Source organism: Bdellovibrio sp. ArHS, from assembly GCF_000786105.1.
Lineage (GTDB): Bacteria > Bdellovibrionota > Bdellovibrionia > Bdellovibrionales > Bdellovibrionaceae > Bdellovibrio.
The window spans coordinates 1-201721 of sequence record NZ_JTEV01000011.1 but is presented as its reverse complement, the minus strand read 5'-3'; the positions used below and the strand labels follow the sequence as shown (position 1 = coordinate 201721).

174 protein-coding genes, 1 tRNA gene and 2 pseudogenes are annotated in these 201721 nt (G+C 46.4%); 95 read left to right on the top strand and 82 right to left on the bottom strand.

Going from position 1 to position 201721, the window contains the following annotated elements; translation table 11 throughout:
• Positions 1-728, top strand: a 728-nt coding sequence (locus tag OM95_RS06305; RefSeq protein WP_041871476.1) for a protoheme IX farnesyltransferase, incomplete at its 5' end; no start/stop codon positions are given.
• Positions 729-810: 82 nt separating this feature from the next.
• Here OM95_RS06305 and maiA read toward each other — a convergent pair.
• Positions 811-1470: a maleylacetoacetate isomerase gene (gene maiA, locus OM95_RS06300; protein WP_041871474.1), complete on the bottom strand. Its 660-nt coding sequence runs from the start codon at positions 1468-1470 to the stop codon at positions 811-813.
• A 152-nt stretch (positions 1471-1622) separates the two neighbouring features.
• Here maiA and OM95_RS06295 point away from each other — a divergent pair, with 152 nt between their 5' ends.
• Genes OM95_RS06295 through OM95_RS06285 form a run of 3 tightly spaced genes read left to right on the top strand, consistent with a single transcriptional unit; the run spans position 1623 to position 3854 of the window.
• Positions 1623-2261 (top strand): hypothetical protein, encoded by a 639-nt coding sequence (locus OM95_RS06295; protein WP_291515695.1) that lies wholly within the window; start codon positions 1623-1625, stop codon positions 2259-2261.
• A gap of 57 nt (positions 2262-2318) precedes the next feature.
• On the top strand, positions 2319-2864 hold the full coding sequence (locus OM95_RS06290; RefSeq protein WP_041871470.1) for an outer membrane beta-barrel protein: 546 nt from the start codon (positions 2319-2321) through the stop codon (positions 2862-2864).
• Positions 2865-2873: 9 nt separating this feature from the next.
• Positions 2874-3854, top strand: coding sequence for a fumarylacetoacetate hydrolase family protein (locus OM95_RS06285; RefSeq protein WP_041871467.1), 981 nt, complete (start codon positions 2874-2876; stop codon positions 3852-3854).
• A gap of 8 nt (positions 3855-3862) precedes the next feature.
• On the opposite strand, the gene OM95_RS06280 is transcribed toward OM95_RS06285, so the two are convergent.
• On the bottom strand, positions 3863-4444 hold the full coding sequence (locus OM95_RS06280) for a superoxide dismutase family protein (protein ID WP_041871465.1): 582 nt from the start codon (positions 4442-4444) through the stop codon (positions 3863-3865).
• 61 nt (positions 4445-4505) lie between these two features.
• Positions 4506-4628, bottom strand: a complete 123-nt coding sequence (locus tag OM95_RS17135) for a hypothetical protein (RefSeq protein WP_291515693.1) — start codon at positions 4626-4628, stop codon at positions 4506-4508.
• Positions 4629-4821: 193 nt separating this feature from the next.
• Here OM95_RS17135 and OM95_RS06275 point away from each other — a divergent pair, with 193 nt between their 5' ends.
• Together OM95_RS06275 and pbpC are read left to right on the top strand one after the other, a co-directional pair.
• Positions 4822-10272: an MG2 domain-containing protein gene (locus OM95_RS06275; protein WP_041871463.1), complete on the top strand. Its 5451-nt coding sequence runs from the start codon at positions 4822-4824 to the stop codon at positions 10270-10272.
• Positions 10254-12287, top strand: a complete 2034-nt coding sequence (gene pbpC, locus OM95_RS06270) for a penicillin-binding protein 1C (RefSeq protein WP_291515691.1) — start codon at positions 10254-10256, stop codon at positions 12285-12287. Before OM95_RS06275 ends, pbpC begins: the two co-directional genes overlap by 19 nt.
• 1 nt (position 12288) lies before the next feature.
• Here the strand turns inward: pbpC and OM95_RS06265 are convergent, their stop codons facing one another.
• The 4 genes from OM95_RS06265 to OM95_RS06250 are packed head-to-tail and all read right to left on the bottom strand — an operon-like array spanning position 12289 to position 16924.
• Positions 12289-12696, bottom strand: coding sequence for an OsmC family protein (locus tag OM95_RS06265; RefSeq protein ID WP_041871460.1), 408 nt, complete (start codon positions 12694-12696; stop codon positions 12289-12291).
• An 8-nt stretch (positions 12697-12704) separates the two neighbouring features.
• Positions 12705-13202, bottom strand: coding sequence for a response regulator (locus tag OM95_RS06260; RefSeq protein ID WP_041871457.1), 498 nt, complete (start codon positions 13200-13202; stop codon positions 12705-12707).
• 11 nt (positions 13203-13213) lie between these two features.
• Positions 13214-16612, bottom strand: coding sequence for an ATP-binding protein (locus OM95_RS06255; RefSeq protein ID WP_041871455.1), 3399 nt, complete (start codon positions 16610-16612; stop codon positions 13214-13216).
• A gap of 6 nt (positions 16613-16618) precedes the next feature.
• On the bottom strand, positions 16619-16924 hold the full coding sequence (locus OM95_RS06250; RefSeq protein ID WP_291515689.1) for an Hpt domain-containing protein: 306 nt from the start codon (positions 16922-16924) through the stop codon (positions 16619-16621).
• Positions 16925-17047: 123 nt separating this feature from the next.
• On the opposite strand from OM95_RS06250, the gene OM95_RS06245 reads away from it, so the two are divergent.
• Together OM95_RS06245 and rnk are read left to right on the top strand one after the other, a co-directional pair.
• Positions 17048-17941, top strand: coding sequence for a phosphate/phosphite/phosphonate ABC transporter substrate-binding protein (locus OM95_RS06245; protein ID WP_291515687.1), 894 nt, complete (start codon positions 17048-17050; stop codon positions 17939-17941).
• 164 nt (positions 17942-18105) lie between these two features.
• On the top strand, positions 18106-18510 hold the full coding sequence (rnk, locus tag OM95_RS06240; protein ID WP_041871451.1) for a nucleoside diphosphate kinase regulator: 405 nt from the start codon (positions 18106-18108) through the stop codon (positions 18508-18510).
• On the opposite strand, the gene OM95_RS06235 is transcribed toward rnk, so the two are convergent.
• Positions 18507-18887: a cell wall hydrolase gene (locus OM95_RS06235; RefSeq protein ID WP_291515686.1), complete on the bottom strand. Its 381-nt coding sequence runs from the start codon at positions 18885-18887 to the stop codon at positions 18507-18509. The genes rnk and OM95_RS06235 overlap by 4 nt on opposite strands.
• Positions 18888-18991: 104 nt before the next feature.
• On the opposite strand from OM95_RS06235, the gene OM95_RS06230 reads away from it, so the two are divergent.
• Positions 18992-19975 (top strand): NAD(P)H-quinone oxidoreductase, encoded by a 984-nt coding sequence (locus OM95_RS06230; RefSeq protein ID WP_041871450.1) that lies wholly within the window; start codon positions 18992-18994, stop codon positions 19973-19975.
• Here OM95_RS06230 and OM95_RS06225 read toward each other — a convergent pair.
• Positions 19972-20691 carry a helix-turn-helix domain-containing protein gene (locus OM95_RS06225; RefSeq protein ID WP_041871449.1) on the bottom strand — a complete coding sequence of 240 codons (720 nt, stop codon included), beginning with the start codon at positions 20689-20691 and terminating at the stop codon, positions 19972-19974. The genes OM95_RS06230 and OM95_RS06225 overlap by 4 nt on opposite strands.
• 90 nt (positions 20692-20781) lie before the next feature.
• Between OM95_RS06225 and OM95_RS06220 the strand changes: the two genes are divergently transcribed.
• Entirely contained in the window at positions 20782-22053 is a 1272-nt protein-coding gene (locus OM95_RS06220; protein ID WP_041871446.1) for an aminopeptidase P N-terminal domain-containing protein, read from the top strand.
• Here OM95_RS06220 and OM95_RS06215 read toward each other — a convergent pair.
• Positions 22039-22650 (bottom strand): RsmG family class I SAM-dependent methyltransferase, encoded by a 612-nt coding sequence (locus tag OM95_RS06215; protein WP_041871443.1) that lies wholly within the window; start codon positions 22648-22650, stop codon positions 22039-22041. The two genes, OM95_RS06220 and OM95_RS06215, sit on opposite strands and share 15 nt — an antisense overlap.
• 209 nt (positions 22651-22859) lie before the next feature.
• On the opposite strand from OM95_RS06215, the gene OM95_RS06210 reads away from it, so the two are divergent.
• On the top strand, positions 22860-23567 hold the full coding sequence (locus OM95_RS06210; protein WP_041871441.1) for a transglycosylase SLT domain-containing protein: 708 nt from the start codon (positions 22860-22862) through the stop codon (positions 23565-23567).
• A gap of 38 nt (positions 23568-23605) precedes the next feature.
• On the opposite strand, the gene OM95_RS06205 is transcribed toward OM95_RS06210, so the two are convergent.
• Positions 23606-24538, bottom strand: a complete 933-nt coding sequence (locus OM95_RS06205) for a hypothetical protein (RefSeq protein ID WP_291515684.1) — start codon at positions 24536-24538, stop codon at positions 23606-23608.
• A 75-nt stretch (positions 24539-24613) separates the two neighbouring features.
• Here OM95_RS06205 and OM95_RS06200 point away from each other — a divergent pair, with 75 nt between their 5' ends.
• The 3 genes from OM95_RS06200 to OM95_RS17130 all read left to right on the top strand — a co-directional run bounded on the left by OM95_RS06200 (position 24614) and on the right by OM95_RS17130 (position 29724).
• Positions 24614-26338: a DEAD/DEAH box helicase gene (locus OM95_RS06200; RefSeq protein ID WP_041871438.1), complete on the top strand. Its 1725-nt coding sequence runs from the start codon at positions 24614-24616 to the stop codon at positions 26336-26338.
• A 211-nt stretch (positions 26339-26549) separates the two neighbouring features.
• Positions 26550-27200: an ABC transporter substrate-binding protein gene (locus OM95_RS06195; protein WP_291515682.1), complete on the top strand. Its 651-nt coding sequence runs from the start codon at positions 26550-26552 to the stop codon at positions 27198-27200.
• A gap of 142 nt (positions 27201-27342) precedes the next feature.
• Entirely contained in the window at positions 27343-29724 is a 2382-nt protein-coding gene (locus tag OM95_RS17130; RefSeq protein WP_291515680.1) for a PAS domain-containing protein, read from the top strand.
• Positions 29725-29744: 20 nt separating this feature from the next.
• Here OM95_RS17130 and OM95_RS06185 read toward each other — a convergent pair whose 3' ends face one another.
• Positions 29745-31994, bottom strand: a complete 2250-nt coding sequence (locus OM95_RS06185; protein WP_041871434.1) for a bifunctional alpha,alpha-trehalose-phosphate synthase (UDP-forming)/trehalose-phosphatase — start codon at positions 31992-31994, stop codon at positions 29745-29747.
• 51 nt (positions 31995-32045) lie between these two features.
• On the opposite strand from OM95_RS06185, the gene OM95_RS06180 reads away from it, so the two are divergent.
• Positions 32046-33848: a glycoside hydrolase family 15 protein gene (locus OM95_RS06180; protein ID WP_041871431.1), complete on the top strand. Its 1803-nt coding sequence runs from the start codon at positions 32046-32048 to the stop codon at positions 33846-33848.
• Positions 33849-33870: 22 nt separating this feature from the next.
• On the opposite strand, the gene OM95_RS06175 is transcribed toward OM95_RS06180, so the two are convergent.
• On the bottom strand, positions 33871-38739 hold the full coding sequence (locus tag OM95_RS06175) for a hypothetical protein (protein WP_041871429.1): 4869 nt from the start codon (positions 38737-38739) through the stop codon (positions 33871-33873).
• Between the two features lie 390 nt (positions 38740-39129).
• On the opposite strand from OM95_RS06175, the gene OM95_RS06170 reads away from it, so the two are divergent.
• Positions 39130-39220: transfer RNA gene (locus OM95_RS06170), tRNA-Ser, on the top strand.
• Positions 39221-39426: 206 nt separating this feature from the next.
• Here OM95_RS06170 and OM95_RS06165 read toward each other — a convergent pair.
• Together OM95_RS06165 and OM95_RS17125 are read right to left on the bottom strand one after the other, a co-directional pair.
• Entirely contained in the window at positions 39427-40437 is a 1011-nt protein-coding gene (locus OM95_RS06165; RefSeq protein ID WP_041871427.1) for a DarT ssDNA thymidine ADP-ribosyltransferase family protein, read from the bottom strand.
• On the bottom strand, positions 40418-41359 hold the full coding sequence (locus tag OM95_RS17125) for a macro domain-containing protein (protein WP_291515678.1): 942 nt from the start codon (positions 41357-41359) through the stop codon (positions 40418-40420). The genes OM95_RS06165 and OM95_RS17125 overlap by 20 nt, the downstream gene beginning before the upstream one ends.
• A gap of 336 nt (positions 41360-41695) precedes the next feature.
• Here OM95_RS17125 and OM95_RS06155 point away from each other — a divergent pair.
• The 4 genes and pseudogenes from OM95_RS06155 to OM95_RS06140 all read left to right on the top strand — a co-directional run.
• Positions 41696-41938 (top strand): annotated as a pseudogene (locus OM95_RS06155) (transposase); the annotation flags it as partial.
• Positions 41939-42280: 342 nt separating this feature from the next.
• Positions 42281-42562, top strand: coding sequence for a transposase (locus OM95_RS06150; protein ID WP_291515676.1), 282 nt, complete (start codon positions 42281-42283; stop codon positions 42560-42562).
• Positions 42563-42614: 52 nt separating this feature from the next.
• Positions 42615-42992, top strand: coding sequence for a tyrosine-type recombinase/integrase (locus tag OM95_RS06145; protein WP_291515675.1), 378 nt, complete (start codon positions 42615-42617; stop codon positions 42990-42992).
• Between the two features lie 220 nt (positions 42993-43212).
• Positions 43213-43911 carry a hypothetical protein gene (locus OM95_RS06140; RefSeq protein ID WP_041871424.1) on the top strand — a complete coding sequence of 233 codons (699 nt, stop codon included), beginning with the start codon at positions 43213-43215 and terminating at the stop codon, positions 43909-43911.
• A gap of 378 nt (positions 43912-44289) precedes the next feature.
• Here the strand turns inward: OM95_RS06140 and OM95_RS06135 are convergent, their stop codons facing one another.
• The 8 genes from OM95_RS06135 to OM95_RS06100 form a co-directional block, all read right to left on the bottom strand.
• Positions 44290-44859: a DUF488 domain-containing protein gene (locus tag OM95_RS06135; RefSeq protein ID WP_041871421.1), complete on the bottom strand. Its 570-nt coding sequence runs from the start codon at positions 44857-44859 to the stop codon at positions 44290-44292.
• Between the two features lie 8 nt (positions 44860-44867).
• Positions 44868-45365, bottom strand: a complete 498-nt coding sequence (locus OM95_RS06130; protein ID WP_291515673.1) for a hypothetical protein — start codon at positions 45363-45365, stop codon at positions 44868-44870.
• Positions 45362-46471 carry a 3-oxoacyl-[acyl-carrier-protein] synthase III C-terminal domain-containing protein gene (locus OM95_RS06125; RefSeq protein WP_041871417.1) on the bottom strand — a complete coding sequence of 370 codons (1110 nt, stop codon included), beginning with the start codon at positions 46469-46471 and terminating at the stop codon, positions 45362-45364. The genes OM95_RS06130 and OM95_RS06125 overlap by 4 nt, the downstream gene beginning before the upstream one ends.
• Positions 46472-46522: 51 nt before the next feature.
• Complete coding sequence (locus OM95_RS06120; RefSeq protein WP_041871414.1) at positions 46523-47791, bottom strand: NAD(P)/FAD-dependent oxidoreductase; 1269 nt, start codon at positions 47789-47791, stop codon at positions 46523-46525.
• Positions 47792-47894: 103 nt separating this feature from the next.
• Positions 47895-49142 (bottom strand): MFS transporter, encoded by a 1248-nt coding sequence (locus OM95_RS06115; RefSeq protein WP_363228097.1) that lies wholly within the window; start codon positions 49140-49142, stop codon positions 47895-47897.
• Positions 49143-49222: 80 nt separating this feature from the next.
• A complete protein-coding gene (locus OM95_RS06110; RefSeq protein WP_291515670.1) occupies positions 49223-50860 on the bottom strand; it encodes a hypothetical protein in 1638 nt (545 codons plus the stop codon).
• A gap of 21 nt (positions 50861-50881) precedes the next feature.
• The gene (locus tag OM95_RS06105) at positions 50882-51331 is read right to left on the bottom strand and encodes a GNAT family N-acetyltransferase (protein WP_291515668.1); all 450 of its coding nucleotides are present in this window, start codon (positions 51329-51331) and stop codon (positions 50882-50884) included.
• Between the two features lie 2 nt (positions 51332-51333).
• Positions 51334-51678 (bottom strand): HNH endonuclease, encoded by a 345-nt coding sequence (locus OM95_RS06100; RefSeq protein WP_291515666.1) that lies wholly within the window; start codon positions 51676-51678, stop codon positions 51334-51336.
• Between the two features lie 351 nt (positions 51679-52029).
• On the opposite strand from OM95_RS06100, the gene OM95_RS06095 reads away from it, so the two are divergent.
• The 15 genes from OM95_RS06095 to OM95_RS06025 all read left to right on the top strand — a co-directional run bounded on the left by OM95_RS06095 (position 52030) and on the right by OM95_RS06025 (position 68598).
• Positions 52030-52503 carry a peptidylprolyl isomerase gene (locus OM95_RS06095; RefSeq protein ID WP_041871408.1) on the top strand — a complete coding sequence of 158 codons (474 nt, stop codon included), beginning with the start codon at positions 52030-52032 and terminating at the stop codon, positions 52501-52503.
• A 90-nt stretch (positions 52504-52593) separates the two neighbouring features.
• A complete protein-coding gene (locus OM95_RS06090; RefSeq protein WP_041871405.1) occupies positions 52594-53079 on the top strand; it encodes a YajQ family cyclic di-GMP-binding protein in 486 nt (161 codons plus the stop codon).
• A 125-nt stretch (positions 53080-53204) separates the two neighbouring features.
• Positions 53205-53555: an RNA-binding protein gene (locus tag OM95_RS06085; protein WP_041871402.1), complete on the top strand. Its 351-nt coding sequence runs from the start codon at positions 53205-53207 to the stop codon at positions 53553-53555.
• A 65-nt stretch (positions 53556-53620) separates the two neighbouring features.
• Entirely contained in the window at positions 53621-54244 is a 624-nt protein-coding gene (locus OM95_RS06080) for an arylesterase (RefSeq protein ID WP_041871399.1), read from the top strand.
• Positions 54241-54906, top strand: coding sequence for an ABC transporter ATP-binding protein (locus OM95_RS06075; protein ID WP_041871396.1), 666 nt, complete (start codon positions 54241-54243; stop codon positions 54904-54906). Before OM95_RS06080 ends, OM95_RS06075 begins: the two co-directional genes overlap by 4 nt.
• Positions 54906-57452 carry an FtsX-like permease family protein gene (locus tag OM95_RS06070; protein ID WP_041871394.1) on the top strand — a complete coding sequence of 849 codons (2547 nt, stop codon included), beginning with the start codon at positions 54906-54908 and terminating at the stop codon, positions 57450-57452. The genes OM95_RS06075 and OM95_RS06070 overlap by 1 nt, the downstream gene beginning before the upstream one ends.
• 3 nt (positions 57453-57455) lie before the next feature.
• Positions 57456-58472, top strand: a complete 1017-nt coding sequence (locus OM95_RS06065; protein WP_041871552.1) for an L-threonylcarbamoyladenylate synthase — start codon at positions 57456-57458, stop codon at positions 58470-58472.
• Positions 58473-58570: 98 nt separating this feature from the next.
• Positions 58571-59446, top strand: coding sequence for a GNAT family N-acyltransferase (locus tag OM95_RS06060; RefSeq protein WP_041871391.1), 876 nt, complete (start codon positions 58571-58573; stop codon positions 59444-59446).
• Positions 59447-59552: 106 nt separating this feature from the next.
• Positions 59553-60413 (top strand): Ku protein, encoded by an 861-nt coding sequence (locus tag OM95_RS06055; protein ID WP_041871389.1) that lies wholly within the window; start codon positions 59553-59555, stop codon positions 60411-60413.
• A 2-nt stretch (positions 60414-60415) separates the two neighbouring features.
• Positions 60416-62890, top strand: a complete 2475-nt coding sequence (ligD, locus tag OM95_RS06050) for a DNA ligase D (protein WP_041871386.1) — start codon at positions 60416-60418, stop codon at positions 62888-62890.
• On the top strand, positions 62887-65235 hold the full coding sequence (locus OM95_RS06045; RefSeq protein ID WP_041871384.1) for a phosphoenolpyruvate carboxylase: 2349 nt from the start codon (positions 62887-62889) through the stop codon (positions 65233-65235). The genes ligD and OM95_RS06045 overlap by 4 nt, the downstream gene beginning before the upstream one ends.
• Positions 65236-65321: 86 nt before the next feature.
• Positions 65322-65885, top strand: coding sequence for a hypothetical protein (locus OM95_RS06040; RefSeq protein ID WP_041871382.1), 564 nt, complete (start codon positions 65322-65324; stop codon positions 65883-65885).
• 217 nt (positions 65886-66102) lie between these two features.
• Entirely contained in the window at positions 66103-66762 is a 660-nt protein-coding gene (locus OM95_RS06035) for a lysophospholipid acyltransferase family protein (RefSeq protein ID WP_291515665.1), read from the top strand.
• 32 nt (positions 66763-66794) lie between these two features.
• On the top strand, positions 66795-67865 hold the full coding sequence (gene dinB / locus OM95_RS06030; RefSeq protein ID WP_041871379.1) for a DNA polymerase IV: 1071 nt from the start codon (positions 66795-66797) through the stop codon (positions 67863-67865).
• A 109-nt stretch (positions 67866-67974) separates the two neighbouring features.
• Positions 67975-68598: a hypothetical protein gene (locus tag OM95_RS06025; RefSeq protein WP_041871378.1), complete on the top strand. Its 624-nt coding sequence runs from the start codon at positions 67975-67977 to the stop codon at positions 68596-68598.
• Between the two features lie 62 nt (positions 68599-68660).
• Here the strand turns inward: OM95_RS06025 and OM95_RS06020 are convergent, their stop codons facing one another.
• The 3 genes from OM95_RS06020 to OM95_RS06005 all read right to left on the bottom strand — a co-directional run bounded on the left by OM95_RS06020 (position 68661) and on the right by OM95_RS06005 (position 71667).
• Positions 68661-69791: a mechanosensitive ion channel family protein gene (locus OM95_RS06020; RefSeq protein WP_291515663.1), complete on the bottom strand. Its 1131-nt coding sequence runs from the start codon at positions 69789-69791 to the stop codon at positions 68661-68663.
• Between the two features lie 468 nt (positions 69792-70259).
• Positions 70260-70619: an arsenate reductase family protein gene (locus tag OM95_RS06010; protein WP_041871374.1), complete on the bottom strand. Its 360-nt coding sequence runs from the start codon at positions 70617-70619 to the stop codon at positions 70260-70262.
• Entirely contained in the window at positions 70612-71667 is a 1056-nt protein-coding gene (locus tag OM95_RS06005) for an agmatinase family protein (RefSeq protein WP_041871372.1), read from the bottom strand. The genes OM95_RS06010 and OM95_RS06005 overlap by 8 nt, the downstream gene beginning before the upstream one ends.
• Positions 71668-71821: 154 nt before the next feature.
• On the opposite strand from OM95_RS06005, the gene OM95_RS06000 reads away from it, so the two are divergent.
• The 4 genes from OM95_RS06000 to OM95_RS05985 all read left to right on the top strand — a co-directional run bounded on the left by OM95_RS06000 (position 71822) and on the right by OM95_RS05985 (position 76392).
• Entirely contained in the window at positions 71822-73438 is a 1617-nt protein-coding gene (locus tag OM95_RS06000) for a peptide-binding protein (RefSeq protein ID WP_291515661.1), read from the top strand.
• 137 nt (positions 73439-73575) lie between these two features.
• Positions 73576-74613 (top strand): ABC transporter permease subunit, encoded by a 1038-nt coding sequence (locus OM95_RS05995; protein ID WP_291515659.1) that lies wholly within the window; start codon positions 73576-73578, stop codon positions 74611-74613.
• Positions 74610-75638, top strand: a complete 1029-nt coding sequence (locus OM95_RS05990) for an ABC transporter permease subunit (protein ID WP_291515657.1) — start codon at positions 74610-74612, stop codon at positions 75636-75638. Before OM95_RS05995 ends, OM95_RS05990 begins: the two co-directional genes overlap by 4 nt.
• 220 nt (positions 75639-75858) lie before the next feature.
• Positions 75859-76392, top strand: a complete 534-nt coding sequence (locus OM95_RS05985; protein ID WP_291515655.1) for a transposase — start codon at positions 75859-75861, stop codon at positions 76390-76392.
• A gap of 55 nt (positions 76393-76447) precedes the next feature.
• Here the strand turns inward: OM95_RS05985 and speA are convergent, their stop codons facing one another.
• Both speA and leuS read right to left on the bottom strand, forming a co-directional pair.
• Entirely contained in the window at positions 76448-78352 is a 1905-nt protein-coding gene (speA, locus tag OM95_RS05980) for a biosynthetic arginine decarboxylase (RefSeq protein WP_041871365.1), read from the bottom strand.
• Positions 78353-78478: 126 nt separating this feature from the next.
• Positions 78479-80872, bottom strand: coding sequence for a leucine--tRNA ligase (gene leuS, locus OM95_RS05975; RefSeq protein ID WP_041871364.1), 2394 nt, complete (start codon positions 80870-80872; stop codon positions 78479-78481).
• Between the two features lie 225 nt (positions 80873-81097).
• Here leuS and OM95_RS05970 point away from each other — a divergent pair, with 225 nt between their 5' ends.
• From OM95_RS05970 to OM95_RS05960, 3 genes are read left to right on the top strand one after another with little or no spacing between them, the layout of a single operon-like run.
• Positions 81098-82096 carry a diguanylate cyclase gene (locus OM95_RS05970; RefSeq protein WP_041871361.1) on the top strand — a complete coding sequence of 333 codons (999 nt, stop codon included), beginning with the start codon at positions 81098-81100 and terminating at the stop codon, positions 82094-82096.
• Between the two features lie 39 nt (positions 82097-82135).
• Complete coding sequence (locus OM95_RS05965; RefSeq protein ID WP_041871359.1) at positions 82136-83170, top strand: cation diffusion facilitator family transporter; 1035 nt, start codon at positions 82136-82138, stop codon at positions 83168-83170.
• Positions 83148-83846 carry a tRNA (guanine-N7)-methyltransferase gene (locus OM95_RS05960; protein ID WP_291515653.1) on the top strand — a complete coding sequence of 233 codons (699 nt, stop codon included), beginning with the start codon at positions 83148-83150 and terminating at the stop codon, positions 83844-83846. Before OM95_RS05965 ends, OM95_RS05960 begins: the two co-directional genes overlap by 23 nt.
• On the opposite strand, the gene OM95_RS05955 is transcribed toward OM95_RS05960, so the two are convergent.
• Positions 83847-84920 (bottom strand): hypothetical protein, encoded by a 1074-nt coding sequence (locus OM95_RS05955; RefSeq protein ID WP_041871356.1) that lies wholly within the window; start codon positions 84918-84920, stop codon positions 83847-83849. It lies immediately after the preceding gene.
• A 131-nt stretch (positions 84921-85051) separates the two neighbouring features.
• Here OM95_RS05955 and OM95_RS05950 point away from each other — a divergent pair, with 131 nt between their 5' ends.
• The gene (locus OM95_RS05950) at positions 85052-85360 is read left to right on the top strand and encodes a hypothetical protein (RefSeq protein WP_041871354.1); all 309 of its coding nucleotides are present in this window, start codon (positions 85052-85054) and stop codon (positions 85358-85360) included.
• On the opposite strand, the gene OM95_RS05945 is transcribed toward OM95_RS05950, so the two are convergent.
• Positions 85361-85648 (bottom strand): 2Fe-2S iron-sulfur cluster-binding protein, encoded by a 288-nt coding sequence (locus OM95_RS05945; protein WP_041871352.1) that lies wholly within the window; start codon positions 85646-85648, stop codon positions 85361-85363. It lies immediately after the preceding gene.
• A gap of 106 nt (positions 85649-85754) precedes the next feature.
• Here OM95_RS05945 and trxB point away from each other — a divergent pair, with 106 nt between their 5' ends.
• From trxB to OM95_RS05925, 4 genes are all read left to right on the top strand, one after another.
• Positions 85755-86699 carry a thioredoxin-disulfide reductase gene (gene trxB, locus OM95_RS05940; RefSeq protein WP_041871349.1) on the top strand — a complete coding sequence of 315 codons (945 nt, stop codon included), beginning with the start codon at positions 85755-85757 and terminating at the stop codon, positions 86697-86699.
• 7 nt (positions 86700-86706) lie between these two features.
• Positions 86707-87204, top strand: a complete 498-nt coding sequence (locus OM95_RS05935; RefSeq protein WP_291515651.1) for a response regulator transcription factor — start codon at positions 86707-86709, stop codon at positions 87202-87204.
• Between the two features lie 125 nt (positions 87205-87329).
• A complete protein-coding gene (locus OM95_RS05930) occupies positions 87330-88064 on the top strand; it encodes a hypothetical protein (RefSeq protein WP_041871346.1) in 735 nt (244 codons plus the stop codon).
• Positions 88051-89754, top strand: a complete 1704-nt coding sequence (locus tag OM95_RS05925; protein WP_291515649.1) for a S8 family serine peptidase — start codon at positions 88051-88053, stop codon at positions 89752-89754. Before OM95_RS05930 ends, OM95_RS05925 begins: the two co-directional genes overlap by 14 nt.
• 326 nt (positions 89755-90080) lie before the next feature.
• Here the strand turns inward: OM95_RS05925 and OM95_RS05915 are convergent, their stop codons facing one another.
• The 5 genes from OM95_RS05915 to OM95_RS05895 form a co-directional block, all read right to left on the bottom strand.
• The gene (locus tag OM95_RS05915) at positions 90081-90941 is read right to left on the bottom strand and encodes a PilZ domain-containing protein (protein ID WP_041871340.1); all 861 of its coding nucleotides are present in this window, start codon (positions 90939-90941) and stop codon (positions 90081-90083) included.
• 55 nt (positions 90942-90996) lie between these two features.
• Positions 90997-91965, bottom strand: coding sequence for a dipeptide ABC transporter ATP-binding protein (locus OM95_RS05910; RefSeq protein ID WP_041871337.1), 969 nt, complete (start codon positions 91963-91965; stop codon positions 90997-90999).
• Positions 91966-91967: 2 nt separating this feature from the next.
• On the bottom strand, positions 91968-92957 hold the full coding sequence (locus tag OM95_RS05905) for an ABC transporter ATP-binding protein (RefSeq protein WP_041871335.1): 990 nt from the start codon (positions 92955-92957) through the stop codon (positions 91968-91970).
• A gap of 99 nt (positions 92958-93056) precedes the next feature.
• Complete coding sequence (locus tag OM95_RS05900; RefSeq protein WP_041871332.1) at positions 93057-93719, bottom strand: HAD hydrolase-like protein; 663 nt, start codon at positions 93717-93719, stop codon at positions 93057-93059.
• A gap of 24 nt (positions 93720-93743) precedes the next feature.
• Positions 93744-94271, bottom strand: coding sequence for an OmpA family protein (locus OM95_RS05895; RefSeq protein ID WP_291515647.1), 528 nt, complete (start codon positions 94269-94271; stop codon positions 93744-93746).
• Between the two features lie 114 nt (positions 94272-94385).
• Here OM95_RS05895 and OM95_RS05890 point away from each other — a divergent pair, with 114 nt between their 5' ends.
• Positions 94386-95045: a class I SAM-dependent methyltransferase gene (locus OM95_RS05890; protein ID WP_041871330.1), complete on the top strand. Its 660-nt coding sequence runs from the start codon at positions 94386-94388 to the stop codon at positions 95043-95045.
• A 21-nt stretch (positions 95046-95066) separates the two neighbouring features.
• On the opposite strand, the gene OM95_RS05885 is transcribed toward OM95_RS05890, so the two are convergent.
• Positions 95067-95864, bottom strand: coding sequence for a hypothetical protein (locus OM95_RS05885; RefSeq protein ID WP_041871327.1), 798 nt, complete (start codon positions 95862-95864; stop codon positions 95067-95069).
• Between the two features lie 162 nt (positions 95865-96026).
• On the opposite strand from OM95_RS05885, the gene OM95_RS05880 reads away from it, so the two are divergent.
• On the top strand, positions 96027-96893 hold the full coding sequence (locus tag OM95_RS05880; protein ID WP_041871325.1) for a hypothetical protein: 867 nt from the start codon (positions 96027-96029) through the stop codon (positions 96891-96893).
• A 13-nt stretch (positions 96894-96906) separates the two neighbouring features.
• Here OM95_RS05880 and OM95_RS05875 read toward each other — a convergent pair whose 3' ends face one another.
• From OM95_RS05875 to OM95_RS05835, 9 genes are all read right to left on the bottom strand, one after another.
• Positions 96907-100131 carry an error-prone DNA polymerase gene (locus tag OM95_RS05875; protein ID WP_041871322.1) on the bottom strand — a complete coding sequence of 1075 codons (3225 nt, stop codon included), beginning with the start codon at positions 100129-100131 and terminating at the stop codon, positions 96907-96909.
• Positions 100115-101437, bottom strand: coding sequence for a hypothetical protein (locus OM95_RS05870; RefSeq protein ID WP_291515645.1), 1323 nt, complete (start codon positions 101435-101437; stop codon positions 100115-100117). Before OM95_RS05870 ends, OM95_RS05875 begins: the two co-directional genes overlap by 17 nt.
• The gene (locus tag OM95_RS05865) at positions 101385-102041 is read right to left on the bottom strand and encodes a recA protein (protein WP_041871320.1); all 657 of its coding nucleotides are present in this window, start codon (positions 102039-102041) and stop codon (positions 101385-101387) included. Before OM95_RS05865 ends, OM95_RS05870 begins: the two co-directional genes overlap by 53 nt.
• A 115-nt stretch (positions 102042-102156) precedes the next feature.
• A complete protein-coding gene (locus OM95_RS05860; protein ID WP_041871318.1) occupies positions 102157-102648 on the bottom strand; it encodes a methylated-DNA--[protein]-cysteine S-methyltransferase in 492 nt (163 codons plus the stop codon).
• Between the two features lie 39 nt (positions 102649-102687).
• Positions 102688-103110 carry a hypothetical protein gene (locus OM95_RS05855; RefSeq protein WP_041871315.1) on the bottom strand — a complete coding sequence of 141 codons (423 nt, stop codon included), beginning with the start codon at positions 103108-103110 and terminating at the stop codon, positions 102688-102690.
• A gap of 104 nt (positions 103111-103214) precedes the next feature.
• Entirely contained in the window at positions 103215-104201 is a 987-nt protein-coding gene (locus tag OM95_RS05850; RefSeq protein WP_291515643.1) for a hypothetical protein, read from the bottom strand.
• Between the two features lie 103 nt (positions 104202-104304).
• Complete coding sequence (locus OM95_RS05845; protein ID WP_291515641.1) at positions 104305-104964, bottom strand: SAM-dependent methyltransferase; 660 nt, start codon at positions 104962-104964, stop codon at positions 104305-104307.
• Entirely contained in the window at positions 104961-105725 is a 765-nt protein-coding gene (locus OM95_RS05840) for a hypothetical protein (RefSeq protein WP_041871310.1), read from the bottom strand. The genes OM95_RS05845 and OM95_RS05840 overlap by 4 nt, the downstream gene beginning before the upstream one ends.
• A gap of 40 nt (positions 105726-105765) precedes the next feature.
• Positions 105766-108579 (bottom strand): pyruvate dehydrogenase, encoded by a 2814-nt coding sequence (locus OM95_RS05835; protein WP_041871307.1) that lies wholly within the window; start codon positions 108577-108579, stop codon positions 105766-105768.
• Between the two features lie 646 nt (positions 108580-109225).
• Here OM95_RS05835 and OM95_RS05830 point away from each other — a divergent pair.
• From OM95_RS05830 to OM95_RS17120, 3 genes are read left to right on the top strand one after another with little or no spacing between them, the layout of a single operon-like run.
• Entirely contained in the window at positions 109226-110710 is a 1485-nt protein-coding gene (locus tag OM95_RS05830; RefSeq protein ID WP_041871304.1) for a PAS domain S-box protein, read from the top strand.
• Positions 110707-111177, top strand: coding sequence for a response regulator (locus OM95_RS05825; RefSeq protein WP_041871301.1), 471 nt, complete (start codon positions 110707-110709; stop codon positions 111175-111177). The genes OM95_RS05830 and OM95_RS05825 overlap by 4 nt, the downstream gene beginning before the upstream one ends.
• Positions 111149-113140, top strand: coding sequence for a hybrid sensor histidine kinase/response regulator (locus OM95_RS17120; protein WP_291515639.1), 1992 nt, complete (start codon positions 111149-111151; stop codon positions 113138-113140). The genes OM95_RS05825 and OM95_RS17120 overlap by 29 nt, the downstream gene beginning before the upstream one ends.
• Here OM95_RS17120 and OM95_RS05815 read toward each other — a convergent pair.
• Entirely contained in the window at positions 113137-114087 is a 951-nt protein-coding gene (locus OM95_RS05815; RefSeq protein ID WP_041871299.1) for an energy transducer TonB, read from the bottom strand. The genes OM95_RS17120 and OM95_RS05815 overlap by 4 nt on opposite strands.
• Before the next feature lie 134 nt (positions 114088-114221).
• On the opposite strand from OM95_RS05815, the gene OM95_RS05810 reads away from it, so the two are divergent.
• The 3 genes from OM95_RS05810 to OM95_RS05800 all read left to right on the top strand — a co-directional run bounded on the left by OM95_RS05810 (position 114222) and on the right by OM95_RS05800 (position 116624).
• Complete coding sequence (locus OM95_RS05810) at positions 114222-114947, top strand: Stp1/IreP family PP2C-type Ser/Thr phosphatase (protein WP_041871521.1); 726 nt, start codon at positions 114222-114224, stop codon at positions 114945-114947.
• 43 nt (positions 114948-114990) lie between these two features.
• Positions 114991-115965 carry a M23 family metallopeptidase gene (locus OM95_RS05805; protein WP_291515637.1) on the top strand — a complete coding sequence of 325 codons (975 nt, stop codon included), beginning with the start codon at positions 114991-114993 and terminating at the stop codon, positions 115963-115965.
• 62 nt (positions 115966-116027) lie between these two features.
• Entirely contained in the window at positions 116028-116624 is a 597-nt protein-coding gene (locus tag OM95_RS05800; protein ID WP_041871294.1) for a hypothetical protein, read from the top strand.
• Positions 116625-116678: 54 nt separating this feature from the next.
• Here the strand turns inward: OM95_RS05800 and OM95_RS05795 are convergent, their stop codons facing one another.
• The gene (locus OM95_RS05795) at positions 116679-118880 is read right to left on the bottom strand and encodes a hypothetical protein (protein ID WP_291515635.1); all 2202 of its coding nucleotides are present in this window, start codon (positions 118878-118880) and stop codon (positions 116679-116681) included.
• Positions 118881-119218: 338 nt separating this feature from the next.
• On the opposite strand from OM95_RS05795, the gene OM95_RS05785 reads away from it, so the two are divergent.
• The 3 genes from OM95_RS05785 to OM95_RS05775 all read left to right on the top strand — a co-directional run bounded on the left by OM95_RS05785 (position 119219) and on the right by OM95_RS05775 (position 121803).
• Entirely contained in the window at positions 119219-119761 is a 543-nt protein-coding gene (locus tag OM95_RS05785) for a hypothetical protein (protein WP_041871290.1), read from the top strand.
• A gap of 87 nt (positions 119762-119848) precedes the next feature.
• A complete protein-coding gene (locus OM95_RS05780) occupies positions 119849-121030 on the top strand; it encodes an acetyl-CoA C-acetyltransferase (protein WP_041871287.1) in 1182 nt (393 codons plus the stop codon).
• Between the two features lie 14 nt (positions 121031-121044).
• Positions 121045-121803, top strand: coding sequence for an SDR family oxidoreductase (locus OM95_RS05775; RefSeq protein ID WP_041871285.1), 759 nt, complete (start codon positions 121045-121047; stop codon positions 121801-121803).
• A gap of 16 nt (positions 121804-121819) precedes the next feature.
• Here OM95_RS05775 and OM95_RS05770 read toward each other — a convergent pair whose 3' ends face one another.
• A complete protein-coding gene (locus OM95_RS05770; RefSeq protein WP_041871283.1) occupies positions 121820-123139 on the bottom strand; it encodes an HD domain-containing protein in 1320 nt (439 codons plus the stop codon).
• A gap of 388 nt (positions 123140-123527) precedes the next feature.
• On the opposite strand from OM95_RS05770, the gene OM95_RS05765 reads away from it, so the two are divergent.
• The 4 genes from OM95_RS05765 (at position 123528) to OM95_RS05750 (ending at position 127766) form a co-directional block, all read left to right on the top strand.
• Positions 123528-124373 (top strand): flagellin, encoded by an 846-nt coding sequence (locus OM95_RS05765; RefSeq protein ID WP_041871281.1) that lies wholly within the window; start codon positions 123528-123530, stop codon positions 124371-124373.
• Between the two features lie 533 nt (positions 124374-124906).
• Complete coding sequence (locus OM95_RS05760; protein WP_041871278.1) at positions 124907-125740, top strand: flagellin; 834 nt, start codon at positions 124907-124909, stop codon at positions 125738-125740.
• A 123-nt stretch (positions 125741-125863) separates the two neighbouring features.
• Positions 125864-126433 (top strand): hypothetical protein, encoded by a 570-nt coding sequence (locus OM95_RS05755; protein ID WP_291515634.1) that lies wholly within the window; start codon positions 125864-125866, stop codon positions 126431-126433.
• Between the two features lie 178 nt (positions 126434-126611).
• Complete coding sequence (locus tag OM95_RS05750; protein ID WP_291515631.1) at positions 126612-127766, top strand: hypothetical protein; 1155 nt, start codon at positions 126612-126614, stop codon at positions 127764-127766.
• A 7-nt stretch (positions 127767-127773) separates the two neighbouring features.
• On the opposite strand, the gene OM95_RS05745 is transcribed toward OM95_RS05750, so the two are convergent.
• The 4 genes from OM95_RS05745 to OM95_RS05730 all read right to left on the bottom strand — a co-directional run bounded on the left by OM95_RS05745 (position 127774) and on the right by OM95_RS05730 (position 133876).
• Positions 127774-128544 (bottom strand): LysR family transcriptional regulator, encoded by a 771-nt coding sequence (locus tag OM95_RS05745; RefSeq protein ID WP_041871276.1) that lies wholly within the window; start codon positions 128542-128544, stop codon positions 127774-127776.
• A 12-nt stretch (positions 128545-128556) separates the two neighbouring features.
• Positions 128557-130158: an AarF/ABC1/UbiB kinase family protein gene (locus tag OM95_RS05740; protein ID WP_291515629.1), complete on the bottom strand. Its 1602-nt coding sequence runs from the start codon at positions 130156-130158 to the stop codon at positions 128557-128559.
• A complete protein-coding gene (rnr, locus tag OM95_RS05735) occupies positions 130106-132631 on the bottom strand; it encodes a ribonuclease R (RefSeq protein WP_041871273.1) in 2526 nt (841 codons plus the stop codon). Before rnr ends, OM95_RS05740 begins: the two co-directional genes overlap by 53 nt.
• Before the next feature lie 168 nt (positions 132632-132799).
• Positions 132800-133876, bottom strand: coding sequence for an outer membrane beta-barrel protein (locus tag OM95_RS05730; protein ID WP_041871271.1), 1077 nt, complete (start codon positions 133874-133876; stop codon positions 132800-132802).
• Between the two features lie 502 nt (positions 133877-134378).
• Between OM95_RS05730 and OM95_RS05725 the strand changes: the two genes are divergently transcribed.
• Positions 134379-135476, top strand: a complete 1098-nt coding sequence (locus tag OM95_RS05725; protein ID WP_041871268.1) for a hypothetical protein — start codon at positions 134379-134381, stop codon at positions 135474-135476.
• A gap of 71 nt (positions 135477-135547) precedes the next feature.
• Here the strand turns inward: OM95_RS05725 and OM95_RS05720 are convergent, their stop codons facing one another.
• Both OM95_RS05720 and OM95_RS17115 read right to left on the bottom strand, forming a co-directional pair.
• Positions 135548-137188 (bottom strand): methyl-accepting chemotaxis protein, encoded by a 1641-nt coding sequence (locus tag OM95_RS05720; RefSeq protein WP_041871264.1) that lies wholly within the window; start codon positions 137186-137188, stop codon positions 135548-135550.
• 147 nt (positions 137189-137335) lie between these two features.
• Complete coding sequence (locus OM95_RS17115) at positions 137336-137509, bottom strand: hypothetical protein (protein WP_291515627.1); 174 nt, start codon at positions 137507-137509, stop codon at positions 137336-137338.
• Positions 137510-137693: 184 nt separating this feature from the next.
• Between OM95_RS17115 and OM95_RS05715 the strand changes: the two genes are divergently transcribed.
• Positions 137694-138533 carry a DMT family transporter gene (locus OM95_RS05715; RefSeq protein WP_291515625.1) on the top strand — a complete coding sequence of 280 codons (840 nt, stop codon included), beginning with the start codon at positions 137694-137696 and terminating at the stop codon, positions 138531-138533.
• A gap of 63 nt (positions 138534-138596) precedes the next feature.
• Here OM95_RS05715 and OM95_RS05710 read toward each other — a convergent pair whose 3' ends face one another.
• The 6 genes from OM95_RS05710 to OM95_RS05685 all read right to left on the bottom strand — a co-directional run bounded on the left by OM95_RS05710 (position 138597) and on the right by OM95_RS05685 (position 144661).
• Positions 138597-139067: a hypothetical protein gene (locus OM95_RS05710; RefSeq protein ID WP_041871261.1), complete on the bottom strand. Its 471-nt coding sequence runs from the start codon at positions 139065-139067 to the stop codon at positions 138597-138599.
• A gap of 140 nt (positions 139068-139207) precedes the next feature.
• Positions 139208-140278 carry a hypothetical protein gene (locus OM95_RS05705; RefSeq protein ID WP_041871258.1) on the bottom strand — a complete coding sequence of 357 codons (1071 nt, stop codon included), beginning with the start codon at positions 140276-140278 and terminating at the stop codon, positions 139208-139210.
• Between the two features lie 21 nt (positions 140279-140299).
• Positions 140300-141178: an ABC transporter permease gene (locus OM95_RS05700; protein WP_041871256.1), complete on the bottom strand. Its 879-nt coding sequence runs from the start codon at positions 141176-141178 to the stop codon at positions 140300-140302.
• Positions 141178-142209: an ABC transporter permease gene (locus OM95_RS05695; RefSeq protein WP_041871511.1), complete on the bottom strand. Its 1032-nt coding sequence runs from the start codon at positions 142207-142209 to the stop codon at positions 141178-141180. Before OM95_RS05695 ends, OM95_RS05700 begins: the two co-directional genes overlap by 1 nt.
• Complete coding sequence (locus OM95_RS05690) at positions 142206-143675, bottom strand: ABC transporter ATP-binding protein (RefSeq protein WP_041871254.1); 1470 nt, start codon at positions 143673-143675, stop codon at positions 142206-142208. The genes OM95_RS05695 and OM95_RS05690 overlap by 4 nt, the downstream gene beginning before the upstream one ends.
• Before the next feature lie 2 nt (positions 143676-143677).
• The gene (locus tag OM95_RS05685; RefSeq protein WP_291515623.1) at positions 143678-144661 is read right to left on the bottom strand and encodes a BMP family ABC transporter substrate-binding protein; all 984 of its coding nucleotides are present in this window, start codon (positions 144659-144661) and stop codon (positions 143678-143680) included.
• A gap of 260 nt (positions 144662-144921) precedes the next feature.
• Between OM95_RS05685 and OM95_RS05680 the strand changes: the two genes are divergently transcribed.
• From OM95_RS05680 to OM95_RS05660, 5 genes are all read left to right on the top strand, one after another.
• Positions 144922-145638, top strand: a complete 717-nt coding sequence (locus OM95_RS05680) for a Crp/Fnr family transcriptional regulator (protein ID WP_041871249.1) — start codon at positions 144922-144924, stop codon at positions 145636-145638.
• A 133-nt stretch (positions 145639-145771) separates the two neighbouring features.
• Positions 145772-146479: a tRNA (N6-threonylcarbamoyladenosine(37)-N6)-methyltransferase TrmO gene (gene tsaA / locus OM95_RS05675; RefSeq protein ID WP_041871246.1), complete on the top strand. Its 708-nt coding sequence runs from the start codon at positions 145772-145774 to the stop codon at positions 146477-146479.
• Positions 146480-146553: 74 nt separating this feature from the next.
• A complete protein-coding gene (locus OM95_RS05670) occupies positions 146554-147528 on the top strand; it encodes a 2-oxoglutarate and iron-dependent oxygenase domain-containing protein (RefSeq protein WP_291515697.1) in 975 nt (324 codons plus the stop codon).
• A gap of 129 nt (positions 147529-147657) precedes the next feature.
• Entirely contained in the window at positions 147658-148128 is a 471-nt protein-coding gene (locus tag OM95_RS05665) for a hypothetical protein (RefSeq protein WP_041871242.1), read from the top strand.
• A 7-nt stretch (positions 148129-148135) separates the two neighbouring features.
• Positions 148136-148903, top strand: coding sequence for a hypothetical protein (locus tag OM95_RS05660; RefSeq protein WP_041871240.1), 768 nt, complete (start codon positions 148136-148138; stop codon positions 148901-148903).
• 66 nt (positions 148904-148969) lie between these two features.
• Here the strand turns inward: OM95_RS05660 and OM95_RS05655 are convergent, their stop codons facing one another.
• The 4 genes from OM95_RS05655 to OM95_RS05640 form a co-directional block, all read right to left on the bottom strand.
• Positions 148970-151648 (bottom strand): valine--tRNA ligase, encoded by a 2679-nt coding sequence (locus tag OM95_RS05655; protein ID WP_041871239.1) that lies wholly within the window; start codon positions 151646-151648, stop codon positions 148970-148972.
• 333 nt (positions 151649-151981) lie between these two features.
• On the bottom strand, positions 151982-153043 hold the full coding sequence (locus tag OM95_RS05650) for a porin (protein WP_041871236.1): 1062 nt from the start codon (positions 153041-153043) through the stop codon (positions 151982-151984).
• 109 nt (positions 153044-153152) lie between these two features.
• On the bottom strand, positions 153153-153485 hold the full coding sequence (locus OM95_RS05645; protein WP_291515621.1) for a rhodanese-like domain-containing protein: 333 nt from the start codon (positions 153483-153485) through the stop codon (positions 153153-153155).
• A 2-nt stretch (positions 153486-153487) separates the two neighbouring features.
• On the bottom strand, positions 153488-154705 hold the full coding sequence (locus OM95_RS05640; protein ID WP_041871229.1) for a tetracycline resistance MFS efflux pump: 1218 nt from the start codon (positions 154703-154705) through the stop codon (positions 153488-153490).
• A 29-nt stretch (positions 154706-154734) separates the two neighbouring features.
• Between OM95_RS05640 and OM95_RS05635 the strand changes: the two genes are divergently transcribed.
• Positions 154735-155880, top strand: coding sequence for a hypothetical protein (locus OM95_RS05635; protein WP_291515619.1), 1146 nt, complete (start codon positions 154735-154737; stop codon positions 155878-155880).
• Positions 155881-155900: 20 nt separating this feature from the next.
• On the opposite strand, the gene OM95_RS05630 is transcribed toward OM95_RS05635, so the two are convergent.
• The 6 genes from OM95_RS05630 to OM95_RS05605 all read right to left on the bottom strand — a co-directional run bounded on the left by OM95_RS05630 (position 155901) and on the right by OM95_RS05605 (position 159907).
• Positions 155901-156185 carry a DUF167 family protein gene (locus OM95_RS05630; protein WP_041871221.1) on the bottom strand — a complete coding sequence of 95 codons (285 nt, stop codon included), beginning with the start codon at positions 156183-156185 and terminating at the stop codon, positions 155901-155903.
• Between the two features lie 17 nt (positions 156186-156202).
• Positions 156203-156745, bottom strand: coding sequence for a DivIVA domain-containing protein (locus OM95_RS05625; RefSeq protein WP_041871219.1), 543 nt, complete (start codon positions 156743-156745; stop codon positions 156203-156205).
• A gap of 60 nt (positions 156746-156805) precedes the next feature.
• The gene (locus tag OM95_RS05620) at positions 156806-157633 is read right to left on the bottom strand and encodes a pyrroline-5-carboxylate reductase (RefSeq protein ID WP_041871217.1); all 828 of its coding nucleotides are present in this window, start codon (positions 157631-157633) and stop codon (positions 156806-156808) included.
• 44 nt (positions 157634-157677) lie between these two features.
• Positions 157678-158337, bottom strand: a complete 660-nt coding sequence (locus OM95_RS05615; protein WP_041871215.1) for a YggS family pyridoxal phosphate-dependent enzyme — start codon at positions 158335-158337, stop codon at positions 157678-157680.
• Positions 158338-158359: 22 nt separating this feature from the next.
• A complete protein-coding gene (locus tag OM95_RS05610) occupies positions 158360-159202 on the bottom strand; it encodes a trypsin-like serine protease (RefSeq protein WP_291515617.1) in 843 nt (280 codons plus the stop codon).
• Between the two features lie 90 nt (positions 159203-159292).
• Positions 159293-159907, bottom strand: a complete 615-nt coding sequence (locus OM95_RS05605) for a Maf family protein (RefSeq protein WP_041871505.1) — start codon at positions 159905-159907, stop codon at positions 159293-159295.
• 29 nt (positions 159908-159936) lie between these two features.
• On the opposite strand from OM95_RS05605, the gene OM95_RS05600 reads away from it, so the two are divergent.
• From OM95_RS05600 to OM95_RS05575, 6 genes are read left to right on the top strand one after another with little or no spacing between them, the layout of a single operon-like run.
• Positions 159937-160845, top strand: a complete 909-nt coding sequence (locus OM95_RS05600) for a type II secretion system F family protein (protein ID WP_291515615.1) — start codon at positions 159937-159939, stop codon at positions 160843-160845.
• 2 nt (positions 160846-160847) lie between these two features.
• Complete coding sequence (locus OM95_RS05595) at positions 160848-161198, top strand: DUF192 domain-containing protein (RefSeq protein WP_291515614.1); 351 nt, start codon at positions 160848-160850, stop codon at positions 161196-161198.
• Entirely contained in the window at positions 161185-162855 is a 1671-nt protein-coding gene (locus OM95_RS05590; protein WP_041871212.1) for an FHA domain-containing protein, read from the top strand. Before OM95_RS05595 ends, OM95_RS05590 begins: the two co-directional genes overlap by 14 nt.
• Positions 162855-164003 carry an FHA domain-containing protein gene (locus OM95_RS05585; protein ID WP_041871211.1) on the top strand — a complete coding sequence of 383 codons (1149 nt, stop codon included), beginning with the start codon at positions 162855-162857 and terminating at the stop codon, positions 164001-164003. The genes OM95_RS05590 and OM95_RS05585 overlap by 1 nt, the downstream gene beginning before the upstream one ends.
• Positions 164003-166039: an FHA domain-containing protein gene (locus OM95_RS05580; RefSeq protein WP_041871209.1), complete on the top strand. Its 2037-nt coding sequence runs from the start codon at positions 164003-164005 to the stop codon at positions 166037-166039. Before OM95_RS05585 ends, OM95_RS05580 begins: the two co-directional genes overlap by 1 nt.
• Positions 166039-166725 (top strand): hypothetical protein, encoded by a 687-nt coding sequence (locus OM95_RS05575; RefSeq protein WP_041871206.1) that lies wholly within the window; start codon positions 166039-166041, stop codon positions 166723-166725. The genes OM95_RS05580 and OM95_RS05575 overlap by 1 nt, the downstream gene beginning before the upstream one ends.
• On the opposite strand, the gene OM95_RS05570 is transcribed toward OM95_RS05575, so the two are convergent.
• Positions 166726-168537: a sulfatase-like hydrolase/transferase gene (locus OM95_RS05570; RefSeq protein WP_291515613.1), complete on the bottom strand. Its 1812-nt coding sequence runs from the start codon at positions 168535-168537 to the stop codon at positions 166726-166728.
• 76 nt (positions 168538-168613) lie between these two features.
• Between OM95_RS05570 and OM95_RS05565 the strand changes: the two genes are divergently transcribed.
• Together OM95_RS05565 and OM95_RS05560 are read left to right on the top strand one after the other, a co-directional pair.
• A complete protein-coding gene (locus OM95_RS05565) occupies positions 168614-169243 on the top strand; it encodes a MotA/TolQ/ExbB proton channel family protein (RefSeq protein WP_041871204.1) in 630 nt (209 codons plus the stop codon).
• A 3-nt stretch (positions 169244-169246) separates the two neighbouring features.
• Positions 169247-169654 (top strand): biopolymer transporter ExbD, encoded by a 408-nt coding sequence (locus OM95_RS05560; RefSeq protein WP_041871201.1) that lies wholly within the window; start codon positions 169247-169249, stop codon positions 169652-169654.
• Positions 169655-169696: 42 nt separating this feature from the next.
• On the opposite strand, the gene OM95_RS05555 is transcribed toward OM95_RS05560, so the two are convergent.
• On the bottom strand, positions 169697-170794 hold the full coding sequence (locus OM95_RS05555; RefSeq protein ID WP_291515612.1) for an immunoglobulin domain-containing protein: 1098 nt from the start codon (positions 170792-170794) through the stop codon (positions 169697-169699).
• A gap of 136 nt (positions 170795-170930) precedes the next feature.
• Between OM95_RS05555 and OM95_RS05550 the strand changes: the two genes are divergently transcribed.
• The 6 genes from OM95_RS05550 to OM95_RS05525 all read left to right on the top strand — a co-directional run bounded on the left by OM95_RS05550 (position 170931) and on the right by OM95_RS05525 (position 176645).
• On the top strand, positions 170931-171437 hold the full coding sequence (locus tag OM95_RS05550; RefSeq protein WP_041871199.1) for a hypothetical protein: 507 nt from the start codon (positions 170931-170933) through the stop codon (positions 171435-171437).
• Between the two features lie 226 nt (positions 171438-171663).
• Entirely contained in the window at positions 171664-172251 is a 588-nt protein-coding gene (locus tag OM95_RS05545; RefSeq protein WP_291515611.1) for a hypothetical protein, read from the top strand.
• 37 nt (positions 172252-172288) lie between these two features.
• Positions 172289-173143 (top strand): CDP-diacylglycerol--serine O-phosphatidyltransferase, encoded by an 855-nt coding sequence (gene pssA / locus OM95_RS05540; RefSeq protein ID WP_041871196.1) that lies wholly within the window; start codon positions 172289-172291, stop codon positions 173141-173143.
• Entirely contained in the window at positions 173127-174134 is a 1008-nt protein-coding gene (locus OM95_RS05535) for an aspartate-semialdehyde dehydrogenase (RefSeq protein ID WP_041871193.1), read from the top strand. The genes pssA and OM95_RS05535 overlap by 17 nt, the downstream gene beginning before the upstream one ends.
• Before the next feature lie 109 nt (positions 174135-174243).
• On the top strand, positions 174244-175572 hold the full coding sequence (locus tag OM95_RS05530) for a CFI-box-CTERM domain-containing protein (protein ID WP_291515610.1): 1329 nt from the start codon (positions 174244-174246) through the stop codon (positions 175570-175572).
• Positions 175569-176645 (top strand): hypothetical protein, encoded by a 1077-nt coding sequence (locus OM95_RS05525; RefSeq protein ID WP_041871191.1) that lies wholly within the window; start codon positions 175569-175571, stop codon positions 176643-176645. Before OM95_RS05530 ends, OM95_RS05525 begins: the two co-directional genes overlap by 4 nt.
• On the opposite strand, the gene OM95_RS05520 is transcribed toward OM95_RS05525, so the two are convergent.
• Positions 176639-176896 (bottom strand): hypothetical protein, encoded by a 258-nt coding sequence (locus tag OM95_RS05520; protein WP_041871189.1) that lies wholly within the window; start codon positions 176894-176896, stop codon positions 176639-176641. The two genes, OM95_RS05525 and OM95_RS05520, sit on opposite strands and share 7 nt — an antisense overlap.
• Before the next feature lie 213 nt (positions 176897-177109).
• Between OM95_RS05520 and OM95_RS05515 the strand changes: the two genes are divergently transcribed.
• The 4 genes from OM95_RS05515 (at position 177110) to rpsI (ending at position 179590) form a co-directional block, all read left to right on the top strand.
• Positions 177110-177754 carry a L,D-transpeptidase family protein gene (locus OM95_RS05515; RefSeq protein WP_291515609.1) on the top strand — a complete coding sequence of 215 codons (645 nt, stop codon included), beginning with the start codon at positions 177110-177112 and terminating at the stop codon, positions 177752-177754.
• Positions 177755-177837: 83 nt separating this feature from the next.
• Positions 177838-178626: a tRNA pseudouridine(38-40) synthase TruA gene (gene truA / locus OM95_RS05510; RefSeq protein WP_041871187.1), complete on the top strand. Its 789-nt coding sequence runs from the start codon at positions 177838-177840 to the stop codon at positions 178624-178626.
• 111 nt (positions 178627-178737) lie between these two features.
• Complete coding sequence (gene rplM, locus OM95_RS05505; RefSeq protein WP_041871184.1) at positions 178738-179178, top strand: 50S ribosomal protein L13; 441 nt, start codon at positions 178738-178740, stop codon at positions 179176-179178.
• Between the two features lie 13 nt (positions 179179-179191).
• Entirely contained in the window at positions 179192-179590 is a 399-nt protein-coding gene (gene rpsI, locus OM95_RS05500) for a 30S ribosomal protein S9 (RefSeq protein ID WP_041871182.1), read from the top strand.
• A gap of 342 nt (positions 179591-179932) precedes the next feature.
• Here the strand turns inward: rpsI and OM95_RS05495 are convergent, their stop codons facing one another.
• Positions 179933-180316: a hypothetical protein gene (locus OM95_RS05495; RefSeq protein WP_041871180.1), complete on the bottom strand. Its 384-nt coding sequence runs from the start codon at positions 180314-180316 to the stop codon at positions 179933-179935.
• Between the two features lie 225 nt (positions 180317-180541).
• On the opposite strand from OM95_RS05495, the gene OM95_RS05490 reads away from it, so the two are divergent.
• The 5 genes from OM95_RS05490 to OM95_RS05465 all read left to right on the top strand — a co-directional run bounded on the left by OM95_RS05490 (position 180542) and on the right by OM95_RS05465 (position 190578).
• On the top strand, positions 180542-182341 hold the full coding sequence (locus OM95_RS05490) for a hypothetical protein (RefSeq protein WP_291515608.1): 1800 nt from the start codon (positions 180542-180544) through the stop codon (positions 182339-182341).
• A gap of 17 nt (positions 182342-182358) precedes the next feature.
• The gene (locus OM95_RS05485) at positions 182359-184656 is read left to right on the top strand and encodes a hybrid sensor histidine kinase/response regulator (protein ID WP_041871177.1); all 2298 of its coding nucleotides are present in this window, start codon (positions 182359-182361) and stop codon (positions 184654-184656) included.
• A 103-nt stretch (positions 184657-184759) separates the two neighbouring features.
• On the top strand, positions 184760-185347 hold the full coding sequence (locus OM95_RS05480) for a hypothetical protein (protein WP_041871485.1): 588 nt from the start codon (positions 184760-184762) through the stop codon (positions 185345-185347).
• A gap of 351 nt (positions 185348-185698) precedes the next feature.
• Positions 185699-187993, top strand: a complete 2295-nt coding sequence (locus OM95_RS17110; protein WP_291515607.1) for a hypothetical protein — start codon at positions 185699-185701, stop codon at positions 187991-187993.
• A 62-nt stretch (positions 187994-188055) separates the two neighbouring features.
• Positions 188056-190578, top strand: a complete 2523-nt coding sequence (locus OM95_RS05465) for a hypothetical protein (protein WP_041871173.1) — start codon at positions 188056-188058, stop codon at positions 190576-190578.
• A gap of 406 nt (positions 190579-190984) precedes the next feature.
• Here the strand turns inward: OM95_RS05465 and OM95_RS05455 are convergent, their stop codons facing one another.
• From OM95_RS05455 to OM95_RS05430, 6 genes are all read right to left on the bottom strand, one after another.
• On the bottom strand, positions 190985-191779 hold the full coding sequence (locus tag OM95_RS05455) for an ABC transporter substrate-binding protein (RefSeq protein ID WP_041871168.1): 795 nt from the start codon (positions 191777-191779) through the stop codon (positions 190985-190987).
• A gap of 122 nt (positions 191780-191901) precedes the next feature.
• Positions 191902-193521, bottom strand: coding sequence for a hypothetical protein (locus OM95_RS05450; protein ID WP_041871166.1), 1620 nt, complete (start codon positions 193519-193521; stop codon positions 191902-191904).
• An 8-nt stretch (positions 193522-193529) separates the two neighbouring features.
• Positions 193530-194459: a hypothetical protein gene (locus OM95_RS05445; protein ID WP_041871164.1), complete on the bottom strand. Its 930-nt coding sequence runs from the start codon at positions 194457-194459 to the stop codon at positions 193530-193532.
• 371 nt (positions 194460-194830) lie between these two features.
• On the bottom strand, positions 194831-195955 hold the full coding sequence (locus OM95_RS05440; protein WP_041871162.1) for a hypothetical protein: 1125 nt from the start codon (positions 195953-195955) through the stop codon (positions 194831-194833).
• Positions 195956-195974: 19 nt separating this feature from the next.
• Entirely contained in the window at positions 195975-196637 is a 663-nt protein-coding gene (locus OM95_RS05435) for an ATP-dependent Clp protease proteolytic subunit (protein WP_041871161.1), read from the bottom strand.
• A 304-nt stretch (positions 196638-196941) separates the two neighbouring features.
• Positions 196942-197298: a hypothetical protein gene (locus tag OM95_RS05430; protein WP_041871159.1), complete on the bottom strand. Its 357-nt coding sequence runs from the start codon at positions 197296-197298 to the stop codon at positions 196942-196944.
• 309 nt (positions 197299-197607) lie between these two features.
• Between OM95_RS05430 and OM95_RS05425 the strand changes: the two genes are divergently transcribed.
• Positions 197608-198471: a hypothetical protein gene (locus tag OM95_RS05425; protein WP_291515606.1), complete on the top strand. Its 864-nt coding sequence runs from the start codon at positions 197608-197610 to the stop codon at positions 198469-198471.
• 102 nt (positions 198472-198573) lie between these two features.
• On the opposite strand, the gene OM95_RS05420 is transcribed toward OM95_RS05425, so the two are convergent.
• Positions 198574-199329 (bottom strand): transporter substrate-binding domain-containing protein, encoded by a 756-nt coding sequence (locus OM95_RS05420; protein WP_363228095.1) that lies wholly within the window; start codon positions 199327-199329, stop codon positions 198574-198576.
• Positions 199330-199571: 242 nt separating this feature from the next.
• A complete protein-coding gene (locus OM95_RS05415) occupies positions 199572-200510 on the bottom strand; it encodes a serine protease (protein ID WP_041871156.1) in 939 nt (312 codons plus the stop codon).
• 542 nt (positions 200511-201052) lie between these two features.
• Here OM95_RS05415 and OM95_RS05410 point away from each other — a divergent pair.
• Positions 201053-201721, top strand: a pseudogene (locus OM95_RS05410) (tail fiber domain-containing protein); the annotation flags it as partial.

Sequence of the window (201721 nt, the reverse complement as noted above, 5' to 3'; positions counted from 1 at the left end):
CTTCGGGATCTTTGGCGTTGAACCAAGTTCAAGAATGGAAGTTGGATCAAAAAATGCCTCGCACCTCAAAGCGTCCGATTGCCTCGGGAAAAATAAAACCGGCGGCGGCGGGTATTTTGGCGGTAAGCTTTTTGGTAGTCGGTTTGAATTTCCTCTTCACCCTCGAGCCGGTTGCGGGCTGGGTGGGTTTGATTTGTGTCGTATTATACAATGGCGTTTACACGATGTACTGGAAGCGCCGATGGGTTTACGCTGCTGTTCCTGGGGCAATCCCGGGGGCTTTGCCAGTGACAATTGGGTATGCCGTTGCGAATCCCGATATCTTCAACCCTGAATCTTTGTATTTGTTCTTGATCATGTTCTTGTGGCAAATGCCGCACTTTTGGGTTCTGGCAATTAAGTTCAAAGACGATTACGCCGCAGGCGGAGTTCCCACCTTGCCCGTGGCCTTAGGAATGGAAAAAACACTTTTCCAGATTGGGCTTTATACTTTTGTATATGTAGGCGTGGCTTTGGCAGCACCAATGTTCGTGCATGCCAGTTGGATGTTCATCCTTCTGACTTTTCCATTTTGCTTTAAGGTTCTTCAAGAATTCTATCGCTACTATAAATCCAACGGAACTGAACGTTGGTTGGCGTTTTTCATGTGGCTGAACGTTTCGATGCTGGTGTTTATCGTGATCCCGGTGATCGATAAGTGGAACTTTCTTTTCATTCATTCAAACTAAAAAGAAGCCTTCGCTAGAGGGCCTTTTCCATGACATCTTTGCCGTCGGATTTTAAGTCCCGACCTTGGTTCTTTTTTAAAGCCTATGTATTTTTGAACTCTGCAGGTGTATCGATTTGTTTAAAAGGGTGGGCCTTTGCAAATTCGGGAAGAGCCTTGCAGTTCTCGTTGATTTTCACCAAAGTTGGATATTTGGAGATATCGACTTTATAGCGTTGGCAAGTCAGAAGCTGAGGTATTAAGAATAGATCGGCCATTGTGATGGCGTCTCCGAAGCTGTATTTTCCTGAAAACTCTTGCAGGATTTTCTCTAGCGTTTCTAATCCCTGGTTTAGCCAATGCGCGGCCCATTCTTCTTTTTTCGCAAGATCATAACCATGGTGTTCTTCTAAATACTTCAATGTCTTCAGATTGCCCATGGGGTGCATGAAAGAGTTTATCACTTCGCAAACCTGACGGACGCGCGCTCGCAAATAGGCGTCTTGAGGGAAAAGGGCCGGCTCTGGGAAGATCTCGTTGATGTATTCCATGATGGCGAAGGATTCAGGGATGTATCGACCGTTGTGAAGTAATGTCGGCACTCCACCCAAAGGATTCATCTTAAGATAGTCCTCGGATCTTTGTTCTGACTTTAGAAGATTGACCGGCTTGTATTCATAGTCCAAGCCTTTCACGCTCAAGGCCAGACGAACACGGTAAGAGGTGGAGCTGCGAAAATAGTTGTAAAGTGTCATTGACGCCATATACTTACTCCTAGTGAGATTGTTTATTTCATTCCCGATTTTTAGATCAGTCAAAGGACTTTTCGGTGCCTAATAGATTTATCTTTTCACTGCGTTTTTCTACAAAAGTTTTTCTTAAGCTCGTAATGTTGGCCCTAGCCATGATTCTTTTCATGACTTTGTTTCGCATGAATTTGTATTTCCTTTCTGTCTTTCACGCGACGGCCGAAGTTGCATTTACCGAGGTGCTTCAGTCCTTTGTTGCCGGCATACGCTTCGATATTCTTATTTTTGGTTTTCTATTCATCCCGCTGTATTTTCTTTTGCTGATTCAGGCGGTGAGTGAAAGATGGCCTCGGGGTATGTTTGTTTTCTATAAAACTTATTTCACGGTGGTATGGTTTCTTATTTGCGCCATGAGCTTTGTCGACTTCTTCTATTTCGCCCGTTTTGGTCGGCGCATGCGTTTTGAAGAATACATGTCTTGGAGCCCGCAAGTTTTTTTGGAACAGGCTCAGGCCTTACAGCCGAATCAAACGTGGATCTTCCTTGTTATCACTGTGCTGCTCTTCAGCCTCGGATATATGTTGATTAAAAGTCTGAAGTTTGGAGAGTGGAAAGACGAATACTCTCCGCAGCGGGGAACAAATGTTGAAACAGTTCTGCGTCTAGTGCTTCCTTTGTTACTCATTGTTTTGGCCGCCCGCGGTACCGTGGAGCCCCATCATCTGGCATTGGAACATAGCGAAGTATCGTCGAATAAGGCTATAAACGAGATGGCTTTGAATGCTGTATGGTGTTTTGATAAATAATTGAAGTTGTGGGAGGATTTTCCCACTTCGTTTTCGAAGGTTTAGGAGGATTTTAGGATGAAAAAGTTAGCTCTTTCTCTGTTGGCTGTTGCAGGATTGATGTCCTCAAATGCTTTGGCAGATATTGATTATGGATTAGAAGTAGGCATTCGTAGTCAGTCTGGTGATGTGGATACAGGAGCTTCAACAAGCTCGCAAATGGGCTTTCAATTCGGCGCGACGGCCCACTTTCCATTGTCTGGTCCTTTGCATCTAAGAACAGGTCTTCTTTATACGCAAAGACCTTTGACGATTGATAGCACTCCTGAAAACAAAGTGACGATGAACTACTTGGATATTCCTGTGGCTCTTATGTATAAATTTGAAGAATATGCCGGAGTTTTCGCGGGTGTTTCTTTGGGTATGAACTTGGATAAAAATGCTGACGTTGGAACGGTGACCGGAGTGAAATCTCCTCTTGTGCCATTCTTGCTAGGTGCCAGCTTTAAATTTGCTCCCGACTTTGGGATCGCGTTGTATTATGAATCGGCAAGCGGCGATGTGGCTGATGGTCTGAAGGACTATCGTGCTGTTGGCGCAAACTTGCAGATCACTTTCGACTAAGGAATCATCGTGAAACTGGGTTCTCTAAAATCATCACTAAGTAAAGACGGCGAATTGTGTGTTGTCAGTCGAGATTTAAAAACGGCTGTGAAGGCAACGCACGTCGCACCAAGCTTGCGTGACGCTCTTGAAGCATGGAAAGACAAGGAAGCTTCTTTGCAGAAGCTGTATGTCGATCTGAACGAGGGAAAAGCGGAAAATGCTTTTCCTGTGAAAGAAAGCGATTTTCATTCTGCTCTTCCGCGCACTTGGCTTTTTGCTGATGGTTCGGCTTTCATTTATCATATTAAATTGGTTCGCATGGCTCGTAAGGCCGCTCTTCCCGAAACGTTAGAGACCGTGCCTTTAATGTATCAAGGAGAATGCGGACAGTTCCTGGCTCCCACGGAGGACATTCCGCAACGTGATTTTGCGCATGGGACTGACTTCGAAGGCGAAGTGGGAGTTATCACCGATTTTGTACCGATGGGTGTTACGCCCGACGAAGCTCTTAAGTATATTCGCCTCTTTGTCCTTATTAACGATGTTTCGTTGCGTGGTTTGATTCCAGAAGAGCTTGCTGGTGGATTCGGCTTCTTTCAAAGTAAACCGGCTTCCGCTTTGTCCCCTTTTGCGGTGACCGCAGATGAATTGGGCGAGGCTTATCAGGGTGGGCGTGTGCACCTTCCATTAAACGTCACATATAATGGTCAGTTTTTCGGTAAAGCGAATGCCGGGGCGATGCACTTTCATTTTGGTCAATTGATCGCACATGCGGCGAAGACACGTAACTTGGCGGCAGGTAGTGTGATTGGTAGTGGAACGGTCTCAAATGATGATCATACCAACGGCTCAAGCTGCTTGGCGGAAAAGCGCATGATCGAACAAATCGAAACCGGCGCCATCAAGACGCCGTTTATGAAAGCAGGCGACACCATAGAAATGCAGATGTCGAATGCTCAAGGTCAAAGTATCTTTGGTAAGATTTCACAAAAGGTGAAGGCTGTTTAAGCCTTCACCTATTTTAGTGCTTCGATGACTCCGCAGGCGATGCGGGGACCGGAATTGCCAGCGGGCTGGGACTTCAAGTCGTCTTTGTCTTTATGAATAACCACTGATCTGCCGATGATGCTGTTGGCGCCTGGCTTTAAAGTCAGGTCGCTGACGACGATGGTTGTGTTAGCTTTGCCTTTGCTATTTGCCATCAGATTTCCTAAATCACCGGCGTGACGTTGTTTGGAGTCCATGGAACCGTGGTGCCCCTGAGAAGGATTGAAATGTCCTCCCGCTGACGAAAAGTCCCCTTTTGAACAGTCGCCGACTTCGTGAATGTGAAATCCATGAGGGCCTGGTTTCAAACCCTCAGCCAAAATTTCAATTTTAAGTTTTTCCCCCTCGGAAAAGTGGATGATCCCTTTTACTTTGGAATCATGTGAGGATTTCAACACGGCTTGAGCTCGTGTGGGAACAAGTACAGAAGTGTCCGCACTGGAAGACGTTTCTGGTGTTCCCGAAGTTGTTGATTCTGAAGTCTTTTTTTGGAACAAACCACATCCGGCAAACAACGGCATTGCCAATGCCACGATTAACATTTTTTTCATACAAGTCTCCTTCGCAAAGTTCTACACGACACAGTTTCGCTTGGGTGAACTCGAATGTCATTTATCTATTGGCAAAGTAAGTCAGAAGTCCAACCACGATAAAGGTTGAAAGGTAGACGAAAAGAACGACTCGTCCTAGGCGGATTTTGTTAGCCAAAAGAGCTCTTGTCGCCAGTGTGGTCATCAAGACCTCCAGTACTTTACTTATTATCCCACGAAGCCAGAAGCCCCTCTAATAGGTATTAGCTAAGTGACATATAGAAAAATACATTGTCAGTGTATCAATACGAGAGTCTAGGTCGTATATAGCCGAGGGCATCATCAGATGACATTGCAGACTGTCGGCGAGGAAGCTTAAGAAGATAAGGAGACTTCTTATGTTCGGCCTTCTTTTGGCATCTCTTGTTTCGACGTCCTTTGCCCAGGAAAAAATCCAAATTAAAACAGTGACCCCGCAAGGGTTCGTGAAATCTGTTGATCAAGTTCGCATTGAATTCGCCCAGCCCATGGTTCGTTTTGGCGAGATTAAATTGGATTTTCCGGCAAAAAGTGAATGCTTTAAAGACGGTCAAGGCCGATGGGTTGATACAAAGAACTGGGTTTATGATTTTAAAAATCCACTTCCCGGTGGCAGCGCTTGTACAGTCGAGGTCGCCGGAAAAAGTTATCAGTTTAATACCGGCGGCCCTCACGTTGCTGAAATTTTCCCTCGTGTCTATCGAAGCATCGATCCTCAGCAAAGCTTTGTCCTGATGTTGGATGCGCCGGCGCAAAAAGAGTCCGTTGCAAGTGGTGCCTACTTCGTAGTTGAAGGTTTGGGTGATCGGATTCCCGCAGAGGTGGTCTCTGATAGCGAAGCCGAAAAAATTAAGTCAGCAGCCGAAGATGAATACAAGTATGAAAAAGACAGTTTTAAAGGTGATTACATCGTTATTCAAGCTTCGCGCAATTTCCCGGCGGGTGCACGCGTAACGCTGGTGTGGGGAAAAAATATAAAATCAAAAGCGGGATATTCTTCTCCTGAAGAGGAGACATTTGAGTTTACCGTTGCCGAGGCCTTCAAAGCCCAGTTTTCATGTGACCGGGAAGCGCCAGGTAAACCATGCATACCTCTTTTGGGAATGAGTGTGACTTTCACGGCATCCATTCCCGCTGCGGAGGCCAGAAAAATCTATATTGAAACACCTGATAAAAAGAAAATCAGTGCCACGAGTCTTGAAGGCACCGCGGAAAAAGAGCGCGTGGGATATCTAAATTTTAAAGGCCCCTTCTTGCCGAACTCGCAGTATAGGCTGGTTCTTCCTGCGGACTTGAAAGATGAAGAAGGCCGAGTTCTTTCTAATAAATCGCAATTCCCTTTGAGTATAAAAACCGGTGACGATCCTTCGCTTTTAAAATTTGCTTCCGACTTTGGTGTCATCGAGGCCGAACAGGCAGTCTTACCCGTGACTTTACGTCGCGTGGAAAAAAGTGTGCAGACAAAATTTGCAGGCTGGACGGGACAGCTTTCAGTGGCGCAGTTTAAAGAAATTATCGCTAATTTAAACAAAGTCCAAAAGGAACCGACGGCGGAAAACTCTCTTTCCTTAACGGGAAAAGCCGTGATGGAAAAGATTCAGGTACAGAAACCATTAAAGGCGGCCGAAACCGAGGTCGTCGGTATTCCGTTAAAGAAGAAAGGCTTTTACGTTGTAGAAATGCAAAGTGCTCTTTTGGGGCAAAGCCTTCTTGATAAAAAGGCTCCGTTCTTTGTTCGATCGGCGGCACTGGTGACGAACTTGGCGGCACATTTAAAACAGGGTGGCGATGAAGCTTGGGTTTGGGTCACCGAGCTTAAAAACACCAAAGTTGTACCTCAGGCAACCGTACGTATTTTCGATATTCAGGGAAATATGGTGGCAGAGTCGAAAACGGACTCTCGGGGATTGGCTTACTTCAAATTCAAAAAGGCCTTTCCCACGAATCAGAAATACGATTTGTTTTATAATGAAGGATTTTTTGCCGTTGCCGAGAAAGCAGATGACTTTACATTCACCCATTCTTCCTGGGACCGAGGCATTGAGTCCTGGCGTTTTCAGCTGGGTTACAATGTCTCTTCATCGCCATTGATCGCACACGCGGTGCTGGATCGAACACTTTTTAAGCCAGAGGAAACTCTTTCAACTAAAATTGTCATCCGTAAACAAAATACCGCAGGTCTATCTTTGCCTCAGGAAAAGGAGTGGCCTTCCACGTTGCTACTTTCCCATGACTCAGGTTTGCAGTCGTTCAAGCTTCCTTTGCAGTGGAATAAGAAAAACGGAACGGCTTTGGTGAAGTGGTCCATCCCTGGAGGTATAAAAATGGGTCGTTGGACTATGATCGCCGAAAAGGAATCTTCGGCTTTATCATTGTCGGTCGGCGAGTTCTCTATTGAAAGTTTCCGCGTTCCTCTTTTACAGGTACGTCTTTCCAGTTCACAGCCCCAATATGTTTTAGAGTCGCAGATTCCTTTGCAAATAAGTGGGACCTATTTTTCAGGCGGTCCCGCCGCAGATCTTCCCATGAAAATGCGCTGGAGTGTTGAGCCTGATAACTTCATGCCTGAAGATGATGAACTTCAGGACTTTTCGTTTGCCAATGGTTCGGTGAAAGAAGGTCTGTTTCGCAGTGGTGAGGATGAAGGCGCACGCCACATTCCGCAAAGTGGAGTCTTTGAATTTAAGCTCAATCAGCAAGGGGCGATTGAGGTTCCGATAAAGAATTTGAAGTATGGCGGAGGTCCGCAGCGTCTTCGTACCGAAGTTGAATATAAAGATCCAAACGGAGAAATTCAAACGGCACTTCGTTCGTTTGGAATGTGGCCATCTGCGGTGATTCTTGGTATTAAGGCAAAATCTTGGTGGGCGACTCCCAACTTAGTTGAATTCGACGTGGTCGCTCTGAATTTGCAGCAAAGACCCTTGAAAAAACAAAAAGTGCAGGTCGATCTTTACACTAGTCAGTATTATTCCCACCGCAAACGTTTGGTGGGCGGTTTTTATGCTTACGAAGATTTCAGAGAGTTCAAGAAGATCGGCGAACTGTGCCGTGGCGAAACCAATGAAAAAGGCCTTTTTAGTTGTGTCGGAAAATCCAAAGTTTCAGGCTCTGTTCTGGCTGTTGTTTCCAGCAAAGATGTTGAAGGAAAACAAGCTCTGGCAAATGTAAATCAGTGGATCGTCGCTCCTGGAGAAAATCAGTGGTTCGGCGCGAATGATAACGATCGAGCTGATCTGATTCCATTCAAAAAAACTTATGAACCAGGTGAAACGGCAGAGTTTCAACTGCGAACGCCTTTTCCTGAAGCAAAGGTTTTACTGACAGTAGAGCGTGATTCAGTTCTTTATTCTGAAGTGATTGAGGTGAAGGGCGAAAATCCGGTAATTCGGCTGCCGATAAAGAAAGAATATGCTCCGAACGTCGTGGTTTCAGCTTTCGCCATTCGCGGACGCATGAATGAACCTAAACCCACGGCACTCGTGGATCTTGGCAAGCCGGCCTTTAAGTTGGGTATGACGAATGTCAAAGTGGGTTGGAAGGACTCTTCTTTGAAAGTCGACGTCACGACAGATCGCAAAAGCTATAAGGCCCGCGATAAAGCCCAGGTCCGTGTTCGCGTTCAAGATGCATATGGCAAACCGGCGGCTCATGGCGAAGTGGCTTTGGTCGCCGTCGATGAGGGTCTTTTAGAGCTGCGTGACAATCGTTCGTGGGATCTTCTCAGTGCCATGATGAAAATGCGTGCGCACTCCGTGCAAACGGCCACGGCTCAAACCTTCGTCATTGGCAAGCGTCACTTCGGATTAAAAGCCCTGCCTATTGGTGGGGACGGTGGAGGAGCCTTAAGAAGAGAGCTTTTCGACACCCTTCTTTATTGGAATCCAACCGTCACCTTGAATGCGCAGGGCGAGGCGAAAGTGGACATTTCTTTAAATGATTCCACCACGAGTTTCCGCATTGTCGCCATTGCAATCCAAGGGGAAAATCAGTTCGGCACAGGTTGGACTTCGATTCAGTCCTCTCAAGATCTGATAATTATGCCAGGCCTTTCCGGAGTTGCGCGCGAGGGAGATCAATTTTTGGCAGGCTTTACGGTCCGAAATGCCTCAGCGGTAAATCAAGAAGTGCAGTTGAATCTTCGTGTTCATCCCTTAACGGGCTCTTTTTCAGAGCAAAAGATAAAGCTATTACCCGGGCAGTCTCAAGAAGTGCATTGGTCGATAAAAGTCCCCTCTGCCACGCGACTAGAGTACATCCTTACCGCCCGCAATCCACAGGGCAAAATTGTGGACGAGGTTAAAAAGAACCAACAGATCCTGCCGTTGAGAGACCCTCGAGTTTATCAAACTGAATGGGGCGTATGGCCTGAATTTGCTAAAATTTCCTTGCAGCAGCCTGCGGACGCTGATTTGGAAAAGAGTTCGATTCTTATTGAGGCCAATGCGGGATTGGGTGGCTCGTTCGAGGGAATTAAAGACTTTTGGAAGTACTACGATTATAGCTGTCTTGAGCAGCAGGTATCGCGAGCGGTATCTTTGAACGACAAAAAACTGTGGCAAAAAATAGTCAGTCAGATGCCAACGTATCTTTCAGATGAGGGTCTTTTAAAGTTCTTCCCGACGTCACAGGCCCGTGGAAGTGTTGTTCTGACGGCCTACGTCCTGAGTGTCGCACATGAGTCGGGGTTGTCTCTTGGCGAGGAAATTGAAGGTCGTATGTTGGGCGCCTTGAGTGGCTATGCTGAAGGCAGGATCAAAGAAGAAGAGGCTTTCAGTCGAAGTGACGAAACTTTAAAAAAGATTTCTTCCTTTGAGGCCCTTTCGCGTTATCGACGTTTGAACCTGGATTTATTAACCTCCATTGATTATCAGCCAAACCAGTGGCCTCTTTATACTTTGGTGGAGTGGTATCAAATTCATCTTTGGGAAAAAGACATTCCACAAAGAGTTCGGAAGCTGGCGGACTTAGAGAACCTCTTGCGCAGCCGATTTATATTTTCTTCTAAAAGACTGCAGTTAAAGGAAGAGGGGCGCGAATCCATGTCCTGGCTGATGCGCGACTCAGAAGGCGCGATTCTTCGTTTGATTCTTGCAACATTGCCTTCGGAAGGTTGGAAAAACGACGTTCCCAGACTTTATCAAGGTGCGCTGGCCAGACAGACTGGGAGCGCATGGTTGTTGACGACCGACAATGCCTGGGGGGCGGTCGTTATGCGCAAGATGCATTCGGTCTATTCGAAAGAAAAAGTTCAAGGTGTTTTCCAGGCTGAGCTTGAAGGAAAGAAGGCCGCTCATGATTGGAACAAGGGAAGCACCGGTGTTTTAGAGTTGCCGTGGCGAAAGAAAGAATCTGAGTTGCAGTGGCAGCAAAAAGGTGAAGGAAAGCCTTGGATTACCGTTTCGGCCAAAGTTTCTACGCCGGTAACGAAAGCTCTCTTTGCAGGATTCAATGTTGAAAAAACTGTGATAGCGGTAGAGCAAAAGAAAAAAGGCGTATGGAGCGTGGGTGACGTGGCAAAAATTCAATTAAAGGTGAAAGCATCAGCGCCGCAAACCTGGGTTGTGATTGAAGATCCGATACCCGCAAGCAGCAGTTTGCTACAAAGTTCTTGGGCGACGGCCGTTGAAAGAAAAGAAGAACTGGTTCGATTCTATCAAGCGTGGTTTAGTGGCGAAGAGACGTTAGAATATACGATTCGCTTTAATCAGCCTGGAACTTATAAACTTCCCGCAAGCCGAATTGAAGCGATGTACAGTCCTGATATTTTTGCGGAGCTTCCCGAAAGCCAATGGGCGGTTCAAGAGTGATTTACAAAAAGTTTTTTTCTGGTTTAGCTGTGATCGTGGCCTTGGGAATGACGGGAAGCGCGGCCTATTTTATTCAAACTAGTCCGACTCTTCCGACATACTCTGATGTCAAACAACGCCATCAAAGTTCTGATCTCTATATCGTGGATCACGAAGGCCGGTTGTTGCATCAATGGCGCAAGAATAAGGATCACCGTATCTTTCAGTGGATGTCGCTAGAGCAGATTTCGCCTATTCTGATAGCAGAGGTTCTTAAGTCTGAAGACAGGGACTTTTATTCTCATTCAGGCGTGTCCCTGAAGGCGCTTCTTGCAAGCTTGTATCAGCGATCATTTAAAGATTCTTCGCGAGGAGGCAGCACGATCACGATGCAGCTTTTAAAGCTGATCAGCCGGGATCGGGCAACGTATACGGGCTTTTTGGGAAAGTTAAGACAAGTCGTATTAGGATTTAAGATTGAAAAGACGTGGACGAAGAAAGAAATTCTGGAGGCTTACCTCAATTTGATTCCATTGCGAGGGGAGCATCAAGGAGTGTCTTCTTCGTCTTGGGCACTTTTTCAAAAACCTCCCACGACAGTGACACTTAAAGAAGCTGTTGCGATGGCGGTCCTTATTCGTTCGCCGAATGCCAGCGTGCCGGAATGGCAAAAGAGGGCTTGTTGGCAAGAACCCACTTTATGTTCAGAGTTTTCCACATTTATTACGGAATTGTCTTTAAAGCGTGGCCTCGCGGAAAGTGCCAACAAAGCTCTGCATTTGGCGCAAAGATTAAGTCCGCAGTTCACCAGCGGGGAAATCAGAACCACATTGCGAGCAGATGTTCAGACCTATGCGCAAGAGGTGGTAAAATCGCAAATTCTTAATCTGCAGTCACAAAATGTTCATGATGCCGCCGTTTTAGTTATCGAAAACGCGACGGGAAATGTTTGGGCGTATGTGGGGGGGAGTGGAATTTCTGAAAAGAAATATGTCGACGGCGTACAGGCTTATCGACAAGCGGGTTCTACGCTGAAACCTTTTCTATATGCCACGGCTTTTGAAAAGGGTCTCTTGACTCCCGACTCTTGGATTGAAGATTCTGCGGTGGATATTGTTTTTGCGAGTGGAGTTTACAAACCTCAGAATCACGACAAACAGTTCTACGGTTGGGTTCAGGTGAAAACTGCATTAGGGTCGTCGTTGAATGTGCCGGCGGTAAAGGTCTTTAAGCTTTTGAATGATGAAAGTTTTTGGGGCCATCTTCAGGCATTAGGTTTTAGAAACCTGAAAGAGCCCGAACACTATGGCCCGGCTTTGGCTTTGGGAGTCGCCGACATTACTCTGGAAGATTTAACTCAAGCTTATCGGACTCTGGCCAACAACGGAATTTACACAGGCCTTCGTTTCACCACTTCAACGACGCCATCAGAGGCTCGTCAGGTATTCTCACTCAAGGCGGCGCAGAGTGTGTCGTATATTCTTGCCCAGAATGAGAATCGATCGTTGGGTTTTGGTTTAGATTCTGCGTTGTCTGCCCCTGAAGTTTCAGTTAAAACCGGAACGAGTAAGGACATGCGCGACAACTGGTGTGTGGGATTCAATTCGCGATTCACAGTTGGCGTCTGGGTGGGGAACTTTTCCGGAGAACCTATGTGGAACGTGATGGGCGTAACAGGTGCCGCGCCCATATGGAAAAACATTATGGAGTTCTTGGACCGAAATTATCCTTCGCCTCGATCTTTACAAAAAATGGAGTTGGTTGAAGTAGCATCTCCGCAAAAATACCCGCAAGCGCGGATCGTCTATCCTCAAGATGGCATGATCATGGCATTAGACCCTGCGATTCCCCGCAGCCACCAGAAGATGCCACTTCTCGCAGAAGGACCTCATCCCGACAAATTACAGTGGAAGATAAATGGCAAAAGGGTTGGCGGCAATCATTCCATTTTGTGGACGCCCGAATCCGGGCGTCACACCTTTGAACTTTATCAGAATCAAAAACTGGCCCAAAAAGTGGAAGTGTTGGTGAAATAACCTACATATCGTAATGAAATAAAATCGGTGTCTGCAAGTCAGGATGTAAACTGAGTTTAACCGGACAGTTTAGAGCGATATCTTCCAACTTTTTGCGATAGTCATGAGGCACACTCTGAGGAAGATGCAAAACAATATGAAGCTTGGCCACGCGGCGAGGGTTGAGGGCCATTTCTTTTTCTACGGTGACACGCGATCCTTTAAGTTCAACTCCATCCTTATCGGCAGCGATGGACATGACCGTCAACATACATGTGCCGGTCGCAGCTCCTAAAAGATCTGTCGGAGAAAAAAGTTCTCCCTTCCCATTGTTGTCTTTAGGCGCATCAGTGCCGATACGAGCTCCAGAAGGAAGGTGAGTGATCTCGCAATGCTTTTCGCCCTGATAATGGGCTTCCATTTTTACCATGTGAACTCCTACGATGACATTTCCTCGATGATTTTTCTTAAGCGCATTTCTGAAGACTTGGACATGTCCGCATAGACTTTACGCAAATGACTGGAACGAACTGGATCATTCTTAGAAGCCTTCATTTCGCGACCGAATTTGAGGGCGGCGCAAACGCTTTCAATGACCAGTTTTTTTTTGGAATCTTTAGTAATAAAATCAAAAGCCCCTAAAGACAGCGCTTCCAAGGCTCGTGAATGATCACCATGCGCCGTCAACACCACAAAAGGCGTCATTTGCCCCAACGAACGAACATAAGCTAAAAACTTAAGTCCATTCATTTGTGGCATTTCGATATCCGAAAGAATGGTATCGAATTCTTGGGCTTTAACATGCTCTAGGGCGGCGGCACCATTTTCAGCTTCAACAATTTCATCAACAAATTCTTTTAGAAAGTGCTTTAGCAACTCACGGATGTCGGAGTCGTCTTCAACGATCAATAGACGGCTTTTATCTTCAGTGCCCATGAGAGGTCTCCTTACAGAGAGTACTTGTTAATCACACCCACTAAGGTGTCTTTTTTAAACGGTTTTGCGATGTGATCATCACAGCCCGCCCGTAAAGACTTTTGTCTGTCCTCAGAAAGCGCATGGGCCGTGAGGGCAATGATGGGAGTATGGGTTTTGTGATTTGTATCTTCCCACTTGCGGATTTCATTTGTAGCCGCATATCCATCTAGCTCTGGCATTTGCACGTCCATAAAGACAATATCAAACTGTCCTGACTTTATCTTATCAAGAGCCTCAAGTCCATTCTCTGCTTCAATAATTTCATAGGGCCCATTTTTTAAATAGTGAGTAAAAAGAGTTCGATTGTCTTCGGTGTCATCGGCAACCAAGATGCGGATTTTCTTTTTAGGATCTCTCACTTTTGGCGTCGTGAAGTTCAGATCGCCACCTTTTAATGGCAAAGGCTTTTGGGTCGTGGGGTTATAGACCTGTTCGCGATAGGGAACAGTGAAGAAAAATGTAGAACCACTGCCTTCTTGGCTTTTGAACCAAATTTTTCCACCCATAAGCTCGATAAGACTTTTTGAAATCGCCAAGCCCAAGCCGGTTCCGCCGTATTTTCTAGATACTGTGCTGTCGGCTTGCGAAAATTTTTGAAATATTAAGTGCTGCTTAGAAGATGGTATTCCTACCCCCGAATCCGCAACACTGAAAAGGAGCGAGTCTTTTTTTGACGGGTTTTTTGCTACGGAAACGCGAATTTGTCCTTGTTGGGTGAATTTCAACGAGTTTCCAACCAGGTTGATCAGAACCTGGCGAAGTTTCGTCGGGTCCCCCATGACATAGGGAGAAACGTCCGGCGCTATGTCAAAAGAATAACTTAAGGCCTTTTCAAGAGCTCTGGGTTTCATCATCTCTTCGACGTCGACCATCATTCGCCCTAGATCAAACGGAATATTTTCGATAGAGACTTCTCCGGCTTCGATTTTGGAGAGATCGAGGATGTCATTTATGAGTGCCATTAGTACTTCGCCGGCTTTCACGAAAATCTTCACGTAGTACTTTTGATCGGCGTCGAGTTTTGTCTCTTGCAGCAAATCCGCCATGCCCATGATTGCATTCATAGGAGTGCGAATTTCGTGACTCATGCGTGCTAAGAACTCAGACTTCGCGTGTGAGGACTTAAGGGCTTCATTTTTGGCAGCAATTAAAGACTGCTCAGCACGGCGAAGCTCCGTGATGTCTTGAGTTGTTCCGTAAATGTAGAGAGGGTTGCCGTATTCGTCATATTCCGTGCGGCCGCGACAGCGCACCCATATAAATTCAGGGGAACCGCTTGGTTTGGCGCGCAGGTCAACGTCGAACGGTTGCATGCTTTCCCGCGAAGTTTTTAGGGCCATATCCCAAAGGGGCTGATCTTCAGGGATAATCATCGATCTGAAAATGTTGTCAGTGGGTTTGACTTTTTTCGGGTCCAATCCGAATAAAATAAATTCCTCCTCGGACCAGATGCCGTTTCCTGTTTTAAGGTCTAAGCGAAAAGAACCTGTTTTAGAAAGGGATTGCGATTCCTTAAGAAGATCTTCTTTGAGCTTTAATTGTTTGGTGACTTCTTTTTTCCAACCAGTGTCACGGCCAACAGCGACCAGAATAATTTTATTCTCACTTTCGTTTTTAACCCGAGCCCAGGAGAGTTCCACGGGCATTGTCCCCCCAGAGTTCTTCTTTAAAAATCCTTCTAATGTGAACTCGCCTGTGGCATCGGCTTTCCGCAACTGTTCGTCCAGAGCGGAATAGTCCATCTCAATCCAACGTCTTAATTCGGACCCTTTGAGTGATGCCGGCGTCATGCCCAAGGCATCCGCCGCTGAAGAATTTGCGGCCCGAAGGGTAAGGGCAGAAGATTTTTCATCAAGAGGAGGCGAGTATTCAACGATGAAAAGTGTCTCATGAAGTGAAGAAAGCATGTTTTCCAGAAAGTCCCGGTGAGACTTCAAGTTTTTGAATTTGTCCGAAACTTCGTTGAACGACTCTGAGATATTTCGAAACTCTCCTTTGCGCGGCACTGTCAATTTTTGAAAGGAAAAAGACTCGAGAGCGCGAAGAGCAAGCCAGAGTTTCTTGAGGGGATTGAACAGATTCCTTGAAATCCAATAGGCCGCGCCAAAAGAGATGATGAGAATTAGAAGCAGCCCGAATAACAAAGCCGCCGCATGCTCTTTGAGAGGGGCTACGGCTTCTTTCATGCTCATCTTTGCGACAATAATCCAGGTCGTTTCATCTGGAAAAATCACTTTACCCACGGATTTCATAGACAACGTCCCGACGTAATCCTCTGACGTGTCCACAATTTCTGACATTTCCAGATATTCTTGAAGGTTTTCCTTGGAAAGACTTAAGATCATCGCCGTTGATTGCGACTTAAAAATGAGATCGTCTTCTTTGCTAGAGCGGTGAAATCGTCGCAGGTCGGTGAGAAATCTGTTCGGGTTCTCAAAAAAATATCGGGAAGTATTGCGCATCATTCCTTCAGGTCCAAAGGCGACTACTTCCCCTGAAGTTCCCAGCCCCAGGGAATTCCAATCCTTGTTATTGGAAAGAATGTCATCAATCTTCTGAGTGGGAATTTGAAAGACCAGCGTTCCTAATTGTTTTTCGGCGGAAGAATAAACTGGTGCCGCAAAGAACGCGACGGTTTGTGATTCTAATTGGGCGATAGGTGAAAAATCAAAAAATTTAGTAGTTCCCCGTGGAGCTTCCGATGACCAAGCGTAAATTTGCGCGAAACGGGTATTGGCGAAGCTGCCGTTAACTAAATTGGCGCCAAAATTTAGTTTTTTATTGGCAGTGTAGACAATATTTCCGCCGGGATCGATGAGAATAACATCAGCCAGGCCGTTTTTTTCTATCAGACTTAAAACGAAGTTATGAATGAGGGCGTGCGATTTAAAATACGACAATTTTGGCGAGCGCATGGGCTCAATGATATCCCGAGGCTTTTTGTTTTCATGCAGAGCCTCTTGCAGAAACTGCGCCTGCAAAAAAATACTTAAGGGGGCCATCTGCGACAGGGACTTTAGAATATTCTGGGTCTGCGGCGATTCATCTTGTCTTGCAATCAAGGCACGCCAACCGGCCTCGACACCATTGCGTAACAGATATCGTCTTATTTCGCTTTGGTCTTTGGGGGAATTTTCGAGAAATTTCTGTATAGCGGTTGTTTCTGAAAATGATAGCAGGATGTTGTTCAGATATTGAAAGTTCTGTGTCAGCTCGCGCGTCTTCGCTTTTCGGGCCTGAATAAGCTTTTCGGCGCCACTTTGCCGAAGTGTCGAGGCGCCGATTCTGTATCCGATGCTTCCCGTGATGAGTAAGATCCCCAGAACGAGAGCAGTCGTGAATAGAAAAAGACGCGTCTTATGAGTCATGAATTCCTACATGGTGACGTAGCGAATTTCGATGTTCAGAAAATGAATTCTCATTTTTTTTACAAGATCGTTCAATGGAGTGCCGTCATTGTTTTTCGCCGCTTTTTCCATTTGGGCGGCCAGTTCGCTGAGCTCACTGAAACCATAACCGGCGGCGGCTCCTTTAATTTTGTGAGCCAGTTGAGCGATAGCGACAAGATCATTTTGTACCACCAGTTGATCAAGAGTATCGATATCTTTTTTTCGATTCTCAACAAACTGCGGAATGAGATCCTGTAAATCGGCATCGATTTCGACAGTTACTTTAGACATTTCCATGCACTCCTTATCCCGAAATGAACTCTGCTTTACAATTCATTTTAGTTTAGAATAGTGTTTATTGCATACATTTAATAACGAGAGTAACTTCATGTGAAAGCCTTCTGGAGTCCTGTTGTGTTGAAGAAAATCTTTATTCTCGTCATTCCCATGGTTTTCCTTGCCTGTACGGCTAAGGAGGAGCTCGGTTCCAAGAACAAACCTATTCAGTTCGCTCTGGTTCCCGGGCAAGACAGCGCCGTTCTCATAGAAAATGGAAAATCGTTAGAGACATGGATTCAACGACAGACTGGTCTTTACGTGAAAATGCAGGTTCCGGTGAACTTCATTGCGGTTGTGGAATCTTTAGGATCACAAAGAGTGGATGTCGCGATAATGAATCCTTTCGGATATCTTCTGGCGCACGAGAAGTACGGGGCCCAGGCATTTCTGATGGGCGTTAACAGAGGACATTCAGAGTATTGGGGGCAGATCATCACCAGAGATCCCAAAATTCGCAAGCTTGCGGATTTGAATGGAAAGAAGTTTGCCTTTGTCGATCCGGCTTCCACTTCGGGTTATGTGTTGCCGGCAAAACTGTTGAAGGATGCCAACGTCAAATTAGGTGAAGCTATTTTTGCGGGAAAGCATGACAGTGTTGTAACTATGGTCTATCAAGGACGCGTTGATGCGGGCGCTACTTACCATACTCTTCCAGAAGATGGGGTCCCGCAAGATGCGCGTCGTCTGGTGATTCGCCAGTTTCCCGATGTCTACGACCAAGTGCGCATTCTGGCGAAAACAAGCTCTGTGCCCAGTGACCCTGTGGTTTTCAGAAAAGATTTTCCGGAAGAAATGCGTAAAAAGATCGTAGAGGCTTTAAAGAGCTTTCCTTCGACGCCAGAGGGCGAAAAAGCACTCAAAAATTTGTACCATTTAACCGGTTTTAAAGACTGTACGGATAAGGATTACAATCATGTTCGACAAATCCTTCTAGATATCGGCAAGAACGTCCAGGACCTTGTTAAATAAAATATTTCGCGTATAATCATTTGTATGCGTCGCTCTCATAAGATTCTTATTCTTAGATTTTGTTGCAGCAGAAAATTTCTGCTGACGGCCGCCTAGTTTCATTTTCCTAAGTATCACTTACATTTTTACTTCAAATTAAAACACTTACCTTTTCAGGAGGAAGCATGAGCACACAACCTCGCATTTTTGTTACAGATCAAGATCATCACCGATTGATGGCTTTATTATCCCAAGTGGAGGGTCCTTGGGCCGAGGCTTTGGAAGAAGAGCTCGGTCGCGCGCACGTGATTGCGCAAAAAGAGATTCCTCGCAATGTTGTCACCATGAATTCCCGCGTGAAATTTGCTGATGAGCTGACTGGGCAGACCAGCGAAATGACTTTAGTATACCCGCAAGACGCGAAACTGGAAGAAGGGCGCATTTCTATTCTTGCGCCGGTAGGTATGGCATTGCTGGGCCTGACAGAAGGGCAAACCATTGACTGGAAAATGCCAAATGGCGCCGTAAAAAAGCTCTGTGTTCAAAGAGTCGAATTTCAGCCAGAAGCAGAAGGACGATGGGATCTTTAGTTGCGTAATTCCACGCAGATAAGTTTTTGTTTTTCAGAATTTTTCACGTAGTTGGCGCGGAACTCGTGGCTTCCCTGGGAGTACAGAAGTTGCGCGTCGACTCGGAGATTTGCAGAATGCCAAAGTTGAACATAGCTTTGGTTGTCTAAAAGAGGAATTTGATAAACCTTCGTCGGCGTCGTTTCAACAATGACGAAGTTTTGGATTAAATCTATTTTTCCCAGCTCCATATTAGATTGGGCGTCGAAATACTTCTTCATTCGCACCGAAGAAAAGCCATGCGGATCATTCTCGAAGCGGCATGTGTACACAGAACTCTGTTGTGCCAAGGCCAGAGGTGTTGCGAGTAGACATAGAAGAAAAGCCAAACTGTGCATACTCTACTTATCGCCAGATTGTAAAAGGACTTAACAAGCTGGATCTAGCCATTGGCCCAGAATTAACGTAACGTCGGATTACTAAAAATTTTCTCGAGGTGGTTATGCGGGTAATTGATATGAGTGCTCCCGGTGGTCCTGATGTCCTTAAGTTGGCCGAACGGTCTCGGCCGCAGATCACTTCGCACGAGGTACTCATTGAGGTCGCGGCGGCTGGCGTGAATCGACCGGACTGCGCACAAAGACAAGGCACTTATCCGCCTCCCCCTGGGGCTTCTGATATTTTAGGTTTGGAAGTCGCGGGCACTATTGTCGCTTGCGGAGACCAAGTCTCTCGTTGGAAACCGGGAGACAAGGTCTGTGCCTTAGTTTCGGGTGGGGGGTATGCGGAATATGTCTCTGCCCCCGAGGGGCAGTGCCTTCCCATTCCGAAGTCCTTCGACATGATTCAGGCGGCGGCGATTCCCGAAACATTCTTTACGGTGTGGACCAATGTTTTTGAAAGCGGTCAACTTAAGAACGGAGAGCGTATTCTAATCCACGGAGGTTCCGGTGGAATTGGCACGACCGCGGTGCAACTGGCGCGTGAATTTGGTGCAGAAGTTTTCACGACAGTTGGGAAGAAGGAGGCCATCCAGGCTTTGCAGGAAATCGGCGCTCACCACGTTATCGACTATAAAAATAGCGACTTTGTGAAGGTCATCAAAGAAGTGACCCAAGAAAAAGGTGTCGATGTTATTTTAGATATGGTCGGTGGCGACTATTTCAATCGCAACATCGAGGCTTTGGGTTACCTAGGGCGACTGGTGCAGATCGCGACTTTGCATGGCACAAAAGCTGAAGTGGATCTGCGTAAAATAATGTTTAAACGTTTAACCATCACGGGTTCCACTCTGCGTTCGCGTTCGGTCGAAGAAAAAACACGCATTGCTCAGGCACTGGAAAAGAATGTCTGGCCGCTTTTCAACACTGGAAAGTTAAAGCCGATTATCTTTAAAACCTTTCCCTTGGAGAAGGCTCAAGACGCTCACGAATTGATGGAGTCCAGCGCCCACACCGGCAAAATTGTCCTTCAGGTAAAGTCCTAAGAATCAAAGACCCCCAGAGAGGTAGTGGCGATAAGGGCGGTGAAGTTGTGTAATTGTTTTTTAGGCAGCGTCAGTTCATCTTTTTCAGAGTTCTGGACAGCTTCATTTAAGACCTTCGCTAGATTCTGTCGAAGTTGTTCATAGGACTCTTCTGAAAACTTCATAGAGACCAATCTATGATAAGCACCTTGATCGCCCTTCAGAGCTCTGTGTAAAGTCAGCTCGGACCATTCTTTATTCAGAACTTTGACCAGCTTGGATTCATTATTCCACCTAAATTTTCCAGAGTGACGTGGCTTATAGACACCTCTTTTGGCTGTCAGAAGATCCAAATGCACAAGTTTATCCAAGATTTTTTTAAGTTCAGCTGAAGATATTTTTTGTAGCTTTTCAATTTCGTTAAGAGGGCAACCTTCCACAACAAAGCGCCAATAAACTGCCAACAGACTTCTTTGCTTCAATAATGCGTCCTCTTGTTGTTGCGACAAAACCACTTCTGAAATAAAACTTTTTTCCGACATTGAAAAAAGCTGTCCTGGCAAGACCTCCAAGGCTTCACAAATTTGTAAAATCCTACGAAATGAGATGTCTTTTGCGTTCAACATCTTTTTGACTCCTGACTCACTCATTTTCAGGTGCGAAGCCAGGTCGCCATAGGTCACTTCGCGAGCCTTTAGAATTTTTTTTATTGTGTCCAGGTATCGAGAGTGCTCCATCAGTATTCTCCGTCTTACCAAATGGTACCCTAATTAGGTACTTTAAATGAAGATATTTCTGAGTTAGGTCCTTATGACGATACTTTAAATATGGAAAACACAAAATATTTAAACAGACGTCAGAACCTAGGCAGCAAATTTTCCCGAACGCTCTTCATTGTTCCTTCGGGATCGCTGCGCATGCGGTCTCATTCGGTGGCTCACCGTTTCAAGACGGCTTCAGATTTTTTATACCTCTGCGGAGTTCATGTTTCAGAAGCCTGTCTGCTTATCGCAGGTTCTAAATCCTATTTTCTTTCTGACAGTATCGAGGCCACGGCCCTTTGGGAGGACGTGAATATTCTGATGGACGACGATAGGCTTAAGTTGGCGGGAATGGAATTACGGCCATTTTATCAATTAAAGGAAATTATCAGTGACCATATGAAGGAATTTGACCGAGTGGCTTTTCCGATCGGAAGCAACGAGGCTTTGGATAGGCTGGTGTTGGAACAAGTCTCTTTTACGAATCGATCCCGGCGGCGTTTTACCAGCACGCCGTTGGCTCTTTGCGACTCCAGGATGTTGATCGGACAACTTCGGCATGTGAAAGAGGCGGACGAGATTTGCCTTATGAAAGAAGCAGCGCAAAGAACCTCGCGCGTTTATCGAAAGTTGTTTCAGGAGTGCTTGGAGGGACGGCAAGAACGAGACGTTGCCGATTTTTTAGAATCGGAATTCATGAAAGCTGGAATGTCATGGACCGCCTATGAAACAATTGTGGGCTCGGGAGACCGTGCCACAACACTTCATGCTCGCGCGACCTCCAGAGTTCTTAGAAGTGGCGAGGCGGTCCTCATAGATGCGGCGGGAGAATGGCAGGGATATTGTGCGGATATCACGCGCGTGATTCCGGTGGATGCTGTCTTCGGCAAAATGCATCGGCAAGTCTATGACATTGTTTTAAATGCCCAAGAGCAGACTATCAATGCAGTAAGACCTGGTATCACTTTAAGATATTTGCATGAAATGTCGCAGGAACTTCTTTTGGAAGGATTGAGTCGCTATCGTATCGGCGGTGATATCAAAGAACTTATGCCCCACGGCACCTCGCACTGGATTGGCATGGACGTGCACGATCCTTCTGCTTACGTGGATGAAGCGGGCAGGCCTTTGCAGTTGCAAGAAGGGATGAGTTTTACCATAGAACCTGGACTCTATTTTCGAGAGAAAACCTCGGCATACTATGGAATCGGTGTACGAATTGAAGACGATGTCGTCGTGACTGGCGAGGGCTGCGAGGTTTTGTCGTCAGCTCCTAAACAGTTAGAAGAAATAGAATCTCTGCGAAGTCAGTTGAATAAGAATTTAGATCGTCACTAAATGCCGTTCAACTTCCAGCACGGGAGATTGCAGAGGGGTGATGTTGGCATTCAATGTTTTGAACTTCTTTTTTGCCAAGGTCATTTCCTCTTCAATTTTTTCGCGACGGGCTTTTAATAAAAAGTATTTTCCGTGACTGTTATAATATTGGCGACTGACATCCAAAATAACGTCAATAGGTTTAAAACCACGCGCCGTAACGACTTCCACGCCGCCAAAATCTTTGGGGATTTCTCCGTGGATTTCCAGGTTTGGCGCAATGCTTTTGCACTTAGCAAGAAACTCCTGCTTTTTGGGACTCTTTTCGTACAGATGATAACGCATTTGGGGAAACTGAATGGCATAGATGACAGCGGGCAAGCCGCCACCCGAGCCGAAGTCCGCCGCTGATTTAAGATTCTTGGGAAACTCACTCAAAGGCAGCAGGCAATCAATAATATGATTGTCGAGCAACTCCTCAAAGGTCATTTTGCGGCTGATAAGATTTAACTCTTCATTGGAAGACCAAAGAAGGTCAATGTACGCTTTTAGTTGAGGAAGAGCTTCTTCGCGAAAGCCAAGTTGCAAGATCGTGGGTTTTCTAGTCTCAAAGTGCATATTCCCCAAAATATCGCAAAAAAAACGGAAAGGCGAATTCTTTTACCGTGTCATTAGCGCTCGGAAGGTCCTGTCGATAATTTCTTCAGGACGGGGCAAAAAGCGCCTTTTTCCTCTGAGATGTGCAGTGGATTCATAAAACCTTCATCACAATTTAGACAGTTTTAAAAACAGTAAAGCTCTGGAAAAGAGCCGCCGATGGGTTAAGTATGAAAAACACCATCTACAACAAAACTATTTTAATCGTCGGTCTATTAATCCTTCAATCCCAGCTTGCATTTGCGATGGGACAACGCCTTCCTTCTTCTGGGGGTGGTAAAAGTCCTTCGACTCCGGCAGCACCGTCAGAACCTTCTTCGCCAACTCCGGGCACAGATGTGACTCCTCTGTGGGAGTCAAAAGTTTCTGCAGGAAGAGAATGGACCGCTCACGTAAATAACGAACTAGATCGATTGGGTCAGGACATGTTGGACGTCATCCCTGCGGACGCCAGCACTTTCTGCCCCAACTATAAGAACCTTGCCTATGCTCAACGTAAGCAATATTGGACTCATCTGATGTCCTCGATGGTTAAATTTGAAAGTAATTTTAATACCAACACCTCTTACACTGAATCATTCAATGATAGCCAGGGCCGTCGGGTCGTCAGCCGGGGCCTGTTGCAAATCTCAATTGAAAGCGGCAATGCTTATGGATGTGCTTTCAAAAGCTCCAAAGACTTGCATGACCCATTACAGAATTTAAGCTGTGGCATCCGCATTTTAAATCGTTGGGTGGGGCGTGACGGTCGGATTGCAGGAAAAGTAAGTAACAATTGGCGCGGTGGTGCTCGTTACTGGTCGGTTCTGCGCGCTGGTGATAAAACTTCCTACAACTCGATTGTGAGCTGGAGCAAGAACCTATCCATTTGCAAATAAAGAAATCGCGGCCTCAGGGCGAAGAACCTTGAGGCTGTCTAAAAGAAAAGGGTTGCAGTGATAGAACCCTCGCGTAACAGGTAGTAGTTATACAGACCACCCACCATGAGATTCCTGGTCAGGGTGTACTGAATACCACCAAAGTACTCTTCCTTGATTTTCTTTTCTTCCAAAGTATGGGTTTCATAATTATAGGCTTGTGTAGAAGAGTCTTCATCCCTCTTCGCCGCCGTAAAAATAAATTTTCCCATTGAGACACTGACAGTATAGAGATGAATCTGGGTTTCTGATAAATCATCTTCGATTTTGAGGCGAAGATTCGAATAGTTAAGAATCACCGCGTTTAAATACAAACCCAGATTGTAGGTTTGCACCTGATACTTTGTAAGTTCTTTTGTCGATCCACCAAAAAATGAACTATCCCACTGAGTCTGATCCTCATAGTAAGAATATCCGAATGCCAAGGGGCCTATGGCGCCGCTCAAGCCTCCGCCTGGGGAAATATTGGCGCTAAGTTTATTATACTTCCCCATTAAACCTAGCTTCAGATTGTATTTTTTAAGTCCGTTTCCTTTGCGTTCGAAAAGATTGAAAGCGGCGGCTAAGGTGATTTTTTGATTGGGATATTTAAGCTTTTCATCCTTGCGCTTAAACAGCTCAGCAGGTGTTTCGATGCCTGGCGCTCCGAAAAATGTGTCTTCGCTATTGGAAGGAGAAAGAGCGGCTCCCATACGACCGGTTCCGCGCACCAAAGATAAGTCTGCCTCTTGCGAAAAATAAATAGCCTCAATTCCGTAGCCTTTTTCAGTGGGCACAGCTGACGGGTTGATTTTAATTTGCGTTCCCGGTGAAGGACTGACGGGATCGCGACGGAAACGGCTGCACTCATTGATCAGATAACAGTTTGTCTCTGCGTGGGCCCACCCAAAAATAAAAAACGCGCAAAAGAACGCTGAAATAAAATATATCACTTAGAAAGAGATTAACTGCGAATGTCCGGGCTGTCTAAAATTGCATTTGCTACGCGGCCTTGGTATAGCTGATTTGTGTATAAACTACGCCCTTATCAACACGAGGCCGTTCAGGCCACGTTGAAACATTTTAGAAAAGAAAAAACGCCTGCCGTGGTGGTCCTTCCCACAGGCGCTGGGAAGAGTCTGGTGATTGCTGAACTGGCCAGATTGGCAAAAGGGCGGGTGCTGGTTCTGGCGCATGTGAAAGAGCTCGTTGAGCAAAATCATGCGAAGTATATTTCTTTCGGACTCAAAGCCGGTATCTATTCTGCGGGTTTGCAGCGCAAGGATATTGAGGAAAAAGTCATCTTCGGAAGCATTCAGTCCATTGCACGGGCACCCGACGACTTCTTTAACAATTTTTCTCTTTTAGTGATCGATGAGTGTCATCGTGTTTCAGTGCAGGGTGAGACTCAATATTTTCAAGTTATTTCAAAACTGCAAAAAGCCAATTCGGACATCTGTATTCTGGGATTGACGGCGACGCCTTATCGGCTTGGGCTGGGATGGATCTACGAATACAGTGAGCCCGCGAAAACATTGCAAACGGACGAAGAGCGTTTCTTTAAGAAGTGCATTTATGAACTTACGATCCGGTATATGATCAGGCATAAATATCTGACAATGCCAGTGAAGATTGATTCACCGGTGGCCTGCTATGACTTTTCCAGTTTGAAAATTCATGGAACTAGCTACGTTGCGGCGCAGGTGGAAGCAATTTTAAAAGATCAATCGCGCATTACCCCCTTGATTATAAAGAACATCATCGACATGGCCAAAGACCGTCAAGGTGTTATGATTTTCACAAGCTCTGTGACTCATGCCATTGAGATCATGAAGAACCTTCCTCCTTATGTGGCGGCCCTTGTTGTGGGGGACACCCCAGGTCCGGATCGTGACGAAATCATTGAGGCTTTTAAAAACCGCAAGTTGAAGTATTTGGTCAATGTCTCTGTTTTAACTACGGGGTTTGATGCACCTCATGTGGATGTTATTGCGATTCTTCGTCCGACCGAATCCGTCAGTCTTTATCAGCAAATTGTTGGACGTGGATTGCGATTGTCCCAGGGCAAAACAGACTGTCTTATTTTAGATTACACCGGGCAGGGGCATGATTTGTTTTCTCCCGAGATCGACGATGATAAACCGTCCGCCGCTTCTGAAATTGTTGAGGTGCCCTGCCCTGAGTGCGGAGTCATCAATCACTTTTGGGGACTTCGCGATCATGAAGGTCAAGTGAAAGAACACTTTGGCAGAAAGTGTAAAGGCGCTTTCGAAGATCCTGTGACCCATGAAAGAGCGCCCTGCGGCTTTCTTTTTCGCTTCAAACGTTGTGATAAGTGTGGCGCTGAAAACGACATTGCCGCTCGCAAATGCAAATCCTGTGAAAATGTTTTGGTCGACAACGATAAAAAGCTGAAAGAGGCGATGTCTTTAAAAGATGCCCATGTTTTACAAGTTGAAACCATGACCTTTAGCAAAGGGCATGACAAAAAAGGTCGAGATCGATTGGAGATCCGCTACTACGATCACAGTGCGCAGTTTCTGACAGAGTACTTCTATTTGCACAGTCGTGCTGACTGCCACGCATTTTATTTCAATTTTATTCGAATGCACAGCCGTCTTCCTGAAAGAAAGATTTCGGTGCGAAACATCGACGAGGTTCTTCAGCAAAGTTCGCTGTTTCGCAAACCTTTGTTCGTAGTGGCTCGAAAGCAGAAGCATTACTGGGTGATCCGCGAGAAAATTTTCGAATAGGCGAGTCCACAACCTATTAATATTCTGACATCATACTAGGCTTTTTGCCATATGAAGCCGAAGTAGCTTGAGCTTTGCGGGTCGTGAATTCCATACTATTTAAACCATGCTAAGTTTAATGCTGCGACTAGTTCTCATTTTGGTTTCTGTGCCCTCATTCGCAAAACAGAAAAGACTCGTGACATTTATCACTCACGAGTCACCTCCTCACATGAGTGAAACAATGCCAGATGGTGGTGCTGTATTTTACAGTCTAAAAAAAGTCCTAGAAAAAAAAGGCTATGGTGTAAAGGTGGTTTTTGCACCGTCATGGATTCGCGCAAAAATGAATGCGGTGAAGGACCCGAAGTTTGATGGATATGCCCCTGTACGTACGGTCGAGTACACGGACCAGTTTATTTTTACTAAGCTTTTTTTTAAAAGCCCTTGGCTTATCGTAGAACGAAAGGACCGTCCTATAGTATGGAATAAAATCGCGGATCTTGGAAAATACACGGCTGGAAATATTCAAGGTGTCGAGCTGCGCGATGGAATCAAGGAGTTGGCTGAGGCCGGAAAAATTAGAATTGAAAATGTTGGTACACCTTTAAGCAATTTTTTGAAGGTGGCGACCCAAAGGGTGGATTTCGCATTTTCTGACGAACTGGTTTTTCGCTACACAATGGGAATAGAGCCCGAACTTAAACCCTATCGAGATATTTTGCAGCTGAATGCCAAGCCCATTGTCGTTGATAGTTATGGAATAGCTTTACGAAAGAAGCCTGAGTTCCGAGAGCTGATTAAATACATCGAACTTCACGAGACGGATTTTGCTAAGTACACAGAAGAATATTTGACCAGTCTTCTTCCCAAAACGCCTTAGAGTCCTGCAAGCCTTTAAAATCCGTTGCTACTTTGTAACACCCTTTGACGGCTTTTATTTTGATCTCGTGACAGACACCGTGCAATATTGGCAGACATTTGTGTTCCCTTTTAGGTACGCATAACAGGCTTCTGGGGAATTCATGAAAAGCATTAATTTTGATCAGTCGAACGCAACTCTTTTAATTCAGGTTTTTCAAAATTCGCCATCGTTCATGGCCTTAGTGGAAGGGCCTCGCTTTCTTTTTAAATTTGGTAACGCTAAATTTTCTGAGCTTATTGGCTCTAGAGATCTTTGGGGGCGCACGCTTGAAGAGGCTTTGCCCGAACTTTCAGAGCAGGGCTTTCTGAGTATTTTGAAAACTGTCTCGCAAACAAAAAAGCCTTATAAAGGTTTTGAAGTTCCTTTGTATCTGAATACGTCTTCGGGACGAGTGCATAAGTATCTGGACTTCACGTACCAGCCCATTCTATCCGATCATGGCAATGTCGTTGGAATCTTGTTCGAAGGCACAGATGTTACTGAGAAAGTTCTTTCACGGATTGCTTTAGAGAAAGCCAAGGGAATCGTCGAGAATGAAAGAAAGAACTTTCATTCTCTTTTTAAAGACACACCTCATTTGGTCGGTATTCTGCGAGGTCCGCAGCATGTTTTTGAATTTGTGAATGAAGCCCACGTAAAGCTACTAGGCTTTAATGCGACGGGTATGACGGTTCGACAGGCGCAACCTGAATCCATTGAAATCCACGAACTTTTAGACGAGGTCTACCGCACGGGCGTGACCTCTCAGCACTTTGAAATTCCCGTGACCCTGGGTGATCGTATTCGGTACTTCAATCTGACCTTCAGCGCTCGGCGTGACGATGACGGGACGATAAATGGCGTGATGATTCTGTCGTCCGAAGTCACCTCTCATATAGAAATGCGTAAAGAGCTTGAAGAATCAAAGCAACTGATTGCGCTAGAGCAGCATAAGTTAGATGCCATTTTCAATGTCTCGCCTGCGGCGATGGCTTTGTGGGTTGGTGAAGACATGCTCTTTGAAAAACTAAATCCAGAGTATCAAAAAATATTTCCGGATCGTCAGCTGCAGGGACGCCCCATGCTAGAAGCCCTTCCTGAACTTGCAGACCAGGTCTTTCCGGAATTGATCCGAAATGTTTTACGAACAGGTAAGCCTTTTGTTGGTACCGAATTCTTGGCGAAGATTCGCCGAGGCCTCAATGGCCCTTTGGAAGATCGATATTTTGACTTTACTTATTTTCAAATTAAGGATGCCCAGGGACGTCCATATGGTGTCTACGATCATGCGATTGATGTGACTGAACGAGTGATGGCAAGACGAGAGCTTGAGGCCGCAAAGGAAGAAGCCATTCGGGCCAATGATTTGAAATCTGCCTTTTTAGCAAATATGTCTCATGAAATCCGTACCCCCTTGGGTGCGATCATGGGATTTGCGGATCTTTTGCGAGACCCAGATCTGTCCTTTGAAGATCGGGTCAGCTATTTAGAAGTTTTGCAGAGAAATGGTCAGCAGCTGACGGTTATTATAAACGATATTTTAGATCTTTCAAAAGTCGAAGCCGGGCAGATGGCTTTGGAGTTTTTGCCCCTTAAGCCCGAAAATGTCGTGAAGGATGTGCTTTCTCTTCTGCGAGTTAATGCTGCGGAAAAAGGGTTGCAGTTAGGCTTCGAGTTGGATCCGTCAACACCAGTGGAAATTCATTCCGATCCGACCCGTGTGCATCAAATACTTTTAAATCTGGTTAGTAACTCGATTAAGTTCACACCTTCAGGCAGCGTTGTTATTCGAACTTTCGGCATTAAAAGACAGGATCGGAATGTCGCCGCGTTCGAGATCATCGATACGGGAATTGGAATTCAACCCGAACAGCAGGAGCGCATTTTCGAGGTGTTTGTTCAGGCGGATAGTTCGGTCACAAGAAAGTTCGGTGGAACCGGTTTAGGGCTTTCTTTGTCGCGACGACTGGCGCGAGTTCTGGGGGGCGACGTTGTAGTAAAGGAAAGCCATATCGGCAAAGGCAGCACCTTTCTTGTGACGATTGAGGACCAACCGGAAAAGCTTAAGTCCTTGGTGCCCATCGTGCCAGCCGCGGCCAACGCTACTCGTAATGAGCCTGTTGAAAAGGTTTTGGAAGGTGTGAAGGTTCTGGTCGTGGATGATACACCTGATAATCAACGGTTAATCACACATTTTCTGCGTAGGGTGGGGGCGGTCGCCGATGTTGTGGATAATGGCGTGGTGGCACTGGCAAAAGCATTTGAAGGAAACTATGACATCGTTCTTATGGATATCCAAATGCCCCAGATGGATGGCTATACAGCGACGCAACAGTTACGCGAGAAAGGTTTTCAAAAGCCAATTATCGCACTCACGGCCCATGCCATGGCGGAAGTCCGCAAAAAGTGTCTGAGCGTCGGTTACAGTGACCATCTGACTAAACCGATCAGCTCGGCGGAACTTGTAAAAATGGTAAGCCGTTATGTGCAGCCCAGGACTTAAAGTCCCCGGTCTTAGAAACTTCAAAGGGAACTATCTTTTTCTGCCTTTGTCTGTTCGAGGTTTCGCAAGGCCGCGATGCTGGCCTTAGCAATAACAAGCTCGTGAAGAAAGTCGATGACTTCTTTTTGATTTCGCAGACGATAGCGCGCTTCCGTGACACCAGCGCCGACCTTGATAGGAAAACCTTTTTCCCCTAAGGCGCGGAACATATCTTCGTCGGTACGATCATCGCCGATGCAGATGATGGAATCCAAATTCGTATTTCCCAACTGAATCAACCATCTTAAGAAATGTCCTTTGTTACACTCTGTCGCTTTGGCTTCAACAATGTGCGAGCCCATCGCAATTGAGACGGGCTCATTGGCCATTCCAATTTGCAGTTCATCATGTAGTTTTTTTGCCTGAAAATTCGCGAAGTCGGCCGGCGATTGTCGAAAATGCCAGACCAAAGAGGCGCGTTTTCTTTCAACCCATGACAAAGGAACGCGGTCCGTATAGTCGTTCATGACTTTTTCGATTTGGGGATACCAAGCCTGAATCTCTGAAGCGATTCGGCTTTGCCATTTTTCTCCAGGAAATTTGTAAAAAGCGCCGTGTTCTGCCGCAAGCCCTATGGGCATATCATCAAACTGGGACTCCAGAAATTCTTTGGATCTTCCGCTAATCACAAAAACTTCCATTTTTTCGTGCAGAGACAGCAATAAGTGTTTGGTTTCCTCTAAAAGAGTCGCCAGTTCAGGTCGTTTAGCTAAAGCGACCACGGTGCCATCATAGTCCAGCACTACTTTCATTTTTTTGGTCTGTAGAGACTTTTTCAGAGGCGCCGGCCATAAATCCTGTTTGGGCTGAATGTCCGTGACCTTACGACGGGAAATCTGCGTGATACCTTCAAGATCTTTTAAAAAGGCCAGCGCCCATTTGGTTGAAGAATAGCGGGCAAGAATTTCCTGTAAATGAGAAAGACGTTCGAAGCGTTCATCAAGACTCATATCGAAAGCCTGTTTTATGGCATCGGCAATCGCATCAGTATCCCAGGGATTCACGATCAATGCATCACTCAACATGGAGGCGGCACCAGCGAACTCGCTGAGAATCAAAGAGCCGGGAGTTTCCAGGTCTTGTGCCATGACGAACTCCATGGCGACTAAATTCATTCCATCGCGCTTGCTAGTTATTAAGGCCGCGCTTGAACTGCGGTACAATGCCAAAAGCTCTACTTCAGAGATCGATTTAAAAATATAATGAACGGGAATGTATTCAGGTGTCCCAAACTGACCATTGATCGACCCCACGAGTTGCTCGATGTCTTTTTTCAAATCCATATATGCGGGCACTTTTTCCCTTGTAGGAACTGCGATTTGGATCAAAGAAATCTTGCCGATCAGTTCAGGGTATTTTTGCAAAGCTCTTTGCAAGCCAAATAGCTTTAGTTCTAGCCCCTTCGTGTAGTCAAGACGGTCCACACCCAGAATGGTGAAAGGCACGTTGCTCACGCTGGCGTAGTAGTCGCATTTTTGCTGAACCTCCGCCGACGAGGCTTTGGCCTTATAAGCATCACTTTCGATACTGATTGGATACACGCCCAAGTGCGCCGTGTGGCCGTTGATATCGGCTTTAAAAAATGACGTGTCCAATCCTAAAATGGATTTCAAACTGACCGTGAACTGTCTTAAGTAGGAGTGCTCATGAAAACCAATGAGATCCGAATGGAGCATCGCTGATAAAATCTCTTCACGCACTGGCAACTGGCGAAACTGTTCGGCACTAGGAAATGGAATGTGCAGAAAAAAACCGATTCTTACTTGCGGCAAACGTTCGCGCAATAGAAGCGGCAAAAGAAGAAAATGAAAATCATGAATCCAGATTGTGTCTTTGTCAGTTGCCACTTTCGCGATTTCATTGGCCATGATTTCATTTGCTTCTTTGTAAGCATTCCAGTTTTCGCGATTGAAGTTTGTCAATTGACTTTCATAGTGGAAAAGCGGCCAGATAATTTCATTAGAAAAGCCGTCGTAGTACTTTTCGTACCTTTCCTTCGAAATATAAACAGGATAACTTTGTAGATGAGGATGAACTTCATGGACTTTGTTGCGCAATCGCTCGGCTTCTTCTTTGTCCGTATCAAATCCAAACCAGGCGAAGGGTTCGTCAAGACTTACACCGAGCAACGCAGAAACAAGTCCACCACTTCCTCTTTTTAGTTCGCCATCGGCGGAAATGTTGAAGGGCAGCCGGTTGCTGATGAAAATTCTTTTTGGTTTTTCTGACATCAAAGTCCTCCGAACGAAAGGGATTTTGGTTTTTAATGAAAGGTCTGAAAAATGGAAGGCGTTAAGTTCAATTCACCTCATCGTTACAATCATGGTTTGATAGGCAACTGTGCCTATTCTGCGTTGGTCGATGCGAAAGCTAATATTAGCTGGTTGTGCTGGCCTAGATTCGACTCTAGCTTTATCTTTGGTCCGCTTTTAGATTCCGAAAAAGGCGGACGTTTTTCTTTTATACCTTCGGGTAGCAATTTTACTTCGTCACAGTCGTATATTAAAAACACCAATATTCTGTCCACTCGCATAGAAACTTCAGATGGTGCTTTTGAAGTGATCGACTTCGCCCCTAGATTTAATTTATTCGAGCGTTATCATAAACCCTTGATGCTCTTTCGCAAAATTAAAAAATTATCAGGTCGTCCGCGTGTCACTGTGAAATGCAATCCCGTTGGTGACTATGGAAAAGTTCAACCCCGAGTGATGATGGGTAGTAATCATCTGCGATATGAGGGCCTTGAACAGTCTGTGCGGCTTACCACAAATGCTTCGTTGACCTATATCGTGGAAGAAAAGGAATTCACAGTTACAGAAGATTTATATTTCATTCTTTCCTGGGGCATTCCCCTAGAAGGACCGTTGCAGGCGACTTTTGAAGATTTTTACAAACGTACAAAGAATTATTGGACGACGTGGGTAGAGAATTGTCATTTACCGCAGGTCTTTCAGAAGGAAGTGATTAGGTCCGCGCTGGTTTTAAAACTTCATCAGTATGAGGACACCGGCGGGATCATCGCCTCATGCACGACGAGTCTTCCCGAGATTCATGATGAAGGACGTAATTGGGATTATCGTTTTTGTTGGCTGCGCGACACCTATTACACTTTGTCTGCTTTGAACTCTTTAGGTCAGTTCGACGAAATAGAAAAATACGCGCACTTCGTTGAAAACCTCAATCCTCATGATCTTTCTTCTCTTCAGCCCGTATATTGTATAGATGGCTCTGCAGAGATGACCGAGATCGAGTTGGCACTTGATGGTTATCTTGGCAACAGGCCCGTGCGCATTGGTAACGAAGCGGCTTTGCAAATTCAGCACGATGCTTACGGACAAATTTTGTTGGCGGTGTTTCGTTTATTCGTCGATGAAAGACTTGTCGGAAGAGTGGATCAGACCTCCGTGCGTCTTATGAAAAGTATTCTACGCTACATTGAAAAGACCATGGAGACACCGGATAATGGTGTTTGGGAGTTTCGCGGAAAACAGGCCATACACTCTTACACATTGATGTTTCATTGGGCGGGAAGTGCCGCTGTTAGAAAAGTGGCGCGTTTGATGAATGACGAGGATCTTGCTGCCCGCGCAGAGCACGCTATGAACTATGCCGCAGCTCTTTTGGAAAAGTGTTATTCGCAAAAGAAAGGTGCCTACGCCCAAGCTTTGGGATCTGACGAATTGGATGCCAGCGCTTTGCAGTTAATCACGCTAGGGTACTTTCACGACAAGCCGAAAGACCTTGCTGCGAAACATCTGCAAGCTATTGAAAAGGAACTGATGCTTTCGCCGGGATTTCTGCTGCGTTATAAACATGCGGATGACTTCGGCCATCAGAAGTCAGCATTTTTGGCGTGCAGTTTTTGGTATGTGGAAGCGCTAGCTCAACTAGGACGCGCTGATGAAGCCGAAGAAATTCTTAAGAAGATTATTGCCACTCAGAACCACGTGGGCTTGATGAGCGAGGACTTCGATGTGGAAACGCAGAGCCAGTGGGGAAATTTCCCGCAAACATACAGTCATGTCGGTTTGATCAACTGTGCTTTCGCCATTGATAAAATGCTTGCCGGACCCTCTTTTTTTTAAGAGGGCCTTGTGGATACCGTAACTACCAACGAGTGAAGCTAAGAGCTCTTGGTTTGGAAATCTGAGAGCCGTCAAAATAGCGTTGATTACAATAAAGACGGTTGTCAGTCGTAAGAGCGCAGGCTGTATAGCCGGCGGGATCGGCCTTCGTGGAAACAAAGGTCTTTCCCTGACTTAAATCAATAAAGGGCAAGTCGAAGCGTGTTTTATCCCAATAGTGAAGAGCTCCTGATGTCGCGACTGCCATCAGGCTAAAGCTGTTTATGGCAATATCCGCGTACGTTGTGCCTGAGTTGACGACTATCGGCGTGAAATAGTTTACGCTGGTCGACCAATCTCCCGCCGTCCCCCAACACTTTAAAGTGCCATCTGTCGTAAGACCGCATGTGGCTCTTTCGCCGATAACGACTTTCTGATAATTTTTCGCAGAGTCGACCACCGCAGGTCCAGAATCGGCGATGCCACCGTTGCCTAGTCGGCCATTGGTACCTTTACCCCAGCATTTCAATTTATCGGCTGTGGTGATTCCACAAACCATACCGTAATTAGTAAAAACATATTTATACTTCGTGCCGAAGTCGAGAATCATAGGTGAATTGACGTCTCCATTTAGCGGGCCACCGGAGCTGTCAGAACCCCAACATTTCATATCGTTCGAGGTCGTAATGGCACACATAAAAGAGGTTCCGCTGAGCGATTCAATAATATAGTCTGTCGCGGTATCCAAAGCCCTTGGAGTCATACTTCCTTGACCACAGCTGGAGGACCAACCATAGAGTTTGTTTGTTTTGCTGATTCCGGCAGAACAGTAGTAGCTTCCCACATACACATTTCCAAAAGCGATGCCAGGACCCACCGGCACAGGAGCGCCGCGGACATTGGTGGTTCCATCTCCCACTGAGCCTCCGACATTGTAGCCCGCACAAACCATTTCTCCGTTGGCTTTGATGGCGCAAGCACTGCTTGTAGTGGAAACAACTTTTCCTCCGGCATAGGAGGCGCCCTGGCTGATGACCATGGGTGTCTCGCGATATAGTTCAGAACCTGCATAAGAGCCCTGACAGGAAGCTTCGCCAGTCGAGCGGATGAAACAAATACTTCTATCGCCGACGGTGTAGGTGGCAACAGTTCCGTGAGGATAAATATCGAGAAAATAGGGAGAAAACGGTGGCGCCAATCGCATGTTCTGATAGTCGCCCATGCAGAAGAGCTCACCACCCATAGAAAGTGCGCACCCTCCGGCATTAGTATTCGCAAGAGAAATTTCACTGAACTTGTAATCGCTGGGTACCAGGGTAGGGGTGGTCACCGTGTGATCGAAAAGAGAAGTAAAAAGACCACGTCCTTGACCCCAACATTCCAGATCGTCTGTTGAAGTAATCGCGCAATTGAAATAAGAGGACGCCGCAACTTTTTTGTAAGTCGTTCCGGGATTAATGAGGGTTCTGGTAGAAACAGTATAAGTTGTGCTTCCGTTTCCAACCTGTCCCGCATTGCCAAGACCCCAACATTTAAGTTGATTGCTCGTGGTGATTCCGCACGTGGCGTTTCCTGGAGAAATGCTAAGATAAGTGGTTCCGTTATCTACATCCACCGGTGTGTGGAAATAGGTGTCAGAAGTGTTGCTAATCGTGGTGTACCAGTTGGCACCCCAGCACTTCGCGACGCCCGTCGAAGTGATTCCACAAGCCTTATCTGCACTCGCTGTAAGTGCTGTAAAAGCAGTTGCTGGCTCAACAGATGTGGGTGAAAGCCTTTCCGTCGTGTCGCCGACCCCCAGCTGCCCCCGCGTGTTGGCTCCCCAGCACTTGATGGTCCCCCCGCTGGTCAAACCGCAGGCGGCATCGGACAGAAGCGCGACGCTAACGTAGTTTGTACCAGAGTCAATGACCGTTGGATTTAAGGCACTCACCTTGTCGCCGGTTCCCAGTTGTCCGTAAGTGTTGGTTCCCCAGCACTGCATCTTAAATGCAGTAGTGACCGCGCAGACGAACTGACCAGAAACAGAGACATCAAGATAAGTTCCGCCTACGGAATTCTCGGTGGCAACATAGACTTTATCTTTATGGCCGACCCCTAATTGACCATAACTGTTGTCGCCCCAACAGCGCATTTTGGCGTCAGAATAAATGGCACAGCTTACGGCACCTGAGTGCGATGACTTCACAATGGTTTTATAAGATTTGTCATTGTCTTTGATGAGCACGTTCATCAAAGTGTCCCAACCTAAAGTCACAGCGGCATTGTCTGTATGAGTAAGATAAATCGCAAGGTCGTGATCTCCATCAGCAGTCGCATCTTCCAAGATATCAAACGTGATTGAGGCAGAAAGTGTATTGGCGGGAATAGTGATATAGCCTTCTCCCAGAGTATGTTGAAGCATGTACACGCTATTACCAGCATAAGTGTAATACACCTTGGTCGGTGTTGATTTTATTGCTGTTAGAGTGACTTGCAGCTCTAGGTTCGCGGTGCCCTCGTTGACTGATTTATTAGTGCTGGTGATATTGACGTTGGCTTCAGTGTCTTTGATCCAACTTGTGGTTGTGGCACTGTTATATGGCTGCCACAGTCCATTGATCGAGCTAAGGCCGACGGCGCAGACGGTGATGGGGCCGTTGGGCACGGCGGAAAGATTCAAGGTTGCATTGATGGCGACATTTGTTTCCGCCGAATAGCCTGAAGCAACGGAACAATCGATCCCGGCGCCGAATTTGTATTTGTATTTGCTAACGTTAACTCCACCGACGCTCATTGTGACGGAACTAGAAGTGCTGGTGCCAGTGGGTGTTCCTGAAATTACCACCGTCGGTGTCGCCGTAGAAAGAACAAAGCTTCGTGTCGCTGTCGACTGCACGGTGGAATTATGTATGAGGTTGACCGTGGCCGTGACCGTGTCACCGTCGGCTCCAGATGCCGTCAAAAGGAGGGACCAACTTCCTTCGGAACAGGTTGTGGAGGCGATGCTCGGGGATGTCGAAGAAATTGTCGCACCCGGGGTGTCGCAGTTTCCTGAAAGAGCAAGGCTCGTTGAAGTGTAGGCGTTCGCTGCAGGACTCGTAATATCAATATTGCGACTGACGACATAAGAGGCCGTGTCAGTAGCAACGGTTGTCGTGCCATCTTTTAGGCTTACCGTAATATTGACAGTCGAATTATTTGCAAGGGCCGACGTGTCGGCATTGAAAATCCAGGTTTCGTCAGGCAGACAAGTTGTGGTTCCGCTGATAGATCCCGTGATTTCAATTGTTTTTCCCGCTCCTGTGCAAAAGCCCTCTAAAGCAAGTTCATTTTGAATGGCATCACCTTCATTCGGCCAATCAATGATAATCTCGGGACCCACAAGATTAATCGAGTCGCCTTCGCAAAAAGACTCATTATGAAAGACATCGCGGAATTTCACAAAGAGGTCTTTGGAGCCGTTCGTTGTGTCTGAGAAGGTCCAATTTGCGGAAGAAGAAATGGCGGCCCAGGTTCCTCCGGTTAAACAATCGGGATCTTCTGTAAGATACATCTCGCGGAATGCTGAATCATAGGTCAAAGATGCGACAACCGTTGGTGTGAAAGCGGTGGTTTCTCCATTATTGATAACCAGAGTGGAAGGGGCCGGGCCACTTCCTGATAAAGGTTTCCAAACGATGTCAAAACCGGTTCTGTTAACACTTGAATCTGAGGTAAAAGTAAATTCAACATGTGCATTGCTTGAGGAAACCGTGATCGGGGCGATGGGATCGTTGCCTGAGTTTGAAAAGGCCTCATTGCCGTCGATGTACATACTTAGGAAATCGTAATTAGTTTCCGTGTTCATGAGGTCAAAGGTGAACTGCGTGGGGCCTGTCAGATTCAAACTGAAGGTGCAGGATTCATCATCCGAATAATTGCCGGCAGTTCCTCCAGAATCGACAAGTCGTCCGATCGCTACCGACGATGTTGTATCGGTACACATCGTCTGTAAAACGGGGTCTGGCCATGAAATGTCGTCTGAAATACAAGAAGTCGTTGCGCCGCCCGCCGTTCTGAAGAGCGCACTGACGTAGGCCGTTCCCCCTTTGAAAGCAGAGTCTAGCGACCAGCTGTCAACGATAGCGGCGTACGAAGTCCAAGTGGGAGCTCCCGTACATGTGGCATTATTAAATAGAGCCATCTCGACAAGGCTTGAGGGCGCCAGAATATTGAGATTTTCAATGCCTGTTGCCGTCTCGGTTTGTTGAAGGCCGCCAATAAAAATTTTCGGTGTGCCAACATAGGTATCGATACGCACAGGGGTCGAAAGATTTTTCGCCTTATCAATAGCCTGTACATAAACATAGTTTTGGCCCGGACTTAGAAGAATTGTGTTCGTCGTAGAGCTGAAAAGTTCCGTGGTGAACACGAAGACAGGATTTTGCGTCACGTAGAAGCGGAACTGACACAAATCCAAAGCGTCAGCACATCCCCAATTCAGCGGGACGCTGCTTGCAGGAAGAAGAACGTCATTCAGGCCAACGACCTGCGGAAGAATTCTATCTATTATTAATGTGGCCGTGTCTGCGATCAGAGCACTATCAAGACCTTGTTGTGCCGAGATGCTATGGGCGTCGGCGTCTGCAAAACCGCTGACATCCAAACTATCGGACCAAAGATTTTCACTGCAGCTAATTGATTTCACCAAGGTCGTATCAACATAAAGCTTCACTTCACCGCTTTCAGAAACACAAGAGCCAGAAACGGGGACTGCCGTGACGTTTGCCGCATTTGCAAAAATCGCCGGAGTCTTATTGCCGATCGCAAGCAGAGGCTTATTTTCGGATGACAAAAGTTTCGTGAGTTCGGCGGAAAGCCCGCAACCCATTAAGAAAAAGGGAAGTAATGAAGACAGGATGGTGCTGGTATAATTACGTGCCGGATTCATTAAGGAATTTATCGGCACTTTTTTGTATTAAGAGAGTGTAATTGAAGAAATATCTTCTTTTTTTAACTGTTTATGAGCGATTTTATGGCAGTAATGAGAAAATCCACGCCTAAATGCGATGTATTTTTTAATCAATTCGAAGCCTATTTTCCCTTAATAAGACGACCGTGGCTTGCCGCCGGATCATAGTCTTGTTGTTCTCAGAGGACGCCTTTTTCGCATGTGACTAGTTCGAGTGAATGAAGCAAGTACCGATATTTCGGTCTTCAATCAGGGCGAGCATCAGACCCGGTTTGAAGATCTTGATAGTGCGGTCACGGAGATCTATGGAGAATGCTTGCATAGCGCAATGCGCAATGTTATCTTGGCTCTTCTTTACGTTCCTGTCCCGGAGAGGTGGCCGAGTGGTTGAAGGCGCACGCCTGGAACGCGTGTGTAGGTCACAAGCCTACCGAGAGTTCGAATCTCTCTCTCTCCGCCATTTTCTGTTCTGTTCAATCCGAACCTAATCAGCAAAAGAAAATCATGGTTATCTCTGTAGTATGCACCAAGGGTGTTTTCTTCGATTATACCGAATTAATCTAGGGAGATCTTCTTCGCAGCTGCACATTTGTAGTTCGGGTTGTCGTTATCCTCTTCCTAACTACGGCAGGGTAACTACAACAAGTTTGTTACCCAAGTATGATATTAGAAAATGTCATCAAAGTCATAGTAAGCTGATTCATATGCCAACTTTCCATCGATTAAGCATTGAACCTTATATTCTTTGTAGGGTATGTCATCAACATTAACAATCACAGGCTCTACGCAAGAATAATTGCGCTCTTCAACAAAATAACGTTTTTTATGAACTGGCTTACCAGCCTCACTGATATTTAAGCGAAAGTGAAATGGTCCTCTATCAGAGGCACTCACTGCTGGATGAAACTTTACAACGATCTTTTCTTTCGATAGCTGTACATCTTTAATAAAAGTCCATCTTTCGTAAAAAAGTGGATATTTTGGATTCGCACCAATCTTGTCTTTATATTTCTTCCATGCCTTATACGAAAGATGATGTACTAAAGTTTCTTTTTCAGCCTTCGACCTACACCAAATATTTCTTAAGAACCCATCTAATGGCAACTGATCAGGAACTACAACTTCAGCATGTCTGTGAAAGATAATCTTTTGCCTATCATCAGAATCCATATTCGGATGAAAAGCCTGATCATGATAAATATCTTTGAATGGCAGTTGTATAAAATCATCCGCTGATGACATTAGAGTTGCATTACTCGAGGCTAAATTTCCCGCACTAAACTTTGAGTTTGCCAAAGATAAAACAGCTTTGGAGTCGAAAAGAAATACGACAGGCACAGGGCAATGCTTATCTGTACGGCTAGGACGAAAGCCTTCAATCTGATATTGCATTGGAGGACGAGGTTTAAAATACAAGCGCACATGTTCTGTTACAGCAGAGCGTGTACTTCCAATAATTTCTTGATTTGCAACATCTAAAGGGATTCCTCCACGAGAACCTAAAGCGGAACGACTAAGTAACTTGCCTTCAGAGATGATCTGTATCGCATTTTTTATATCCGTGAAATGGACTAAATATTTGGGCCACCACTTTCGAGAATCACCAAGCCAAAGCTCCTCGCGAAGACAATCGATAGAGTCACATATTTCTTGGGCATCAGGCTTTTGGGCGGGCATTGAAAACCTTTGGTTCGATCACGTTCGATTTTCTAACTTGAGAGTTTGTAGAATCAGGAACTAGTTGAATCCCGATGCTATCAAAGTCGCTACTAACAAACTCTTTATAGTCTCCAGTAACTCGAACAAGTTCACAATATGGCAGCGAAGACAATAATCCTAAAATCTCACCATATATACCTTCTAAAGAGTAATTCACGACCTGCTTACTCAAATAACCAAACCGTCGCAAAGTGCCCCATACATCAGTCATCTCTTCATTCGTTACCAACGATTTGTTATTAAAAATAATTCCATTAAGGTCATCATCAAATTCAATTGTGAAACCTCTTTTAGTGATTGGATTAACAAACTCTGAGTTCAATATGACTGCACTTCTTAAGTCTCGCAAAACTTCTTCATATGCCAGTAGCTGTGGCTCTGTTCGTAGCCAATGTTTCATGTCAGCTAAGTTTTTATGCTCAGGTTGAGATGCGACACCGACATCATGTAAATGAATGAAGACATCAATAGGAATGTTTTCCAAATATTTCTTCATCAGAGGTTGAACTTGAGTATTCCAATCAAGCTCACCATTTCCGCAGCCTAGTTTTGGAAATGAAATGCTGCTAATTCCATACTTGGAATATGTATCGCGGAATTTAGCTAAGCCAGCTTCGATATACTCAACTCTCGAAGGCTGTCTCCAAGTGGTTTTAGTTGGAAAATTAAGAACCCATTTGTTGTCGGTTTTATAAAGCCAAAGTTTGCCAGGAATTAAAAGCTTCTTTTCGCAGACTTCCTGATAACGAGGAAACATTTCTGGAAATAACGACTTAAATTGCTTGGCTAAACCTTTCCCCATAACACCTTCTGTGTTTACAGGATTAACCAACACTTTTGCCGGCGTTGTAAAAATGTCTCCGTTGACATATGTAATCAAGAGGTCCCCCAAAAGATAAGTAACAGGCCATACATTTTGATTCAATAAAAAGACTTAGCTAAAAGCGTTTAGATTCAATTCTAACAACGCCCTTCGGAACAAGTCGGACAGATGACAAATAAAACTCAATAGAGCGGATATGTCGACGCATCGCATGGTTGGCTGTTCGACTGACTCCTAAATAAAGTTTTACTAGAGCTGGAGGCTCACATGACGACGTTACAGTCATTACAAAGACAGTGAGGTTAGCCTAAAAATTTAGACCAGTTATAGCTTGAGTGGTCGTGTGTCTAAACTAGACCACAGAGCACAAAATGAAAAAAAGGGTTCACGGAAGAACAAGTCGTTAAAATACTAAATCGCAATCGTAACGGTGAAACTGCAAAAACACTCGGCAGAGAGTTTGGCGTGTCCGACGCTACCATTTATGTTTGGAAAAAGAAGTTTCAAAACATGACCGTTAACGAAGCAAAAAAGCTCAAGGAGCTTGAGGCCGAAAATGCACGTCTGAAGCGTTTGGTCGCAGATCAAGCTCTCGACATCGTTATGCCAAAGGACGTCAATTCAAAAAAGTGGTAGGGCTCAGTGCGCGGAAAAAATCGGACGAGCACTTAAGATCTAAGTACTCGGTGAGCGTTCGTAGTACGGCGACTGTATTGGACCTGAATCGATCGACAATGACCTATAAACTCGGCCATCGAAAGATGAGCCGCTGATAAAGCGAATGAAAGAACCGGTAACTAAAGATCGTAGGTTCGGTTTACCGCGAATTCATTTTCTTTTACGACGGGAAAAATTGGTCACTAGTCATCTGAATATTCAATCAACGCGCGCACGATGATTAAATTTTTCGAATCTTTGCCGAAGTTTCCAAAAAAACTTCGCTGTGACAATGGACCAGAAATGTCTTCTAGAGAATTTATGAACTGGGCATATAAAAATAATATTGCGATAGAATATATTCAGCCAGGAAAACCCGTGCAGAACGCATTCATTGAATCTTTCAATTCAAGATTCCGTGATGAGTGTTTAAACGAAGAGTTATTCCTTGATTTGGCTGACGCAAAGAAGAAGATCGAGAAGTGGAGAAAGTACTACAACGAAGAGCGACCCCGCTCTTCGATTGGGGCGAAAACTCCAAATGCTTTTGAAGAGGAATTTGAGATTAACGACGCAGGACCACTCAAGAAGAAAGTGGGTTAAAATTTCAGGCTAACCTCAGGACAAAGTTGATTTTTTCAAGAATACTATCTTGGTGAATTGCTCCTGGAGCTCAAAGAACGGGATTAAATCAACTAAGTCGGGGGCCGACCGCCTAATTGACATTGCGCCTTCTCTTTTGGCGCTTCTAAGAGAATTGAAAGCTCAAGCTGAGGATCAGCATTGGGTCCTCCCTAGAAATGATAGATGGGATCGAGGGCAACAGGCAAAAGATCTCAGGATGTTCCTTCAAGTTGTGGGTTTACCCCAAATCCGCTTCCATGACCTGAGAGCAACTTGGGCGACACTCCTGCTGGCGCAAGGAGTTCAACCCTTTAAAGTCATGGCAATGGGTGGACGGAACGACATGGAAACTATGATTTTATATAAGGAAGGCGGGATTGAACACCAAAGATGCTATGAAGGGTTTTGACTTATCAGAGTAAACATCATAGTTTTAGTGATGGCAGAGAAGGCCCGAGCTTTTAAAGCTTTTCAAAGCACTCTCTCTGCCATCTTCGTGATCAAATATTAACGAATTACACGTCTCAATTTTTGGTCAGTACCGCATGGTCTATTAAACTAAAGATTCGAAAAAAAGGGCTGCTAAAGTTAAGAAACAGAACTGCTCGCAGCACATAGTGGAGTTCAGAATGGAAAATGAAATCAACGAGCTTCGAAAACTCCTTCGAGAAGCCGATGAATTAAGAGTAAAAAAATTAATCTTACCTGACGAGAAACCTGCGCGCCTTCTGGGGGTTAACGGCACCATATATCTCCTACGCATTCTTGATAGATTTAGGGACCTGCTGATCGCTTGCATCTCAGCCTATGAACATAAACGAGTCCTTTCCCTTTACATAGAGGTCAGAGCTCACTTTGAGACCACCGCTAGTTTAATGTATTTTTATGGGAAACTTTGTGAGTTTTATGACAACGCTATCGACCTTAATCAAATGGAAGAAGCTACAAATCGAATTTCTTCGGGTTCAAAATTGAAACCGGACTGGAATTCAGAGTTGCCCGTGCTTGACCCGGTAAATGTTCTCACAACAATAAAACATGCAGACAGAATACTTAGGGAAGCCGGCAGCACAGTAGATATGTTCGCAGGCTCTTACAATTTCATTTCCGAGCTTGCCCATCCGAATCATTTCGGGTTGATATACAAATCTGAGGTCTCTATTGAAGAAGGAACCATTACGTTCTTAACTGACGAAGACGCCTTCCAAAAGCATTCCAAAGGAGCCATTTATAAGTTGCTTATCTCAGTCAATGTTTTTATGCAGTGGTATCAACACGCCTTCAGTCTGTTAAAGAAGAACGAGACTATGCCTCTTCTCGTAAGGTAGTAGATGCCAACTTGTCGTAGTAGGTAGTTGATGGCAGGGAAAGACCTCAATATCGTTGATGATTTTTTTAAGGATTCCCTCTCCGCCAAATTTATAAACTCCACGCTCTCAAAAATCTTAGCGATCACTATCTATCCCGCTTTCTACGCACATAAAGTATCTTACTTAGTTGCGCGATTGTTTGTCCGTGAATGTCGGTGACGGTGAGGAGTAAGTCGAATACGTACTAGTCTCCATCTTTGGTTCTTTCTTTGATGGTGTTCAGTAATTCGTCGTTGATAACAAATTAAGCTGTTAAGCGAATTTTCCTCGTTTAATATAGTCAATAAGGGCCGTAGATAGGACCCCAGCCAATCGAAATTAGACTTGTCCGTGAGCTTAAGCCACCTTCGACAGGGGATAAACGATTTTTCGCTCCGATTTTATTTTTGCTCCCGCGGTTAGGTGTGCGGGCTCGATGCGATCTTTTCCCATTAAGTGAAAAACTGTTTCGCCTCGGGCCAAAAGATAGTCTGAAATAATTCTGCGATGACAGCGCCACCATACGGCTTCAGAGCACATTATTGCGCAACGTTTTTTTCTTCCTAGTTTTATTAGCTTATCCAGACCCTGCAAGAAATCTTCCGACAAGGCATAGTCCGCGTAATTATGAAAACTGCTATTCTGCCAGAATCCGTTTTCCTGGGTGGGTACGACTTTGCTTTTGCTTCGCAAGCCTCCTAGTTCGGTAAGATGGCGATAGCCGATTTTGAAAGCGGCTAAATCTTCCGGAAGGGTGTCTTTGTTGTATTGCGGATTTGTGCGAGATCTTGGGACTGTGCGAACATCGACGACCAGCTTAATATCTTCGGCCTGCAAAAGATGCACAAATTCTGCAAGGCTTCGCGTGGAATGTCCCACGGTAAAAAAAGGTTTGTCTGCTGTCTTTGTGGATTTTTGCACCTTCATTAAAGATCCTAAGTGGGTGCAGGGCCTTCATTTTCCTGCTGTACTTTTCGGTAAGACGCCTCGACACGAGCTTTACGCACTCTTTCAGCTAAAAATCCCCAATAGACGATTTGATATACTAGAAATACAAAGATGCCACCAGAGACAGCTAAAAATGCGGGCCGACTGTCTTCCCATTCATACATCGCTACGAACAAGGCTAACGGATGCATCATAAACAATACGGCGTGCAGCCACATCTCTTCTGCCGAGCAGAATTTGCGGTGGACCCATTCATCTTTGGTAACGGAAATACAAGACAATGTCGCCATCACATAATAGATCGCTTCGGTCGTGGGAGTTCTTTCCGTGAAAACTAAAAAAAGCAGACAGGCGATAACGCTTATGGTGTCAATGGGGTGGCTGATCACCTCCCATTTAGGCAGCCCTCGTTTGCGATGAAAAAAGAATTCATCAAACAAGATGGCAGCTCCCTGAATGGCGGAGATAATCAGGAAAGCGCTCATAACTTCTCCATCAATCCGGCACATAGTGTGAGGCCCGGCCCGAATGCATAGCTGATTATCGGCGTGCCTGAAGGAATAGCGTCATCGTTTAAGATTTTTTCCCAAAGATGAGGCAATGTCGCTGACGACATGTTGCCTCGTTCTTTAAGCAGGGCTCGGCTGGCTTGAACTTGGTGATCCTTCAGATTCATCTGTTTTACGACTTGATCAATGATTTTGGGACCACCGGGGTGAACGGCAAAAAGGGCACTTTTAGAAAATTCCGCGGGGTCCAAACCACGCGCATTCAACCAGCGATAGGTGAACTCACAGATTTTTTTTCCGACCATCGTCGGAACGTCTTTAGATAGCGTCATTTTCATGCCCCAATCTGAAACCATCCACTCCATGGCGTCGGTCGTGTCCGGGACGAGTTCTTCGTAAAGGGAATGAACTTTGAATCCCTTCAGAGGCTTTTCCGAAGTCATCGAATAGGCAATCACACCATCGGCAAAAAGACTTTGAATCACCATTTGTTCGAGCGAAGGATCTTGTGGATTTAAATGCAGACTGCAAAGTTCAGTATGGACTAAGTCCACGGCATTCTTCTTGCCTAGAATTTCCTGATTCGCCAAAAAACCCGAGGCCATTCGCAAAGCCGGAAAGGCTCCATAACAGCCCATATGATAAGAGTGAGTCACCGTAACTGGCTTTGGCGCTTTTACAGCCACCATTTGCGCTGCACTTGGCGAGACATAACCCGTGCAACTGACATGAATAATGTCGTCAGGAAAAGCTCGTTCCGCATAAAGCTTGTTAAAAAGTTCTACGACTGTTTTGTGATAGAACTCGTGTCGGTGGTGCATGCTGACGCCGCGAGGAGCTTCTTTGACTGGATAGATCTTATTTTTTTCCCAGTCCGTGTGCTGCGCATCCGGAATAAAAAAGCTTCGTGTCGCGATCTGTGTTTCAGAGCACGCCACCCGCGAAAGAAGTTTTGCATATTCCTGTTCCGAGTAGGCCTGATCTTTTTGGGCCGCTTTATAAATAGCGGCCAGCCATTTAAGACCGTCGCTTTGGTTTCTAAGATAAGGGGGCTGAATGGAGTGAAAGTTTTGTAAGTACATACCAAAATGCTTCAGGAACACCTGTCACTTCGGTAGATCCAGTGTTAGGAATCACGAGCTTTTGGATTGTGATCGCCACTCTTTATCGACAATTAAGCGAGCGCCACGCTTAAAAGTAAAGTACGCATAAGCCCATTGCCAGATAACGAACACTTTGTTTTTAAATCCAATTAAATAGTAAACGTGGATAAATAACCAAAGAAGCCAGGCAAAAAATCCGCTGAATTTAAGGCGGTGAATTTGTGCAATGGCTTTGCGCCGACCGATTGTGGCCATCTGTCCTTTGTCGCGATAGCGAAATTCACTTCGTGGTTTCCCATGAATCTCCTGTAGAATTTCAGTGGCGGCATGCTCGCCTTGTTGCATAGCCACAGAGGCTAAGCCCGGCAAGGGTTTGCCATCAGTAGCGATGTAACAAGCTTGATCACCAAGGACGAAAACCTCTTTATGTTCTTTCAGGCTTAAATCCTTTTCAATGATAACCCGGCCGCCAGGATCTAAGGGCACTCCCAAAGTTTTATTCAAACTCGAAGGCTGCACACCGGCGGCCCACAAAATAGTAGAGGCTTTAACAACCTCATCACCAAGAACAACGGACGTTGCTTTAACGTCGGTGACTCGCGTGTTTGTCCAGATCTGCACACCTAAATCTTCAAGATCCCGCGCTGCTTTCCGCGACAATGATTCATCAAATGCCGCAAGAATTCTTTTTCCTGCTTCAATCAAGAGCACCCGTGTTCGGGAAGGATCGATCCGTCTGAAGTCTTCTGTTAAGGTGTGTCGACTTATTTCCGCAATGGCACCGGCAAGTTCGACTCCGGTGGGACCTCCGCCGACAATCACGAAAGTCAGATGTTGTTTCTGTTTTTCTGGGTCTTCTTCTTTTTCGGCAAGTTCAAAGGCAATTAAAAGACGTCGCCGAATTTCCGTGGCTTGTTCCAATGTTTTTAAACCGGGGGCATTTTCTTCCCATTCGGGATGTGCGAAATAACTGTGTTTGGCGCCACAAGCCAGAATTAGATAATCATATTCAACACTGCGATCAGACACTTCCAGGCGACGCTTTGTTAGATCCACGGCCTTCACATTATCTAGGAAAACGGCGATGTTTTGATACTTGGAAAGCAGGCCTCGAATGGGGCCGGAAATTTCAGCCGGAGAAAGACCTGCTGTCGCCACCTGATACAGAAGAGGTTGAAAAAGATGATAGTTACGACGGTCAATCAAAGTCACTGAGACTTCGTCTTTATTGCCTAAGGCCCGCGCCGCCTTTAAGCCTGCAAATCCACCACCGACGATGACAACTTTTTTAGCTGACATAGAAACCTCGATTGCACGCTGCCATTTTAGCACTCATGCAATCAGAGGGAATCACTATCTTCTTTTTTCGTAGTGATGACAGGCTGTTGATAACGGGGCGTTGTTATTTAACGACCCTGTTGCTTCGAACCAACAAAACGCAAAGTAAAAGGGCTGGAATGCCCACAAGAGCTGTGCTGACAAAGAAAAGGGCATAACCTTCCATCAATGTTCGGCCCTCTGAAAAAGTTTGGACCATGACCCCAGAAAAGCCCTTCAGCACTTTTCCTAAAAGGGCATAGAAAGAACTTAGCAGAGCATATTGGGTTGCCGTATATCCAAAAGTCGTGAGACTTGACATATAGCCCACCAAAGCAGTTCCGGCAAAACCCGAGGCAAAGTTATCTATCACCATAGCGGCGGTGAAGACATCATTGCGCGCGCCCAAAAGCGCCAACAAAGCAAAACCGAGGTTTGAGGCGGGACCGATGACGGCTCCGACAAGAAGAGTGGAAATAAAACCGAAACGAACTGCCGCCAACCCTCCGGCGGCAACGCCTACCACAGAGGCAACCAAACCGACAGAACCGCGAACAGCGCCGACAGTTTCCTTAGTGATGCCAATATCCGCATAAAAGGGGTTAGCCATGGGGCCCATCATAAAGTCGGAAAGGCGATACAGGCTGACCGCCGCAAGAATAAGAAGAGCTTTGTTGCCATGTTGTTTGAAGAAGGCGATGAAGGGACCACAGACCGCATCGAAGATTCCTCGCGCAGTCCAGATTGTTTCCGTTTGATGGCTGGTGATGTTGCGTCCTGGTTCGACCGCCAGAAGTGTTGCGACAAATCCCACGGCCATCAGAGCACCCATGATAGAATAAGACAGAGCCCATCCGACAGAGGCCGCGACAATAAGAATGATAGCGTCTGTTAATAAAAGTGAGGCGCGATATCCCAGTTGGTAGGCTGAAGAAAGAAGAGCCATGTCTTCACTGGCATCAGAGACTTCGATCCGCCAGGCGTCGACGACAATATCCTGAGTGGCGGAAGCAAACGCCGCCAGTGCCGCCAAACCTGTGAATATCATCAAGCCGCCTTCAGGCTTGATGATCGACATCCCAACCAGGGCGCCCCCAATAAGAACTTGTGAAAGCACCATCCATCCACGGCGGCGACCTAAAATCTTTCCAATGACCGGTGCATCCGCTTTATCAATCAGTGGAGCCCATAAAAACTTAAGCGAATAAGCCAAACCCACCCAAGAAAGAAAGCCAATGGTTGCCAGCGTAATGCCGGATTCACGCAACCAAAACCCCAAAGTATTTCCCACCAGCATAAAGGGCAAACCGGAAGAAAATCCTAGAGCTAACATGATCGCCACTTTGGGTCGGGTCACGGAACGCAGAGTTTGTGTCCAAGAAGGCTTCGTCGATTTTTTTGTCGTTGTCGTCACTAGCTGTTCTTTCTAAGTTTTTTTCTCATCTTCCAAAGAAGGTGGCTGATGTAAGGACGGCGGGTTTCCCCCGTTGTCACCATAAGTAATTTAGTAATCTTGAGGTTCACGGCGTCCGTGTAAAGCAGAATAAGCATTTCGGAAATAAAATTGGTGTTCAGTGTAACGTAGTTGTCGGTGCCGACGCCTAATTGCACACCTTTCTTTTCCCACCACGAGAAGGGGTGATCCTTATAGTCTTCAAATTTACCGGTCAGCTTGTTGTTTGAAGAGGGCAGTGAAACCAGCGTGACGCCTTTTTGGATCATACGATTTAAGACATCGTGCTGGTAATGCTCCACTTCGCGTGCGGTGTGAAACTTCGCTTTGACAAAAAGAATATCTTCTTCTGGTGTTAAAACGATTCCTTTCAAAATTTTTTCCAGGACAGCGCGATTAAAACCCCAGTCGAGCTCGACAAGTTCCCGGTACAGCGGATCTTTTTCGCCGATGGGTTGGCCTTGCTGATTCTTGGCTTTGATGTCCTGATAAATGCGATGGAAGTATTTGTTGGGATTGATGCCTAGACTGATCCCATGTTCTAGGGTGTCGATGTGCCAGATGTTCATGGCATTGTCGACAGCCTGAATGCCTTTTTTCAAGGTGTGCCAGGTTTCGCCGTGATGCGAACGAATTTTAAAACCACGATATTGCAGTTTTCTGAAGCCGGCCTGCATTTCGTTGAAGTGTTCCTTACGATAAAGTTCGCGTTCATCACCGACAGTGTCGACGTCGGTAAGATAGCGCGCCAGAAATGGATATTTATCCAGCATGGCAACCAGATCGTTGACCTGATCCATAAAGTGATCTTGTCGGGTTTTATATTTATCTGCATCGAACTGATTGGCTTCTTTGCGGAATGACGGCGACAAAATAAAATCAAAATTGGGATGACTTTCTTGAAACTTTTTAAAGCCGTCATACAGGCCCAAGACCACATCCTCTGAGGTCACGTCGTCAATTCCTGGAATCTGCTCGGAAGAACTGGAGCTGGCCCGCGAAAGTGAAAATTTCAGACGAACGCGGCCGACATTGTGTTTGTGATAAAGCTCTTCCGCCATGTGAAAGGCGGCGTCTTTATGAGCCTCACGAGAGGTGAAGATCAGCTTGGGAAGATACAGGATCTTTAGATAGCGCGAAAAGCCTTCGTTTTCCTGCAAGCTGATAAGTTTCTCAACATCCTGAACGTTGCGAATGGGAATGGCGCTATCGCCGTAGACCTCTTTGATTTTTTGCTCATAGATGTCTTTGTTAGGTCCTTCCAACAGCTTCTTCAAACGCGGAAAAATATAATCAGCGGTGATCGCACCGGTCAGGTGAATATGTTCTTCGTTGTACTTTAAGGGGAAGTGCTTAAAGAATTCCGCCAGCGCCGCAGAAACCGGATGTTTCAGAAGAGCGCTGATCGCGATTTGATTGATTTGAAACCGATTTAAAAGTTCTCGAAATTCCGCGACCTGCTTAAACGCCTCAGGATGGCGCGCCTGAAGATCTGAAGTCATGAGAAGATCAATAGTGTCAGAAAGCGAAATACCATTGGTTTCGCTGATGATAGTAGTCAGTGCTGAGGTCAGCTGGTTGTGAACGTCCGTATTCACTCAATTCCTCCTTCGAAGAGGTTAACGAGGAATCAAACTCTTGTACATGACTTTATGGGGCCCGATATCTTTGATATCGAACAAGGGACCGTAGTACTGAAAACCCAGTTTTTCATAGAAGGGAAAGGCTTTAATTCGGGCATTGAACCAGATGAAATCACAGCCTTGTTTTTTCAGAAAGTTTTCCCCATAGGTCAGCAGTCGTCCGCCCAAACCTTGTCCTTGATGCGTAGAATCCGTGGCCATTCCGCGCAAGCGATAGGAAAGTTTTGACGGAAAGTCAGGATGTGGTTCCTGTACGAATGTGGCGATCGTGGCAAGGGTGCCGTCGACATAAAGACCGAAGTGAAATGTTGACTTTAGATAGTCACCATCGACCTCACATTGTTCGACACTTAAAAACGGTTTGAGCACTCGCTGCCGAAGGGGCAGAAGGTCTTGAGTGGTTATTTGTCTGATTTCGTAATTCACTTTTATCCTGTACTTAGCCTTAAGTAGGGCGCCCAATCAGGGGGGACGTGGTCCTCGCTGATTTCTAATTGTAATGTCGGCAACCAGTTTGGTGCGCGAGGCTCTGTCAGTAAAGGCATATTTGCGGTGCGAGGCGTGCGATTTGCTTTTTTCTGATTGCACTCGCGGCAGGCGGAAACGACATTTGTCCAGTTTTTGGGGCCATTTTGCGAAGCGGGAACGACGTGATCTAAAGTGAGTTGTTTGGCGGGAAGTTTCGTATTGCAGTATTGGCAGGTGTAATTATCGCGGATATAAACATTTTCTCGACAGAACCGGACGGCCGCGCCGGAGGTTCGAGGTCTCACGTAACTTTTCAGCCGCAAGACGCTGGGGAGTTGAAACCTCCGTTGAACAGACCGAGCAAACTCAGAGTGATATTCGAGAATCTCGACTTTACCCTGAAACCACAATACCAAGGCCTTTTGCCAACTTACAACCCTCATAGGTTCGTAACTCGAGTTGAGCAACAAAGTCCTCAGCGAGGACATGTGCATCATGCGTTCCCCCCTCAGGCGATCCTAACTTTTATTATAGCGAATTCGCTTTGCATATTTCAAGTCCTCCTCTTAAATAATCAAAAGAACGGGGTGTTTTAGGTTGAAAAAGGCCAGTATCAATGAGATACCGCGAACTTAAAGCCACAAGGAGGCATCAAAATGAGAAGAGTTTTGGCATTCAACTATGTTTTAAAGGGACCTGATGGAAACGTTTTAGATGCTTCTGAAAACGGTCAGCCACTTCCGTTTCTTGAGGGCGCAGGCCAGATCATTCCTAAGTTGGAAGAAGAAATCAAAGATCTTAAAGAAGGCGACAAAAAAACTGTGAAGCTTGCCGCAAAAGATGCTTATGGCGAAGTGAAAGATAACATGTTCATGGATGTTCCTAAGCAAGAGCTTGCGCACCTTCCGCAACTTGAAGTGGGCGCGCATCTTCGTTTGGAATTGGGCCATGGCGCGCACATCGTGCGAGTTTCAAAAATTTCCGACGACTCTGTGACTCTTGACGGAAATCATCCTTTGGCGGGACAAGATTTGGAATTTGCGATTGAAATGGTTTTAATTCGTGAAGCAACGACTGAAGAAGTTTTGCATGGACACCCCCACGGTCTGCACGGAAACGCGGGTCACTAAGTCGACCCAATGAAAGGCCCCTCTACTTGGGGCGGGCCTTGAGTGCGATGAAAGACCACCATTAATCAACTTTTGAATTTGGAAAAGTAAATGCCGTCGTTTGATATTGTTTCGGAAGTAGATGTTCAGGAAGTCGACAATGCTATCAACCAAGCTCGTAAAGAGGTTGAAGGTCGTTACGATTTTAAAGGCAGCAAAGCCGAGATCCAATGGGATAAAAAAGAAATTACTTTGCTGGCTGAAGATGATTACAAAGTCGAAGCCATGGGCAGCATTTTGCAAACCAAGCTGCATCGACGCGGCATAGATATTAAGGCTATTAAGTTTGAGAAGATGGAAGAAGCAGGTGGCCGCATGCTGCGCCAAAAGGTCACTTTGGTTCAAGGGATTGACCGCGAGGTCGCTAAAGACATCATAAAATTGATTAAAGACTCAAAACTTAAAGTCCAACCGCAGATTGCGGACGATAAACTTAAGATCACTTCTAAAAGTATTGATGAACTGCAAGAGTGCATCAAACTGGTGCGGGGCGGGAATTTCCCGGTACCCTTACAATATAATAATATGAGGGCTTAAAATTGGGCTTGCACAGAATTTAGGCTGTGCTAGCCTTAAATAAGTTTAGGTCCCGTGTGAGTGTTCTCGATTTTATATGGTTCGAAGGCTTCCTCGGGTTTTTTTTGAATCCACAGGAGGTCTTTGTGGCTAAGAAATTATACGTGGGCAACTTGCCTTATTCAGTAGACGATGAAGCTCTTCATCAGCACTTCGCACAGTTCGGTGCGGTAGACTCAGCAAAAGTGATCATGGACAGAGAAACAGGCCGTTCTAAAGGTTTCGGTTTTGTTGAAATGGCTGATGATACAGGGGCTGACGCTGCAATTGAAAAAGCAAACGGCATTGAACTTAGCGGTCGTGCTATCAATGTTTCTGAGGCTCGTCCTCAAGCTCCTCGCGAGGGTGGACCTCGTCGTGGTGGCTTCGGCGGCGGTCGCGGTGGCGGCGGCGGTGGTGGTCGTGGTTTCGGTGGTCCTCGCGGTCCTCGTAACTAAGACGCCCGAAGTTTGACGAAGTCAGACTTGTCATAGTGTCTAACAAAAGGTCTCATAGTCCTTCTATGAGACCTTTTTTATTTTCACATCGAAGTCTTCTTATTGTCGTCTTTCTTCTTTTCTCAGCCTCTTTTTCTTATGCGCAAAAGAAATTAATCGTACTTGGTGATTCTCTCACCGAGGGCTATGGCGTCGCGAAAGATGCCGCATATCCCGCGCTGTTAGAAAAAAAATTGCACGAGGCCGGAAAGAAAGAATGGAGCGTGGTGAATTCTGGTGTGAGCGGCTCTACCACGGCCTCGGCGATCTCGCGCATGAAATGGCTTTTTAAATCCAAACCTGAAGCGGTGCTTTTGGTTTTAGGCGCCAACGATGGATTGCGGGGTTTGAAGATTGAAGACAGTCAAAAACATCTATCTGACGCGATCGAGTACGCCAACGCACAAAAAGTGCGAGTGATTCTTGGTGGACTTTATATGCCGCCAAATTATGGCGTTGCCTACACTGATAAATTCAAAAAAATGTATGAGTCTTTAGCAAAAAAATACAAGGTCACATTCATCCCCTTTGTTTTAGACAAGGTTGCGGGAAATCCAAAATACAATTTAGCTGACGGCATTCATCCCAATGAAGAAGGCCATAAGATAATTGCCGACAACATCTTCCAAGTTCTGAAGGGGGAGCTGTGAGTTTAGTTCTGAACGACGTCCGTAAAAGTTTTCGCCAAGGTGAAACCGAAATCCAGGTTCTTAAGGGACTGGATGTTTCTATCGAACCGGGGCAGGTTGTTTCCATCGTCGGACAATCGGGCAGCGGTAAGTCCACTTTGCTTTCTATTTTAGCGGGTCTGGAGCGAGCTGACGGCGGGGAAATCCTGGTCGACAAAGTAAATCTGACGCCTTTAAGTGAACAAGAAATCACTCTTTTCCGGGCCCAAAATATTGCGATCGTTTTTCAGCAGTATCACCTCATTGCGCATTTGACAGCCTTGGAAAATGTGATGTTGGCGTTGGAAATTTTAAAAATGGAACGCCCTCGCGAAAGGGCGCAAGAAGCTCTGGAAGAGTTAGGCTTGGGACATCGTCTGAATCACTTCCCAAGTCAGCTCAGCGGAGGCGAGTGCCAACGTGTCGCCATTGCCAGAGCCCTGGTCGTAAAACCCAAGATTCTTCTGGCCGATGAACCCAGTGGAAATTTAGACACCCATACGGGTGATAAAGTGATGGATGTGTTCTTCGATATTGTTCGTAAACACAAAATCACTACGATTCTAGTTACCCACAGTGAAGCTTTGGCAAAAAAATGTGAAAGGACTCTTCGTCTTGAAGAAGGTCGTTTGAGGGAAGTCTAATGTTATTCAGACTGGCATTCCGTGAACTTCTGCGCAGTTGGCGCTTTGGTTCGTTTTTTATTTTCAATTTGAGTTTAGGACTGACGGGTTTTGTTTCTCTGCAGGCATTCAACACAGCTCTGGAAGCGGAAATTGCTGCGAATGCCAAATCCATTCTGTCGGCAGATCTGGCGGTCTCGGCGCGCCGTGAATTGACGGAAGAGGAAGTAAAAAGAATGCGCGGGGTCTATCCCTCAGGAACCGCGGAATCCAAAGTTTACGAATTTTTCGCGATGATCAGTTCCGCCAAAGGTTCACGCTTGGTCTTAGTGAAGGCGATCGATCAGGCCTATCCCTTTTACGGCGAATTAGAACTGGAATCGGGCGCCGTCATTCAAAACCAGACGGCGAAGTCGATTTTAAATTCCGAAACGGCTTGGATCTATCCCGAACTCAAGTCCCAATTGGGATTGGATGTTGGCGATGAAATCAAGCTTGGTAATTTGAATCTTAAAATCACGGATCTGATAAAAAAAGACGCCACACAAACTTTCAGAGCCGCCAATCTGGCGCCGCGGGTGTTTATCAACCGCGAACTGCTGCCAAAGTCGGGACTTCTGCAATTTGGAAGTACTTTCAGCATGGCGTATTTGTTGAAATTTCCCGCCAATGTCAATGAAATGGTGGTGCGTGAAAGCATGTATCATGCCTTGATTGATCCGGGCGTTTCCGTCGAAACGCCATCATCTGCCGGTGAAGATTCGGGGCGACAGTTGGGCTATCTGTCGGACTATCTGGGTCTTGTTTCCATCGTCGCTCTTTTTATGTCAGCTTTGGGGGCGGCCTACATCTATCGTCTTTTCCTATCCACGCGAATGAAAGAAATTGCGATCTTAAGAACCTTGGGGTTGCAAAGTTGGCAAGCTGTGAGCGTTTACATTCTTCAGGCTTCTTTATTGGGTTTGATTGCGACTATACCAACGCTGCTTTTAAGTCATTTGATTTTGCCTATTCTAAGTAAACTTCTGGCAAGCTTTACGCCCTTTGATTTGCAACCTCAGGTGACGTTGCAAGCCTTCTTGGTTTGTCTTTTTATGGCGGTATTTGGCAGCTTTATCGTCAGCCTGCCGTTCTTGGTGAAGATTTTTGATCTGCGCGCGAATAAACTTTTCAGTGAAGAAAAATTTGCGGTGGGCGAAGGACCAAGACGTTACTGGCCCTTTCTGCCAAGTCTTATTCTTTTTTATTTTTTAAGTGTCTATCAGGCGCATTCGTGGAAGACGGGAAGTGCCTTTGTCGGGGCTTTGATTGCGGTTATTCTATTGTTGTTAGTTATTGGATACGCCACAGTGAAACTGGCGGGAACTCTAAGGCATTTTCAAAGCTGGTACCTGAGGTTCAGCTTCCTCAGCCTTTCTCGTCGTGCCGGGGCCAGCCTGGCCATCTTTGTGGCATTGGGTTTAGGGGCTTTGCTGATCAATATCCTTCCGCAGCTAAAAAACTCTTTACAGGCCGAGTTTCAGTTTGAAGGACGGGGCAAAGTTCCTTCGCTGTTTATGTTTGATATTCAGGACGAGCAGCTTTCCGGTGTACAGAAGGTCCTGCAAGAAAATCAGGTGCAGCCCTTAGGTCTATCACCCTTGGTTCGCGCGCGCATTCTTAAGGTGAATGGTCAGGACTATGAACGGAAAATTGAAGAACAAGGATTTAAAACCCGCGAAGAAGAACGGGAAGCTCGTTTTCGCAATCGAGGTATTAATCTTTCTTATCGTCATGACCTTTCAAGCTCTGAGTATATTGTCGAAGGTCGGCCTTTTTCCGGGAGCTACAATCCTGATAGTCAAACTAAGGCAGAACTTTCTGTCGAAGTTCGATTCGCCGACAGAATGGGATTTCATGTTGGCGACACCTTGGTTTTTGATGTGCAGGGGGTTGAGGTCGAAGGTCAGATCATCAATCTTCGCAAAGTGAAATGGACAAGTTTTCAGCCGAATTTCTTTATCCTGGTTCAAAACGGTGTTTTGAACGAAGCACCCAAAACCTGGATTGCTGCCGTCCCCTTTCTGTCTGAGGAAAGAAGAGCTCAGCTTCAGAATGAAATGGCGGCACAGTTTTCTAATGTGTCTGTGATTGATGTCGTGCGAACAGTGGACGATGTTTTAAAGACCGCCGAAAAGATGAGTTGGTCTTTGGAACTTATGGCGGCCTTGGCCTTGGTGACGGGCTATATCGTACTTTTTTCGATTGTGCGCAGTCAGATCAAACTTCGTCGTTGGGAACTAAACATGCTTAAAATTCTGGGCGCCTCCGGGGGCGAAGTCGCTTGTTTCATCTTGGCTGAATTCGCTTTCCTGGCATTTCTTTCGGCCTTAGCGGGAGCGCTTTTAAGTATTGTCGTCAGTTTTTCCTTAAACACTTTCATTTTTGAAAGTGACTTCAAGCTGTCCTGGTCCCAACCATTGACTTCCGTTGCACTTATCACCGCCTTAAGCTTATTGATTTCTTTTCTTGCCAGCTTAGATATTGTAAAAGAGAGTGCATTGGGTATCTTACGCGAGGAAAAATAATTGATGATGACGCCGAACGAGGCCTTGGCAAAAGCAAAAACAATCTTGGATGAGGGGGGAGTCATCGGCTTTCCCACCGAGACGGTCTATGGCCTGGCTGCCCGTATCGACATTCCTTCGGCCATCGAAAAGATTTTCACCACCAAAGAACGTCCTTTTTTTGATCCCTTGATCGTTCACGTGGCTTCTATTGAACAGGCCAAAAAGGTGACCGCTTATTGGGGACCGGCGACTCAGGCGTTGGCGGAAGTTTTTTGGCCGGGACCCTTAACCATGATTTTGCCGCGCGACCCTTCGGTGAATCTGATGATCACGGCGGGGTTGGACTCTGTTGGTTTGCGAATGCCGAATCATCCCTTAGCGTTGGAGCTGCTTCAACAAGTGGGTGTGCCTTTGGCGGCTCCTAGCGCGAATAAATTTGGGCGCACTTCGCCGACATCGGCCAGTCACGTGCGTCTGGAGTTTAAAAATGAAAATGTTTTCGTCGTTGATGGCGGAGACTGTCAGATCGGCATTGAATCCACGGTTCTATTGGTCCGTCACCGTCCCGAAAAAGTAGAGCTTTCTATTTTAAGACGAGGCCACGTTCTTAAGTCAGATATTGAAAAAGTGCTGGCTGATAAGGGCTTCACTTTTGAGTTTCTGGAAAGTGTGGATAAGCGGGAATCCCCGGGCCACATGAAGCATCACTATATGCCTCCGGTGCCTTTGATTGTTTGTCTGGAAGCGAGCAGAGAGCCTTCTGATGTGCTTCGCGAGGTAAATCAAAAAATCGGTCAACTGCCAGACGAAATCGAAAGCATCAAGATCATAAAGCCCAAAGAAGGGATTGTGACCCACGCTGTTTTACGTTTGTCTGAAGATCCTTTGTTGGCGACCCGCGAATTTTACGGAAAACTGCGGGAAGTGGCGGCTCAAGGTCCAGATTGCATTTTGTTTTATCGCGAAGCGCACCAGTCTGGAGAACGCTGGGAATCCCTGTTTGATCGTTTAAATAAAGCGGCTTCTTTGATTTTGTAGGAATTCTGTCAGTGTCCAACAACAGAATCCTGAAAGACTTCTGACAATTTTCAAATTCAAATCTCGCTACACTGAGGTTGATTACAGGGGAGGGGCCTTTGATCAACTCGTTAGCTTACACAAGTCTTGAACGTGTCTCTTTGAATCTTCAGTCGTTCTATCAGCTGCGTCTGAATAGAATCCATAAGTTTAAACCAAAAATTGAAATGCGTTTTGAAGTGGGGCCCTTTGAAATTAAAACAGTCACAAACGTCGACGAATTAAAGGACGCTTTGGCTTTGCGCTACGAGGTGTTTCACCGCGAAATGCTGGGGAAGAGGGCCTCATACGGCGTCGATGTGGATAGCTTCGATTTTGATTGTGATCACCTTATTATTAAAGAAAAGCGCACTGACAAAGTTGTCGGAACGTACCGGTTGAATTGCTCTTTGTTCACTCAGAACTTCTATTCCTCCAAAGAATTTATGATGGGCCATATTATGCAGCTTCCGGGCGTAAAGCTTGAGTTGGGCCGCGCGTGCATTCATAAAGATCACCGCCGTGGAATCTTGATTTCCTTATTGTGGAAGGGGATTGCAGAGTACATGGCAGCCACAGAAGCTAAATTGCTTTTTGGCTGCGCGACGGTGAAAACAGATGATCCGCGCGACGCCGCTCTTTTGACCCGTTACTTTGAAGAGGAAGGACGCATCTTTTCAAGTTTCCGCACGCGTCCCACATTGGCTTTTACCATGCCGATGCTTGGCTATTTTTTGGATGAAGTTCGCGGCCCTCTCACGGAGACTCAGAGAGCTCAGGCCGAAGAACTTCTTCCGCCTCTTTGTCGGGCCTATTTGAAAATCGGCGCCTCTTTGGGGGGCGAACCCGCCTGGGATCAGGAATTCCGCTGTATTGACTTCCTGACCATTCTTCAGCGCGAGGACCTCAACAGAACTTTATGGAAAAAGTTTAAGTTGGATGGGACTCAAGTATAGTTTTTGATTTGTTACATGTGAACGAGCTGTGAGTTTTATCACTCGGCTCGTTCTTCATTTTATGTGGCCCCTTATTCCGACTATTTTTAGAAGGACAGGAGGGCCTATGCGTTCAAATATTTGGAAGGGCAGCATTAGCTTTGGTCTTTTGAATATTCCCGTGTCGTTGCAAAGTGCTCAGCAGGACCGGGACATCCATTTTTCTCTTCTTGATGGGAAAGATCTGGCCCACATCCAATATCGAAAAATAAACGCCAAAACAGGACGGGAAGTTCCCTACGATCGCATCGTCAAAGGCTTTGAATATAAGTCGGGTCAATACGTGGTCATGAATGATTCCGACTTTGACCGGGCCAATCCCAAGGCAACCAAAACGATTGATATCGAAGACTTCGTTTTGCTGGATGAAATCGACACTATGCTTTTTGAAAAGCCCTATTATCTGGCCCCGCAAAAAGGGGCGGAAAAAGGATATTTCCTTTTAAAAGAAGCCTTAGAGCACACCCGAAAAGTTGCCGTGGCGAAAATCGTGATCCGTACGAAGCAACATCTTTGTGCCATCATGGCTCGGGGAGAATATTTGGTTCTTGAACTGTTGCGGTTTTCTCATGCAGTGAAAGACGTCAAAGAAGTCGACTATATGAAGGATGTTAATAAGAAAGTGCACTTTTCTGAGCGAGAGCTGAAGATGGCCGAGGACCTGATCAAGGGGATGACATCCAAGTGGAAGCCCGACAAATACAAGGACACATATTATGAAGACCTTATGAAAAGGATTCAGGCTAAAGTGAAGCAGGGCAAAGGGAAATACGTCGAAGAGAAACCCAAAGAAGAGCGCGTGGAAGAATCCACCAATGTCATCGATCTTTTGCCACTTCTTAGAAAGAGTATAGAAGCCAAAAATAAAAAGGAACGTACCGCAGCTCGTACGCCGACAAAGCGGGCCGCTAGTTCGGGCAGGAGGTAAGTATGCCTCTTAAGGAATACGTAAAAAAAAGAGATTTCAAAATAACTTCGGAACCGAAATCCACTCCGCGCAAAAAAAGAAAAGACCAGGAGGCGCACTTGATGTTCGTGGTGCAAGAGCATCATGCATCGCACCTGCATTATGATTTTCGACTGGAGTTTAATGGCGTTTTGAAAAGTTGGGCTGTTCCCAAAGGTCCTTCTCACGATCCTAAAATCAAAAGGTTGGCGGTGGAAGTCGAAGATCATCCGGTGTCTTATGGCTCTTTCGAGGGCGTAATACCTGAAAAGCAATATGGGGCCGGACGCGTCTACATTTGGGATACGGGGACCTGGGAACCCATCGGCAGTGTGCGTGAGGGTCTAAAAAAGGGTCATCTTGAGTTTAAACTCAAAGGAAAGAAGTTGCATGGCCAATGGATGTTATTAAGAACAGGCCGCCCCGCAAGCGGTCGCAAATCCCAATGGCTTTTGGTCAAACGAACAGATGAATATGCGATTCCTAACGATGAGGTCGTTCCGATCGAGGATGAAGAGGGGAATGTTCGTCGATCAACGCGAAAGGCTTCGTCGGCTTTAAAAAAAAAGCGCAAAGAACACGTCAAAAGACTGCCTGATTTTATTCGGCCCATGCTGGCAGAGTTGGTTAGTGAGGTTCCAGAGGGTACCAGGTGGATTCACGAGACAAAGTTTGACGGGTATCGAACTCAAGCGCACATCGAAAAAGGAAAAGTCCGTCTTTACACCCGAAGCGGTCTGGACTGGTCCGAAAAGTATCCTGGTATTTTAAAGAGCCTGCAAAAGCTCTCTGCTGACAATGCTATCTTAGACGGCGAAATCGTCGTCTTGGACAAGGAAGGACGCAGTGATTTTCAGCGTCTTCAAAATTCCCTAAAGTCGCATGATGTGAACGATCTTATTTTCTATGTATTTGATCTTCTTTTTTTGCAAGGCGAGGACTTGCGCGAGCGCCCTTTAATAGAACGTAAAGAGCTGCTTAAGGCGCTGCTTGCGGATTTGAACCAGCCCTTGATTCGCTACAGTGATCATATGGCAGGTCACGGAAAGGCGTTATTCAAAGAGGCCTGTGACTACCAGCTTGAAGGAATTATCTCCAAAGATCAGGAGAGCACGTATCAATCTCGTCGGGGCAGTTCCTGGGTGAAGACAAAATGCAAATTGCATCAGGAATTTGTTATCGGTGGCTACACTGAAGGAACGGGCGCCAGATCCTCGTTCGGGGCTTTGCTGTTGGGTGTCTATGAAGGGGATCAATTGCGCTATGTGGGAAAAGTGGGAACGGGATTTACTGAAAAATCGATCGAGGATATTTTAAAAAAATTCGCTCGCAAGGAACAGAAAAAGTCCCCTTTTGACATTAAATCACCTCGAGAACGCGGCACTCACTGGTTGAAGCCGGGCCTGGTTGCCGAAGTGACCTTCGGCAATTGGACGTCGGATAAAATTCTCAGAACCGCGGTGTTTCTCGGCTTGCGTGAGGATAAATCTGCAAAAGAGATTCACATTGAAAAGGCCAAATCTCTGGATGATGTTATGGAAGCGCCGAAAAGGGCCGCAAAGAAACGTCCCAGTGTCTCTGAAGGTACTCTACGCCAAGAAATTTCGAATCCCGACAAAATTCTTTATGCCAAAGAAAAGATCACAAAGCTGGATGTAACGAAGTTTTACCAAGATTACGCAGATCTTATTTTGCCTCACCTGAAAGATCGGCCTCTGAATCTGCTGCGTTGTCCGGAGGGAACTTCGAAACAGTGCTTCTTTCAAAAACACATTTCGGGAAAAATTCCAGAGTCTTTGACTCCTGTCAGTATCAAAGAGCGCAGTGGAACCAAATCCTATTTTACCCTGGATTCGCCAGAAGGACTTTTGGCCCTGTCGCAAATGGGCGCATTTGAAATTCATGTGTGGGGTTCTCGTCGAGAGGCCGTCGAACATCCCGATTTGATAGTCATGGATTTCGACCCTGGTCCGGGGGTTTCTTGGAAACAAGTCGTTCAAGGTGCGGAAGACCTCAAGGAAATTTTAGATGGTCTGGGTTTGAAAAGTTTTTTGAAAGTTTCCGGAGGGAAGGGACTTCATGTTCATATCCCGGTGGCGCCGATTTACAGTTGGGATCAGATAAAATCATTTTCTCAGACCCTGGCGCAGGAAATGGCTCAGCGAAACCCGGATCTTTACACCGCGACTCTTTCCAAGAAAGCGCGCGACAAAAAGATTTTCGTCGATTATCTTCGTAATGGGCGGGGGGCTACGGCCGTGATGCCGTACTCTTTGCGGGCTCGTGACAAAAGTTCTGTGGCGATGCCTATTGAATGGAAAGAATTGCGCAAAATCAAAGGTCCTGATCAATTTACCTTGGAGAAAGCCATCGAACACATAAAGAGAAGAAAAACAGATCCGTGGAAGGACTATTTTAAATACAACCAGAAAATTTCCATTCTTAAGCCGGTCCTATGAATCCAGAAAAACTTCCCAAAGAACTGACGAGTCTTGTTGATTGGTCCGTCACTGAGCTTGGCAATGTTATTAAGTCTGAACTCGGCGAAACAGGTTTTGCCCGTATCGAGTCGCTTCGTCAATACGTGAAGACCGAAGATGGCGGGAAATTGACCGGCCTTCTAAAAATGAAAAAGGATTTAAGTCTGTTATCGGCCGAGGATAAATACGCCATCGCCCACAGCTTTGCCTTAATGTTAGAACTTATCAACGCTTGCGAATCCGCTTATAGAACCCATCGTCTTCGTCAGGAAACTCAGGTGCGAGTCGAAGATGGCCACGCTTACGGTCGAGTGATACATGTCCTGACTGCGCACCCGACAGAGTCGCGCAATCCTGATATCATCTATTATTTTAAAAAAATTCAAAGTCTTTTAGAGCGGCATTTGGAAGAAAGCCAAGAAAAGCATACAGAGGAACTTTTTGCTCTTCTTAAGATAACCTGGCGCATCCCCATGTCGAAGCAGCACAAGCCGTCTGTCATGGATGAGGCCGAGTATATTTATTCCTTATCGTTGCATGAAGATGTGATGCGTGTTTACGTTGAGCAGCTATCACAAAAACTGCCCTTTTATATTCGTTCATGGGTGGGCGGGGATAAGGACGGTCACCCCGGTGTTAACGAAAAGACCATGCTGGGAAGTTTACAAATGTCTCGGCATTTCTTGTTGCAGTGGATGCACTCTAAATTTTCCATCTTTATGAAAGATCTTGAGCCGCTGGCTCACACGTTTGGTAAACACCAAGATCAGGTATCCCGGCTTTTAGGGGTTGCGCGGAATATCCATAAAACACTGAAACAATTAAAACGCATTCAAAGTAAAGACGCAAAAACCGTGAAAACCCTGCAAGAAAGTTTGGCCGTTCTTTTGACGGACTACCAAAATTTTTTAGGGATAAAGTCCGAACTTCTTGATGAAATGCGACTGCTTTTAAAGGTTTTCCCGGGGTTGGTGGTGCCGTTAGAACTTCGTGAAGATTCATCTTTAGTTCACGAAGCTTTGACAGTTTCATCCAGAAAGTCTGTGATCGCACGAATGCTTCAACAGTTGGGCAAAATCACCGGCGACGGAGATCCTCGCTTTTATGTACGAGGCTTCGTTTTAAGCCAGACTGAAAGCGTTGGTGATTTGATTGCTGGTGTTCAGCTTGTGGAAAAGTATCTGGGCAAGGCGCGACTGCCCGTGGTGCCTCTTTTTGAAAGTGCTCAATCTTTAAGTTCTTCTGTGAATATCATCGAGAGTTTTTTAAAGAGTTCTTCCCGTCGCAAATGGGTTGAAAACTTCTGGTCCAAGAAATTTGAAGTGATGCTGGGATACTCGGATTCGGCAAAAGAAAATGGATCATTTCCATCTCGTTTTCTTATTTACTCGGCCGTTCGCGAATTAGAGAAGGTTATTAAAGATCACGGTCTTGAGCCTATTTTTTTTCATGGCTCCGGAGGAAGCGTGGAAAGAGGCGGTGGAAGCATTCAAGAACAGACAGAATGGTGGCCTCATTCGGCGTTGGATACGGTGAAGATGACGGTTCAGGGCGAGATGATCTATCGCAACTACAGTTCGCCGGAAATTTTGAGCAGTCAGTTAGATCGGTTACAAACGGCGCGGGATCAAAGTCAAAAGAGTGAACAACGATTTGAAAGTCCCCGGGCCCGCAAGGACTTATTAACTCTGTCGCAATTTATGCAGCAGTCCTATCAGGCACTTTTGCAGGAACCGACATTCTTGCAGCTTGTTGAAACAGCCACGCCTTACACCTTTCTGAAAGATTTGCGTCTGGGGTCGCGACCAACGAAAAGACAGGGGGCCGTTGATATTAAACATCTGCGGGCGATCCCATGGGTTCTTTGTTGGACTCAAACCCGCATTTTATTTCCCAGTTGGTGGGGGATGGGCAGCTTTTGGAAGAATTTAAACGAAGAGGGTAAGATCCACTACGTTCGAGCTTTTGTAGAATCGTCTCTGTTCCGCTCCTATATCAAGCTTTTGGGATTCACCTTAGAAAAGGTCGAGCTGGAAATTTTCTCGATGTATTTACATTCTTCGGAGCTTCCGAAGGAAGTGGCTGAAGAGATGGTCAAACGCTTCACTGAAGAGTATGAACAATGTTGTTTGGCTGTACGAGAAATCACAGGTGAACCCAGTCTTCTTTGGTATCGTCCTTGGTTAGAGACAAGCATCGCGCTGCGCTCGCCTCTGATTCATCCTCTGAATATCCTGCAGTTGATTGCTTTGAAAGACAAAGATGTCCAGTTGCTTAGAGAAACTGTCACCGGTATCGCCAGTGGCATGTTGACCACCGGATAAAAAAGTTTCCTGGCACTTTCTTTGAATAGACTTTACTAGGGATTCTTCCTGGTGGCAAAAATGCTCCAGAAGAAAAAGGGGGATTTATGGGTAAAGGCGTTATTTTTGCGGCAGCAGCAAGTCTCTTTATATTACAGGCTCAGGCGCAGGCTCTTGAAACTGTTGAAATCGCAGGTAATGCCTGTGAAGCAGCGGTGGGTACTCACGAAATTCGTGAAATAGCCTCCGGAAGATTTGTAATCCCAACAAGCCTGTATATTCGGAAAGATGAAGACAAACGTGTGGCGCGAGGAACGTGCACGTTCGCGTTGAGTCTAAAAGCATCTTCCGGAAAGAAGATTGTCGTCGCAAACTCGCATCAAACAACCAGTCTTCGCGCTTATCCGGCAAATACCAAAGTGCGCGTGGATTTGGAGATATTTAAGGCAGGCGAGCAATCAGTAAAACAAGTTTTGGAAGTGCAGGCTTTAGAACAGACGGCGAAACTTGAGAAAGCACTGGGGCAGCAAGGCGCAATTCTGGAAACCAGTTGCGGCGGTTCTGCCATCCTGCGTGGAAACTTGGCGGGAACAGTGATGGGCGAGGGGCGTGGCCGTATTTTCAGTCGGGACTTAATCCTGAATATAGAGGAAGTCGACTGCGCAAATTGATTTCTTGACCTATTTTATTGCGCAGGTTTTAAATGACCCTGTGGAAAATATTGTATCGGTCGTCCGCGGCGTCGTTAAAATTCTTGTTTTTACTGCCATCATTCTTACATTTTTGATTTGGTCTTTCCTTTGTCATTTTGTAGTACGATCGCCCGAGAAACGCTTAAAGACTTTTTCGGGCAATGCGCGCTTTTTTAGCGGGCTCATTCTTAAGGCGATGAATTTACATCTTGTGGTGAAAAACAAGCCTGCCGAAAGCGAAAAGTTTCTACTGGTCAGCAATCACATGGGATTTATAGATATCATGATGTTGGCCTCGTGCACCCCGATGTTGTTTGTGACGTCGGTTGAGATGCGTGAGACTCCGTTCCTAGGTCTTTTGACGGAATTGGGTGGTTGTATTTATGTTGAACGCCGCAGCCGCACCCGGATTCTAGATGAAATGAAAAACATAGTTGAAACTTTGCGAAAAGGTTTCCGCGTTGTGCTTTATCCTGAGGCGACTTCCACAAATGGCGAGCGGGTTTTGCCCTTCAAGAAAACTCTGATGATGGCGGCAGCCCATGCAGGCGTTCCTATTCAACCCGTTGTGATCAATTTCCGTAACATCAACGGCGAAGACTTCACGTTAAAATGGCGTGACCACGTTTGTTGGTATGGCGACATTCCTTTCGCCACAGCGATGTGGAGAGCGGCGACGTTGAAGTCGGTGACGGGTGAAATCGAATTTTTAGAGCAAATCGTTTCAACTCCCGAAGATGACCGGGGTGTGATCGCCGACAAAGCTCATTCCCTGATTGCCTCCAAGTTCGTACCGGTAAAAGGCCTTCCTGTGGAAGAACAGTCTCCGGCAGAGATGGAAGCAGATCCTACTTGATTTTCAAAAACACATATGTAAATAATGTGTAAATGAGGAAGATCATTCATATTGATATGGACTGCTTTTATGCCGCGGTGGAAGTAAAATTTCGCCCGGAGCTTAAGGGGAAAGCCTTGGGTATTGGTGGTCCTCCTAACACCCGAAGTGTACTGACGACTGCCAGCTATGAAGCTCGTAAATATGGTGTGCGTTCGGCCATGCCGTCATCGCAAGCTGTGCGCTTGTGCCCGCATCTGATCTTAATTCCTCCTCATTTTGACTTATATAAAAATGAAAGTCGCAAAGTCCGCGAAATTCTTGAAAGATTCACAAACAAAATCGAACCTCTTTCGCTGGATGAAGCCTATTTGGATGTCACTGATTGTGAGCTTTTCGGGGGCAGCGCCACCTTGATTGCGCAAGAAATTCGTCGACTCATTTATACGGAATTAAATCTGACGGCTTCAGCGGGAGTCGCCCCGAATAAATTCTTGGCAAAGGTCGCCAGCGATTGGAAAAAGCCCAATGGGCAATTTGTGATTCGCCCTCAGGATGTGGCGGCTTTCGTGCGTGATCTTCCGATCGAAAAAATTTTTGGTGTGGGCAAGGTCACTGCCCAAAAAATGCATGATTTGGGTCTTCACACCTGTGGCGACATTCAAAAGTACACCGTCCTCGAGCTTCATAGTTGGTTTGGCTCCCGAGCCCAGGAACTCTATGACTTTGCACGAGGCGAAGATCATCGTCCTGTGGTGACGGAATGGGAAAGAAAGTCACTGACCGTCGAAGAAACTTTCAACCGCGATCTGCAAAGTTTAGACGAATGCCGTAGGGTCATTCCGACCCTTTACGAAGACTTTGTTCGTCGACTTGAAAAAGGCCAATATCAAGACCGCATCAAAGGGTTTGTTGTGAAATTGAAATTTTATGATTTTAAACAAACCACCCACGAAGAAGTCGCTAGGAGTGTTCCCACGAAAGAGGACTTTCAGCGCCTTTTAGAAAAAGCCTGGTCACGTCGCGAGGTGCCGGTTCGCTTAGTGGGACTGGGGGTGCGTTTGGGATCGCAGAAGAAGTCTGTCCACAACAATGACTCGCCGCAAATGAGGTTTGCAATTTAGAAAAGAATACATAAAAGGTGGTGCGCTTTTTTTTGGCACTATCATTGCTTCATTCGTCCTCGGCTTAAGGGCGGTGTCATTGAGACATCGGTTAAAAGAAAGGACCACCATGAAGAAGATTATTTTATCAGGGCTTCTTATCACCACACTATTTTGTAATACAGGCTGTGACTCTTCGGATATTGCAGCGGGAGCTATCGGCGTTGCCATCGGCATTGGCATTGGCTCCAGCCATGATGGCCATCATCACCATCATGATCGTCGTCCTCCACGTTATCGTGAATGCGGAAGACATCGTTGTTACACTGCCGAAGTTCCAGGTTTGGTTCAAGCAGATCCAGACGTGGTGGCATTCGCAGAAAGACACCAAATCCAGTTACAAACTGCTGAACAAATTAAAGCAGCTTTTGACCAAGTTCCAACACAGGGACTAGGCGCTTTTGAAGCCATTGGTTTGAATGAAAAAGCGATCAAGGCAATTGCAAACCGCAGTTTGCCAAAGACAGAGACTCTTAAAGCTGTTGCGCAAAAGTTGGATATCTCCGAAGCGCAAGCGCGCGACCTTATGAAAGAAGTGATTGCTGATTTCGATGCGCAGGCATCGAATGTGGAAAGTGCTTATTGGCAGTCTTGCATGGCGAAAGGTAAATGGAAAACTCCGCAAAACATGTATTGCACAAAGACCTTCTGGAACGGTTGCAGCCCGGAAACTGGCGCGACTCTTTGCATGTAATTTAGTTTTTTCGGGAGGATGGACGAAAAGCCTCCTCCTGAAGTTTGAAGTGAGCCTCTGAATCAATGATCTAATAGAGGGCCTTCCAGATTCTTCTTCTGTCGCGAGGTCTCTTCGCTCTCACTTTTCTGAACTTCTGTCGGTAACGATTCAATGTAAAGAGATTGCCCAGGAAGCGCTAAACGAACTTTCTGTGAATGAAGTCTTTCCTGAATACTCCATAAAATATTTTGTTTGATGTCCATGTGGGCCGTGAAGTCAGGGTTTTGCACCCAATAGACAAACTCAAATTCGACAGACGATGATCCCAGGGCATCCAGGTGACTTCTTTCCAGTTCGATGTCTTTTTGTTGTTTCACGATTTCGCTGATCCAGGAGGGAATTTGCCTGATGATGGGAAGGGGTGTTGTGTGAGGAACACTGAAGCGCAAAGCCACCCGGCGTTTCCACATCCGTTTGAAGTTTTGAATGCGACTATCTAGAAGATCGCGATTTGAAAACACCAGTTCTTCCCCAGAAAGACTGCGCACACGAGTCGTTTTGATGCCGATGTTTTCCACTGTTCCCATTTGCGGGCCGACGGTGATAAAGTCACCGACCTCGAAAGGTTTATCCAGAACAATAGACAGCGAGGCAAACATATCACCCAAAATATTTTGCGCCGCTAAGGCTACGGCAATGCCGCCAACACCTAGTCCCGCCAGCAAAGCGCCGATGTTGACTCCTAGATTGCTTAAGCTGATCAGAACCAGTGCGATGATGAGGGTGCCTTGAAGAACGGTGGTGATGATACCCATCGCAGAAGCTGTACTGGCATTTGTGCCGGTTTTCTTTTTAAGATAGTTGTTTTTCCAAAGCTGAATAGCGTACAGGCCCCAAATACCTAACTGCGAAGCCGTCGCGAAGACCACAAGAGCTTTGCCCACGGCCAGCACGCGGGTGTCTGCGCTCATGGCATGAAGAAGAGGAACGAAAATCCAAGTAAAGATAAACCAGGACTTCGTGGCGGTCAGGCAAGTCGCGATCGTGTCGTCAAGCTGTCTAGAAGTTTTAGCGGTGATGTATTTCAAGCGGGGAGCCACCCCTTTAAGAATGGCTTTGATAATCAGGGTTCCAAGAACGGCGCCAATCAAAGCAAAAAACCACGGCCAGGGTCCTCCCGTGGCGGTAATGACTTCTAAGTCGTGTCTCATCTTTGAATTCTGAAGATTTTCAAACATGTGTTTCCCTTCCAGAACGAATGGACCTATCTATTGCAGTTCAGATCGCGAATTTGTTCAATTCTGGCGGGACTATTGTGGGGAAAGTCAGGACAAAACGCTAAAAATGGGCCGTCCTCATTGTTTGCTGACAATGGTGGGTCGCTTCTCATTTTCACCTGTGGCAATCTGTGTTCGTAACGATCCCAGAGAAGAAGGTGTTTATGGTCAGCTTAACCGTCGTAATATTATTTTTTGCAATGGTTTTTGCCGGCATCTACTTCGTCTATAAGATGAATAGAACAGAAACATTACACCATCGATCTCATGGTCGTAGACCGCCAAAACCTCAACGATGAAATATCTGAGTCAATGAGGATGATGAGTTTCTTGGAATAAGTAGTTAGGAAAAGAAATTCGGCGGCGAAAAGAGGAGCTTGAAACGCTCCTCTTTTTTTATTTTTAAAATTCTTTTTTCCACTCGTCTTCTTTGAAGCCGACAAGATGAATTTTCTCGGAAATAACAAAAGGTCTTTTCACCAGCTTGCCATTCTCAGAGAGAAGTTTGATAGCTTCCGTCTCGGTCATGCTTGGAAGTTTTTCGCTTAATTTCATCTCTTTGTACATTACGCCCGAAGTATTAAAAAGATTGCGAATACTGCCGCCGCGAGCTTTCAGGGCGCCCAGCATTTCCTTTAGCTCCTTTTGCGAAGGAGCCTTGTCGACGATCGGAAGTTTTTCGTATTTTACTTTCTTTGCATCTAGAAATTTTAACGCCTTCACGCACGTAGAGCATTTGGCATATTCATAAACCTTAAGCATTGCTCTTCACCAACCATCCACACATCTTATAAAGAATGCGCGCGCCGACGTTGCCGTCCCACTCTACTTCGTGCTCTTCGAGGCCGCCTGTGGAAACTTCATTGAGGTCAAAGGCAATAATCTTACGGCCGGAAGCGTGAACTTCGCGGAACAAAAAGAAAACCTGATCCACACTCAAGCCGCCTGGCACGGGTGTTCCGGTGTGCGGGCAGAAAGCAGGATCAAGACCGTCGATATCGAAAGAGATATAAACATTTTGCGGAAGTTCTTTAATAATATCTTTGCAAACCTGTTCCCAGGTTTCGCCTTTAAGTAGACGGCGCTTAAGCTCAAGATCATAAAAAGTTTTGATGTCTTCACGTGAATTGCTAAAGTCGTATTCTTCTTCACAGAAATCGCGAATACCCACTTGCACCAATTTTTTGGGTTTCTTCGCGTCAGTCATCACATTGTACATGATGGATGCATGAGATTGTTTGAAACCCTGGTAGGCTTTTCTGAGGTCGGCATGGGCATCAATGTGCAAAACGCCGAAGTCGCCCTTGAATTGATCACTCACGGCGCGGATCGCCCCCAGAGGTGTTGAATGGTCGCCGCCGACAAGTCCCAGAAGCTTGCCTTTTTTTAGCACGTCTGAGCATTGATCGTAGACCCATTGAGACATTTCTTCACAAGCTTCATTCACTTGCGCCGCTAAAGAGTTCATTTTTGTTTCATCGTCACTCAAGTTCGTACGCATGGCGATGAGCTCTTGTGCGACTGCCTTGAATTTGTCATTCATTGCACACAGGTCTTCAGGGAAATCGCGCATGTGGTAGCCAACTTCGTAAGCCTTGCCGACTTCGATGTCGAACAGGTCGATCTGCTCACTGGCTTGACGGATGATCTGAGGGCCGCGTGAAGCACCCTCGCCATAAGAAGTTGTGACCTCCCAGGGAACGGGGACGAGTACGACTTTGGATTCCTCCTCAGTCATTGGAATACCAAAGATTCCGAACTCCGCAGAAATGGTGGTGGTGGGATCGAATTTCACCGTCTTATCAGACATTTATTTACTCCTTGAGAATGGACAGCTTTATAGCATTTAAGCATGGCGTCAATCGAGCAATAACTTGATTATTTTTCTCGCATAACCGAATTTAATCGCACTTTGGGAAGTACGTAAATTCCCTACGAAATTCTTTGGAGGAAACACAATGAATATGAAGGGTCTCCTAACTCTTATTTTGAGTTCAGCTTTGACAGCACCCGCTTTTGCAGCAGCACCCAATGCTAACGCACCAAAAGGCGGAAATTTCGTTTTTAACCTTGGTGGCGAGCCGCCAACGGTTCACCCGATCACTGCTACTGATGCTTACTCACGTTACGTACAAAATTACGTGTGTGATGGAATGGCGACTCGTGACTCCGAGACTTACGATTGGAAACCTCGTTTGGCTGAGAAGTGGGAAATCTCCAAAGATAATAAAGTTTTCACTTTCCACCTTCGCAAAGACGCTGTTTTCCACGATGGCACTCCTGTAACTGCTGACGACGTGAAGTTTTCTTTCGACGCGATCTTTGAACCTAAGTACGAAGCGGCTCATTTGCGCCCTTACTACGAAGGTTTGACAAAAGCTGAAGTTATCGATGCTCACACGATCCGTTTCACGGCTCGTGATCTTTACTTCAACAACTTCGAATCGGCTGCGACTTTGACTGTGATCCCTAAGAAGATCTACAGCGATATCGAAAAATCTAAGAAGATGAACCGCCAACTTGTGTGTGCGGGTCCTTATGTCCTTTCTAAATTTGACCGTGGCCAAGTTATCACATTGAAAAAATTTGATAAATGGTATGGCAACAAAGATGCCGCTTACGCCGGTATGTACAACTTCGACACAATCACTATGCGCTTCTACAAAGACGAAAACGTCGAACTTGAGCGCGCGAAAAAAGGTGAGTTGGATTACCTTGATCTACGTGTTGAAGCCTTCATGAAAAAAACCGAGGGAGCTCCTTGGGGTAAAACAATCATCAAGCACAAAGTTGAAAACAGCGCTCCGAAATCTTACGGTTTCATTGGCTGGAACTTCCGTAAAGAGTTGTTCCAAGACCGCAGCGTACGTGTGGCTTTGGCTCACTTGTTGAACCGTGAAGAAATGAATAAAAAATTCCGTTACGGCATGTCTGATCTTGCCAACGGCGCGATTTATCTTCGCTCTGAATACAACCCAGGCAATAAGGCTCTTGAATTCAATCCGAAAAAAGCTCAGGAACTTTTGGCTAAAGCTGGTTGGACAGACAAAGACAAAAACGGTGTTCTAGAAAAAGAAGTGAACGGTAAACGCACTGAATTCAAATTCACTTTGATCTACCCGTCTAAAGACACTGAAAAATACTACACTATGTATCGTGAGGACTTGAAAAAAGCCGGTATCGATATGGAGTTGAAGTATCTTGAATGGAACTCCTTCTTGAAACTTGTTGATGAAGGTAACTTTGATGCTGTGACAATGGCATGGGGTGGCGGTTCCGTAGATCCAGATCCAAAACAAATCTGGCACTCTGCAAGTGCTGTTGCTGGTGGATCTAACTTCATCGCATACAAAAACCCAGAAGTTGACAAGTTGATCGACGAAGCTCGTGTTGAGCCTAATAAGGCTAAACGTGTAGCAGCTCTTAAAAAGGTTTATGCCAAGATCGCTGAGGATGCTCCTTACGCGTTCCTATTCAACGATAAGTACGCGTTTTACGCGAACTCGTCTCGCATGGGCATGCCTGCAGAGACATTCAAATATGAGATCGGTCGAGATTACTGGTGGTTGAAGGCTCAATAGTCTTCGCCCCTGCGCCATCATATTAATTTTTTTTCCAGAAGGCGTACAATGTACGCCTTCTTTCTTGCGCCTCACCGAAAATAGTATTACAGCGTTACTATCTTTTCCTCATCGTAAAGTATTGTGGGAGTAGGGCTTTGATCGTTTACCTGATTCGCCGATTGTTATTGATGATTCCGACGTTTTTCGGGATTACCGTTGTCACCTTTGTGTTGATTAACTTAGCTCCGGGAAGCCCCATCGAGCAGAAGCTTCAGGCCATCCGTTTCGGCGCTGCCGGCGGTGGTGGCGGGGGCGGCGGCGGAGGTGGTATCAATACCCGCGGCGACACTTCGGTCAACGAAGAGGTCATTGAGGCTCTTAAGAAGCAATATGGCTTCGATAAGCCCCTTCATGTTCGTTACTTCATCTGGCTAAAAAACCTCACTCGTCTTGATTTCGGTGAAAGTTTTACCTACCAAGAGCCTGTCATCGACGTTATCAAAAGTAAATTTCCGGTCTCCTTACAGTTCGGTATTGCCTCGCTGATCTTAACTTATCTGGTCTGTATCCCATTGGGGGTGCGAAAGGCGATTAAGGCGGGCGCTGCTTTTGACAGGATAACGACGATTCTGCTGAATCTGACGTACTCGATTCCTCCGCTGGTCTTGGGTATTTTCTTGATCGTTGTGTTCGCAGGTAAGCTGAATATGTTCCCTATCGGGGGCATTCAATCCGATGACTATGAGTCCTTAACAAGCATGGGGAAGTTATGGGACCGGGTGCACCACTTTGTTCTTCCTTTGATCTGTTACATGATCGGTGGCTTCACTGAGCTTTCAGTTCTTATGCGTAACTCGATGTTGGATGTTATCAAGTCTGACTTCGTTCGTACGGCGCGCGCCAAGGGTCTGTCGGAAAATATCGTTATTTTCAAGCACGCTCTTCGTAATGCCTTGATTCCAATTGCAACAGGGTTAGGCGGCTTCTTCGGCGCTTTCCTGGCGGGCTCGTTGATCATTGAGCAGATGTTCAACTTGGACGGTATCGGTTTGTTGGGATATCAATCTGTTCTTTCGCGCGACTATAACGTGATCATGGGATTGACCTTCATTTCATCGTTACTTTTGATGTTTGGCCGCGTATTCAGCGACATCATCTATGTTCTTATCGACCCAAGGATTGACTTCAAATGATGGATCCAATTCAGAAATATCTTATTAAGAATGAACTTACGCTTAAACGCTACAAGCGGTTTAAGCGCGATCGCACTGCGGTGATCTCTGTTTGGATTCTATTGACGATGTTCTTCTTTAGTTTCACGGCAGAGCTTTGGGCGAACAACCGTCCTCACGTAGTCAGCTATCAGGGTAAGTTGTACTTCCCTCTTTTTGTTGACTACCATCCGACTGATTTCGGTCGCGAAGACATCTATGTGATGGACTATCGCCAACTGGAAATGAAGGAAGGCGACTGGTCAGTATGGCCCATCATCCAATGGGATCCTTACGAGAGCAATAAATCCGTCGACACTTATCCGTCTCCTCCAACTTCTGTGAACTGGATCGGGACAGATGAAAGTGGTCGTGATGTGATGACCCGTCTTCTTTACGGTTTCCGCTACACGATGTTATTTGCGATCGGAAGCTGGATTGCGACTTACGCCATCGGTATTACGCTGGGTTCTTTGATGGGTTACCTGGGTGGAAAGACGGACTTGGTCGGGCAACGTGTTGTTGAGATCGTTGAAAGTACGCCGATTCTTTTCGTTTTGATCACAATCATTTCGATCTTCACACCAAGTTTGCCGTTGTTGATCATCTTCTTCGCGCTGTTCAGTTGGACAGGAATTTCCGCCTACATGCGGGCTCAGTTCCTTTCTTTAAGAAAACGTGAGTACGTTGAAGCGGCGAAAGCCATCGGTGCAGACCACAAACGTATCATCGGAAAACACATTCTTCCGAATGGTCTGACTCCGATCGTAACATTTGCTCCGTTTTTCATCGCTGGTGGTGTAAACACATTGTCTTTCCTAGATTACCTAGGATTGGGACTTGTTCCACCAACACCAAGCTGGGGCGAGTTGATGGCTCAGGCTCAAAAATGGTTCACGATTGCCGAATGGCTAGTCTGGGGACCAATGGTTGCCATCGTTCTAACTCTGACAGTTCTCATCAATATTGGCCTAGCCGTGCGCGACGCCTTCGACTCGAAAATGTAAGGTACCTGCTTCCCTTTGTTTCAAAAAGGAACCAGGTTCCGGAACCGTCACAGTCTGAGTTGAATTTTAAGAGACTTCCTGCGGGAGGTCTCTTTTGCTTTCTGGGTTTAGCATGCCTAGAAAAAGACAGATTTTTACCTCCGAATATCCTTATCACTTGTCCGCAAGATGCCATAACAAAGAATGGTTCGACCTGCCCCTGTGGCAGATATGGGCAGTGATGTCTAAATATCTTTCCTATGCTTCAGAAACACACAAGATGGAAATTCATTCCTTTGTTCTGATGAACAATCACTTTCATCTGATCGCTCAATTTCCAGAAAACAATATGGCAGAGGCGATGAACTATTTCATGAGGGAAACTTCAAGAGTGATCTCTAGAAAAGCGGGCAGGATCAATCAAACGTACGGAGGACGCTATTTTCGTTCGGCCATCACGAAGAACAACTATCTGGATCACGTCTATAAGTACGTGTATCGAAACCCCGTTGAAGCCGGTATCGTCGAAAGTGTTCAGGATTATCAGTTCAGTACTCTTTATATGAAACTAAAAAGCCGTAGCAGTGGCTTCCCGATAATCGAGGATCCGCGGATTTCATCAACACAGCGGCATTCAACCTTGAAGTGGTTGAATACCGCACCGAAGGCAAGCGACAAAGAAGAAATAAGAAAGGCATTAAAAAAGCCCGAGTTCAATTTGACTTCTCGGGCTTCGGGAATGTTTGTTCATCATTTAGAGGTCGATCGCTTCTAGGGGATGCGACCTTGAAAGAACCTGGTTCCTTTTTGATACAAAGGGAAGCAGGTACCTATTCGGCTTCTTCTAGGTAGGTGTAGCCGGAAAGGCCTTCTTCGTAGTGTTTGATCAGAAGCTTGGCTTCTTGTTTTGTGATCGAACCCTTTTGAATACTTTCTTCTGTGGCTTGACGAACATTGTCGACCATTTCAGAGCGGCCGTACTGAACGTAAGAAAGAACTTCCGTTACAGTGTCGCCCGGAACATAGTGGTCAATGGTGTAGCCGACACCATTCAAAGAAATATGAACGGCGTCTGTGTCGCCGAACAAGTTGTGAAGGTCACCAAGAATTTCTTGGTAAGCACCGGTCAGGAATACGCCCAGGTAGTACTGTTGGCCATCGGTAAACTGGTGAAGGCGAACCGTGTCTTTGGGGGTTCCTGATTCTGTGTCGATGAACTTTTCAATAACACCGTCAGAGTCGCAAGTTAAATCCGCCAAAGTGGTCTCGCGTGAAGGTTCTTCGCCCAAGCGGTGAATAGGGATCACCGGGAACAATTGGCCTACTGCCCAAGAGTCGGGAACGGACTGGAACACCGAGAAGTTTGAGAAATAAGTATCACATAGCTCTTTAGAAAGGGCCGCAATGATATCTTCAGTATCAGAAACAGTCTTCGCCAGTTTCACCATTTTAGTCGCAATGGAGAAGTACATGCTTTCACACCACGCACGTTGTTCTAATGTCAAAACTCCGTAAGTGAAAAGCTGTAAAGTTTCTTGCTTCGCTTGCTCAAGGTCATTGAAGCATTCGTTGATATTGTCCTTGTTCACCTTCTCAAAGATGTACTGCATGTCTTGCATGATGGAAGGATCTGTCTTTGAAGCAGGACGAGGAGGTTCGTGACGGTGAAGATCATTCACGCCCAAAACGTTGAATACGAGAACGGAGTGATGGGCCACCAGGAAGCGACCTGACTCTGTCACGATGCTTGGGTGTGGAATGCCTTTTTCATCACAAAGAGTTTGCAGAACAGACACGATGTCATTTGCGTACTCTTGCTCGGAGTAATTCACAGAGCTGTCAGAATGGCCGGACCCGTCGTAATCAATACCAAGACCGCCACCGACGTCGATGTATTTAAGGCCTGCACCCATTTTATAAAGCTCAGTGTAGAAGCGAGCGCCTTCTTTTAAAGAAGATTTGATAGATTGAATTGCCGGAACCTGAGAGCCAATGTGGTAGTGCAGAAGCTCAAGGCAATCCAACATGCCTTCTTTTTTCAAGTACTCAACACCGTCAACGATCTCAACAGCCGTCAAACCGAACTTAGAGCGAGCCCCTGACGAATCGACCCATTTGCCCGCACCTTGCGTGTTAAGTTTCGCACGGAAACCGATTTTTGGGCGAGTATTGAACTTCTTCGCTGTATCGACGATCATTTTCAATTCTTCTTTACGGTCCACAACGATGATCGTGTTGCGGCCCAATTTTTGCGAAAGAATTGCGGTCTCAATGTATTCAAAATCTTTGAAGCCGTTGCAGATGATCAGAGCGTTTTCGGTATTCATCAAAGCCAGAACCACAAGAAGTTCAGGTTTAGAACCACACTCAAGCCCCATGGAGAAGCTGCGGCCGTATTTCACCAATTCCTGCACCAGGTGACGTTGTTGGTTTACCTTGATCGGGTAAACGCCACGGTATTGGCCTTTATAGCCATGATCGGCGAAAGCTTTTTGGAAACAACCGTTCAAAAGCTCTACGCGAGATTTAATAATTTCTGGAAAACGGATCATGATAGGAACGCGGATACCGCGGTCCAAAAGATCCTGAGTAAGTTCGAACAAGTCAACCGAAGGGCCATTGGCGCCCATTGGAGTTACAGAGACATTGCCTGCTCCGTTAATTCTGAAATAACCGTTGCCCCAGTTGTTAATCCCATAAAGCTCAGCACTTTTTTCAGGACTCCAATTTGACATTTCTTTTGGCCCTCATTCTTCTTTCATTTACGAAAGAGATTATATTTTCTGGCGGGGCCGTAAAGATTTTTTTTGAAAATCTGGTCCTTTTCGGGCGCCCGCGAGGCACCCGAAAAGGGCGCCAGTTTATTTCACGATCAAATTTAAAATTCTGCCGGCTTTATAAATCACTTTGTCAGGATTTTTTCCAGCTAAAACTGCAGACACTCCGGCCACGGCTTTTGCCGCTGCCACCGCTTCCTCTTCGGAAGCTGTCGGGCTTATTTCGATCGTGCCGCGCATTTTGCCGTTTACTTGCACGCCGATCGTCACAGTGTCGTCAGCGACGAGGGTACTATCATATTTTGGCCATGGAGCCAAAGAGCAAAGTCCTTCTCCGCCCATTTTTTCCCACAATTCTTCAGCCAAATGTGGAGCAAAAGGAGCCAGGATTTGCACGAGGGGTTTTAAAGCCTCTTCTGAACGGCACTCCGCCTTGTAAAGCTCATTCACAAGGATCATCATTGCGCTGATAGCCGTGTTAAAGCTCATGCTTTCGATGTCTTCAGTGACTTTTTTTATGGTTTTATGAACTAATTTCTTAACTTCATCCGGGGCGGCCTCTTTGGTGGCGACATATTGGCCTTCGTCGTTAACTACGAGGCGGCCGATACGATCCAAAAAGCGCTTAACTCCATCAATGCCTGTGGGGGCCCAAGGTTTGTCTTTGTCGACCGGTCCCATGAAGCTGATAAATGTTCTCATTGCGTCAGCGCCATGGCTTTTCGCGATCGTGTCGGGAGAGATCACGTTACCACGGGATTTCGACATTTTTTCGCCGTCGGGTCCCAAGATCATGCCTTGGTGAAGAAGCTTTTTGAAGGGTTCATCGTGGGTCACAAGACCACAATCAAAAAGAACTTTCATCCAGAAGCGTGAATAAAGCAAATGCCCCACGGTATGCTCAGGTCCGCCGACGTAAAGGTCGACAGGCATCCAGTACTTTTCAGCCTCTGGGCTGAAAGGAGCTTGATCGTTTTGAGGGTCGATGTAGCGCAGGAAGTACCACGACGAGCCTGCCGCTCCGGGCATGGTGTCGGTTTCGCGTTTGCCTTCTTTGCCATCACGGACATAACGAACCCATTCGGCGTTGCGAGCCAAAGGAGCTTCACCTGTATCGGCGGGCTCATAGTCGGCCACTTCGGGCAGAAGGACGGGAAGTTCATTGACGGGAACGCCACGGGAGCCATCGGCAAAATGCACGATCGGGAACGGTTCGCCCCAGTAGCGCTGGCGACTGAAAAGCCAGTCGCGTAATTTATACTGAACTTCGCGAACGCCTAACTTCTTATCTTCCAGGTGAGAAAGCATGGCTTTGATCGCTTCGGCTTTGGCAAGACCATTTAGGAAATCCGAATTCACCAAGGTGCCGTCGCCCTCAAAAGGTAACGCCTCGCCACCGTCAAGAACACGTTTTACCGGCAAGTTGAATTTAGTGGCGAATTCGAAATCGCGAGAGTCGTGGCCAGGAACTGCCATGATAGCTCCGGTGCCGTAATCTAAAAGAACATAATCGGCAATCCATACAGGGATCTTTTCACCTGTGATGGGGTGGGAAGCATAGGCTCCGGTGAAAACGCCGGTTTTATCAGTTGTGGCTTTACGTTCAACTTCGGACTTGCGAGAAGTCGCCTCGATATAGGCTTCGACGGAGGCTTTTTCTTGCGCCGTTGTGATTTTCTTTACAAGTTCATGTTCGGGGGCCATGACCATGAACGTAACGCCAAACAAAGTGTCTGGACGTGTGGTGAAGACTTCAAAAGACTCTGCCGTGCCGTCGACTTTGAAAGTGACACGAGCGCCTTCGCTTTTACCAATCCAATTGCGTTGCGCCTCTTTGGTTCTTTCGGGCCAATCTACTTTGTCGAGGTCGTTCAGAAGACGTTCGGCATAGTCGGTAATTTTCAGCATCCACTGTTTCATCGGAACGCGAATGACCGGATGGCCGCCACGTTCAGACTTTCCATCAATGACTTCATCATTGGCTAAAACTGTCTTTAAAGCTGGGCACCAATTTACCGGGACCTCTTTTTGATAGGCTAAGCCGCGCTCATAAAGTTTTAGGAAAATAAACTGAGTCCACTTGTAGTAACTGGGTTCACAAGTTGAGATTTCGCGGCTCCAGTCAAAACTGAATCCGTAAGACTGCAAGGTGTTGCGGAAGCTTTCGATGGCTTTTTGAGTCGTGATCGCCGGGTGGATGCCGGTTTGAATGGCGTACTGTTCTGCCGGCAAACCGAAAGCATCATACCCCATTGGATGAAGGACGTTGAAGCCATTGACGCGTTTGTAGCGGGAAACAATGTCGCCCGGAGTGTAGGAGGCCATGTGACCGATATGCAATCCCGAGCCCGATGGGTAGGGGAACATGTCTAAAGCATAATATTTCGGTTTCTTGCTGTTTGACTCAGCTTGAAACGCTTTTTGCTCGGCCCATTTCTTTTGCCATTTCGATTCAATATCGGTGAAGTTTAAACTCATAGCGGACATCCCTTACAAACGTTGTAGTGCTTCGTTTAGTCCTATACAAAATCACCCTCAAATTCAACGAATATGCGGACGCAAACAGGGGGTTTTGCATAAGGCCGTTTTCACGGGCTCGACACGATTTAAGTCCAGCCCAGACCTCGTCGATGGATCAGAATTTTCCTTAACCCAATCTCGAAATTAACCGATGAGTGAGGCAGACGTTACACTGGTATGTAGATGAGTTTTGAAAACAGCTCCAAACAACCTAAAAGTCGCCGCATTCTAGTAATCGACGACGATAAAGACAGCTTAGAGATTCTTTTGGAACCTCTGAGATGGGAAGGCTATGACGCTCGCGGTGTCACGACTGAAAAAGAGGCGCATAGTCTTATCGAGTCTTGGGTGCCTCAAGTGGTCATTCTGGACTGGATGGCGCCTTCAATGGCGGGCTTAAGATTTCTTAAAAATATCCGCGAAAGACTGAATCATGTGTCCTGTGTTTTCGTTTCCGAGAACTCAAGCACCGAAGCCATTATCGAAGCCTTGGATTCGGGGGCGGACGACTACATCGTCAAACCCTTTGTACCTTTGGAACTTTTGGCCCGTATTCGCACCCAGCTTCGAATCCGCGATCTTCACGAACAACTTCTTTATGCGAACGAAAAGCTGAAAGAGCTTGTCGACACGGATGACTTAACCGGCCTGTATAACATGCGCTCCCTTTATCAACGCCTCGATTTCGAATTGGAGCGCGGTCGTCGATTTCATCGTGATGTCTGCGTTGTGATGATGGATATGGACTATTTTAAAACCGTGAATGATGGACATGATCATCTGTTCGGAAGTTACGTTCTTTCTGAAGTAGGTAAAATCATTCGCGCCAACACTCGTAACATTGATATTCCGGCCCGCTATGGCGGTGACGAATTCCTGGTGGTTTTGACGGAGACCAATCACGAAGGGGCTATGTACTTCTGTGAACGTCTGCGTGAAAACATTCAGAAAACGACCTTCCGCAATGGCGAAGACTCCATTAAATTAACGGCCTCGGTGGGATTTGCCATCACCATCCCGGGGGAAAACATCAGTGCCCGCGAACTGGTTCGCCGTGCCGACCATGCTCTTTATGATGCCAAACGCGGGGGGCGCAATATGGTTTGTTATTACAAGCCCGACGAGGCCCCGGTTGTCGAGCTGAAGTCCGCTGCCCAAAAACGCCGAAAAGCAGCAGGATAGTGATTGACGAATTAAGAGGGATCAACGAAAACCCTTTATATGGCGTCAGATGTTCTTTCGGATTCTTCCAATAAAATTAGAAATCGAGCTGCATGGGTTTCGGCCATTGCGAGTCTATTAATTTTCGGTCTTAAAGTCGGCGCCTATCGTATCACTGGGTCATCCGCAGTTTTGTCTGATGCGCTTGAAAGCATTGTGAATGTTATTGCCTCTGTTGTGGCTCTTTACGTTGTGCGCTTTGCTTCACAACCCGCCGATCACGAACATCCCTATGGACATGGTAAAGCGGAATCCTTCAGTTCCGCGTTTGAGGGTGGCTTAATCTTTTTCGCCGCCATCATGATCATTCTTGAAAGTGCGAAGGCGCTTATATACCAGGAACCCACGCAACAGCTAGAAGTGGGTTTGTTGGTTGTCGCGGTTGCGGCTCTTTTGAATCTGGCTTTGGGATTTTATCTTAAGCATGTTGGTAAAACTCATCACTCGGAAGCCCTTCGCGCCAGTGGGGCGCACGTCATGTCCGACGTTCTGACGACGGCGGGAGTAATGGTCGGTCTGGGGCTTGTGCTTCTTACCGATATTAAATGGATTGACCCTGTCGTGGCCATTTTGGTCGGACTTCAACTGGCGTTTTCGGGATATAAAATTGTCAGAGAGTCATTGGGCGTGCTGATGGACGAACAGGACGAAGAGATTTTGCGAGATCTGACGAAGGAGCTGGATTCTAGTCGAGAACCCGGTGTCATTGATATTCATCATCTTAGAATCATTCGTTCGGGGCGATTTCATCATGTCGACGCTCATATGGTGATCCCGGAGTACTTTGACATTTTAAAAGCTCATGATCTTGTGCATCGCTACGAAGAGCGCGTTGTTGGTGCTTACAAGTTTGATGGAGAGCTCGCTTTTCACTTAGACCCGTGTAAAAAATCCTACTGCCGTGTTTGTGACGTTCTGACCTGTCCCATCCGACAAGAGCCTTATCAGAGTCTGCGTGCATTCACTGTGAAAAGCTTGACCGATGGCCCTCGTCCGACTAATCAAGGGGCCTATGACAAGTCCGGTTCCACGTAGAAGAATTAATATCACTAAAGATTTACCAAACCAAAATGCGTATACTTTGGCCTTAAATGGCGAATACGCTCAGGTGGCTTTTGATGAGCTTCGTGCGCCATTGAATAAGGGTCTGTGGCGTTCGGACGTTTTCAAAGCTGAGCCGACTTTGCCGATGGATGTCGAGGTCGGCACTGGAAACGGTACTTACTTTGCCCATCACGCCAAAACTCATCCACAGCGCCTATTGGTGGGTTTAGAGCTTAAGTACAAACCTCTGGTACAATCAATTCGTCGAGCAGTAAGCGCGGGTTGTAAGAATGCGGCGATCTGTCGTTACCATGCCTTCAATATCGACGAACTTTTTTCAGAAGGCGAAATCGATGACGTCTATATCCATTTTCCAGACCCTTGGACTTCGCCGAAGAAGCCCAAAAATCGTTTTGTCTGTAAGCAGAATCTGGACGTTTTACATCGTTTGCAAAAGCCAGGCTCCTTTATCAATTTTAAAACGGATTCTTTGACCTATTTTTTGTGGGCCATGGATGAAATTCGCCAGTCCTCTTACAAGATCATTTTTGAGACTCAAGATTTGCATAACTCAGAGATGAAAGATCAAAATTTCGAAACGGCTTTCGAAAAAATCTTTTTGCGCGAGGGGATCAAGATCAACTTCGTGCGTCTGCAGAAAGTTTAATCACTTAAAGAATAGCGGAACCACTTCGATAGCGATCAGAAAGATGATGATGATCTCTAGAAGTTGGTTTCGTTTTTCGTTGGCTTCGCCGACAAAAAGTCTTGAGACCTGAGCCAAGTTCGAAAGTTTTTGATCCACACTGTCGCGCCAATCTTTAAAGCGCAATCTTTGCGAGGCGGCGCGGAAGATCTTTGCGAGATAAAAATCTCCGACCACTTTCATTGTATTTTCAACACTTTCCACGGTATCTGAAATATCCAGATAAATCTGGGCCGCTTCACGCGACAGACGCGAATAGTGATTCTGGAATATACTAAAACGCTTTTTTTCAAGGGACGAATATAGATAAGTCAGGCGCTCATCCAGTAAGTCATCATAGTAGCGCATCTCTAAAAGCTGACATAAAGAAAACTCGATAACATCGACAATATCAGTGGACCCTGAAGGCTCTATGATCAGCGCCGAGTTCCAATCAATCACCGCCAGGTCATCCTGGCTGTATTGAAAAGTACTTTCTAGAATGGTTTTTTTAATTTGATCGGAAAGAGTTTCGTTGTTCTCGGAAAGAATCAGGCGGAAGACATCATATCGGTTGAAGACTTCCATCGCGTTTTTTTCACAACCTTCAAGGCTTTGAAAGAAGTAGCAGGCATAATCTTCGTAGGTTTCCCATGTCACCGAAGAAACAGGTCGACCCAGTCCCGCGACGATCTGTTCGATTCTTTTTTTTGCCAGGTCGTGCAGATTAGAATCATTTTCCAGAAAGTTTCCTAGAGCAATGAGCTTGTCCCAGCTCAGGCCCTTAGGAATTACAAAGGACAGGGTCAGTGAAACGGCGCCAAAGTGCCAGATCTTAGCTGTGACTTCCAGGTCCAAGGGGTGTCCTAGAGCATTGTACTTGGAGTTTTCAATCGCCAAAGAAAGAGGTGGTTGATTGATGATCATCGCCTTAGAGGTGCGATTCAAACGAAAGCGTTGGGCTGATGATGACATCTCGAAAGTGCGTTGTACGCCCTCAAGATTTACGTCTTTGCCAATATCGAACACCCGATAGATATGAATACGTCCGTTCATAGAGTTAGGCTATCGCGGTCAAGAATGTCTGTCAGTTGTTCAGTTTGTAACTCAAGGTCCTGCGTCAAATGGCATTTTGTCCTGAGGAGCCACAATGTGGCTTATAATAATCTAAAAAAAAGGGGGAGGATATGAGGCTTGTGCTTGGTTTGATCCTATCAATCCTGATGTTCATGGCTGTCATTGACACTGTCTTTGCGGCTATTCTCCCAGAGCGTGATTCAGAACAGTTTATCGCGCCTAGTGAGTCCATGACGGTCCTGCGAGGGAATCTTTCTTTGTGTAAGACCGAAAGACCCCACGGGGGAAAGGCCGGGCTTTCTTTTATTCAGCTAGGTCGTGGCCAATGTCCCGCACAGATCGCAACACCGATCGGCTGGGATCGACCCGAAGAAGAGTCTGTGTCTCCGGGGATTCCCTTTAAAGGCAAAGGTCTTTAATCACCAATATGTGGCGTCCACAGTGATATCGCCAAGAACTTGAGTTTGACAGCTGATGCGAACGTCGGAAGGCAGATCTTTGGTTTCGCGTAAGAAGGCTTCGATTTCATTTTCAGGCGTCAGATTTTCTTTCCCAGCGACAATCACGATTTTGCACTTCGCGCAAACGCCGTCGCCATCACAACTAGAGGCTACGGGGAGGCCTGCATCAAGAAGAGACTTCATCAGATTTGCGCCGGTGGGCACCGTCAAAGCCGCGCGATTTTTTTTAAACGAAATCAAAGGCATGGCATATTGTAGCTGACGCAGTCCAAAACGTGCAAAGAAGTAATGAAAACAAACACGTTTGTGGTAGCCTAGGAGCGTAATTTGGTCCCCTATTTGTGAGGTTTCTATGACTCAAGATACGAAAATTGAAAATGTGATTATTATCGGTTCCGGCCCTGCAGGTCTGACATCGGCTATCTATACTTCTCGCGCGAATTTAGAGCCTTTGATGATTGAGGGCGAAGAAGCAGGGGGCCAGTTGATGACAACGACTGAAGTTGAAAACTTCCCTGGCTTTGAACACGGTATTACAGGTCCGGATCTTATCTCTGTCATGCGTAAACAAGCCGAAAGATTTGGAACTCGTTTCATCACTCGCAATGTAACAAAGGTGGATTTTTCCCAACGTCCTTTCAAAGTGTGGATTGGTGATAAGCTTTATTTGGCTAAATCCATCATTATTTCCACCGGGGCCAGCGCAAAGTATTTAGGCCTGCCTTCTGAAAAACAATATGCCAATCGCGGTGTTTCAGCTTGCGCAACTTGTGACGGAGCCTTCTTCCGCAATCAAGAAATTGGCGTGATCGGTGGCGGTGATACGGCAATGGAAGAGGCGACCTTCCTGACTCGTTTTGCTTCGAAAGTTTATGTCATCCATCGACGTGACCATTTCCGTGCTTCAAAAATCATGGCGGAACGAGTGATGAAGAATCCAAAGATTGAAGTGCTTTGGAATACAGAAGTCGTTGAGGTTTTAGGCGATGGCAAAAGCATGACCGGAGCAAAAATCAAAAACGTGAATTCAGAAGAAGTTAAAGATCTTGGGATCACCGGTCTTTTCCTGGCCATTGGCCATAAGCCGAATACAGACCTGTTTAAAGGTGTTTTGGATATGAATGAGACAGGGTATTTGATTACCCAGCCCAACACGACCTATACTAATATTCCAGGTGTTTTTGCGGCAGGAGACGTGCAAGATCATGTATACCGCCAGGCAATCACAGCTGCCGGCACTGGTTGTATGGCCGCGATTGACGCGGAAAGATGGTTGGAAGCGCAAGGTTCTCACTAAGGAAGATATGAAGGATAAAAGAATCAACACGAAAGATTTAGTTGATAAGATCGAGAAGATGACGAAGGCGCGCATCGCGAGTCAGGACGTTGTCTCTTTAGATCAGTTTCGTGAAGCGAAGAAGAAGCTCGATCCCAAAGTTATCTTGGTCATTGAAGACGACGAAACAATGCGATTGGCGATGAAAAGAATTCTTGAAACCGAAGGCTATGTCACCAAGTTGGCAGCGGACGCGACCGAGCTTTCCACGGCTTTGGATGATCATCCGGTGGATTTGATTCTGATGGACGTCGGCCTTCCCTGGGTGAACGGTTTTGAGCTTGCCCAGCTTCTGAAAGACCACCGTGACCTGAAGAAAATTCCTTTGGTATTTGTGTCTGGCAAAGCCTCTGAAGACGACATGAAAAAGGCTTTTGAAATCGGCGCTGACGATTATATTAAAAAGCCCTTCGATGTCGAAAAATTGAAGAAGACGGTTCAAACTCTTCTTAAGTTGAACGAATAGTTACCCAGTTTTAGCCTTAGGTCTTGTCTCAGATCGAGACCCTAAGGCCAGCTCCATAATTTCTCAATAGTCCTGACCGAAAATAGTGAGCATCCTATTGTTAAACAAGCTAAAATAGGAAGCTCATGGCACGTCGGTTATCCGTAGTAATTTTACTGTTAGTCCTTGTGGGAGCTGTTCTTTATTTTATAAATAAAGATGAATCGGCGTCCCCACTCTCAAGTGCCACGTCTGCATCGCAAACATCGACTTTGACGAACAGGGACGACGATGAGGGGACTTTAAGTCCTTCAGCCATTTCTGAAAATACTCAGACGACAGAGATTGCATCGAATCAGCAACCCACACAAATGCGTCCACGGTCTTTGCGGTTGCCAAAGTCTGAGCGCACAACTGCGCAACTGAATATTCAAGAAGCAGAGTTCTTAGACTCTTCCTTATTCGTCGATACGAATTGGAAAATATGGAATGGTGTAAAGGCGATTCCCAAAAATACGGGCCGCCCTGGGCAAGCAGTGGTTGGCGAACTCACTGGATTTTATCTAGTGAAAGAGTCCGCAAGTGATCCCAGTAGTTTTTCTTCTTCAGAGCCTTTCGTGGTTTATGACGCTCGTTTGGGCGTTGCGGGCGTAGTGACGGGATTGTTCTCTGTGGTTCTGAAAGAAGGGGTTTCTGCAGAAGTCTTAACGCAAACCTTGGGATTAAAAGTCGTAAATTCTTTTCCGGATATTCGTACTTACTACGTCACTTCACCTCAGGAACCTTTTGATTTAAAGGCCGTTCAAGATCTTCTAAAAACAGACCCTTCTGTTGAATCTGCGCAGATGGAAATTTTAAGTAGAAACTATGAAAAGAATTAGTCGAAGAACCCGCATCTTAATTGCTGTTTTTGCGGCAAGTTGCCTGACGGGGCTGTTCTTTACTAATTGTGCTGAAAGCGCGTTTAAAGCGGCGGAACCTGATAAGTCCGGCGTGGACCCCTTTTTGGAAATGGCCTGGCATATCAGTAACACCGCCCAAAAGGTTTTTGCTTCTGAGGCGGGAGAAGCGGGCAACGATCTTAATCTGTTGCAAACTTGGGAAAGCGGTCTTTCTGGAAACGGCATTAGTATTCTGATTTCTGATGACGGGGTCGAAGACATTCACGAAGACTTGAAGAAAAATTTCTTAACTAGTGGTTCAAAGGACTACACCTTGTCGTCTCCTTGGACTTCGAGTGCGGCTGCTCCTAAGACGGCCGATGACAATCATGGGACGGCGGTGGCGGGATTGATTGCGGCAGTGGCCTCTAACGGTGTGGGGACCAAGGGTGTCGCGTTCAAGGCAGGAATTGCTTCGGCGAATTTTCTGTCATCATTGGCGCCCTATAGTGACGCCGTTCTTGTCAGTCAGGCCGATGGAAATTTTGATCTGTTCAATATGAGTTGGGGGGCTTCGCAAAATGTACTCAATACACCGTCGGCAAATTTTCAGGCGAAGCTAAAATCAAAAGCAACAACCGGTCGTTCAGGTAAAGGATCTTTGATTGTGAAGGCGGCGGGGAATGACTTCTTTGTGAAGTGCCGGGGCTCATCGACGCAATACTGCGTGGGTAATGCGAATTTTGATTCTGATAACAGCACTCCATATACGATCATCGTGTCGGCATTGAACGCGCAAGGATACGCTGCCAGCTATTCTTCTCCCGGGTCCAACATTTGGATCTCGTCTTTTGGGGGTGAGTTTGGCGATGATTCTCCGGCCATGGTGACTACGGATCGCACGGGCTGCTCGAAAGGTTTTTCGGCTTCGAATGTGACCAGTGATGTTCCTTTTGAGCGTGGAGCCAATGGCAACTCGGCTTGTAGCTACTCGGTCACTTTCAATGGCACATCGGCGGCGACGCCTGTGTTGACGGGGGCTATCGCACTGATTTTGGAAGCAAATCCCGCTTTAACCTGGAGAGACGTGAAGTACATATTGGCGAAGACGGCCGTTCCTGTGAACTATATCACAACAGGCAGTATTCCTCAGCCTTTGGGTGATAGCATTCCTTCAGGTTATGCCTGGGAACAAACGTGGATTGAAAACGCGGCCGGGTTCAAATTCCATAACTGGTACGGTTTCGGCAAGGTGGATGTGGACGCGGCAGTGGCGATGGCAAAAAACTATGTTTCGCCTTTCGGAGCTTTTACGGAAACGGGTTGGGCGCATAGTTCAGGAGCTGTTACGATTGGTGTTCCGGACAATAGCTCGGCTGGAGGCACAAGTGTCATCATCGTCAATGACAATCTAAAAATTGAATCCGTGCAGATTCAGGCGTGGGTCACTCACGCCGACGTGTCGGAGCTGGCATTAGAGCTGATTTCGCCGTCGACGAAGAAAAGTATTCTAGTGAATATGCGCAACTCCTTAAGCGGTTTAGGCAACTTTCAAGGTGAAGTTTTTCTGACCAATGCATTTTATCAAGAGCAAACCCAGGGCGCGTGGACACTTAAAGTTGTCGATGGTAAAAGTGGCAATACCGGAACACTCACCCAATGGAAAATCAATTTCACGGGCAGCTATTAAACGTTGATCCTGACATCTTATAGCGTACGTTCTAATCAAAAAAAATATCGGCGCGATGTTAAGGAGCGTGACCTGCTTTCGGTGGCGAAATTGTCATAAAACTGAATTTTTATATGCGACAAAAACTTGGCCGAAGTCCCGTTGATTTTTGAGGCAAAAAACCGAGAAGTATTTTGGATATTGTAAATAACTTTTGCAGCCACCTTGAACGTTTCGACCACCTGCAAATAACTTTCACGAATGGGTAGAAGAGAAATCTTCTGCCCATTTTTTATTTTATCGATGTTCAAGAAAGAGTCCTAAGCTTTGGCGAGCTGGGGCGCCGGTTAGCCGGCAGACTTGCGAACTTGGTCTTGGTAGATGACGTAGGCTTTTAGAAGAGCATCCAGGCGCAATGTCATAGCGACATCTTGCTCGATGAACATCAGACGACGGGGGTCTGTCATGTCTCCCACGATTTTTGCGCGGAAGAGCAGTCGAGCCTTTGAGGGGTCTGGATCAAACGGATTCACGATAATAAGATCGAAAGGTTTGTTCAAAAAATCTCGAGGAATCTCGTCCTCTAACATTGTGCCACTTAAGGAAATATTCTTGGAGTAAGTGCGGAAGGAACGAATTTTAGAAACCAGAACGACTTCAATTTTAAAGTTGTGACGAGGATCTCTGCGGCGATCTGCACCACTCGGTTCGGCTTTGGTCGCCTGAGCCGGGGGCTGCTGAGGCTCGATCTTCTTCTTTGTAGAATCAGGCTTAATCTTCGCAATCTTTTTTAGATCCAATTCATCACCATTGAAATCTTGATGATGATAACCGCCAAACTCCTGCTGTTTGAGGGGAGCTTCCCCAACGACGACTTGCGTATAAGGGCTGTCCGCTGACGCCGTGGTAGGAGGCGCATTGTGTGTCGCTGTGAGCGTATCATCGGGAACAGGAGTTGAACTATTGGTATTGAAGGTCGGCTCTTTGGGGCGCGGTGGCTGAGCCAAGACGAAGTATTTCTGATCGGAAGTCAGGAATTCCTTAACACTGATCCATTCATCCCAGCCGGGTGTCCAAAGAAAATACTTGTGGTGAGTCGAGGCATCTAAAGAGAGCAAAGTGACCTGCGCCTGAACGACAGACATCGGTTTTGTCTGCTTTTTTGTTTCAGCGTCGTAAATGATCCAAACTTTGCCTTGCGTTTTCATAGACTCCCCAGGTTACGCAACCTAAGGAGTTTATCGGAAAAAACAGGTAACTTCTTTATACGCGAATGCAGGCTGCGATGTGATCTGGAGATTTTAGCTCCAAAGGCGGGACGATAGTCTTGCAATCCTCAATCGCCATAGGACAGCGAGGATGGAAATGGCAGCCCGATGGTGGATTGATAGGTGATGGAACGTCCCCAGTCAAAATGATACGTTCGTCACGACGACGAGGATCTGGAACCGGAATCGCTGACATCAGGGCCTTAGTATAGGGGTGCTTCGGATTGCGGTAAAGCTCTTCAGCTTCAGCCATTTCAACGATTTTTCCCAAATACATCACGGCCACGCGAGTAGAAACGTGTTCAACAACCTTCAAATCGTGCGCAATGAAAATATAAGTAAGGCCGAGCTTTTGTTGAAGCTCCATCAAGAGATTGATGACCTGGGCCTGGATAGAAACGTCCAAGGCCGATACGGGCTCGTCACAAACGATCAATTCAGGGTTCACTGCCAAAGCACGGGCGATACCCACACGCTGACGTTGACCGCCCGAGAATTCATGCGGGTAACGATTTAAGTGTTCGCGACGAAGGCCGACCAGATCAATCAACTCATGAATACGATCCTGACGGTCTTTGGCAGAGTCATAAAGATCATGAATGATCAAAGGCTCTTCCAGAATTGAACCGATGGTCATGCGCGGATTCAAAGAAGCAAACGGATCTTGGAAGATGATTTGCATTTTTTTACGCATATCACGCAGCTCTTCGCCTTGGATGTGCGTGATGTCTTTGCCATTGTAAAAGATTTTACCAGAGGTCGTGTCGTGAAGACGAATCAAACAACGACCCAACGTGGATTTACCACAACCGGATTCACCGACTAGGCCTAGCGTTTCACCTTTTTTTAGTTCAAAGGAAATACCTTGAACGGCTTTTACTGACGCCACCTCGCGGCTGAAGATTCCGCCGTAGATAGGAAAGCTCTTGGTGACATTTTCAACTTTCAAAAGAGGAGTGCTCATTCTTATTTTACCTCTTCAGTCAAAGGGTGGTAACAAGCCACTTTGTGAATTCCACGAAGGTTTTCAAGTGATGGATAGGACTCGCGGCAATCAGCCTGTGCATACGGACAGCGGTCAGCAAAACGACAACCTTTAGGAAGGTTGTACAAGCTAGGAACCATGCCCTTGATAGTTTTTAACTGATCAAGCTTTTGACCGGTTTCAAAGTGCGGGATCGAGTCTAAAAGACCTTTGGTGTACGGGTGTTTTGGACGATAGAAGATATCTTCAACAGTTCCAAATTCCACCACGCGGCCCGCATACATCACGGCAACTTCTTGGCACATCTCTGCGACCACGCCCAAGTCGTGCGTAATCAGGATCATGCCGGCATTGAAGTCTTTTTGTAGTTTGCGCATAAGATCCAAGATCTGCGCTTGGATGGTTACATCCAAAGCCGTTGTTGGCTCGTCGGCGATCAAAAGTTCAGGATTGCAGCTGATGGCCATCGCGATCATCACACGCTGTCTCATCCCGCCGGAAAGTTGGTGCGGAAATTCATGGAAGCGTTTTTCAGGAGCTGGAATGCCCACAATACGAAGCATGTCGATAGCACGTTCGCGCGCCTGCTGTTTGTTCAGATCTTTTTGGTGAAGAAGAATTGCTTCTTCGATCTGATCACCGATTGTGTAAACTGGATTCAAGGAAGTCATCGGCTCTTGGAAGATCATCGCGATTTCGTTGCCGCGAATCTCGCGCATTTGGGAGTCGCTCATGTCCAAAAGGTTCTTGCCTTTAAAAACAATCTTTCCGGATTCAATCTGACCTGGTTTTTGAATCAGGCGCATGATTGAAAGAGATGTAACAGATTTTCCGCAGCCAGATTCTCCAACGATTCCAAGAGTTTGGCCCTTTTTCACATTAAAGCTGACGTCGTCAACAGCGAAAAAAGAACCATCGTCGGTTTTAAAGCGCGTCTTAAGATTTTGAACCTCTAAAAGAATATCACTCACCGGAGATGACCCCCATTTAAGGCTTCATCTTATATAGGCGCAGGGGCTCCGACGCAAGCCTACAAAAGCGCTCTGGTCCTTTTTTCTGGCGAATGTGCGTCATGCTCTGATTGAGAGCTTTTCTAGCAGGGACGAGAGCTCTTGATAGTGCCCTAAAACTCCTCGAGGCTCATATTTTTCTAGCAGAGAAAGCGATGTGTATCCGAAGCCGATCGCGATGGCAGGAACCCCTGCCCGTAACGCCGAAAGGACATCGGGAATCCCATCCCCAATCATGAAGGTACTTTCGGGTGTGCGGTTGGCTAATTTCATCATTGTCTGTAAGGGGAGGGGGCTGGGTTTGCGCTCTTCTAGAGTGTCGGCGCCAAAAACATTCACCCAGTCAAAACGATCTAAACCTAAATGGCTGAGAATGGCTTTGGCGGGACGTTCGTTTTTGTTGGTGATGATGGCCTTAGGTCCTTCGTAGGAAGAAAGAAATTTTTCTACGCCGGGGAAGATAGTGGTTCTATTAAACATCTCTTCTTCGTAGATGCGTAAAAATTCCATTTCCAGTTCGATAAGTTCCGAGGGCTCTAGATTGTCCGCTAAAAAAAGATCGGCAATGAGCTTCTTTAAGCCTTCCCCAATGTGGGAAATAATAACTTCATCCGCAAGCGGCACTTTGCCGTGACTTTTCAGTGTGCGGTTCACGGCGACAACAATGTCAGGGGCCGAGTCGATCAATGTGCCATCGAGGTCAAAAGCAAGAAGTGGATTCATGTTCCCATCTTGCCGCCTTTCAAATTATTCCACAATCTCAAAATCCACGCGACGATCGCGTGCTTGCTGGGACTCGCTACCCATCATGTCGGATTGTACTGCGCCCATGCCGATGGCTTCGATTTTTTCTTCTGGAATGCCTTTTTTTACCAGATAGTCTTGGACGGCCAACGCGCGCTGTTCAGAGATATCCTGATTTTCACTGCTATCACCAATGGCGTCGGAAAAGCCCGTCACGCGAACAGTCTTAAACGAGTTGATGGATTTTTTCATTTCGTCAGCGATTCCGTCCAAAGCGCGGCGATTCGAAGCCGAAAGCGCAGTGCTTTTGGGGTCAAAGCGGATGTTTTGCGAAAGTGCGGTGAACTTTGTGCTGCGACTCAGGTCTTCATCCCCTGTCTTTCCCAAAGCGGCGACGGAGGATTTCGGTGCATTGGCGGATGCCGAGTCTGTGGCGGGACGATAATATTCTCTGGGTTCTTCTTTGGTGGCGCATGCGTTTAGGATCCAAACTGACAAAGCGAGCAGGGAAAGGGCTTTGCATCGTCTCATGATTTTCCTCCTTGCTGGAAACAGCAACACGAAATCCTATTATTTCCAGGGAGGTGGCCTACCGCAAATTAACTTCCTGTTAACTTCGTCGGGAATTTATGAGAAGATTCCTGCATGCGTGAGACGGTGTTAACTAGCAAAGAAAACTATATGGATTCTCTTCTGCTTGAAGAGAACGAAAATAAAAAAATGTCGCGTCAGTTTGCCGAAGAACTGGGGTTGGCTCGGATCAGTATTTCACCTGCTGAAGCACAGCTCATTAAAACGCTGGTCCGTTTGCACGGGGCGAAGAAGTTCGTAGAAATCGGCACTTTGACGGGTTTGTCGGCGCAGTATTTATTCGAGGCTCTTCCTGAGGGTGGTGAACTGTGGACTTTGGAAAAAGATCCTCGGCATGGCGAAAAATCAGCGAAAGTTTTTGCCAACCTTGATCAGAGCAAAAAGAAAATTCATCTGGTCATGGGTGATGCTCGCGCCGAGCTTGAAAGAATCTCGGCAGAGGGCCCTTTTGACGGGGTTTTCATTGACGGAAACAAAGCCGCGTACTTCGATTATCTTACTTGGGCGGAAAAGAATTTGCGCGTGGGTGGTTTAATTCTCGCGGATAATATTTTCTTAAGTGGCGCCGTCTGGGGACAGGCGACGCAGCAGAAATTCTCTGAAAAACAAATTAGAATCATGCAGGAATTTAACCAACGTCTTGCGGACCCGGCGCTTTTCGAAGCGGCGGTGGTGCCCTCCTACGAAGGTCTTTACGTCGCCATCAAAAAGTAAGGGCACCTCTTAAGGTCCTCACTAGATTTGTTTGTAAGCTTCGATTTTCATTTCAATCGAGTAGTCTTTCGAGGCTTCCTTTAGCGGCGCAAGCAGCCACGTCCATTCTTTTAACTTTTCATAGCCACTGAAGTTCACAGGATAGTGTCCCTTGTAAATCTCTTCACCTTTTGGATCGCGATAAGTCACTTCCCGATCGGCGTAAATAAGCTTCGTACCTTTGCACGCGCTGAGGTTTTTCAAGTGAATTTCGGCAAAGCCTGTGCAAAGAATGTCTTTTTCTTCAAGAGTTAAGGCTCGTTTGATCTTCTTTTCAATCGCTTCAATGGGCAAGAGGGCCAATTGCGAAAGAAGATTTCCCGAAACGATCAGATCAGCTTCAAAGTTAAAAAGTGTTTCCTGTGCCAACTTGTCCTTCAGTTCATAAAGATCTTCAAGACTGTGCAGGTCTTCTAATTTTGCCAAGCTGCCGGAAAGATCTTGGGTGATCAACTTCACTCGCGATGTGCGCTTTGCCAGAAGATGATGACGGATCGGGTGAATCACGTCGACAAGTGTGATGGAATGAAAATTCTTTTCTAAAAGATGTACCGGTATTTCATGCAAGTGGGAACTTCCCAGAATCACCACGGACTTTTTCTGAGGTAAGGTCCTGACGGTGTCTAAAAATAGATCTTGGCAGTTTTTCAGATGTGGAAGCCAGGCCTTTTTGCAGCGGTGATAGCGCGCCTGTAAAGCGATCGACTGGTAAAGAAATCCGTATTTCTTAGCAACGGGGGAGGTCGGTGTAAAAAGAAAGATAAAGGCTTCGCGAATCATTCTTAGGGGATACCAAATATCTTTACCAGGGTCATGGATTTTTAGGCCCTGAAATTGCTCAAGCTATTTTATACGACATGAGTCGCAAATTAAGGGCCTTTGACTCTCTATCTTTTAGACAGGGGCTGCCATTTTGCGTTCGCAGGGTTTTTAGGAGTTTTTGTGGTGAAGTGGATGCAAACAGTGATTTTAGCGGTGTTGATGATGGCCGGGTCTATGGCCCAAGCCTATCAGTTGACGTGCAACTGGGTGTTTTCCGAACAAGTGGAAATCTTCTTAAATCCCGATTCTCCGCAAAGAATCCTAAAAGCCATTGAGCAGTATAAAACAATCATGGGGCTGACAGAGTTTAATCACAAGCCGGGCTCTTTGGATCAGGCTAAGACAAATCTTCAACATCTTTCGCCTGAAAAGAAGGCCGAACTTCATCGCTTGATTGCTGAATACTACAACGAAGTGAAGGCACTAAAATACAACAACGAGGGTCCTTTTAAAACCTTCAAACGTCATATAGATCTTGTCGTTGCCCGAGAAATCAATGCGGCACAGTTTTTTAAAGATGCTATTTATAAAAACGGTCGATCTTTGGAAGAAACTTTGACGGCGTATTATGAGCGCGTTCAGCAGATCACCAAAGTGCCGGTTCTTCTTAAAGGAGAGGATGTTCTTTTAACCGCGATTCGTCTTCAAGACCGCTTTTTATCTCGTCGAGACAACACGATTGTCTTGTATGGAAGCTTCGTGAATGGCAAGGCCTATTCTAAGTCCAGCGACCTTGACTTTGCGGTGATGAATCCAAGACTTGAAGCGCAAATGCGGGAAACGGAACTTCTTCCGATGTTGCAAGAGTTTCCTTTGTCAGAGGCACAGGCTCATACCATTTCTCCGGCCCAAGTGCATGGCTTGGGCTCGATGAATCCCCTGGTTTTGATTATTCGTAAAGACTATATCGTTCTTCGCGTTTATGAAAATGGCCTGCACAAGGACTTTCAGCGAAAGAATGTTAAGTTCCATGAGTTCTACTTCTAAGCCGCTTCTTGGGCTATTGCAGGGGTAGGACCCGGGCCGCACGAATATTAATCAAGTCTCCCACCCTTTCGATTTGACCGTGAATTTCCAAAAGGGATCTTCCATAAATAGCCAGGCGGTCTTTTTGATAAACCTCCGGATGAATCACGATATTCATAAAGCCAAATTCATCTTCCAGAGTAATAAAACACATGCCTTTTGCCGTCGGTGGTTTTTGAGTCACGGAAACCAACCCCGCCAAACGCACTTTGGCTTTGTTCTTCATCCGGGACAGATCGTTGGAGGCGAAGTAAGGAACAAAACGTTGAGAAATCAACTCGTTATTTTTTTCCTTCAAGTAAGAGCGCAGTACTGAAAGCGGATGCGAGTCCACTGAATAACCTTTGCTGTCGTATTCACGGCGCAAGCGATCCCAATTCGATTCAAAAGGAATATTGTCGGCATCATTGTCTTCCTCTTCCGCAATTTCGAACTGCTCTTTGGGATGTCCCCATAAAAAACTTTGTTGATCCAGGCTTAAACTTTCTAGATGCCAGATCAGTTCGCGGACATTGGCGTTGAAACATTCAAAAGCTCCCGAGGCCGCAAGCTTCAGTAAGGCGCTGCGCGGAAGTTCGGTGCGATGAATGAAGTCGGCGATATCTTTAAAAGGGCCGTGCGCCTTTCGCGAATCCTCGATACGACGAAGAAGCGCTTCGGGAAAACCGTACATCGAACGCAAGCCCACGCGTAAAGCATGAAATCCGGAAGAAGAGGGTTCTTCTAACGTGTAGTCATAGTCAGAATGCTGCACGCACAAAGGATGAACTGAAACACCATGCCGTTGTGCCTCTGCGACCAAAGTGCGAGGTGCGTAAAACCCCATGGGCTGGCTGTTTAAAAGACCGCAGGCGAACACATCGGGATGGTGATTTTTGATATAGCAGCTTGCATAGGTTAAAAGGGCGAAGCTGGCAGCATGGCTTTCGGGGAAGCCGTAATTGGCAAAACCTTCGATGGTTTTATAAATCTGCTCGCCGTATTCCTGGCTGATGCCATGGGCGGCAAACCCGTCCAGGATTCTTTTGCGAATACTGTCCATGGTTGAGCGTTTACGCCATGCCGACGACATGATTCTGCGCAGTTCGTCGGATTCGCCGGGGGAAAAACCAGCGGTCTTAATAACTATCTGCATGACTTGTTCTTGAAAGATGGGAACGCCATGGGTTTTTTTTAGAATTGGAATCAAATCCTTGTGAGCATAAGTGACTTTTTCTAAACCTTGGCGACGCTTTAAAAAGGGATGGACCATGCCTCCCTGAAGAGGACCGGGTCTTACGAGGGCGACCTCAATAACCAAATCGTAAAAAGTTTTTGGCTTCATCCGCGGCAAAGTTTGCATCTGCGCCCGGGATTCAATCTGAAAGACGCCGACCGTGTCAGCGCGACTGATCATTTCGTAGGTGGAAGGGTCGTCTTCCTGGGAAAAAGAAGCCAGATTAAAATGCAGACCTTTGTGATTTTTCAAAAGCTCAAAACATTTTCGCAAACAAGTCAGCATGCCCAGGCTAAGCACATCAATCTTCATGAGCTTTAAGGTGGCGACATCGTCTTTATTCCACTGAATCACATAGCGGCCATCCATGGTGGCCTTTTCTACCGGGACCATTTCAATCATGGGATCTTGAGTGATCAAAAATCCCCCTGTGTGAATACCTAAGTGACGAGGAAAGCCCCGCAGTTGTTGGGCAAGATGTAAAAACATCTTCCAGTGATTTAAATCTTTTACTCCAAAGCGCGTCGCCGATTCAGGTTCTAAAAGGCGACTGATTCCATCTCGACCCATAAACTTTGCCATAGAGTTTATTTTGTCCAGAGGAATGCCAAAAACTTTTGCGGTCTCGCGAATTGCCATGCGGGAGCGATAGCGAACCACCGTACACACCATGGCCGCATGTCTTTCATTATATTTTTCGTAGATATGCTGAATGACTTCTTCGCGTCGACTGTGTTCGAAGTCGATATCAATATCGGGAGGCTCGCGACGTTCGCGAGAAATAAAGCGCTCGAACAACAAAGTAATTTTACTGGGGTCCACAGAAGTCAGGCCAAGGCAATAACACACGACGGAGTTTGCGGCGGACCCCCGGCCTTGATAAAGAATGCCTTTGCTTTCCGCAAAAGCACAGATCTCTTTTAACGTCAGAAAATAGTCTTCGTATTCAAGCTCTTTAATCAAGGCTAATTCTTTTTCGATCGTTTGCAAAATTTTGTCAGTGGGTCCTTTGGGAAAACGATTTTTTAAACCTTTGAACGTCAAATCCCGCAAATATTCAGAGGGCGTCATACCTTCTGGTAAGTTGGACTGGGGATAGCGATAGCGAATTTCATCCAAGGAAAAATTCACTCGTCCTGCGATCTCCACAGTTTTTTCCACAAGATCCAGGCGGTCTTGCCACAATGACGAAAGATCTTCAATGCTGCGGTAGCAGCGCTCGGCGTTCTGTATCAATTTATCTTTGGCTTCGAACAAAGTGGTGTGATGTAAAATACAAGTGATGACGTCAAACAAAGGTTTTCGTTCCGCTGTGTGCATGAACGGACGTTGTGTGACAAAAAGACGGGCCTGATATTTTTCCTCTAAAAGAAAAGCCTGACGGCAGAACTCTTGCGATTCCCAAGTCAGGTCCCGCCATACAGGAAGATAAAGACGGTCCCCAAAAATTTTTTCTAATTTTTCATAGCGTTCGGAACTCCAGGGTGGAATGGCTATGCACAACAGGCCTTTATTGTGGGCTGCGACCTGTTCCAAGGAAAGCTTCGAAAATCCTTTAGAGGCCTGTCGTTTACCTAAGGTGAGCAACTGGCAAAGATGCGAATAACCTTCTTTATTGAGGGGAATTAGAGTTACAGCGGTTTCATCAGTTAATGTCAGTTCAGAACCAACTAAATATTTAAAACCCTCTTTGGCCTGCACGGAAGCCTCAAACATGGACGGTGATTTCACGGAAAGAAAACCGCGCACAACACCGTACAGACCGTTTAAATCACAAATGCCGACGCCATCATAATCCAGTTTGATCGCTTCAATCACCATTTCTTCCGGGGAGGAAGCGCCTTGCAGGAAAGAAAAATTACTTCGACCTAAAAGCTCAACAAAACCTTTGGCTCGGGGTTTGGATTTAGCCGCGCTTTTCTGTGACTGGGAAGAAAGCGCGGGCAGCTTCACTTTGTGATTTCCACTAATCAAAATAGCCATGCAAGTACACCTGTGAATTTATGCGATCCTTGAAAACCCACAGAAGCTGACCTTGATGAGAGAGCGCAAAATAGTAATCTCTGTTTTTTAAATCTTGAACGGATATCTGCCACCAGGACGATTCGATTCGTTCGCTGGGTAGGGATGAAACAAAACGCAGTTTCTGCGCTTCGGCCGTCGACAAGGGCAGAGGCTTGTCTAAAAGTAAAGCAGGGCGAGGGCTTGATGCCAGGGACTTGGCATAGACGGATTTCACCTGCAAAGCCTCTTCCTGACGTTCCACCAAGTCCTGAGGCTTAAAGTCTTCAGGCCAATCCGTGACCAGCCGAAAACTGTGTTCGGGAAAATGGCTGGCCTCGATCTGTAAAAAGCCCATGTCGCATTGAGCTTGCTTGGCAAAACTAATCAAACGTCGCCAACGGTCTTCCGTATTGTCGCGCGGTTCGAAGAAATCCAGTTGCTGCACTTTCTCTGGCACATCAAATACGGAAATCTCAAACTCTCGAATAGGATTTTGTAACACCAACGACGTCAGCTTTTTTTCCAGCAGATCTTCAAAAAGCTCTTGATCACGTGTGGGGCTGACCGGCTCGATACTTACTGGATGTTTTTTGTCCGAGTATTCACAATGCAGAAGCAAGTCCATACGCTGGGCATAACGGGAAAGACCGGTCAGCCGCGCAAACAAGATATCCATGTGGGGTTTGATTCTGGCCATCAACAAAGGCACGGCCGCTAGGGGATCGTCAAAGTAACCATAGCCCACAAGAGGGTCGCGAGGCGCAAGAGGTGAAATGACTTGAGCGTCCTGAGAATGCAAACGATTCCAAAGTAAAACACCGAAATCCCCCCATCTTTCGCGCAGTGAACTCATGCGGAAATTTAAAATATCTTCCAGACCATGCACGCCCAGGGTGTGGAAGAAAGAAATCATATGTTCAATAGGTCTTTTTTGTGGCCATGGATGAAGACCTTCCATGTCTTTTAAGGCATCCAAACCCAAACCGCGAAAACCTTCTTGTTCTTTTCCGCGCGGAGCAATGTAAGACGGACGCCAACGAGAAAACATTTGCGCCACCGGAGCCGTATCTGCAATAGCCACTGCGGGATCACCTGAAAATTTGGTAGCGATCTCTAAAGCTTTTTCCAGAACACGATGTTCGCCGCCAAATAAGTGCTGTGTGGACTCGATTTCCACAAAAATAAATTGCGGAAAACGAAACTGCACACGAGGACTTAAAAGTAAAAAGGCCTCAGCTGAGGAGCTTTCTTGCGGTGTTTTTAAATTGATGCATAAAGTTCGCATGGATCATACTCCCGGCAATATTAAAAGGTGTTGGGCGGTGCAAGGCTCTTTGAATGGTGATGAAATCGCGTTGAAAGCTCATGATTAAACTAAAAAGAGGATTGATGAACTTCACAGGCTTCTGATTCACAAAGACCAAAGCCACTTTGTGCAACCGACAAAGACGTTTCAATTTTTGCAGCTGGTGGTTCTTTAAAAAGATTTCTTTTAAGTTGCAGCCGATCACTTCAAACAAAGAACTTGTGATCAGCTCTTGCAATAACCAGAAAAGCTGGTCTTTTTCCTGGGGCTCTTTCACTACCAACAGGCGCTTTAAATTAATTTTTTGATGCGAAAGGTGAGTCGGGAATAACTGCGCATCGCCATTGATCCAAGCCGCCCATTTATTCTGCGCATGAACTTGCTGAACAATGCGAATCCAGAGCGAGGTGGCTCCGGTCCCGGGCAGTCCTTGCAAAAGACTTAAGTCTCCTTGCGGGATTCCCTTCCAGAGTAAGAAGTTGTCCAGCACGGCAAGACCCGTGGACAACCCAGCTGGGGGTTGCAAGTTTTCAGCAGAGACAAAAGGAACATTTTGTAGTTCGGGAAGGGCGAGGGCACGCATAAAGCTCTCCGTTATTTACATATAATTTACATAGTAATTTATATGTAAGTCAAAGAGCTAAATGTGAATATGGACTAAGGTTTTAGTTTAAAGAAATTACAAAAAAATCAAATACTTACATTGCGCCTTCAGAAGTCAGCAATTCGGCCTTGAGCTCTGGACCCCAGTGATATTTGAGTTTATTCGTATTTTTACCCACAACGCGATGGCAAGGAATCCAATAACAAATAGGATTTTTGGCCACAGCCGAAGCCACCGCACGAACAGCCGAAGGCTTGCGCAGCTTTTTTGCCAGTTCAGAATAAGTCCAAGTTGTGCCACGAGGAATTTTTAGAAGTTCCAACCACACGCGCACCTGAAACTCAGTGCCTTGAAGTTTGATTTTGTGTTTCCCGTTCCAGAAGTTGCCTTTGCTCCATTTAACCGGAGTAAAAGAACCTACTTGAAAGTGATATTGTTCTTCAAAGAAATCGGCAAGATCGCCTTCGACCTTCTTTTTTCCTAAAGCATAACTGCCCAAAAAAATAAGTTCTGAGCCGTCGAAGGCCGCCAGCCAATCGCCAAATTCAGAAGCCACTTTGTAAACACGGAATTCAAGATCTCCCATAGTCACCTCGGATTAGGGAGATCTGTACCTTAGATTGTGTCAGAGCACAACTTCTTCGATATAAAGGGGGGTGAAATAACGGATGTCATAGCCTCCATAACGTTTAAAGGCATCCACGACTTCCTCCTTTTCTTTGCTGGAAGGCGTGGGGACACAAATGAGGACGTGACCATTTCTTATCTCTTGATCCGCCTCGTGAAGAAATCGCCATTCTGCTGAATCAGAGAATTTGATAAATTTACGCATATAGTTTTCCAGAAGGGTGTGATGACTGCCTTCCAAATCAATCGCATCCACGCCTTTATTGCCCTCGAAAACATTGAAGTCCTCGTCGCTATAGCCATAGTCTTCAAGTTCTTCGATGGCCTTTAAAGCCTCTTCTCCATTTTCAAAAAAGGCGGCCGTATAGTGATTGGGATAAGGTAAATATTCAGGATGAGGCAGTTGTTCTAAACTCACCATAAGAAACCTCCATTCTGTGTTGCTATTATAAAATGGATAGAATTGAGATTTTTTTAAATCACAGTCTCTAACACATTTGTAAAGATCGGTTCGACTTTGGTCATTTATTCAAACATTCCGTCCATCGTGATGTATTTTTGATTGTTGGGCGTCAGTCGCAACGACTGATAAAAAGTTTGCTGGCACTGACCTCTTAAAATCGCATCGATTCCGCCGATGGTCGCGGTATAAACCTCGTCGACGTTTAAAACATCCAAAGATGTGATGACTCCTGTATGCGGGGCTGTCGCTCGCACTTTTTTAAGAAAGTGATCGCGAGAGTTGCATGCCATCAAACCTAAGATCGGAGTTTTTTTGGGGCCAGAAAGGGCGGCCAGCATTTTCTTCAGCCCGGGTCTTTGTACTTCGTAGTAACCATCATAGTCGACCTTATTACGACCTCGCACAAAAACGGGTGGAGAAAAATCGGGCCCGCCTCCATTGCGCGCGTGACCGAAGTAGAAAACAGCATCGGCATTTTCTAAAGCTTTAGCGAAATAGCTATCCATGAACGAAGTGCGCTCATTTTGTTCTCGGCTCATGCGCCCCAGGTTGGATTCCAAAAACTCTGTGGCTGATGAAAAATGGACGTCAATACGTGCCGGGTATTTGACTCCATGGACGATCACTTCGCGACGGAAGCGATACACGTTGCTGGGATCTTGTGTAAATCCGCAAAAGCGCGCGCGCCCGGAGCAAGGACTGAGCAGTAATTTACGAAGGGCTGCAAAGGCACCTAAATCCAAGGAAGGGCTAAGACCAAAACTGCGACCTTCCGCATACACGTTGCTTCCCGTTGTCCAGTCGAAATACCCCAAGGCGATACGAATATCAATCTGGCCATCATCAAGAATGTCTTTATATCTTTGCACACAAAGTGCGCGTTTAGAGGCTGGCAAAGCATCGAGGTTGTCAGTGGCCTTGTCGTCAAGACGATCTAAATAGTTGCGGCCCATGACATCGAAACGAGCTTCGTAAATATAGGTCCCACGAGCCGAAGCTGTTGAGGCAGCCAAAAGAAAAAGTAAAACTCCCAACACGACTGACTTCATGACGTCCTCCATGGGGATAAGATAATCCGTGGCGCTTCCGAGTCTAGTTACACGGCACTAATGCGCTTATGATTTCTCACATAGAAGCACAGGGCTTTTTAGCTCAGGATCGGTAAATGGAAAAATGAGAATAATGAGACGGCTCTTCGACCTCGCAAAGCCACGGGTGCTCTTTGTGGATAAGAAATCGCGTCAGGCGACCACGTCCGACAACTTGAATGGTGCGACTTCGAGCCATGACTTTGAGATCATCAAGGGTCTTTCTAACGTGGGCCTCAGTGCCATAATCAAAAATAAAATAAACGTCCGCTGGTGGAAGTTGAAACTCAGCCTTCGCTAGGTCGGTTGTTTGCAAATCGACAAGAGTTGTTGCTCCTAGCGCTCTTTGCGCTTCGGCAACCCTCAAACCCTCTAGTTCAAAACCCAGAAACTGAATGTCAGGGTGATGGCGTTGAACGACAAAGGCCATGCGGGCATAGGCGCAACCTAAGTCAACCAGCACACTTCCGGAATTGAGTTTTAATAAATCCAGAATATTGCGAATTTCCACATACGGAGTTTGAAAGGCTTGAACCGACAGATGATCCCAATTCTGCAAAAACAAGGAATCTTCTTTGGCTTGTGCGCGAATTTCTTTTTCAACAGACTCACAACGCAGACCCAAATGCGCGTCCACACAAATCGCGTGTTCCTGCGCTTCCTGATAGGTGTAAGAACTAAGATCCAAAAGAGGAAAGGGATTTTCCGGATGAAAAGGAATCATAGTGGCGTTGCCACGCCATGAAGGAACTTTTCCACGATAGGAACGTAGTCCGTTTTGAAGTCCCGAAGGCCGGTCAGATGACCAGCCTCTGGCAGTGCCAATTTTGTCCAGTCCAAATTACTGTGGGGCTCAAACACTTCGTCAATATGCTCTGGAGGAATTAACAAATCCTTCCAGCCGCGAATGGAAAGAATTCTAAATCCATCTGGGAAAGTTTTAAGGTCGTCATGCAAATCTTTATGCAAAAAGGGACTCCAGCCTAAGCTTAATAGGGGAGTTAAAGCCATTCGGACCGGCAACAGCTTTATTTGATATTCATGAGTATAGAGCTTATAGGCCGAAGGAATGAAGCGAGCCGTAGGGCCACTATCACAGATCAAAGCCACTGTGTCGGAACACCGACGCCGAGCCATGGCTTCAATGGCCGCTCCGGAAGGATTCGAGAAAGAAAAAATAATCTTTTTTCCCGGGATCAGATTTAACAGAGTTTCAATTTGATCGGCGTAAACATGCTTGGTGCCGAAGACGCCAGCTTTGCTGATTGGAGGACGAAAAGAAATCAGATCTTTCAGCGTGCCTTGAAGATTGAAGGCGAAAGCGTCAAAGCCTAAGGAGTTCACCAATTTGATATGACGAAGCAGCTGCTTCTTGCTGCCTTCATAAAAGTGCACGAAGAAAACAAGCTCTTCGTACTTTTTGTTGCGAGATAAAAAGAACTCCCCATCAAAGGGGAGTTCTTGCTTGGTTAAGTCAGTATTCATTCAATCCAGTTTCTGCCGCGATAAAGCGACGATCCTGTGACTAGTGCTTGTGCACAGGGTTTTTGGCTGGCCACAAATCGGTCCAGTGCCCCGCACGTCCTTCCGCCTGATGAGCTTCGCCTAGAGCGCTTTCAGAAACCATCACTTTTTCAAGAGCCGTTTCCGCCAACACTTTTCCGCAAGCCTCGACAACAGCTTCCGCATCGATGTTGTGGTAAGCGTAGATTTCAGAAGGTCGTCCACACTTCGAGTGTTTGCGAACAGCCAAAGATTCCTGACGAACGCCAATGATAGAACCGATGTTATCCAACAAGCCGGCCTCACCATCCGCGACTGAAACTGCAGGGATGCGTTTACCCGCGACAGTCACAAGGTCACCTGTTGTCACCTCGTCCGCTTTTCTAAGGTACAGATTCGAGTTCACACCCAAACCATTTTTCAAATAATCATAGTCATTTTCATGAGCTTGAATGCCCACAAGAAGATCTGACGATGTCACAACGATCACATTTGCATAAATGCCACGAGACAATAGCGCTTCAGAGGCCTTGATTCCTTCCGTTACCAGAGAACCCATAGCGAAGATATTTACGACATTGTCGCCGGGTTCATAACCTGCATAACCGCGATAGTCGATAAGGTAGTAAGCGCCTTTAAGAACCTCTTCACGAATGGTGGACATGATTTGTGCCTCATCCATGGTGCCCAGTTCTTCTTCGTTATAAGCACCCGCAATCGGGAATTCGGCGCGCGCCAAAGTTCCTTCAAGACCTGTTTTGAAGCGAGCTTGCTTTTTCAGGTAGTGCAACATGTCTTTTTGTTCCGCACCACGAGTCACAAGGCGCAGAAGAGTTCCTGTTCTGCCAGCGTTGTCGTTCAAGACGTGACGTTTGATGGTGTCACACAAGATCCAATCCAGTTCCTGACAGAAGAACGGCTCCCAAGTAATTTGATTGGGAATTTGAATGTCAGACTTCCAACCGTGTTGCGCTCCTTCTGGAGAAAGAGTTACGCCCGAAGGAGTTCCTACGCAGATGAACGAAGACTTCCAGTAAAGGTTATAGAAGTATTGGTCCAAAGCCCGTTTGATGAAGAAATCATAAACCGTCATCAAAGGAATGATCGGGATACCCAGGAAGTCGCGCATTTTTCCAAACGCGCCCACGCAAGACATCACGTTTCCTTCGGCAATTTCAAAACGTAAGAAACGGTCTGAAACATCTTCGCCAGGAACAAGGTCAGGAAGTTTATGATCCTTCACGCCCAGTTCTGTTTCCAAGTCCTGAACAACTGGCGCACCGAAAATCTTACCGTCCATCGCTGGATTTAAGTTCGTCGAAGTGCCAACATCCGGAGCCATAGAAATGAAAAGCTCGCCAGGAAGTTTGAACGGTTTTTCAGAGTCTGTCAGAGGTTTTTGCTTTTCACCAAGTTTGGATTCATCCAGCGGTGTGTTCGCAATACGAGTCAATTTCGCCGTCAACTGTCCCAACATCCATTGAGTGTGGGGATAGCTGGTCATCTTTGTATTGATGTCCAAAGTTTGCGGAATATCCCCGAACTCAGTCAGCTTGCGCAGGAAGAAATCTTGGTTTTTAGCTTTCAATGCGTGTTGCGCTTTGATTTCAGAGTAAAGTTTTTCCCCACGAGTCGCTAGGAATTTGCCTTCAACAGAGTTGGCAGCAAAACGCTCATAAAGCTTGTCGCCTTTGATGCCTTGTTTTGCCTTTAATTCCATGACCTCTTCTTCTTGCGGTAATGAAGAGTGATTGCCAGGTTGAGCTGCGGCTTTAAGGCCCCAGCCTTTCAAGGTGTGCGCGATGATGATGGTTGGCTTACGAGTGGATTTTTTGGATTTTTCCATCGCCTCTGCCAAGGCGATCATATCGTGACCACCGAAGTCGCGGATGGCATGGTAAAGCTCTTCATCAGAAACGCTATCCAAGAACTTCTTCATATTTGGATGTTCTTTGGCGATTCCTTTTTTCAAAGCTTTTATGTCTTGAACAAGAAGAAGAGCTTGCAGTTCGTAATCCTCAAGTTCCTTTTCTAGGAAGTTCTTGAATGTGTCGCCATCTTTCTTTTTGAACAAAGCCTGGCGTTTTGAACCGTGACGAACCTGAATGACTTCCCAGCCGTTGGCAGCCATGGTGCGCTCCACACGATCAGCATCAGTCCCATTCATGATTTCTTTGTTAGTGATACGATGACCATCCAAAGACTGACGGTTGTAATCCAGAATCCAAGTCAAAGAGCCCAATTCACGTTCGGCAAAGTCAGGCACGGCTTCATACATCGAGCCTTCACGGAATTCAGAGTCACCGCAGACGGCCCAGAAGTGAGCATCGGGAACTTCGTACCCATGTTCACGAGCATAACGATAGGCCAGGGCAAGGTAACCCGCCTCTACAGGTGGGATACCCACAGTGCCTGAAGGGAAGAAGTTGTGATTATCTGGATCGTAAGCAGAGTGGTAAGATTGGAATACGAATTCACTGCCGTCAGTGAATTTACGAAGGCCATTCATTGCCTGATCGGCCTGCTCTTGCGTGAGTTTCGACAGGTCATTCTTTAGCAACAAATCCAAAAGATAGTTGTAGGAGTGGTCTGTTGGAGACGCATGTGGCTTATTGGCGATATGATCGAAACCTGATTTCACAAGAAGGTGTAAAGCCCCCATGATATGCAAGGAACTGGCGCTGGCTGCCGGATGCCCCCCAATTTTGGGATCGCCCTTTTCTTTGTCGGAGCGGTGATTGGCCTGCCAGATCATCTGTGTCGCAAGGTAGTGCGCACGTCTAGCGATTGAGTCCAGAACCTCAGGTTTAGCATTTTTTAGAGTTGAGTTATCCAAGTGGATCTCCTTCGGAATTTGTACTTTTCTAGCGTCTGGCAACCTAGCATTGTACCGAGGAGGAGTCCATGCATTTAAGCCCCGCAGCAAGAGTTCTGGCTCTATTTTGGACATAGGCCATAAGAAAGAGGCTGACGAGCATCAGAGTCGTGTTTCCTGACGACGATGTGGCAGGTTTTGGCTTTGCCTGTAAAAGCTTCAATAAAAATGAGGTGTTACGTAAGTGATACGTCGTTCAAACTGAAATATTTGCTAAGGTTTACTTTGGTTTCTTTAATTGTCTCTCTCGGCCAAGGTGTCTTGGTCATCACCTGAGGTGTCTGAAAAGGCGCGCATATTTCTGCGATTGGCTTCCTGAGCGACTGATTTTTCGGACTGTGGGAAAAGATATTGGAAGAAACCACGAGCCTGTTCGCGATCAAACGATCTCTCACCACGACAATTTGTTCATTGATACTTTCTGCCAATTTGCGACGACGATAAATGTCTTTTTCATTTCTGAAGATAGCATTTTCGTAATAGCCGTTCCGTCGAGAGAGAGTTTGGCGGTGAAGCGGAGGAGTTTACGCGGGTGTAATAGAGTGTGTGTTTACACAAAAGTTCATTTTGATTGCCGCGTTCATCGGGGGCGTCCTACTTTTGAAGTATGGAGCCAGATCAATTGCGACTGCCAAATGAGAGCGAAGGTTTGTTAAGAAAGATTGTGGAATCCGTTCCTAGCGGCATTCTATTGGTCAATACACAGGGGAACATTATGCTGTGTAACTCCGAGCTGGAAGCAATGCTCGGTTATGAACCGCATGAATTATTAGGAAAGAAAATTGAGGCTTTGGTGCCATTTTCAGTCCGCGACAAGCATCCGGCAATGCGAGCCGAGTTTGCGGCCCATCCCAGCAAAAGGCAAATGGGCGCGGGTCGCAATCTGACAGCTTTGAAAAAAGACCTCTCAGAAATACCTGTCGAAATCGGCCTGAACCATGTGTATTTGGGCACCGAAATGTATGTGATCGCTGCCGTGGTGGATATTACCGAAAGAGTGCGGCAGGAAGAGCGTTTTCGCACCATCGTCGAGTCAGTGCCCAATGGCATTCTGATGATCAATAAATTTGGCAAAATTCTTTTAAGCAACACACCTTTGGAAAAAATGTTCGGATATGAAAAAGGCGAGCTGATTGGACAAGAAGTGGAAGTGCTGGTGCCGACACGCTTTCGCGAGGCGCATCCGCAACACCGCAGAAAATTTGCCGAAGAGCCGCAAAAAAGAAGAATGGGGGCGGGCCGCGACCTGACAGGTTTAAAAAAGGACGGACAGGAGATCCCTGTAGAGATAGGCCTGAACCACATGACCGTCGGCGGCGAGCAGTTTTTTCTGGCGTCCGTCGTCGACATCACCGAACGCAAAATCACCGAGCAGAAGCTTCAGAAAGCCTATCAAGAAGTCCAACAGAAGAATCAGGAAATGGAACAATTTGTCTATACCGTTTCCCATGATTTGAAAGCCCCGTTGGTCACCAGCGCCTCCTATATGGACTTTTTAAGAGAAGACATCGAAGAAAAGAATTTCGAAGGAATTCATGATTCTTTGATGCGCTTGGAAAATGCGCACCGACGAATGAAAGACTTGATAGAGGATCTTCTTCAATTAAGTCGAGTCGGCCGCATCGAACTGAGTGATGAAACTGTTTCTTTGTCGTCTTTATTAGATGATGTCCAAGAGTCTCTAAAAGAGATTCTAAGTGCCAAAAACATTCAAGTGGAAACAGCAGGGGTGGACTATTCGATTCGCGTGGACTCGCGTCGAATGTATCAGGTTTTCGAAAATCTTTTTATGAATGTGACAAAGTATGCGGCGGATGGACCCGATCCTTTGCTTCGGGTTTTCACCCAAAGGACTGATAATGAGCTCCGCATCTGCGTCAAAGATCAGGGACCCGGAATTGATCCCGTCTATCATCAAAAAATTTTCGGACTTTTTCAAAGATTGGATAACAAACAGGAAGGCACCGGTGTGGGCCTAGCTATTGTTGCTAGGATCATGCAATTGCATGACGGAAAAGCCTGGGTGGAATCGATGCCTCCCAATGGCAGCGAGTTTTGGGTGTCTCTTCCCCTGGAAAGGGTGGTTTTATGAGCGCAACTGCTTCCCGCATCACGCATCTTCTGCTGGTCGAGGACGATGATGACCATGCGTCTTTTATTACACGAGTTTTGAAAAGAATTGAGCCCAACTTGCAGATCAGTCGCGCCGAGGACGGAGTCGCCGCGTTGATGTTTTTCGAGGGAAAACCGCCCTTTGAAAATCGAGAAGTTCCGGATTTAGTTTTACTGGATTTAAAACTACCAAAAAAAGGCGGTCACGAAGTTTTAGAGAAGATCAAATCAGATCAGGAATTTCGCAGTATTCCTGTCGTTGTTTTAACAACGTCAGATGCTGAAGCCGATAAAAAAGCAGCCTATTCGCATCATGCCAACAGCTATTTGGTCAAGCCTTTGGAAAGCGGCCAATTTAGAATGATGCTGCAAGAGTTGAATACCTATTGGAATCATCTAAACAGACAGTTGAAAAGTCATGAGAAACCTCAACTTACTTCTCATTGAAGATAACGAGGCCCATGCTCATATTATTCAACGCTATCTGAAAAGAGTTTCGGACTATTCAGTCCGAATAGATCATGTGGATCTTTGGAAGCTGGGGGCTGAAAAGCTGAAGGCCGGCAAATTCGACGCGGTTTTGCTGGATCTGCGTCTGCCAGACAGCGACTTGGACCAGACGTTATCGCGGGCTCTTCAGGGGGCGCAGAACGTGCCGATCATCGTCTTGTCGTCACTGGAAGACCGGGCGATCGCCGTGAAATCCGTTCAAGAAGGGGCGCAGGACTATTTGTGTAAAGGGGATCTATCTGCGGAACTTCTTTTAAGAACTATCTTAAATTCCATTGAAAGAAAAGAGAACGAAAGACAGCTGCGACTGGAATCTAAAAAGAATGAATATCTTTTAGAGTTGGGTCGCCTGGTTTTGAATGAGGATGACATCCCCAAAGCCCGCGAGCGCGGTCGGCATGTCTTGGCCAGCTATTTACATTCAGATTATGTCGATATATTGATTCAGCACTTTAATTTTAAGGCCTCTTCCGAATCTGTATTAACGGATTTTTCAGACCCAGACATTCAGAGCCTGTTGGGTACGCTACAAAAACAAGGTTTGAAATATGGAATTTTGGTCCCCTTGGCGGATCGTAAAGGCGCTGATGCTTTGGGGCTTATCGTGGCATACAACCGCGACGAGGGATTTTATAGTCGGGACCAAATTCATTTTGTCTTTACCGTCGCAAATATGTTGAGCTACCTCATTGTCCGTAAGCGACTGGAAAATCAGTTGCAGCAGAAGATCATGGACCTTCAGGATGCGCATCAAAAGAAAGATGATTTTATCGCGACACTGTCCCACGAACTCAGAACGCCGTTGAATATACTTGCGGGACATCTTGAGGTTTTGAAAACATCGCAGCCGTTAGGGGAAGAAGCGCTAGAGTCCATTAAGGGCATCGAAAAAAACTTAGACTTGGAAACCCGACTGATTCAGGAAACTTTGGATTTGTCGTATATCGTGACAGGGAAAATGCAATTGAATCTTTCGGTCTTCAATTTGCGAAAGAGCATCCGCACGGTGCTGGAATCTTTTCGGACGGCCATCCATGCGAAGAACTTGCATTTGCTAACCGAGGTGTACGAAGAGCTTCAGGATTTTTATGGCGATCCTCATCGATTGCAACAAATGCTCTGGAACTTACTTTCCAATGCCGTTAAATTTACGCCGCGGGATGGAATGATCGAGTTTCATGCGCGCAAAATAAATTCGACATTGGAGTTTAAAATTTGCGATTCAGGAAAGGGGATTGCGCGGGAGAATCTTCGTTATGTTTTCAGCAAATTTTGGCAGGAAGATTCATCGATATCTCGCCACTATATGGGTTTGGGGTTGGGCCTGGGCCTTGTTAAACAGATTGCTGAACTGCACGGGGGTTATGCCGAAGTTGAAAGTGCCGGACCGAATCAAGGCGCCTGTTTCACGATAAAATTACCTTACATGCTAGCTCGTCAGGTCGCCGCCGCAAAAACAGGAGAAGCCAAAATCGATGTGCATACTGTGGCGACCTCGCCCCAACCCAGAAGCTCCGTTCTTTCGAATAGAAAAGTTCTTATCGTCGATGATTCAGAAGATACCGTTGCTTTGATGTTGAAACTTTTGCGGAAAACTGGCGCGATCGTTACTGGTTATATCAGTCCGGAAGAGGCTTTAGAGGCGGCAAAGAGTCAGGGTTATGACTTGATTATTTCAGATATTGGGATGCCGGGACTGAACGGCTACGAGCTTCTGACACTTTATCGGGCGTGGGAAAAAAAGAGGGGAAGAAAGAAGACCCCGGCGATCGCCTTGACGGCCTACGCGAGTGACGACGATGTCAAGCAGGCTCAGACCGCCGGCTTTCAGCTGCACATGACGAAGCCGATGAATTTAAAGCTCTTAGAGGAAAATATTCGTTCGCTTTTGGCGGACTAAGTTTCTAGAACGAAGTCCCAACGAATTTTCACAGTGCCGTCACCTTCCACGATTCCCTTGGGCGGATTTGGAAACGGGGCCGCCGCGCGAAAGGCTTCAATCGCGGCGTCATCCAAATCACGAACGCCAGAATCGCTGATCACCTGAACGCGCACCAGAGTGCCTTTGTCGTTCAAAACGATCATTAATTTTGTGATGCGATCTTGATTTGTTGCCGCAGGCGCACGTCCTTCTTTGAACATTTTGGAGAGTTTGTCGCGGACGCGACCTTCCCAATGCTGAGCAAGTTGTTTGCGGATGCGATTGTAATAAGAATAGTATTTGAACTCGCGCGTATTTAAGACCGTCTCTAAACCGACGTTAACGTCTTTCAAATAGTCATTGGTCTGACTGGTTTCCGCTCCGGTCCCGGTGTTTTGATCGCCGTCACCTCGACCTTCGCCCAGGCCGGATTCTTTATCTGCCAATTTTTGCCTTTCCAAGGCCTCGTTTGCATCGAAAGTTTTAAACAAATCTTTGGCAATTTGCTTTTTGGATTCTTCGGAGTGAGCCACGCTTTTTTGTTTGCCGTCGCCCTTAGGTCCAGTTTTTTGCGGTGCCGACTTCTGAATATTTTGGAATTCACCGCGGTTGGCCGCCTGAGTCTGTTTCGCCACTTTTTGGTTTTTGGCGCTCAGAAAGCGAGCATCCTCGGGCACTTCTTCGTTGGCTGAGGTTTCAGATTGTTCGACAATCTGATTGCGCGACAGGGCTGACTTTTTCTTCAAAGCCTCTTCGACTTTTTGCATTTTTTGAAGATCTTCCGGACTCAGAAAGTTAATGCTTACCGTCTCTGTTTTCTTTGTTTCAGGCGTCAGGCTTTCCACAATAAGGAAGGTCCCAAGAACCAAAACGTGGAATCCCAGCGATAGCAATACATACATTCTGAAAGACGGTGATTTCATCATACGACCTCACCCCTTTCTATCGGTAGTATGACACCCGAACCTGAGAAGATGGTGAACCGGACCCGTGAATTGCGACTCAGGTCCAGGGCCAGACTTTGACTCCTTTGTCACTGTTGGGTGAAAATGAAACATCTATGAAATTTGACTCGTGGTATCTGACAGATAAAGGGCTTCGTCGTGATTCGAATCAAGACTCCTGTCTCATCAATAGGGAGCTTGGTCTCTTTATCGTGGCAGATGGTATGGGGGGACATTCCGGCGGAGAAGTGGCGTCCAGTATGGCTGTGGAGACTGTTGAAGAAATCATGCTTCAACCGGATACACACAAAAAGTCTCCGCGTGAACTTATCCTTAACTGCTATGAAGAGGCTTCCAGAAGAATCTTCGACAAAGCGGCGAATGAACGCCCTGAACTGGCCGGCATGGGAACCACCATGGTGATGGCTTATATTCGCGGCAAACATTTGTACGTTGGAAATGTTGGTGATTCTCGCTGCTATCTTTTCAAGCGCCCGTATCTTTGGCAGATTACGGAAGATCACTCGCTTTTAAATGAACAATTGCGCGCGGGAGTGATGAGCGAAGAGCAAGTGCGCCAATTCGTGGGGCGAAATGTCATTACTCGCAGCGTAGGTTATGAGCGAGATGCCTATCCCGATATTATTGAAAGAGAGATTTTCCCAGGGGAAATTTTCCTGATGTGCTCAGATGGTCTTTCAGGTCTTGTCGAAGACGGAAGAATATCTGAAATTTTGAATCAAAATACACCTGACAAAGCAGTTAAAGCTTGTGTAGAACAAGCACTTGCAAATGGTGGCGACGACAACGTGACAGTGATGTTGTTGCATTTCCACGAATAGAGTCGAGGTCAGGTTGGATAAGAAGAAGGTCACGCTTTTTATAGTGAGCAATCAAACGGGAAAAACCCGTAAGATTGTGCTCTCAGCGGCTTGGCTGAAAGCCCTGTCGTTCATTTCTGCGGTGATCATCATCATTTTCGCGGCCGGTCTGGTCGATTATTTTGGTTTGCTTTTGCAGGCCATGGAAAACAAACGTCTTAAAGCTGAAAATGCCCAACTGATCAAACAGTTCCAGGTCGTCGAAAGCAAGGTCAGTGCTCTGGAAAACTCTTTGGAGCGCGTGAAGACCTTTACCACCAAGTTGAAATTGATTACCAACGTCGATGCTGAAGATCGTATTACAAAGCTGACGATGGGACCTAAGCCTGCAGCGGGTCAGCAAGTGGAAGAATACGAGCCGATGGAGCAGCGACAGGAACCTGAAGAATTGGTTGCGCAGGATCAAGTATTTGCCAATAAAAAACCTCTGAACGATCAAATGGGCGAACTTGCCAACGAAAATGCGGATAAAGACTATGCCTCTTTGGTTGTGCGAATTGATAAAGCGGTTAAAGAAACGCAGTTAAAAGAACAAAGTGTCATTGATTTATGGGAAAGCTTGTCGGAAAGACAAAGTTTGTTGAATTCCACGCCGAATATGAAGCCTGCCAAAGGATGGATCACGTCTCGTTTTGGTTATCGCATTTCACCTTTCAGCGGTAAAACAGCTCTTCATGCTGGTCTTGATATTGCGGCGGCTCCAGGGTCGCCGGTGTATGCACCAGCGGATGGTGTTGTTGTCTTCGCAAGTTATGACGAGTCTTATGGAAAACTTATCACCATAGACTATGGTTATGGCGTAACGACCCGCTTTGGGCATTTGTCGCAGATTTATGTGCAGGTGGGTCAGCGCGTGAATAAGTGGGATGTCGTCGGGGCCGTGGGAAACACCGGTCGTTCAACGGGTCCACATCTTCACTACGAAGTCCGAATCAATGGAACGGCTGTCGATCCGATCAACTACATACTTGACGAGTAACACAGATAAAAATCTGGACGGTTTTTTTCACCTTGGCGACAATAATCCTAAGCGAGGTGAAGATGAAAACTTTAATATTCTCACTTTTCCTTTTTGTCCCGGGTCTTTCCAAGGCGGCATTGCCTTCTCAATTTTCTGAATGTTTAAGGGAAAACAGCGCGACGAATATGTCGGTGCAGGACTTACGAGAAATCGCTCGTGTTTCACAAGTGACGTATTGTCAGAATCAAGTGGGCCTCGTGGGTAAAGCCGAAATAATCCAGCTATTGCAAAGTCCGAATATCAATATCGGTATTTCCGTTTCCAAAACAACTTACAGCGCCACCGATTTTGTGGACTTAGCTCGAGCGGGCAGTTTTGTTCTTTACGTCGATGGGGCGCGCCTGACGGTTCCGAATTTGATCGCCATTGCTCAGGCCGGGGCACAATTGGTTGTCATGACGGCTTCGGCGGGAATTTCGAAAACCGATTTACTAACATTGGCGGCAGCCAAACCTTTCATTCTGAACGTCAATTCACCCACAAGCGCTTTGGATTTAAGGGACTATGTTGCCGCCGGTATGCAAATCGTCATTCGTTCTGCGCAAGCGGGACTGAGCCGGGTGGATATCATGAGTGTTGCCACGGCCAATTCGGCCTTGGTGACCGTGATGCCTTAAATAAAAAAGGCCCCGCAACTGCGAGGCCTTTTTTATTCCGAATTTCCGAAACAACTACTGATTCATAACAGAAACAGCAGGCATTGGACATTGCAATTCATCCAATTTCTTTTTCACCAAAGCGGCGTCGTTCTTATAACCTTTTCTTACAAGAACATCCTGAGCTTGTAGGACAACTGATTTACTGAACGTAGTTCCGTTAAGCTGAGTGTTTCCGCGGCATGAAGTAAGAACGGCTTTATCCATTTTTACGTCCAATACTGGATCGATCATATCACAGAAGAACTGAACCGCACCTAAGTGGTCGATCGCTGCAGACCAATCCAACCAAGCCGACTCAAGATACTGACACATAAGTTCTTGTTCGCGAGATCCCATTGGCAGCTCTTGCAATGTCAAGTTGCTAAGTTCTCGGGCGATTTTGCCGGATTCCATTTGAATTTTTGGATCACGGTAATAGTAACCAGCAGGAGTGATAATGACATCCTGATTGCGACCTGATTTCGTCAAGCTGTAAGAGCCGTTGCGGACTGCAGACATGCTTGTCACGAAAGCGGAGATCGCCTGATCGTGCATTGTTTTTGTGTGATCAATCCAAGCTTTAACCGGAGGAGCTCCGAAGCCCCAAGCACTGCGTGAACCGAAAAGTCCTGACTTTAAGTTCACCATACGTTGCGCAAGCTCTGAACGATCGATGATCGACGTATCTTTAGAAAGCTCTTGCATCGCTTTTTCAACACGTTTGATAGTGACTTTTTCAACTTCGATACGCGTGTACTGAGCTTTCCACTGATTGTATTCAGCATTTCTGGAAAGTTCTGTTTCCAAAGAAACTTTTGAATTTGAGATAACGGCCGTCGTTAAGCTGACAGCTTGACGAACACCGTTCATCCAAGAGCGGCTGGCTGCGGCGCAGGTCTTCAACGCTGACTCGTCTTCGAAAGCTTTTACTGCCGCATCAGCAATTCTCTTCATGGAAGAAGCGTGCAGATTCTTCATTGTCGCTGCTTGAAGTTTTTGAGCGCGATCACCTTGAGCTGTCGCTGCTTCCAAGTTAAGGAACGCCGAGGCCGGGAACGTTTTTCCGTCTCGAGCCCAATTAACAAGCTCGTTACCCAAAGTACAAACCATCAAATCATCAGGATTCTGAGTGATTTGGCTATCCACTGTCGTAATGTCGGCGCGATCGTTGGCAATTTGCGCTTCAATCGCCGAAGTGTTTTTCATCACGGCTTCACGGTAAGTAAGAAGCTGTGACAATTCACGAGTTGGAGTTGTGAATCTTTTCTTATAAAGATCTACTTCTTTTTCCAGCTCTTGAGTGATTTTGCTAATTTTTCCACTTTGCGCCAACTGCATGAAGCGGACTTTTTTCGCCACTTTCGTGTATTGACATGTATTTTGAAGAACCGCTTTGCGGTGATCCGGATTCGTCATATCCAATGTGTTGGCATCAATCATTTTCGCAATCGCGGAAATTCCGCTTGTTGCCACGACACCACCAATAACGAAGGGCAGAGCTGGAGCCAGAGCCGCGTTCATCGAAACTGCGAAAAGTGCGTAAGGGGCAAGACCGTTGATAACGTCATTCAACGCCAACAAGACTTTACCGGTCGACATAGTTTGACGACCACATTTTGAGTTCAAGAAATTGTTATTATTAATAATGTCACCCAAGCTACCGACCGCGGCAAGGGCCGCCGTCATGGATTGATCAATTTGCGCCGTATTTACGACTGCCGCATCTTGCGCCGCCATGATCTGTTGCAAGGATGCGATGCTATTTTTGATTTGATCGCCATTTTTTTCAATCGCCTGGGCAGAAGGCGACCCCGTACATTCTGGAGAAGCCTTAACCTCTTTATTAAGAGAGTCGATGGCCGCGATGAGTTCCGCGTGAGGGCGATTGTCGAAAAGAGGGCAGCTATAAGCTTCTGCTACTTTGGCAGACCCCATCTTGGTGGCACCACCGGTAGAGGCCGGGCGAGTTGAAGAAGAACTGGATGAACCCTTATTTCCTGCGCCAGAACCCGAGCCTGAGCCGCCAGAATTTTGGTTTCCTTTAGGCACGGAAGGCGTCGTAGGGAACAGGCCTGTGTCGCCGCCATTATCTTCAGGGAATAAATCCAAAGGGAATCCTGAGGATGAGGACGTCGTTGCATTAGCCGCCAGCACCGTCTGCGGGGTGTGAGGGATAATGAAACTCGCGGAAATCGCAAAGGCCATGGCACTTCGCTTTACGTACTTCAGTTTCATAAAGTCTCCAGTGTTAAACTTTTCGCCAAGTAACTTTTTTTGCGTGTCATTTTGAGGCGCTCTGGTGCCGTAGGTGCTTCTAAGTTCCCGGAAACACACACTTCACCCTGCTCGCTCAAAACTACCAACGCGTTCGTCGGATCACTTTGCAAGTCCAGTGCCCTTGCGCTTCGTTTTGAAACAAGTCCAGACATGTTCACTCAAAGAGTGTCACTCGTGCGCTTTCTAGACGCTTTTTGACCCTGTCGTAATAAAAGCGCTGTCATTTGCTTATTATCTGCAAATTAATGGGACTTGGACGCAAGGGAGTGGAACAATCTTTGAAGTAGAGGTGAGGTATGAAACTAATCATGTCATGTCTCTTAATACTAGGTTTTACATGTACCTGCCTGGGTAAGGTGGACTTAAAAGCCACGAAAAGACTGATTATTCCCAAAGACACTGTGACTCCAAAAATCACCAAGGCCGATGTGGCAAAAGTGATTCCTTTGGATTTAAAAGAAGGCGACAGTCAGGGCACGGTCATCAGTCGTATTGCAGACCGTGGTTTTTCATTGTGGTTTAATTCAAAAATGATGAAGGAAACGGCTTTAGGCCGATTTGCCGAGCAGACTCAGGAAAAACTTAAAACTGACGTGGTTGTTCCGGCCAAAGACTCTCAGGGCGTCAGCCATAAATTCTCGTTCCGAGTTGAGGCCTTTCAAGCCCTCGCTAAAGTGGAGTATTCGGGGTGGCTTAAAGCCGCCTTCAACTACGATGCAAAAGCATCCGCGACCGATATTATCGTCAAAGAAAAATTTCGTAACAAAGATCTGTTTGTAACTCACAAAGCAAACAAGAGCGAAGACCTGTCGATGGTCGGCGTCGCTTGGTCGTGGTAATCCTACCTGGTTCCATTCAAATAAATTCTTCCTGGACTTTCGTCGTCGTTGTTTGACCGAGGCGGGTTTGGGGCCTACGCTTAGGGCATGGAAAAAATCGTATTTATCGCTGGAAAAAGAACTCCTTTTGGGGGATTTGGTGGCTCTCTTAAGGATGTATCTGCAACGGATCTAGGTGTCGTCGCCGCCAAGGCCACACTTGAGCAGGCGGGATTGACGCCTGAAAAAATCGACCATGTGGTCTTCGGAAATGTTGTTCAGTCAGGGGCTGATGCCGCTTATCTTCCGCGCCATATCGGTCTTAAAGCCGGTGTGCCCGTGCATGTGGGGGCCTTCGCTGTGAACAGACTTTGTGGCAGTGGATTTCAGTCATGGGTAAATGCCATGCAAATGATCCAGTGTGGAGAGGCAACAGCCGTTCTTGCCGGTGGCGTTGAGCAGATGTCACAAATCCCCTATGTCGCTCGTAAAGTCCGCTTCGATGGTATGCGCATGGGGAACTTCGAACTTGAAGATTTAATGACGTCGGCATTGACGGATGCTTACGCTAAAATGCCTATGGCTATCACGGCTGAAAATCTTGGCGAAAAATACGGAATCACCCGCGAACAATGTGATAGATATGCCATTCAATCACAACAACGTTATAAGGCGGCTTTGGATAAAGGATATTTTGCGCAAGAGATCTGCCCCGTCACGGTGGAAGGTCGCAAAGGCTCGGTTGTTGTTGAAAAGGACGAGCATCCTAAACCGGAATCAACATTGGAAAAAATTGCTTCTCTGAAGTCCCTGTTCAAAAAAGAGGGTCTGGTCACGGCGGCCTCCGCTTCAGGTATTGTCGATGGTGCGGCTTGTTCTTTGTTGATGAGTGAGTCTAAAGCAAAAGAATTGGGAATGAAGCCATTAGCTCGTATCATCAGCTATGCTTCGGTAGGTTGCGATCCCACGATTATGGGTATCGGCCCTGCCGCCGCTTCTCGCTTGGCTTTACAAAAAGCCAATTTGACTCTGGAGCAAATGGATCTGGTTGAGGTCAATGAAGCCTTTGCGGCTCAGTATCTAGCCGTCGAGAAAGAACTAAAGCTGGATTCAGCGAAAACCAACGTCAACGGCGGAGCCATTGCGGTCGGCCATCCTTTGGGAGCTTCCGGCACACGCATTATGAACCATCTGGTCTATGAGCTTCATCGCCGAAATGCGAAGTATGCTTTGGGATCTGCGTGCATCGGTGGCGGTCAGGGCATCGCGATTATCATTGAACGAATTTAGACAGAAAGAAGTCTATGGAAAACGGATTTAATCTGCGTGAAAGAACGGCCCTGATTGTAGGACCTTTCACCACAACGGTGCAAAGTTTGATGATGGGCTTAACCCAGATGGGATCCGATTGTGTGCTTCTTGATTTCGACAATGCGGGAAGCCAGCGCTTTTGCAATCAAATCAATGATGCCCGCGAGATCAATCCCAAGTTCGGTAGGGCTTTAAGCATTAAGTCCCCCATGAAGACGGTGGAAGACATCAAGGATGCTGTCGGAACAGCCGCGCAGTCTTTCGGTAGTGTGGATCTTTTCATTGATGCGCAGGTGTATAATAAACCCAATCGCTTTAAGATTGGTGATCCTCTTGTGCATTTGGATGACGAGGTTCAACACGGTTTTAAAAGTTCCGTCTTGCTGACCCACGCGGTTCTTAATTTTCTGAAGAATCGGAAGCGGGGGCGCATCCTTTACCTTTTGAATGAAACATACCCGGATCCGGTGATGGCGGGGGCCCGCGGGGCCTTGGTGCCTTTTGCCCAGGCGTTGGCCAAACAAGTTTCAGAATTCAATGTGACGGTGAACTGCCTGAAGTTGGGATTGACGGAAGAATTTATTCTGGCTCAACACCCCGAGGCCAAATCAATCAAAGAGGCCGTCGAGAAGTTGAAGGAAAAGGAACCGCATCTAAAAATCACCGAGCCTGATAAAATCACCAATACGATTACTTATTTAGTTAGTCAGTATGGTGCTGCCGTCAACGGACAGGTGATTTCTTTAACGTAGCTCTGCTTGAAGCTCTTTACGAGAGCTTCAATCCTTTCAAAATGGAATCGGCTTTTTCAATATGCTCGGGTGCGACGTAAATTCTATCGATAATACGGGCGCCTTCGTAACGCTGAAAGATCTCGGTCGTCTGATTGATCGGCGCCGGTTTCGCCCAGCGGTCGTATTGGTCAACGACATAAATCTGCAAAGCCCGTTCTTCCGGAGAAGCCGTGTGATATTTAGAAAGACGCGCTTTGGAACTGGTGCGAATCACTTCCAGGCCTTCGGCCTCTAAAGCCTTTTTAATCATTTCAGGTTTTTCGGATTCGGAAGTGTTGTGTTGTTCTATGAGTACTTTAAAGGGCTTTCTTTGGGCGATTCTTTGCGCCCAAGGATTTGTCACGCTGATCAGATGTTCGTGCAAGCGATAGTCGTTGTAACGGGTGTACTCATTAATATCGCCGGGAAGAACGAAGGTGCAATCCGCAGAAGTAAGATAACGATTGAGCATCTCTTCATAAATGATGCTTTTGTGATGACAGTAAACCATCAAGTGCATGTGATGGCGAGAAATCAAAAAGTCGTCGAAAGAATAAAGCGCCCGGCGGTTCAAGGCTAAATACATTTTATTTTCACGGCGATAGAACGTCATATTTTGCATCAGCCAGGAAAGATCGATTTTGCCGTAGTTGGTACCGCAGAAATAAGAGTCTCTTTCTAAATAGTCCATGCGATCCACGTCCAGTTCGCTGGAAACCAGCTGACTCAGGATCGGTCGGAAATCCACACCGTTGTCGACAAAGAAATCGTCAGGGCAGTGCAAAGCTTTATCAATCAAACAGACGACATGAATCGGAGCAATCTCCGGAAACTGCTGTTGGATAGTCTCAGCAATTTTCGAATCGGTGACATACTTAATGGTATAGTCTTCGTGATTGGCACGACGATTGTGATTCATCACTGTGTGGGCTTCTTCGCCGTATTGCTCTTGTTCTTTATAAAGTTTGATATTGAGTTCTGAAAGGTGAGGCATCACCTGTTCAGTCGTATGACTTAAAGGACCATGTCCTACGTCGTGCAGAAGGGCCGCTAGACGCAGAACTTGACGGAAACGCGTTTTTACCGAGGGCTTTGAAAAGGGATAAACGCGGAAAATGGCGTCGAAAGTTTCGCCTGCCAAATGGCCTACGCCGACAGAATGAATATAGCGATTGTGGGTGGCTCCGGGAAAACTGAACTCAGCGTATCCTAATTGTTTAATAGCGCGCAGTCGTTGGTATTCAGCAGTGTCCAAAACGGCGACTTCTTGATCTGAATAATAAATCGAGCCGTGGACGGGGTCGCGAATCTCCATTTGTGTTCCTCCTCAGGGGGGCCATTTCGAGTATGTATTTACGTTTACAAAGAATATGTCAATTGTCCAAGAATGGGGTTCCTAGGTCTAGTTGCTGCTCTCGGGCTCTTAACTAGATATAGGCGGCCCGACGCGGAACTTTGCAAAAAATTCGTGATTTTAAGGACTTAATGGAGAATGCCGGCGTAAGAGTCTTTGCATGAGGGTGCAGTGAATCCACGGCTTTACACGACCGAGGGCCAGATTTGTAAAAAAATGAGACGTATCACTTTAGGAATTTCCAGACGCACCGATCAGTAAGGTAAGCGAATGAACTACCCATGGTACCAAGAATGGTGCCCTGAGTTTCAAGGATCGAAACTCAGCAAATCTTCAAGGAGGAGGAAATATGGGTTTACGAATTAATACGAACACAGCTTCGTTGAATGCACAGAGAGTTCTGTGGGGTACGAAGATTGGTCTTGATAAGAGCATGGAAAAGCTTGCATCAGGATTCAGAATTAACCGCGCCGGTGACGATGCCGCTGGTCTAGCGATCTCTGAGAACTTAAGAGCTCAGGTTCGCGGTTTAAAACAAGCATCACGAAATGCTCAAGATGGTATCTCTCTAGTCCAGGTGGCAGAGGGTTCAATGAATGAGATCTCTTCGATCTTGATTCGTTTGAGAGAATTGGCTGTACAAGCCGCTTCTGATACTATCGGACCTGTAGAAAGACAATTCCTGAATGTGGAATACGATCAGTTGGTCTCTGAGATCGATCGTATCTCTGAAGGGACTGAGTTCAACGGAACTCAATTGTTGGCAGGTGTGGGCTCCATCTTGGACTTCCAAGTTGGTACTAGAAATAACCCTGAAATCGACCGTATCTCTTTCGATGCTTCTAAAGCCGATGCAAACTCTGCCGCTTTGGGAGTCAACCTGACATCAGTGGCCGATAAAGCTTCCGCACAGAATGCTTTGTCAGCGATTGATACAGCGATCGTGAGTGTCTCTGCAATGCGCGCAGACTTCGGTGCGATCCAAAATCGTCTGCAATCAACGGTTTCAAATATCCAAGTTTCCGTTGAGAACATGTCAGCCGCTAACTCTCGTATCAGAGATGTGGATGTAGCTGAAGAGACATCTGAAATGACTAGAAATAATATCTTGTTGCAAGCCGGTACTAGTGTCCTAGCCCAAGCGAACCAACAAGCTAACGTAGCACTTGGACTCTTGAACAAGTCATTCTCTTAATCCAGCTAAACTCTAGCTTGCTAGAGCTCTGGTGACGAAATGACTTTGGTTCCCGATCTTATCTTCAATGATCAAGATCACCCTCAAGAGAATCGTCCGTTGAGGACGGTTCCGAGTGTACAAGCCCCGAAGCTCTGTTAAGAGCTGACAATTTGATCTGTTTCCTGCGACCGAGGCCGCCCTTACGGGCGGACCTCAATTTCACAGAAGATAGACGGGGAGTGATGAATTGCGCAGATCGAAAGCGCACCGTTTTTCAAGGCCCGGCCTCTGAGCTCTCTGCTTGAAGAGAACTTTCTTGCCTTTCTTTTTAGTCGTGCGCGTGCACGCTAAAGCAAAAATAAAAAATTTCCTGAAAAATAAAAACAAAAGAAAAAATCTGGACTCGAGCTGTTGCCATGTTTTTCCGAAAAGTTAGGTGGAACCTTGTATCGCAAGTTCCGTTTATTAATTTAACAGGTGCACGGATCGCGCCTTATGCCAATGGATGGCAACTTTTCACGGAGGAAGAACTATGAAGCACGGAGGATAGAATGGGATTAAGAATCGGTACCAATGTGGCAGCGTTGAATGCACAGAAGAACCTGTACATGACACAAATTAACTCAAATCGTTCAATGGCACGATTGGCTTCTGGAATGAGAATCAATCAGGCCGCGGACGATGCCGCAGGTCTTGCGATCAGCGAAAACCTCAAGGGACAAATCAGAGGTTTAAGACAGGCCAATAGAAATGCCAATGATGGTATTTCTTTGGTGCAGGTCGCAGAGGGCAGCTTGAACGAAGTTTCTAATATGCTCATTCGTTTAAGAGAATTAGGTGTACAAGCTTCATCTGACACAATTGGTGAAACAGAAAGAAAGTTTTTGGACGTTGAGTACCAACAGTTGAAATCCGAGATTCAGCGTATCACTGAAGCGACGGTTTTCAATGGTTACGAACTGCTTAACGGTACGGGTGGAATGATTGATATTCAGGTCGGCGTAAACAACGACGCTTTCCGCGACAGAATCAGCTTTAACTCTGGTGCTGCCAACGCCTCCGTGGATGCCTTGGGATTGACGGCAGAATCCGTGGGGACAAAGGAAGGAGCTCAACTGAGCTTGAATGTTATCGACCAGGCATTGACTTCAGTGAATGCGATTCGTGCGAACTTTGGTGCGCTTCAAAATCGTCTAGTATCAACATCTAACAACTTGTTGATCGCGGATGAGAACTTGTCAGCAGCCAACTCGCGAATCAGAGATACTGACGTCGCCGCTGAGACTTCTGAGATGACAAGAAATAATATCTTGTTGCAAGCCGGGGTTTCCGTACTGGGACAGGCGAATCAGTCGCAACAATTGGCACTAAAACTTTTGGGCTAGTTGTCAAATTCATGAAAGTACTAAAAAAAGGCCTCTCTTATGGGGGGCCTTTTTGTTTTTTTCGCACTCCAGGGTTGATCTCCCGCGCTCTCGATGCAACAGTGAGAACAGCAAGGAGAGTCTATGAAATTCGTACTGGCATTATCTGTCTTGGTCTTTTCGTTTTCATCTTACGCCGAAGTTGGTTTTAAAAACGGAAATGAAAGAACCGCGGTTCTTTCTGAAGGAAGAATCTTCGTCCACTGTGATGGTGGCATCGGGGGCGGTCCCACGTCAGGATCTTTTCGCTGCACAGAGGAAATTCTTCTGACTGGTGAGTACGACTACTTCGTAGGTCCTGCCTCAGTTCCTGGCGATGAAGTGACCTTGGTCGCTCGTCACGAGGACGGATCGCAAAGAACAAAGACGGTCGACTATGATTCGGCGAAAGGCCGGACGAAAAAGCAGATTAATCTTTGGATTGCGACTCTTTTACAACGCCCGCTATTGGATCCGGGAAAAAACATTGTAAGTTATAAACTTACTAAAAATGGCAAGATCACCGCCGCAGGTGAATTCATTGCTACGGTGAAGGATGGCGGTCGTAGAACATGTTCCCGTTCTGCCACTTATTGGTCGAATATTTCTAGCGATTGTCAAAATGGCGGAAGTCTTTGTCAGCGCTACTTCAGCGAAAATAACTATTGTCTTTAATAGAAGGCCACTCGACAGAGTGGCTTTTTTGTTTGTCCGTTTCGACATTTTACTGAAGCGCCGTGTAAATGATCTTGTGAAATACGACCTCTTTCAACGCCTTTTCATTTAGAAGAAATAGCTCTGGGTGGATGCGAATCTTGTTGAAATACCCCGAGGGCGAGGGCACCTAATGGGAATGAAATTCATTTTTCCTCTTTTTTTAGCATGGACCTTTCAGGCACAGGCGGCCTGGGATCTTAACGATGTTTCTTATTTGATGCCTTTACCTCGCGATATCTCTTCACGGGGGTTGCTAAGCCTTCAGGATCAGGGGAAAGGCGGGGCTCTTTTGACAACGGCCATCTTGGAACGTTTGCCGCCTTTGGCTTTCAGTGTGAATCGTGAGCAAGCAGCGGAAGTTCTCAGAGTAGTCAGTGTTCGCATTGATCCCTGCTTTCCGTTGCCGACACCTCAAGCCTGTCAAAAGCAAATCCGTTTGGTGTGGCAGCCTTTGGAAGAAGATCCCCAGGGAGTCCTTAAGACTGTGGATGCCGCTATCCACACTTTTTATGTTTTGAGTGATGCTGAGTTCGCGGATTTACTGGTTGATCTTCAGGCGTGGAAGAAAAAATTTTCCGTAAATACCCAGTATCAACCCTTGCAAGTGCATCCGGCCTGGTCTTCGCAAGGTGAGCAAAGTGTTGCACTGGCAGATTTCAAAAACATCATAAAAAAATACGCGGGCCTTGCCAATCTGACTCGGGCCACGGTGATGGTATTACGTGGCGCCGATGATATGTGGGCTTTTGCGGGTTTTTCATACGTGAATGGTCAGATGGATATGTTGCCTGTTCCGCGTTTAAGTGGCCGTCTATCGCAGGCTTTTGTGAATGTGGCAATTCCTTTTGACCATTTTGCTGGCGGTGGAATTTCACCGGCTCCGAAAGGTTCGGACACTTTTAACAATATCGTAGCCGAGTCTTCGCGTCTGGAAAGTGGCACGGAAGATATGATTCGTGAGGAAATTCGTTCGGCTTTCCGTATCGAGAATCCTAAGAATTTCAATCCAGAGAATATGGACTGCGTCAGCTGTCACGTGGCGCAACCAGCGATAAGTTGGGTTTTGTCGAATCGCTCAGAGTTGAAAGTGGATCAGCTATGGAGTTCTGAGATTTATAAAAATGCGAAATACAATCTTAAGAATCTGACGCCGGATCTTTGGAATACTCGTATGATTCGGGGCTTCGGCTATTTCGATACTCACATTGCCATCAGTCAGCGTGTGATCAATGAATCCGCGGAAGTGGCCGATATGTTGAATCAAGGTACTGCGCAAAAGAAAGGCCGCTAAAAGCGGCCTAGTCTTCCAGGGCTTGCGTGATATTTTCCCATAAAACCGGACTGAGAAGTTCAGAGCCAATCATCATGACGGGTTCAGCGTCTTTTGCACGTCCACGTTTTGCTTCCGTCGGCAGGTGCCCCGTGCCGCCGTGTTTTTCAAACCAGGCCCGGCGCATCGCCAAAGAGTTAGAAACAAATAGATGCGGGTAGGATTCCAGTTCCTTTTTGTTGGCACGGCCATATTCGAATGAACTTAACACCGCAAATTTATTTGAGGACTCAATTGTGTCTAATTTTTGAAAACCTAGCTCTGCCAAATAAGAAAACTTCTGCCGGCCCGGAGTTTTGGATGTAAAGATCAAATCCAGGTTGCCTGAAAGAAAATTGGCTTCTAATTCATTCAGATCGAAAATATCCAGAGTGATTTTCTTAACGCCGACTTCTTCAAAACAAAGGCGTGAAGTATTAAGAGCAAAGTCCGCCATGCCTTCAAGCGTGCCGATGTGCAATTCCGCGACCATCTGATTGTTGCTGATACTTTGCAGCTCTGTTTCCAGGCGACGTATGGACTTTTCAAAGATTTCAGAAAGCTGGAAGGCCACCGAGGTCCATCCAGATTTTCTTTTAGCAGAGCGATCCAAAAGAACAATTTTCAATTCATCTTCGATTTTAGCGATAATGCGGGAAAGTTGCGGCTGACTGAGACCCACGTGCAAAGCGGCGGCAGATAAGTTCTTAAAGTTTACAGCTTTGGCCAGGACACTGAGTTCGTAATACAACTGCTGCATTTATTCTCCACGCTAGGGTTTACGAATATAGTTCAAAAAGGAAATCATGCCCAGAAGGCCCGCGATGATATAACCGACAAAGCTCATTGTGGGAATACCCGCTATATGGCGTCCCGTATCGTGGACAAAGATATAAGAGGAACTTAGAATCAACGAACCGATAATCAAACCCAAGAACAGAAGATTTGAAGAACTTTCGACGGAACGTTTGAGTTCTTTAATTTCCCCCACCTTCAGGCTGAAAGAATGGTCGGGGCTATTGATCTTTCTAAGGAAGAAATTCAATTGACGGGGCAAAGAGTTCAAGAATGCTTTGGATTCCCGAGCCATTTGAGACATATCATTTAAAACACGTTCCGGACCAAAACGAGTTTTCGCCAGCTCGCCAGCAAATTCCAATGAGTATTGAAGAAAATCAAAATCTTTATGAATTTTGCGTCCCATGCCTTCAATCGAAACGATAGACTTAAAAAACAGCATTAAATCCGTCGGAACATGCAAGTGGTGGCGCGCGGCGATTCCGGATGACTTCATCAGAATCTTACCTAGATTGACGTTCTTCAAAGTTAAACCGAAATAAGGGGCAATGAGTTCTCGCAGATCTTTCGCAAAGAGGTCTATATTTACCCGATCAGTGAAGGGCGCTAAGTCTACGTATTCATAGGCTAGGCGTTCATAGTCCTCTTTGGACAAAGCAAGAAGCATATTGGCAATAGCTGCTTGGGTGCGAGTGTTAAGTCGGCCGACCACGCCGAAGTCAATCAAGCCGATATGGTTGTCGGGCATGATAAAGAAGTTTCCAGCGTGCAGATCGCCATGAAAAAGACCATCTTCAAAGACCATCTTAAGATAGGCGCGCAAACCGCGGCGAATCACTTCGTTAGGATCAATGTTGGGTTGTTGAAGAGCGCCCTCTTGACTTAATGGAATGCCATTCAGGGCTTCCATTACCAGAACACGTTCGGTGGTGTAATCAAGATACACCTTGGGAACTTTGATATAGTCGCTATTCGCGAAGTTTTCCTGAAAGCGGCGGATATTATTGGCTTCGACAACGAAGTTGGTTTCCAAATCCAGCGTACGAAAATATTCGTCAACAATGCCTACCGGATTGTAGGGTCGAGTTTCAGGAATATAGGTCACTAATAAATCGGCCAAAAGGTATAAAACATTCAAATCATCGTTGATGGTTTGAATAATCCCCGGTCTTTGGACTTTGATGACGACATCTTCGCCAGTTGCCAGTCGCGCACGGTGAACTTGTGCAATGCTGGCGGAACCCAAGGGTTCAGGATCGATGCTGGCAAATCTTTGATAAAGAGAACTGCCGAACTCTTCACGCAGTACCGACTCAACGGTTTCAAAAGTCAGTGGTTGAACGCGATCGTGAAGCTTTTCAAATTCGGCGACATATTCTTCGGGGACAAGGTCTGGGCGGCTGGCGAGCAGCTGTCCCAGTTTTACGAAAGTGGGGCCTAATTCTTCAAAACTGATTCTCATGCGCTCGGGCATCGAAAGGGCTTCGATGTCCGAGGCGGAATTCAGTCTTTCAATGATGAATTTACCGAGTTTTACCTTTTCCGCGACCTGATGAAACCCGTGCTTTGCGAACACCCCGACGATCGTTCGAACTCTCGCCGCGTTTTTTAGTGTTTTGCCGATCTGGCTTCCGGTCTTTAAGGCTGTCACTATTCTTCTCCGAATAATCGTCATTATCACGAAGTTTCGACTGTTCGGCAAACATCAATTTTTTGCTCAGCTTGGGCTTGTCCTTAGCAGAGGTTTCCTCGGACTGATGACGATATTTCTCTGGACCAAGGATCATTTTGAGCAGATCGGGGTTGGGTCCTTTTCGGTCATCGTCTTTACGAGGCTGCGGTTTGAATCCCTGACTGCGCTCGACCTTCTCTAGCTTGCGCTGTTGGCCTTCTTTTTCCTGTCTTGAGTCGGCAAAAAAACGAGAAGACTGTTTCTTGTGACCTTTTGCGGAGCCACCTTTTTTAAAAGGACGATCTTCGCGATCTTTTCCATGCGTGCGATCGTGTTTGCTGTGTTCCCGCTCTTTCCGGCCCTGAAGCTTTTCCCGGTTCTGGTTGTGAAGCTTTTTTAAGAACTTGTCGGCAGACACTTCCGCCTTCGTCTGTTCGGCCTCTTCGCCATCTTCGATTTCTAAACCAGCAGGGATAAAGTTGATCTGTCCCAATTCGGGGTCCGCGGCGGACACCTGAATGCGTATCATATCGCCGATGCTATAACTGAAGCCTGATCGACGTGCCACAAGACGAAGATTTTCCTCGTCGTATTCATAGCGATCTCCACCAAGGTCGTCCAAGCGGACTAGGCCATCAATATCGTATTCTCTGAGAAGGACAAAAATACCGAACTTCGCCACAGAGCTGATCATGCCGTCAAATTCCTGGCCCACGAACTTCTCCATAAAGCGGGCTTTTTTAATGGCGTGAATTTGTCTTTCGGCCTTTGTGGATCTTTGTTCCGCAGCCGATAGAATTGTTGAAGCTGAAGACAGATCGTCTTCGCTCATCAGACGATAGCGAGACTGAGGCATGACTTGATTTTTTAAAAGGCGATGCACGATCAAGTCGGGGTAGCGCCGGATCGGAGAGGTGAAATGAGTGTAAAATTCAAAGCCCAAACCGAAGTGGCCCACGTTGTTCATGCTGTACTTGGCCTGACTCATAGAGCGCAAAGTCAGAATATTCAGAATCTGAGCCTCAGGACGATTTTCAAACTCTTCCAGCGCTTTGGTCAGGCGCTTTTGAAGTTTTCCCTGATTGAGTTTTACTTTTCCGCCGAAGTTCGCCAAATATTTTTCCAAAAGAGCAATGGCCTGCTCATTGGGAGGTTCGTGAATCCGATACATGGCGGGAATATTTCTGCTGGAAAGAAATTTTGCCACCGCGACGTTCGCCGCTAACATCATTTCTTCGATCAGACGGTGCGAAAATAAACGCTCTGAGCGCTGGATGTCCACCGGAACGCCAGCGCCGTCGATCACCAACTCGGTTTCGGGGATTTCCAGATCCAAAGAACCTTCTTTGAATCTCTTCGCCATCAAGATCTTAGCTAAGTCAGCTAAAAGAATGATGTTTCCTTTAACATGATTGAATTTTTCAAGGTCCGCACCATCGATGATTTCTTGCGCCTCACCATAGGTGACTCGCGCTTTACTTTCCATGACGGCTTCATAGAACTTCGAAGTTTTAAGCTCTCCGGTAAAGTCAAAAAGCATTTCCGCGACAAGGCAAAGACGGGGAACATGGGGGTTGAGCGAGCAAAGGCCGTTACTCAGCACCTCTGGAAGCATGGGCACCACGTAGTTCGGAAAATAAACCGAAGTTCCGCGTTCGTAAGCGTCTTTGTCGATGGCGCTGCCGACTTTGACGTAATGGCTGACATCGGCAATCGCGACATACAAGAGGAAGCCCTCTTCCGTCGCCTCAACATAGACGGCGTCATCAAAGTCTTTGGCAGTGGCGCCATCTATCGTAATTAGGTTTTTGTCGCGAAGATCGACGCGCCCTTTGAAGTCTTTTTCGTCCGGAATCTCGTTAAACTGTTCTGCTTCTCGCAGTGTGCTTTTGGAAAATTCGAGAGGGATATTGTTTGAGCGGATCACGCGTTTAATATCGGTCAAAGGATCTAAAGCGTCCCCGATAATTTCGGTGACCTTTCCTGTGAAGGACTTCCCCTCATCGGGATACGTAAGAATTTCAGCCGCGACTAGTTCTTTGTCTTTGGCATTTGAAGAGTCCTCGATCTTGATCTTAAGATCTTGGCCCCACCCTTTGCCTTCATCGCGTATGGCGCCGACACGATCATTCATGCGGTAAAAGCGTCCCACCACGGTCTTTGTTCCACGGTTCAGAACGCGAATGATTTCTCCGCGGAAACGCTCGGTGCCTTTTTCCGGGAAAACTTCTACGGCCACTTTGTCGTTAGTCATAATCCCTTCCATAGAATGGCGGGGGATGTATACGTCAGGATGTTCAGGGTCGTCAGGAATAAAGAATCCGAATCCGTCTGGATGTCTTTTGATGGTGCCGTTGAGGAGTTTTTTCTTTTGCATTGTCGAGGCTTACTTCCTTTTCTTTAGGGTAGCACAAGTTCCCGCTCGGAAAAGGAGTTTCTTTTTTGTCTTTCGTTCTTGGCGCAGGACCTTCCGAAAAGCAATTGCCTTAAGCAAAGAGGAGAAATAAAAAAGGCCTCTTGCGAGGCCCTTTTTATCAGGTTTTTGTTAGAAACTTGCGATGGCGCCCAAGGTGACCATGCTGGCGTCTTTTTTGCTGTTTGCGGTTCCGTCTTCGTCAGCGAAAACATCTTCATCCGCTTGATCCATGCGATATTCCGCATAAACTTTGAAGTTGTCCGTCAAGGCGATTTTGTCTGTGATCGTCAGGGAATTTACTTTGTCAGCAATTCCATAAGTCGCCAAAGAAACTGGATCTACCAACTCTCCGGCGCCACGAACCATCTCGTAACGCAATGCCAGGTTGTGCTGGTTCAGGCCATAAGAAAGTACGGCACTAGTTGAATCAGCCCAGTGTGCGTGCTCGCCATCTGGTGTGAACGTGCGGGAATCATAAGTAATAGCCAATGAAAAATTGTCTGCGAACTTATAAGCGGCCCAAACGCTAGAAGCTGATTTGTCGACTTTCGCCGTCGTACCAGAATCTGTTCCCAAGTAATAACCACCGAACCAAGTCAGGTTGCCGATAACACCGGTTGCAGAAAGTTCAGTTGTTTTTGTCGGTGTATAGTCCTCGCCCCAAGCACTGTAAGTGGATTGGTTGTAAGTTGAAAGAGTTGCCGTCAACCAGTCGCCGGCGATATAGCGAAGACGTAGACCTTCACCGTATCCAGGAACGATTGTTTGGTAAGCAATTGTATTATTATAAGTCGAGTTCTCAGACTTTAATAAAGACTCATAGCCCATGGTAGTTAGGAAACGTCCAAAACCCACATGAAACTGGGGTGTCACCTTATAGAAGGCTTCCACTTGATCCAAGGTGCCCAGATTGTATGTCGTTTTAGCTTCAGGAGCAGCCGTGGTCACAACTGCTGTCGGAACATACGCTAGCCTTGCTAGAAAGTTCATCTGATCCGTTTCTTTTTTAAAAAGAATTTGAGCTGAGTTAAGGCGATAGGTCTCATTTGTTGCGGCTCCCGTATTTGGAATGCCCGCAGCTTTTGAGGACAAAAAGTTATAATCAAATGCCACTTCACCGTTTACAGTGATTCCGGCAAGGTCTGCAGCTTGGGCATTTGCACCACCTAATAAGCATCCCAACACAACGACTCTCAAAAATTTCACATATACTCCTTTATATAGGTTCTGAGTGTTTCAGTGCTGAAAATGATATGACTTAGGTCGAGTTACTGTAACGTAAAAAAATATAAACTAGACCATGATCTAGTGCGCCAACTCTAAATTGAACTTTCGCGTCAAATGTCCAATTTAGCGCGGTCAATAGGACTAAGAAACGGTGGTGAAAGAGCTTCACCTCGGTTCTTCGAGAAATTATTTTTCATCACCACAGTTCTTTGGGAAATCCGCTGCTGATGCGGTTTTCATGGAAATAAAAAAATAGAAAAAAGAGCCTAAAGAAAAAGAAAAGAGGCGAAGCAAGTCGTGTGGATTTGAAACCACATCTTGAATCGGAGCGACGCGGTTTTGAAGGGGTGCGAAGCCCCCCAAAAATTTTTGTTGTTGATCTTGGACTAGCTCATCATTAGCATTTTTTATGTAAACGGTTACAACTTTTAATGGATTTAAAAGAATTCTAAAGATTGCAACGAAACGAAAGGATGCAACAATGAAAAAACTTTTAGTAATGGCAGCTGTGACAGTTGCGGCTACTAACGCGTTCGCGGGTGTAAAACTCGTTGTACGTTCTGACTATGTCAACACTCCAGCTTACGACGCTGCTAACGGCAGTGAAGTTGCGGGAACATCTCTTTTCCAACCAAACGTAGCTCGTTTGTACCTTACTGGTATGGTCGGTGACGCAACAATTGATGCTGGTTTGAACCTTCGTTCATTTGTAGCTGACACTACTTTCCCAGGTGGCGCACAAAAAGTTATGACAGTAGATAAGTTCGTTGAACACTTGACGATCTCTAAGCCAATGGACAACTTCACATTTACAGCAGGTAAAATGTGGATGAACGTAGGTGGTTTCGAGCGTCGTGCGTTCTACGATGGCGATACTTACCTAACTTCTTTGGCTAACGGCGGAGTTGGTGGTCGTACAGCGGGTGCTGGTACAGATTCTGAAGGCGCAGTAGTAACTCCAGAAAACATGTCTGGTGTTGCAGCGGCTTACACAATCACTCCAGACCATAAAGTTGAGTTCCAATTGGCGAACCAAACTAATTCAGACAGCGAGCTTTTGACTTCTGTTAACAAGCGTCACACTATGGGCTTGGCTTACTGGGGTTCATTCGCTGACAAAATGGTTCAAACTTACTTGAGCTATACTTTGGGTGCGGCTGATACAACAACTACTGGTCACGAACAAACTTTCCTAGGTGCAGGCTTCCGCATTGCTCCAATGGAAAACTTGACTGTAGATCTTGAGTACCTTGCTAACACTGACAAAGAAAACGCGGGTGACACTAAATCTGAAACTACATCTACTTTCGTAGAAGCTCGTTACAAAATGGGTATGTGGGTTCCAGTTGTGAAGTACGAAATGGCGACAAACAAAGTTGCTGACAACGACAACTTCAAACGTGATGCTTTCGCAGTTGCTTTGGAAGTAGTTCCTAAAGCTGAAGATGCTTTCCGTTACCACGTAGCTTACACTTCTATCAAAGACAAAGACTTTGCTGGTGCGCTTGCTGGTTCTGAAGACACTACTAAAAACATCATCACTGTTGGTTTCAAATACGTAGGCGATATCGTTAAGTAATTGATACTTCACTGATGTGAAAAGTAAAAAGCCCAGGTTCGTCCTGGGCTTTTTTTTTGCTTTAAATCTTCTTAGAACCCGTCGGTTGTACCCACTTTTGCTCTGGGCTCATCTTCACTGTCAAAAGGAATCACCGCCGCCGCTTCGGTAGGCTTAGTGACCTTCTCTGGCGGAGTAAATTTAATCACTTTTGAGACCGTTTGAGCTTTTGGTTCGGCTCTTTTCCTTGGCGATTTATCCTTCGTGGATGGTTCCGGAGACTCGGATTGGCCGGTTACATAGCCATTTAAATCCTTTACCAGCAACTGCATTTGATTGGATTGCGACGAAATCTCTTCTGCCGTAGAGGCGATTTCTTCCGAAGAGGCCGCATTTGACTGCGATCCCTGATCTAGTTGATTCATGGCTTTATTGATTTGCTGAATTCCAGTCGTTTGCTCTGAACTGGCCGCCGAGATTTCGTTGTTAAGATCAGAAACCTTTTTAATCGAAGTCACAATGTTGCTAAGGACACTGCCGGAGCGGTCTGCAATAGAAGTGCCCTTTTCGATTTTATCTACAGAGTCTTTAATAAGACTTGTGATGTCCTTCGCGGCAGAAGCCGATCTTTGCGCCAAGGTGCGAACGGCTTCGGCGACAACGGCAAAGCCTTTACCTTGCTCACCCGCTCGAGCAGCTTCCACGGCTGCATTTAGGGCCAACAAGTTGGTTTGAAAGGCGATGTCATCGATGACATTAATAATCTCTTCAATCTTTCGCGATGACTGCGAGATGTCGTGCATCGATGAAACTAGATTTTTAATCTCGGCTTCGCCCTCTTCTGCAGCAGAGCGAGAGGTGACTGCCAAACTGGCCGCCTGTTTGGCGTTGTCTGAGTTTAGTTTCACCATAGAGGTCATTTCTTCCAAAGACGCCACCGTTTCTTCAAGGGAAGCCGCAGAAGATGTCGAGGCTTGAGAAAGACTTTGACCCGCAAGTGATAGCTGACTGATCGCTTGATTCACTTGTTGGCCGGCATCAGAAAGTTTGTGAACCACGGTGCTAACTCGACGGCTCAAAGAGCTGCCGATAAATAGCAGAATTCCGAAAACCAGGGCCCCCGCGATGGACCCAATAAGAATCAGCAAAGTCAGGGCATTCTTAGTTTCCTGCTTCTGAAACGCGTTCTTTTCGTTAGCCAGTTTTTCATAAAAGGAAATGATCTCGTTGGCGGTCTTTTTAATCTGGGTTGAATACTTTAAATAAATGCCGCTGGTCATATCCTCGCGAGCTTTCAACAGGGCCTCGTTAGATCCCGTATCAAGTATTTCGATAAATCTGTTCACTTCAGCAACATAGTCACCATTAAGACTTTTGATCTCATCATAAATGGCCTGTTCGCCAGGTTGAAAGGTCGCATCTTCGTAGTCCTTGATCGCCGCTTGATATTCTTTGACGGCAACGCGAGCTTTGGCGACATAGTCACTTCGATGTTTGGGCACATCCTTATTAGCCATGGCACCCCATAGATATTGACCGATGCGGGCGCGAGCTCCCTCGATGTCCTCCACTGCTTTAAGATTTGGAATGATATTCACATAAGCATCATTCAACAGACCGCCCAGGGAATTAAAGCTGGAATAGGCGATGGTCCCTAAAGCGATAAAGCCAAAGATTGGAATGATTGCCGAAAAAAATAGTTTTCCTTTAATACCACGAAGCCACGAGTTCATTTCAACCGACCTGTTCTGATTTTCTGGTTTATGAAGCCAGTTAACTCGGATGAAATTTGGAAGTTCTAAAGGGTGTCAGTTGGGATATTAAAGGATGGATCAGAAATGGATGATTCAGAAATAGAAACTCACGTTCAGCGAACAATATTAGCGTGTGCCTGAATAAGTGGAAGTAGTTGTTTTAACAACTTGAACCTGAGGAGATGCTGTCGTGTGGCTGAAGCGACCGCCAAGATCTTTGTGACTACATTTTGTACCTGCGAAAGAAGAAGTTGCTGACAATGTGATGATTGTTGCTGTGATGATTTTCGTGATTGTCATTTTGAACTCCTTCGTAACAAGTTGTATATCTATCTCTAGTGCTAGGACTGTGCCAAAAATTGTGACTTGGTTTGAGAATGTCACGACGAGGCTTCAACAACTTGTCGTCATTCATTCTCAGACTGAGAACGCAGTGACAGACGGTGACCGTCACCGCGCGCCACTGTAAAGGGAGTGATCAATTTTGAATTCGCTTTATTCGTCTTTAAGCCTTTTATTGATCGCCATGTTTTCGATTCAAACTGGGGCATCCATCGCTAAGCAGATCTTTCCTCAAGCCGGGGCGGCAGGTACGACGGCATTGCGGGTTTTCATCTCTGCTTTGATTCTTTCTGTCGTCTCAAAAATTTGGAAACATAAGATTTCCAGAAACGAGATTCTTCCAGTTGCGGCTTACGGAATCGCCTTGGGCGCGATGAATCTGCTTTTCTATTTTTCTTTAGAGCGCATTCCTTTAGGAATTGCAGTTGCCGTTGAATTTACCGGCCCCTTAGCAGTGGCTTTGTTTGCATCAAAAAAATCCTGGGACGTCGTATGGGTGGGATTGGCGGCCATGGGTATTTATCTTTTGGTGCCTTCCGCAACAACGCAGGAAAGTCTGGATGTCCTCGGGTTGTTTTTAGCTTTGGCCGCGGGATTTTTTTGGGCCTTGTACATTGTTTTTGGAAAGCGCATCGCCAAGACAGAAGCCAGTCTTCCGGTTACAACCTGGGGGATGTGGTTTGCCGCTTTAGTCACGGTTCCTACGGGCCTATTTTTTAATGGCGCGCAAATACAGAACCCTTCGTTGTTACCTATGGGGTTTGCGATTGCGTTGCTCTCTAGCGCCATTCCCTATTCGTTAGAGATGAAGGCGATGAAAAGTATTCCTACAAAAACTTTCGGCATTCTGATGAGTATGGAGCCAGTGGTGGCGATACTTATTGGATTTTTGATATTAAATGAAACACTGACTTTCACGCAATGGTGCGCGGTTTCGTGTATCATTGCAGCTTCGGCGGGTAGTACGCTGTCTGCAAAATAGAAAAACCCCGGCGAAAAACCCCGGCGAAAAACCGGGGTTTGATATGTCACTTTGGAAGTTTTTTTAAAAAGATAATTCGTCGTGCACTTTCACGCCACGAATTTGATTCGCCGGAAGCTGGGCTTTAAATTCTCTTAAAGATTTGTTCAGCTCTTTAATCAGTTGGCGTGACTTATCTAAATCGACGGATTGCTCAATTTCTTTTCGAACAGATTCCGCCGTGGTGATTGTCTGTCCCAGAGCACTCATTAGTCCATGGGTGTTTTCCACGTCGTTTAGTTCGTCCTGCATCTTTTCCATTTCTTTAATCTGGGTTTGGATGGTGATGAGATTCATGTCGAATTCAGCGGCGTCCCACTTGCCTTGAGCATTAAACCCACACTCCATACAGCCGTCTCTGACTGCAGCAGCTTGTGCCGCTTGAATTTTTCCTTCGGTGATCATCAAAGAGATATCATCCACCTCTTCCGCCATTGCCTTAACGGAACCTAAAACCATGATCACTGCCATCGCCAATAAAATACGCTTTTTCATAAATTCTCTCCTCGTGGATTTTATCCAACTGGAGTCAGTGCGAAGGCTGTACCTATCTTAAAAAGAAATAGGGCCGCTTTCAGTGTTTAGCAAACTGACAGCAGCCCTAGATGGTTAGCCAATCTCAGAATGAGACGCGACTATTTCTTATCTGAAGAAGTCTCGGGTGTGATGTAATCCGGAGCCACGAAGTCCACAGTGAACGGATATTTATAAGACTTGTAAGCACCGATTTTTGGACGGCCAGCGCTGACATAAGCTTCATCCCAAAGATTTGCTAAAAGGACGGCCCCTCGCGCCATTTCAGTTACGATGTAAGGTTTCATCTTTTTGAAAGCGACGCTCGCAGGTTCTCTTTCAGCAGCGGTTTTAAGCTCCATGCCCTTTTCTTTTTTAAGTTCAGATTTTTTCTTAATAGGATCCAGCTTCAGCAGCTTCACGATTTCTTTATTTGAAATCACGCTCAGAATTTTCATTTTTTCAATGGTCGTTTTGGGCTTTAAGAATTCGGGATTTTTCATCGTGCGGGCTTCTTTCAAGACCAATGCATCCAAATCACCGTCGAATTCGCCGACGACAGCATCTTCAAAATAGGCGTGAATTCCGCCGTGACCTGCCGCATACCCATCGTAATCTGCAGAAGTGTGGAAGGGTTGAGCATTGTCTGCAACGAAGTGCCCCATTAGACCCATAGAAACAACCATTTGATACGCCAGTTTATTGTAGGGAAGATCATTGTTCTGTTCTTCCTTAAAGTTCGCCGGAGGTGTTGCCAACGCAAATTCTTTTTGCAGACTTGCGATAATACGCATGAATTGATCGGCTCTCCACCAAGAGGAGCCAAATTCCTGGGGGATGGATTTTATCGTCGTGCCATCGTTTTTAAACTTATTCGGCTTACCGGTGAAATCTGCCGTGAGTTTTTTAAAGTCAACCGGGATGTCTTTCACTTCAAGACCGATCACTTCGATATCAATGAAGTGGGTCGGATTGCCAAGCTGATTTGCTTCTCCGCCTAAGCTTTTCCAATAAAAGTCAGGCATGTTGCACAAGTGCCCCATCATTTGGGGTTTGTTTTTCAGATATTCTTTTAAGCCGGGTTCTTTTACCAGAAAACTAGCTGCACGGCAGATGGAATCATGACCGCGACCGCCCCAGGCAAATGCTTGAGTGGCTGTGGTCATCAGTAAAACAAGAAGAAGACTTTTCATTGAAACCTCGCTTTTAAAAATCTAGAACCCTTCGCGACCCAACGCCTTTGGCGCGCGGCTTTTTCCAATGAAGCCTGCCAAGGCAATGATAGTCACAAGATAGGGAAGAATTTGAACAAACTGCACAGGAATTTCGGTGTCACCGAAACGCACCCCTTGCAGACGGATCTGCACGGCATCGGCAAAGGCAAAAAGCAAACAGGCGCCCAGTGCAGGAAAAGGCCGCCATTTACCGAAGATCAAAGCGGCGAGCGCCATATATCCGCGACCGCTTGTCATCATCGGAGAGTATGCCGAAGAAAGAAACAGCGAAAGACTGGCTCCGCCCCAAGCCGCAAAAACACCACTGGCGCAGACTGCACTCCAGCGCACTTTGCGGACGCTGACTCCGCTTGCCAGCAAGGCTTCAGGATGCTCACCCGCGAACAACAGCCAAAGGCCCGACCGGGATTTATAAAGCCAGAAGGCGACCAGCGCCACCAATAGGAAACCCATAAGCAGAGGTTCAAAGGTGAAGCGATCTTCGACAAGCAGAGCCGGCGTGGTGCCCGTAGAGTTATAAAGAATTTTAGTTAGAAAAGGGATGACCCCCATGGCTAGCAAGTTGAACGCCATACCCGTAACGATTTGATCTGCTTTAAGTTCGATCACAAATAAAGCGTAAAGCGCGCCAATCAGAAGTCCCGCCAGCAAAGCGGCCCCCCAGCCCATCCAGGCCGAAGCGAAGTATTGACCGACAACAGCACCTGCGAAAGCTCCGAAAAGCATAAAGCCTTCCAAGGCAATGTTCACGATGCCCGAGCGTTCGCTCATCAGGCCTCCGGTGGTCGCAAAGATCAACGGCGTGGCTAGTCGGAGTGTCGCAAATATCAATGCGAGGATGACAGAGGCTGTTTCCATTACGACTTCCTCTTGCGGTTCTTTTTCAACCATTCCCAATAAGCTTGCGCAGCGACACCGAGAATGATGAAAGCCTGAATGATGCGAGAAAAATCACGCGTGATGGTCGACGTTTCCAAATCCAGATCAGAAGCTCCTTTGTGAAGAGCCCCCATTAAAAATGCCGCCGCAATAATTCCCAAAGGATTGTTGTTTGCCAACAGCGCTACTGCGATGCCGATGAAGCCATAGTCCGGTGAAAAACCAATGCGATATTGGCCGGCACTGCCTAAGACTTCTGACAAAGCCACACAGCCAGCCAGGCCACCACCTAAAGCCATAGCCCAAATCCGCACTTTCTTTTCAGAAATTCCTGCGCGGTGAGCCGCTTCCGCATTCGCGCCGACCGCGCGCAAATCAAAGCCCCACGTGGTTTTCCAGAGAAATATCCACATCAAAACGGCAAACACAATAGCAAAACCTAAGGAGGCATTGGCTGGAGTATCGGGGAATAGACGGGCAATCAAATCAAAATCTTTGAACATATAGTTCGCAGAAACCATCGCCGTTTCGGGACTCTGCGAATTAGGATTCGGAATCACCTTAAGAGTGAACCAACTTGCCAGTCCCGCCGCAATAAAGTTGAGCATAATCGTGATGATGACTTCGTGGCTGCCACGCACGGCGCGCAGCCAGCCTGCGACCCAGCCCCACAGTCCCCCCGCAAGAAGCGCGGCCGTGAAAGCCAGAACAGGCGCTATCGGAAAAGGAACTTGCGGCAGCAGTATTCCCACTGCAGCCGCCGTGACCGCTGCCATGGTTAGTTGGCCCTCGGCGCCGATATTAAACAGTCCGGCATGGAAGCAGATAGCGACAGAAAGACCGCAAAAAATCAGAGGTGTTGTATAGGACAAAGTGAGTCCCAGATCATACATAGAGCCAAAAGCACTCCGCAGAAGGATCATAAAAATGTTCCAAGGATTTTCCCCAGCGAAGAAAGTCAAAAGTAAGGCGGCAATAAGACCAATGGCAAAACCGATCAGACGTTTCATGCGCCACATCCCATCGCCTTGCCCAGGGCTATTTCATCAAACTGGGCCCGAGTGAATTCTTTTACGAAACGGCCTTTATAAAGAACCAGAATGCGATCTGAAAGAGCCATCAACTCGTCCAACTCTGAAGAGATCAGCAGCACGCCAGCACCTTCATCCCGTGATTTGCGAAGTTCATTGTGAATGAATTCAATGGCACCAATATCCACGCCACGAGTCGGCTGAGCTGCGACGATGATCTGCGGATGTTGCGAAAGGGCTCGCGCGACGACCAGCTTCTGTTGGTTGCCCCCGGACATTTTCTCAAAGGGCAGATAAGGATCGTGCGGGCGAATGTCGTACTTGTTCATGATGTCTTTGGTTTTTTTTAAAATGTCTTTCGTTTTTAAAAAAAGACCTTTGGCAAACGGAGCGGACCTTTGCTGACCTAAAATAAAGTTCTCGTAAACTGGTCGTGACGGCAGAACGCCGAAGCGCAAACGATCTTCCGGAAAAGCTCCCACCGAGCCCAGTTTGCTGACTTTGCCTTGAAATGAATCCAAAGCCGGAGCGTCCAATAAAGCGCGTATCAGAACATCCTGTCCATTGCCTTCAACACCGGCGATCCCGACGATTTCGCGGGCATGAACGGAAAGCTGGATGTCTTCGATGGTGTGAGTTCCCAATCGCCCTGAAACCGATTCAAAGCGTAAAACTGTTTTTGCAGAATCGATGGAAGAGGCGCGTTCTTGAGGTTTTTGCAGATGACGACCGACCATCATTTCCGCGAGTTCGTCCGCATTTGTTTCGCGAGTCCACTTGTGGCCGATGACGTGGCCGGCTCTGAAAACAGTCACCGAATCCGTTAGGGCCATCACTTCCTTAAGTTTGTGCGTGATGATTAAAATCGTTTTACCCTCTTCACGCAAACGGCGCAGATTTTTAAAAAGATCCTGCACTTCTTGTGGAGTCAAAACGGCAGTAGGCTCATCCAGAATTAAAATTTCAGAATCTTGAGAAAGGATTTTCAAAATTTCCAACCGCTGTTGTTCGCCAACGGAAAGATCTTCGACCTTGGCCTGAAGATCTATTTCAAATCCATAGCGCCGGGCGATTTCTTCCAAACGTTTTTTTTGTTCCGCACGCGGTAGAAGGGAAAATGCCGAGCCCTTTTGATGCAGAAGAATGTTGTCTAAGGCTGTTAGCGGTTCCGCGAGCATGAAGTGCTGATGAACCATTCCGATTTTAGCGGCCATGGCGTCAATAGGCGATTGGAAGTGGACCTTTTGTCCCTGCACAAATACTTCGCCCTCATCCGGGCGATACATGCCAAAAAGAATTTTCATGGCCGTGGATTTGCCGGCGCCATTTTCGCCGACAATAGCGTGAATAGCGCCTCGTTCGACAAAGAAAGAAACATCCGTATTGGCGCGGACTTCACCAAAGAATTTTGAAACCTTTTTGAACTCGAGCGCTGGAACGGCCATCACTATTTCTTTTTGTAAAAGTCAGGAACAGTGATCTGACCAGCGATTATTTTCTTTTTGATTTCTTCGACTTTGTTTTTCATTTCCGGAGTGATCAGTTTTTCGTTGTACTGATCCAGAGTGTAGTCGACGCCCTTATTTTTAAGACCGTAGCGGATGATACCCGGTGCGAACTTTCCTTCGCTGGTTTCTTTGATGGTGTCGTAGACGGCCACATCGACCGCTTTCATCATACTGGTCAGGATCACTCCCGGTTTAATCCAGTTCTGATTGGAATCAACTCCGATCGCCCATTTCTTCTTTTCTTCAGCGGCATCAAAAACGCCGGTGTTCGAGGCTCCTGCGGCAACGAAAATCACATCCGTACCCGCGGCGAATTGTGAAAGAGCGAGCTCCTTAGCTTTGGCAGGATTATTCCAGGCTTCACCGGTTACGCCGATATAATTTTCTGTGACTTTGATTTTGGGGTTTACGTACTTTGCACCCGCCGCGTAGCCCATGGCAAAACGCCGGATGAGTGGAATGTCCATTCCGCCAACGTATCCGACAGAATTATTTTTTGAAGCCATTGCCGCCAAAGCGCCGACGAGGAAAGATCCTTCGTGTTCTTCAAACAGCAACGAACGTACATTCGGAAGGCTGACCTCGGAATCAACCACGGCAAATTTAACTTGAGGAAATTGCGGAGCCACTTTTTTTACGGGCTCTTTTTGTCCGAAGCCAATTCCAATGACTAGATCAAAGTTTTTTCGCGCAAAAGAGCGTAGAAGATTTTCCACGGCATTCGTATCTGTGGCTTCGACATATTTCAGTTCGATTTTCAGATCTTTTTCAGCTTTGGTAGCGCCAAGATAGGCTGCGGAGTTGAAGGATTTATCGTCTTTACCACCCTTATCTAAGACCAAACCGACTTTCAGCGTTTTAGCGTGTGAAACTATGTTAAAAGACAAGATTAACAGGGTGGTAAGGAACGTTTTTAACATCATCTAAGCCCCACAGAATCAGCTAACTTGGCTGCGTTTTGGCAGCAATTAAGCGATTGATATCACAAAAAAATCTTAAAATTTATGTGAGGCAGAAGTTAGGAGAGGCGGCCATATGAGTCAAGTCAAAAGCATGTCAGCGTCTTAACACGAGCCCGTTACAAGTAAGTTATGTCGAAATTTCAATTAGGCTCTTGTTTAAAGCCAGTTTAGGATCGACCTAAACATTTAACCCAAAGAAGAAAGTGCGGAGGAAATAGAGTATGGAATCTCAGACAATACTCAACGGCGGAGTAAACTCCCTTGGTTTTATGGGCAATCAAAACTTAAACATTCCGAATACTTCAAGCGTTCCCTACGAAGTCATTCACTTGAAAGAAGAAGAAATGATTTACAAAGAAGGGGAACCAGCGAAGGGTCTGTATTATGTGCAATCTGGATGTGTCAAAGTTGTCGTTAACCGCAGTCACGCGCGCGGACGCACAACAACGAACGAGTACGTAACAAAGCTCGTATCGCCAGGCGAATATTTTGGCTACAAAGCATTGGTGAAAGGCGCTCCTGTTCAATCCCATGCCAAGGCTGTGAAGTCGACCGTATTGTGGTTGTATCCACGCGAACTTATTCAGGTGGCGATGGCTCAGGCGAGCCCCTTGATCAAACTTCTTTTAAATCAAGCGGTGAATGACCTTGAATCTTTTGAAACCACCAGCCAATTGCACTACTTGGCGTCCGTGCAAGAGCGCATTGCTTATCAGCTTGTGCTGCTTTCTGACAAATTTGGAGTACAGACTCCCAATGGCATTTCGCTGAATCTTAAATTGACTCGCAACGAGTTCGCTCAGTTGGCGAGCACCATCAATGAATCTTTGTCTCGTCATTTAACTGAGTTTAAAAATGAAGGTCTTATCGACTTGAATGGGAAAGAGATCATCATCAAGAACAAAGAGGGCTTGATGCGAAGATCTGGAAATTTCTAATCCGTTCTTTTAAAAACACATTGAAGCAAAAAGCCCTGTCCCGTGGATATGGGCTTTTTGTTTTTCTGAGAGGCCCCTTGCTTGTGAAAGTTCTTGACGCAAGGCAATTTAAAAAGGTACGGCCTTATCTGAGATGGAACCTATTGGCTATTTAGAATCCTGCTTTAAAGATAAATTCGGCACGCCTCGACAACCGGGGTTGGTGAAGAAGGCGTGGGCGCGCCTGAAAATACGACCAGATCTTCAGCCCGAGGAGTCTTTGCAGGGCCTTGAAGGTTTCAGTCACGTTTGGCTGGTGTGGATTTTCCATCAAAATAAAACAGCTCGTTATCACGCGAAAGTTCATCCTCCGCGCTTGGGAGGAAAAACCATGGGCCTTTTTGCCACGCGCAGCCCCCATCGGCCCAACCCCATCGGCCTGTCTTTGGTGGAACTGATTGCCGTGGAAAAAGACGGGATCGTTGTTTCCGGCGCGGATCTTGTCGACGGTACTCCCATTCTGGATATTAAGCCTTATTTACCCGAGATAGAATCTATCCCCGACGCCCGCACGGGATGGCCTGCAGAAGTGGCTAAAGAAAAAATCCGTGTAGAATTTACTGAGCACGCGGAAAATGTCCTGTGCTCCTGGGAAGAGCGCAATCCCGACAAAGCTCTTCGTGAAATCGTCGTGGGGACTTTGCAGTTGGACCCGCGTCCTGTGATTTATCGGGGGTACGAAGAAAAAGAATCGCCCTATCGCAGTGAACACGCTGTTCGATTGTTCGACGGAGACATTCACTTTAAGTTCGAGACGCCCACTCTGGTGCGCGTATTAGATATTCTTTTTACGCATAATTAGTTGCAGTTGCCTTTTATTTGCGCACCTTGCTAGATTCGCTGTGAACCTAACAAGGGAGGAATATCGTGAGAACAATGGAAACGGCTTCTCATTCTGAACAAAGCACTCTTCGTAAAGTTCCGACATTGAGCCTGGCAAGTTATACTAAAGGCACCGATGCAGACCGCGCGAAGTTTATCGATAGTTTATTCACAGGTCTTAAAGAATACGGTTTTATCATTCTTAAAGATCACAATGTGAAGGCGGACGATCTTCACAAAGCTTACGATATTCTTAAAAGATTCTACGCTTTGCCTACGGAAGTTAAAAAATCTTATATTTCTCCAAACGCGGGTTTTCAGCGCGGTTATACGCCCTTTGGACAAGAGCACGCTAAAGATTCCCCGGTTATGGATCTTAAAGAGTTTTGGCATGTCGGTCGTGTGCTTGAAGACGGAAATCCTTTAAAAAATGTTTATCCTGAGAACGTGTGGCCCACTGAAATCCCTGAATTCAAATCTCACTTTACGGCCTTGTACAGTGCGCTTGAAGAGGCGGGGAATGTCATGTTGGAAGCTTTGACGATGCCTTTGGAGGTTGAAAAAGACTTCTTTGCGAAAATGACCAAGGACGGAAACTCGATCCTGCGTCTTCTTCACTACCCACCAATCCCAGAAGGTGTGGACCCTCGTTGTGTCAGAGCGGCTGCCCACGAAGATATCAATTTCATCACAATCCTTCCGGCGGCGACGGCTTCTGGTCTGCAATTAAAAGATCGCGATGGCGAATGGCTGGACATTGTATCTGAGCCGGATACGCTGATTGTCGACGTCGGCGACATGCTGGCGCGCTTGACCAACGATGTTCTTCCCTCGACAACTCACCGGGTGATCAATCCTCAAGATGGAACGAATCAGAGTCGTTACTCGATGCCATTCTTTATGCATCCACATCCAGAGGCTTTGTTGAGCTGCTTGCCATCTTGTAAAGGGACAGGTGCCAAGTATCCTGATATCACTGGGCATGACTTCTTGATGCAGCGTTTGCGTGAGATCGGTCTTATTAAATAAGACACTTCTTGTCACTGAAACTGAAATCACTTCAAGAAAGGGATCTTTGGAGATCCCTTTCTTGCATTCCAAGAGGTATGTTGAATAATACTAACATGTCTTCACGAAGATCCATGCAGGGGGAATGCCATGAGATATTTTGTGTTTTTAATGATGCTTTTGGTGGGCTTGTGGTCCGCGCAGTCTCAAGCACTTGATAGTAAAATGAGTTTTCGCATTCGCGAATTGGCTCCGAATCAGTACGAATACTCTTCGATGTGGAACCCTGTGACCGAAGAGGCTCTTCTGCGGGTCGGGCTGGTGATTGACCAGGTGGACCCGGTCTTAGAAGGTAAAAACATCTCTTTTTCATCAGCAAGAAAAGCTGAATTTGTGGCGAAGGACTGGCCGGAAATTGGCGAGAACTGCAAAGTCATTTCCGACTGGCATTTCGAATACTCCCCGGGGTTGCCTCATTATCTGATGTATATGACCCTGCAAGGGCCTGGTTGCCAAAGAGTCGCTCGCTATTTTGACTATCTGCAAATACGTCTGCGATTCCTAGATGTGTCACTCATCAACTTCGAACCCATTGACGTGGCGGTTGAGATCAGCCGATAGTTAAGGAATGCATAAAAGAAATATTGCCTTCCTTATCGTAGCTGTCCTTATTGCGCTTGCTATTTTCTTTTACCTAAAACCTGCCAATACGCCGGAAGAACCTTCGGTGAATCCTGAAACCATGGGGACGGCGGCGCCTCATTCAGGGGCTCGTTTAAACAAAGCGGCTCCGCCACCGCCGATGGATGCAGCCGTACCCACTGGAACAGCCGCGGGCTTCTTGCCCACGCAAATGGAAGATCCTAAGAAATTCGCAGCCTATCAGCGCCATTTACAAGAGATGGCATCTTGCCTGAACATGAAGATTTCGGCGTTGGATCCCCAAGCTGAGATTAACTTTGAAAATTTCAATGCCGCCATCTCGGCCGATCTAGGCGACGTTGTCGCGCAAAGTGACGAATGGTTTACGGTGGATCTTAAGACTCCCGCAGGGGAAGTTCGTCGGATTTATGTCGAAAATTCCGGGCAGCCCGGTGGCGAGGCTTCTCGCACTTTAAAGTATTCAGTGATGGGGCCAGGGGGCGCGCAAAAAGAGATTCCTTTAGCCGCTGAACAAGCTAACAACCCCACTGACACTTTGATTGCAAGTCTGGAGTCGGACGGCAGTATCATTGGTAAAGCCAACTCACGAAGAATTTTCTATCAGAATGGGGATGACTTGCTGCTGGTTGAAAGAGACGGGAAGATGTACTCTTTTGAACTTCCGCATGATGGGAAAGTGTTCACTTGCACCGGGGCGGACTCTGCCGTCACGATGTCTTGTTCTTGTAAATAGCTGTAAATTAGAAATAAAAAAGGCGAGATCAGAAACTGACCTCGCCTTTTTTGTGTGCTGATGACTTTACTGGAAACGAGTCAAAGCTTCACGCAAAGACTCCAATTGAATTTTAGACTGCACCAACAAAGCTTTGTCAGTCGCAACAACTTCTTCATCCGCGTTGGCGATGAACTTTTCGTTGGAAAGCTTGCCGGTCAGCATCGTGATATCTTTCTGAAGCTTCTCGATCGTTTTATTGATACGTTTCACTTCTTCATCGAAATCCACGAGGCCTTCAAGCGGGATGATAACTTTCACGCTGGCATCCTTAACGACAACCGGTGCGACGGCACACTTCATCAAGTTGCCTTCTTCTCCGATATCCAGATTTTCCAGGCGTCCCATCGTCATGATGGCGGTTTTGTTGTTGCCCAGAATTTTTTGGACTTGGTCGTTCATCACACCCAGGCGTGCGTTGATTTTCGTGGCCGGGCTGATGCGATTTTCACCGCGGATATTGCGAATCGCTGTGATCACTTCTTTAACGATATCAATTTCCAAAGCGGCCTGTGCCGAGCCAAGACTTAAGAATTCTTTGTCGTTACGAGTGTTCGGGAATTGATCCACGATACAAGCGGCGCCTTTAATCGGAAGCTTCTGGTAGATTTCTTCCGAGATAAATGGAGCAAATGGATGCAATAAACGAGTAATGCGGTTGAGAACCTGCGCGATTACCAATTGGGTGGCTTTCTTTTCATCCGCATTGGAACCGTTCATGATCGGTTTCGTAAATTCGATGTACCAGTCACAGAATTGATTCCAAATGAAATGATAAAGCGCGTTTGCGGCGTCTGAGAATCTTTCGGTCTCCATCGCCTCTTCAACTTCTTTCGTCACTTCGGCAAGCTTGGTGATGATCCATTGGTCAAACACGCTGATATCAGCCTGTTTAGGAAGGGCTTTTACACCCTCTGCCGGAGCTTGGAAGTCTGACAAGTTGGACAACGCAAAGCGGGCCGCATTCCAGATCTTATTCATGAAATTGCGGTAGCCCTCAAGTCTCTGTTCGCTGAATTTGAAGTCTTTTCCGGAATACAAATGAGCCGAGAAGGTGAAGCGCAAAGCATCCGCTCCGTATTTTTCAATCATCTCTACGGGATCAACAGAGTTCCCCAATGACTTGGACATTTTGCGACCCTGAGAATCGCGAACCAAACCATGGATGTATACCGTGCGGAACGGAACATCACGCTTGAACTCCAGACCCAACATAATCATGCGGGCGACCCAGAAGAAGATGATGTCGTGGCCGGTGACCAGATAATTTGTCGGATAGAATGTTTTTTGCGTCTCTGTATCTTCAGGCCATCCCATTGTTGAGAAAGGCCATAAGCCTGAACTGAACCACGTATCCAGAACGTCTTCGTCCTGGTGGATCTTCGAGCTGCCACATTTTTCACAAGTCGTGATATCAGCTTCGCTCACTGTCTGATGTTCGCAGTCACTGCAATACCACACAGGAATACGATGTCCCCACCACAATTGACGGGAAATGCACCAGTCTTCGATGTTGTTCATCCAGTGCAAATACACTTTTGTCCATGACTCAGGTTCAAAGCGAATTGTGCCGCTTTCAACAACACGTTTCGCTGGTGTTGCAAGTTGCTCCATCTTGACGAACCATTGTTCAGACAAGAAAGGTTCGACAACGGCGCCAGAACGAGAACAGTGACCTACAGAATGCACGTGAGGTTCTTCCTTAATCAGGAAGTTCAAGTCTTTAAGATCTTCAAGAATACGCTTGCGGGCCTCTTGAACTTTGAGTCCTTTGTAAGAACCGGCATTTTCATTCAGTTCCGCTTTTTTGGTCAGGATATTGATGAATTCAAGATTGTGAGATTTTCCAATCTTGTAATCGTTAAAGTCATGAGCCGGTGTGATTTTAACCACGCCTGAGCCGAATGATTTATCGACATAAGTATCGGCGATAATTTTGATCTTCCGGTTTATCAACGGAATGATCGCATTTTTACCAATCAAGTGCTGGTAACGTTCGTCCTCGGGATGAACGCACAAAGCGGTATCACCCAGCATGGTTTCAGGACGGGTGGTGGCGACGGTCACGGTCTCTTGCGTGCCTTCAATCGGATAAGAGATATGATAAAGGGAGCCTTTGACTTGCTTGTGTTCAACTTCCAAGTCAGAGATAGCCGTTTCCAGTGGGCCAGACCAATTCACCAAACGTTGACCGCGATAGATCAAACCTTTTTTGTGTAAAGCGACGAATACTTTGCGAACGGCTTTGGACACGCCTTCATCTAAAGTAAATACGGCGCGATCCCAATCACAAGAATCCCCCAGACGACGCATTTGTGAATAAATACGATCGCCATATTGATGTTTCCACTCCCAGACTTTTTCCACGAACTTTTCGCGGCCCAAATCGTGACGAGTGACACCTTCTTTTTTGAGTTCTCTTTCAACGACGGATTGAGTGGCAATGCCGGCGTGGTCCGTTCCAGGCAACCACATGGCGTTGTAACCGTTCATTCTTTTCCAGCGAATCAGAATGTCTTGAATCGTATGATCCAAAGCGTGACCCATGTGCAAGAAGCCCGTGACATTCGGAGGAGGTAAGATAATGGAAAACGGAGGTTTCGTGGACTGATCCTGAGCTTTGAAGTAGCCAGAATTTTCCCACCACTGATACGTACGACTTTCAACTTCAGCTGGATTATAACGATCCGATAATTGTTGTGACATTTAAGCGACCTCTAACAGACATTTAAGAACAAGATATTCTTGGGTTTTTTAACCTTTAGAGATTAGCAAACTCAAGGGTTTTGTGATAGTTCTAATGCCCTTCCTTGGACCTTCCTTTCTTCCTGCGTCACAGCCTTTGGTCTTGAGCGCTTTTAGGCGCGATTTAGATCGCTTCAGGAAGAGGATTTGGTGGAGTCGAGACCGTTCAATTGCCCGTGATTAGGTTTTTCGTGTCTTGAATGACAGGCAAAAGCTATCGGCACTGTGCGCATAAAAAAACCCACAACATTTCTGTTGTGGGTTTTTGCGGCTTATTTGATTGATGGAGTGTTTTTACTTCAAGAAGTCAGCCATCAAGCGGGCACCGACCACCACTTCGTCTCTTTTAACATCGTCGCCAGTTTCTGGCTTTTCTGTGATGTTGTTATAAGAAAGGTGGTAGCGGAAGTTTGTGTCTACGTAAGGTTTGTATTCAACAACCACGCCGTAACCCATAAATTTTTGAGTGATATCGCCGGCAATTTCCTGCTTATCTTCAGTGGATGTGAACTCAAGACGCGGAGTCCATTGTTCCCAGCCCGTGTAAGCCAGTTTTGCCACCATCGATGAAGTTGTGTCTTTGTTGCTGGTTGCATCTTGCTTAAATTCAGATACCAGGTAGTCGAACTGGAACATAATCGGAGAAGAGTTCCACATCACACCTGCCGCCATGAATTGATGCTTATCATCAGCAGTAGGGCCGGCCATTGTGTGATAGCTCAGGTTCAGGTTCAAAGCTTTGTCTACGAAAGCGCCACGATAAATCACGCCGTACATAGAAGAGTTTTGTGAATCTGTCGGACCTACTGCGGTGTTGCCACCAGCCTCATTGGTCGCAAGAACGTGAACTGTTTGACCAGAGAAAGTGAATGTTCCCTTTACACCTGTTTGATAAAGAAGAGACGCAGTTCCCACGTTGTTAGCGCCCAGAGCTGCCGTCGCTGCACCTGTTAGATTTGCGCGAGTATAAAATTCAGATGTCAGATACAGATCCGCGCCACTTGTCGAACCTTCGAAGCCACCGAACTCAGTGTTGAACTTACCGAAGCTCAAAGAGAACGTGTCATTCATTTTGTGTGTCAAATAAGCGTACTCAACAGCTGTTTGTGTTGCATCTACGCCACGAGTTGCGTCTTTATTAAAGGCCAAGCGAACGCGGAAGGACAAGTCTTCCAAAGCTTTAGCTTGGTAATCCAAACGGCCGGTCTTGAAGTAGAACTTCGTTTGATCTGGCAGAGTGGAATCTGTGTATGTTGTTGAGTTGTAGTCTGCTCTCATGTCCAGATTCAAAGAACCTGCTTGGGCAGACACGGCGGTCGCAGTTGATATCAATGACGTTAGCAAAAACTTTTTCATAGTACATCCTTGTGTAAAGTTTTAAGTCGTTTCGATGTACTTTATGCTACAAACAAGTGCGTTGAGTAACAACGCTTTCTTTTTTTAATTTTATGAGTTTTATCACATTTTACTGATGACGATCAGTGGACAGTTCCGCGAATCCACCCTTGATATAGTAAGCGTTTGTGAAGCCGGCCTTTTCTAGTGACGCGACGACGTTCGCACTTTTCGCCCCATCATTGTCGAGCACCAAAACGGCATAATGCAAAGGAAGCTTGCGCTGTTGAATCAAAGACAAAACATCGTCCGGCTGAGAGTGGACCGTGATATTTTCCAGATGAAGACGTGTCACGTGGTTAAACCATGGATTCAAATCGATGTTGTCTAAAAGCACCAACAACATCGGAATACGCCCTTGGATAAGGTTATTAAATTGAAAGTATCCAATAGTGTTAAACATAATTATTTCACTCTTCCGTGTTCAGGAATGAATTTGTAGATGTAAAGAACAATGGCGAAGCCTAAGAATGCCAAAGCTCCTGAGGCCCAAAAGGGTGCCGTCATGGCCACAGCTCCGTACAAAAAACCACCAAAAGCAGGTCCGATGATTCGACCTAAAGAAGCCATGCTCTGGGTGACACCCATCGTGACCCCTTGTTCTTTGCTGTCGGTTAACAGACTGACACTTCCCAGAATGCTCGGATTGGAAAGACCGTTTCCTAAAGAAAGCAGCGTCATCGCAATGGCCATCATGCCTATGCTGTTGGCGAAGGCAATCGTTGTCAGTCCCATGGCGAAGAGAGCAAGTCCCAAACGAAGAACTTTTCTTTCTCCCCACTTTGGCAGAAGACGGCGCACCAGGAATCCCTGGGTAAAGACGATGATCACGCCGATGTACGCGAAGCCGAAGCTGACTTGTTTGATATTCCACTGAAACTTTTCACCCATATAAAGGATCAGAGTGGCTTCCATGGATGACATGGCAAATGATGTCAGCAGGAAAACCGTCATCAAGGCGCCGACAGTTTTCAGATTGAGATAATGCCACATGACTGAAAATCTTTTTTTCTTTTCTGCGGATTCACTTTTATCGCTTAAAGATTCTTTCAAATATTTGATGCCGAAAAGCAGATTGGCGAAGCACAAGGCTGCGACCCAGTAGGCAGCGAAAGAAGTGTCAAAGTGCGGTTCAGAAGAAATGGACTGGCCCCAGACCGCCAAACCGCCGCCTAACGCAGGACCGACAACAAAGCCCAACCCAAAGGCTGCACCAATTAAAGCCATCCCTTTAGAGCGTTCTTGCTTCGGTGTGATATCAGAGATGTAAGCAGAAGCGGTGGAAAGGCTGGCGCCAAAAAATCCCGCCAGAATGCGGGCGACAAAAAGCCATTCTAAACTGCGTGACAGCGCAAACACGATATAGGAAAGCCCTTCGCCCAAAAGGCAGAAAAGCAGAATGGGACGACGGCCTAAGCGGTCGCTCAATCTGCCCCAAAACGGCGAAAACAAAAACTGCATCAATGAATACACGGATAATAACAAACCCGTTTGCAAAGCCGTTGCGCCGAAGTTTCGACTTAGAATGGGAAGAATGGGAATGACTACACCAAAGCCCACTAAATACAGAAAAACAGTAAAAAAGATAATCGCGAGCTGTGATTTGTTTGATGTCGAAGTCATAGGGTTGTTAATATTAGGAAGTTATGAAAATGGCAAATACTCTTCCGCATTGGCAGCTCCTCATTGCAGTCTTATCGCTCGTGTCGTTACCGGCCTGGGCTGTGGATAATTACAAAGAATACCGTCGAGATCGCTGGGACTTTGAGTTCAATACCCAGTACTTTTATTCTGAAGCCAATTACCCCTCGTCAGGAGGCGGGTCGCAAAATCTTCCGAGCGGAAATCATTACTCCCTTTGGGATATGGATCTAGAGTCGCGTTATATGCCGCGTTCGGATTGGTCCGTTTTGGCGTGGGGTAAGATGAGTAATTCTGAAAGCAAGGACTCACTAGCCACGCGCTCTAACAGTTCGATCACGGAAGTGGCGGCGGGGATGGACTTTCTGATGTATGATGGTTCATTTCAGTTGGTGCCCGAGTTTATTGCCGTTGTGCCCTTAGAAGAGGTGGACCCCAAGTCAGATTCGGTCTTGAATTCAGAGGGTGTTTTTGAGCTTCTCTCTCGTTTAATAGCGCAAAAAGATTTTGGCACCTATCGAGGTTATGCCTGGGTTGGATTCAACTATCGCGGTGATGGCCGGTCCTTTTTGTTGCCCTACGGTATTGGTGCACAACTGAAACTTCCACGGATGCGTTTAGGGGCTGAACTCTTTGGGTACCGCAGTATTACAGATGACACGGAAGATACGATTCTGCGCACCGGGTACATCAACAGTGCGAACGCGGGCTCGATGAAGTTTTATTCGGTGAATCCCAATATTCTGGATTCTCAGGTTTATGGGAATTGGCTGATTTCTCCGAAGTGGACCGTGCAGGTGAATGGCGGAGCGACCTTAGCCGGATCCAACGCGGCTGCGGGATTTCATGTCGGCGGCTTCCTACGGTATTCTTTTGATATGACTGAAGGATATTCTGAAGAGCCCGCTTACGAGCCCGTGAATTCTCCTGTTCCGAATTACCGCTCGCAAATGCACGAGTCAGAGTTAAGTTCTGAAAAACAAGTGCCGACGTTCCGTGAACAAACTGACGACGGTATCGACCAGAACCTATTTAAGCCTCGCCCCACAAAGAAACCTCGTAAAAAGCCTGTCGACACTCAGTTGCAGCAGCAACTGGACGATGCAGAATTTCAGATAGAGTTGAAAGCTGATAAGAAGAAAAAAAGGAACCGTTAAGACACGGTGCCTTTTTTATTTTAGGGAATTTTTAACAACTCGCGTGCCGTGGGGGCATCCACGCCTAAAAGGTCGACCGTCTTATGGCGGCCCGTATCGCCTTTAACTAAAAGCACCCGGCGTTTGGGAATATCGAAATAATCAGATAGAAATTCGATCAAAGTTTCGTTGGCTTTTCCGTCTACAGGGGGTGCCGTGATTTTAATTTTGAGTTCTCCGTTGTGGGGTCCCACAACTTCGTTTTTCGAGGCTTTAGGTTGAATAAAAAGGTGGAGTCGAACTCCACCTTCTATCGTTTCTAACATGAACGAATGAATCCCTTTTATTCTGCAGACAGCGGAGACACATTGGGTGAGCGGCCCGCGCCGTTGCCATTGCCGTTAGCAATATTATGGTTGGGAAGCTGCATTTGCGGCATGTACTTTTCGCCTTGTTCAAGCAACGAAAGATGTGCTTGCGCCAAAGCTTTTAAGTTGGCTTCAAATTGCATGCGAGCGCGTTTTAGCTCGGTCACTTCTTGATACATTTTTTTCAACGAGTCGCGGGAATCACGAGTGATAATTTCCGCTTTTTGCTGAGCATCGGCGATAATCAACTTGGCTTCGCGATCCGCGTCCTGGCGCAGACGTTCTGCCATTTGCGAAGCCGTCGCAATGGTTTCTTTTAGAACCTGGTCGCGCTCTTTGTATTCCATCAAGGAAAGTTCTTTTTCGCGGATGCCTTCTTTCAAAGCATTACGCTCTTGAATTAAAGACTCCATTTGGGACGCGACTTGCTGAAGGAAATCCATAACCTCATCAGCATCAAGACCCATCATCTTTTTTCCGAAAGACTTATGAGCAATATCTATAGGAGTGATTCTCATTTTGTTCCTCCTTGAACAACATGATTTAAGGATAAAGGCCGAGTCTGTGCCAGGGCAAGGTTATTTGATTTCCCTCGCCATTTCTTTGTTCCTCATGGCCGCTTTTTCAAAGCTAATGCGCAAAGCGCGCTCGATTTCCAGTTCTCTCATAGACTGAAGTCCAGCTGCGGTCACACCTTTCTTTGAGGTCACACGAGCTTGCAGGTCTTCCACGCCTTCGCGCGCTTGAGCTGCCAGTAAAGACGCACCGACAAAGGTTTCGATGGTCATCAAACGGGCTTCCTCGTTGGAAAAGCCGTGTTCTTCAATCCAATCCTGCCAGTACATCATCATTTCAAAAACAAATCCCGTACCGCTGGAGCAGGAAATCATCAAGGCTTCAAATTGATCTTCGTCGCCCACTTTGATCACGCGGCCCAAGGGTGCAAAAAGATCTTCGACGGTGCTTTCAAGGGCGCTGTCGTCATCGTCATTCAGAAGATACCCAATGACTCCGCGACCGATCAGCGACGGAGTGTTCGGCATGACTCGCGCCAGGCGGGCGCCTTGAATAAAACGTTCCAGCTTTTCCATGCGAATGCCAGCCGCGACGCTGATGACGATCTTATGTTCATCAAAAGCGCGGGTGACGGGTTCGAGAGCATTCAAAAGATCTTGGGGTTTCACCGCAAGAATAATGATGTCACAACGGTCAATGAGTTCGTCATTACTGGACACGGTGTTGATTTTAAATTGTTCCTCTAACTTTTGCAGCTTGCCGGGCGTGCGATTGGACGCGTAGATGTTTTTTGCCGGAATGCCGCCTTCAACCAGCCCCTTGATCATGGCCTGTGCCATGTTTCCTGCACCCAGAAATCCTACTTTTTGTGTTTTCAACAGTGGGTTCATGTTACTCCAGAACGCAGCCTGATATATCTGCGACTAAAATAATCCTACCTTCTGATGGGGCGTTCGCCAAACAAAATAGTCCCAAGACGCAGGATTGTCGCTCCCTCTTCGACAGCGACGCTATAGTCGTGACTCGTGCCCATTGACAGCTCATCAAGAGGATGAAGATTCAGATCCGTCTGAGTCTTCAGAAGATCTCGGAGCTCGCGCAACTCCTTAAAGTAAGGACGTACATCCTCGGGGTTTTCGGTTAATGGCGGCATGGTCATAAAACCTTTTATTTTTAGGTGGGGAAGAAGCACCAACTCGTTCCAGGCTTCTTTCAGACTATCTTTGTCAAAACCGCTCTTTGTTTCTTCCTTGGCCAGATTGACCTGAATCAGAATGTTTTGCTGAACGTTCTTGGTTGCACATTGCCGACTCAGGACCTGCGCAAGTTCCAACGAATCCACCGAATGAATCAGAGCGAATTTTCCGGCGACATACTTTGCTTTGTTCTTTTGAAGATGGCCAATCAGATGCCACTGCAGATCGTGTAGGTCTTGCAAATGCTCAATTTTATCTAAGGCCTCTTGGACGTAGTTTTCGCCAAACATCCGCTGCCCTTCCTGATAAAGAGCACGGATTTTTTCTTCGGGTTGAAGTTTAGAAACCGCCAAGATGCGGGCGGGGGTCACTTGCTGTTGTATCGCCTTTAAGTCCATGCCCAAAGGTTAGCATGAAGGACTACTTAAGGTCGACAAATTGAGGAGGTTGCGCGCCCAGCTTTTTCGCAGAGTCCAAAATGAATTGCTTGTGCTTAGAGGCATAAGTGTATTCACCGTAAGAATGACAATCCGTCGCTTTATCGTGGGGGCCACGGGTGACGCCGGCGACGACAAGTCCGTTTGCGGTCTCTAGGAAGGCAGGTCCGCCTGAGTCCCCGCTGCAAGCGCCCGAACGTCCCTGATCAGTGACTAAAATCGTATCCCACACCTTAGCCAGCGGAACAGAAGTAAAGTACAGACCCTGAGCGCGGACGCCTTTCACGTCATCAATCAAACCGTAACCGGCCAGAAGCAAGGACTGACCTGCTTTAAGCTCTGTTTCCGGTGCAAGAATAGAGGTGACAACTTTTTCTGTCGGAGCTTTTTCGCTCAAGCGAATAACGGCGACGTCATTGATGGCAGTGACCGGATCACCGCTGTCATCATAAATCATTTCATAGCCGGAATGTCTTTCGAAGTTCGCAACTTTCAAAATTCGCGCATCGCTCATCTGTGTGGGTAGGGTGGCGCCGAAGAAAATAGAAACATCAGAAGCCTTTTCTGTATATTCCAAACAGTGGCTGGCCGTTAGAATCAAATCTTCTGAAATCAGAGTGCCTGTGCAAAATGAATAGGGCTGGCCCTCAAACTCTGCGATGAGCGCTACCGTAGAGGCCGTCACCAAGTCTTGAGGTAAAGCGGCTGTACCGTTGACGATGGCCGTGTTTTGACGAGAAAGCTCCATTAAGCCGGCTTTGTTTTGGGTGCAGGCGGTAAAAAGTAGAGCGGTAGAAAGTAAAAGTGATGCAGACCGGATGTTCATAAGAATCCCCCTCGGGTAGGCGCGCCCCGAAAGGTACCAGATATTCTAAAAAATCCGAAACGATCTAAGGTAAAAAAAGTTCGAGCAGAATTATTTACAACCGGCTGAAGAAGGGGGTGGCCAGCCACCTTTTTGCAGCAAAATTTTTACAAGATCCATAGGGAGACCAACCACATTGTCGAAGGGTCCCACATATTTTTCGACAAAATCTCCACCCCGTCCCTGGATGCCGTAAGCTCCTGCTTTGTCCATGGGTTCACCCGTATTTATGTAGTCCCAGATTTCCTGGTCTTGAAGGTGTTTAAAGTAGATCTGGGTTGTCTCAGTTTGAGAAAATTCCAGGCCGGTTTCACTATTGATAACGCAAACTCCGGTGATCACTTCGTGAAAGCGCCCCGACAAAAGTTTTAAAATGCGATAAGCGTCGTCTTTGTCCTGGGGTTTTCCGAGGGGGCCTCCGCCAAAGATCACTTCAGTGTCAGCCGTTAAGACGATAAAGGGAGCTTTGCGATCGACCTTCAGGACTTCGAAGGCCGCTCTGGCTTTACGTCTAGCAATATCCAAAATTTGGTCGTTTGCATTCAGGTTTTTGTTAGGAATTTCCGATACTTTAACTGGAACCACGTCAAAGTCGAAGCCTGCTTCTTTAAGAAGTGCCCGACGACGTGGCGACTCGGATGCCAAAACAAGTTGAAGTGGTGTCATGAGATTTACTTGAACACAAAGAGGCATAAATGGGAAGCGCAGAATTAATGTTGATTCTTGGCTTGCTGCTCGCGGGAGTGGCGGTGTTTCTCTTTGTTAATTCTATTTTCGCAAGCAACACCGACAAGCAGCAGCTTTCGTGGGCCAACAATGATGAGCCGGTGAAGTCCAAAAACGCGATCATCAACTTTTCGCGTCCTTTGGTACACCAATTCACATTACAGCATGCCTTAAGAATTCGCAGCGAAGGTTATCGCAAGCGTGTGCGCAAATATATTAAAACTTCGGGCCTTTCTGCTGAATTGAATGAAGATGAATTTATTGGCTTACAGCTTCTTTGGGGCGTGATGTTTCCGATCTTTCTTTTGATCATGAACTTCTCGTTGCAGTTGGGTTTGCCGGCTCCCATGTTGGTCGGGGTTGGGCTTATTGGATTTTATCTTCCCCAGATTCACGCCAAAGGGGAAAAGAAACGTCGTGAGCTTTCGGTGCGTGCGGACCTTCCGTTCTTCATTGATCTTTTAGCCCTTTCCGTGGAAGCCGGTTTGGACTTTTTCTCTGCAATTCAAAAGATCGTGGATAAAGCGCAAGGGACAGAAAGTGTGCTGGCGGATGAATTGGGAACTGTTCTTAAAGATATTAAAATCGGTGCTTCAAAAACTCAGGCTTTGAAAGATATGTCGGAACGCCTGGATATGAACGAGATCACCAGTTTCGTCGCGGTTCTTGTGGATGCAGAGTCGACGGGCGCCAGTATTTCTCAAGTCTTGAAAGATCAATCCGTGCAAATGCGCCTGGAAAGATTCGTGCGCGCGGAAAAAGCCGGGGCCAAGGCTTCGCAAACGATTTTGATTCCTTTGATGATGTTTATTTTGCCAGCGGTTTTCATTATCGTCTTTGGACCGGTGGCGGTTTCCTTTATGTACGGCGGGAAATAAAGATGATGGCAGCTTTGATTAACAAAACGACAAATCAAACTTTAATTCCGGATCTGAAAGTCGCTAAAACTTTTTGGTCACGTGGTAAGGGACTTTTAGGACGTGCTTCGTTGCCTGGCGAAGAAGCTTTATGGATTCTTCGGTGCAATAGTATTCACACGTTCTTTATGCAGTTTCCGATTGATTGTGTTTTCGTGGATAAAAACCTGAAGGTGAAAGCCATCTACGAAGATGTTCGACCCGGGCGCCTGGTATTTCCTGTGTGGGGAGCCAGCTCGGTGATCGAAATGGCAGCGGGCACTGTCAGCAAAACGAAAGTCAGTGTGGGAGATCAACTTTATGTGGGCGCTTAGAATTTTAACCGGCCCTCAGGCAGGACAGATTGTGGAGCTGAAGATGGGGAAAAACCTCATCGGCCGTGCTCCACAATGTGACATTAAGTTGGTGTCGCCCGGTGTTTCTAAGGAGCACACTGAAGTTGCCGTCTTTAAAGAAAAAATTGTTATCACAGATTTGAAATCCAGTAACGGAACTTATCTTAATGGTATTCGTATTCAAAACGGTATCATGAGATTGGGTGATAAGCTGGGTATTCACGATATTTTGGTGGATGTTATTCCGGCTCCGGAGGCGCGACCACAGGCACCTCGTTCTCAGGCAGGTCAGGGTGTTCCTGCGCCGATGCCTTATTACGGAGGAGGAGCCGCGCCGCAAATGCCACAACAAATGGGCCTGCCACAACAGATGGGAATGCCTCACGGAATGCCTCAACCCATGGGCGCAATGCCTGGAGCCGCTCCCGGCCCAGCACCGGCGCCCGCTTACCAACAAGGCGGATTCAAAGGGTTGTTGGATAAGGTCAATGACTATTTAGATCGTGTGGCTTTGCCTGGTGTTTACAAGCTGCCACAGTTCCTCGAGTTGAAACTGGTCTTACTGGGTTTCGTGGCTCTATTTATTTTTTCGACGACTTTGTTATCGATGATTCCGATGGTGGCAATCACCCGGGCTAGCATCGTGAGTGAAAGTAAGCGTCGGGCGGCTTCCATAGCGCGTACGTTGGCCACGATCAATCAAGCGGCTCTTTTGCAAAACAGTTATTCGTCTTTAAGTACGAATGCAGCGGAAGCCGAAGATGGCGTGAAGCAAGTTCTTATTGTTCAGCAATCTGATGGGATGATTCTGGCGCCGGCGACCCGGGCGGGAACGACACCGGATTTACCCTTTGTGCATAAGGCACGCACAGAAATGCGACCACAATCGGTGGAAGTGGACTCGTCCACAATTGGCGCCAGTTTTCCGATTGGATTGTTTGATCCCAACACCGGGGAACAGGCGGTAAAAGCCCATGCCATCGTTCTTTATGATATTGGAAGTCTGGCTTTCGATGACGGCAGGGCCATCAGTCTGTTCATGCAAACTTTGGTGATCGCGTCGCTGGTGGGATTGCTTATTTATTTCTTCATGTACAAGCTGATTGAATATCCGATTGTTACTTTAAATGCGCAATTAGATACAGCCATGAGAGAGAAGAAAGACAATACCGAAGTGAATTTTCAATTCCCTGCACTTCAGGCATTGATTGGCAACATCAACAGTCTTCTGACTCGCTATATTCACGGTGAATCTGACAGTGGGGGGCCGGGGGCTGCGGGTTTCATGAATAAAGATGGTGAGGCGGAAAATCTGGTTCAGTTGATTGGCTTTCCTTCCATCGCCATTTCACGAGAAGGTCGAATTATCGCATGCAGTGCCTCTTTTGCTCAGGTGGCGCATGCGGAAGTGGCGCAGCTTCAGGGGCAAATGTTTAATACAATTCCCGATGCGGCTCTTCAGCAGAATCTTGATGGTCTTTTGGCGCGCACGCGGGAAAATCCACGCGCCATTCACACTGATCAACTTGAGTTCAGCGGGCATCTGTGTATTTTAAGCTGTCAGGCAATGTGTTCCAGTGGTCAAGAGATAGACTATTACATCGTCACAGTTTCACCAACTGAGGGAGGTTCGTAATGAGCGCGGCCCCTCAAGTGAAAGATGCTTTGAAATTCAGTATTGAAGTGACGAAAGGTCCCCATGCGGGGTTGAAGTCCACCTTTGCAAAGGGGTCCGTCACAATCGGTCGCGGTCCTGAAAACGACATCGTTCTTTCCAGTGATCCGCGCACCAGTCGACAACACGCAGAGATCAAGCAACGCTCGGGTCACGAGTTTGTGATCGTCAATCTAAGTCAGAAAAATTTTGTTTTGGTCAATGGCCAAAGCATTCAGTCCGAAATCATTAACAATGATTCGGTGATTCAGATTGGTGATACAGAAATTCGCTTTCAAGCGGAACTGCCGCCGTCGGTTTCACAATCGGCGCCGTTGGCGTCACCGACAGCGTCGATTTTAACGCCAGCACCGGCTCCGACTGCGCAGATACCGAAGCCGCAAATGCCGCCGCGCCCGATGCCGACCGCAAATTCCAGTATGCCTTACGGTCAGGGTTTGCCGACGATGCCTGCGCAGGGAATGCCACCGGCGCAACCCATGGGCTATGGCGGTTATCAACCGCCGCCTCCTGGGGCTGGCCCGATGCCAGGTTCTGGGCCTCGCGCTGCGGGCGGAGGGCCGTTAGCGAATCCTAAAGTTCGCTTTTATGGCATCATTGCCATAGTTGCGTTGGTGGGATGGTGGTTCTTTTCGTCCTCTGGCAATAAGGGAAAAAAAGATCCGAATGCTATTCGCACCAGTTCGATCAGCATGCAGGACGTGATGGATGCGGAAAAGCGTTCCCAAGAGCTTTTAACGATAAAAAAAGAGAAGTATGATTCTATTCAGTACCGTCGAGCGCAAGAAAACTTTATCAAGGGCTTCCGAGACTTTCAGCAAGGTCAGTACGCCCGTGCTCGAGAAGCCTTTCAGGTCGTTCTTAATCTGGACCCTGACAACGAGTTGGCAAAACGCTATTATCATTTATCTAAGATCAAGTTTGATGAGTTGGTTAAATTTAATATGATTCAGGGCAATCGTTACAGAGAGAAGAAGAATTGGCGGATGTGCCAATCCAATTATCAAAATGTGATGACGATGCTGCAAAATCGTAAAGACGATCCTTCCTTTAAGGAAGCCAAGCAGTTCTATGAAGAGTGTACTTTAAACTTGGAGGGTAGATTCTAATGGCCCGCCTTAAAGTCCGCCTTCGAGGCAAACCAGTTTATGATATCCAGCTTGCTGAAGACCGCACGTACATCGCCGGTCGTAAAGAAGACTGTGATATTGTTCTGCAACCCGAAAAGGGTATTTCTCGCGAACACTTTAAGGTGTCTTTCGTCAATGGTGCATGGACCGTGGACGTCATCTCCCGCTATGGAGATGTGACTTACAATGGGGAACAAACTCAACAGTTCACTTTAGATCACGGCAGTCAATTTGTGATTTCTCCTTATGAATTTGAGTATATGGCAACTGCATCGGCCACATCGGATGAATCCGTCGCGCCACCGGCGCCCGAATACAGTGGCACTTCTGCGAATCTACCAGCCGTTCCCGGAGAAAGTTCGGATGGGTTTGGCGGCAGCGAAGAAAAGACTGTGATTGGTGTGGCTCCACAAGTGGCCTACATCAAAATCATGGATGGCCAAAACAATGAAGCGAAAGAGCTGATTCGTCTTGATGCTGGCGAGTCATGGGTCGCTGGACGGGAATCTTCTTGTCATATTCAAATTCGTGACCAACGAGTCAGTCGACGTCAGTTTGAAATTCGCCGCGCGGGTTCTCAATATGTGATTATTGATCTGGGCAGCGTCAATGGCACTTTGCTGAATGGAAATCCGATTTCTTCCAGCGAGCCTACGCCCATTCGTTCTGGGGACGCGATCAGTGTTCTGACGAATTATTTGTATTTCGAGTTGCATGATGCCGGTTTTCAAAGTCGTCTTGAGCTTGTCAATGTTCCGCCGCCAAATCCATTGGTGCAGGTGGGGAGCGAGGCCTTGCCGATGGAGTATCAGCAGCAACACCATGAGTTGATGCCTTATCAGGGTGCTATGGCGCCTATGCCGTATCAGCCGCCGATGCAGTATCCTGGGGCGCCGATGCCAGCTCCCACTCCAGCACCTGGAAAGTTTGATTTCCAGAAAAATCGCCCAAAAATCATCGCGGGCGCAGTGGCCTTGCTGGCTTTGGCGTACTTCTTTAGCGGCGACAACTCTGCGAAACCTCCGGCGCCTCAACCGGGCGCTATAAGTTTGCCTGGATCTCCGCTTGAGATATTCAACAAACTTCCCCCCGAGAAGCAGGCTCTGGTTCGTCAGCGCTATAAAGACGCCAAGAATCTGTATATGCAGGGGAAATATCAGTTAGCGCAGGATGAAATCGTCAAGATTCAAGAACTGGTGCCGGATTATGAAGACATTCGCGAGATCGAACGTCTTTCAAAAGAAGCGATCTTTATTCAAGAGCAACAACGTCGCCAAGAACAGATTGAAAAAGCGAAGATAGAGACAGAAGAGAAAATTCAAAAAGTCGCGGCGGAATGCCAGAAGAAGGTCAATCCGGATATCACTCTGCCAGAGATGGAGGAGTGTTTAAGTGATGTTATGCAATTCAATCCCGAACATCCTAAAATCGTGGATTTGAAAATGCAGGTGGAAAGTATCACGACCCAAAGGGATGCGAAGGCTGCCGAAAGAATGGCCTATCAGACGCAGGTGTCCAAGCTGCGCGCTATTTATACGAGCGCTGAGAATGTTCACAAAAAAGGAAAACCTTTGGATGCCATTGCCGCTTACGAGCGTGTCATTGCATCGTCCTTGCCGGACCCCAACGGGTTTAAGGGACAGGCGAAAAGAAACATCGCTTCGATCCGACAAATGATGAACTCCAAGACGGCAACGTTACAAAGCGAGGCGGAAAAGTATTATCAGGCCCAGAACATAAAAGGCGCCATCTTGTCATTGCGTAAAGCTCGCGTGATGGACCCGACGAACCCAGACCTTCCCGAAAAGATCGAACGTTATACTACGGAGCTGCGTAAGCAGATGATGACGATTTATCAAGAGGGAATTCTTGAGGAAAGTTTTGGTAACGTTGATGGTGGAGAATCCAAGGCGGGCGCAAAAGACAAGTGGCGAAAAATTCTGGAGCTCGATATTCCCGATGGGGAATATTATAAAAAAGCTTACATCAAATTGAAGAAATACGGAGCTCTTTAGTGAAGCTGCAAGAAAGATCCTACAGCACAAAGATCCTTCGCCCCAAACCCCTGGTACATCAGGAAGAGGATGGCTCGTTGATCGTCATTGCCACTTCTTGGGGGCAGCCAGAACATGCGCAAAGGGCTTTGGATGAAGTCGTTAAGTATGTCAGTGCAGCTAAATCCGACGTCGAAGTGACGTCGCCGTTTGAGTTCCTGAGTTGCCTGACAGACGAAGTCAATTACGTCAGAACCGGTATCTTGATTGCCAATGACATTCTTTATCGTGGCGAAAACAAGATGGAGTATTTTTCAGGGGTGGAAATTCTTGCCCTGTTCCGTCGCGGCTCGCAAATCGCGTGGGCTCAGGTGGGTTGCCCCAGTCTTTTAATTCAGCGAAAAAACAAAAGTCTTCAGCCCTTGTCTATAGGGTTGGACTTATCCAGTGAGTGCGTCGAACCAGACGAAAAATTACCACCGCTGCCAGCCCAACTTTTGGGGCTAGAACCGACGTGTTCCATTCAATGTGGCCACACCCTCGTGAACGACGGGGATCGTCTGGTTCTTTTGGCAAGCACCTCGATTGCGACGTCGCTGTGGACTTCTCAGGCTGAACCCGCAGAACTTGGGGCAGTCACGACAAAAATGATTCAAGAAGATCCTGAAGCTCCTTTTTGGTTGGGGCTGATCAAACTTGATGTCTAATTAGTATTCGTCAGTTTGGATGGCCTTATAGGCTTGTGCTCGCACGCGCGCGTATTCAGGAAGGCTGAGCGCGAATTCTGTTCGTGAGGGAGCAAAGATATTTTCCCGTGACGTGTCCCAAATCAAACCGGCGGCAATATTGGCCCGCTGAATCTGTTGATCCAACATGTAATTTCTGAATGAACGTTCAAAGCGTTTTCTTTGCGCATCCCGGGAAAACCCACGCGCCTCTGCGCGAAGCCAGTCAACCAGTTCCAGAAAGAGCGGATCCGTGCAGTTTTTCAGTTGTTCTGTTTCGATAGTCGCCACGGTTAACAAAGGAAAGCAGCTGTCAGTGACTTTGGCGGTTTTACTATTTAGGTTTTTTTCGGCGACGTACTGCCATACCGAGATCTTGTTCTTAGTTCCCAGATTTTTGAGCGTTTCCCAATCCCTTTGATTTAAGGCTATTTGCGCCGTCCAGTTCAACAGATCTAAACTTTGGGGTTGTTGCGCCAAAAGACGTTTGAGATCCCGTAGCAGATCCGCCTCTTGATCCGGACGCATCCAGCGCGAAAAAGGCAGGCTTAGCTTCTTTGTCCATTCGGATTGAATTGGAGGAAATGCCGGGAACTGATTTTTGCTAAGCAAATTTTGCAGCTTCTGGGTCGTCGGTAAAATACTTTCCTGCAACAAAGGCAGGGGATTCACTTCAAAGCGATCGACCAGCGTATTGTAAAGCAGCGGACTTTCATCATTGATATAAAGAACATGGTGCGAGATCCCCGCGCTGCGAATCGGTCCCGCCTTACGCCAAAAGGCCCAACCCGACTCAATTAAAAGCGGTCTGTCCTCGGCCCAGGTCACATTAGGGCTTTTCAATGCTCCTTGTAAAGAAAGGGCGGGAAAGGAGGCCGCATCGTTGTCGATAATGCTTTCACCAAGAAGTTCAAAAAGAGTGCGACCGACGTCAACCAAAGAGACATTCTGATCCACTTTCCAGTGAATGGCGAGATCGCGTTTTCTTTTTTGAGAGGGTTTTATAAATAGCGCGACCTGGGTGTTTTCGCCGTGTAAGTTTAAAGGAGAAAGCTCCTTGTATCGTTCGCTCGTCGTGTGTCCATTAAGTCCAACAAGAACTACGGTCGTGTTGTCCCAGCGATTCGCGGCTTTAAGACTCTGGAAGAGTTCATAAAGGCTTTCATCAAGTTCATCAAGTTGGCTTTCAAAGCTTAAGTTTCGGGTTTCCCCGAGATCTGTCATTGTCACAGTCGTTGTGAAGATCAGATCGGGAACGTAAAATACGCTGAAGAAAGAATCAGGCCCCACATCCTGATGCAGCCACTGCATAAAGGCGTCCGCATTCTTTTTGAAGGGGCGAAACAAACTAGAGAAGGTGGGCACAAGGTTGTCCTCGAAGAGTTCAAACCCTTGATTCAATCCCGATCGGCGAAACACCGGGGCGCCGCCGGAAAAAAAGCTTGTACGATAGTCCTGTTGCAGAGCAAGCTCCGAAGCCAGCTCTAACTCGGGAGCTAGACCTGGGCGACCATTGTGTCGAACTTTGTGCTGATAAGGATAAAGGCCGGTCAACAAGGACGCCATGGCAGGAACCGACAGGGTCGAGGGCGAAAAAGCGTGAGTGAAGCGAACGGATTCATTGCAAAGCAATTGAAAACCGGATCGTTCAGCCTCTTCCTGGCTGCATAAGACGTCACTTGTCGTCAGCTCATCAACCGCGATGACTAAAACGGAGTTTTTGTCATTCGCCTTGCAAGAAAGCTGGACCAAGCTCAGGAGTGAGAGAAGAAGAGTTAAAATGACTTTCTGCATACCTTGACCAGAAGTAATGGTTTTAGAGATAATGGATCAATAATTTTGCGCAGTCAAAGATTTGGAGGAAATCACCGTGCTCACAGAAAAAATATTTACAGTAGCTCATCTGGCCGATCAGGTCGTTTTATGGATCTTGCTTGTGCTCAGTGTGCTTAGCATCGGGATGATTTTGGAACGCTATTTCGCTTTGAAGAAAGTCGCGGCGGAGTCGCAGCGAGTGCGCGCGCGTATCAAGCTGGCTTTGCAAAGCAACAGTCTTGATGATGTCGAAGATTTGGCAAAAGATCCTAATTCTATCGAGGGTCGAGCGGCGGGTTATGCCTTGAAGCACATGCGCGAAGCGGGCAGTAAAGGTTTGGAAGAAATCTTTAACACTTTCGCTTTGACGGAGCGTCCAGAGTTGGAAAAATTCCTGGGTTTCCTTGCGACTGTCGGTTCCAATGCGCCTTACATCGGTCTTTTCGGTACGGTTTTGGGTATCATGAAAGCCTTTAACGATTTGGCAACAACTCCGGAAGCGGGACAACAGACGGTGATGGCGGGTATTTCCATGGCCCTTGTCGCAACAGCCGCAGGTCTTTTCGTCGCGATCCCCGCAGTAGCCTTCTACAATTATTATAGCAAACAAGTGAAAGGCATTTTCCAGAACTTAGAAAGTGTTAAAGAGCTTTGCCTTGCTTATGCTAAGAAAAAAGGTGTTTAAACCATGGCATTCAAAGACGGTGGAAATGATAACGAAGCCATAGCGGATATCAACGTCGTTCCGCTCGTGGATATCATCTTGGTGGTTCTGATCATCTTTATGGTGACAGCCCCGATGTTTATGAAGCCCACGATCAACGTGAATCTGCCTAAGGCTGCTAGCGGAGACCAAACGGCTCCTAGCAAATTGAATATTGCCTTGACCGCCGACGGCAGAATTAATCTTAACGGATCTTTTGTCAGTGAGGCTGAGGTGCAAGCCAAAGCGCAAGAGGAAGTGGCGAAGAATGCCGATGTGCAAGCCATTATTTCTGCGGATAAAGATGTTCCGCACGGAAAAGTGGTCGGAGTTCTTGATATCGTCAAGGGTTCCGGTGTGAAGAAGTTTGCGATCAGTATCGATAAAAAATAGAAAAAGGGCTCTACAAAGAGCCCTTTTTAATTTCAAATCTTTTTAGTTCCCGCCTCCGCCGCCACCACCACTATTGTAGTTCGGGTCTTGAACCCATTGGCAGGTATTTGAGACCAATTTCAATTTCTTATTACGACATTCAAAAGTAATACGGCCATGATAGTTCCAGTAACCATTGTCAGCATAACGATCGACACCCCATTCATACTGATACGAAGGGTTGGGTTGGGGTGAGTGAATGCGAGGAATCGTTGTGCGGCAAGAGACAAATGTCTGTTGCAGGTACGACAATGTTGACGGGACGTTATAGTCGGAAAGTTTTGTGAAGCTTCGATTGTTGTAAAGGAAATTCAAAGTGTCGTAGCTGGAATGAAGCAGAAATTTTCCGCGCGGTCCATCGAAGTATTCTGGAAAATATCCATAAGCCGCATCATAGGATGCCTCTGTAAAGGTAAAGTAAGAGCCGGCCGTGCAACCAACCGCGGGTTCGGTAATTGAAACGCGCGCTAAAACACTCTGCACGCTTTTGCCTGAAGCATCTTTGACGACGACGTAGTAGGTGCCTTCTTTGGTATAGCTGGTGGCACTATCGCTAATAAAACTATAAGTACCCCAAACACCGGTCATCGCTTTGCTGTCTTTGTACCATTGATAAGTGTAGGGTTGCACACCACCGGTAGCGACGACTTCAAGATTGATGTCGCCACCTTCGACGACCGTGACTCCCTCGGGTTGTTTTGCAATTCGAAAACCTGTTTGGCTGGGTGTTCCTCCGCCTCCCGTGCCGACGCCGCCCCCAGAACCGCTGCCTGAAGCGCCGCCACCACCGACACCGATGCTGCCGCCGCCAGATCCGGAGTTGCCGCCAGATCCAGAACCCACTCCCACCGAACCACCGCTTCCGGAAGAACCGCCACTGCCGCCGCCAATAGAGACGCCATTATTCCCACCGCTTGAAGGACGAGAATTCCAAATAGAGGTCGAATCTTTGCTGGTCGAAGAACTAGAAGTAGAGCCTTCGGTTTTTTCTTCCATAGGAGCAGGGGCACAGTTCTGGAATGAAAGAACTGTGAGGGACATGATCAAAAGACCAGAGAATACGCGAAATTTGCGGATCTTTTTGAGAATACGCGTGTTCATCAAACATTCCCCCGAAAGTGACTAGACTTAAATACGGATGAAATGTGGAAAAACTTGAGGAAACGCCCGGTCTTTCTGTTTAGATTCTCATTTTGATACGGCTAAAGTCCGGGAATAGTTATCCGATCAGGATATTATGTTTAAGAGTCAGCCAACAGACACTCATTTCCTGATTATTACGTCCTTTCTTGTCGTGCTTTTGGGCATTCCAACGTTTTTTACTCTGACCGGCAATGAAGCTGTAAAAACGGAGTTCGGAGAGGTGTCTTCCACGCAAAATCTTTCGCAGCGTCAACCCGCCAGTGTTCCCCAAGCTGCGGCCGTTTCTGTGCAGCCGGCTTTGTCCCAGTTAGCACATTATGATTTGAATTGTGCAAAACGGGCCACCGCGAAAGTAAATGTCACTGGTGGGTATGTGCAACTTCAGGGCAAAAACTGTCTTAAAAATGTTAAAGATGGTGATCTTGAAATTATTAACAAGAGCAATGGCTACACGGCCTCTATTTTTAGTAGCGGCATTGACAAATATCAAACGGACCTTATTCAGCTTCAGAATGGTGATAATGAAATCGCGATTCGTTATCGTGAACGCTCTGGAAAACCTGTTGAAGAGGTCCTTCGAGTCCACTCGTCTAAGATTTAACATAAATAAATCAATATCTTAATGCGATCGGCTAGAGTAGGATCAATTAAATTGATCTTCCGTTCCGCAGCCTTTAAGGTAGCCGCCGGCGTTGCAAATTTGGCACACTCAAGGCCTTCCTTGCGGGCGTCAAACGTGGGATAAATTGATGTTACTTGAAGGGTTTTTACAGCCAGTGGATTTAAAAAAGCGTTCGGACATTCATTATGCTCGAAAAATTTGGCATATGTCGGGAGTCTTCGTGATGTTCCTGGCCTATGTTTATCTTCCGCCAGCTGTGTCCATGACCATTCTTGCGGTCGCATGGATGCTCTTTGTCCCCTTCGATTTTTTGCGTCAGAGAAAACCCGCTTTGAACGATTGGGCTGTGCATGCCTTCAAGCCCATCATGCGACAAAGTGAAGTAAAAAAATTAGCGGGAACGACTTTTTTACTTTCCGGTGTTCTTCTTGTGGATATTTTGTTTCCTCGTCCCATCGTGGCTTTGACTTTGTTGTTCTTGGCTTTCGCAGATCCTATCGCAAGTTACTTTGGAATTCTTTACGGCAAAGATAAAATTTTCGGGCACAAATCGATACAAGGTTTTATGGCGGCCTTCTTTGTTTGTGCGGCTTTGACCTTTTTCTATTTGCTGTATCACAATTATTTAATGGATCGCATCGTTGTGGTGAGTTTGTTCGCCGGACTTGTTGGTGCATTCGCAGAACTGATTCCTATCGGTAAGCTTGATGACAATCTGACCCTGCCCGTGATGAGTGCCGTTGGCCTCACCATCCTGTTTTATTTCTTTGGATTTTTTGCCACTGTAGGATAATGTTTCCCTGCCATGGACCACATGGCGGGAGACGACAATGGTAGATACTCATCTAGAAAAAATTGATTCCGAAGATGCCAGAGCACAGCGCTTGGCAATGTACATTTATATTCTTCCTAACTTGATGACCACAGGAAACTTGTTCTCTGGTTTCTTCGCAGTGATCCAATCTATCAAGGGAAATTATCTTTACGCCGCTTATGCAATTGTCGTCGCCGCTGTTTTTGACCAGTTGGATGGGCGCTTGGCTCGTTTGACTCGCTCTACAAGTAAGTTTGGAGCTGAATACGATTCACTGTGCGACCTTGTCAGTTTTGGTATGGCTCCGGGTGTTTTGTTGTTCTTATGGGCGCTTCAGCCTTTCGGACGCTTAGGCTGGGTTGCTTGTTTCCTTTTTGTGGCCTGCGGAGCCCTTCGTTTGGCCCGCTTTAATGTTCAAGCCAATGTTGTTGAAAAAAACTATTTCCAAGGTTTACCAATCCCTATGGCGGCGGGTATCGTGGCGTCTTCAGTTCTAGCGTTCCAAGACTTGGAGCTGGAACCATTGGGCAACTATGGTCTTTTGATCATGACGATTCTTTTGGCTCTTGTAATGGTTAGTAACTTCCGCTTCCGTAGCTTTAAGGATTTGGATCTTAAAGAGCGTCTTCCATTCCGTTACCTTATCCTAGGTGTCGGTGTTTTAGTGATCGTCGCTCTTCGCCCGGAAGTCATGTTGTTCGTGCTTTTCATGGGTTATGCCGCTTTGGGCGCCGTTTTTGGTGTCTTCAAGTTGGGAAAGAACATTCGTAAGATCAAGCCTAGTGTGTATGCTCCCGCGCAAGTGCATGAGAGCGACTTAGTCCTCGAAGAAGAGGAAGAAGAGGCGAAGAAAGATGAAAAGAAAACTTAAAGTTGGTGTTGTTGGCGCGACCGGAATGGTCGGCCAGACATTCATGAATATTCTTGAAGAGCGCCGTTTTCCAATTGAGGAACTGCGCCCTTTCGCATCTGAGAACTCGTTAGGAAAAAAAATCGACTTGCAGGGGGCATCTTGGCCAGTGCAAGTTCTTAAAGAAGGCTGCTTTGATGGTCTTGATTTGGTGTTCTTTTCCTCCGGTGACGACATTTCTAAAGAGTGGGCTCCCAAAGCCGTGCAAGCAGGAGCTTTCGCTGTCGATAACTCTGCTGCATTTCGTATGGACCCAAACACTGTTTTGGTAGTTCCGGAAGTGAACGGTCATCTGGTATCTAAAGAATCTAAGCCGCAAATTATCGCAAATCCGAATTGTTCGACGATTCAGTTGGTTGTCGCTCTGAAACCTCTTTTGGATAAATTTGGCCTGGAAGAAGTTCGCGTGAGCACTTATCAGGCAGTCAGTGGCGCTGGTCAGGGTGGTTATGATGAGTTGATGGAGCAAACCTCCAATCATAAAAACGATCCTCAGCCAAAAACTTTTCCTCATACCATTCTCTTTAACTGCATTCCGCAAATTGGCTCCTTTAATGACGATGGGTATTGCAGCGAAGAAGTGAAGATTATGAACGAAACCCGCAAGATTCTGGGGCAGGATAAACTGAAAGTGTCCGCGTTTACGGTGCGTATTCCTGCACTGAATGCTCATAGCGAATCTGTTTGGGTGACCTTAAACAAGGAAGTCAGTCGCGACCATATGATGGCGACGCTTTCAGAGTTCAAAGGTATCGTTCTTCAGGATGACCCTAAAAAAGGTGTTTATCCGTTGGCCCGCGATGTCTCTGGTAAGGACCCGGTTTACGTCGGTCGAGTCCACCGTGACCCCGAAAATCCAAAAATGTGGTTGATGTGGGTTGTTTCCGACAACATCCGGAAGGGTGCCGCCCTCAACGGGATTCAAATAGCTGAACAGATCTTCTTCAGCTAAAAAAAGGCGGGAAATCCCCGCTTTTTTTTATCGAGGCTGCGGATTCGACGAAGGTCGTGGGTTTGAGCTTTTTTTGACATCTCGACCTTCGCATGGTTCGATTAAAAGAATGAAGCTTTCTGTATTCACGGCAGCCAGCATTTTTCTTTTTTCTTTGAGCAGTCATGCGACCATGACTTTGAACTCTATTTCTGGCGACTCTAACCGTGATCTTTCCGACCCCGCGAAGCCGATTATCTATGCGGGATTCAATCCGGCGACACCTTGTACGGGTGATGGCGCGTTTACTTGTGACAGCTGCACGGGAACATCTGCCGGTGGGAAGATTTTTTCGTGCAATAAAACCAGCGCTTATCCAAATCTTCGCCTAGTCATCCAGATGACCTCGACGAACACCACAGGAACGGTCTATGCAAAGCTCGGCGATACCGATGTGAGTTCGACGCTGCCTTGGACTTTCGATAGCGGTGTTCTGACTTTTCAGGCCACCTGGTCTGAAATCTGCCAGGCGGCCGGTGCTGGCAACTGTACTAGTAACTTCAATAAAGATCTTGTCGTGGGGATCAATACTTCCTCTGGCGGTTCCGCAACCACGGATTCAGCGACGTTTCGACTGAATGTGCGTGTTACAGAAGCTGATGCCTCTGACACTTTTTATACGGATTGTAACTCAGCTGAAGTAGCGGAAAATCAGGGTTTCTGTCACTTCAATGTTTTCCCGGGAGATGAAAAACTATATGTAGAAAATCTGGTTTACTCTGCGGGGTATCCGGCGTCTCCCGCTCCCGGGGTGGAATATCGTTCGGTTGTGTTCTTTTATGAGCCTTTTGTCACAGACGACAACACCACGATTTCAAGTATCAGCAATGCGTCTGCGATGTTTGAACTCCCAGTAAATCGTTCGGCCGATCCACCTATCGTAGACGATCGTGTTGATGGATTGCTCAATGGTCAGCGCTACTGCATGGTCATGGCAAATATGGACATGACGGGTAATATCTCTTTTTTCACTCCCATTCCGGGAACCCCAGGTTCACCGGTTACGGCTTCAGAACTTTGCGGAACTCCCGCCGCGGTCGTTGGGTTGTTGGATGATAAAAGTTGTTTCATCGCTACGGCGGCTTTCGGCAGTCAAATGGCCCCTGAAGTGGAAAGCTTCCGTGAATTTCGTAACAAATATCTTTTGCCCAACGCTTGGGGAAAGGCCTTTGTAAAATTCTACTATAAGCACAGTCCATACTACGCCAATCTGATCGCTGAAAGTGAAGTGGCTAAAGCCGCAGTTCGAGTTGGCTTGTGGCCTTTACTTCTTTTTGCCCGTGCCAGTGTTGCTTTGGGATTCTGGACGGCCTTTGCCCTTCTTTCTTTCGGTGTGCTGGCAATATACGGACTTTATCGCCATCTGCTTGTAGCTCGCCGGTTCCGAGGTGAGCTGTGACTTGGTCGAAATATTTCGTCGCACTTTTGGCTGTTGTTTCTTTTCATACGGCACGAGCGCAAGAAGCCGAATCGGCTCCTCAAGAACCTCCTTATATTCAAGAGGAAACGGAATTTGATTCGGAAGCTCTTAGTATCGAAGACGAAATTCAAAATGCGACGCCGGAAACAAATCTTCAGCCGCCCAAAAAAGAAGCCGTCAATCTGAATGAAGAAACCGATCCCAATAAGAATATCGAGGAAGAACTGTCCATCGAAGATGAAGAGCCCGTGATCGCAGAGGAACCCGCAGTCACCCCCACGCCCGTGCCGGTCGTGGATGTGAAACCATCAAGTCCTCTGCAAAAGCCGAAGGTCTTGCGACGCTCGGCTCGTGGCGGGGTGGAATATATTGAACATCCTCAGGCCGCCAATGGCTTGATGGCGATCACCAAAGACGGATCTTACATTTATCGAACTAAAGATACGGGTGAATACAATCATACCGGAAGTTTCCGCTTGGGTTTGATCGACCCACCGCGAATTATTTCCGCCGATGGAACTACAAGTTTCGATACGATGTATTCCGGCTCTTCGCAGCCTCTTTTTATGTTTGATTATGAATGGCAACCTTTCAATGGCTACGGAAAGTTCGGTATCCAGGCGGGATTTGGCTTTATGATCGCTAATGGTAAAGGGCGATTTATTGAAGGGGATCTGGCCGGACAGGAAGCTAAAGAAAGTTACACCTTTTTAGCTGTTCCTTTAAATTTGGGTTTAGTCTACCGGTTGGAGTGGATGGATCGTCAATGGTTTGCTCCTTATGTTTCTGGCGGTGGCACTTACATCGGTGTCGCTGAATTCCGCGATGACGGGGCAACGCCATCCGCGGTGGGAACACCTGGTGCTTACGGAGCCGTTGGGATGCTAATTAATATTTCAGCGATGGATCGGGAAACTGCATTTACTTTGAAGTCCGAATACGGCATCGCCAACTTGTGGGTGTCTTTGGACTATCGATATCTCCAGACCTTCAACGAAGATCTGGAGTTTACTTCCGGCATCGCTGGTGCCGGAATCACTGTGGACTACTGAAGTTGGCAAGAAGCGAAGTGCATAGTGCGATGTAGGCGGTGATAAGAGCCGGATTTGCATTTCAAACCTTGCTCTGAACAGTTGTAACGAAGCTCAACTTCGCCTTTTGAATTTTGCCCCATAACATTGTTGCCGTCACACCAGCTAAGAACATCAACTTGGAAGTCGTCTTCGCGATAGCTAATGAGATCTTCTTGGGCCATTGCTGCGGAAGAAACGACTAGTAACAGACCTACGATTAATGATTTCATGAATTACTCCTTGATTCAGGTTCTTTAAAAAGATGGCATGGAGTACGACGTTCCTTCAGGACGGTCAATACACCGTGAAAAGAGAACAGAGGTGACTACAGTCTAGACACCGCGAAGTCCATTTAAATTCGTGCTGAATGTATTAGTACCTGTTCCATGAATTACGCCATTAATTTTTAGAGGTTTTGCCAGGTCTGTGCTATCAATTCCGCTATGAAAAAACTAATTCTATTTGCCGGACTTTTTCTTACTTCGTTGTCTTTCGCTCAAACTCGTTACTGTGATGACATCCAGCGGGTTGATAACTTTCCACGCTTGAATTCAGACCAATTCAAACGTTTTGGTTTGGATAAGAAGAACAAGATCGACCGTATTCTTGTCAGCAAGGACCGCAAAGAACTTTATCTTCTTAGCAAAGACGTTGTAGTTAAAACTTATCAGGTGGCATTCGGACTTGTTCCGGAAGGACACAAACAATTCGAGGGCGACAGCAAAACACCCGAAGGCCTTTACTACATCGACGGGAAGAATCCGAAAAGTGCGTACTATCTTTCTTTGCATGTATCTTATCCCAATAAACAAGATGTTGAATATGCTAAGTCAAAAGGGAAGTCGGCGGGTGGAGATATCATGATTCACGGCTTTCCAAATGCGAAGGCACGTCCAGATTTCAATAGATTCGTAGGGATCATCCATCCAAGCAATTGGACCGCGGGCTGTATCGCGGTGACCGACCAGGAAATTTATGAAATCTACAATCTCGTTCAGCAGGGAACGGCCATTGAGATTTGTAAGATGACTCCGAAACCGCAGAAGCCATCGCAACCCGAAGACCCGGCTCAATCAGACGATAAATAAGTCGCACCTTTAAAAAAATTCAGAATTGGCACCTATAAAAACATAGCCTTGTCGCAAAGAACCGAAGCTGGTACTTTGCGACCATGTTGACGAAAGTGAAATTCACCGTGGCCTACGATGGCACGGGATTCTGCGGCTGGCAGAAGCAAAAGCAAGAAGATCAGATTTCCGTGGCCCATGTTATTGAAAAGGCCCTGGAAAAGGTTTTTGCTGAAAAGATCACCCTTTTTGCATCTGGACGCACGGATGCGGGGGTTCATGCTCTGAACCAAGTCTGCCACTTTTCTACGCATCGCAAGATCGATCCGGCTAAGAAGTGGGACCTTTGCTGGGCCCTGAATTCTCAACTTCCAGCCTCCATCGTGGTCAAAAAGGCCTGGATTGCGCCCCAGGAATTCCATGCGACGTTGTCGGCAACTCACAAGACTTATCGCTATCTTCTTTTAAACCGACCGCGACCTAGCGCTCATTTAAGTCGGTATATGGCTTGGGAGCGTCGGCCCATCGATATTCATCATTTGATCTCGAGTTCTGAATTTCTTTTGGGAAATCATGACTTTAAGAGCTTTCAATCGGTGGGGACTCCGGTTCAGGACACGGTTCGCGAGATCTATCAGGCTGATTGGGAATGGCGCCGTCCCGACGTCCTTCAGTTCACGGTGACTGGCAGTGGGTTTCTAAAGCAGATGGTACGAAACATCGTGGGAACGTCTCTTATGCTGGAGCGTAAACACCTGGAACCACTGGAAATGGAACGTATTTTAAGTCTGAAAGACCGTCGCCAAGCTGGTCCCCCAGCCCCTGCGGAAGGCCTTTATTTAATGAAGGTTTATTATCCCCAGGACCTTGACAATGGGTGTATAGAACTTTAAAACATCCCTTCCCGCAAAATAGTGTAAGAGCCCGTTGTTAAACTCAAACATTTTTTGCCGAATGTGCAGACGGTAAAACTGACACGTTCAATATGAAACTGGAGACCCTTAATGAAAACTTTCAATGCAAAAGCAGATGAAGTTGAAAGAAAATGGTGGATCGTTGATGCCGCTGACCAAAAGGTCGGTCGTGTAGCGACAACTGTTGCAAACATTCTTCGTGGAAAGAATAAACCTATTTTCACTCCTAACGTTGATACTGGCGACTTCGTTGTCGTTATCAACACGGACAAAATGGAACTTTCTGGAACAAAATGGGATGACAAAAAATACTACCGTCACTCTCGTTTCTTCGGTTCTTTGAAAGAGATGACTGCAGCTCAAGCGAAAGAGAAAGATTCAACTTTCATCATTCACGAAGCTGTTCGCGGAATGCTTCCTACAAACAAGCTTTCTCGCCAAGTTATCATGAAAATGAAGGCATACACTGGTGCTGAGCATCCTCATGCTGCTCAAAAGCCAGCTCTTTACACACTTCCTTCTAAGAAGTAATTGGAGATAGACAATGGCAGCAGCAGATAAATTCTATTATGCAACTGGAAGAAGAAAAACGAGCTCTGCGCGCGTTTTCTTGAAGCCTGGTAAAGGCAACATCACAATCAACGGAAAAAAATCTGATGATTATTTGAGCCGTATGCAATCACGCATGGTGATCGTACAGCCTCTTGATCTATTGGGCCAACTTGGCAAGTTCGACGCTAAAATCACTGTTTCTGGTGGTGGTGAGTCTGGACAAGCTGGTGCAATCCGTTTGGGTATCACTCGCGCGTTGATCGCTTTCAATGCAGAGTTCAAAGGAACTCTTAAGAAAGCTGGATTCGTTATGCGTGATCCTCGTATGGTTGAGCGTAAAAAATACGGTAAAGCCGGCGCTCGTCGTAGATTCCAATACTCTAAACGTTAATCGTTGCGAGTTTTCGGACGAAAAAGGGAGCTGTTTCAGCTCCCTTTTTTTTTGCTTTCGGCAGTGTCGTTGGCGTGACGGATTTGCCGAGCAGGGCTTTTGCCCATGCGTCCGCTGCCGAATTCGGAATTCATGCTTTTGTGATTCAAAAATAGAGATTGCAGGCTTTGTTTTCGGACGATGGTGAAATCCACTTGTATTCTGACGCAATCGCTTGCCGCCACGGTGGCGGTAGTGAATCAGGGAAAGACTTCAATCCTGATTCAACTTTTCGAACTAGACCATTCGCAAATAAAAAAGGCACCTTTCGGTGCCTTTAGAACCTTCCTTTTTCTGCTCTAATTACTTAGTGCAAGAAAGTGGGTAGATATTGCCGTTAGCAGCAAGGAAACCACCGAAAGAACCATTAGCTTCTTTACCAAGAGCTAGGAAACCTGTGTTTTTGATGACGCCGTCTTCTTGAGCAGACTTGTCAGTCAAAGCTAGAAGTTGCAAGAAACCGTTGTTCATTTGCTCGACAACAGTGCCTTTGTCCATTTGCGAGAAGAAAATCGATTGTTTCGTTTTCTCGCTCAAAGAAACAGTGACGAAATCAACAGATTGATCATCTGCTAGATCGATGTTCAAAGAAACAAATTGGCTTTCAGGAACAGCACAATTCAAAACAGTGTCTGCCATTGCAGAAGAACCCATAAGAACCAAAGCAGCTACGATAAGCTTTTTCATAAACCCTCCTAAGGTTGATTGCGCTTGGCAGGCTATTTCACGCAGCCATGGCAGGCAATGCAAATGCAACGCACTATTTGTGGACGGTTTGTTGATCCACCCCAGCAAAAGTGACCACGGGCATCTGGCACAAGGTCTGAGGTGCCGAGGATTTAATGTTTCTGGGAGGCCTAATTAGTTTATTCTTAGGACAATCGACAGCAATTTCACAAAAAGGGACGTTTCGTGAAACTGATTATTGCATCATTGATTTGCAACCTGGGACTTTCACATTTTGTCTTAGCTCAAGAAGTTTCCCCTACGCCGGCTGCCGAAAAGAATGAATCTGAATATAACAGACCTCTTTTTTTCTCTGTTGTTGATCAGGAACTTAAGGTCAAAAGCCCCCGGGTAGATTTTGATTTACAGAAATCTCAAGGCGAAGAGCTTGATATCAATGGTGTTGTTTTCAACAACAAATCATTCACCGCCAAGATTGAGCAAGACACTTTAAGCTTTGCATGGGATACGGAACTTGTACCAGGCGGAGAAGTCTCTGTGATCAACGAGCAGGGGAAAGAATTGTGGAAGAAACCTGTGAAAGGCCAGGGTGTTTGGTCATTCAAGGGTGTGCGTGGATCAGATGGTCCTCAGTGGAAAAACGGCGAAAAATTTCATTTCTGCATTCGTTCTGAAGTAGGTCGTGGTTATTCGGGCATGTGTACTCAAACTTATGCCGTCGAAATCAAAGACTCGGAAGTTAGTTTAGGTCTTGCGAAATCCGCGACCACGCCACGTGTGATTTTTCAAAATGATGAAAAAAAGCTAAAAGGTGGCGAGGAAGTTGCCGTGGGTCTTCCGGTGCAGTTTTTGGCGACACTGAAAACCAGTGCCACTTATGAATTTGTTTCTGAGCCCATCGTGCCTTTGGTGAAAGACCTGATCGAGTCGGAAAAGAAGGATCATGTTATTATCACGGGTGAATTGCCAAAACCTCTGAAGACCGAAGCCAAGATTATCTCTGGTAACGACTACGGGAAAATCACGCAAATTTTGGGTTTTCAAAGCACCATCGCCGAGAACCAAGATTTGTGGGAGGCGGAATATCCCGCCAAGAAAGCACGTCTGGTGATCCCCGGAAAGTCTGGTGGCGTTTTTAGCTATGAGCTTGAAATTCAAAATCCTCCACGTCGTCAAGATCGCCGATTTATTTCTGAAAGAGCCATCAAGGGCACTTATAAAGCCCAGGATCAGATGCAGGTCCGTGATGGTGTCGGCAATCTTCAGACCTGGGAATTTGTGGCTCCTCAGAAGTTTGCCAATAATACCGTCTATCTTGATATTCCAGGTGAAAAACGGTCACATCGATCTTATCTTGAGATTTATAGAGCCGGTGCGGGTGAAGCAAGCTTGCGTTTAACCGGCGTGGTTACCAGCAATGGAGACTTCGTTATGCTGGGGGAAGGCCACGTTTCTTGGTGGTTCAATGATATTTTTAGTTCACAAAACTATTGGCTTTCCAAACAAAGATGGGGAATGAGCGCCCGGTACTTCACGTCCTTGACCCAGTTGCCTGCGTCGGATGAGTCAGGTGCAAGTGAAAATGTTGATTTGAAAGTGGCAGAGGCAGATTTGCGCTATCGTTTTACGCCGGGTCTTTGGGAAAAAGACGAAACCTTGGGTGCGATTGTCGCTTATGAAGCTATGGCCCTGGGAGATGCCAATGTGCCAAAACTAGGAATCGGTCTTTTCTGGGCGCGGTCTATGCCGAAGTCCATAGATAACTGGTTCAGCAAAATTCCATTTATGAACTACCCCAAATGGGTGGATATGGAGTTCGTAAAATATATTTCTTCCACAGACAGTGACATCACTTTGGGTGATGACTATGTTCTAAATTTCCATGGCAAGGTTCTGTGGACGCCGAGCTTTTTTGGCGAAGCCGGGTTTGGTCTTAAAAACTACTATTTCGAGAAAAAGTCCGATGGCAGTGGCGCTAAGCTAACAACTTTCTATGGAACCGTAGGTTTGGGCATCAACTTTTAAGAGTTCCATAAAGGTGTATGAAGAAAACGCTGACTCTTGTGCATATATTTCTGTTAAATCAGCTGGCAACGACTCTAGTCTTGTTGCTAGTGATCGGTGTTTATGGAACTCATTTGTTTATTTCTGAGCAACGCTCGATTCGCGAACGAATGGAACCATCGCTAAGCCGCGAAGTTGAAAGAACCAACAATGAGATCGCCAGTCTTGAAGCTAATGTGTTACGGCTTAAAAGTATCGTCGATCTTTTCGAAGTGATGCCTGCTTCTTTGCGCGTGGAAAAGTTTCGCAACTTCGCTGCATTGACAATTGCCCCTCACTCAACTCAGTTTAATGCCTATTTTGCTTTGGGACCGGATCTTGCGAAGAAGTATTTCGGAAAAAGTTCATATGTTTACGTGGTATTGCGAGACTATTCGCTTTTTGCCAACACCCGCTACAATGATCCGCAGTATTTTATTCATGAGGAGTTTTTAGCTCCTGGCTACAACACTGATCCTGATATGCAATGGTGGCACATGAATGAAAAAAACATGGGTATCAACTTTTCCGATTTTTATTTCGACAAGGGTTACATGGAAAAGGTGATGTTCAGCACGACCACGGGAACCTACAAAGACGGTAAACTGATGGCCGTTGTTGGGATAGATACTTTAGCCGGAGATATCGCTCACCGTTTGGGAGCTTTTCGCATGGGAGAGACCGGTGGTGTCATCATCGTAGATAACCACGGACGACCGGTTTTGCCGTTGATTGCCCGCGATTTGCCGTTAATCGATTATACATATTTGCGCGCATTCACTCGTGATGAATTTAAAAAAATGCCGGCGCTCTCGCAGAAGTTCTTCAATATTCAAGGGGCAAAGCTGCAGGACTTTTCAGGTGCTGATGGCAAGACCTATATCACTTATGCGAAGCCCATCAAGGGGCGGCCTTGGCACATGGTTATTTTTCAGGAAAAGTCTGAAGCCTATGCGGGCTTATACTTTCGAATGTTTTTCTTTGGATTCGTGACTCTTGCCGCGTATTTTTTGTTAACCCTGACGGTATGGTTGACAGGTAAGTATGTGGTTAATCAGGACAAAGCTGTTTTGAAAGAGCTTCGGGAATCGCGGGATAAGGCGGAAGCGGCAACTAAAATCAAGTCTCTGTTTCTATCCACTATGAGCCATGAAATTCGCACGCCGCTGAACTCGATGTTGGGCTCGTCCGAACTTTTGGCAGAAACATCTTTGACGTTAGAACAAAATGAACTTCTAAGATCTTTGCAAAGTTCCGGCGAGACCCTTCTTAGTATGCTCAATAACATTCTGGATTTTTCAAAATTTGAATCCGGTCGTATGCAGTTGGAAAAGAGAGAATTTTTGCTGAGTGATCTGGTGCGAGAGGTGGAAGCGCTTGTCTCCACATCGGTCTTTAGGAAGGGCTTGCAATTCTACTTTCATGGACCTGAACAGGATCGTTGGATCATTGGCGATTCATTGCGCTTAAAACAGGTTCTAATGAATCTTTTAGGTAATGCCGTGAAATTCACGGATCGGGGTAGTATTGAACTCACGGTGCAGCCGTATCCGGGCAAAGATCCGCAATCGGAATATTTTCTTTTTGAGGTGAAAGACACGGGCGTAGGCATTGCGAAAGAAAATTTGAAAAAAATATTTGATGAATTTGGGCAGGAAGACTCGTCTGTGACTCGTCGCTTTGGTGGAACTGGGCTTGGTCTAAGTATTTCCAAGAAAATAGTGAATGAGATGGGCGGAGAACTTCATTGCGAAAGCGAACGCTTCTTGGGGTCACGGTTCTACTTTTCGGTCCAGATGCAAAGTCGTCAGGCAGAAGCTTGGAATGTCAGATGGACGACAAAAATGAGTTCGGCACTGCCTAAAGAAGTTCCGAAGACAGAAACAGACAGTGTTTTTCGTATTCTAATCGTCGATGATATGGAAGAAAATCACACCCTTCTTAAAGCTTACATTCGCAAGCTCGATAATATTCATGCTGACTCTGCTTTTACCGGATATGAGTGCCTAGAAAAGTGGGAACGCAATAGATATGATTTGATCTTTATGGACGTCCAGATGCCTGAGATGTCAGGTCTTGATACGATCCGCAAGCTGCGTGACCTAGAGCGTATTGAAGGACGAAGAAGAACACCCGTGATTGTTGTATCTGCAAACAGTTTTGCGGAAGATATCGAGAAGAGTCTGGCGGCTGGTGCCGACAACCACGCGGGTAAGCCTGTTCGCAAGCAAACGGTGATAGAGCTCGTGCAAAAGTACTGTGTCTCCAAGGAAGAAACGTCCCCTGTGAACTCCTAAGACAGCGTTAAGTTTCTAACACCTTATCCCGATATTACAAAGGCCTGGGGTCGGAATGAATCTTGCCTGTATTCATTACGAGACGGGGAAAAAGGGGGGATTTGTGAAAAGAGGTTTGGCACTCATCGGGATACTGTGTCTCGTTTTGGGATTCCAAAATTGCAGCCAAAGCTCGTTGCAAGGGCAAGGGGATTTAGCGTCCAATGACGTTTCGATCAATATGCCTCCACAAATCGTCGAAGATGGCAATGCCTCCGCTCCGAAAGCTGTTACTTATATTGAAATTCCCAACATCGCCGACGGCGAAACTTCTTTTTCCTCGAAAGCCATTGAGGCGACTCCTTATCGCTTGGTGATTTCAACTGAGTCGGGTTCTATTCAGTTGGTGGACGACGCTAATGCCGTATTAGAAAATCGTTGTTTAAGCGCGGGCAATTTGGAAGAGTTGAAAACTATTCTAAGTGGTTCCAGTATATGTGAAGCGCAAACCCAAGATGATGATCAGATTTGCTCCATGCGCTACAAACCTTGGTATGCAGCTCTTTATGTCAATGAAGAGCGGGTCAAACTTGGCGAAGAACGAGACTCCTGCGGCAAAGGACGTAAAGATCTTTGCGGCGCTTTGACGGATGTTTTCCAAGCCTACGTCGCTCACCTCCGACTGCATTGGTCGGAAATGAACTGTGAGTAAGGAATTCTTTAAAGTCAAATTCAACCAAGCGTAAGCATAAGGCCCGTCGCCTTGTGTTTCGCTATTCTCGCATCAGTCTTGTCCTTGGTGATCTATTTTCTCACACAGAGTGCATTCGGGCAGTTCTTTCTCACAATCCGCAAATGCGAGAACGAAAATCCTGCCAGAATCGCGGTAAGTGATGTTCTTCAAGATCGAAAATTTCGAAAATTCCTCATGTGTTGTTTGGCGGGCAGGCCGACTCGCTGCAATCGAAATATGATGTTTAAAATAGAAATGCTCGCCGAGAGTGCACATTAAAGGCTTTTCCTTAGCAGACCGATAAACTTATGTCTGCTCGGAGGAACATTTTTGTATCAGCTTCAGTTAAGAAATCTATTTAAGGAACGTCGTTGGAATAGAATCTTCGATTTTAGAAAAAGAGTCGGATTTCTGGCTGTTTCTTTTTTTACCGCAGCTTCATTGGCTCAGTCTCATAAGGGTATTTCGTTTCAAGGTGTGATTAAACTTCCCAATGGTGAATACCCTACCAGAGCAGGATTGACTGTTGATGCTTTGGTGTTGTCTCCAAACGGTTGCATCCTCAGAGAAGAACAGTTTACGAATGTTAATATTTCCAACGGATATATCAATCTTGCAATAGGTACGGGAGTCGCGGGTGGTTATGATCCGGGATTGTCGTTTAAGCAGGTGATGGACAACTCGACGGTGATATCAAGTGGTCCTTCACAGCCGGCGGGCTTAACTTGCCTGTTAGCTGACGGATCGGTGAACGGTGCCGTCACAAGTTACAATCCAGCTTCAGGCAATGGCGCAAGAAAATTCAGATTGAGTGTGACAATCGACTCCGTGCCGATTGTTGCTGACTTTAATATGCGCTCAGTGGCCTATGCCATTAATGCAGAAAGTTTAAATGGCCGTACAGAGAATAGTTTTGTAAATGTGAGCGCGAATATTACGCAAACGGCTGTTGAAACCTGGTTTGCCAGCACGGTGATGGGGCAGCTCATTGCGAATACTTATAACGCGCCAACGGCGACAACGATTGTTGGAACTGTTGCCGCGAATAAGGTAACGGGTCTCGCTACTGTTGCAACCAGTGGCAGTTATAATGATTTAAGTAATAAACCCACGATTCCTTCGATTCCAAGCCAAACGGGTAATGGTGGTAAGTATTTAACAACGGATGGTTCTGCGTTGTCATGGGCTACCGTTGCAGGGGGTGGTTCAGGAACTATCACTGAAGTTGTGGCAGGCACAGGTCTTAGTGGTGGTGGAACGACGGGCTCCGTCACTGTGAATTTATCCAACGTTGGTACTGCTGGAACATTTACCAAGGTCACCACAGATGCGCAAGGCCGTGTGACATCAGGAACAACACTGAGTGCTTCAGATATTCCGGCTTTGGATGTGGCAAAAATCACCAGTGGAACTTTTACAGACAGTTTTCTTGCAGGTTTGTCTGTTGATAAGCTTCTGAATGGTGCAGGAAAATATTTAAACTATAAACCTAATAATATCGCCTGTAGCGACTCCGAGGTTTTGAAGTATGATTCAACTCTGAATGCCGGTTCTGGAGGTTGGAAGTGTGCTACTGATAATTCGGCGGGTGCGCCTTCAGATGCTAGTTACGCAGCCAAAGGTATTGTGCAGTTTAATACAAATGCCACGACGTCAGGAATGGTTGTATCCAGTGGTGTTGCAAGCGTCAACATGGGAACAGGGGCCAGTCAGATCGTGCAGCTGAATTCGTCAGCAGAGCTTCCCCCGGTGAGTGCTGTGAACTTAACGAATTTAAATGCAACACAGTTGGCGTCCGGTCAAGTGCCTTATGCACGGTTGCCTGTGGGAACGGCTGTCAATACGGTGGCTGCCGGCGATGATTCAAGATTTTCTAATTCTCGTACTCCTACTGGTTCGGCTGGGGGAGATTTATCTGGAACTTATCCGAATCCTACAGTGGCGAAAGTTCAGAATATAGCGGTATCTTCGACGGCACCTTTGACAGATCAAGTTTATAAATTTGATGGTACAAGCTTAGTGCCTGTGTATTTTGGTATTGATGACTTAAGAACATCTGTTGGTGCCAGTCAGTTTGCAACAAGTTGTACGGCTTCTCAGACTTTAACTTGGTCGGCGGTGACAGATGCGTTTACCTGTTCGAATATCGCGGGACTGAATGCCTCGGTAATTACTGGTGGAACAATTGACTCAGCACGCTTGCCAGCATCAGCGACTTACTGGAGCGCGGCCACGGGAGGGATTGAATATTCCGGTGGAAATGTCGGACTAGGGGTTGCCAGCCCCTCTGCAAAACTTGATGTCGATGGTCAGATTCGAGCGAAGACAAACGATCTTAATGGTGCGACAACAGTGGATTGGCATAATGGCAATATTCAGTACACTGGCGGTTCGAATGGTTGTGCCAGCTTTACTTTGAATAATATGCTTGATGGAGCGTCATACACGTTAGCTGTGAATGGAACGAGTGGTTCGTGCACTTTCACGGCTTACTCTGGCAACGGGACAGGTGCTTTAACCGTCAACTATGCAGGAGGCACGGCACCTGATGCGATCACCGCGAAGACCGTCTTTACCTTCATGCGTACAGGTTCTGATGTCTTCGTTACTTGGGTCAGCTTCTAACTTCATTGAAGTGACAGGCGATTTTGAATTCCCACTCGCAGATTTTACGAAAGTATTTTTATATGAGTTCACAGAAATTCGACCGCAGAAAATTTATTTTTGGATCGGCGACGCTTGTTGCCGGAACTTCTATTCTGTCGCAAGCTGAAAAGACTTTTGCACAGGTGACAGGATTGGGGGCTTTTTGGCAGCAGCCAACGAAGTATTCTATTGGGCAAAGTCTAAGATTTGCCTCCGTGAATTCAGCTTACCTGTCTTGGACGCCCACATCCGCAGGAAATAGAAAAAAATGGACATGGAGCGGCTGGTTTAAGAGAAGCTCCTTAAGTCGGGATCAGGTTCTTTTTGGAGCCTATGACAACTCTGCGGGATCTAATAGTATTTATACGGCTCTCACTTTCTTTAGTGACGATACCCTTTCTCTTTCTGGTTGGAATGTAAGATGGCGAGTCACCTCTCGAGTCTTTCGAGATCCAGGGGCTTGGTATCATATTGTTTGTTCTGTCGATACAACTGATGCTGTAGCTGCGAACAGAGTTAAAATTTTCTGTAATGGTGTTCAGGTCACGAGTTTTTCAGAATCAAATGATCCCACAATTTCTGCGGATCTTGGCATTAATGCGACGAACATGCATTGTCTCGGTCGAGTGAATTATACCTCCGGCTCAGGGCCTTATCCATTTGATGGCTATATGGCTGAAGTCAATTTCGTTGATGGTCAGGCTTTAGATTCAAGTTATTTCGGTAAAGTAGATACGACGACGGGGCAATGGGTTTCTAAAAGATATAACGGAACTTATGGTACAAATGGATTTTATTTAAAATTTGCCGACAACTCGAATACGACGTCTACAACTTTAGGCAAGGATTCGAGTGCGAATAACAATAATTGGACCCCAGTTAACTTGCAGGCACACGATCAAGTTTTAGATAGTCCAACCAATAATTTTTGTACGTTGAACTGGTTGTCGAACAACGGTTGTACCATCAATAATGGAGCCTTGAGATGGGTTGAACCTACAACTGGTTCTAATTACGCACAGACTGCGGCGACACTTGGTGTTTCTTTCGGTAAATGGTATTGGGAAGACACAGTGTCCACCTTGTGTGGTGTCTCTGGATTTCGGTTGGACGGCACCGCCTACGACTTAGATCCAGTTTTGGGTAATCATTCACAGTACGGCTATGTGACTTCATCTTCCGGCAGTTATACAAACGGAGAAGCGTGTCCTGTCGGAAGCTACGCGGGGACCGTGTATACCGCGGTTTCCGCGAACGACGTGATTGGTATTGCTATTGATGTCGATGCGGGTAAAGCGTGGTTTAGTATCAATAACGTTTGGGTCAACAGCGGAAATCCAGCGACAGGAGCAGGGGCCGTTTTCACGGCGATCAGTAAAGCTGTTCCATGGTTTCCAGCCTTGTGCCGTCTTGGCGGTCTTGGCGGAGTTCATAATCTTAACTTTGGCCAAGGCGGTCAACCGGGTCTGACTTATTACAGCGCCGCCGGAGGAAGATTTAAATATTCTCCACCATCGGGTTTTAAAGCCTTAAGTACTTTTCATCTTTCTAATCCCACAATTAAAAATCCCGCTCAGTATTTTGATATCTTGGCTTACGCCGGTGTTAATACGACAACTTCGGGTTCCGTTGATCAGGGATCCGCAAAAACTGGCCTGAAATTTTCTCCAGACCTGGTTTGGATGAAGGCTCGAAACGAGGGCACTTTATCTTATCTTTTAAGAGATTCTGTCAGAGGAGCGAGTGTGTTGAGTATTCCTTCATCAGCAGCATCCTCTGCGGCAAACGGAGCGACGTTACCATCGGGATATATTAAGTCTCTTGATCCAAATGGATTTACTTTGGGACGAGGTAATAGTGGGGCGACACCTTGGCGCAACGTTGATGAGACGGGCTATAATTATGTTGGCTGGTGTTGGAGAAAAAGTGCTGCCTCGGGTTTTGATATAATTCAAAACACTTTGTCCTCAACGGGCATAAATACGATTTCGCACTCTTTAGGTGCCACACCAAAAATGATTTTGGCTAAAACCACGGGTGTCTCTGAAAATTGGTTTGTGTATTCTGCGACCTTGACGACTTCTGAATACCTGACATTCAGTACGTCAGCAAAAATATCTTCGGCAGGTTTGTGGGGAACAGGTCCAACTACGTCACAATTCCAGTTTAATGGAACTGCAGGCCGTGACTATATCTTCTATTTATTTGCTGAAGTCCCTGGATATTCGCGAATTGACTATTACACGGGGAATGGCGCCTCGCCCGATGGAAGTGCCGATGGTCCTTTTGTTTATTGTGGATTTAAACCAAAATATTTGTTGCTGAAGCGAATTGACTCTACTAGCAGTTGGGTAGTTTTAGATAGTGCGCGAAATAGCTATAATGTGCAGACGAATGGTCTCTATCCGAACTTGCTAGATGCTGAGGGGAGTGGTGATTTTGTAGATTTTTTGAGTAACGGCTTTAAGATTCGTGATTCAGGTGTGGGGTTGAATGCACCAGGTGGAAAGTATATTTATATTGCCTTTGCGGAGGCTCCTTTTAAGTACGCCTCGGCCATGTAGAGTTTATTTGTTTCAGTCTGGGTCAGGCAATTAAAGGCACCTCGCTGTCTATCCGATAAGAATGTAGTATAATCAGGACCGTAATCTGGTCCGTGAGGGAAGAATTGGGTCGGTCGATAAAAACAATCCTTTTTTTAATAGCTATATCACTTCTCAGCGCCTGTTCGCTCGAAGTCGCAATCACCCAGCCGCAGACTCAGATTGACCCAGGTCTACAACAAAGTCCCGGAGCTGAATTCCATCATGCTGAAATAGTAACGACCTCGAATGGTGCAGTTATTCGTGGGGCGTTCGGAGAGATTTCAGAAAATCAGGTACTTTCAAATGGAGTGGTTATCGAAGGTAGTTTTTATTAAGCCCGATCTCTGTATCTGCGGCAATAGGCCTTCATCATCCAAAGGCATTTTTACTTCGCTTGTAATTTGAAATTCTGCACGTAATTTTTGTTCTTAAGATACTCCGTCGCGTACCCATTAAGCTTTTCAATAGTCTGCGGATTCAGAAAATGCTTCTTAAGGGTGTTGAGCTTTTCGGTGTCTCGAATAGCAATACCATAATCTGAATAGCTTAGGGGACGCTTGTTGATTTCCAACTTATCCTTGTGAGGAATCAGAGTAGGATCGGTCTGTACTAGGAAGGAAAAAACAACCGGATCAATAACGGCGTAATCGATACGCCCCGTCGCCACCATGAGAAGATTTTTAGAATTGTCCGTTGTGTTTTGCACATCCACACCGTGGGTATAGATTTTTCGTTCCTCATCACGTAAGTAGTAGCCCAGGACTCGGCCTACTTTGTATTTGTAGAGATCGTTCAGGTTTTGCCATTCAATTGGATTTTTTTTACGTTGAATGATCACCCAAGGCACCTTTGAGGCCGTCTGAAAAAACTTAAACCCGGGTAAGAGGTCATTGTTTATTGTCGGCGCGTAGCAGTCGATTTCCCCTTTTTCCGCCATGATTTTGGCCCTGTTCCAGGACACATAGTGCACCACTGGTTTGTAGCCAATTTGCGCAAATATTTTTTCTAGAGAATAACCAAGAGCTCCGCCTTTTTTCATGGAGGCGCTGAAATAGGGAGGAATCTCAGATGTACCAACATTGATGACAGCCAGTTGTTGGTCCGTCTTAGCCTGGGGTTCTGGCGAGCCCCAGAAAAAGACAAGGAAAGTTACGAAGAACTGAAGACTTAATTTCAACAAGTGACTCACTCCTGCTGCATGTTCTTAGTCAACTATATCCGCGTAAATATGTACATATGTAAAATCTGAAGGTCCTGAGCTAGCATGGCGCCAAGTGAACCTAATCAGTAGAAGTGATGGGCTTATTTCAGCAGACTCAGGCGATGCTCGATATCTCGTCGCTCCTTGTGCAGAACGTTGAGACGTTGTTCAATTTTAATGGTCTCAAGAAGACTGTTATCTGGCGAGTTCATTGCCTGCGCAAGAGAAACTTCTCGAGTGAAATAGCGATCGGTCATGCGTTCTAAAACGGGTTTTAATTGGACTTCTTCGGCGCTCAAGGGCAGACCCCGCAAAAAGTTCCCCTCCATAGCTGAAAGCCGTTGTTTAATAAGAACGAGTTCGGGACTATTCTTGATGCTGACTTCTTCCGCGGTCTTAATATTTTCAAAAGCTTGCAAAGCCCCCGGGGTCCATCTTTGTAATTCGGCTTCATCGTGGAGCATATCGAAGCCTACTTTAGAGGCTTGAAGAGATGGGGCAAATAAAATGAAATATTTGGACTCTACCAGGTTGTAGTAACTTGTACGAAGTAAGTGAAAGGATTTGTTATTAGGACCATCCACGCTCACTAAATACTGACTATCGACCAAGGGGCGATGGTCAGTAGTCTGTGCGCCAAGAGTATTTAAGAATGAAAAATACATTCCAATTTGGGACGGAGAAGCATTGATCGCGCGGGGCACAGAAAGGCCGGCTTCTCTTTGTAAAGCGCGAGCGATCATCGTCGCACAGTCATTTACGAAAGTTACATTTGTGTATTCTTTATAAGCGGACATCTCGAGATCTTTCTTAAATTGAGCTCTGTTGTCGCTATTCAGATTTAATCTTATCACTTGTAAACTGCGCGCGGAAACAATCGAGGGATCACCCTGTTGTTTCGCCAAATATCGAGAAAGAGGAGTGACACTGAGATCTGTGACACCATAAGAATAAACCTTGCCGTCCATAGAGACAGCAAGATGAGGAAATAGCCCGATATCAATAATAATATCCACTTGGCTCTGGTTTTGGTTCTTCGATAGAACCGTGGCATATTGATCTACCGTCACCGTATTTTTGGCAAGTTGAAGATCGTGGTTAGCCACCAGAAGACTTGAGGCAATCAAAGCGGCTTTTGTCACGTTCTTTGTCCAGCGTTGCAGCTGGGCCCATTTTGGATGCTTTTCGATGAAATCGCGTCGTCTTTCCAGAGCCTCTGTAAGTTGGATGCGATCAATATGCGAAGCCTCTTGGCTATTTAGTTCGTAGCGTGGGTTCTTCTCAATTTTTTTAAAGATCTTGTCGCCCGTGGTTTCAAAAACTCCCAGCGGAGAGAGAAGCGACCAGGTCAGAGACGAAAGAGATTGCACCTGATTTGCGGCCCCTTGAACATATTTATTCGATGAAACCTTATAAAGGCCGGTGGGACGAATCTGCCAGTACTGAGAAAACTTTAAGGCCCACTCCTGGGCAGTGGCCGCGATCTGACTTATTTCTGCAACTTTTTGCTGAAGACCGTGAAGGCGTTGGTCTTGGTGAGCTGCTTCAAGTTCGATACGAACTTTCCGGATCGCAGCGACGGTATTTAAGACGGATTGGCTTTCGGCGACTTCTTGCACTTCATTGAGCGTAAAAATACTGTTGCAAGAAGGCCCCGCGTGGGCAGAAAACGCCCACGTACTACAAAGGACCATTGCAAAGCCAACCAATCGACGAAACATAAGCCTTCCTATCTAGCCGCCGCTTGGACGTCTTTAGCTGCCTGGATCTGATATTCAAGATTTTGAAGAACGGTTTTGAATCGAATGGCCGTGGCTGCATCCATTTGGCCTGAAGTGAGGGCGATTTCCAAGGCTTGACTCATGGATTCGGCGGTCGAAATATCTAGCGCCAAAAGATCATTTAGATCTGTCGGCAATTGTTGAGAATTGTCTGCAATTATTGTGGACATAACGACTTTGGCGCTATTACGGACTTTCTCAGAAATTAAGCCAGACTCGAAGGCAGATTCGACGACATCAATTTCGTAGGCATCTGATTTATGAACGGACCCCGTCAAAGGATTCCATTGTTGGTCGCGGATTTGTTTAACCAAGTTATCTTTTATGGCTCTCTTAAATAAATGGATACGTTGTTGTTCCATATTCAAAATGGCAACCCACGGCATCAACGCCTGGTTCAAGCGACTATCCAATTCATTGTCGCTATTAATAGCTTCAATGACTCGTGCTTCAGAGGCAATTTTATCTTGGTAGTGTGTTTTGCCGAAGAACAACGAAGATGAGGCTGCCGTGCCTGTGATCCGCGCAGAATCGATAAGGACGTCAGGGAAAATAAATTTTGGACCGAACGGAAACGGATTTAGGTATGCGCCCTTGAATGAGAACGGCAGAAACGCCGAAAGAAGTGCACCAGTCGCCGAAACCTTGTAGGACGTGGTCACCGTATCGGTCAACTTATCCGGCTTAAGTTGTTCTGGGATTTGGTATGTGACCTTTCCGCCGAAGGCATTCACCGCGATGATCGAAGCCAAGATTTGTTGTTCTAAAGCACTGATCCCGCCCAACAAGGCCACTTCTTTCGCAGTTTGCGCAAAGGCACTTTGCGCCAGCATTGTGACAGTCGCGGCAGCCATCAGAGTTCTTTTTAGAATTTTCATAGGTAATCTCCTTCGGTATTATTTGTGCTCGGTTGGCGAACCTCTTTGTGCTCGACTCGAACCGTCTTCGATTTTAAAAAAATGCGAAAGACATGCCCTCATTAATCAAGCGTGAATTCCTTTTGAACTCACAAAAGATGTTTAGCCATTTGGCGCATGACTTCTTTCGCAAATTTGCTCGCTGAGTGCGCCTGTCATGTCCTCAAAGCGATCAGCCAAGAATGTTGTCTCAATTGTAAAGGGCTAAAGATACAGACTAAAGAACCTGAAAATAGGTCTTTGATTTCAATAAGTTGTGTGGTGTTAAAGAAAGCCTAAATAGAAAATGGTCACGGGGAGGCGAGGTCAGAGGGGCCTCGCCTGTGAGGCCGCTACAGAATTTTTATGGAGCAGTTTAAAGAATACTGGCAGCCATCGAAATCAATGATGTCACCCAGTTTGTGTTCCAAGCGGGCTTTTAATCTGAAGAAACGATCGTCCACCGATCTTGCCGAAGAGAACTCAGGCCAAAGAGACTCACACAAAAGATCCTTACTGACAGGGCCCTTGATCAACTGTCTTAAAAGAACGCCTTCAAGAGAGCTCGCCTTAATTCGACCGCGGATTTTGCCTTTTTGATCCAACACAACAGAGCTACGCTGACTCCAGCGTAATTGTTCTTTTTCGGGCGCGATCTGCATTGCGTGGATATGGTTCTCATAGCGATGTAACCAGTGCGGGTTGATGTCAGCGAACAACTGCGTATCTAATGTCGAATTGCTTATTCGAGCTCGTACATAAGCCAACGGGAATTCGACCCGATTGTCATGCTCAGTTGGAATATAGTCCAAAAACATATGGGCTCGGTTCAGATCCTTTAAGTCGAAACAGCAGTCAGCGGCATGAACAAGAGAAAGATGATAATCCGACGCCGGACCATGCACCTCAAAGAGGGAAATGGCCTTTTCGATTTCAGCCAAACTGGCTAAATAGCTTTTCTGTTGAAAATAAATGTAGGACTTCTGTCTTAGCGCCAGTCCCTGAATGATATAGATATTTTTTTGTTCGGCTTGAGCCAGAATTCTATTGCAGAGAAAAATGGCTTTGGGGGCTTTCACAAGCCCACCATTAATCAGAGCGATAAGTGAATTGAATTGGCACAATAAGGAGTTTGCCGTTTTGTCACAGGCTTCATATTCCTTTGCGGCAGCTTCAAAATTATAAGAAGCGTCGCCGAAGGATTTTTTTTGCAGAAGGATGGAGCCACGAACGAAGTAACATTCCCCCTTCATAAAGGAAGACGTTGCGAGGTTTGGATTGATGTCTTGTTCGTTTAAAAAACGCCCGTTGCCAATTTTCATCGCCAATCGGAATGTCACTAGCTTTTGCTCTAAAACATTATCAAGTTGCGGAGACTGAATATCGCGTATATCTCGGGAATATTCTGCAGCTATCTGGGAGGCTCCTTCTAGCAGGCCGCGAATTGCAGTGTCGTATTTGTTTTGTTTGGCGCTCATTTTTTGCTTCTCCGTTGTACTAGCGAGGGCCCATATTGGGATCAATCGGAAGTCGTTGAGGTTTAAACTTAACATGCTTAGGTATCAACTCAGTGACGACATTGGATCTTTCGGCAGAAAGTTCTTTGCCAGAGACCCAGTATTCTCCGGGCTCGCTAAATACGCCAAGGCCGAAAAGCTTCTTCAACCAGGCTTCGGAGACACCAGCTTCAACAAACTTGTTAAGGAGTTCCTCGGTTTTTCTTTTGTTGGGGATGTTGGAATGCCAGGGTCTTGCGCCATGGAACATAAATGCCGCTACCTCACCGGCGTATCGGTTCTTACCTTGAACATAAATCGGGACGCAAATGCTGCCGCACTTGTCGCCATTTTCCACAGTGGTTTCAACAACGCGGCCTTTTTCTTTTTGTTGTTTGATAATCTGGATAGCCTCAAGTCCCTCATCGACCAAGCCACCCGGAGAGTTCAAATGTAGTAACACTTCTTTGGCGGGATCTATTTTAGAAAATTCTGAATCAAGTTGAGCTGCAAATCCGGGAGTGACTTCTCCTGAGATTTTAATTGTGAAGAAGCTCTCCATTTCCGAACGAGGAACCTCTTTGACTTCAAAAGTGGCGGCGAATACCCGTTGACTCAAAATGAGAAACGGCAAAAAGGCTGCGAGTTTCAAAAGTAATTTCATTAGAACATCCTTCGCTCAGCGGGGGCTTTCCAATCCAACAAACCTTTGATTTGCCACAAGTCTGCCAATATGAACTGGAATTAAGGAGGGTTTGCCGAAGAAGTCGATGTCTAGTGTTTTTCCATAAGCCCTTTTGCGACACCGTACCTTCGATGTCGAGTTGAAATTTAGCTCGCAGGAAGTACTTTTTTTGAATTTTCCTAAATAAGTCGGCTGAGCAAAACTCGCGTATTCAGCCAAGATTTTAAAGATGAATGCTCGCGGAGCGAGCAATGCTTACACGTCCTTGTGCGCATGATGATGTTCACTCGCAGTCACTGGATTGCGCAAGCCAAGAGCCCGAACCGTCTCTGATAAAAGTTGTTTCACAATGAAGGTTGGCCTTCTTTGGGCAACTATTCCCTTGGAAATAAGCCTTACTGCTGATGAGAAATCTGAATTCCGTTTTTGCTCTGACAAGCAACTCATGATCCCGGGTTTCAACTAGATCGCAATAGTAGCGCTCATCACTGAGCTCGTACTCTTTCGCGACGTTTTCTTCCAGCATATCGATCGTCGAAGCTTTGTCTATACCCATTGAAGAATCCCATCCCGCGATATTCTGGGCGTAGATTTTCTGAACTGGAGTAAATAGAAGTAAAAATGTAATCAGATGTTTCATGGCGGCTCCTTATTGAGGTGGTGCATAACACCCTTTTTGTGGAGGAACAACGGCATATATATTAAGTAAAATGGAGTTTCTATTTTCTTAATTGGCCGACAGTGAAACGGGTCAGAAGTTCTCTCAGCGATCAAGTGACGATCTAGGCCATTCTTTGAAGAAATCATAGAGTTCTCGTTCTGTAAGAGGACTGAGTCGATTTCGCCTTGGTACAAATATCGCAATCGCAACTCCCATTCAGACCGTTGTCAGCTACAGGAAAATAAGTTCCATCTGAGAACAACGGCGATTGAGGTATTTAAGATGTCTATGAAAATCATTACTTTAATGTCTGTGGCCCTTTCATTGCTGGTAACTACTGGTGCATTCGCGGATTCTTTTAAGTTGTCGGGAGTGCGAGCAGCGACATCAAAAGCCGAGTTTTGTAAACAGGCGGCGAAGAATCCACACTATTTCCAGTCCCTGTTGCTCAATGAAGAAAATATTATGGCCTTTACAAATGAAGGCGGCTTGCTTAATGGAGGAGTTTGCTGGTGGCATTCCCGCCTTACGAGAAACGCTACTTATATGGCAATTTATCGTCCAGATCTTCCGCGCCCCTCAGATGCCGAAGTCGACAAAATTTTAAGTAAACTTAAAAGCGGTAACTCTGTTGTCGAAATTCCAGGGTATAGAAATTTCCGTGAATTTACTTCTGATTATAGAACGAAAATTCAAGGTCTTCTGGAAAGCTGGCAAATCACTCACGGTGTATTAGGCTTGGGCTTTGTAGGTGGGAATATTGGTGGTCTGGAAGGTGTCGATCCGGCTCTTATCGATTCCATTATGGACCGACTTTATGAACGTATCGTAAAACGCGGCCAGGTTGTTTATCAGTATTTACAAATGCCTGGAGTCGTCGCGCACGCGTGGCTCGTGGTGGACATGGTTAAGACTAAAAATGGTTATGATTTAAAAGTCGTAGATAGTAACTATTTGAATCCAACAACGGTGAGTTATGTTTATGGTCAAACGATGCAATATGCCGGCTGGTATCCCTTCAATCCCTACATCAATCGCACCACCGAACTTTGGAATATCGTCAAGACTGTTGAAAAATACTGTAAGATTAAAATGGAAAAAGCAGATGACTATAGTCCAATCAACTACCAGCAACTAAGCCCGCCAAGATAACGAACAGAAGTCCTTTCAGTGTTCGCAGAACCCCTAAGAAATTTTAGGGGTTCTTTGATGTCAGAAGGTAACACTCGCAGTGAGTCTGCAACTTGGAAGCTATCACGATCCTGGCAGAATAAAGTTTTGTATATAATCTTTATTTGTTAAGTATTCTATTACATAGCGATTAAGCTTTTCAATCGTCTCGGGTTTTTGCAGGAGATCTTTTAATCCCACAAATTTTTTGCTGTCTCTTATGGCAATGCCATAGTCGGAGAGACTCAGCGGCTGTTTGTTGATTTCCAACTTGTCTTTATATGGAATCAGGCTGGGATCAGTCTGCATGAGGAAAGAAAAGACAATGGGGTCAATAACGGCATAATCGATGCGTCCTGTCGCCACCATAAGAAGATTTTTAGAGTTATCTGTCGTACTTTGAACCTTCACACCATGTGTGTAGATCTGTCGTTCCTCGTCGCGAAGATAGTAGCCAAGCACACGACCCACTTCGTACTTATAAAGGTCAGATAGCTTATGCCATTCAATCGGCTTTTCTTTTCGTTGAATGATCACCCACGGAACCTTTGAGGAGGTTTTAAAGAAAGTAAATCCGGGCAGAAGGTCGTTTCTGATGGTAGGGGCGTAGCAGTCGATTTCCCCTTTTTCGGCCATGATCCGGGTTCTATTCCAAGAGACATAATGGACAACGGGCTTATACCCAATCTGCGCAAATATTTTTTCCATAGAATAAACCAGGGCTCCACCTTTTTTCATGGAGGAACTCAAGTAAGGCGGAATTTCGGATGTGCCAACATTAATGACTTTTAAGGAGTGTTTTTTTTGTGCAAAGGGAGTTGGGGAGTTCCAGAAAAACACAGCGAAAGCTACAAGGCACTGAAGGCTCAATTTCAACAAGCAAATCACCTCAGACTTTATTTTAGTCGGTTATATAACCACGAATGTGTAAGCATGTAAAATGAGACCTGATTGACGACGAGTGTTTGTCCAGACGGGGACCACAACGGATACCACATTGTACCCATTGTGTTGGCGAGTTCACGAATAGGAAGTCACCACACCGTCAGTTTGGTTGTAACGGAAGTTTTTTCCTGAACTTTTTATTTTAAGACCATACTTTTTAAAATAACATCGCGATAAAACAGCAGGCTTTGTACTTCAGAGAAAGTGTTCGGAAAGCCCTGAAGAGGGAAGTGTGGAGAAAAAGCCTTGCAGTTTTCCCCGTTCGAATCACAGGAGTTGTATCTTTCGCATCTTTGGACTGGGTCGGTGTAGGTTGAGTTACTGGGATTGCCCGCGATAAGAAGGCCCACGACCTCATCTTTTGCATTAAGAACGGGACCACCGCTGTTCCCTGAAAAAGCATCTAGATCCGTTAAAAAGGATCGACCGCGATGATTGGGAGAAAATACTTTGGCGTTGTCGGCGAATTTCAGGGGAAGTCCCATAGGGAAACCTAACAAGGCGACTGAGTCATTCATCTGAATAGGGTGGTCGGCAATTTTAAAAGGCGTTCTATTGACGGTGTGACGATCCAGACGAATGAGTGCGAAGTCCTGAACTTCTTCTGCTTCACTGAGTGTGGCGTAGATGATTTCTTTGCATCGATAAATCTTGTCATTGCTGATTTTTCGGAGATTCATTTTGCTATTGTAGTCGAACAGCCAAGTATAAACTTCGCAGTATTGATCAGTAACATGGTGGATCTCGCCGAAGTTAACGGCACAGTGTCCAGCCGTCACTAAGAGATCCGGTGCCACTAGAAAACCTGAACAAGCGTAGGCAATGCTGTTTTCCTCAGAGAAACGTTCGTCTTGGCACATGAATTCATTCATTCTGTTGGCTTCTAGCGACGAGAAACCATTACCCAGATCAGTCCATAGGCTGCTTAAAACACCCACCGCAACCGAGTTCGCAAGGTGGGACTTGGACGGCACTTGTAGTGGATCTTTTCGATCATCAGGGCCAAAAATATCGGCATGGCTCAACAACGGCGTCATGAGAGTGAAGCTTAAAACAAATCGGAAAATCACAGTCATCGGAGAATCCCCCCCCCCCTCGTGGGTGTTCAAAAAATGAACACTAATCGAAAGACATCCCGAGATCTACCCGGTTGAATTTATTTCCTGAAGTAAACTTTGTGGTTATATGTGACCCTCGAAAGAAGAGCCTTAGGCTTGATGAGGCCCTAGGCTCTTCTTTCGATAGCAAGTGAGGGGGCACTTGTTTATGGATCAGACAAAGACTGTATCAGCGGAAATAAAGAATAAATACAGACTAAACATGACAAAAAGACATCATTGATTTCGCTTAGCTGGAGGCGCGTGGTTTAGGCAGGGGGCGTATCAAAAAACTTTGTATTGGACCCCTTTTGGGCTGAATGAATTCTCAGAACAATGCGAATATTTATTATTAATGGATTCGCCTGGAAACAGGCTTCTTAACGGAGATGAATAGGCGGCTAATTTTTATCCGCTAAGTGCTTTTTAGCGAACATTTTTTTAAGCTTTTAGGTCAAAAACCTCAATGATTCTAAAATCGTCCAGTTAAGACCTGGTCAAAGTACACCGAAGAGATCTGTATGAAATATGGAACGTCTTTCCTTATTATGCTCTTCTCTATTTTGGCGTCAGCGGCTCCGAGTTCTTTGAACTATCAAGGTCGCATCCTTAAAACAGATGGGAGCCCTTTGAGCGCCAGCAACGTCAGTTTTTCATTCGAGATTACGAACTCGGATGAATCTTGTGTGATGTATCGTGAGCAGCTCAATGGTGTTGATCTATCCACGACGAAAGGTGTTTTCGACGTGGCGGTTGGGACTGGTGTAAAACAGTTTCCACTGGCGCCCTCTTTCAAGCTGAGTGATGCATTTGTTGACGGTAAATCTATAAGTTGTGATGGGGCCGCACCTGTCACACCTGCGATCGGCAGTTCACGCAAATTGCGTGTGCAATTTTACGAAGGAAGTACGTGGCGTTCGATCACTCCGGCGATGGAGATTCACTCGGTTCCTTTTGCAATCTCCGCGGCCCAGTTGGATGGCAAAGAGGCTTCCGAATTTGTTATCAAAACAGGTCTACCGACTTGTGCTGCGGGCACCTTTCTGTCTTGGGACGGAACTGCTTTGACCTGTCAGGGAACTGTCGGAGCGGGTGGAGGTACGGTCACAAGTGTGACCTCGGCCGATTCTTATATCACAGTGACAAGCAGCACATTAGCGCCCGTGCTGCAGCTGAATGTGGGGACCACA

Bases quoted from the DNA above. Each gene is read 5' to 3' on its own strand.
- OM95_RS05885 (WP_041871327.1), bottom strand. From the start codon at position 95,864: ATGATTCGCGAAGCCTTTATCTTTCTTTTTACACCGACCTCCCCCGTT.
- OM95_RS05840 (WP_041871310.1), bottom strand. From the start codon at position 105,725: ATGAATACTGACTTAACCAAGCAAGAACTCCCCTTTGATGGGGAGTTC.
- OM95_RS06260 (WP_041871457.1), bottom strand. From the start codon at position 13,202: ATGGGCACTGAAGATAAAAGCCGTCTATTGATCGTTGAAGACGACTCC.
- rplM (WP_041871184.1), top strand. From the start codon at position 178,738: ATGAAAACTTTCAATGCAAAAGCAGATGAAGTTGAAAGAAAATGGTGG.
- OM95_RS05755 (WP_291515634.1), top strand. From the start codon at position 125,864: ATGAAATTCGTACTGGCATTATCTGTCTTGGTCTTTTCGTTTTCATCT.
- OM95_RS06165 (WP_041871427.1), bottom strand. From the start codon at position 40,437: ATGCCCGCCCAAAAGCCTGATGCCCAAGAAATATGTGACTCTATCGAT.
- OM95_RS05665 (WP_041871242.1), top strand. From the start codon at position 147,658: ATGAGATATTTTGTGTTTTTAATGATGCTTTTGGTGGGCTTGTGGTCC.
- OM95_RS06235 (WP_291515686.1), bottom strand. From the start codon at position 18,887: ATGCACAGTTTGGCTTTTCTTCTATGTCTACTCGCAACACCTCTGGCC.
- OM95_RS05765 (WP_041871281.1), top strand. From the start codon at position 123,528: ATGGGTTTACGAATTAATACGAACACAGCTTCGTTGAATGCACAGAGA.
- OM95_RS05650 (WP_041871236.1), bottom strand. From the start codon at position 153,043: ATGAAAAAGTTTTTGCTAACGTCATTGATATCAACTGCGACCGCCGTG.
- OM95_RS05800 (WP_041871294.1), top strand. From the start codon at position 116,028: ATGAAAACTTTAATATTCTCACTTTTCCTTTTTGTCCCGGGTCTTTCC.
- OM95_RS05595 (WP_291515614.1), top strand. From the start codon at position 160,848: ATGATGGCAGCTTTGATTAACAAAACGACAAATCAAACTTTAATTCCG.
- OM95_RS05810 (WP_041871521.1), top strand. From the start codon at position 114,222: ATGAAATTTGACTCGTGGTATCTGACAGATAAAGGGCTTCGTCGTGAT.
- OM95_RS05705 (WP_041871258.1), bottom strand. From the start codon at position 140,278: ATGAAAAGTCTTCTTCTTGTTTTACTGATGACCACAGCCACTCAAGCA.
- OM95_RS05545 (WP_291515611.1), top strand. From the start codon at position 171,664: ATGTCGGGAGTCTTCGTGATGTTCCTGGCCTATGTTTATCTTCCGCCA.
- OM95_RS05855 (WP_041871315.1), bottom strand. From the start codon at position 103,110: ATGGTGAGTTTAGAACAACTGCCTCATCCTGAATATTTACCTTATCCC.
- OM95_RS06250 (WP_291515689.1), bottom strand. From the start codon at position 16,924: ATGTCTAAAGTAACTGTCGAAATCGATGCCGATTTACAGGATCTCATT.
- OM95_RS05750 (WP_291515631.1), top strand. From the start codon at position 126,612: ATGAAATTCATTTTTCCTCTTTTTTTAGCATGGACCTTTCAGGCACAG.
- OM95_RS05515 (WP_291515609.1), top strand. From the start codon at position 177,110: ATGAAAAAACTAATTCTATTTGCCGGACTTTTTCTTACTTCGTTGTCT.
- OM95_RS05640 (WP_041871229.1), bottom strand. From the start codon at position 154,705: ATGACTTCGACATCAAACAAATCACAGCTCGCGATTATCTTTTTTACT.
- dinB (WP_041871379.1), top strand. From the start codon at position 66,795: ATGAGGAAGATCATTCATATTGATATGGACTGCTTTTATGCCGCGGTG.
- OM95_RS06070 (WP_041871394.1), top strand. From the start codon at position 54,906: ATGTTATTCAGACTGGCATTCCGTGAACTTCTGCGCAGTTGGCGCTTT.
- OM95_RS05930 (WP_041871346.1), top strand. From the start codon at position 87,330: ATGGCACGTCGGTTATCCGTAGTAATTTTACTGTTAGTCCTTGTGGGA.
- OM95_RS05745 (WP_041871276.1), bottom strand. From the start codon at position 128,544: ATGCAGCAGTTGTATTACGAACTCAGTGTCCTGGCCAAAGCTGTAAAC.
- OM95_RS05815 (WP_041871299.1), bottom strand. From the start codon at position 114,087: ATGATGAAATCACCGTCTTTCAGAATGTATGTATTGCTATCGCTGGGA.
- OM95_RS05925 (WP_291515649.1), top strand. From the start codon at position 88,051: ATGAAAAGAATTAGTCGAAGAACCCGCATCTTAATTGCTGTTTTTGCG.
- tsaA (WP_041871246.1), top strand. From the start codon at position 145,772: ATGGAACCTATTGGCTATTTAGAATCCTGCTTTAAAGATAAATTCGGC.
- truA (WP_041871187.1), top strand. From the start codon at position 177,838: ATGTTGACGAAAGTGAAATTCACCGTGGCCTACGATGGCACGGGATTC.
- OM95_RS05955 (WP_041871356.1), bottom strand. From the start codon at position 84,920: ATGAACGGACGTATTCATATCTATCGGGTGTTCGATATTGGCAAAGAC.
- pssA (WP_041871196.1), top strand. From the start codon at position 172,289: ATGGTAGATACTCATCTAGAAAAAATTGATTCCGAAGATGCCAGAGCA.
- OM95_RS17130 (WP_291515680.1), top strand. From the start codon at position 27,343: ATGAAAAGCATTAATTTTGATCAGTCGAACGCAACTCTTTTAATTCAG.
- OM95_RS06210 (WP_041871441.1), top strand. From the start codon at position 22,860: ATGAAAAACACCATCTACAACAAAACTATTTTAATCGTCGGTCTATTA.
- OM95_RS06185 (WP_041871434.1), bottom strand. From the start codon at position 31,994: ATGTCAGAAAAACCAAAAAGAATTTTCATCAGCAACCGGCTGCCCTTC.
- OM95_RS05630 (WP_041871221.1), bottom strand. From the start codon at position 156,185: ATGTTAGAAACGATAGAAGGTGGAGTTCGACTCCACCTTTTTATTCAA.
- OM95_RS05725 (WP_041871268.1), top strand. From the start codon at position 134,379: ATGAAAAAACTTTTAGTAATGGCAGCTGTGACAGTTGCGGCTACTAAC.
- OM95_RS06135 (WP_041871421.1), bottom strand. From the start codon at position 44,859: ATGAAGGTGCAAAAATCCACAAAGACAGCAGACAAACCTTTTTTTACC.
- OM95_RS05685 (WP_291515623.1), bottom strand. From the start codon at position 144,661: ATGATGTTAAAAACGTTCCTTACCACCCTGTTAATCTTGTCTTTTAAC.
- OM95_RS05590 (WP_041871212.1), top strand. From the start codon at position 161,185: ATGTGGGCGCTTAGAATTTTAACCGGCCCTCAGGCAGGACAGATTGTG.
- OM95_RS05875 (WP_041871322.1), bottom strand. From the start codon at position 100,131: ATGGCTATTTTGATTAGTGGAAATCACAAAGTGAAGCTGCCCGCGCTT.
- OM95_RS06080 (WP_041871399.1), top strand. From the start codon at position 53,621: ATGAGACCTTTTTTATTTTCACATCGAAGTCTTCTTATTGTCGTCTTT.
- OM95_RS06055 (WP_041871389.1), top strand. From the start codon at position 59,553: ATGCGTTCAAATATTTGGAAGGGCAGCATTAGCTTTGGTCTTTTGAAT.
- leuS (WP_041871364.1), bottom strand. From the start codon at position 80,872: ATGAGTTTAAACTTCACCGATATTGAATCGAAATGGCAAAAGAAATGG.
- maiA (WP_041871474.1), bottom strand. From the start codon at position 1,470: ATGGCGTCAATGACACTTTACAACTATTTTCGCAGCTCCACCTCTTAC.
- OM95_RS06000 (WP_291515661.1), top strand. From the start codon at position 71,822: ATGAAGGGTCTCCTAACTCTTATTTTGAGTTCAGCTTTGACAGCACCC.
- OM95_RS05585 (WP_041871211.1), top strand. From the start codon at position 162,855: ATGAGCGCGGCCCCTCAAGTGAAAGATGCTTTGAAATTCAGTATTGAA.
- OM95_RS05870 (WP_291515645.1), bottom strand. From the start codon at position 101,437: ATGCGAACTTTATGCATCAATTTAAAAACACCGCAAGAAAGCTCCTCA.
- OM95_RS05645 (WP_291515621.1), bottom strand. From the start codon at position 153,485: ATGTTTAACACTATTGGATACTTTCAATTTAATAACCTTATCCAAGGG.
- OM95_RS05560 (WP_041871201.1), top strand. From the start codon at position 169,247: ATGGCATTCAAAGACGGTGGAAATGATAACGAAGCCATAGCGGATATC.
- OM95_RS06220 (WP_041871446.1), top strand. From the start codon at position 20,782: ATGGAAAACACAAAATATTTAAACAGACGTCAGAACCTAGGCAGCAAA.
- OM95_RS06230 (WP_041871450.1), top strand. From the start codon at position 18,992: ATGCGGGTAATTGATATGAGTGCTCCCGGTGGTCCTGATGTCCTTAAG.
- OM95_RS05915 (WP_041871340.1), bottom strand. From the start codon at position 90,941: ATGAAAACGCAAGGCAAAGTTTGGATCATTTACGACGCTGAAACAAAA.
- OM95_RS17135 (WP_291515693.1), bottom strand. From the start codon at position 4,628: ATGACCACACTGGCGACAAGAGCTCTTTTGGCTAACAAAATCCGCCTA.
- OM95_RS06125 (WP_041871417.1), bottom strand. From the start codon at position 46,471: ATGTACTTACAAAACTTTCACTCCATTCAGCCCCCTTATCTTAGAAAC.
- rnr (WP_041871273.1), bottom strand. From the start codon at position 132,631: ATGCAAAAGAAAAAACTCCTCAACGGCACCATCAAAAGACATCCAGAC.
- OM95_RS05970 (WP_041871361.1), top strand. From the start codon at position 81,098: ATGAGTTTTGAAAACAGCTCCAAACAACCTAAAAGTCGCCGCATTCTA.
- OM95_RS06150 (WP_291515676.1), top strand. From the start codon at position 42,281: ATGAACTGGGCATATAAAAATAATATTGCGATAGAATATATTCAGCCA.
- OM95_RS05760 (WP_041871278.1), top strand. From the start codon at position 124,907: ATGGGATTAAGAATCGGTACCAATGTGGCAGCGTTGAATGCACAGAAG.
- OM95_RS06010 (WP_041871374.1), bottom strand. From the start codon at position 70,619: ATGCTTAAGGTTTATGAATATGCCAAATGCTCTACGTGCGTGAAGGCG.
- OM95_RS05985 (WP_291515655.1), top strand. From the start codon at position 75,859: ATGTCTAAATATCTTTCCTATGCTTCAGAAACACACAAGATGGAAATT.
- OM95_RS05785 (WP_041871290.1), top strand. From the start codon at position 119,219: ATGAAACTAATCATGTCATGTCTCTTAATACTAGGTTTTACATGTACC.
- OM95_RS06140 (WP_041871424.1), top strand. From the start codon at position 43,213: ATGGAAAATGAAATCAACGAGCTTCGAAAACTCCTTCGAGAAGCCGAT.
- OM95_RS05530 (WP_291515610.1), top strand. From the start codon at position 174,244: ATGAAGCTTTCTGTATTCACGGCAGCCAGCATTTTTCTTTTTTCTTTG.
- OM95_RS06035 (WP_291515665.1), top strand. From the start codon at position 66,103: ATGAATTTACATCTTGTGGTGAAAAACAAGCCTGCCGAAAGCGAAAAG.
- OM95_RS05670 (WP_291515697.1), top strand. From the start codon at position 146,554: ATGGAAACGGCTTCTCATTCTGAACAAAGCACTCTTCGTAAAGTTCCG.
- OM95_RS05440 (WP_041871162.1), bottom strand. From the start codon at position 195,955: ATGAGCGCCAAACAAAACAAATACGACACTGCAATTCGCGGCCTGCTA.
- OM95_RS05435 (WP_041871161.1), bottom strand. From the start codon at position 196,637: ATGAAATTACTTTTGAAACTCGCAGCCTTTTTGCCGTTTCTCATTTTG.
- OM95_RS05415 (WP_041871156.1), bottom strand. From the start codon at position 200,510: ATGACTGTGATTTTCCGATTTGTTTTAAGCTTCACTCTCATGACGCCG.
- OM95_RS17120 (WP_291515639.1), top strand. From the start codon at position 111,149: ATGAGAAACCTCAACTTACTTCTCATTGAAGATAACGAGGCCCATGCT.
- rpsI (WP_041871182.1), top strand. From the start codon at position 179,192: ATGGCAGCAGCAGATAAATTCTATTATGCAACTGGAAGAAGAAAAACG.
- OM95_RS05830 (WP_041871304.1), top strand. From the start codon at position 109,226: ATGGAGCCAGATCAATTGCGACTGCCAAATGAGAGCGAAGGTTTGTTA.
- OM95_RS05620 (WP_041871217.1), bottom strand. From the start codon at position 157,633: ATGAACCCACTGTTGAAAACACAAAAAGTAGGATTTCTGGGTGCAGGA.
- OM95_RS05865 (WP_041871320.1), bottom strand. From the start codon at position 102,041: ATGCGTGCCCTCGCCCTTCCCGAACTACAAAATGTTCCTTTTGTCTCT.
- OM95_RS05425 (WP_291515606.1), top strand. From the start codon at position 197,608: ATGAAAATCATTACTTTAATGTCTGTGGCCCTTTCATTGCTGGTAACT.
- OM95_RS06130 (WP_291515673.1), bottom strand. From the start codon at position 45,365: ATGAGCGCTTTCCTGATTATCTCCGCCATTCAGGGAGCTGCCATCTTG.
- OM95_RS06045 (WP_041871384.1), top strand. From the start codon at position 62,887: ATGAATCCAGAAAAACTTCCCAAAGAACTGACGAGTCTTGTTGATTGG.
- OM95_RS05495 (WP_041871180.1), bottom strand. From the start codon at position 180,316: ATGAAAAAGCTTATCGTAGCTGCTTTGGTTCTTATGGGTTCTTCTGCA.
- OM95_RS05845 (WP_291515641.1), bottom strand. From the start codon at position 104,964: ATGATTCCTTTTCATCCGGAAAATCCCTTTCCTCTTTTGGATCTTAGT.
- OM95_RS06295 (WP_291515695.1), top strand. From the start codon at position 1,623: ATGACTTTGTTTCGCATGAATTTGTATTTCCTTTCTGTCTTTCACGCG.
- OM95_RS05910 (WP_041871337.1), bottom strand. From the start codon at position 91,965: ATGAGCACTCCTCTTTTGAAAGTTGAAAATGTCACCAAGAGCTTTCCT.
- OM95_RS05695 (WP_041871511.1), bottom strand. From the start codon at position 142,209: ATGAAACGTCTGATCGGTTTTGCCATTGGTCTTATTGCCGCCTTACTT.
- OM95_RS06280 (WP_041871465.1), bottom strand. From the start codon at position 4,444: ATGAAAAAAATGTTAATCGTGGCATTGGCAATGCCGTTGTTTGCCGGA.
- speA (WP_041871365.1), bottom strand. From the start codon at position 78,352: ATGTCAAATTGGAGTCCTGAAAAAAGTGCTGAGCTTTATGGGATTAAC.
- OM95_RS05700 (WP_041871256.1), bottom strand. From the start codon at position 141,178: ATGGAAACAGCCTCTGTCATCCTCGCATTGATATTTGCGACACTCCGA.
- OM95_RS05465 (WP_041871173.1), top strand. From the start codon at position 188,056: ATGAGTTCACAGAAATTCGACCGCAGAAAATTTATTTTTGGATCGGCG.
- OM95_RS06290 (WP_041871470.1), top strand. From the start codon at position 2,319: ATGAAAAAGTTAGCTCTTTCTCTGTTGGCTGTTGCAGGATTGATGTCC.
- OM95_RS05780 (WP_041871287.1), top strand. From the start codon at position 119,849: ATGGAAAAAATCGTATTTATCGCTGGAAAAAGAACTCCTTTTGGGGGA.
- OM95_RS06040 (WP_041871382.1), top strand. From the start codon at position 65,322: ATGGGTAAAGGCGTTATTTTTGCGGCAGCAGCAAGTCTCTTTATATTA.
- OM95_RS05555 (WP_291515612.1), bottom strand. From the start codon at position 170,794: ATGAACACGCGTATTCTCAAAAAGATCCGCAAATTTCGCGTATTCTCT.
- OM95_RS05485 (WP_041871177.1), top strand. From the start codon at position 182,359: ATGAAGAAAACGCTGACTCTTGTGCATATATTTCTGTTAAATCAGCTG.
- OM95_RS05850 (WP_291515643.1), bottom strand. From the start codon at position 104,201: ATGAAGTCAGTCGTGTTGGGAGTTTTACTTTTTCTTTTGGCTGCCTCA.
- OM95_RS06265 (WP_041871460.1), bottom strand. From the start codon at position 12,696: ATGGTAAAAATGGAAGCCCATTATCAGGGCGAAAAGCATTGCGAGATC.
- OM95_RS05605 (WP_041871505.1), bottom strand. From the start codon at position 159,907: ATGACACCACTTCAACTTGTTTTGGCATCCGAGTCGCCACGTCGTCGG.
- OM95_RS05580 (WP_041871209.1), top strand. From the start codon at position 164,003: ATGGCCCGCCTTAAAGTCCGCCTTCGAGGCAAACCAGTTTATGATATC.
- OM95_RS05680 (WP_041871249.1), top strand. From the start codon at position 144,922: ATGGAATCTCAGACAATACTCAACGGCGGAGTAAACTCCCTTGGTTTT.
- OM95_RS06095 (WP_041871408.1), top strand. From the start codon at position 52,030: ATGAGAAGAGTTTTGGCATTCAACTATGTTTTAAAGGGACCTGATGGA.
- OM95_RS05430 (WP_041871159.1), bottom strand. From the start codon at position 197,298: ATGAAACATCTGATTACATTTTTACTTCTATTTACTCCAGTTCAGAAA.
- OM95_RS05860 (WP_041871318.1), bottom strand. From the start codon at position 102,648: ATGGGAGATCTTGAATTCCGTGTTTACAAAGTGGCTTCTGAATTTGGC.
- trxB (WP_041871349.1), top strand. From the start codon at position 85,755: ATGACTCAAGATACGAAAATTGAAAATGTGATTATTATCGGTTCCGGC.
- OM95_RS05720 (WP_041871264.1), bottom strand. From the start codon at position 137,188: ATGAACTCGTGGCTTCGTGGTATTAAAGGAAAACTATTTTTTTCGGCA.
- OM95_RS05520 (WP_041871189.1), bottom strand. From the start codon at position 176,896: ATGAAATCATTAATCGTAGGTCTGTTACTAGTCGTTTCTTCCGCAGCA.
- OM95_RS06195 (WP_291515682.1), top strand. From the start codon at position 26,550: ATGAGTGAAACAATGCCAGATGGTGGTGCTGTATTTTACAGTCTAAAA.
- pbpC (WP_291515691.1), top strand. From the start codon at position 10,254: ATGGGCGGTTCAAGAGTGATTTACAAAAAGTTTTTTTCTGGTTTAGCT.
- OM95_RS05935 (WP_291515651.1), top strand. From the start codon at position 86,707: ATGAAGGATAAAAGAATCAACACGAAAGATTTAGTTGATAAGATCGAG.
- OM95_RS05890 (WP_041871330.1), top strand. From the start codon at position 94,386: ATGCGTGAGACGGTGTTAACTAGCAAAGAAAACTATATGGATTCTCTT.
- OM95_RS05660 (WP_041871240.1), top strand. From the start codon at position 148,136: ATGCATAAAAGAAATATTGCCTTCCTTATCGTAGCTGTCCTTATTGCG.
- OM95_RS05635 (WP_291515619.1), top strand. From the start codon at position 154,735: ATGGCAAATACTCTTCCGCATTGGCAGCTCCTCATTGCAGTCTTATCG.
- OM95_RS06025 (WP_041871378.1), top strand. From the start codon at position 67,975: ATGAAGAAGATTATTTTATCAGGGCTTCTTATCACCACACTATTTTGT.
- OM95_RS06275 (WP_041871463.1), top strand. From the start codon at position 4,822: ATGTTCGGCCTTCTTTTGGCATCTCTTGTTTCGACGTCCTTTGCCCAG.
- OM95_RS06215 (WP_041871443.1), bottom strand. From the start codon at position 22,650: ATGCACTTTGAGACTAGAAAACCCACGATCTTGCAACTTGGCTTTCGC.
- ligD (WP_041871386.1), top strand. From the start codon at position 60,416: ATGCCTCTTAAGGAATACGTAAAAAAAAGAGATTTCAAAATAACTTCG.
- OM95_RS06120 (WP_041871414.1), bottom strand. From the start codon at position 47,791: ATGTCAGCTAAAAAAGTTGTCATCGTCGGTGGTGGATTTGCAGGCTTA.
- OM95_RS05550 (WP_041871199.1), top strand. From the start codon at position 170,931: ATGTTTAAGAGTCAGCCAACAGACACTCATTTCCTGATTATTACGTCC.
- OM95_RS05825 (WP_041871301.1), top strand. From the start codon at position 110,707: ATGAGCGCAACTGCTTCCCGCATCACGCATCTTCTGCTGGTCGAGGAC.
- OM95_RS05570 (WP_291515613.1), bottom strand. From the start codon at position 168,537: ATGCAGAAAGTCATTTTAACTCTTCTTCTCTCACTCCTGAGCTTGGTC.
- OM95_RS05770 (WP_041871283.1), bottom strand. From the start codon at position 123,139: ATGGAGATTCGCGACCCCGTCCACGGCTCGATTTATTATTCAGATCAA.
- rnk (WP_041871451.1), top strand. From the start codon at position 18,106: ATGAGCACACAACCTCGCATTTTTGTTACAGATCAAGATCATCACCGA.
- OM95_RS05655 (WP_041871239.1), bottom strand. From the start codon at position 151,648: ATGTCACAACAATTATCGGATCGTTATAATCCAGCTGAAGTTGAAAGT.
- OM95_RS05445 (WP_041871164.1), bottom strand. From the start codon at position 194,459: ATGAAAATTCTAAAAAGAACTCTGATGGCTGCCGCGACTGTCACAATG.
- OM95_RS05690 (WP_041871254.1), bottom strand. From the start codon at position 143,675: ATGGCCGTTCCAGCGCTCGAGTTCAAAAAGGTTTCAAAATTCTTTGGT.
- OM95_RS06180 (WP_041871431.1), top strand. From the start codon at position 32,046: ATGGAAGGCGTTAAGTTCAATTCACCTCATCGTTACAATCATGGTTTG.
- OM95_RS05965 (WP_041871359.1), top strand. From the start codon at position 82,136: ATGGCGTCAGATGTTCTTTCGGATTCTTCCAATAAAATTAGAAATCGA.
- OM95_RS05895 (WP_291515647.1), bottom strand. From the start codon at position 94,271: ATGAGACGATGCAAAGCCCTTTCCCTGCTCGCTTTGTCAGTTTGGATC.
- OM95_RS05945 (WP_041871352.1), bottom strand. From the start codon at position 85,648: ATGCCTTTGATTTCGTTTAAAAAAAATCGCGCGGCTTTGACGGTGCCC.
- OM95_RS05710 (WP_041871261.1), bottom strand. From the start codon at position 139,067: ATGAAAAAGCGTATTTTATTGGCGATGGCAGTGATCATGGTTTTAGGT.
- OM95_RS05960 (WP_291515653.1), top strand. From the start codon at position 83,148: ATGACAAGTCCGGTTCCACGTAGAAGAATTAATATCACTAAAGATTTA.
- OM95_RS05600 (WP_291515615.1), top strand. From the start codon at position 159,937: ATGGGAAGCGCAGAATTAATGTTGATTCTTGGCTTGCTGCTCGCGGGA.
- OM95_RS05900 (WP_041871332.1), bottom strand. From the start codon at position 93,719: ATGAATCCACTTCTTGCTTTTGACCTCGATGGCACATTGATCGACTCG.
- OM95_RS17115 (WP_291515627.1), bottom strand. From the start codon at position 137,509: ATGACAATCACGAAAATCATCACAGCAACAATCATCACATTGTCAGCA.
- OM95_RS06255 (WP_041871455.1), bottom strand. From the start codon at position 16,612: ATGACTCATAAGACGCGTCTTTTTCTATTCACGACTGCTCTCGTTCTG.
- OM95_RS05450 (WP_041871166.1), bottom strand. From the start codon at position 193,521: ATGTTTCGTCGATTGGTTGGCTTTGCAATGGTCCTTTGTAGTACGTGG.
- OM95_RS06090 (WP_041871405.1), top strand. From the start codon at position 52,594: ATGCCGTCGTTTGATATTGTTTCGGAAGTAGATGTTCAGGAAGTCGAC.
- OM95_RS06020 (WP_291515663.1), bottom strand. From the start codon at position 69,791: ATGAGACACGACTTAGAAGTCATTACCGCCACGGGAGGACCCTGGCCG.
- OM95_RS06115 (WP_363228097.1), bottom strand. From the start codon at position 49,142: ATGTTAGCTCTAGGATTTTCTTCCGGTTTGCCCTTTATGCTGGTGGGA.
- OM95_RS05775 (WP_041871285.1), top strand. From the start codon at position 121,045: ATGGAAAACGGATTTAATCTGCGTGAAAGAACGGCCCTGATTGTAGGA.
- OM95_RS05615 (WP_041871215.1), bottom strand. From the start codon at position 158,337: ATGGACTTAAAGGCGATACAACAGCAAGTGACCCCCGCCCGCATCTTG.
- OM95_RS05625 (WP_041871219.1), bottom strand. From the start codon at position 156,745: ATGAGAATCACTCCTATAGATATTGCTCATAAGTCTTTCGGAAAAAAG.
- OM95_RS06175 (WP_041871429.1), bottom strand. From the start codon at position 38,739: ATGAATCCGGCACGTAATTATACCAGCACCATCCTGTCTTCATTACTT.
- OM95_RS05795 (WP_291515635.1), bottom strand. From the start codon at position 118,880: ATGAAACTGAAGTACGTAAAGCGAAGTGCCATGGCCTTTGCGATTTCC.
- OM95_RS06225 (WP_041871449.1), bottom strand. From the start codon at position 20,691: ATGGAGCACTCTCGATACCTGGACACAATAAAAAAAATTCTAAAGGCT.
- OM95_RS05990 (WP_291515657.1), top strand. From the start codon at position 74,610: ATGATGGATCCAATTCAGAAATATCTTATTAAGAATGAACTTACGCTT.
- OM95_RS06065 (WP_041871552.1), top strand. From the start codon at position 57,456: ATGATGACGCCGAACGAGGCCTTGGCAAAAGCAAAAACAATCTTGGAT.
- OM95_RS05950 (WP_041871354.1), top strand. From the start codon at position 85,052: ATGAGGCTTGTGCTTGGTTTGATCCTATCAATCCTGATGTTCATGGCT.
- OM95_RS05535 (WP_041871193.1), top strand. From the start codon at position 173,127: ATGAAAAGAAAACTTAAAGTTGGTGTTGTTGGCGCGACCGGAATGGTC.
- OM95_RS05610 (WP_291515617.1), bottom strand. From the start codon at position 159,202: ATGAACATCCGGTCTGCATCACTTTTACTTTCTACCGCTCTACTTTTT.
- OM95_RS06005 (WP_041871372.1), bottom strand. From the start codon at position 71,667: ATGTCTGATAAGACGGTGAAATTCGATCCCACCACCACCATTTCTGCG.